Source organism: Nodosilinea sp. AN01ver1 (assembly GCF_050565655.1).
GTDB lineage: Bacteria > Cyanobacteriota > Cyanobacteriia > Phormidesmidales > Phormidesmidaceae > Nodosilinea.
The window spans coordinates 1-225,389 of sequence record NZ_JBNXVS010000001.1 but is presented as its reverse complement, the minus strand read 5'-3'; the positions used below and the strand labels follow the sequence as shown (position 1 = coordinate 225,389).

Sequence of the window (225,389 nt, the reverse complement as noted above, 5' to 3'; positions counted from 1 at the left end):
ATCGTGAAGAGGCAGGCTGGTCTGAAACGAGTCAGCCTGGGCAGATTGAGCAGCGGGTACGGCACTGGCCTGAACTGTCTGCTGACTGTCGGCGGATGCACCTTGGGCATCAGCGACCACCCAAGCTTGACCTGGCTCAGATGCCACAGACTCAGGGGCAAGGGTCTCAGAGGCTACCAGCTCAGGAGCGCTAGAGGCAGTACCGACGGTCGCAGTCGTTTCGACAGGCTCGGCTGCATCATCGGCAACAGCATCCCCCAACGCGAGATCTTCAGAAAGCTCACCCTCCTCGTCTAGGGACAGAGCCTGATCCAGTTCCCAAACCTGATTGAGTTCATCTACCGAAGGAATGTTGTCATCGGGCAGCAAGCCGTTAACAGCCGCTAAATCACCGCCAACACCCCCAGCTACTCCAGTTCGAAGGGCCAAGCGAGAGGTGGCAGTGGCAGAAGTCAGATTATCCATGCCAACGGACGGCACCCGAATAACCTGTCCAACTCGCAATTTGTCATCGGCAGCAATACCGTTGGCCGCCTTAATGGCCTGAACATCGGCCTCGTGCTGTGCCGCAATTTTCCAGAGGCTCTCGCCAGGTTCAACTTTGTGATAAGCCGACGAATTAACCGCTTGGGCCGGCACCAGCTTGGGTGCTTTGCCTTGCTCGCCATGGGCGGCAGGTAGAACGGTTAAGTGAGAGCCGTCAGCAGCTAGGGCTAGCTCGGGTTCGGTGAGCAGAGGAGCAGAAGCTCCGAAAGACAGGGCTAGGCCCAGCATGGCTGCCGAGGTTTGCACTCGACGATAACCTCCTGAAGTCTCCGATTGAGTGTCACTCAAACTAGAGGGTAGACAGTCAACTTTAGACTCTTTGGGAACTACGCGTTTCAAGGAACGACCTCCTGTAAACCAGCGCTTAACAGCCCGTAGAACGCCTCACCAACCAGTAGACAGGGAATCATCCAAGGGGCGAAAACCCTGTCTTTCAAAGGCTGTAAGGCAAGCTGTTAGCAGAAGAACAACAACGGATCGACAGATTTACGCCTTGGCTTGGTAACAATAACCCGCTTTGGCAACCTAGGCAAGTTTACATGACTTAACACGAAAATCAATACCCAGACATTCTCTGCCATCTCCCTGAACACTGAGCCCGTGACCGGGAACTTCACGTGCACAACATAAACGTTTAACCCTAAAAAAAAGTATTTGGCAAGCGTATTGCTATGCCCCTGACCGAGAAAATACATCAGCACGAAATGGCATGATATTGAGCGCAAAGCGGCGTTGGCCAAAGATGAATTGCCGCTAAAAAGCACGAAAAGCCCTGGCTTATAGGCTCGATCGAGCTTTTAGCCAAAGGCTTTGTTCGGGTCTTATGGGCAAGGGCAAACCCCGAAACAGGGGTATGCAAGCTAGGCCATATAAATTTCTTATCTCGGCTGCCCCAAATTTGTATCCTCGGCAACCACTTATTTTTTGAGCCGTTTTTCTGCGCCTTATATCGTTAAATAGAGCCCAATTTTGAGAGATAAGCCCTAAAAGTCACTGCTATAACTGGGTTTTAGAGCGCGCCTTTGGCGATACTAAATCGCAGCCAATTCATTACTTTATGGCTATCGACCACTTTAATCTAGGAGCAAAACGTTCCTCAAAAAAACGCCTCGGGTATTGGCACGCTAGCGCTAGGGTAGGCAAGATGGCGATCGCGTTGACCGCGTTGGAGCCCGGCAGTAGGGTAGCTTCAGGTCAGATCAGAATCGGGGTGGGAAGTTCGCAGCTGACGCAGGGCCTCAAACAGCGCCACAGCAGCACTAACGGATAGGTTGAGGCTGCGAACAATGCTGCGATCCATAGGAATCACGGCGGTTTCATCGCAGCTGGCCAGGATTTGCTTGGGCAACCCCTCAGTTTCACTGCCAAAGAGCAGCCAATCGTCAGGACGATAGACCATATCTGTATAGCTACATCGCCCAGAGGTACTAAAGCCAATGGTTCGTCCCCCCTTTAGACGCTGCTGGGCATGAAAAGTTTCCCAGTCGGGGTGCAGCGTGAGGTCAACCTGGGGCCAGTAGTCTAGGCCAGCCCGCTTGAGGGCGCGATCGCTCAGGTCGAACCCGAGCGGACCAACCAGGTGTAGAGGCGTTGCCGTAGCGGCACAGGTGCGGGCTATGTTGCCCGTATTGGGAGGGATTTGAGGATTGACCAGAACAATGACAGGCATAGGAACCAGAGCTAAAACAGGGAGCCTAACCCGGTGGGCTGAGGCTCATCCATGGCAAGGGAGAAAATGTCTAGGGGATATAGATTTTATTAATACTTCCTTCGGTAATTTCACCCTAGGCGAAAATTGTTTCATAAACGGGAGATCGGGTTCTACCGAAAAAGCTTTCCTTATTGCCCCTATAAGTAATTATTTACCTTTAGCTAGCCCTTTTGGCTAGCTGAAAGGACCCTTAGGCAGCACAAGGCTCGCAGATTTCTTGAGCTAGGAGCGCTTCGGTGGTGGCAACCTCTGCGATCGCCCCCTGCACCACCTGAGCGACCGACTGCCCTGCCCCGTGCTGCCGCAGCCAGCGCTGGGCTTCGTTGCCCTCTCGCAAAATCTTCTTCACCGGGCTGAGGAAGCAGCTAATGCCGTTGGCTTTTGCGATCGGCCAGACCTCCTCATAGAGCTGCTGCACCCACTGCCGAGCCAGGATGGGACGGCCGTCTTGCCAATGGCGCAGCTCAGCATCCAGGCTGTGCCTGGCGACGGCGGCTTCGTTGGCGTCGGTTAGAGCCACCAGGTCGTCATTGCGGCTGTCTACAGGGAACTCACTCATGAGCAACGGATCCAACTCAGGGTTCTGAATCAGCTGAATCAGCCGCGCTTCGAGCAGGGCGGTAACGGCCAGCAGCGCTACTGGGTCGCTAATCAGATCGCAGATGCGCAACTCTAGCCGATTGAGGTTGTAGGGGCGGCGATCGCCGTTGGGCCGCACCGCCGACCACAGGTGGCGCACATTCTGCATGGTGCCTGCGGCTAGCTGCCTCTCCATCCACTGAATGTGGTGGGCGTGGCTGGTAAACAGCGGCACCAGGGCCGGAGTTTTGGGAAACACCTGCCAGCGGCTAGAGTGGGAGCCGGTAACCTGGCCGCCTAAAAACGGCGATGAGGCGGTCAGCGCCAGGTACAGAGGGGCTTCAACTCGCACCAGCCGACAGGCCCGCATCAGCACCTCTGGATCTGAGATGCCGATATTGATGTGGACGCTGGCGGTAACTACGGTAGTGCCGTAGGTCTGCTCGATATAGCTGTGATAGGGGTTGTTGGGGTCAGATCGGTAGAAGCGATCGGTTGACCCCAGGGCCAGGGTGCTGCCGGGCACTAGCGTGAAGTTACCCAAACCTTTCAGGTAGCGACGCAGCTCGTGGCGCGGGCGCACGAGTTCGCACAGCAGTTTTTCGTACTGGCAGAGGGGCGGGGTGGTGTACTCCACATTGCGGCTGTCGGGCTCGCGCACAAAGCCGTTGAGGTCAGCCACAATTCGATCGGAGAGACCGACAATTTCCCCAGCCGGGGTGCCGGTGTACATCTCAATTTCAAACCCTTTAGACAGCAGCACGGCATTCCTCGCTGGAGACAGCACTCTATATATAGTCAGACTCAATCGGCTCTCGATCATCCTATCGACAACCCGGTACCCCTTTACGGCTTTGGAGTACCCACTGGCGGCTAGGGTAGCGCTGCCGTCGCAAGGGCGATCGCCCGGTTGGCCGCAAAGGCGCGGGCAATCGTATCGCAGCGCTCGTTGCCCACATCGCCCGAGTGGCCGCGCACGTACACCCACTGAAGGGGGCGATCGAGGGTTTGGTTGACCTCGGTGGTCACCGCATCCAGCACTTCCCACAGATCGCGGTTGAGCACGGGCTTTTTGGCTGAGTTCACCCAGCCTCGCCGCTTCCAGCCCGCAATCCACTGGGTGATGCCCTTCAGCACGTACTCGCTATCGGTATGAATGGTGACGGGCGTCGTCTGGCCGCTATCGCGCAGCAGAGTGAGGCCTGCGATCGCGGCCTGCATTTCCATACGGTTGTTGGTGGTTTGGGCGGCCCCACCGCCCAGCTCGTGCACGCCGCCGTCGGTCAGGTACAGCACGGTGCCCCAGCCGCCGGGACCAGGGTTGCCGGAGCAGGCTCCGTCGGTATAAATTCGCTCAATAATGGCCATTTTGATCTGTACAATCCTTAAAAATTGCAGGTTAATCCCTGTAAGGTCCAGGGGCTGGGGGGGCATTCTAACGCTAAGAGTATTCCATCTAGATAATCGTCTCCTTTGAGATCGCAAGCTCGGCCCGCTGGGCCTGTTGCCGTAAACCTCTAGATCACTCTTGATCTGGAACCGTCTCAGACCAAACTGTCTGTCATAGACGCCATACCCAAGGTCATGGGCAGGGTGCACCTACCTTCGTCACGCTACCCTCACAATGAGTTAACCCCATGATGCTACGAGAACTGGAAGCCTTTGAGGCCTGCTGGTTAGATCTTAAGGATATTTACCCCACCAGTGGCCAAGACAATACCCTAATTGCCCACGCCATGGGTCAATTGGTAGATCTATTAGAAAAACCGGCCCAGGTAGAGCACGATCTCCCCGACCACCTAAAAACGTTGTTTCGGCGGCTGGCACTGGCTTATTTTCAAGGCTACTCGCGCGAAGCAGGGGAAGCTGAGGTGACCGTAGCCGACTGCTTACCTACTGCGCCGCCCTGCCCCGTTAGCGATCGCCAGCGTCGGCAGGAAATTTCGGCAGCGGTAGAGCGGGTAAAGGCGCTGGCCCAAAAGACCCAAAGTCGCATGTGCACAGCGCGAGGTCAGGCCACCCAATGTGCCCTCTCTGAACTAGAAACGCTGGTCATCGAGTTTCCAGAACACTGGCAGCCGACGGCGTAACCACAGCCTGTAGCGTCACCCTGCTTTTAGCCCCCTGAAATAAGCACCAGAGACAGGGTTCGGCAAGGTATCTTAGTGCTATGGCCTACGAACCTTTGCACCACAAGTATCGCCCCCAGACCTTTGGCGCTCTGGTGGGGCAAGATGCGATCGCAACCACCCTGGCCAATGCCCTGCGCCAGCGGCGCATCGCTCCGGCCTACCTCTTCTGTGGCCCTCGGGGCACGGGCAAAACCTCCAGCGCCCGCATTCTCGCCAAATCGCTCAACTGCATTGCTCAAGACCACCCCACTCCAGATCCCTGCGGCACCTGCGAAACCTGCCGCTCAATTACCAATGGCTCGGCCCTAGACTTTATTGAGATTGACGCCGCCAGCAACACAGGCGTTGACAACATTCGGGAGCTGATCGAGCGGGCTCAGTTTGCCCCGGTGCAGTGTCGCTACAAGGTCTATGTGATCGACGAGTGCCACATGTTGAGCACGGCGGCGTTTAATGCGCTGCTCAAAACCCTGGAGGAACCACCCAGCAACGTGGTGTTTATCCTGGCGACGACCGACCCGCAGCGGGTACTGCCGACGATTATTTCGCGCTGCCAGCGGTTTGACTATCGGCGCATTCCCCTAGAGCCGATGATTGGCCACCTGCGCAAAATTGCCGATTTAGAAGATATTGCCATCAATGACGAGGCCCTGCGCCTGGTGGCCCAGGTGTCTCAGGGCGGACTGCGCGATGCTCAGAGTTTGCTCGATCAGCTCAGCCTGCTAGAGCCACCGGTTGGGGCCGATGCCGTCTGGGATCTGGTGGGGGCAGTGCCTGAGCGCGATCTGCTGGCCCTGGTGCAGGCCATTTTCAGCGACGACGGCACTACCGTACTCGACAGCGCCCGCAAACTGATGGATCGCGGCCGCGAACCGCTGATTGTGCTACAAAACCTGGCCGGATTCTACCGAGATTTGCTGATTGCCAAAACGGCGGGCGATCGCCAGGATCTAGTGGCGATTACGCCCCCCACCTGGGCCGATATGCAAACGCTAGTGCAGGACTTGGATCCGACAGTTCTTTTATTGAGTCAACAACACTTGCGCAGCGCTGAGGTACAGGTCAAAAACACAACTCAGCCGCGACTGTGGCTAGAGGTGACGCTGCTGGGACTGCTGCCCTCTACCCTGGCGGGGCAGACAACGGTTACAACGGCGATCGCCGCTCCGCCCACAGCAGGCGCGATCGCCAAACCAGCTCCACCCGCTAATCCAGCATCCCTAACCGCACCGCCCGCATCCGCCCCCTCAAACCTGTCCTCACCGACAGTAGAATCTGCCAATGGCATCGCACCGGAGACCCCGAAGGCACCCAGTTCTCAAACAGCCAACGGGGCAACGCCTGAGCAGCACACCCCTGAGCCAGTCGCCGCCAGCTCCCCGCCGCACAACGGTCAGGGAACCCCACCCCCCGACTCTGGCACTACCTCAGCGCCCAACCTGGCCCAGCTCTGGGTTCAGGTTATTGCGGTGCTAGAGCCCCTGGGTACCCGCGCCCTCATGCAGCAGCAGGGCAGCCTGCTCTTTTATGATGGCGTGGTCGCTCGGGTAGGCATTAGCTCAAGACCGCTGTTCAAGATGGCCCAGGGCCGCGTGGAAAACGTTGAAGCAGCTTTCCAAAAAGTGCTGGGCCAAAAGGTGCAGGTCTCCCTGGAGGTGCTGCCCGACCCAAAGCCTGAGGCTCCAGCCCCCGCGATCGCCCTGGCCCCCAGCCAGGGTATAGACCAGCGACCAGCCCCCGCTGAGCCACCGCCTACCCCACCTGTTTTTGAACCACCCGCTCCCGTCGCCCAACCCGAGGTAAACCGGCCCGAGCTGAAGCAGCCCGAGGCGAAGGAGCCAGATGCCCAATCGCTGCCAGAGATTGCCAGCGACTTCGATCGAGCCGTCAAAAACTTTGCCCACTTCTTCAATGGCCAGGTGGTCGATTTAGACGACGGCCCTGGCCTCAGTCAAACACCCCTCAAACCCTCTGAGGCAGCCGCTAAGCAGCCCTCCCACCCCGATAAGGACGTACCGTTTTAGGCTTAACCAAAGGTGCCGCCGTTCCAGCCCCACATTGCGCCGGGGGCATCGGCGAACTCAATATAAGTACGGTTTTTAGGCACGCCTAAAGCCGTTTCGAGCTGAGCGCAAAACTCTTGGCTCATGGCCTTGGTTTTAGCGCTGCCCATGGTGCCCACGCTTTTGATCTCAACGTAGCAGACGGGGTCAGTGGTGCCACCAAAGGTCATCGGCACATTGGCCTCAAAAGCCGTCATTACGTAGGACTCGGGCTTGCCCAGGTGGCTGGCCAAACTAGCGGAAAGATCTTTCAAGAGACCTTCAACCTCGGCCTGAGCGGGCGAGGCGATCGATGTCTGAATTTTAATTAGAGGCATGGTGCTGGAAATAGATAGAGGAATATAGATATGGCGAAAAGCCTCGCAAAGCAGCCTGGGTGCATTGGTGGCAGAGGGCAGCACAGGATGGATGGGCAGGCCCACAGATTCATCCACCCATGCATCCCCTTTCTCCCTATGGGAGACGCTAGTGCGAACGACTTCGCTCAGGGATCGCTACCCCTTTAGCCGCCGTAGTTCCAGCCGGTGCTCTCCAGCAGCAGGGGTTCGCCCTCGCGATGTACGGCAGCCCCAACGACCTCGCCCACAAAGACGGTGTGGTCGCCGTGCTCTACAGTTCCAACCACCCGACACTCGACGTAGCCCAGGGTGTCTTTGATGACGGGGCAGCCGGTTTCGGGAGCGGGGTAAAATTCGATGTCTTCAAACTTGTTGCCAACCCGGCGCAGCGGCTTGAAGAAGTTTTGGGCCAGCTCTTTTTGCCCTGCCTCTAAAAAGCTGATGGCAAACACGCCGCTCGCTTTGACCATTTCGTGGGAGGTAGAGTCGTTTTTGACGCAGTTCACCACCAGCGGCGGCTGAAAAGACGCCTGCATGACCCAGCTAGCGGTAAAGCCATTTAGCTCTTCCCCATTCTTAACGCCACAGATGTAGAGGCCGTGGGGAATTTTGCGCAAAAGCGTCTTCTTAGCCTGTTCATCTAGCACAACATGACCTGTGGAATGCATCTCTAGAGCGAGTTTAATACAGCGATCGCGTTCCTCTCTACCCAATTGGGCATAAAAAAGGCGCACCGCAGTGCGCCTGAGTTGTGAGTAATACTCAAATCCCCTACTTGTTGGGCTGAGGGGTCATGCGTAGATAGGGCTTGATTTCGGTAACACCCTTGGGAAAGCGCTGCTTCGCTTCTTCGGTAGGAATGGTGGGGGAGACCACAACGTCATCGCCATCCTTCCAGTCAACGGGGGTCGCTACGCTGTAGTTGTCGGTGAGCTGCAGTGAGTCAATTACCCGCAAAATTTCGGCAAAGTTGCGTCCGGTGCTGGGCGGATAGGTAATGGTCAACCGCAGCTTCTTGCTGGGGTCAATCACAAATACGCTGCGCACCGTCACCTTGGCGTTCGCGTTGGGGTGAATCATGCCGTAGAGGTCAGAGACCTTTTTGTCGTCGTCGGCAATGATGGGGTAGTTGACTGAAACGCCCTGGGTTTCGTTGATATCGCCAATCCAGCCCTGGTGCGAGTCAGCGCTGTCTACGCTGAGGGCGATAACTTTAACGCCGCGCTTTTCAAACTCGGGCTTGAGCTTGGCTACGCTGCCCAGCTCGGTGGTGCAAACAGGGGTGTAGTCGGCGGGGTGAGAAAACAGCACCACCCAGCTATCGCCAGCCCAGCTGTAAAAATCGATTTCACCCTCGCTGGTTTGCTGGGTGAAGTTAGGTACCTGATCGCCAAGTTGAAGCGCCATCTCAAATCTCCGTTAGTCTGTGCAAAATACGTTGCCTAGCGTTTACTTACGTATTCTCCCATAAACCCCGGTATTCCGGTCGGAGTTTAGAGGATTATTTTAAGGATTGTAGCGCAAGCCTGTCGGTTAGGGCGATTGGGCGCTAGTACCAGAGTGGTCTGAGCCTGCGATGGCCCTTTGGGGTCGGTGCTTTGGCCATCGCGCCCTAGCCACCAGTCCATTCACCAATAAGGCACCCAGAAATCCAGGTGCCTTGCGGGGATTGTGATGTATCGGTAGCGATTGGCAGCCGTTCAACGCCAGTTGATCGGCTCTACACCTGGCGATCGAATACTTTAGGCGCGTAGGCACTGCACCCGTCGCAAGGGCCCATGGGGTTCATGGCACAGCGCAGATAGGGCGATCGCGCATTCAGATCGCAGGTAATATCGCCAATCATGTAGCCCATGCCATCGACGTAGTGCAAATCACTGTTGTTGTCGAGCAGTTTGGCCATGCTCTGCCCCAGGGCCGTTGGCACCGCAGCACTGCCGCACTTTTCGTGCCGATCGGCGCGAACGCTCATCCACGCTGACACAATCGCTGGAGTGAGGCCGACCACAAAAATTAAGACAATGACGAGCATGAAACTGACGTAGAAACTAGCAAGATCATCCTAACCCGACGATTTGGCTGGTCATCCGTCGGCAGCAGGGGATTGGTACATGCCGTTGCGTTACTTAGTCTTTCGCAATATTGACAGCCAGCCAGTATTGCCTCGATTACGCTGATTGGTATAACCCATATCGCCACAAGGCGGGGTTCACTCGGGTGAAGTACATCGTAGCGATCTCCACCACGGTTGCATAAGGGGATAACAGAGCAGAACTTAATCGACTAGGAACTGGGTAATCTAACACTCAGCAACGACGCACCTCACTCAATCGAGAATCGCTTTAAAGCCTATTTTTTGGGTCAGGCAAAGACGAAAATAGCATTTGGAAAGTTCCCAATCGCAGATATTGTTTTGACAATCTATGGTTAGGCGTTGAAAGAGAACGGTTTTTGCCTCAGTTCTTGACCAAAACAGGGCTGTTTACCCATCACCTGAACAAGGTCCTGAACTTTTCAGAACTTTCATGTATTGGCGGATTCTGTTCTATGACCGATTATCTAAACATCCTGTAGACTCGCGTGTGCTCCAAAGCTAAGACCGGGTAGGGCCACAGGACATTGTGGAGGTTCGCTCCTCAGTGATAGCGCCTTACCCGGCTTTTTATTTTTAAACAACCCATACCGTCAGCGGTACCCAGCCCTGAGCGGTTTCTCAAGACAGGCTGCTCAAGCAGCGGCTTCAGCGCCGTCTTTGAAGGAGTAGACATCGAGCCACTCCTCAACGATGTACGGCGCTACCACCAGTCGTGCGACAGTCCCATTGGCTAAAGGCACAACCAGCGTGAGGGGGCCGGGGCGCTGAATGTGGCTCAAGATTGGGTCGATATCGTACTGCGCTACGTTTTCTGGCAAGGTTTGAGTTTGAGAATCCAGTGAGGGCGCTGCTGCCCACTGAGTTGCCGTACCAGTCTGCACCGACAGATCGCCCTGGCGATCGACTAATCCCTGGCCCGGAAACCCCACCAGCCTCAGGTATACGCCCTCTAAACGTCCTTCTCCATAGCGTTTAAAGACCGTTGCCTGCCAGGCCACCTCGTTTTGGTCGCGCAAACTTTGGCGCGATCGATAGGTCGTTTGCCCTGGCTGTTCGTGGTAGGTGTGCACCGATGCCATCGCTGGTTCGGCCAGGGCCAGCAGCAACAGGCAGCCCAGCAGCAGGGCCAGAATTGTGAGCCGCAGGGCGCGCCAGGGATGGAACATGGGGCAGATGGAGATGGGGAGGATGAGGATGGTGAGGAAGAGGGCGAGATTCCGGTGTTCCAGATCTCTTCATCTCACCACTTTATTATCCCTGCCTCCCTATCCTGCGGGAAGCCATTCTGCATCCCTATCCCCTCATCTTCCCCATTCCCTCATCCCCTCATCTTCGCCAGCGCTACAGCTGGCTCATCTGGTTTAGCGTCTGCCGATACCCGGCGGCTTCGCCCTGTTGCAGGTAAAGCTGGGCGGCTTGCTCAAAATCGCGACGGGCACCAGCATCGTCACCGAGGCGAGCGCGCACTACCCCTCGGTTATAAAACAGCTTTGGGTCGGCACTGTTGGGAGCACTGACAATGGCCTGGGTGAGGTCTTGGTAAGCATCTTGGGCCTGGTTTACCTGCAGGTAAGCCGATCCCCGAGCAGAGTAGGCTTCCAGGTAATCGGGCTGTACCTCCAGGGCCTGACTGTAGTCATCGATCGCGCCAAATACATCTCCCGTAGACAGGCGGGCGTCGCCCCGGGCTTTAAAGGCAGCCGCATAGGTGGGATCTAGGAACAGAGCCTCGGTGTAATCTGCGATCGCAGCGGTCGCATCCCCCGCCTGCAGCAGCGCGTCGCCTTTCTGCTTATAGGCCATGGCCGAGTCAGGGTTGAGCTGCAGCACCCGAGCAAAATCTTGCTGGGCACCGCTGAGGTTATTTTGAGCGGCGCGAATGGTACCCCGGCTCATGTAGGCTTCGGTCAGGTCAGGGTTGAGCTCAATGGCGCGATCGAGGTCTTGCAGAGCGCGGTTGGGGCGTCCCTGACGATAGAACACATAGCTGCGGTTGAGATAGGCCCGAGCCATGCTGGAGTCGCGCTGTACTGCCTGGTTGAGGTCATCGAGGGCCGCATCGTAGAGCCCTAATTGGTAGTAGGCCACTCCCCGTCCCATGTAAGCCCTGGGCAGGTCGCCCTGTAGCTCAATCGCTCGGCTGAAGTCAGCCACGGCGTCGCTGTAGTTATTCACTCGCTCTAGGGCAAAGCCGCGCAGCACGTAGGCCGAAGGGTTATCAGGGTCGAGTTCAATAGCGGTAGAAAAATCTTCTAGCGCCAGGTCATAGCGCCCCTGCTGCGAATCGATCAGGCCTCGGTAGAGATAGGCATCTACCGCATCGGGGTTGGCTTCTAGAGCTGCATTAAAGTCGGCCTGGGCCTCGGCGGAGCTGCCCTGACGATAGTAAACACTACCCCGCGCAAACAGAACGTTGGCGTTGTTTGGATCCAAATCTAGGGCCTGGTTCAGGTCGATTAGCGCCCGGTCGTAGTTATTTTGGTCGGCATAGATCAGGCCCCGATATAGATAGGCACCAGCCAGGGTTGGATCTTTTTCGATGGCCATATCAAAGGCTGCGAGAGCGGCTTCGTAGTCGCCGCTGTTGTAGCGCTCAACCCCCTGGTTATAGGCTTCGATCGCCGTTAAGCCAGGCTCGGCCTCCTCAGGCTCGGCTTCGGCCTCGGCTTCAGTCTCGGGCTCAATCTCTACATCAGGTGCGACCATATCGGGCTCGGTGGTCGGAGTTTGGGCATAGCCCCCCAGGGGCATTACCCCTGCTGCCATCCCCAGGCTTAACAGCACAACTAAATATCGCAATTTCATGGCTTCCCCTCCACCGACGGTGTTTGCAGATTGAGTAGATTGGTGCCGCCCCTCCGCAGGGACCTCTGTCAGAGTACCCACGGACAGAGGTCCCACGGAGTACTCGCCTACGTCTCTGGCGATCATGCCCTGGCGCTAATGATAGGCCAGCTTATTTAGGATGAGAGACGGGTTTAAAGAGTTTTTTCTAGAATCGGTAGGGGTAGGGTACCCGTTATCACCCCGATCCATTCATGAGGCCTAATCTGTTCACCCGTGAGGGGAGCAGCGACAAGGAGATAGTATGGCGATCGCACGTTGGTCTATTGGCATTTTGCTGGGTATCTTGCTGTGGCTGGGGCTAGGGAGTTACGTTGAGGCCCAGGGCGAGGCCCGTATTGACTCGCGATTAAATCGCCTGGAGTCTGAACTCGGTCGGCTGAGGTCGCAGGTTAGACAAATAGAATCGCAGCTCTCCATCCCCAACCGTCCGGCCCCTAGCCTGCCCACTATTACCCCACCTGTGGCGGAGCCTTCCCTCGATGAGCAGTTCGACAACCTGGCCACCCTCGCGATCGAACTTAAGCAGCAGGTCAGGCAGCTCGAAACTCGCGTCACTCAGCTCGAAAGAGCAACATCCTAGTGTGGCAAGATAGCATCGGTGTTTGAGGGGTAACCCGCTGTGATTTGGATTGACTGGGCCATTGTGGCCGTCTACATGGTCTTTAGCCTGGCGCTGGGCCTGTACCTTTCCCGCCGGGCAGCGGGTGGGCTGGTGGATTTTTTTGTGTCGGGGCGATCGCTGCCCTGGTGGCTGGCGGGCACCAGTATGGCGGCTACCACCTTCTCGATTGATACGCCGCTGTATATCGCTGGCGTGGTTGGGACCCGGGGCATTGCCGGCAACTGGGAATGGTGGAGCTTTGGCATTGCCCACGTGGTGATGATCTACGTTTTCGCCCGGCTGTGGCGGCGCTCTGAAATCATTACCGATGCCGAGCTAACGGAGCTGCGCTACGGTGGAGCGACAGCAGCCTGGCTGCGAGGCATCAAGGCCTTTTTGTTTGCGGTGCCAATCAACTGCATCGGCATCGGCTACGCCATGCTGGCCATGGTCAAAGTGATCGACGCTTTGCAAATTTGGCAGTCGGTCGGCATTGAGCCCGGCGAAAGTTTGAAGCTGCTGAGCGTGATCGGAGTCAGCGTGCTGGTGCTGGTCTACGCCGGGTTCTCAGGGCTGTGGGGGGTGGTAGCAACCGATTTTTTCCAGTTCTTTTTGGCGCTGCTGGGCGCTGTAATTGTGGCTGTAGCAGCCGTAGTTAACCTGGGCGGCATGGGCAGCCTGATCGACCAGGTGCAGGCGACAGGCGGCACCGATTTGCTCGCTTTTGTGCCCCTGGAGCGGGGGGCGGGGGGCTGGTACCAGTGGAGCGAGACCGCTGGTATTTCGATCAGCACCTTTTTGGCCTACGTGACGCTGCAGTGGTGGGCCTTTCGCCGTAGCGACGGGGGCGGCGAGTTTATTCAGCGACTGGCCGCCTCTAAGGATGAGGCCGAGGCCGAAAAAGCGGCCTGGTTTTTCAACATTCTGCACTACGTGATTCGCACCTGGCCCTGGGTAATAGTCGCCCTGGCAGCGGTGGTGATCTACCCCAACCTCGAAGACCGCGAGCTGGGCTACCCCATGCTGATGCTCGACTTTTTGCCGCCCGTGCTGCTGGGGCTGGTGGTGGCTTCGCTGATTGCCGCCTTTATGAGCACGGTTTCGACCCTGATTAACTGGGGCGCGTCGTACCTCACCAACGACCTGTACGGGCGCTTTGTGCGGCCCGCCGCCACCGAAACCGAACTGGTGCTGGCGGGTCGCATCGCCTCGGTGGTGGTGACGGGTCTGGGGGCGATCGCCGCCTTTTACTCCCAGGATGTCGCCACAGTATTTCGACTGGTGATCGCGATCGGCACCGGGCCAGGGCTGGTGCTTATTTTGCGCTGGTTCTGGTGGCGCATCAATGCCGCCGCCGAGCTAGCCTCCATGCTGGCCGGATTTTTGGTGGGTCTGGTCACCAGCGTTGTCCCCATTCTCACCATCGACGACTTTGGCCTGCGGCTGCTGGTCACCACCGCCATTACCACGGTGATTTGGGTCGCCACCATGCTGCTCACCGCCCCCGAGAGCGACGCCACGCTGGATACTTTCTACAGCAAAGTGCGCCCCGGTGGCCCCGGCTGGGCTCGCCAGCGCCAGCGCACCGGCCTCTGGCCCGCCCAGGCCCTGGGCCGCGACCTGTTGCGAGCAGGATTTGCCCTGCTGCTGCTGCTGGGGGCGATGCTCGGCGTGGGTGGCTTTTTGCTCTACCAACCCCTGACCGGCTGGTTTTGGCTGGTGGTAGCGGTAGCGGGCTGGGTTGGTCTGCGGCGCATGCGCAAGCCCGCGCTGCCCGTGCCGAGGCCAGGGATGGATGAGCCGCCGGGGTGAGGGGATGCGGGAAGATAAGCGGTAAGATGAGAACATAAGTTACATCCCTTCACACGCGATCGCCCTATGTCGTTTTTCCGGTCTTACATTGCACCTTTGCTGATTGTGCTGATTTTTGCGGTAGCGATGCTGGCGGTGAGCGCTCGCATCTTTTTGCCTAGCGATATGATGGCCCCCGCGCCGATTGAAGAGCCCATCTCAACGGTAAGTCCTGCACCGATCGCTCAGACCGATGGGATCATGCCAGAGCTATCAGAGCTGATTCACGGTCCCGAGAGCGATCGCGTTGCGGGCTAGCCTGAGTCCAGCAGACGAGGACATCGACCAACAACGCTGACGCTTGCCGTATAGACCACTTCATTTAGCTAAAAGGGAACCCCCTGGCAGACATGTTTGCCAGGGGGTTCTAAGCGTAGACTTTATGTACCTTTTGCCTGTAACTCAACAACTTGCCAATAGTGAAATAGTCGAGGCGAGTTGTTTTTAGAAACGATTCGGAGACAGCAGCACTTTGACTGATTAACTTGAGAGTTTTCCTCAAGAAAGTTCCGATAAAATAGAGATGTTTAAATGCCGTCGTAAAGAAACCATCGCGTGGGGTTTATAGCGTCTCTGGGCATTTCTTACAGAGCTCTCAATCAGTTACAGAGAGAAAATATCAACAACCGAGTAAAGTGCTGCTGGTATTTGACGAAATAGATTCAGACGTTAAATCGATAACGTACCTCCTATTTAACAGGACTGAACTATTTGAACTGTCAGGGGAAGAAATCAGATTTTGGTGTCAGATGATTCACTTCCTTAATTACTAAGATACTCCTCGAATTCAGGCATGGCTAGCGATGATACCAAAGTTTATGATTTGGTTAACAACTGCTCTCACAGCGTTGGAAAATCCAGGATTTTGGTCCTATCTAGAACCGCCAAACTGCCCTTGACCAGAGCGGTGCAAGCCATGTTGCGGGTTACGCTCAGACGCTACTATTGATAGGTGATAGGCGGCCATCTCGGTGGAGGTGGCCTCGTGGTAAGGCTACAGCCCAAGGTAAGGAGCGATCGCAGTGACGCAGATAGAACAGATCACGGGAACCGGCATTCCTCTCAGAGGAAACGACATCGATACCGATCGCATCATCCCGGCTCGATTTCTGAAGTGCGTGACCTTTGACGGGCTGGGCGAGCAGGTGTTTGCCGACGATCGCGCCGCCCTGGAGGGCAGCCACCCCTTTGACCAGCCCCAGTATCAGAGCGCAACCCTTTTGGTGGTGAACCGCAACTTTGGCTGCGGCTCCTCGCGCGAGCATGCCCCCCAGGCGATCGCCCGCTGGGGAATCAAGGCCGTGCTGGGCGAGAGCTTTGCCGAAATCTTCTTTGGCAACTGCGTCGCGATCGGCATTCCCTGCCTGACAGGCACCTCCGAGGTGGTGGGGCAGGTGCAGGCCGCCCTGGAGGCCGACCCCACCGCCCCTGTCACCCTTGATTTAGCCTCGCAAACCGTGCAGTTTGGCGCTAGAACCGAGCCCATAGCGATGCCTGAGGGGGTGCGTCAGGCCTTTTTGGCGGGCACCTGGGATGCCTGCGGCCAGCTGGTGGCCAACGCCGAGGCCATTCGCGCCACAGCGGCCCGGCTGCCCTACGTGGCCTGGTAGGGGGGCAGGGCATGCTCTGCCCCCCTACCCATAAATTTGCAACGGCCTGTGGATTTTGCCGGAGAAATAGGCACTCTCTAGGGAGATCCCTCACCCCCGGCGCGGGCTGCTGCTATGGTTTCATCCGCTGTGCGATCGCTTACTCCCTGGTTGCCGTCAGAATCGGCAGCGCTGCCGGGCGCGACAGCCTCTATCCTGAGCAATACGGTGTGTCGCATGGCACCTCTGGCTCTAGAGCGACCCGACCTGGAGCAAGCACCGGCGGTAGCAGCGGCGCTAAAGCAGCTGGTAGGGCAGAGCATGGCGCTGCGATCGCCCACCGGCGGCTGGCCCGCCGACCTGCCTCAAACGCCAGAAAACCTCGGCGCTTACCTCAGCGAAGAGACCTGGGAACTTCTAGACGCCCTGCGGGCAGCCCAGTTATCGTCCCCGCCATCGACAGCGCCCGGTATTGTTCCTATCACGGTTTTGGTGCCCCACCTGCTGTGGATGCTGGCCAGCGGAGGCTACGAAATTATGCGCCTGATCGAAGGAATTCAGGCCAGCGTTTTTGAACCGGATGGACCAGGAACGGCACACATTGTGCGCCTGGTGCCAGTGCTAATGCTCACGATTGAGGACTCTCGCTACGCCCTCGATTTAGTCACCCAGACCGACCCAGTGCCCTCTCTTCATCTGGCCGAGACGACCAGTCTTCGCCTGCTGGACAACGACTTGGATAACCGCTCCTGGCGCTGTAAAGATCTGCTGGAGCAGGTAGCTCAGAGTCTAAGCTACGCCCAGCCGGGGCTCAGCCCTCTACTGAGCGATCGCTGCTCTGTCGAAGCCCTGCGGCCTTTTCAGCCCTGGCAGACCGCTACCCTCAGCCTGCATCTCCACCTGGCTCGAATGGAGGCTCCATCGCCGCCTCGTCCCTCAGGTGGCTCCGAGGCTAGCCCCAACGCGCTCTACCTGCCGCCGCATGAAAAGCAACCTTCTAAAGTCGACGCAGGCTTTACCCTCGACGACTTCGCCAGCACCCTGATCGAAGACCCCGGCGATGCTACCGCCGGGGTGCTGGGCAACTGGCTGACCTTCACCAATGAGAGCTGGATCCAGACCTTTCTCGATACCTACGCTCAGCGGATAGTTGCCCAAAACCTTCCCCAGATAGCGCTCGGTGAGGGGGGAGAGCACGCCACCGCAGAGCAGCTGCGCCAGCGCGAAGCCTTCTGCAACCTCGTTACCTACAGCGCTACCGACCTGGTGCAGGGAGCCAGCGGCCTGCTTAAACACACCTTTGTACATGAGCCAGTGCTGGTAGCCGATCTGTGGCCCCGGCTGCGCTGGTACCTGGCCCAAAGCGCAGAACGCGTGATGCAGCTCATGGGCGGGGTCGCGGCTCAGGTGCTGCCCCCCGGCCTGAACTGGCAGCAGGGCAGCCTCTACCTGCGCCCGCTGATGCAGCTAACAGTCGCTCAGCGCAGCTGGATTCTTGATCTGAGCCGTGGGCGATTGCTGCCCACCAGCCCCCTGGCTCTACCCGCCGATGCTGCCGTAGACATCGCTGACGCCCCCTGGCGCAACCTGCTCACCATAGGCGATTTAACTGCCCTCATCGATCGCGACCTGGGCACCTACACCCCAGCCATTGCCGCTCTGCGCCAGGGCACCCCCATTCACCTGCACCGGCTCGATGCCGAAGCAGGCTGTCAGCCGGGCCAGCTTACCCTAGACTGGTGCTTTACTCTACAAACCACGCTGTAATACTGAATCCACCTGGGCTATACCCGGTTGGGCTAGGCAAACACCGTAGAGCCTCTGGCTCGGCTACGCCTATGCCCTACGCAAGCCGTTTGTTTAAGATCGAGGCTATGCGATTCGGATTTGCCCTGAAACTAGCTGTTCCCTGAGCGGAGTCGAAGGGAACGGCTATGGCTATTTTCGTTATTGGGGGTGCCGCGCCAGCGGCATAGACGATTGGTATAGGAGCCAGGCACTACAGTCTCTCAACAGGGGCAATCAAACCAATTTCTCCCCAGTATTACGGCGGCTGGAGCGGTTTCAAGGCCGTAAGTTTTATGGCATTTTTACGGGGTACCGCCCCGAGGTAAAGTTCAGATCGCCTAGAGTGAGATCGAACTTAGCGCATTCGAAAGGCGTTTGATATCGTGTCCCCAGAGTTGACTTCAGGGCCTATCTACCTCTACAGTATTTGCCCTCGACCGCAGCAGCCCCTAACGCTACCCCTGGGGCTGGCCGAGCCTACCCAGCTGATTGCTGTAGACAATGTTGCTGCCGTAGTCGAAACTGGCGTTGATCTAGCAACCCTGCAAACCGATGAGCCGCGCCTGTTAAATGCCGTGCTCAGCCACGATCGCGTCATCTGTGAGCTGTTTCAAACCACGCCGCTGCTGCCTCTGCGGTTTGGCACTCAGATTGCCTCCCTCGACCATCTCAAGGCTCACCTGGCCACCCAGGGCGCAGACTACGCCGCTAAGCTTGAGGCCCTGGCCCAAAAAGCTGAGTACCAGCTCAAGCTGATCGCCCAAACGGTTGAGCTACCGCCCGTGGCCGCAGGCCTAACCGGGCGCGACTACTTTTTGGCCAAAAAGCAGCGCCTCGAAGACCAAGCCAACAGCCAAGAACAGCAGCAGGCCGAACTCGTCCAGGTGCTCGACCACATCTACAGCGCCTACAGCGACTGCCTTGAGGCCGAAAGCCCAGCTGGGGAAGCCCGCGTCTACATCCTGGTCGATCGCGAGGACGATACGCTGTTACAGCAGGTCGAAGAGTGGCGATCGCAGGCCCCCCACTGGAACCTTGTGCTCAGTGAACCTCTTCCCCCTTACCACTTTGTCTAGCGATTTTGGATTTTAGATTCTCTCAGCTCCCAAATCCAAAATCGCCAATCCCCCAGCCAAAATTGCTACGGCCCCACCTGAAACTCCGGATACGCCTCCATAGCGTGCTCACCCAGGTCAAGGCCCTGAATTTCTTCGGCTTCAGAAACCCGAATGCCTATCGTGGCTCGTAGCACCAGCCAGCACACCAGGCTAAAGGTCACCGTAAACGCCCCGACCACGACCATGCCCAACAACTGCACCAGCACCTGCTGAATGCCGCCGCCCATCAGCAATCCCGCCAGGGGGCCAGACTCCTGGTCATACCAGGGAAAAACGCCGGGGGTAACGCTAAACAAGCCCAGAGCCAGAGTGCCCCACAGGCCGCACACCAGGTGTACCGAAACCGCCCCTACCGGATCGTCAATTTTGAGCCCGTCTAGCAGCGTGACCGAAAACACCACAATGACGCCCGCCACTAGGCCGATTAACGCGGCGCTACCCAAAGTGACGTAGGCGCAGGATGCGGTCACCGATACCAGCCCCGCCAGCACACCGTTGATAATCATCGACAGATCCGGCTTGCTGAGATAGATCCAGGAGGTAACGGTGGCCGCCAGACCCCCCAATGCAGCCGCAATATTAGTGGTCACCACAATGTGGCTAATGGCGAAAGGGTCAGCGGCCATCGTGGAGCCGGGGTTAAAGCCAAACCAGCCCAGCCATAAAATAAGACAGCCCAGAGCCGAAATACTCAGGTTGTGCCCCGGCATCGCCACCGGACGAGCCTGAAATCGACCCCGCCGCGGCCCCAGCAAAATGGCCCCAATCAGCGCCGCCCAACCGCCGACGGAGTGCACTACCGTCGACCCGGCAAAATCGTAGAACCCGAGGTTAGACAGCATGCCGCCGCCCCATACCCAGTGGCCGGTGATGGGGTAAGAGAGGCCTACTAGCAGCAGGCTAAAGATAAAGAAGGCCAAAAACTTAATCCGTTCGGCTACGGCCCCAGAGACAATCGTAGCTGCCGTACCCGCAAAGGCCAGCTGAAAGAAAAACTTGGCGTTTAGGGGCACTCCGGCCCAGCTGAGAGCGTTAAAGGTGCCTCGATAGGCTTCACCGACGGCAGGGCTGTTGTCGGCCCCCTGCAGCAAAAACCCCGAGAAGCCAAACAGGGGGTTGCCGTCGCCAAACATAAGACCGAAGCCTATTACCCAAAACGCCAAAGTTGATAGGCCAAACACAATCAGGTTTTTGGCCAGCAGGTTGACGGCGTTTTTGCTGCGGCAAAACCCGGTTTCGAGCATGCAGAAGCCAGCGTTCATAAAGAACACCAGAAACCCAGCGACCAGTACCCACACCGTGTCCAGGGCAACTTGCAGATCAGTTGTGCTCATGCCCTGGGCGAAAGCAGTCGGGCAAAGCAGCAGTAAACTACCCAACGTTAGCCAGGGCACGTAGCGCCATCGCCCTCCCGGCTTTCCCAGCGGATGCAGTTGTTGTTTTGAAGCCCTTTCCTGCAGCTGCAACATAACTCGACGTGTCTCCCAATCGGCTTTCTCTAATAAGCCCATAGGTTGCCACGAATTACTGTTACTGGCGCAAGTTTTTATACCACCACAAGATTAGTGACGGTGAGCGTGCGAGATACGTCAATGCCTCAAGAACGCAAGCATTGTCCATCTACCCACGAACTCGCCTACCCACCTACTCTTCCTCGGGGTCGTAGGTGGAGGCGATCGCCAGTTCCTTGAGCTGAGCCTCATCCACGCTAGAAGGAGCCTGGGTGAGCAGACAGCGGGCCTGCTGGGTTTTGGGAAAGGCGATCGCATCTCGAATCGACTCCTCGCCTGCCAGCAGCATGACGATGCGGTCGAGCCCGTAGGCGATGCCGCCGTGGGGCGGGGTGCCGTACTCAAAGGCTTCGAGCAAAAAGCCAAACTTATCGCGGGCCTGGTCTTCGCTGAGGCCAATGGTTTCAAACACCTGGCTCTGCACCTCGGGCTGATAGATGCGGAGGCTGCCGCCGCCGATTTCGTAACCGTTGAGCACGATGTCGTAGGCGATCGCGCGGGCGGTTTTCAGGTCATCGATATCGTCGGGGTTGGGCGCGGTGAAGGGGTGGTGCAGAGCCTCTAGCCGCTGCTCGTCGGCGTTCCACTCAAACATGGGGAAGTCGGTCACCCAGAGCAGGTTGTAGGTCCCCTCGGGGATCAGGTTCATCTCGCGGGCGATCGCCTGGCGCACCCGATCTAGCGTGGCATTCACAATCGGGGTTGGCCCGGCTCCAAACAGCAGCAGGGTGCCCTCGGTGGCGTTGGTGCGGCGCAGCAGCTCCGCCATTTGGTCGGCATCGAGGTTGTCCTTAATGGCACCGATGGTATCCACCGCGCCGTTGGCCCGCACCCGCACGTAGGCGAGGCCCTTGGCTCCCGCCTCCGCCGCGATCTTGAACACATCGCCACCCGGTTTAATGCGCACGTTAGAGACCTGGTCGTTGCCGTTGGGGATGGGCAGTACTTTGACAATGCCGCCGTCGGCGATCGCTCCAGAGAAGACCTTGAAGCCGCAGTCTTTGACCAGGTCAGACACATCGACCAGTTCCAGGCCGTAGCGGGTGTCGGGCTTGTCGCTGCCGTAGCGATTCATCGCCTCGGCGTAGGTGAGCCGGGGAAAGGGGCGAGGAATGTCAACGCCTTTGACTTCCTTAAAAATGTGGGCCACCAGCGCCTCGTTGAGATCCAGGATCTCGTCCTGGGTCATGAAGCTCATTTCCATGTCGAGCTGGGTGAACTCGGGCTGGCGATCGGCGCGCAGGTCTTCGTCGCGGAAACAGCGGGCGATCTGGTAGTAGCGATCGATCCCCGAGACCATTAGCAATTGCTTGAACAACTGCGGCGACTGGGGCAGGGCGTAAAACTCGCCGGGGTTGACCCGCGAGGGCACCAGATAATCGCGCGCGCCCTCCGGGGTCGAGCGAGTGAGAATGGGGGTTTCGACTTCGTAAAAGCCTTCTTGATCTTCTAAAAAGCGGCGGATAGCTTTGGTCACCTCGTGGCGAATGCGCATGTTCTGAGCCATCCGTTCCCGCCGCAGATCCAGATAGCGATACTTTAGCCGCAGGTCTTCGCGCACCATTTCAGAATCGGCGGTGGACACCTGAAACGGCAGGGGCTTGCGCACTGCATTGAGCAGCTCAATGGTGTCGGCGTAGATCTCGATTTCCCCAGTGGACAGCTTGGGGTTAACGGAGCCCTCCTGACGCTGGCTGACTCGGCCCTGGATTTTGACCACGTACTCGTTGCGCAGCTGTTCGGCCTGGGGATAGGAGGCCGGGGTGCGCTCAGGATCGCTGACGATTTGGACAACGCCGGTGCGATCGCGTAGATCAATAAAAATAACGCCCCCGTGGTCGCGGCGGCGATCGACCCAGCCGAACAGGGTAACAGTGCTGCCAATGTCGCTGGCCCGCAGGGTGCCGCAGTAGTGGGTGCGCATAGTGAGCTGCTTATATTTCAAACTTCAAAACCTTCCCATTATCTAGGATAGTGGGTGTGCTGGAAACGAAATTTTTTGTATGGTGCAAATTCGCTGCGGGCAGCATCTGATTGCCGGTATAGAGGCGATTGTCTTCGACAAAGACGGCACCCTGGCCGACTCGCGGGGGCTGTTACAGCGCACGGCGATCGCCCGCGCCGAGGCCATTTCCACCGCTGTAGGAGGAGGGGATGACCTCATGCCAGCCCTGCTAGCCTGCTTTGGTGTTTCGGCCCAGGGCATCGACCCCGATGGACTGATGGCAGCGGGCACGCGCGAGGCCAATCGGCAGGGAGCCATAGCGGTGCTAGTGCAGGCCGGTTATTCCCAAGCAAAAGTGACGACGCTGGTAGCCGACTGCTTTGCAGCGGTAAATGCCGCCCGCAACGGCAAAGCCGCCTACACGCCACCTTTTGAGGGCACAGCAGCCATGCTCAAGCGGCTTCACCACAGCCCGCTGAAAATTGGAGTGCTGTCGTCCGATAGCCCAGCCTATGTGGAAGAATTTTTGCGCTACTACGACCTGCTGCCCTGGGTGGATGAGTGGCAGGGTACAAGGCCAGAGGATCCGCCCAAGCCTGATCCGACATTGCTGGAGCAGGTGTGCGATCGCCTCCAGGTTGCAGTAGCGCGTACCTTAGTTGTCGGCGACAGCTGGGCCGATCTGGCCTTGGCAGAACAGGCCCAGGCGGCGGGCTTTGTCTCAGTGTCAGAACCCTGGGGGCGATCGCCCGTCCCCGGCGCTACCCTGGTACTAGGCAACTGGGATGACCTTAAGGTCAAGCCTGAGCCTTAAATTCCCGCTCAGGCGCGGCAGGGTGGGCAAACCCTTGACTAACGGAGACTTGCAGTATGGCGTCGTGGGTTCTCAAAGAGTGGCAGGTGGCGATCGCGGCGCTGCTGCAGGGCGACACTATTCTGCTGCTAAGAAAAGGCGGCATTCGCGAGGCCAAGGGTCAGTTTTCGCTGGCGGCTCGCGAGGTGCTGCTGCTGGCCACCCTAGAGCACCAAAAGCTGGCGCTGCTGAAGGATGAATTTCGGTCTCTGGCGAATTCAGAACAGCCTGATCAGCCAGACCAGGTGAGGTTTGAGGGCTGGGCGACCATTACCCACGCCTTTCTGCTCCAGGCCGAGACAGAGGTGGCTCCGCTGCTACCTTACCTGGTATGGAACGAGCAGTTTGTGGCCGAACGGCTGAGCTGGCAGCCCGATCGCCCCCTCTACGCCCTGCTGCTGCGGGCCTATCGGTTCGAGTCGCCGCTGCTGCTGCCCCGCCACAAAGGCTACAGCGGCTGCCGCTCGTGGGTAGATATTGGCCGAGAGATCGAGGTGGATGACCAGGCCCCAGCGCTGTCAGAGGCAGACTACCAAAACCAGGTAGAGGCTATTTTGGCGAATCTGCCTGCGGCAACCCCGATTCTGCCAGAGTAGGCGGAATCATGGCTTCTAGTGCGGCTTGCAGGTCGGCGGTGAGCTGGGCGACGGCCTGCTTGCGGTTTGCTTTGTAATCGGGGAAGCGATCGCTGACCGAAATTGGCTCTCCCACCGTTAGCACCGCTCGCTGCGGCCCCAGCTTGGGTCTGGGAAAGGGGTTCTGGCCTTGAATCAGGCACACTGTGTCGCGCAAAATCATCACCGTTTCGGCAAAGCGCTCGGCAGAGGGGCGCTGCTTGACGTACTGCCCGGTGACGGCGACAAAGCTTTCGACCAGGCGCATGTGCCACATGCGGAGGCTGGCTTCCTCGGCCTCGCGATCGGCCAGGCCCCGCTCGACATCAGAGGGGGGCGGGTTGCCGACCACATCTTGACGAAAAATGCGCTCCCACCCGGCCTGCTCAATGCGGCGGCAGCGATCGATGGGGCCACCCTTGGGCGGCAGCTTGAAGTAGGTTTCGGCCACCTGGAGAGCGGCATTCATCAGGGCGGCAAGGCGATCGGCAAAATGATTCGCTGCGGTCTCGTTGAGGGGTTTAGTCAGCGGCGCAGCTTTCGGGCTGGGGCTGGTCAGAGCAGCGCCGTAGACCCGGTTGTAGTAGTCCTCCATCAGGGTCAAGAGGTGTTCGCCCAGGGTGTAGAGCCGTTGGTAGCGGAACTCGATCGCTGCCGCTGAGGTGTCTCCTAAAGAATATGTCGGCGACGATGCCAGCCCGTTATCGTGCTCCAGCCGGTCGAGCCAGCGATCGAGTTCTTTCCACGGCGGGGTGATGTAGCGGTAGGCAATGCCCAAAGGCGCGATCGCCACCCGCTCGCTCCGGCCCTGGCTCTGCATATCTTCTACACACCAAAACCCCATCTGGGCCACCCCCGGTTCCAAGGGGCTAACGATCTCGGTGTGCCCATTGTTACCGCCCTCAGGAGCAGCAGCGAGGGGAAACTGACCGTTTGCCAACAGGTTGCGGGCCGACCTCAGCCCCTGGCGATCGACCTTGCCCCGCTGAATAGGCGTGCCCCCCAGACGACTGTAGATCCACCCGACCCAGCTACCAGCCCACAGTGGAATGCCGCGATCGTAGATGAAGTGGCTGTGAACCGGACGCTTTAGTTCAATCCCGAGTTCTTTGGCCCGCTGAGGTACCGCATACCACAGCAGATGGCCCAAACAATACGAATCGAGCGGGCTGGGATGACGGAAGGCCAGCAGAAATCGGGTTTCTTGAGCATTGAACGCCTGCAGCAGGTGCACCAGACCGTCAGCATTGACCACGTCTACCTGCTGAACCTGCTCACGCCAGCGCATCCAGTAAGGCAGCCCCAGACGCACCAGAGCCAGCACTCGCCGATCTAGCGCGGGGGGAATGAAGCCTAGGGGCGGCTGGGCGCGGGTGGAAGGGTTGACCACAGGTTCATGCCAGGGCGAGAACACCCCGATGATATAGCAGAGCAGGAGCAAACTTCTCAGCTTCTAGGAGGTGATTAAAGCCCCTCAGTAAATTTGCGGATGAATCATAAAGCTTTTATAAGCAACCCCAGCTCGAGGATTGTGCAACCCGTACAAACCCAGTTTAATGGCAGGAGCCAAACCCAACCGGGCCAGGCGCTTGAGAAAATCGTCGCGTCTAACTTACACAGTCCCTCAGGAGTTTCTACAACGCCCTGGGCTAAACGCCTAGAGCGCAGGTGCATTAGACCAGGTAACCCACCGTTACGACCATCACAGCGAAGGGGCTACGGCCCGGGCTGCTGTAGTAGTGGTTGCCTTGTCTAGAGACGTAGTTAGTGGTAGATGACGGTTCGCTATGGTTTCCTCACAGTTTTTTTCTGCCAACGCAGGGCGGCAATTCGCCCAGCAATCCGCACCGGCGTCGCCGGGTACAGCCCCCCAAAGTCTCGATAGCAGCCCAGCGGCTTCTCCCCCCTGGATTTTAGACACCCTCTTTCGCAACTTGAGCTACGACCTAGAGCAAGTAGCCGATGTCATCGACCCCATTCTGACGGCCCAAAACCACTGCTACCGCACCGACTGGTACGTGCAGGGCATTGTGGCCGAAGATCGAGCCTTCCTCAGCACCAACATCAACCCCAATCGCGCCATTCAGGTAACGCTGTGCAGCACCCGCTGGCTGCTGGGTCAGGGCAGTCGCTGCACGGTAGTCATGCCCCGGCCGGGCATTGCCGACTGCCATGCGGCCCTCAATTTTGACCCGCTGCGGGGCTTCTTTCTCACCGACCTGGGTAGCGGCGGCGGCACCTGGGTGAATGGCCGTCGGCTGTCTCCGGCCCAGCGCCACTACCTGCAAGATGGCGACCTGGTAAAGCTGGGCAGCCTGCGGTTTGAGTTTTTGCAGCAGTGCTGCGATCAATCCGTGTGGAATGACGACTAACTCCGCTGGTAGCGCATCCCCGGCAGCTGGGTCACCAAGCCCAGCAGCTCTAGCTGTACCAGGGTAGCCAGCACCTCGCCGGTCGGCTGGGCGATCGCCTGCACCAGCTGATCAAGGGTAGCGGGCTCGCTGGGGATGGCCGCCAGCACCTGAGCCATGGCTGGCGACAGCGGCGGAGCGGGGCTAGGGGACGGATCGCGCGACCCAGAGCCCCCCTTTGCCTCGGGCTCAGCGGGCCTAAGCTGTGGCAGTTGCCCCAGGGCCGCAATCAGCGTCGTATCGTTCAAAATCATTTGGGCACCCTGGTTGATCAGCTCCAGGCAGCCCTCGCTGTTGAGGTTATCCAGCGATCCCGGCACCGCAAACACGTCGCGGCCATAGTCATTCGCCAGCTGTGCCGTGATCAGCGCTCCGGATCGAGCTGGCGCTTCGGTGACAACTACCGCTCGGCTCAGCCCAGCAATAATGCGGTTGCGGCGCGGAAAGTGGGCTCGATCGGGGGGCGTACCGTTGGGGTGCTCGCTGAGCAGCAGCCCCTGGTGGGCAATGCGATCGTGCAGGTCACGGTTGGTTGAGGGATAAACCTGGTCAACCCCAGTGCCCAGTACCGCAATGGTTAGCCCGCCGCTGTCTAGGGTCTGCTGATGGGCGTAGCGATCGACCCCTTTGGCTAAACCCGAAACCACAATCACATCGTGGTGGGCCAGCTGCTGAGTCAGGCGACGAGTCCACCGCTGCCCATAGTCCGACGGGTTGCGGGTGCCTACCACCCCCACCGAGGGCATCAGCTGTAGAGCACTGGCCAGCTCCAGCCGACCTCGATAAAAGAGAATCGGTGGTGGATCGGCAATTTCGTAGAGCAGGGTTGGGTACTCAGCATCGGCAGGGGTCCAAAAGTTGGGGTGCTGCTGCTCATAGCTGGCCAACAGCTGCAGGGGCGACACGCGCTGCCGGTACTCCACCAGGCCAGACCCCAATCCCAGGCCAATGCCTTCGACCTCCAGCAGCTCGGCCCCACTAGCGTGCCAGGCGGTAGTCAGGGTGCCGAAATGGCTGCATAACCGCTTCAACAAAATTGGGCCCAGGCCCTTAGCCTGAGCCCAGGCCAGCCAATACGCTCGTTCTACCATGCCGGGCGGTGAAGAATTGCTACCGCTCATTGTGCCCGTCTGCGACCCGAGGGCCGCTATCGACGCGCTCGGGGTAGGCGCTGCGTGCGGCCACGCCTAAAGAAATTGCCCAGGGGCAGTCGCCTGGGGTTGAGCTGACGCAGCGGAGCCGGTAGCTCCAGAGTGGTGGTGGGTTCACCGCCGGGGGTAATCCACCAGGCGTGAATAGTACCCCCCGCGAACCCGGCGATCGCCCCCAGCAAAATACTGGGCACGACCTCGTAGCCCAACAGCAAAAACAAAAACAAAAAGACCAGCCAAATTCTTAACGCTGGTGGAATGATCTTATCGGCCACCGATTCGTCCTCTCTGGAACGCCAGTAAAGCGAGGTAGAGTGCCTATGCCCCCTACTATAGCGACTAAACTATAGCGACTAATTGCGGAGGCACAGCTTGGGTGGTATCGATCGCCCGCACCAGCGGCTGTTCGCTCTCGGTAAAAGGCTCCATGTGCTGGCGCTGAAGCACGGCTACGGTGGCGTCGGCAATGTCGCCCGCGCGATCGCGCACCCGCTGCTCCAGCACCGCCGCCGGAGCCGTGCAGTGCAGAATAGTTAAGGGCAGCCCAGCGGTTTGAATCTGTGCGATCGCGCTCTGGCGCAGGCTGGTGCGATCGTACTTAGCATCGAGAATCACCGAATACCCCGCTTGAGCCAGGGCTATACCCAGGGTGAGCAGGCGATCGTAGGTTTGCTCCGTCATTTCTGGCGTATATAAGCTGTCGTCCCCGCGCTGATCAAGGGGCACCCCCGCCAGGTGCTTACGCACAGCATCGCTGCGCAGGTGAATGGCGTTGATTTGCTGAGCCAGAACCTGGGCCGTGGTCGATTTGCCCGCACCAGATAGGCCAGCCATCATATAGACGGCACCGCTGCGGGGCTGACATACCGACCAGGCCAGGCGATAGTAGCCCGCCGCCGTCTTAGCCGCCTGACGCTTGGCCTCCTCATCTACCCCAGAGTCGCTTAGCAAAAATGACGTTACCTTGGCTCGCACGTAGGCCTGACGGCTGACGTAGAGGGGCAACAGCTGCACCCCCTCCCAGTCGCCTGTGCGCTCTACATAGTGATTTAGAAACACGGTAGCCAGACGGGCGCAGTCCTTAGAGAGCAAATCCATCACTACAAAGCCCACGTCGTACATAACATCGACGTAGCGAAAGGGCTCGTTGAACTCAATGCAGTCAAATAGGTAAAGCTGATCGCGCCAGCGGCAAATGTTGTTCAAGTGCAGGTCGCCGTGGCAGGCCCGGATCCAGTTCTGGGCCACCCGCCGCTCAAATAAGTCTCTCTTAGCGGCAAAGAAGGCATCGGTATAGGCTTTGGTTTCGTCAAACTGGGCCTGGGTTTGGGGGCCACCGATGTAGCCTTCGGTTTGGGTATAGTTCTCGTCGAAGGCCTGACGAATTTGCTCGACCGCCCCAAAGGTGCGAATGTAGTCGCTGGTCTCGGCCCCCAGGTGAAAGTTGGCTACCGCCACCGCCAGGTCTTTCATCAGGGCCTCGGTCAGCTCGCCGCGATCGTACAGAGCGCTGAGCAGCGTGTCTTGGGGAAACTGCCCCATCTTGACGGCGTACTCCACGGGCGTACTGCTGCCTAGCTGATAGACATTCCCGGCTTGGCCAATGGCCACTACCTCCAGATACAGCGGTCCGGCCCCGCGCTGGTTCAGTCGCAGTTCTTCCTGGCAAAAGTGGTACCGCTTCTCCAAAGTGGAATAGTCTAAGAACCCAAAGTTGACCGATTTTTTCACTTTGTAGGCGTAGTCACCGGTCAGCAGCACGTAGGATACGTGGGTTTGCAGCAGCCGAATCGGTTCAGCCACCGGGTGAGGATAAAACCCTGGCTGACACATTTGCTGAATGAGATCAGGAAGCGCGGAAACAGCCATAACCTACCTAAAAAGAGTCTCATCAATACTAAGCGGGGGCGGAGACATCTTCCCCACCCCCGCCAATTAACCGCCAGCACCGCTCAGCGGCACGAGCCCCAGGGTCAAAGCCGCCTACTCAGCGGCCAACTTTTCCGCCGCCGCTGCAGTGGGGCTATCGCCGTCACCAGTGGGTTCAGCCATACGGCCCTGAAGTACGGTAGCAACGGTTTGAGTTTGGTCGCCTGCCACCACTGCGCCCTCGGGCAGCACCAGGTCAGCCACGGTCAGCGAATCGCCCACGCCCAGACCCGACACATCGACATCAATAGTTTCGGGAATGTCGATTGCCTTACACTTGACAGTGACTTCGTTGACTTCGGTGTTGAGCACGCCGCCTTCGTTTTGAACGCCGGTAGGCTCACCGATAAAGTTGAGGGCAACGCCCACTTCGACCGCATCCTGTGCCTTAACTGCAAAGAAGCTGAGGTGGTATACCAGGTTTTTCCAGGGGTGCGACTGCACTTCCCGCAGCAGCGCCTTGCCATTCCACGACAGGTCGGGAATCTTTAGGTCAATCATGGTGTTGTTGACCGCAGCCTTGCGCAGCAGCATATCGGCCTCATGCTGATCGACGGTTAGCGACACCGATTCAGTACCATCGTGGCCGTACAGCACGACGGGCAGCAGACCCTGGCGGCGCAGCGCGTTGGGCTTGGCTTTAGGATCGCGCGATTTACATTCAATAGTCAGTTCCATGGAAAATCCCCCCGTTGATAACTCATTCAAAAAGACAAACTTGACGACACCTCAGCTTTAGGCCACCTGAGGCTCACCGTTCTCGTAGAGCAGCGCCCGCTTTGGCCCGTGGATGGGGTCTTCTACGATGATGGTCTGGTCGCGGCTGGCCCCCAGCGACACGATCGCGATCGGCACCTCCATCAGCTCGGCCAAAAACTTGAGGTAGTCTAGGGCCGCTTTGGGCAGGTCGCTGAGCGATCTACAGTGGTCGGTGGGCTGTTTCCAGCCGGGCATGGTTTTGTAGATCGGTTTACAGCGGCTAAAGGCATCGGCGCTAGCCGGCAGCTCTTCGCAGCGCTCCCCGTCGAGCTCGTAGGCCACGCACACCTCGATCTCATCAACATCGTCGAGCACGTCGAGCTTGGTGATGGCCAGGCAGTCGAGACCATTGATGCGGACGGCATAGCGACCAATCACGGCATCGAACCAGCCGCAGCGGCGGCGGCGGCCCGTGGTGGTGCCAAATTCAGCCCCGCGATCGCAGAGCAGCTCGCCCACCCCACAGGTCAGCTCGGTGGGGAAGGGGCCTTCGCCCACCCGAGTAGTGTAGGCCTTGGCCACCCCGATGACGCGATCGATCACCGTGGGGCCAATGCCCGTGCCGATGCAGGCCCCACCCGCCACCGGATTAGAGGAGGTGACGTAGGGATAGGTGCCGTGATCGAGGTCGAGCAGCGTACCCTGGGCACCCTCGAACAGCACGTTTTTGCGCTGGCGAATGGCCTGGTAGACATGCAGCGAGCTGTCGATGATGTGGGGCCGCAGCCGCTCAGCGTATTCAATGTATTCGTCGATAACGGCAGCTGGATCGAGCGGCTCTAGATCGTAGAGCTTTTCGAGAATGCCGTTCTTGTACTGGACTGTCCACTCTAGCTGCTTGCGCAGACGGGTGTAGTCCATTAAGTCGATGACGCGAATGCCAATTCGCTCAGACTTGTCAGCGTAGGTAGGGCCAATGCCGCGCTTGGTGGTGCCAATTTTGTGGTTGCCCCGACGCTCCTCTGCCGCCTGATCGATCAGGCGGTGGTAGGGCATGGTGACGTGGGCCGCGTTGGAAATGAAGAGGTTTTTAGACGAAATCCCCAGCTCGTCGAGCTTGTCGAGTTCACCGATCAGCGCCTTGGGGTCGATCACGGTGCCGCTGCCAATCACGCACTCGGTATCGGGGTAGAGAATGCCGGAGGGAATCAGGTGCAGCTTGAAGGTTTGATCTTTAACGACGACGGTGTGCCCTGCATTAACCCCGCCCTGGTAGCGCACAACCACGTCTGCCGAACGACTCAGCAAATCGGTAATTTTGCCCTTACCTTCGTCGCCCCACTGGGCACCAATTACTACAACGTTTGCCAAGGGAATTCAGCTTCTAAAGTTCACACAAATTCCCATTATCACTAAGCAAATGTAATTGTGTCAACCAATCTTTTGCAGGCCCGGGCAGAGCCAATTCTCTCCGCAGCCCAAACCACTAGCAAATTAAATGTATTTAACCTTATACCCAATTAGTAAAATGTGCGATAGAACAGATGGATACCGAATTTACATTTCTTTAGATTTCCTTCCGATTTTGCGATAGTCACCAGACCAGACCCCCATAGCAGCCCCTGAGAGCAAGCGGCCAGGCGGGCGATCGCAGGCCTAGACAACCCCAAAATTTACTAAGGCGGAGGTTACCGTGAGTCTATATGCTGAGCTACACCGCCACCTGGGCGGTTCGGTGGTACCGAGAGTGCTGTGGCGCTATTTCGAGCGCAATCGCCCCGACCTCTCGGGTCAGTTTGCCGACTACCCTGCGTTTGAGCAGTTTTATACCCGTCCCCGCAACACGCTGGCCGAGTATCTGGAGCTGCACACCCTGGTTGAGAGTGTGCAAACCCACGAAGCGCTGCCCTACTTCATCTACCGCCTGATTCGCGGGGCATATATTTTTGAAAACCTGGCCTACCTGGAGCTGCGCTATACCCCCTACCTGCGCACCCCAGAGCATTTGCCCCAAAATCAGCGCATTGAGGCCATGGCCGAAATTGTCGAGATTGTGGGCCGAGCCAGCCAGCAGCCCGAGTATCCGATTGTGACCAAGCAAATTCTCTGCATGCACTCGCGGCTGCCCTATGAGGTGAACCAGGCGATTGTAGAGCTAGCCGGTCAGTACCCCGAGTACGTCTGCGCGGTGGATGTGGCTGGGGGCGATGCCCACTACGGCGATCGCATCGACGAGTTTACCCAGCTCTACCAGCGCGCCCAGGATCTGGGCCTCAAAACTACCGGCCACCTCTATGAAACCGTCGATGGTGACCACCCTAAACTGCTGCCCTACCTGATGCGCATTGGTCACGGCATTCAAATTCCGCTGCGGCACCCCGAGCTACTGCCCGAGGTGGCGGCGCGAGGCCAGTGCCTGGAGGTATGCCCCACCACTTACCTGAAAACCGGCACCCTGGACGACATTCATCAGCTCAAGGTAGTCTTCGATCGCTGCTTTGAGGCCGGAGTCGATATCGCCATCTGCACCGACAACGCCGGGCTACACAACGTGCGACTGCCCTTTGAGTACGAAAACCTGCTCACCCACGACGTAATTGGCTTTGAGGAACTGCAAGCCTGTCAGGAAGCCGCCTTTCGACACGCCTTTGCCTGGCCCCACAGTTTACCCCCCACGGCTCTCCTGACGGATATGCTGCAGCTGCCCAGCAAGGCACATCCGGTCGATAGTGAAGGGATGCTGGCCCTGTCCTAAGGCATGTCATCAACCCAGATGCAGGATTTAGCCGATCTTGAGCGGCAGGGCTGGCAGGCTCTCTCGACTGAAGGAGACGCGGGCCAGCGGTTTTACAGCCAGGTGCTGCACGACAGTGCGATCGTGCTGCTGCCGGGCGGCATGGCGCTGCGGGGCAAAGCGAACATTTTGGCCGCTCTAGCGGCTCAGCCGTGGCAGTCGTTTCACCTGGAAGACCTGGAGGCGATCGCGCTGTCGCCAGCGGCTGGAATCGTGGTCTACCGGGTGAGCGCCCAGCGGGCAGGCAGCGCCCCCTACAGAGCCCTGATTAGCAGCACCTACGCCCTGAGCGACGGCGAGTTTAAGCTGATGCTCCATCAGCAGACACCGATTTAAGGGTGTTGGGCGATCGCGCCGCCAGGCCTGGCTATGGCTGAGGAACAGGCATAAAGCTAAATTCAGCCTCTCCCACAGGGGCGAGCCGCTGTGGGAGAGGCTGAATTCTCTGCCGAAATTAATGCCTCAGTCCGGTGATATTCTCCCAGCAATGCCAAAATGGTTGCAGACAGCTCTGTCTGCAACCATTTTGGGCTATTTAATCAGCGCTAAGGCTTAGTAGCCACCGCGAGAGAAGCTGTCGCCGCCGCCGCGACGACCGCCACCGCCAAAGTTACCACCGCCGCCACTGCGATTTTCGCGGGGCTTGGCTTTGTTCACCTTGAGGTCGCGCCCCATCCACTCGGCCCCATCTAGGGCCTCAATGGCGGCGTCTTCTTCAGCATCGGCACCCATTTCGACAAAAGCAAAGCCGCGCATACGCCCGGTTTCGCGATCGGTGGGTAGCTGAACTCGCTTAACGGACCCATACTCTGCAAATACAGAGGTCAGATCCTCAGCGGTAGCGTCATAGGACAGGTTGCCTACGTAGATTGACATGGTTGGTCTCCAAAAGTTAAAGGACGTGTAGAGCAAAATTTTGGAGAGAAGTCTGTCAATGGAAAAACGGAAAAACTCGTTAGTACTAAAAACAAATACTGCTAACCAATCTCTATATCTCTTGAGACACCGTAGCATGTTTGAAAAGAGGATGGTGGCCTGGGGTGTGAAGTAGCTAAAAAATTTAGCCCAAGATTCTCAAACCCAGCCCAGATCATCGCCTGCAAGCCATTTGTAGCTAGCGGCGATATGTAAAGATTTGTATTCATCATAGCCATGGTGCTGGGGCATCGCCGTGGGACAATGAACGTTTAATTGAGACTTAACGCTATGCCCGCCGCCTATATCGAAAATGAAACTGAGTTTGATGCACTGCTGAGTGCAGAAACATTGTTTGTGGTGGACTGCACGGCAGCCTGGTGCGGCCCCTGCAAGCTGGTGGCCCCCCTGATGGATAAGCTAGCCGATGAGTACGGCGATCGCGTCAAGGTCTTTAAACTCGACCTCGATGCCAATCAGGCTGTGGCCAAGCGCTACGGTATTCGCAGCATTCCCGCCGTCATGTTTTTTCAGCAGGGCGATGTGGCAGAAACGCTAGTGGGCGTTAAAAAATACGACGAGTACAGCGAAACCCTGGGCAAGTATCTGGGCTAAAGCGTCAGCACAGATAAAGCACTGCTTTAGGGACTGTCATCGATTAGCTGCTAAACGTTCAAAAATCAAGGGTTACAGCCCCTAGCCTGTTTTTGGGGTCGGGCGTGGCAGCGCTGGCGGGATGAGAAGTAGGGCCAGAATTGATGATGCATCCTAGGTTTTGCCAATAATGACTCGACTCTAGAAATTGCCTGCACTCTCGCTAAAGCCCTGCGGCCGCAGCTGTTAGGTCTGGCCGCAGGGCTTCCCCTGACTGGGGAAGGGGAAGTTTAAGGTAGCTGGATCCATACCAGAGCGATAAGTTTCTACGATCTAGGCAGAACGTCCACACCCCCGTAGACTGAGGACAACCGATTGATCCAACAGCAGAGCGGGCGATATGGAAATTCTTTTTGTGGCAGCGGAGGCAGCGCCCCTAGCCAAGGTCGGCGGCATGGGCGACGTGGTAGGTTCGCTCCCCAAGGTGCTGCGCAAAATGGGGCACGACGTGCGCATTTTCATGCCCTACTACGGCTTTTTGCCCGACAAAGTGGATGAGCCCATTCCGGAGGAGCCGGTGTGGCGGGGCACCGCTATGTTCAACGACTTTGCGGTATACGAAGCCACTCTGCCCGGCTCTGATGTGCCCGTGTACTTGTTTGGCCACCCCGCCTTTGACCCCCGCAAGGTCTACGGTGGCGACGACGAGGCCTGGCGGTTTACTTTTTTTGCCAACGGTGCCGCCGAATTTGCCTGGAACTACTGGAAGCCCCAGATCATTCACTGCCACGACTGGCACACGGGCATGATTCCGGTGTGGATGCACCAGTCGCCTGACATTGCCACGGTATTCACCATTCATAACCTGGCTTATCAGGGGCCGTGGCGCTGGGAGCTTGAGCGCATTACCTGGTGCCCGTGGTACATGCAGGGGCACAACACGATGGCGGCGGCGGTGCAGTTTGCCGATCGCGTCAACACGGTGTCGCCCACCTACGCCCAGCAGATTCAGACCCCTGACTACGGCGAAGAGCTAGAGGGACTGCTGTCGTTTATCAGCGGCAAGCTCAGCGGCATTCTCAACGGCATTGATGTCGAGTCTTACAACCCCGCCACCGATCGCTACATCGGCAAAACGTTTACCCCCGACAGCCTGGACAATCGCCGCGCTAACAAGGTGGCAATTCAGGAAGAACTGGGCCTGGAGGTGAACTCAAAAGCCTTTTTGGTAGGCCTGGTGGGTCGCCTGGTCGAGCAGAAGGGGTTGGATCTCATTCTGCAAATTTTGGATCGCTTTTTGTCGTACACCGACGCGCAGTTTATTTTGCTGGGTACCGGCGATCGCTACTACGAAACCCAGCTCTGGCAAATGGCCAGCCGCTACCGGGGGCGGATGGCCACCTACCTGCTCTACAGCGAGGGGCTGGGCCGTCGCATCTATGCTGGGGCCGACGCTTTCTTGATGCCGTCGCGGTTTGAGCCCTGCGGCATCAGCCAGATGATCGCCATGCGCTACGGCTGCATTCCGGTGGTGCGGCGCACGGGCGGCCTGGTGGATACGGTGCAGCACCACGATCCCGAGCACCACACTGGCACTGGCTACTGCTTTGACCGCTACGAGCCGCTCGATCTGTTTACTTGCCTCATTCGCGCCTGGGAGGGCTACCGCTTTAAAGATGCCTGGCGATCGCTGCAGCAGCGGGCCATGGGCCAAGACTTTAGCTGGGACAAATCGGCGGTAGACTACGTCAAACTCTATAGCGAAATGCTGGGACTCGATTTTAAGGATCAGCTGCCTAAGCCTGAGCTAGCGCCAGCGATGGAAGCTCCATCCCCGGCAGCGACGGCAGCGCCGATGGATGCCTCCCTTTCCCCATCCTCATTGCCCAAATAACTGGGGCTAGATAGCCTGAGGCAACTCCAGCTGAGGCCAAACAGCTTGAGGAGACAGCGGTATAGAAGGCAATGCTGTCTGTCACTTATGAGCGGTTTGTCGGGCGGAAAGTGTGGCAGATTAGTAGTTCCTGTTACACGAGGCACCGATGAGCGAGGGTAACGGTTCGGCGGCGGGCAATACGACTCCTTTTGGGAAGCCTTTGGACAAATCCTTGGACAAGACGGACGCTCCTAAGCGTCGCCACATTGTGCTGACCTCCCACCCCAGTCGGTCGGGGTTGAAGGGTGCGCCGATTCGGTGGGGCGATGGCGATCCCCTCCAGCGGGGGGCGATCGTAGCGACGGTAAGCGACCCCAGCCACCGCAACGCCATTGGCACCCACTCGGGTTCTTACGCGGTGTATCGCGCCCTGGCGGTGGCCAGCGGCGTGCTGCAGGCTGACCACCGGCCCGACTTTACCAATACCTCGCCTGCGATCGCGATCGGCCCCCACCCGAGCTGGGCTGACCCCGAGAAAATTGTTTCTCTGGATCCCTTTGGGGCACTGGTAGGCGATGTGTACAAGTCTTTGCTGGCCGAGGGCATCGACATTCGCCCATCGATCGCCGTCACCCGCGCCCACATTCAAATGCCGGAGCTGCTGGAGGCGGTGCGCCAGGGGCGGATCAAAGAAGACGGTGAAATCGTCAAACCCGGCGGCGACCTGGTGGTGACCAAAGCGGCGGTAGAACCGGTGTGGTATTTGCCGGGGGTGGCCCAGCGCCTGGGCGTCAGTGAAGAAGACCTGCGCTACGCCCTGTTTGAGCAGACCGGCGGCATGTTTCCAGAGCTGGTGACGCGGTTTGATCTGAAGGTGTTTTTGCCCCCGATTGGCGGCATCACGGTGTACATCGTGGGCGACCCAGACGCTATTACCGACCCGGCCCGGCCCCTGGCGGTGCGCGTCCACGATGAGTGCAACGGCTCCGATGTGTTTGGCTCCGACATTTGTACCTGCCGCCCCTATCTGGTACACGGCCTGGAGGAGTGCATCGCTACCGCTCAGCAGGGCGGAGCGGGGATCATCGTCTACTTCCGCAAGGAGGGGCGAGCGCTGGGGGAAGTGACTAAGTTTTTGGTGTACAACGCCCGCAAGCGCCAGGAAGGGGGCGATCGCGCCGATGCCTACTTTGCTCGGACTGAGTGCGTTGCCGGCGTGCAGGACGTGCGCTTTCAGGAGCTGATGCCTGACGTGCTGCACTGGCTGGGCATTACCCGCATCGATCGCTTTGTGTCGATGAGCGACATGAAGTACAACGCCATCGTGCGATCGGGAATTGAGATTGTGGAGCGGGTGGCGATTCCTGACGACCTGGTGCCGCCCGATGCGCGGGTGGAGATCGAGGCCAAGAAGGCGGCGGGCTACTACACCGATAAGGTCGCGCCGACGGAAGAAGACCTGGCCCAGATCAAGGGGCGGGGGTTGGAGTAGGAATGGTGGCTTTAGGCGAGGATGGGGTGGTGGGCGGTGCCCACCCTACGGCAGAGGTAGCGGTGGCGTACTTGCAGAGCCCACAGGCCATTCGCGATCGCTGCCGTGCGCTCTTTGCCCTGGCCAAGCAGGATCGGCTCCAGCATTTTCGCTATCATGCCGACGCGCTGCCCGCCGCTGCTGATTATGTGCTGGCGGTGATGCGGCAGCAGTACCCCGATGGCGACGTGCCCTTTCACTCGCGCTGGCGGCACTTTGAGGTGGAGGGGCGATCGCGCCTCGAACGCCTAGATCCAGCGCTATCAGCCCTGGATTCTCTAGAGCAGGCCCGACTCAAGGTGGACTTGGCCATTACCAGCGTGCTGCTAGACGCTGGGGCAGGCAGCCAGTGGCGGTATGTGGAACCGGGAACGGGGCTGGGGTTTGCTCGATCGGAGGGGCTTGCGATCGCCAGCTTTCACGCCTTCACCGCCGGTCTTTGCTCCAGCCAGCCTGAGCACCCCTGGCAAGCCGATGCCTCCGGTCTGACGGCCCTGACCGCCAATTCTCTAGCTCAGGCGTTTCAAGTCAACGACAACAACCTACTGCTGGGCGTTGAAGGACGAGTTGCCCTGCTGCAAAAACTCGGCCACGCCCTGCACCAGCAGCCAAAGTTCTTTGGGGCCGACCTGCCCCGCCCAGGTCATCTGGTCGATTACTGGCTCACGCAAGCCACAGATAACGCTCTGTCGGCCCCTACCATTTTGCAAACGATCCTCCAGGGCCTTGGCCCCATCTGGCCGGGGCGAGTAGAGCTGGCCAGGGTAAATTTGGGCGACGTGTGGCCCCATCCCCAACTGCCTGAGACTGGCCCCGGCAGCAATCTGGTGCCCTTCCACAAGCTTTCCCAGTGGCTCACCTACTCCCTGCTGGAACCCCTACAAGACCTAGGGCTGAAAATTACCGACCTCGATCAGCTCACCGGCCTGGCCGAATATCGCAACGGCGGCCTGTTTATCGACTGTGGGGTACTGAGCCTGAAAGACCCCGCTGCACAGGCGATCGCCCATCCCCCCAGTTCACCCCTGATCGTCGAGTGGCGCGCCCTCACCCTGTGCTTGCTGGACGACCTCGCGGCTCACCTTCGCCAAACCCTAGACATGAATGCCGAAACCCTGCCTTTAGTAAAAATTCTCCAGGGCGGCACCTGGACGGCGGGTCGCCAGATCGCCGCCGAGAAACGAACTGACGGGGGGCCACCGATTCAGCTGGCCAGCGATGGCACCGTGTTTTAGAAAGTGAGGAGATAAGGAAGGTGACGAAGATGAGGAGGTGAGGAAGGTGAGGAAGAACTATTGCAATATCTCCATTTCTCCCTCATCATCCCCATCCTCTCATCCTCGCTATTTCCCCATCCCCTCATCATCCCCATCCCCTTATCCTCTCCAATTCCCCATGCCCGACCTCCACCTGATCGACCACCCGCTGATTCAGCACAAGCTCACCCTGATGCGGCGAGCCGAGACCAGCACGGCCAAGTTTCGCACCCTGCTGAAGGAAATTAGCCTGCTGATGGCCTACGAGGTGACACGAGACCTACCGCTGAAGCTGGAGACCATTCAAACCCCCATGACCACGATGGAAGCACCGGTGCTGGCTCCAGAGAAAAAGCTGGTGGTGGTGTCGATCATGCGGGCCGGGCAGGGCATTCTAGACGGCATTTTAGAGCTGATGCCCTCGGCGCGGGTGGGGCACATTGGCCTGTACCGCGACCCGCAAACGCTGCGGGTGATTGAGTACTTCTTCAAGGTGCCGGAGGACCTGAGCGATCGCGACGTTTTAGTCGTAGACCCCATGATCGCTACGGGCAATACCGCTGTAGCGGCGCTGTACCCGCTGAAGCAGGCCCAGCCGCGATCGCTGCGCTTCCTCTGCCTGCTCGCCGCCCCCGAAGGCGTAGCCCACTTTCACCGCGAGCACCCCGATGTGCCCCTGTACGCCGCTGCGGTGGATGAAAAGCTGGACGAGCACGGCTACATTTTGCCGGGCCTAGGGGATGCGGGCGATCGCCTATTTGGCACCAAATAACGCAGTCAATAGCCACCAAGCCAAAGGTTGTGTAGCCCAGGGCAACGCGCAACCCGCATCACCCTAAGCCCAGATAGGAACCGGGCTGAAGCTTGGGTCACTCAACGCATACTTTAGGGCTATAAAAAGAATGTTTTGTAGTAGCTTTAAAGCACTCTTGGTCTTAACTTAATCCATAGGTATTATCTGGAGCCGCCGACACCGGCCATTATTTTTTTAATATTCAAACTCGGTTTGATAACAGATTGATTAAGATAGTCAGCAGTAAGCAACCCAGCGCCAGGGAGACTGGCCCGAGCAACAACAGCGCAGCAATATAAAGCTCTTCTTAACCACATTGAGAATTTTTTACAAAGCTTTTGTTACACGCGAAAGCCTCTCCCTTCAAGGGGTTCAAGCTTTTTGCACAGATAAACCTGTTCTTTGACGCACTAATTAACGCAACTTAACAGTTCTAAACCACCTATTCATAATATTTCCCTTAACAATTTTTTAAGTACCGTCAATGCTCTACGCAGCAACGCTTTAAGCATTGATAGACTTTTTTCTATCCGGAGCGCGATGCTGTTTTAAGGGTTATGTAGGGGTAACACAAAGCCATTCCTGACAGTGCGGGGCTGCTGAGTGTTGGTTTGGTAACAGTGTTTTATTCGCGGCCAGTTAAAATGGGTTCATCGCACCAAACGGCTGAACTAGTGTTTTAACGCAGCCACTTGGTGGGTAAACAATAGGTGTTGGGGTTTGTTGGTGTAAAAGTCTTGAGTCATTAAGACTGCAATGTCAAAGTAAATGGCCGAAGTTTGCCCTTGGCGGGGCGCTTGCGGCATCTGCTTCGAGCCTGCGAGCTGCCAGCGAATTCTTGTGTGACCATTACAGTATTAAGGGTTCTTATGGCTAAGCAATCTGTTCATCTGCCCGCAACCAGCACAGAGGCCGAAGTGCCCCTGTCGCTGGGAGTTGCAGCGGATGCCATTCTCGATGCCGAGGCACAGGTGAGCCAAATACAGCAGGCGTTGGTCAACAATCTGCACTGGGTGCAGGGTAAAGACGAACAGTTTGCCAACGCCCACGACTACTACACGGCCCTGGCCCACAGCGTGCGCAACCAGCTGCTGCAAAAACGCATTCGCACCGCTAAAACCTACGCCGACAAGCGCGCCAAGACGGTCTATTACCTGTCGGCCGAGTTTCTGATGGGGCGACAGTTGGGCAACGGGCTGATCAACCTGGGCCTCTACGACACCATGCGCCATGCCCTGGCCGACTGCGGCCTCGACCTGGACGAACTGCTTGAGCGTGAGGCCGAGCCGGGTCTGGGCAACGGCGGGCTGGGTCGCCTGGCCGCCTGCTTCATGGATTCGCTCACGACCCTCAATTTGCCAGCGGTAGGCTACGGCATTCGCTACGAGTTTGGCATCTTTACCCAGCTCATTCGCCAGGGCCACCAGGTAGAAGCCCCCGACAAGTGGCTCAGCTACGGCAACCCCTGGGAAGTGGCTCGCCCCGACTATCGGGTGGAGATCAAATTTGGTGGTCACACCGAGGTTTACAAAGACGGCGACGACGACTACCAGGTGCGCTGGATTCCAAGCCAGACGGTGATTGGCATTCCCCACGATGTGCCGGTACCAGGCTACGGGACCGAGAACGTCAACATTCTGCGGCTGTGGAAGGCCGAGGCCGGGGAAGCCTTTGACCTGGTCGCCTTTAACTCAGGCGATTATTTTGGGGCTGTGGCCAACAAGATGATCTCCGAGAACATCACCAAGGTGCTCTACCCCAACGACGAAACTCGCCAGGGCAAAGAGCTGCGCCTGCAGCAGCAGTACTTCTTTGTAGCCTGCTCGCTGCAAGACATCATTCGCCTGCACCTGCGCGACCACGGCGATTTGACCAAGCTTGCCGACTCAGCGGCAATTCAGCTCAACGATACTCACCCGGCGATTGGGGTGGCCGAACTGATGCGCCTGCTGCTCGATGAGCACCACATGGAGTGGGAAACCGCCTGGCAAATTACCCAGCGCGCCTTTGGCTACACCAACCACACACTGATGCCTGAGGCCCTGGAGCGCTGGTCGGTAGACCTATTTGGCAAGCTGCTGCCGCGCCACCTGGAGCTGATCTACGAAATTAACCAGCGCTTTTTAGACCAGGTGAAGCTGCGCTACCCCAAAGACCCCGCTCGTCTGGAGCGGCTGTCACTGATTGAAGAAGGCCCCGAGCGGCGGGTGCGGATGGCCAACCTAGCCTGCGTGGGCAGCCACGCCATCAACGGGGTAGCAGCGCTGCATACCGAGCTGCTGAAGCAGGAGGTGCTGCAAGACTTTTACGAGCTGTGGCCCGACAAGTTCAGTAACAAGACCAACGGCATTACCCCCCGCCGCTGGCTGTTGCAGTGCAACCCCCGCCTGGCTCAGCTGATTTCTGAAACGATTGGCGACAGCTGGATTACCCACCTAGAAGACCTCAAACAGCTCGAAGCCCACGTGGACAACGCTGAGTTTCGCCACGCCTGGCAGGCCATCAAGCAGGAAAACAAGTGGAGTCTGGCCCGCTACATCCACGACACTGTGGGCATAGAGGTCAACCCCGACTCGATGTTCGATGTGCAGATCAAGCGCATTCACGAGTACAAACGTCAGCTGATGAACGTGCTGCACGTGATCACGCTGTACAACCGTATGGTGCAAAATCCCGGCGATCACGTTGTGCCCCGCACGGTGATCTTTGGTGGTAAGGCGGCCCCAGGCTACGCTATGGCCAAACTGGTGGTGAAGCTGATCAACGCCGTGGCGGATGTGGTCAACAACGACCCCGTCGTGGCCGGGCGGCTGAAGGTGGTGTTTTTACCCAACTACAATGTGTCGCAGGCCCAGCGACTGTTTCCGGCCTCGGACTTGTCTGAGCAGATTTCCACCGCTGGCATGGAGGCCTCGGGTACCGGCAACATGAAGTTTGCCCTCAACGGGGCACTCACCGTGGGCACCCTCGACGGCGCGAATGTCGAAATCCGTGAGGAGGTTGGAGCCGACAACTTCTTTCTGTTTGGCCTCACCACGGAACAGGTGGCCGCCTGCAAGGCCGTGGGCCACAACCCCTGGTACTACTACGACACCAACCCCGAGCTCAAGCGGGTGCTGGATGTAATCGCCTCGGGGCTGTTTTCGCCCGGTGAGCCCGACCTGTTTCTGCCCATTCTCGACTCGCTGCTGGTCGACGACCCCTACATGGTGATGGCCGACTATGCCGCCTACGTGCAGTGTCAGGAGCACGTCAGCCGCACCTATGAGGATCGCGATCGCTGGGTACGGATGGCCATTCTCAACACCGCCCGAATTGGCAAGTTCTCTGCCGATCGCACCATCGCCGAATATGCCCGCGATATTTGGAAGGTGAAGGCGGTGCCGGTCGCCGGGGAGTAGATGGATAGGTGAGTGGATGGTGTAGGTGGGTAGAGAGCATCTACCCACCTACACCACCCACATCATCCCCCTACTTGGGTGGCGGTGTCTTCAAGGCGGCGATCAGCAGGCAGGCGATGCCGATATTGATGCAGACGTCGGCCAGGTTGAAGATGGGAAAGCGAATGAGCCGAAAGTCTAGGAAGTCGATGACTTCTCCAGCCAGCAGGCGATCGATGCCGTTGCCCAGAGCACCACTCAAGATGAGCCCGTAGCCCACCTGCTCCCAGCGGTTGGGCAATCGTGCTTTTAGGCCCAGGGCAATCAGCCCCAGGCTGACCGCCAGCGACAGCCACTTGAGCCATTCCCCGTTGTTGCTAAACAGGCTAAAGGCGGCACCGCTGTTGGTGACATAGGTAAAATAAAACACCCCCGGCCAAATTGGCAGGGAGTCGGGTGGGGTGGTGAGTTCAAAGGTTTGAGCCACCCACATTTTTGTCAGCTGATCGAGGGCCAGCCCAACCCCGGCGGCGATCCAAAACCAACGATTGCGCACTCTCATGGGCCTAGTAAAATAACAGCTGACGCAGCACCAGCGATAGTACTGCCACAGCACACACTACCACCAGGTGGCCCGGCAGCGGCAAAATTGAGTAGCCCAGCAGCAGCTCCCAGTAGGAGGCCGATACGGTCTGCAACCAGCCTAGCAGGGAGGCCAGGGTTAGGTAAATAATGCCCAGCCCGTGAATAATGCCCAGCCCGCTGAGACTGCTTAGGGCCAGGGTTTCGAGCTTGGGCGGGTTTTGAAAGGCCAGGTAGCCACACACCCAGCCCGCGGGCACAAAGCCAATCAGGTAGCCAAAACCGGGTTCACGCACGTAGCTGAGGCCGCCACCCTGGGTGAACACCGGAAATTCAAACACCTGAAACAGGGCCAGCCCCAGCACCAGGTAGGCAATTTGAGAGAGCGCCGCCGCATTTTTGCCGCCGACACAGCCGGTCAGCAGCACGGCCCCGACCTGAAAGCTGACCCCCAGCGATAAAATTCCTATTCCAGACTGGCCCCAGCTCCAGGGGGCGCTGAGGGTAAAGGCTTCCATCCAGGTGGCCACAATAGTGAGAACCAACCCGATCAGGGCCCACAGTAGTTCAAATGGTGCTAGCACCGACGATGTCTTCACCCGTTAGCGGCAGAGAATTTAGACACTCACATTAGCAGGGATTACCAGACTGGGCACGGGTTGGCCGAAAGATTTTTGCCCTGCTGAATATAGAAGTTTGGCGTGGTCAACGATCCCCAAATAGCCGCTGTAGATGGAGGATCTGCCGGAAATAGAGTCAGGCACGGTTGCGGCAGAAATAGTGAGCTCAGTAATGCTTGGTGGTATGGCAAAAAGCCCGTTTTGACTTCGTCCAGAGCACTTTCGCTAGCCCCTCCAAAGTTTTGCAGCAGAAGGGCTAGCGGGTCAGGCTTGCGGTCTAAAGAGGGCTATTTACTGATATGGAATGCTCTTGACCTCAGTGAAGGCGATCAGCAATCAATAGAGTCGAGCTTGGGAGAATGGCTGAATCAGCGGCGTTGTCGCTAACGGCTGGCTTTTGCCTACAAGCGAGGTTACTCACCCAAACTAGCGCGATCGCGCTTCATCCACAGCCAGAGGTAGATCAAGCCAACCATCAGGCCCAACAGCAGCAGCGTAATTGACCAAGAAATTTCGCCTGGCCACAGCCGCTCCAGCAGCCGCCCCAGCAGGTAGCCCCCGCACGGGACGGCGATAACTGACAGCACAACCTTGCCCAGAAACGTGCTCAACCTGCTGTTTTGCGCCTTAGCCGACAGATCAGACAGTTCAGGCTCGTCGGTCGTTGAATATTTCATGGCGGTATGAGGCTGCGTATGGGGCTAGTTCCAGGTGCGCTCGCCCGATTCGTCTACACGGGCCTGACGAATGACGTCAGAAATTTCTTCAGCGTCTTTGACGTGGTGCAGAGCTTTTTGACCTTCTTCAGGGTCGTCTACGACAAAGTAGGTGGGCACCACAATGTGGTCGCCGGTAATGTCAGGCGCATCGACGGCCACCTGCTGGGATTTCTCCTCCAGCGTTTTTTCGCCGTCAACCATATCCCCCGGATTGAGCACCAGGTTTTCGTTTTCTTCCAGAATTTTTTTCTGGGCCGCCTTTTGTTCAGGCGACACCTGCTCGGGGGTCAGCGGCTGATGGATTTCTTTGCGCTGATCGGAGTTTTGGTCAGATTTTTGAGTAGCCATACTTTTTTCCAGGTCTACAACTGGCTTTACCCTAGCGATTGATACCGGGTAGCAACATCGCTCTAAGGTGACAAAACTTTGTTGTCTAAGGCACGACCTTGCCCTTCTGGCAGACCATCAGCATTCTGCTTGAGGACGGGTTCGGGCACGCGCAGCATCAGCAGGGCAGATAGGCCCAGCAAAATACCCCCTAAGGCCAGCGCCGACAGGCGATTGCCGTGCAGCAGATGGCGCATGACCCAGCCAAAGCCCAGCGACATGACAATTTGGGGCAGGGTAACAAAGCCGTTGAACAAGCCCATGTACACACCGCTCTGGCGCTCGGGCAGTTCGTCCATCAGCAGGGAATAGGGAATCGACAGAATGCTGGCCCAGGCGATGCCTACGCCAACCATAGACAGCAAGATGGAGTAGCGATCGTGCACCAGCAGCAGCGATAGCAGCCCCACAGCCCCGGCCATCAGGCAGGTGGCGTGGGTGGTCACCCGGCCCCAGCGCCGACTTAGCATGGGGATCAAAAACGAGACGCCCAGGCACACCAGGTTGTAGAAAGCGGTGCAGAGACCGGCCCACTCTACGCCGTGGGCGTAGCTGAGCGAGTCGCGATTGGCGGCTCCCAAAATATTGCGGGCGATCGCATTGGGCAGGTACAAAAAAATGCAGTAGATACCCGCCCAGGTCAGGGCCTGCACTCCGGCCAGCTGACGCATCATCGGCGGTAGCGACATCATTGCCTGGGCGATCGCCTGTATCGGGTTCAGTGTTTCGACCTCAGGCTCTAGCGCCAGCTCTGCGGTTGACTGAGGCGGCGGCGGCTCATTGACCGTCCAAAAGGTGCCCAAGGTGCTGCCCAGGCAGAGCACCGCCCCCACCATATAGGCCCCGCCGATCACGGCGGGAACCCCAGTACTGGTCGCTTCAGCCGCAGGCTTGAGGTGCAGCAGCTGCCCCAGCAGCCAGGGCAGCCCCGCTGCACAGATAGCCCCCAAGCCAATGCAAAACCCCTGGATAGAATAGCCCCAGGTGAGGTAGCGGGGGGGCAGCAGGTCGCCCACAAAGGGACGGCTGGGGGCGATGCTAATGTTGAGCGCCAGCTGTAGCAGCCAGTACAGGGCCACCGCCTGAGTCAGGCTGGCGGCCCAGGGTAGCGCTACCAGGCCAACGGCACCGAGCAGCGCGCCCACCAAAAAGTAGGGCTGGCGTTTGCCCCAGGGGCTGACGGTGCGATCGCTCAGCTCGCCCACAATCGGCTGCACAATCAGACCCATCAGCGGAGCCCCCAGCCACAGCAGCGGTAGCTGACTGACATCGGCCCCGAGAGACTCAAAGATGGCGCTGGCATTGGCCAGCTGCAGGCCGTTGCCGATCTGCACGCCCCAAAAGCCCAGGTTCATCGTAATCAGCAGGCGCAGGCCCGGACGCTCAACGGTCATAACAGCAGTGAATAGCGACAGTAGCTGGCTAGATCCGTATTATCTTGGGCGGACAGCCCCTGATTCACATCCTTCCTGAGGTGCAGTTTGACCCGGTCTGGGTTTTCCGCTAATCGGTAGCTACAGCCCAATGCTGGCGACCGAACCGCCGTCAACGCGGTAGTTGGCCCCCACCACAAAGCTAGATTGCTGAGAGCACAAAAAGGCGATTACAGCCGCTACTTCCTGGGCTTTGCCTCGACGCTTTAGCGCCAGGTGAGGCCGCTTTTGATCTAGGAAAGATGCGATCGCGCCATCGACATCGGTGCCGGTCTTTTCGGCCCGCTGCTCCATCATGGCGTCGGTCATCGGGGTGGCGATAAAAGCAGGTGCGACCGAGTTAACTAGTACGCCATCTTCGGCGTAGGCCTTAGAGAGATTTTTGGCGAAGTTAAGCACACCGGCTTTGGCCGCACAGTAGGGCATTTCATCGGTGTAGGGCTGCACAGCATCCTCAGAGGTAATCAGCACAACTCGGCCCCAGCCAGTTTCGCGCATGAGCGGAATAAAGGTGCGACACAACCTGACCGCGGCCATTAAATCAACTTCGAGGGTTTCGAGCCAGTCGTCGTCACTAGTCTCTAAAAAGTCGCCAGTAGCCCCGGTAATACCGGCACAGTTGACCAAAATATCAACCTGACCATACTGGTCAACTACTTTGTTTTTAGCAGCTTCAATATCATCCAAACTGCGCAGATCGGCCTGCACACCGATAGCTTCACCCACTTTCTTTAGCTCGTTGACGGCGGCATCGAGCTTTTCGTCGGTTTTGTCGATTAGAGCAACTTTTACGCCCTCATCGGCCAGAAGCTTAGCGGTGGCGCGGCCAATGCCCGAATCAGCACCTGTGATTACGGCTACCTTGCCTTTAATGCCAAAATCCATTAAATATTCTCCTTCGGATAATTAAATTTCTAAATAAATCTTAATACCGCAATTATATAGAACCATCTGCCTAATTGAAGACTTTTGACAGAGGATCAAGCAGGCAAGTGCAATGGGTTTTACCCCAGTAAAATCCATTGCACAATCATCCCTCTCCCATCGCCAAAGAAGAGCAGAGTGAAACCTACACAACTAGAAACTGGAAAATCCAAAACTCAGCAGTTGTATACTGTATTGGGTCGAGATCTACTACAAATACAGCTTTTATGAGCGGAGAGAGCAGCACAATGCTAGCTTCGAAAAACGCAAAAAAATAGGGAGCAGTCTACTGCTCCCCTTGATCAGATTCTAAGTAAAGAGACCAAATTGATTTTGACGCCAATTAGTCAATAGCGTTCTTAGCTTTGTCTTTTACGTCTTCTTTAGCGTGCTCGGCTTTGGCCTCGCCTTGCTTAGCTTTACCTTTCATTTCTTGAGAGGTATCACCAGTGGCCTTACCAGCGGCTTCTTGAGCTTTACCTGCAATGTTTTTGCCGGTAGCTTCGGCTCTATCTTGAATACCCATAGGTAATTCTCCAATTTATCTAACGTATCCACATTCTAAGAAGATAGTTTGCCTCGCCCATCGGTCAATAGGAACACTTTTCCTGCAGCGTGTCTTCAGACTCTAGATTGTCAACTCGACTCGCAGGGGAACAAATCACAGGGGCAGCCTAGCGTAGGGTTGAAGCGGTTGCGATCGCAAGCATAGCCCTACCTCTAACCGCATAAACAGTTGTCCTGAAACGACAAGGCCACCAAAGCTAGACCTGCAGGCAAATCTGGCCTTGATGGCTATAGAAAAGGGCGGCTTAATCCGCCCAACTAGGCAACCGCTAGCTAGAGAACTTCGCCAGCGCCCTCGCCATCCTTAACCTCTCGCTTAAACAGAGTGAGCAACGAAGGAGTAACGAAGAAACCAAAATAGATGCCCAGCAGACCGGTTAGTCCGTGCAGAAATACATCTGGCCCAAAGATAGGAAACAGGCCAAAGAACGTATTTAGAACGGGAACGAAGCCCATAATAGCAAGCACGGTGTAATAAATGCCCAGCTGCCCGGCATACAAGCGCGAGCTATCTAGGGAAATGGCGGCGACGATACCCAGCAGCCCGGTAACAATGTGCACAATATTGTGAGCAGTGTTGACGGGAAATAGCCCCATCAAAGCACCATAGCCAGAAACCACTTCCAGGTTGCTAGCCGCAGAGTCAAAGGAGTCAGGATGGGAGATCAACGCTGGAATAAAGCCCATGATGCCAATGGCAACATAGACGATACCAACTATTAGTGCAAATTTCTGTGTAGTCTTCATGACAAATTTGGCCTAAGCGCGACAACTGCAATCAAGTTAATAACTCTCAACAGGAACAGCCTCTTTAATAAGGGGTAGCTATCTCTACACCTCTGGGCAGAACATAAGGCGGGTTTCAATTTTGAGACAGCCAGTTGCAGCACTGCTGAGCCTTAGATTCACCTCATTACAAGCCGTTTCAGCTTCACACCGCTACTCTCCTCTACCGGAAAGACAGGGAGCCTCTATGCCCTACTTTACTTGAGTAAAATTTGTGCTGTCTCTACAGATCGCTGCGGCCTAGAGCAAAACTCGCGCCCAAGCAGATTCCCTGATATTGTCCAGGGAATCGTGCTCAAGCGCCAGCCCTAGGAATGGCTTAAATTACGGTATCATCGGGGATAGTAGCCCCTCGCAAAACAGTGACAATACCGCTGCGAATATAGAACCCCTGCTCTTCGCGATCGGCTTCTTCAACGTGGTCTTTGTTGAGAATCTGCACGTTACAGCCGATACGAGCATTCTTGTCGATAATGGCGTGGTGAATGGTGCTGTTTGCACCAATGCCGAGGGGGGTCTTGGTGGTATCGCAGTTGCCTCGACGCTCAAAGTTGTCCTGGTAATAGTCGGCCCCCATAATCAAGCTGTCTTCGATAGTACAGCCCGATTCAATCCTAGAGCGAATGCCAATTACCGAGTTAGTAATATTGCATTCCTTAAGCACACAGCCCTCACTGATCATCGACTGAGAGATAGTGCATTGCAGGTACTTTGTGGGCGGTAGATAGCGAGCCCGAGTGTAGATGGGGGCCGACTCGTCATAAAAGCTAAATAACGGGTTGGGCTGCTTTACCAGAGCCAAATTGGCGTTAAAAAACGACTCGATCGTACCGATGTCTTCCCAGTAATCATTAAATAGGTAGGCCTGAACCCGATAGTCTTTGGCAGAGTTGGGGAGAATTTCTTTACCGAAGTCGGTTTGATCAGGATGCTGCTTGAGCAGGTCGATGAGCACCTCTCGTTTAAATAGATAGATGCCCATAGAAGCAATGTAGGGTTTTTCCTTCGCCTCCTCAGCCGAGAGACCCAGGGTGGTGGTGTCGACCTGCATTTTCTTCAGGGCATCGCCTTTAGGCTTTTCGCTGAAGTCAATGATGCGACCTGAGTCATCAATTTTCATTAGGCCAAAGCTGGAGGCCCGCTTATCGTCTACCGGCAGTACCGATAGGGTGATATCGGCATTGGTTTCGCGATGGCGCTGCACAAAATCGCGGTAGTCCATGCGGTACAGGTGGTCGCCCGAGAGGATTAAGTACTCGTCTACATTCATATCCTCAAAGCGCGGCAGATACTGGCGAACGGCGTCGGCAGTACCCTGAAACCAATCTAGGTTTTCGGGGGTCTGTTGGGCAGCCAGCACCTCTACAAAGCCCTGCTGAAAGCCTGAGAAACTGTAGGAACGAGAGATATGCGCGTTTAAAGAGGCGGAATTAAACTGCGTCAGCACGTAAATTTTTGAGATATCTGAGTTGATGCAGTTGCTGATGGGAATATCAATCAGCCGGTGTTTACCGCCTAGGGGTACTGCGGGCTTGGCGCGAGTTTTGGTCAGCGGGTAGAGGCGAGTGCCAGCGCCGCCGCCCAGTACAATTCCTAACACTCTATTCACGATATCTCCTTGTTTGTAGCTTATGACTAGCGCAGTTAAAATGCGCCTTTTTAAAGAGCAACCTTTTCCCCTAGGCTGCTCCTGTAATCAGCAGAGAGTCGTAACTAAACGACGCTATAGGGTAAGTTGTGGCGTAGTAGAGCCGTAGCCCAACGCACCGCTGGGGTTTGCTTTGTTGCGTTACTCGTTAGCTTGAACTGCGTTTCTCATAACGACGCGCCCTATGGCAATTAGAGTTTGTCTACTGATTTGTCTACTGAAATTCTGAAGGCTGTTGCCTTTACTCTCTAGGATTAAACCTTTCTTCCTTCTATTGACCTGTACCCAAGGGCGGAATCTCGCTTAGTGAATGTCTAATTTTTGTAAAGAAAGGGCATAATCTCAACGAACTCAATATAAGTGGTTCTTAATAAAGCCTATTTATCAAATAAAGCTTAGATACGCGCAGAAACTTTCGGATTTCGAAGTCTATCTACGTCTTCTGACCACTTCTTTTGCGTCTGTGGGTAGATGGGACAGGTTTAGCTACGGCATACATTAGGTGTCAAGAATTGTTCACTATTGCACTTCATTGCCGTAGCAATCGAGAAGGAAACACCCATGTCTTACACCAACGAGCCTGGCGCTTACAGGAATGAGCCCGGAACTTACAGAGATGACCCCGCGACCAATCCTAACTACCGGGTTACAGAGACCACGACGACTCTGCCCGTGGCCGAGTACCATGACCTAGTACGCTGGGGGCCAATCTTTGCAGGTTTAGTGATTGCGATCGCAACTCAGCTTGTGCTGACTGGCCTGGGAGCCGCTATCGGACTGACCAGCCTCGCTGACGCTGCTTCCCCTCAGGGCGAGGCTAGCCAGGTCGGTACCGCCGTCGGTATCTGGTCCATCATTAGCTTGCTGATTGCTCTATTTATTGGCGGCTGGGTTACAGCCCGCGCCTGCGGCCCCATGAACCGCAAAACCGCCATGCTCAACGGCGCTATTTTGTGGGCCACCACTCTGGCCGTCAGCGCCTGGCTGCTTTCTACGGGTGTAGCAGGAGCCTTTGGCCTGGCTGCGCAGGGGGCCGATGCGGTTCTCAGCCAGGTACCTAATGGTGCACTGCCCGTTCCCCAAGATCCTAATGTGCCTAATGTAGATCCCCAACAGGTTCAGAACGCTGCGGGCAATGCGGCCAAAGTAGGCTGGTCGTTTGCGTTGGGTTCTTTGCTGGGCTTGATAGCGGCTCTGGCTGGTTCTGCCACTGGCGCTCGCAGCCCTCGCACCGCTACCCGCTAGGCGGTGGCTTAGTTTGTCAACAAAATCAACACAGCAGACAGTAAAGGTAGGTCTTGGCCTACCTTTTTTTATTGGTCTTTTTTACCAGATAATTTATTATGCCTTTCTAGCTATTAAAGCAAATGGAATCTGTACCGGAAGTTTGAGGTAAGTATAATAGCTCATTGATTAAGCTAGCTATATTCAACAGATTTTATTAAACAATTACAGTGTGTACCCCATCAGATTTTCGTATTCTTGTCGTCGATGATATCGACGACAACCTATTTTTACTGCAAACCGTATTGGAAACAGAGGGTTATGCGGTGGATACAGCCGGCAACGGCGGCACAGCTTTAGCGAAAGTCGAAAACTCTCCCCCCGACCTGATTTTGATGGACGTCATGATGCCCGACATGAATGGCTATGAGGTAACCCGACAGATTCGGCAAAACCCAAACCTACCGTTTATGCCTATTTTGATGGTCACCGCCTACGACACCATCAATACAAACCAGGGGCTGGCGCTGGATTCTCAAAACTTTATTCGCAAGCCGATTGAGTTTGACCAGCTCTTAACTAAAGTGGCAACGCTGCTAGAAACCTGCCACCACCATCACCATGATTCGGATTCTCAGTAGTGGCTTAGATTGTCGGGTTCAACCCATTGCCCTACGGTACCAGGGCGGCGATCGCAGCTACTAGTTCGGCTGGCTCAAAGGGTTTGCTCAGGTGGCGCTGAAATCCGGCGGCGATCGCCTGCTGCTGGTTGAGTTCTCCAGCGTAAGCAGTCAGGGCTACGGCCTTGAAAGCGGGCTGCTGACCCTGCTCGGCGAGCTGCGATCGCACCTGCTGTAGCAGCATATAGCCATCTACGTCAGGCATGGCGATATCGCTGATTAAGACATCTAGCTCTAGCTGAGGCAACCGCTCCAATGCCTCAGCCGCTGAGGTAACGGCGGTAACTACCGCCCCCGCCTGCTCTAGCACCATCACCAGCAGGTCGCGGGCGTCGGCTTCGTCCTCGACCACCAGAATACGCACTCCGGTCAGCTGGGCAGGCAGAGCCGAACGGCGCAACGCATCGGCGGCACCCTGCGCGGCCGCTTTGAGGTCATAGGGCAGGGGTAGCCGCACTGTAAAGGTCGTTCCCAACCCTTCGCCAGGGCTGATGGCTGCTATTGTACCGCCGTGCAGCTCGACCAGCTGCCGCACGATCGCCAGCCCCAGACCCAGCCCGCCAAACTGGCGAGTCGTTTTGCTGTCGGCCTGGCGAAAGCGCTCAAATATATAGGGAATAAACTCTGGGGTAATGCCCTGCCCCGTATCGCTGATTGTGAGCTGCGCGTAGGGGCCTAGGTGCGTAGGGGGGTTGACGGGTTGGTGGGTCGGCCAGTTGGCGGGCAAATCATCGGGGCCCGTTCTCTCGCCGACGCTCCCCCGCTCCCAATCGCCTACCCTGCCATGCTCTACTGACTCCAGTCGCACCTCAACCTGCCCCCCCTCGGGCGTAAACTTCACCGCGTTGGACAGCAGGTTCCAGACCACCTGCTGTAGGCGACCGGCATCGCCCAGCACGGGCGGTACGTCAGCATCGAGCCGGGTGTGTAGCTGAATGGCCTTGGCCTCTGCCGCCAGCCGCACCGTTTCCATAGCGGCTTCGATGGTGGTCCTCAGCGGCACGGGGGCGATATCGAGGTTGAGCTTGCCCTGCAAAATACGCGAGACATCGAGCAAATCGGCAATCAGCTGGGTTTGCAGCTTGGCGTTGCGCTCAATGGTCTGAAGGCCCCGCAGCAGGGTGTCGGGGTCGGGCTGACGCTTTTGCAGCAGCTGCGACCAGCCCAAAATGGGGTTAAGGGGTGACCTGAGCTCGTGGGAGAGCACGGCTAAAAACTCGTCTTTGATGCGGTTGGCGGCCTCGGCCTCGCTGCGAGCGGTTTGCTCATCCTGGTAGAGGCGGGCGTTGTCAACGGCGATCGCCACCTGATGAGCGATATTCTCGGCTAAAGCCAGGTCGGTGGGGCTGTAGCGGCGGTTGGACTGGGCCGTTACAAACGAAATGACCCCTAAAACTTGCCCACGGGCAATCAGCGGTGCGGCAATGCAGGACCGCAGCCCCAGCCCCTCTAGCAGGCGCAGGTGCTCTGGGTCTTGGGCCACCGACTCCAGAGCCACCGCCGGAATCTCAGCCATCAGCTCAGTTTGGTCGAGGCGCAGCGTTTGGGCCAGCCCCACGGGGGTATCGACCGTTTGGGGATAGCGGCGATGCAGCTGCCAGGCCAGCTCTACTTTGTCTGGGTCGCAGTGGGCCACAGCTACCCGCTCCATACCGCGCTCGGGGTCGAGCAGATCGATCGTGCACCAGTCGGCAAAGAACGGCACGACGCGATCGGCCACCTGCTGAAGGGTGTCGGTGTGGTTGAGCAGCGAAGCCAGGGTGGTGCTGATATCGACCAGCAGCGCCGAGCGAAACTGTCCGGCTTCGGCATCGATTCGGGCTGTCTGTTCGCGAATGCGCTCAGCCCGCTCGGCCTCGATTAGCTTGCGATCGGTAATGTCAAAAAACGAGGCCACCACGGCAAAGGGAGTGGGGTCATTGGGGTGAAACAGCGGTCGGGTATTGATCGAAATCCAGGTCAGGGTGCCGTCAGGTTTATTGACCCCCATAACCACGTTGGACTGCGGCTGGCCGGTGCGCAGCGTGATCATGCTGGGGTGCTGATCGCTGGGAAACGGGGAGCCGTCTTCGTGCATGGTAGACCAGGCCAGGTCGAGGGAGGTGAGCCCTTCTAGCTGTTGGACGGTAAGGCCCAAGATGTCGGCAGCGCTGGCGTTACAGGTGTAGATCATGCCGTCGGCATTCTGCAAAATAATGCCTTCGGCGGTGGTTTCAATCACCGAGCGATAGCGCTCTTCGGAGGCCTGGAGGGTCAGTTCGGCCTGCTTGCGCTCGGTGATGTCGCTAATCGAGGCGATCGCGTGGGTGATATGCCCCCTGGGGTCGAGCAGCGGCGAGGCGTTGACACACAAAATCGCGCCGCTACCGTCGGCATGGGCAATGGCCATTTCCACCCCGTGGACGGGCTGCCCGGTGCGAATGACCTGCATAAAGGGCAGCTCATCGGTCGCCAGAGGTGCTCCCGTTAGGCTGGTCGCCTTCCAGTCTGGGGCACTGTAGCCGTGCTCAACCAGATCCTGGCGGGTGCGACCCAGTATCTTTTCGGCGGCGGAGTTAACCGTCACCATCTGGCCCTCGGCGTTAAAGAGCACAACCCCGTCGGGAATCGTCTCAAAAATGCTGGACAGCTGAGCCTCGCTGGCTCTCAGGGCGTCTTCCATCCGCTTGCGATCGCTGATGTCGTGCATCACCACCACCGCGCCCTGAGAGCTGCCGTCAAGGGCGGCGATCGGCTGACCGCTGGTCAACACAGTCCGAGCGACTCCCCCTTTGGGGGCAATCACCATTTCAACGTTGTCTACGGCTTCTCCCTGCAGGGCGCGAAACAGCGGAATCGCTTCTGTTGGCAAGGGCGTATGGCCATCGGGCTGATAGAGATCGTAGTAGTCAGCCCACTGCTCCGGTGGCAGTGGCCGCTCGGGCAGGCCGTGAAAATCGCGGGCCGCCTGGTTAAAGAGAGTCAAAATACCCGCCTGATTGCAGGCCACAATACCCGCCTGCACGTTTTCGAGCAGCACGCGTAGCATCTCCTGCTCTTTTTGCAGGGCAATTTCGGTCTGCTGCCGCTCGGCAATTTCGAGCTGTAGCTGCTGATTGGTGCGCGAAAGCTCGGCGGTGCGCATGGCCACCAGCTGCTCTAAATCTTGCTGCACCCGCTGCCTGGCGGCATCGGTGCGCTGGCGATCGAGCTCAGTGGCAATGCGCAGCGCAAAAATGGGCAACAGCGCCTCAATGAGCTGAACGTTGGTAAAAGGGTCGCCATCCATCACCCCAAGCAGCCCCATGGCCACGCCTTCGGCATCAAAAAAGGGAATGGCCGCATAGCTGTCGATACCCAGCGGCTGCAGCAGCGGCGCGTCAGGAAACTGCACCTTGACACCGCCGGGATAGCAGCACAGCTCGCGCTTGAGCAGCACCTGGTGACAGGGAGTATGCCGCAGCAGATACTCAAAATTGTCGGCAATTTTGCCCTGCACGCAGGCAGCAATGGTTTTCACGGCATCCTGGCGATCGCCATCGAGCAGCCCAATGTAGACGTAATCTATCCCCAGGGTGTGGGCCAGGTGCTGCACCAGAGCGGCGAAAAAGGCGGTGCCCGTTTGGGCGGCAACCCCTTCGGTCACGGCTACCAGGGCCGTATCAATTTCGGCCACCCGGTGGGCCGCCAGGCGCAGGTCTAGCTCATCGACGACCAGGGCCGCCAGGTCGGCCAGCACCGTCTGCTGGTCGGGACTCAGCCCATCGCGGGGTTGAGAGTCGAGGATGCAGAGGGTGCCAACGACAAAGCCATCGTGGGTACGCAGCGGGGCCCCAGCGTAAAAGCGCACTCCCGGATTGCCATGTACCAGCTGATTATCTGCAAAGCGCGGATCTTGATGCACATCAGACAGCACCATGACCTGCTCAGAGAGCAGCGCGTAGCTGCAAATAGAGGCCTGCCGCTGCACCACCTGCCGATCAAACCCGTGGGCTGACTTAAACCAGGCCCTGGAGTCGTCAATCAGTGAAATTAGCGCCACCGGCACGTTAAACAACCGGGCCGCCAGCGCCGTAATGCGATCGAACCCGGCCTCGGGAGGAGTATCTAGAATGTTGTATCGCCGCAGGGCTTCCAACCGTCCCGCTTCATTGTGAGGTAGGGGAGATGAGGGCATTAGCGGTTCAGAAGAAGCATTGGGCAGAACTGCGGTGGCGTTCGCTAAGAGAGTGCACAGCACTCGGCTTAACCCATGGGCGATCGCAACATTCGCAACATTATTTAACTTACGGGCTTCACTGGCTTACTCTCCCTTAGGTATAGCTTAGCGTGGCCAAAACAGGGGCGCGGGCTGATTAGAATAGCTGGGCAGGCCGATTAGCCATATCTAACAGACCTTAGCCCACCGGTTACGGCTAGCTCAAAATAAAATCGGCAGCCCGAGGCAGGCCACCGATTCAGCTAGTGAGTAGTGTTTTGAGGTAGCTTAAGCTGCGCTTTAGCTTAGCCCCGGAGGCCCAGGTCGTAGGCTACTTCGTGAACGCCAGGAATAGCCTTGACATCGTCAATGATTGCTTGGGCGGCGCGGCGATCGGCCACCTTGCCAGAGAGTCGCACCGAGCCATTGGAGACGCTGACCTTCAGCTCGTCAGGGGTCTTGCTCTCAACGCGATCGGTAATCTCCTGATCGCCCAGGGGCGTACCTTTAGCATCGGCATACTCAATGCCTTGATACTGATTGCCTTGGGGAGTTGTCTGAAGCGTCTCGTTTAGATCCTTTTGACCGCTGGTTAAAGCATCACCATTGACGGCACCAGCAACAGCCGGCTGAGTAAATCCAACTAGCATAACCGCCAGGCAAACTGCGGTTACTAAACTAGCTTGTCCAGCCTTGGGAAGGCGCACCAGCCGCAGGGCTACCCCTAGACCAACCATCACCATTCCAATTTCTAAAGCAATCAACATGGGCTTTACTCCAATAACAAAAGACTGGTGAGGGCGCAATGCGCAACCGTCGCTCAGCGAACTTCAACGAAGTTTTCTAATCAAGCTAAAGATCTCGACAATCTTCAAGGTCTAGATAAGACTAGATTGAAGGGCGATCGCACGTGTCTCACCACAGGTCAATCACAAGTTTAGGCAGCTCGGTCTTGATACACATCCCCCGACAGCCATAGCCCCAATATGCCAAAAGGCAGAGCTTGACCAGCCAATGCCTAACAAAAAATAGCGTCAACTGCCCGCCCCAAATATTATTGCGAGAATAGCGATCGCGGAAAATGCTTGGCCGCCACACATACATTTCTTAACTCAAAGTTCAATGCCTGCTGACCAGCACGTATGTTGGCAATAGCTACCGCGCGCAAACCAGGAAACCATGCCAGGTTGGTGCTCCTAGGCACTGCGATCGCCAGGTCGAACCCTAGCTACCACATGATTTTGATAAAACCCTCCTTAGGACGATGGAGAAGTTTGAAATAAGCGTCAACCTGATAACTATTGATGGTGATATGAGCACTTTAAGGCGTTTCAGTGGCGCTTCAGCAGCGCTTCAGCTATTCATCCCCAGGGATTCTAAATTGTTCAGCTTCACTGTCAATGCTTCACTGTCAATTAAGACTCACCTAAACCATAAACCGTGGAGGAAATTTTCTATGACTACCGGAACTAGAATTCAACAAGTTATTAGCAATCTTGAGTATGACTGGCTAACCGTCATGCAAAGCAAAGCAGAGGCACTGCAAGCCTACGATAAGTACATGCAGGATGCCCGCGACGCTGACTCACAGGAATGCGTTGACCTATTTACCCAGCTCAAGCAAACTGAGATGGATCAAATTCAAGAAATTCGCAAACATTTGATGAAGACCATGTCCCAAAGCTAAGGACATTTTCTACGTCACAACAAGTCTGCGAACACGCTGAGCTTTGGGCCTCTGGTAACCCTAGAGGCCCAAAGCTATTCCAGAACTTTACGCTTCGTCTCCCTACTCTTTCCCTCCTACCCCAAAGCGGAGTCAATCCCACCTCAAATCTTACTGGGGTAGGATTAACTCCGCTTTTCAGGTTAACGGATGGCCTCAAGAGAACTTTCTTTCGTCAATCTATTTCCAACGGTAGGTCGCCTCAAGCAACAGATTACTTACTATCAGGACATATTTTGAGTAATTCTCCTATGCAGACATTCGACGTTGTTATTATTGGGGCTGGCCACAATGGCTTAGTTTGTGCAGGATACTTACTAAAAGCAGGCTACAGCGTTTTGCTGTTAGAAAAGCGCGAAATTCCGGGTGGGGCAGCCACTACAGAAGAAGCCTTGCCTGAAGACGCTCCTGGTTTTTATTTCAACCTCTGCGCCATTGATCATGAGTTTATTCACCTAGGGCCTGTAGTTGATGAGCTAGAGCTAGAGCGTTACGGCCTGGAGTATCTCTATTGTGACCCCATCACCTACTGCCCACAGGCCGATGGCAAAGCATTTTTAGCCCACCGCTCAGTCGACAAAACCTGTGCTGAAATTGCCCGCTACAGTCAGCGAGATGCAGACCAGTACAAAGAATTCATGGCCTTTTGGGACACCCTGATTCAGGCTATTACCCCGGTATTTAATGCGCCACCAAAATCAGTTATCGACATTTTAGGCAATTACGGCCTGCACAACATGCAGGATTTATTGTCTTTGGTTGGGGGCGTTGACAAGGCGCTAGACCTCATCCGCACCATGTTGAACAGCCCCCAAGACACCCTCAACGAATGGTTTGAAACCGAGGTCGTCAAAGCGCCCCTGGCCCGACTGGCATCAGAACTGGGGGGGCCGCCCTCTCAAAAGACGTTAGCTGTGGGGTCGATGATGATGGCGCTGCGCCATAACCCCGGCGTAGCGCGTCCCCGAGGCGGCACAGGTGCCCTCGTCGAAGCCCTGGTGCGCATGGTTAAAGACAATGGCGGCGTCATTCTATGTGACCAGTCCGTCGAGCAGATTTTAGTCAATGCCAACGGACGCGTAGAGGGGGTGCGCGTAGCCGGTGGGCAAGAATATCGGGCCACCAAAGGGGTGATTTCCAATATTGATGCCCAGCGAGTCTTTCAAGACCTAATGTCGGCATCCGATGCTCAAACCCTGGCCCCAGGCCTGAGTGAACGGCTAGACCGCCGCATTGTCAACAATAACGAGGGCATTCTCAAAGTTGACTGTGCGCTCTCAGAGATGCCCCGCTTTGAGGCCTACAACCACCAGGATGACTACCTGATTGGCTCGGTGCTCATTGCTGACTCGGTCGATCAGGTAGAGACAGCCCACACCATGCCCAGTCAGGGCCTGATTCCTGACCACGATCCATCGCTTTACGTGGTTGTGCCTACGGTAATGGACCCATCCATGGCACCAGCGGGCCAGCACACCCTCTGGATTGAGTTTTTTGCGCCCTATGAGGTCAAGGGGGCCGAAGGCACAGGGCTGATGGGCACTGGCTGGACCGACGAGCTGAAGAACAAAGTGGCCGATCGCGTGATCGACAAGCTGGCCGACTACACGCCCAACCTGAAGCAGTCGATTATGGCGCGGCGGGTCGAAAGCCCGGCAGAGCTGACCCAGCGCATCGGCGTGCGCAAGGGCAATCACTATCATATCGATATGACTCTCGACCAGATGGTGTTCTTTCGCCCCCTGCCCGAGATAGCTAACTATCAAACCCCCATTGACGGGCTGTTTTTGACCGGAGCGGGCACCCATCCAGGCGGGTCGATCTCGGGCATACCGGGACGCAACTGTGCTCGGGTATTTTTGAGTGTGCAAGAACCCCTGAAATACAACCTCAAAGAAGCCGGTAACTGGCTCAAAGATCGCTTTAAGTCGGTGGCTAACTTAAGCCGCTAAAGCCATGCGCCATCGGCCAGAGTCTATGCTGGCCGATGGCGCATGTTGGACGAGGGCATTGATCGATCATTCACATTTTTAGAGGACGTTGCTATGACCGGCCAAGATTACCAAAATCAGTCCAACCAGGTACCGTATCCCAATTTGCCGCCGCTGATCGACAGCCGGGCCACGGAGTATCGGGGCACCGGCATTACCAGTTCGGTGGCCATTTTTGGGCATCCCATTCATCCGATTATTGTTATTTTCCCGATCGCATTTTTGAGCAGTGCGGCAGGGGCCGACCTGGGCTACTGGCTCACCCAAGATTTCTTTTGGGCCAGGGCCAGCGTTTGGCTTTTGGGCCTGGGGGTGCTGTCGGCTGTCGCCGCCGCCGTCACCGGCATGGCCGACTTTATCAATATTCCTCGGGCGCGTAAGCGTACCGCTGGCTGGGCTCATATGGCCCTCAATGTAGGAGCGCTGGTGCTCAGTATTGTCAACTTTATCTTGCGGTGGGGCGACCCGGCTCGGGCTATTTTGCCCGTGGGCCTGGTGATATCGGTAGTGGTATCTGTGCTGCTGCTGGCCAGCGGCTGGTTTGGGGGCGAGCTGATGTTTCGCCACAAGGTCGGCATTGTCGGGCCGGGTGAAACCATGGAGCGGTAGGGTCCTGCCCTGCAACGCTCGGTTCGGCCATTCCCTTCGGGCATTTCCTGTAGTCGTTCGGTAGGTGTAATCATGACCTGGGAAAATCACATTGACTTTGACCACTGCACCGTCGCTAGCGGGTCGGCAGCGACCCCGATGACACCGGGCCTGACCAACACCTACGACGACGAGCTGCGCGAAAAAGCCAGCGAGCATATGCCGCCGCCGCCGCCAGAGTACATGGGTCTGGAGGGCGAATACGACGACTTTGGCCTGGTGCGCCGTCTGGCTGAGGCCCTCGATCGCGAGTCCGATTTGACCGCCATCGATACCCTCACCCTAATTCAGCACGGCAGCACCATTCAGCTCACCGGGCAGGTGAGCGATCGCATCACCTTAGAGCGCATCGTCGATGTGGCCAGCCGGGTAGACGGCACCCGTGAGGTTGACAGCAACCACGTGGCGATCGCAGACCCCAGCGGCGAGCCAAGCAGCACGAGCTGACCAGGTGCCCCTGACCAGATTTATATCTCAGTTCAGCCTCACCCAATGCATTCAGCCACAGATGGTCGCTCAGTCCACCAGCTGTGGCTGTTTTAGATCAAAACAGGAACCCGCAGGGCAAACGGTCGCTTGCCTTTAACTAATCAGGGACTGGGCAAATGAGATAGTTTATATCGACTATAGGAACAACTCAAGAAACTTTCGACAAGGAAAATTCAAGTTTTTTATTCTTGGTTAAATCAGCATTAGATCGACTTTAAGGCTAGCTCTAAAGAAATAGACGGCCACTCAAATGGCGTTAGCTATTCAGCTCCAATGATAGATATGGCTTTGACATGAAGTGATTACGCTGTGATTGGATATTTCACCGGAGTCCTTCTCTATGCCTGCCACCTTAAACGATCAAAAGCGAACTGCGATCGCTGAGAAACTGGCCGATATCAAAGCCATTCAGAGCCTAATTATCGACAATGAGGAGCAATTTCTAAACCAGTGCAACGACAGCCACCTGCGCAAGCGGTTGGAAGACATGCTGGAAGACGATCAAAAGAACTTAGACATCGTCGAAACCGCCATTACTCAGTACGGCGTGCAGGCCGAGCCCAAGGCGACAGTGCAAGAGTTTGTCAGCCAGGCCAAAGATACCCTCTCTCGCTCTGAGCTGAGCCTGTACGAGAAAATGGCCCAGCACGAACTGCTTAAGCACGGCCAGGTGGTGTCGGGTCTGGTGGTTCACAAAGCCGCCCAGGTGGTGGGCCAAGACGTAGAGGCCGCTCTGGCCCCCCTTAACACCGTCAACTTTGAAAACCGCGCCCACCAGGAGCAGCTCAAGGGCATGCTTGAGTACCTCGGCACCCTGGAGCTGACAGGCCAGGAACCCCAGCAGGGGCTATGGGCTCGCGTGCAGGATGCGATCGCCGCCGCGACCGGGGTTGTGGGCAGCGCTACTACCCAGGCATCGGACAGCGATTCCGCCGATGTGCTGGATCTGATCTTCATGGATCACCAGAAGGCCAGAACCCTGATTAGAGAAATTCGCAACGCCGACGACTCTGAGCAAATCAAAGCCCTGTTCGGTCAGCTCTACAAAGATCTGCTGGTGCACTCCAAAGCAGAAGAGGAAGTCGTCTACCCCGCCGTTAAGCCCTTCTACGGCAGCGACGACACCCAGGAGCTCTACGCTGAGCAGGCCGAAATGGAAAACCTGCTCAACGAGATCAAGTCTATGTCCTCAACGGGCGATGCATTCATGGACAAGATCAAGCAGCTCAAGGGCATGGTCGGCGATCACACTCGCCAGGAAGAAAGCACCATGTTTGCCTCGATGCGCAAAAATCTCTCCCACGAAGATCGCGAGCGCATGGGTGCCCGCTTTAAGGAGAGCAAGCAGACGCTGCAAAGCCAAATGTAATCGCGCTTTGGCAGCGACGCTGTGGGCGATTGGGTAAGCGCCAAACTGAAGTGAGATTACTACAGTCGCCCCGATACCGAGCCACGCCGCTGACCCTGGATTAGTTCATCACACGTAAGTGTCCCTAGAACTGTGCTGGCTGAGCGAAGTCGTTCGCCCTGCGTCTCCCAAAGGGAGAAAGCCAAAACCCACCCTAGGTATCCCCTAGCCCCTCCGGGGCGGCAAAGCCTACGACTCCGCTCAGGGGACGGTTACCATCACACAGCCCCTAATCGCAGGTGACTGACGCGAGATCAGCTACTTCAGCGTTGCAACAGCTTGGCTTATATCAGCCTGAAACCTATCCGTTTTGGTTTCACCCAGTCAGTTTCAAACGTTTCAATTTAGTTCTTTAAGGAGCAATTCATGCAAATCCTCAAACGAGTTTTTAATCCTGCTGCTCTGCGGCAGTTGGCCATTGTTTTTCTGGCCGGTTTAGTAGTGCTGGTGACGACCGCCTGTGGCGCAGCCCAGTCGTCTACCCCCGCTAGAAACAGCGTCGGTAGTGCTGGCCCAGCCCAAAACGAGGCGATGTACCCGCACAAAGATACCGTCCGTGATACCAGCGCCGCCGATGCCAAGGCCGATCGCATGATTCGCCAGGCCGAGCAGCGCATTGAAAACAGTGACGAAAACGCTGTGAAAGAAGCCGCCAAAAACATTGGTAAGGCCACCCAGCGGGCCGCCGACAACGCCGCCGACAATACGAAGGGAGCCCTCAATCGCGCGGCCAATACGGTAGAGCGCAACACACCCAGCAGCTAAGCCACTTAGCCGTTAAACGAGAAGGGTAGCGCTCCAGGCAGAAGTAACCGCAGGTTGCTTTTGCCTGGAGTTTCATCTGGCTCCTTTCAACAGCGATCGCACCTGATCTCATCCATCCATTTTTATTAATAAGCCAAGCAGCAAGAACGTATGATCGTCAATCTTCAAACTGACGGTTGGGAAATTATTTACCACCGCGCCCACGCTCTTTTAGCCGCCCAAATTGCAGGCCACTGGAACTTCGACAAGCAGACCTACCGCCTTTACGAAACCATTGCCGCGATCGCCCACCACGACCACCTCGAAAAAGAGTGGGAAGAAGATCAGCTCACCGAAGCGGGTGCCCCCCTAGACTTCACCCTAGAAAAAGAATCGCCGGTCGAGAAGCTGCGCAATCACGCCGACGAAGCGCTGTACCAGGGCCGCTGGGTAGCCATGCTCATTTCGATGCACCTGTGCTTTTTAAACCAGGGCAAAGGAGAAGAAGATCCAGAAATGGCCGACTTTTTGAACGTTCAGCGGCAGCGACAAGCCGAATGGCAAGCCGAGCTAGAGATTAGTCAAGCAGAGGCCGAAAAAGCCTATACGTTTATGCGCTGGTGCGATCGCCTCTCGCTCATTCTCTCCCAGCGCCAAATTCCCGCCGCCGGACGCAAGCTAGAAATTACCAACGGCCCCAGCGGGGAACCGTATAGCATTTACCAGCTAGATTCTGGCGATTTAAGCGTCACACCCTGGCCATTTTCCTGCGAGAAGTTCACGGTTAAAGTCGATGCCTGCTACTTGTCACAGCTACAGTTCTCCTCCAACGACGAACTAACTGAGGCGCTAAAAGAGGCTCCCCGCAAGTCCTTAGCCTGGACACTGAAAAAGTCAGACTAAGCGCGAATGGTGGGCAAAGAAAAACGCGAAACTTACAGGCTGAATACTTTCGTCCAGATCCTTAGCTTTAAAACAGATTAGCGACCATCCAGCCCTTCGCCAAACTCACTATTCTGCCTCCAGGCGGATAGAATAGCTCTGCTTGGTAGCTACAGTTACATTATGTCCACCGAACGATTAGCAGGTCTAGTTCGTCGATTGATTTATGCGCCGATTTGCTAAAGATAAATCGATTGATGACCAAATGGGAAGAGTTTTCTAAGGTACCTTTATGTTTGCCGCCGTCAACAACCGAGACTTGGGAAAAGACTCCCCAAGCCGCAGTTTTTCAACGCCTGAAGCAATCGATTTCAGGGCAGTAGAGAGCGATTTTATTGATCTGCTCAAGCTCGAAAATCTTGACCAGCAGGTTAGCCAATCTCCCCAACGTGTTGAGGCACTAGAAGCTGCGATCGCCGCCGCGCTGTCAATGGCCTATGGCGATACCTCAGAACCCGGCGAGGCATCAGCCCATCGGTTTTTACAGCGCATTCTGTACCGGATCAATCGGCTCAACCTCTTTTGGTACGACGACCTACAGCACTACAAAAACGAGCGATCGCTCTACCTGCAGTGGCTGCGCGATCGCATTGAGTCTGCCTGGCAAGCCTGGGAACTAGGGCAGCTAGACGTTGAAAACCTGAAGCAGCAGGATGTGCAGCAGACGCTAAGCGACTGGTACGAAGCCGACCTCAACCCACCCATCACCGAAAACAGACGGTTCTTGCGCGAAGACCTCGATCGCGAGGGCTACCGACGGCTGCTGGCGATTACTTCCTTGGATGGCCTAGTAGAAGCCAGCCGCATGTCGCGCATTTTGGGCGGAGCCAGTAACGAAGTTCAGGCCATGCTGATTCGTGTGCTAATGGAGGAATACGGCAATGGTCGTCTCGCCCGTAAGCACTCCACCTTCTTCGCCAAAATGATGGCCGAAATGGACCTCGACACTACCCCTGAAGGGTATTTTGATCTGGCTCCCTGGCAGCTATTGGCCAGCATTAACCACAACTTTTTGCTGACCGAATGCAAGCAGCATTTTCTGCGCTACAACGGTGGTCTAACCTACTTTGAAATCGTCGGTCCGTCTATCTATACCGACTATCTGATGGCGGCCCAGCGCTTGAACCTGAGTGAAGAGTCTTCAGGCTACTGGGAACTGCACATTCGAGAAGATGAGCGCCACGGTCTGTGGATGCTACAGGACGTAGCCCTGCCGCTGGCAGCACAATACCCCAAGCAGGCCTGGGAAATTGTGCTGGGATACGCCCAGGAAAAATTGATTGGAGAACGGGCTGGCCAAGCCATTATTCAGCAGATTCAGCAAGCGCCTACTCCCCTACCCCGTGTTTACTCGGCCTAACTTACGAGCATTCTTTAACCTTTTTACTAAACCCCTGCTATGAACAAAAGCTTGTTGACCTCCGACCCTGCGGTTGAGGTTCAGTCCCCCCATCAGGTTTTCTTTTGCCCTGAAGAATCACAGTTTTATGCCCAGTGTTTAGAGAAAATGGTGCTGTCTCAAAGCACCTCAGCAGGCCCAATCGTTGAGTTTGGGTCTGGGGATGGTAGCCCGGTCATTCAGGCCCTGTTGAGAAGCTCCTTCAAAGGAGCAATTCAGGGCTACGAATTACACTCAGCCGCTTATCAACTGGCCAAGTTCAGAATTGAGCAGTACGGGCTGACGCCTTATTACCAGGTTCACAACCACTGCTTTTTTGAGGGCTCCGTAACAGAGGCGCGCTGCCTGATTGCCAACCCTCCCTATCTGCCCGCGCCTGACAATCAGCTCTACATGCCGTCTTTGCACGGCGGCGACGATGGCGCAACCATTACCAAGCAGCTGATTGCCCAGGGCTGCGAACAAGTCATGCTGATGATTTCAGCCTATTCAAACCCCGTCGATACGGTAAATCACGCGCTCAAACTGGGGTATGACGTGGTTGATTTTATGGTTACGCCGCTCAAGTTTGGCTACTACAGCTGCGAGCCTAAAGTAAGAGACTCGATCGCAAAGCTCAAGCGCAGGCGGCAGGCCTTCTTTTCAGAGAGAATATATTTTCTGGCCGGGGTTTTGTTTCGTCAAAAGAGCGCTTCGACGGCCTGTTTGTCAGAAGAGTTTTTAAAGGTAATGACGGCACTTTAGCCGCGATCTCGCTACACAATCTCCCTACCCTACAGGCCCCGGTTGGCGACAGCCGGGGCTCAGTCGCGCAGCACGTAGCCAACCCCGCGCATGGTTTGAATCAGGCGGCTTTCGCCCTCGGCTTCGAGCTTGAGGCGCAGGTAGCGCACGTAAACTTCAATGATGTTGGAGTCGCCCATAAAGTCGTAGCCCCACACCTGCTCCAGGATGCGATCGCGGGTCAGCACCTGGCGCGGGTTGGTCATTAGATAGTCGAGCAGGTCAAACTCCTTAGCGGTGAGCTCGATCGCTCGCTGGCCCCGCCGCACCTCGCGACTGCGGCGATCGAGGGTGAGATCGCCAAACACTAACAGCTCGGCATCCTGGGGCTCGATGCGGCGCAGGTGGGCGCGCACGCGAGCCAGCAGTTCTTCGATGCTGAAGGGTTTGACCACGTAGTCGTCGGCCCCGGCGTCGAGCCCCTCCACGCGATCGCTGACTTCGTCTTTGGCGGTGAGCAAAATGACCGGCGTGACGGTGCCGGTCTGGCGCAGGCGGCGGCAGACCTCGACCCCGGTTAGCCCCGGCATCATCCAGTCGAGAATAATCAGATCGGGGGCCTGGTCCCGGGCGGCCATCAGCCCTGAGAGGCCGTCGTGGGCCACGCTGACCTCGTAGCCTTCGTAGGACAGCTCTAGCTGCACAAACTTGGCCAGCTTTTCTTCGTCTTCTACTACTAAAATACGGGCGCTCATGGGTGTCTCCAGTTCAAATCGGTATGCGAAGGGTAAATGCGCTGCCGCAGTTGGGCTGCGACTGAACGCTAACCTGGCCCGCCATCGCTTCTACCAGCGATCGCACCAGGGTTAGCCCCAGCCCGGTGCCGCCGCTGGTGCGAGAACGGGCCTCATCCACGCGGTAAAACGGCTCAAAAATATCGCCCTGGCAGATGGCCGGAATGCCCGCCCCCTGGTCTTGCACCTGAATCGTAGCCCAGCCCTCCTGAGTTGTGAGCGAAACCTGCACCGGCTGCTGCGAGTCGCCGTAGCGCAGGGCATTGTCGATCAGCTCGACCAGGGCCGAGCAGAGCTTTTGGCGGTCAACAGTGGCGATCGCCGGGGCGCAGGCGTTGACCTTAACCCGAGGTTGAGAGCTGGGCTGGGCTGTGGTTGCGATCGCCACCGCCGTATGAATCACCTCCTGCAAGTCGGTAGGCTCTAGCTGGAGCGCTCCCTGACCATTTTCCAGGCGAGCCAGGTCGAGAATCTCGCACAGCAGGCGAATGGTGCGGTCGGCCTCGGCAGCGGCAATCTCTAGCCCCTCCCGCTGGGCGGCGGTCAGGTTTTGCCCCCGCCGCAGGGTGCTCTCTAAGTAGCCCTGCACCAGCGACAGCGGCGTGCGCAGCTCGTGGGAGATGTCGTTGACCAGTCGCTTTTGCTGCCCCCAGGCCTTGGCCAGACGAGCCAGCATCAGGTTGTAGCTGCGCACCAGTTCCTGCAGTTCGGTGGGGGCGGCCTCCAGGTTGAGAGGTCGATCGAGGGTGTCAGCGGTCACCTGGCTCGCCAGTCGGTTCAGCCGTCGAATCGGGCTGAGGGTGCGGCGAATGTAGAGGGCAAAGGCGATCGACAGCAGGCTGATCAGCGCCAGACTGGTCAGCAGCAGCATCCGCACCAGCTGCTGTAGCCCCTGGTATTCGGCGGTGATGTCGTCGGCAATGTATAGGGTGGCTGGCGGTAGCCCAGGCAAATTGAGGGGGCTAGCGCAGACGACAAGCTGCCAGCCCTGCACGGGCACGATCTTGACCCCCATGGGCACAGCCATACTGAGCAGGGCATCGCTCACGCCCGAGGTTTGCCACGAGCCCATGGTGAGCGCCTCTGACTGGGCCAGGCGCTGCCGGACATCGTCGCGCGAATCGCCCGCAGCCGTCTCCACCCAAATGGCTAGGTCGCCCGTAGCCCTGTACTCAACCACCCGGTTCAACGCCTCCTGGGGGGGCATCATGTCGCTGTAGTAGCGCACGTCCTCCTGCAGGCGATCGGCGATCAGGGTAGCACCCTGCCGATAGCTGTTGAGCATAATCTGCTGCATCCGCCAGCCCATCCAGGTAGCCAGGGAGCCAATACCAACCAGCGACGCCAGCACGACCCCAGCGGTAAGGCGGGTTTGCAGCGACCCCGGATCGATTTTGCGCCCCCGCAGCAGGTGACGAACGGAGGTAACTGGTGGAAGCCCAAAATGCGCCATAAACACGTGACTACAGGAAAAGCCAAAAGCGGCGGCTCAACGACTTGATCTGACTCTAACAGCCCATTCTGAGAACAGGCTGATATGGCTCCCCAGCGATACTTACGCAATTCTCAGGCCGATCTCAGGGGAGCGAGATTGAATGGAATCGTCAGCTCAGGGCAAGGGGGTGGGCTAGAGCGGCGAAACCCGTTCGCCAGTCGTCCTTGTCATTTCACCTAAAGGCCACCTGAAGCTATGTCCATTAGACTTAAATCGCGGCCGGTATCGGCCACCACGCTGCGTTTTTTGCTGCGGCTAGGCTTAGGAACGGTGCTTCCTCTAGCTTTGGTGGTCATCCAAATGATCGCAGCGCCCCTGACCATCGCCCTCATGCTCATGCTTCCCACGCCCGTCACCCAAACGACAATGATGGCCACCGACCTATCCCTGATTGGCTCTCTCCAGCAGCAGCTGGTGCAGGCGCTGGCCTGGATCGACGGGTTAGGGGCGATCGCGCCCCTGGCCTTCATCCTGCTCTACATCGTCATCACCGTCGCCTTTGTACCGGCCTCGGTGGTGACTCTGGGGGCGGGGGTAGTGTTTGGGGTAGTTAAGGGATCCATCTTGGTCTTTGTTGGGGCCATGCTGGGGGCGACGGCGGCGTTTCTGGTGGGTCGCTACGTGGCCCGCAGCTGGGTGGCCCGCAGAATTGCCAACAGCCCAAAGTTTCAGGCGATTGACGATGCGATCGCAAAAGATGGTCGCAAAATTATCTTTTTGCTGCGGCTGTCGCCGGTTTTTCCGTTTAACCTGCTCAACTACTCGCTGGGGCTGAGCCAAATTTCGCTCAAAGACTACTTGGTTGGCTCAGTCGGCATCCTGCCTGGCACCGTCATGTACGTCTACCTGGGCTCGCTGGTGGGCAACCTGGCCACATTAGGAACCGGCGACGGCGGCCCCCAGACCGCGACAGTGCAGTGGATCATTCGCATTGTGGGCTTGGTCGCCACAGTGGCCGTCACCCTCTACGTCACCCGCATCGCCCGTCGTGCCCTTAGCGAGGCCCTGCCCGAGGAAGTGGCCACCTCCGAGTAGGGGCGCAGCACGCTGCGCCCACGGTCCCTGAACGAATCAATTTACCTATCTCTAGGGCCGCTAATCGGCTCGTTCTCTTCAAGGCCCTGCTCTAACTTGTACGCAGTAATCAGGCGGCTCATCTTGTGGCGCATTTTAAGATGGGTTTCGACCCCTTCGTAGGCGTAGCGGTCAAAGCCACCCTGGTCGATCAGCTGCTTCAGGTAGCTGACGCGATCGCCCGGATTCGGGTGCGACGCAAACCAGCTAATCCCCCGGTTGCCGTACTCCTCTTCAAGGGTAATCATCAGGTTGTGCAGGCCGTCGGCGGCGTAGCGGTTGTTGGCCAGCAGCTTAGTGCCCAAAATGTCAGACTGGCGCTCCATATCGCGGGAGTAGCTCGACACAATTAGGCCAGCCGCAATATTGGCCACCTCAGGAATTGGAATAAACGAGGCCAGGCTGGAGGTGAGGTTGCCCCGCGTCACCATCTGAAAGCCGTGGGAGAGCACCGCATGGGAGATTTCGTGGGCCAGCAGCCCGGCCAGTTCAGCTTCGGAATGGCTCTTGGTAATCGCCCCGGCGTTGATAAAGATTTTGCCGCCGGGCAGGGCAAAGGCGTTGAGGCTGTCATCCATGATCACCTCAAAGCTGTAGTCAAACTCGTCGCGCCCCGCCAGCTCCGCCAGCTCCTGGCCCATATCGTTGACGTAGGCCCGAATTTCAGGATCCTCCACCATCGGCAGCTGGCGCTTCACCTGCTCGGCCACCTGATGGCCCAGGCCGCTTTCGCCCTGCATCATCAAAATGCCGGAGTTGATTGCGCTAAACGGCCCCAGCAGCCCGCCTGTGAGAATGTACCCCGCCGCCCCGGTGATGATGTTTGACACCAGGTTGCGAGTCAGGGTTTGGTTCATCTCGCCGCGAAAGCGATCGAGGTTTTGCCGGGCCAGGGCGCTCATGGCTTCGGCCTCGGGGTGCTCGGGGTTGAGAATAGCGAACTGGTTAGCGGAAATGGCGGCCTCAATCCACTGCTGGCGAGCCATTTGCACCTCGGCCTGGGCCTTGAGCAGATCGGGGTTAAAGGGATAGCGAGCGATCGCCCCCTCCAGCACCCCCAGCGCCTCGTCAGCGCGATCGTTCTGCACCAGGTAGCGGGCGTAGAGGGCCTGCCCCGGCAAAAACTCGGGGTAGTTCTTCACCAGCAGCTCCAGCGGCACCAGCACCCGGTTGGGGAACTCCGACTCAGCCCCGGCCTGGGCCTCGCGCCAGTAGACCTGCCCGGCGGGGGGCAGCTCGGCGGGGTCGGTGAGGGGAGCGATCGCCTCCTCGGTTCCCGCCTCGGCCAACCACTCAGGATCTTTGGCGACCCGGTAGAGCAGCTCGGCATCGGCGCGATCGCCCTCCAGGTACAGGCGATCGGCCTGGATCAACACTTCGCTGCGCTTAGCCTGCTCGGGCGACAGTCCCGACAGCAGCAGGGCACGACCCACGGGCGAATCAAAATCGGGCGCGGCGATATCGGCCCCGTCCCCAGCCGCTGCCTCCGGCTCAATCGTTGGAATCTCAGGTTCCTTAGGCGGCAGCTTGAGGGTGCCGTCGGGCGGCTGGGCCTCGCCCGTGGGCAGCGTATTTTCGGGCCGCGAGGCCGGGTCAACCCGCAGCGTGTCTTCGGCATTAGCTAACAACGCTGGCGCTGATATCGTTGCTGAGCGATCTGCCAGCGCCCCAGGCTCGGCGGCAAATCCTGGATTGCCCAACCCCTGACTCAGCAGCACCGCCCCCAAAAAGCTGGCCAGTAGCGTTGTCACAAACCGCTGCGTTCGCCCCATGGTGTCTCCCTAAGTTTTTTCTCTAGTGGCGTTAGTTACTTAACAAATGGGGGCCGTACAGCCTGTGTATGGTGGCCTGTGTACTGATGGCTGGGGGCTATACACAGGTCTATTCCTGCACGACGCTGTTTTGACAGCCAGGTTCCTGCCTTGCCCCTTCCATTTTGACCAAAGCTTTGCCAAGCCAGAATCTGTGCTCCTATAATTTTGTTAAATAAATGTAACGCCAGAAAACGCAACCACGGAGCCCCATGACTTTAGACACCATTCAACCCTGGCTCAACTTTGTTCACCCCATCACCATGTGGCTGCTGCTAGCCGCCACCCTCTACGCTCTATATCTGGGCATTCAGTCTCGCCGCACGCGCCTGGCCGATGCCGAAACCCGCAAAGAACTGATCAAAGGCAAGTTTGCCCTCAAGCACCACAAGGTGGGCTCTGCCCTGCTGGCGTTTATGGTGATTGGTACCGTAGGCGGCATGGGGGCCACCTACCTGGAGGCGGGCAAGCTGTTTGTGGGGCCTCACCTGCTGGTGGGTCTGGGCATGGCCACCCTGATTGCGATCTCTGCCGCCCTGGTGCCCTTCATGCAGAAGGGCAACGAAACGGCTCGGCTCACCCACATCAGCCTCAACATGGTGCTGGTGGGGCTGTTTAGCTGGCAGGCCTTTACCGGTATGAAAATTGTGCAGCGGCTGCTGTCTGACCTCCAGGCCTCAGCCGGATCCTAATCTCTAATCTGTAGGGTAAAAGCTTGGGGCTAGCCTCAAGTTATCAAGTCTTTAGCGATCGCGGCCTAGGGTTTCCCTCGGAGCCGCGATCGTCATTTATAAATACGATAAATACAGTCCCAGTGCTCTAGGTCTGGCCATCCTGGGCACCGCCGCCCGATCGCCGTCCCCAGCTCGACCAAAAGTGGTGGCCCCGGTAGCTCTCGGGCAGCGGCAGGTTGTGGCTGTGGTGAAAGTCTTCCTGCACCTTGCGGGTGAGTCGTTTGGAGACCTGGCGTACCACCTGGTTGAGCAAGCGATCGCCCGAGGACTTGAGCAGCGATCGCGGCACCGAGTTGAGCAGGCGCGGCATGTGAATTTTGACCGCCAGGCTTAAATCCCAGTCTACCTGAGTCAGCGCTGTCGCGGGCGGCACCGCCTCAGGGGTCTCCTGTAGCCGCATCACGGCATGAAAATCGACATCGTAGCCCGGCGGTACGTAGCCCGGCACCGGCATAGTGTCAATTCGGTAGACCTGGTGGTCGAGGGGCGACAAATACAGGCCAACCTTAGGCTCTACTTCATAGCCCAGCACCGAAAAGCGGCCTACTACCAGCGCATAGCCGTGGTCAGAGATAGGTTCCACCTGCATGGGTTGAGCACAGCGGGTAAACCAGCCCCGATGGCTGTTCAGATAGCGCCCCACTGTATCGATGTCGGCAGCCATATCCATTTTGCCGGCAAAGTACCCCTCTAAGACCAGCGCTCCACTAGCAGCGGGATTGGTTACTGGCTGACTGGCGATCGCCTCTAGCGGCAAGTTTTTACCCGTCTCATGCCCTACCGCAGCATCCTCGGTCGCTGTAATCAGCGGCAGAGCGGGGGTATTTTGAGCAGACGGTGTGGATTCCAGAGTCACTGTGCAACCACTTGCTTAAACAACATCAGATAGTTTGATTGCGCCAAAGCTTTCACCTATCGTAAGGCTTTGTATCTCAAGTGTGCCCCTTAGAACTGTTATACCCATCACGATTTCATCTCAGGAATCCGAGAACTGGCCCTAGGGCTGGTTCCTTTCTCAGCGGTCATTCCGTAGAATCAGGCCAGTTATCAACAGGGAGAGGGCGCAGTGAAAGCATTTGTAGCAGGGGCGACCGGGGCCACCGGCTCTAGAATTGTGAAGCAGCTGGTCAGTCGCGGTGTGCCGGTGGTTGCTTTCGTCCGCGATGCCGCTGCGGCCCGCTCTCAGCTCCCCATCGAAGTCACGCTGGCCGAGGGCGACGTCACCGACAAAGACAGCATTCGCAGAGCGATAACGCTAGAGGGGCGATCGTCCACTAGCGGCGGCTGCACCGTCTTGATCTCCGCTACTGGCGCTCGACCCGGCTTTGACCCCACCGCCCCCTACCAGGTCGACTTTGAGGGCAACAAAAACCTGATCGATGTCGCCAAAGAAACCGGCATCGAGCACTTCGTCATGGTGTCGTCGCTGTGCGTTTCGCGCTTTTTTCACCCCCTCAATCTATTCTTTTTAATTCTTTACTGGAAGCAGCAGGCCGAGGCCTACCTACAGGCCAGCGGCCTCACCTACACCATCGTTCGCCCCGGCGGCCTCAAAGACGATGACACCGACAGCCGAGCGCTAATTATGGCCCCCGCCGATACGCTGTTTGAGGGCAGCGTGTCGCGCCAGAAGGTCGCTCAGGTGTGTGTTGAGGCGCTGTACCTGCCCCAGTCGCGCGACAAAATTGTTGAAATTGTGGCCCAGGAAAATGCCAACCCCCAGCCCTACGAGGCGCTGTTTGCTGGTGTAGCGTAGCGGTACAAGGCAACAGGTCGTTTTTGAAGGGCCAGCGCAGACAGATTGTGCTCGACCAAATTTGCACGATCGATAAAACCCAACTGGTGAAGTATTTAGGGCAAATTGCCCCGGAGGAGCAGCAGCTAGTATTGGCAACGCTGGCAGAAATGTTGGCCGAGTGAAGGGGGCGATCGCCTAACAGCCGCAAATCATCGACTCACTGAGAAATTGCAAAAAAATCAGCAAATTTACCTTTCGCCCGATGCTTTGAGTAATTAGGACTAGGCATACTAAAAGCAGCAAAACTTAACCCCTAAAAGCCGACTATGCAAGGAGCCAACCATATCGACTCAACAAAGAATTTTGTAGTTAGGAGTTCCACTCATTGCTTATGCCCGAAAAGAACAGTAGAATCTAACTGAAACATGTAATTGTTTCTTTCATTAATATAAGCAATTAACAAGAATAGGAATTTCAAATATGCCTTTAGATCAACTCGAAGCGTTTTTAAAGAAAATGCAGTCTGAACCTGCACTCAAGAGCGAGGTGCTTCAAGCATCAACTGCAGATGATGTTGCGCGAATAGCACTAAAGCTTGGTTTTGAATTTTCGGGTGACGAATTACTGAGAATGTCAGGAAAGAAATTTGGTGGAGTTACCGTTATAAAAACCGATCTGCCTGGAGAGTATAATTAAATACTTTTTGAATACCTGGTTGTACAAGCACAGGAAGAATTAACACCATACTTTCTTCGAATAAAGAGTATCTTTCCCCGAATTAAATGCCCTCTTGAGCAGCTTTCATACGGAATCTGCCTTGGCTAACCCCCGGTTGGGCTGAGCAAACGCTGTTTGCCCCTACGCAATTTCCTGTTTGGAATCGGGGCTACACGATCCGAGTTGGGTATCATAACTCTTCATAGGCCTAACAACCAAGTTCAGCGGCAATCCATAGCCTTGTGCTTCAATCGATCGCTTTCAAGTCGCCGCTGCAACGACTTGTTATGTCGCTGTGCCTGTCTCCAACTCTGATTCTCATAGCGGTAGTTAGGATACCCTTCTATTTTGCTGCTCAATTCTCAGCACTCTTGTAATCACTAAGCCACCCTTTTACTAAGGTGAATAGTACCTGGAAAATATCCATCTTGTGCTCGAATTAATCGCCACACTAAGCTCCCATCTTCAACACTCAATTCGGCCTTGCCAACTTGCCTGGCATCTGTATCGAAAATTTCAAGTGTTGTAACCTCTCCCTCAATTTCACCAACGACGCTATAGTCAATAATGTTGTAACCGCTGCTAAGATTGCTAACATTCAGCACTCCACTCAACTCACTATTCTGTACGCTTGAAATGTCTAAATTCATAAGATAAGTTGCGCCAATTTCACCTTCACTAGTCCAACTTCCAACAAAGCTCTCATCTATTGATGGAGTTTGAGAAGATTGAGCAGAAGGTATGTCTGATTGTGGAGATACCGAAGTTAAACTTTCAGGGCTAGATAAGCCAACTGCCAAAATAAGCAGAAAAACCCCAAGAACGAATGCCACAAAGCGTAGAAACTTATTAGAAACTGTTGATGCCACCTCAGCGCCAAATAGCTTAAAGTTGCCTCCAACGATTGCAATCAGAATTAGAATTCCGCCTATGACAAGAAATCCAATTTGTGTAGAGTCCGGCATAGTTACCTCAAGATGAGAATGCACCTTACTTAGCAAATGTTAGTCATTTTGTAGAAAACACAATTTAAAGATTTCTCAAAAAAATGTTTTGTCCTGACCAACTGGAAAGATTTAGTCAAAGTCCAGACGCGAGGTATAACTATTTATTAAATGTAAGATCTGCTGGATAAGACCCTTACTCTCCAGGATTATCTAACGGATCCACGGGATGACACCTGGATCTTAAGGAATTAAACATCATTTTTTCTGGATAAGCCCGTAATCGGGCGTTATCCATCCAAAAGATTTGAGGGTTAAGTATAGAACTGGGGGGTATTATTTAGCACTTTTGCTGAATAACACCCCGGAGAGAGGTTATCCAGCCTCTACCTATGTCACCGCCGCGCCTGCTTGACCAAGCGAGAGAGGGGAGCGGGGTGTCAGGAGTCCGTTAGATATTGGTTAGGCAATACGGTTGAACTTATAGCCCACTTCTGGCAGATTAAGACTGCGGGGAATGATTCTGGGCGGGGAAGAGAGGAGTTGGCCCTCCTCAAATCCCCTGATCATCCCACCTTAGTCGGAGTAAGCTGAGATGACTGGAATCATTGTAGTTCCGTCTCTTGCTTCACCACATCTCTGGCCTCACGGCCCAGAGAAAAAGAGGGATCTGGATAGTTCCCCGTTTTCTTTAGCGAAAACGGAGACCCGTATGTTTTTAGAACCCACCTCGGGGGATGATTCCCCCGTACCGTTTACTTTACCCACCTACCGCCAGGAGACCCTGCGGCACATTCTGCTGGGCGACTACGGCGCTGTGACCGACGCCATTGGCCAACTGGTGGCGCTGGGCTACAGCGACAGAGTAGCCTGGTCAGACCCCATTCCTTCTGGGCGCAGCGGCGAATACATTGCCGTAATGACCCGCAGGCGAGGAATGCGATCGTAGATTTGGTCGCATCCAATTTGTAGGGGCGTAGCAGGCTGCGCCCCTACGGAGTTCCTGATGATGAATCGGGGTTTACTAAATTGGATTTCGTGACAGACGAATTCCAGAGTTCTGCCACAACCCTGCAAGTCTGTGACTTCTCAGCCCATCCGCTGCTCCACATCGGCAATCTCTAAACGAGTTTTGACCACCGTGTCGGGGTTGAGGCTAATCGAGTCGATGCCCTGCTCCACCAAAAAGCGGGCAAACTCGGGGTAGTCGCTTGGCCCCTGGCCGCAAATGCCGATTTTGCGGTTGTTCTCCTTAGCGGTTTGAATTGCCATCTGCACCATGCGCTTGACGCCGGGGCTGCGCTCATCAAACAGATGTGCCACCAGAGCCGAGTCGCGATCGAGCCCCAGGGTGAGCTGAGTCAGGTCGTTCGAGCCAATCGAGAACCCGTCAAACACCTGGCTAAACTCGTCAGCCAAAATCACGTTGTTGGGCAGTTCGCACATCACGTAGACTTGCAGGCCGTTTTCGCCGCGCACCAGGCCGTGTTTGGCCATTTCGTCGAGCACCCAGCGGCCTTCATCGGGGGTGCGGCAGAAGGGCACCATCAGAATCACATTTGTCAGGCCCATGTCATCGCGCACGCGCTTGAGGGCATGACACTCCAGCGCAAAGCCGTCGCGGTAGCGCTCGTCGTAGTAGCGAGAGGCCCCGCGCCAGCCCAGCATGGGGTTTTCTTCCTCAGGTTCGAAGGTGCTGCCGCCCAGCAGGTGAGCGTACTCATTGCTCTTGAAGTCAGACAGTCGCACCACCACGGGTTTGGGGTAAAAGGCCGCAGCCAGGGTGCCGACTCCCTGGGCCAGCTTGTCGATGAAGTAGTCGGGCTTGTGCTCGTAGAGGGCGGTGAGTTTTTGAATCTGGCGCTTTTCGTTGCCGTCTGGCAGCTGGTTAAAGTTGAGCAGGGCCAGGGGGTGCACCTGAATGTGGTTGGCAATGATGAACTCCAGCCGGGCTAGGCCAACGCCGTCGTTGGGCAGGGCGGCCAGGGTAAAGGCCTGCTCGGGGTTGCCCACGTTCATCATAATTTTGGTGCGGGTTTCGGGCAGGCTGTCGATCTGCGTGGTTTCGACCCGGTAGGGCAGCTCGCTTCGGTAAATCAGCCCCTCTTCGCCGCCAGCACAGGTGACGGTGACGGGTTCTCCGGTGGTGAGTACCTGGGTGGCGTTGTCGCAACCGACGATCGCCGGAATGCCCAGCTCTCGCGCAATAATGGCGGCGTGGCAGGTGCGCCCGCCCTGGTCGGTGACGATCGCGCCAGCCTGCTTCATAATCGGCTCCCAGTCGGGGTCGGTGCGGGCGGTAACCAGCACCTCACCGGGGCGAAACTGCCCGATCTCAGAAATATCTAAAATCACGCAGGCTTCGCCCTGACCAATCAGATCGCCCACGGCCCGGCCTTTGGCCACGGGTTCAGCCCCGTCGGGCACCTCTAAAATATAGGATCGCAGCTCGGTCTGCGATTTCTGCGACTGCACCGTTTCGGGCCGGGCCTGGACGATAAACAGCTCACCCGTGAGGCCATCCTTGGCCCACTCAATATCCATCGGGCTGTAGGTGCCGCGCAGCTGGGTGTAGTGGTCTTCGATGGTGCAGGCCCAGTGGGCCAGCTGCAAAATGTCATCGTCTGCGATCGCAAAGCGGGCCTGGTCACTCAGGGGCACGGGCTCGTTTTTGGTCAGTTCGGTGCCGGTGGTGTCGTAGACCATCCGCAGCGACTTAGTGCCCAGGCGCTTGCTGAGAATTGGGGCGTGGCCGCTCTTGAGGGTGGGCTTAAACACCACGTACTCGTCGGGGTTGACGCTGCCCTGCACCACGTTTTCGCCCAGGCCGTAGGCGGCGGTAATCAGCACGGCATTCTGAAAGCCGGTCTCAGTATCGATCGAGAACATCACCCCGGAGGTGGCCAGGTCAGAGCGCACCATGCGCTGAATGCAAACCGACAGCGCCACCTCAAAGTGGTCGAAATCTTTGGTGGTGCGGTAGGAAATGGCGCGATCGGTAAACAGCGAGGCGTAGCACTTTTTGCAGGCAATCAGCACGGCCTGGTCGCCGTAGACATTGAGGTAGGTTTCTTGCTGCCCGGCAAAGCTGGCGTCGGGCAGGTCTTCGGCGGTGGCGCTGGAGCGCACGGCGACATCGACCTCGGTATAGGCGTGGTCGGCCAGGCAAGACTCGTCGTCAAAACAGAGGTTTTGGCCCGCCGTTTCGCACATGTGGTGGTAGGCATCGAGAATCGCCGCCTTGAGGTCGTCAGGGAAGGTGGCGTTGAGAATCAGCGATCGCGCCTTTCTGCCCCGCCGCCTAAGTTCAGTTACATCGCTGATGTCAAAGCCGCTCAGCACCTGGCGCAGCTGCGCGTCGAGGCCGGTTTTTTCAATGAAGTAGCGATAGGCGTAGGAGGTGGTGGCAAATCCCGAGGGCACCCGCACCCCCTGGGGCGTGAGCTGCTGAATCATCTCGCCCAGGGAAGCATTTTTACCGCCTACCAGCGGCACATCCTCTAGCCGCAGCTGGTCGAGCCAGAGCACTAGCTGCTGATCCCGCTGTACGGAAGACTGCTGAACCACCGACGTAGCTACCATATCGCCACCTCATACAAATATCGTGCCGCATACCTCCATGCTAGAAATCTGGGGATTAGCTCACAAGCTTGTCTAACGTTTCGTGTCTTGAGCGCAATGGATATATACAGTTGCCGCTTCTATACCCTGCGATCGCTTTCGTTGGGGATAGTCAGGGCGTAAGCTAATAACAGGCTATTAAGAAACATTGCAGGAGCCGCCTTGACTAACATTCTCTCCCGTCCCCGGCAGCAGCAGGTCGCTTCGCTGCCTCTGCGCACCCTCTGGCCCGACATGCTGACGGTGTTTTGGGGCGACTGGCTCGACCTGCGGGTGCGCATTCCCCAGGTGGCGGCCTCGGGGCTAGTGTCGCCGTTGATCTACATTCTGGCCTTTGGTCTGGGCCTGGGCAGCGCCATTGACCAGGTGACGACTCCCCCCGCTGGCGAAAACTACCTGGAGTTTATTTTGCCGGGCATGGTGGCGCTGTCGTCGATGGTGATTAGCTTTGGCGGCACCACGTTTTCGATTTGCGGCGATCGCCTCTTCACCAAAACCTTCGAGGAAATGCTGCTCTACCCGGTACACCCCCTGGCCCTGCACCTGGGCAAAATGCTGGCGGGCATTGTGCGCGGCCTGATGACGGCGGGCTCGGTGATTCTAGTGGCGATTCTCTTTACTGGGCGGTTCTGGAGCTTTATCAACCCGCTGTTTTTGCTGCTGGTGGTGCTCAACTGCGCCGTCTTTGCGGGCCTGGGGGTCATTGTCGGCCTCAATGTGAAATCTCTGGAGAGCGTGGGCCTGTTCAACAACTTTTTGATTGTGCCAATGTCGTTTCTGGGCGGCACCTTCTTTGACCCGGCGACGCTGCCCGTGGCGCTGAAGGCGATCGTCTACCTGCTACCGCTCACCTATACCACCGTGGGTCTGCGGGCAGCGGCCTACCAGCCCCTGACCGAGTTCCCGTGGTACACGATTCCCATTTTGATTGTGGTAGCGGGGGTGCTGGCCGCGATCGGCGCGCGCCAGTTTTCCACTCAGCAAGATTAGCTGTCATGTATCGCCTCTACGACTACCCGCCTTCGGGTAACGGTTATAAGGTCAGACTGTTGCTCTCTCAGCTAGCGATTCCTTTTGCCTACGTCGAACTCGATATTCTCAAAGGCGAAACCCGCACCCCAGACTTTTTGGCCAAAAATCCCAACGGACGCATTCCCCTACTCGAGCTCGAACCCGGTCATTACCTGGCTGAATCGAATGCAATTCTGTTCTACCTGGCCCAGGGAACCGCTTTTTGGCCAGACAACAAACTCGCTCAAACCCAGGTGCTGAGCTGGTTGTTTTTCGAGCAGTACAGCCACGAACCCAATATCGCTACGCCCCGGTTTTGGCTCTGTCATGTGCCCCAGCTCAACACCTACCAAGAAACCGCCTTGCCCTACAAGCAGGAGCAGGGCTACCAGGCGCTAGCGGTAATGGAGCAGCACCTAGCCAACCATCGGTATTTTGTTGCAGACCACTATACGATCGCAGACATTGCCCTCTACGCCTACACCCACGTCGCTCATGAGGGTGGCTTTGATTTAACGCGCTTTCCTAGTATCCAGCGATGGCTGCAAGACGTGGCAAGTCAACCCAACCACGTTCCTATCACCCAAACGGCCTTTGAGTTTTGAGTAGCGATACTTTAAAGGTCTTCATCAAAACTTTTTCTCTGTGGCTTAGTCCTCACCCCCGGACAGGGGCACCCTCAAAAAGAAGAGATTAGTGCAACTGCGTGTTGGGGGTGTCTGCAAATGCCGGGAATGCGACGAAACGACAGACGTACCTCATCCGATGACAATGCCACCCAGCACCCGCACGCACGACAGGCTGAGCCGCCGTCATCCAAGGAGATGAAGCAGCTGCTGGCCAATGTGCGATCGCAGCGGGATGAGGCCAAGGATCAAGTAATTGAGAAAGCGCGACAGCTAGAGGAAAGCCAGACGCGGTACCAACAGCAATCGGAAAAGCTGCAATCAACAATTGTTCTCTACGAGGAGCAAGAGCAAAAGCTGCAGTCAACAATCGTTCTCTTTCGAGAAAGCCAGGAGCAGGCCAGCTCGTATCTGGCGCTGTACACCGAGGAAAAGGCCCGGAGCAGCGAGCTGGAGGTCAAGTACAATGAAGCCCAGCAGGAATCGCAGAACTACCTGGCGCTGTACAAGCAAATTGAGCAAGAGCTGAAAGTTGAGCGGCGCTCCAAGGCCGGTATTAAAGGCTGGGAAACCCGGCGCAAGCGGGAAAATGAGCGACTAAAGCAGGAAATTGGCGAGATGGCGATTGTCCTGCGCGAGTCGCTGACCAAGAAAGATCAGGCTATTAAGAGCCTGGAGGAGGTCGCAACTCGTATGGATCGGATTCAAAGGCTGGTAGATTCAGTCGAGGATGAAGCCACGAATAATCCTGTGGGGATGCTGCAAAAGTTTCAGCGCATATGGGTTGCTGTGAGAGAAATTTTGGCGGAGTAAGGAACGGTTACCCATGGGCAACGATTCAGTTTCAATAGCTTCGGCTTCGCAACCTGCTACGCTGGGCGATCGCCTGCGCGGCATTGCCGAGGAGCTGCGGCAAGAAACGGACACGCAGATTAAAGCGACCTCCCGGATTTTGGGTGCAGCAGCCCAGATGGCCCAAAACCACGATCGGCTGATTGATGACGTGGTCGAGATGGTCGAGGAAGATTTGGATCGGATGGAATCGGATAAGGGGGCAGCACCCTATGACGTAGCCAGTTTGCAGCAAGAATTTAAGACCATCAAAGCGGCCAAGGCCCATTTCGGCATCAAGGCCAATGGCTGGGATGCCTTGGTAACCAAACTGAATCGGGCTAGCGACATCCCCACCAGCGCTAGGAATAGGACGCCAAATGCTACTCAGGAGCCGATACTAGAGCGGCTCAGCGCGATCGAGCGGGAAATGATATCTCTGCGAGGAAGCATGGAGCAAGTGGTGAACCTGCTGCAAGAACTAGCCCAGCAGCGCTGAGGGGCGCAATATACCTTCTAATGGGAATGGGCCAAGGTGGAGGCTCTACTCCTCTTTAGCCTTCAGCAGCGCGATCGATCGCGTCAGCCGCGCTTGGGTTTGGGTCATCACCGGGCCGCTCAGCCGCGCCTTGGCCGAACCCAAAAATCCTAGCCCCAGTATCAGATTACCCCCGGCCACAGCACCAATGGCCTGCAGCCACGACAGCCCCAGCGACTGCACCCAAACCACTCCGGCCACCTCGGCCAGCACCCCCGCCGTGGCCAGCATGCCCACCCCGATCGCCAGCATGACGAAACCGCCCAGCAGCCGCTGTTTTTCGTAGTTGGCCTCCTGCATCGCGACATCCAGGTGAATGTCAACCAGCACAGAGCCCAGGCGCAGCACCCGCCGAACGTAGTCTTCGATCTGATCCCAGGTGGAGGAGGTTGAGCTAGTCACGCTTACCTCCCAAGCGCAGACCCAAAATGAACCCCAGCCCCAGGGCGATTAGCAGGCTGGTGCCCAGATTGCTGCGGGCTTTTTTCTCTAGCTCCGGCAGCATTTCGGCCTTTAGTTCTGCAATTAGACGCTCAGTGCGAGACTCCAGATCGTTCAGCAGTTGGTCAACTGTGGCGGGTACGGTTTCCTCTAGAGCGGTGCTAATTCTGGCCGATATCCCGTTCTCTGAGGATGAACTGGCAGTGGATAGACGGTCCTCTAGGAATTCGCCGACTTGATCGGGCACTGCGTCTTGAATCTTGCTGACCAGCGACACTGCTTTGCTGTCGGCACCACGAGAGGCTGTGTTTGAGATAGCCTCTGGAATGGCACGGACAGGCTCAATTAGGCTGGCTAGCTCATCGAGGTGGCGGCGCACAAGGGTTTTGGTATGGTCTATTTCGTCGCTAATGTAGTCTACAGCCCGCTCCAGATCCCCCTCCGTAGCCAGCAGTTTTTCTTCGATTAGCTGGGGCCACTCAGACAAAATCAGCGGCACCATAGCGTCGAACTGATGTTTGAAGGCTTTTTTGGCGTGGGTAATGGTTTTTTTCTTTGCCATAGCTCAAGGCAATTTCCGTGTGGGCTAACGCTGGGCGAGCTGTCTGGAGCCGTGGGTCAGCAGTTAAGAAATCCGCCGTCGTTTGCGGCCTCGCTGCCGAAAGGCCAGGTACAGCAACACGCCCACTACAATCAGTACCAAAATTGGCACCGCGATCGCCAGTACCGAAAGGATGGTTGAACTGGCCAATTCACCGGTAGAAACGGCGATATTGCCCACTGGCCCTGCCGCTGCCGTCGAGGCCAACCGGGTCAGCCCGGTAAACGCCTGGGTGCTGGAGGCTATTCCGCCGCCGGCAATCAGCGCCAGGCTCCACTGCAAAAAGGGGTTCATCTCGCCACCTGTGACGGCAGCGGTGAGTACGGTACCGGCGATCGCCGCTGCGGGCAGCTCCACCGCATCCATCAGGTTGTCAACGATGGGCACAAAGTAGATCAGTATCTCCAGAGCTGTAGCGGCGGCCAGCGCCAAAATGGCGGGCGTGGTTGCCATCCAGGCCATGCTGGGAGACAGCGTCAAATAGCCCTGCTGAGCCGCAATGCCAGCGATCAAAAAAGGCACCAAAATTCTGAACCCGGCAGCGGCGCTGAGGCCAATGCCAATGGCTAGGTGCAGCAGTATATCCATAGCTTACTCGTCTACGCCAGAGGTCAAGGGTTCTACCGGGTCGTCGAGCGAAAAAACCTGCCCATCAATCAGCAGGCGGGTAATGCCTTTGGCCTGTAGGTAGGGGCTGGTAGTTTGCAGCAGACTGCCATCGGGCACCTTGACCACTCGCTGGTTGCGGCGCGAAAAGCGGCGGGCCACGTTGTGGTTTTCAAACACCGGCAGGGTACGCGAGTCGCCTTCGGTTTCAGGAATTTGACCTAGATCGGCGAAGGTGCGCAGGGGCAGCACCACCAGCTCTGACGAGGTGCGCTCAACCACCACATAGCACAGAGGCGGCAGCGCATCGGCGGTGAGCGGCGAAATTTCCAGGGTGCCGAGGTTGGGAGTGGCGCGATCGCTGTCTTCCCAAGCATAGGCCTCGTCATCGTCGCCATCGTCGTCGTCATCGTCGTAGTCGTCACCCAGAATGGTGCCATCCCAGTCGTCATCGTCGTCGGTTGCGACAGCCGCCTCTTCTTCGATCACAGCCGCGACTGGGGTCACCGCCTGAGCCGACTTCAGCACCGGGCGGGCCGGTTTTTCTGGCACCGCCACCGGGGCCGGATCAGGAATCGATAGCTGGGTCGGCTCGGCCAGCGCTTCAGCAACGGCCTCGGGCACGGGCTCCGCTTCGCTAGCGGGCGCTTCTGCCGCACTCGATCGCCGCTTGCGGGTGGGCTTAGCGGGCGGAGCCGGGGCCTCGTCGACAGCAGGTACTGCTGGGGCAGGCGGCTCTAGGTCAACTGGCTTTAAGTCAGCTGGTTCTGGGTCAGCCGCCTGCACCGACACCTCCGGTTCGGGGTCGGCGTCTTTTTTGCGGCGGGGCTTAGTCGAGGCAGAGGTATCGTCTTGAGCCAAAGCGGGCGGCACCACCACAGATTTGTCGCCGGTGCCGCGCTTCTGCTGAATGAGAATGCTGTACTCGTCTTCGGGCAGGCTGGCCTTCAGCAGACGGCTAATGGTGCTATTGCTGACCCCGTAGCGCTCCGCCAGTGTGGATGTCGTTTCCTGGGGCTGGCGGTACAGGCTCAAGATAGATGTCTTGTCAGCCTCAGTCAGCTTTTTGGGTGCCATGCCTTGGGTTCCGTAACAATGCCATCTAATATCTTAAGGCTAATATCTCTGGAGAACCTGTAGATGGCTTTAGCCGCGTCGCCGACGGGGGCTGCGCCGAGAATTTACAGAAACCGCATGCTCAACTACGGCACCGAGGCCAAAAAACACCGCCGAAAACGTCCAAAAGACCTCCCACAGACTACCTTCGATGTAGGTGTCGGTGTTGACGGCGTAGGCGAAAAACATGTCGGCAATGTAAAGGCAAAAGGCCGCGATCGCAATCAGTTTCCAAGACTGCGAGTAGCGCCCGCCCCAAAAGGCCACCAGCAGCGTGCCCGCAATAATCAGCAGCACAACGTCGCCAATCAGGTACAGCAGGCCCACCCCATCGGCCAGCGGTTCGAGAAAACCATCGAGCTGCAGTACCCAGTTGGGTGCCGACGAAGTCTCGGCGACTGGCTCTGGCAGGGCTGGGGGCGCAGCCTCAGGGGCAACTTCGGGGGCGACTTCGGGGGCAGCGGTTTGAGCCAGATACAGCGTCGGCGCTGGCGCACCGGGTACCACCGCCGCCTCGGCTGCCGCCAGGTTGACAAAAATAGTCAGCAAAATGCCGCCCAGGCCAATGCCAACCACCATTAGCCACTGGGGCAGCTCCAGATTGAGCCGTCGGGGCAGCACCGCCTTGAACATGCCCGCAGCCAGAAAGATATAGCTAAAAATGTAAAAGAAATCCCCTAGAGATACCGCCGGGTCGAGTCTCCAGATGTTGCCCCAGAGAAAGAACATGACGTTGCCCAGCACGTAGAACAGCAGCCCCAGGCCAATCCAAAACCAAACATTGCGCCCGCTGACGATTTGGGTACTGCGCCAGTTGCGAAAGCACAGCAGCCCGGCCAGAAGAAATGCCCCCGTTTCGAGCAGGTTAATGCCCAGCAAAAACCAGGCAGGCTGGACACCATCTTCCCCAGGAGCCGTAAACAGCAAAAAGAACAATAGCGTAACGACGCCCCAGGCAATGCAGGCTCCCACCAACAGCGGAGTAGACACAGAACTGGCAGACGAGGGGGTTGATGACTTGCTCAAGGGTTCACTCCTAAGGAACTCAACGGCATCAGGGCAGACCAAAAACCAGCGATCGCCCCTTGAGGGGCAAACTCTGACCATCGCTTTGCGGGGCCTCGCTAGAGTGCCCAGCGCAACGCCTGAATTGTATCGGCTCCCTCCGTCGATGGGCGGTCAGTCTGCAAGAATAAGTCTGATTTAGTCGCCCAGAGCAATAATTCTTAAACTCTAGCGTCGGCAATGCGCCCGCTACGCCCATAGCTTGCCGCTGGGAGACTGCTGCAGCCACCGCCGAAACAAGGCTTGCTCATTGGCGGTAAGGTCTTCGACCGCCTCCAGAGCGCGATCGGTAAAGTTGGCATTGCCAAAGTAGTCTTTGCCTATCCGATGGGTTTCTTCCAGAAGCCGGTGCAGATGGTGGTCTTGCCAGGGGGGCAGCTGGGGCATAGCCAACGGATCGACGGTCAGCAGAGTTTTCACCGCATCGGGAGTCACCGCCTGGGGAAACTTCCAGGCCGCAAACATCTTGCCAATATCGCCCTCAAACTGCCGAGCCTGCTTGGCCCCCAGCAAATCCTCCACATCCATGTACAGGACCTGCAACATTAGCAGGCAGGCCTTGATATAGGTGGCCTCGGCTGGCGGAGTGCCCGTATCTGGCCCAGCCTCATCAAACTGGTCGAGACGAATTTTGCCCCAAATACTATAGCGATCGGGTTCTTCAAGCAGCACGCAGGCCTTGCCCCGGTTGTCGGTTAGGTCGCGCCACAGCGCTCTGGCATCGTCTTCCTGGGCAGCGGTAAACACGCTCAGCAGCCGAAAGGTTTGCCCCTGATACGACAAAATTGGAATTTGCTGATCTTTTTGAGGATGATGCATCGTTTTGATGTCAACATCCTGCCGCTTGAGGATAAACATGTTATGGCCTGCTGACTCCTAGCTGAGGTGAGTACCTGCAGTAGGCGGCGGCTGCAACGGTAAACCGCACCCTTATTACTGCGTCATCGTGATGGGATAAAGCCTGGCAACCCCTCGCAACGGTGAGATTTAGAAAGTAGGTGACTTATTGTAGCGGCACTCACCGCCCTGGCAGCATCTGCCGCTGTTTTTCAATATTCTATTCGCCCTAGTCTGCCCTGAGAGCAACCGACACCCTCTAAAATGTAGAGTGATTAGGTTAGGGCCATTAGCTCAGCGGATAGAGCAACCGCCTTCTAAGCGGTCGGTCGCTGGTTCGATCCCAGCATGGCCCGTTTTTGGGTGAATAAGGGTTTCAGCGTTTAGTGCAGAGCCCTATTAGCAGCTTACCCCCATTGCTGTGTCCAACCTGTCACCAACATTATCCTTAGCCTTGGTACTTAACCCAGCTAACGGTGGCAAGCGGTATGGGGTTAAGAGTTTAAGGTCTCAGGTTCACAGCCAGTCTTGAACCACACACCTTGAACCCTCAACCAAACTCACCTACCAATTTTGGCTTGGCACGCTCCTAGCCCTGGGCAGTGAGGGAGCGAAAACGCTACTCTGGCTATAGCTCTAAACTCCAGACAGGCAACCCCTTTGGACGACACAGACCTACAGGCCAAACTCAAAAAACTAGAGGCAGAACTCAATACCGCCGCGCCGCCGGCGGCCTCGCGCTCGACCGACAAACCAGCCCCGGCACCTCAAAGTTGGGGACAGCGCTTGAAGGGCAACGCGCTTTTGCCCGTCTACCTCGTAGCAATTCCCTGGGCGCAGGAAATCGTTGACCAGGTAGTGTTTGGCGGCCGCTGGAACCTGCCCCTGCACCCCCGCAGCATTGAGGGTATACCGGGCATTTTTCTGTCGGCCATTTCTCACTCTGGCTTTGCCCACTTGATCGGCAATACCATCGGTTTTCTCATCTTTAGCTGGCTAATTTTGGCCAAAAGCCGCCGCGACTACTGGATCACCCTCTTAATCGGCTGGTTGGGGGGTGGGGTCGTGGCCTGGCTGCTTGGCCCCAGCAGCGTTCACGGGCTGAGCGGCGTGGTCTACACTCTATTTGGCTATCTGCTGTGCATTGGTTGGCTAGAGCGCCGGGTGGTGCCGCTGCTGATCTCAATGTTTGTGCTGATCAACTACAGCTATTTTATTTTTGGCATGTTTCCCAACCAGCCGATGGTGGCCTGGTGGGGGCATTTGTTTGGCTTTTTGCTGGGTATTTTGGCCGCCTACGGTGTGTATCAGGAGCCGGAGCAGCGGAAGTAGAGAGATGAGGGAATGGGGAGTGGGGTAGGTGCTGTGCGTTGGCAACGCTTGTCTGAAAACAGCGACTTCGCTCAGTCCTTAACCGCCAGAGGTCGAGCCACCGAAGGTTGAGCGAAGTCGAAACCTGGCCGCCAATACACCACCACCCCGCCAAGTCCTGACTGTTTTTGACCTCTGCCTTACCTAGATCTCCCGCCAGGTCTGGAGGGAGATGCTTTGGGGCACGTAGAGGGGGTGACGGGGCTGGCCAGTGCGGTTGCGGCCCAGGCAGCGGCAATGAGGGTGAAAGGGAGTTAGCAGGTTGAGGACGGCGCGATCGCGCCCCTGCCAACTGCCCCAGTTACCCCAGGCCAGCAGAATCGTATCGGCCTTACGAGCAGCCTCGACTAGAGCGGCGTCATTCTCGGGACCAATGGGATCGGCAGCCTGGCGCAGCACCTTAGGGTGAGGGCTGCGGTAGGCAAACAGGTTGACTACTGCGATCGCCCCAAAGCCCCAGCCCCGTGCCAGCCCCATGCAGCGTCGAATAGTGGGGTCGTCTACACTACTGCTGGCCTGACTGGGATTTAGCATGATGATGGCCAGCGTGGGGGCATCGCTCCACCGGCGGCCCAGACGGTAGCGGTAGTGGCCTGTGGGGTCGAAAGTGGCCGTGCGCTCTATAGCCGAAGCCTGCAACATTTGTTTACATTGAAAAGTGGGGCGCGGTGGTCCAGCCGTGGCGGCGCTAAGTACCCAGCACTCTACTTGGAGAACGACCGTTTTGACTATTTTCTCAACCTTTAGCCCATCGGTGCGCACCAATTTGACGGTGCTGTTTGCCGCTGGGCTGTGTTTTTGGGCCGGGCTGGCCGGGCTGCTGCCGACGCTGCCGCTGTTTATTGCCACCCTGGGCGGCAGCGGTCAGCAAATTGGTCTGGTAATGGCGTCATTTGCGATTGGGCTGCTGCTGGCGCGGCCCTACCTGTCGCGACTGGCCGACGAGCGGGGCCGCAAGGTGGTGCTAATGGTGGGGCTGAGCGCGATCGCGATCGCCCCCTTTGGCTACCTGCTGGTGCTGTTTTTGCCCCGCGCGATCGTGCCCCTGTCGCTGGCGGGCTACACCCTCAACCTCGACACCTCGATTTTGGCAATGATTGCCATTCGCGCCTTCCACGGGCTGAGCATTGCCGCCTTTGTGGTGGCCTACAGCGCCCTGGTGCTCGATCTGGCCCCGCCCGCCAACCGGGGTGAGCTAATTGGCTATATGACTCTGGTCAACCCAATTGGCCTGGCCCTGGGGCCTGCCCTGGGCGGCTTTCTCTACGAGGCGACGGGGTTTACCACAGCGTTTTTGGTGATGGGGATATTGGGTATTGTCGGGCTGCTTCTGGTAGCGCGGCTGCACGAGCCGTACCAGCCCAGGGTTGCGGCTGAAGATGCGGGTTCAAAGGAGTTTTGGGGTCAGCTGTGGAGTGGGCGGGTGCGCACTCCGGCGGTTATTTTGCTGCTGGTGGGGCTGGCCTTTGGCACCATCAGCACTTTCGTGCCGCTGTACGTGCGCGAGGCGGGCCTGGCGTTGAACGTGGGGCTGATCTACAGCGCGTCGGCGATGGCCAGCTTTATGTCGCGGCTGGTGGTGGGGCGGGCCTCCGATCGCTATGGGCGAGGGCGGTTCATTACCATTAGCCTGCTCGCTTACAGCTTGGGGATGGGCGTATTTTGGCTGGCCCGCAGTGCACCGATGTTCTTGCTGGCAGGATTTATTCAGGGGTTTGCAGGTGGCACCTTGATCCCGATGATTGCAGCTCTGATGGGCGATCGCTCGACGGCTAGCGATCGCGGCCGCACCTTTGGCCTGGCCATGGTCGGGTTTGATGTGGGCATTGCCCTGGCTGGCCCCATCTTTGGCACCATTGCCGATCGCCTAAGCTACCGAGGCATTTTTGGCCTCTCAGGCGTCATGACTCTGGTAGGGCTGGTGATTTTTGTCACCGCCAACAGCAAAGATCTCAGCCACTCCCTGAGGTTTGCTCTGGGGAGAGGCCGAGATGTCTATGCCACTGAGCTATCCAATCCACGCTCTAGCGAGGCAGGATAGTTGAGCTGAAACGGGCGAGGAGGGATTCGAACCCCCGACACCGTGGTCCGTAGCCACGTGCTCTAGTCCACTGAGCTACACGCCCCTGTGCAGGCTTCTTATACTAGCATGATCTTTCGCCAAGGTTGTACCCATGACAAATAATTCTTCTGTAACGGATTCATCATCGCCAGCGCTGACCCATCTCGATGCCCAGGGCCAGTCCCACATGGTGGATGTTGCCGCCAAGCCCCAGACCGTGCGGCAGGCCGTCGCTGAGGCCATTGTGGTCATGCAGCCCCAAACCCTGGCCGCGATCGAGGCGGGCGACGCCCCCAAGGGCGATGTGCTGGGCACGGCCCGCATCGCTGGCATCATGGCCGCCAAGCAAACCGCCCACCTGATTCCCCTCTGTCACCCACTGCCGATTCAAAAGGTGGAGGTGCAGATCACGGCCGATCAAACCCTGCCCGGCTACCACATTCAGGCAACGGTCAAAATCAAGGCTGAAACTGGGGTCGAAATGGAAGCCCTCACCGCCGCCACCGTCGCCGCCCTCACCCTCTACGACATGGCTAAAGGGCTCGAAAAATCGATTGAGATTCGCTCTGTGCGTCTGCTGAGCAAAACCGGCGGCAAATCGGGCGACTACCGGGCAGAGGGGAGTTAGGCTTTGGGCGTAAGCCGCTCAGCCTACCGCCGTTCCTTCGACTCCGCTCAGGCAACGGCGACAAGTCGAAGGAACGGCGACAACATGAGCATGGCAGACCGTCCCCTTGACTATGGCGATCGCATGATTATTGCTCTCATCACCGACTTTGGCAGCCAAGACAGCTACGTAGGCGTCATGAAAGGGGTAATGGCAGGACTATGCCCCACAGCCCAAACGATTGACATTACCCACCACCTGCCGCCGCAGGATCTCTACGCCGCCCGCTTCACCCTGCTGAGCGCCTATCCCTACCTGCCACGGGGCACTGTTTACTTGGTAGTAGTCGATCCGGGGGTGGGTACCCAGCGGCGAGCCGTAGCAGTGCAGACACGTCGGGGATTTTTAGTCGGACCCGACAACGGCTTGCTCAGCGGTGTTTTAGAAAGTGAACCCATTCTGAACGCCGTAGAACTGGTTAATACTGAGTACTGGCGGGTTCCTCAGCCCAGCGCCACCTTCCACGGACGCGATATTTTTGCCCCAGCGGCAGCCCACCTGGCCAACGGCGTGCCCATCGATCGCCTGGGGCCAGCGATCGATCCTCAATCTCTAAAAACACTGCCGCTAACGGCTCCAGCCGTCACCGAAACAGGCTGGCAAGGCGTAGTGCAATACATCGATCGCTTTGGCAATGCCGCCACCACTATCCCCGCCAGCGCAGTAGAATCTGACAACTGGACGCTGACCCTGGGAGAAACCACCCTGCCAAGCGGCAAAACCTACGGCGAAGTATCTCCTGGGGAAGGGCTAGCTTTGGTGGGCAGTCACGGATTTGTAGAAATTGCGGTCAACCAGGGCAACGCCCAAGAGCAGTTTGGGCTAGCGGTAGGCGATCGCATTTCCATAACCCATTCACCCACCCGAGACCAAGACAACTCCCATTGACGCACCCACGCTCTCACGCACCCCCGCACTCCCTTCGACTCCGCTCAGAGACCATCACTCGCGCTCTCACGCACCCCCACACTCCCTTCGACTCCGCTCAGGGAGCATTACCCATCCACTCACCCCTCCACAGCCCGACCACGCAGCGACCCCTGACCACTCACCTCCGGCTGAGCATGGGTTGTTGCCACCCAGGCCCGATAGTCTTCGACCAGCTGCCGCTCGATGCGATGCTTGATAGTGCTGAGAATGCCGCTGAGGAGGGTCTTACCGGCGCTATCGAGCACGGGGGCGGGCATGAAGCGAATTGGGGGCGGCAGCTCGATGTGAATTTGCAGGTCAGCGCGACCCTGAAGTTCGGTGTAGCGATCGCCGCGCTGGGGAGTCAGAACACCCTGCAGCGCCATCCCAAAGGAATCGTTGACAAAGCTGAGGTAGTCAGGCCCTTTGACCTGGCAGCCCACCGACTCAAGCGTTAGCGTGCCATCGGCCTGCGATCGCACCTGCAAATCGGCGGTGGGTTCAATGCTAATGCCCAAAAACTGTAGAGGGCGCAGGCTCAATCGATAGACGCCATCGCCAATCACCTCAATGCGGCGCGGGTCGGTAATCGCCTGAACCAGGCGCTGGGGCTGCCGCAGGTAGTGCTCAATGGGAATGGCCTCGTTGGGCACCCGCAGGCGCAAATTTTGACTGGCGTGAAATTCTTGCATAGAAAAAACGCTACCTGAAAACGGGGTACGACCCAGGGCAGATGAAGATTTGTAACCTATGTTTAACAATTTAGTACGTCTTTCAGGTTTCGTGAGGTTCGCCAGGCACCGTTGGGCACCCTAAGCGACTTTGCCTTTCTAGGGATAGGGAGATCCTCCCTGCGGAGATTCGGCTCCTACGATTTCAGCTTTTTCTGAGAGGGCGTTACATAGAGTTACTGCTTATTAAGGGGCTTGCACCCCAGGAGACTGCCATGACATTCACCCCAACTCACGTACTCATTTCTCGCACCAAAGAGACTCCGGTACAGCTGGTAGCTGGGCCAAAGGGCTACTGGCTCTACACCGAGGCCGAAGCGCAAAAAGGCGCTACACCCGCCTTTGAAGTTCGACCCAAGCTGGGCATTTACTGCCGGGGGCAGCAGGTGGTGGGCTTTAGCCTGCAGCCGCTGACGGCGCGAACCGAGGCTCATGCCGAGGCCATCCAGGTAGCCAAGTAGTTTAAGGCAAAGTTCGCCTCAGCCAACGCGTCGGCATGGACTTGGCCCATCGAAAAAGAGCACTAACCTTTTGCCCCAGGGCTCGACAACAAGGCTCATTAAGTCTGAATCGCGATCCAATAGTTAGAGGCAATTCAGCCAGCCACCGGACTTTTTTGCTTCTTCCGAGGTAAGACAACGGCCAGCCATGACTGGCAGCATTAACCTATGAATACCGTTAATACCGCTGCTCAACTCAGAAACCTCAACCGCATCCGTCGCATTAGCCGACTGATGGATACGGCTTTCAAAATCCCCGTTTTGGGGTTAAAAGTCGGCTGGGACCCGGTGCTGGGGCTGATACCTGGACTAGGCGATTTGATCGCTACCGCCATATCGGCCTACGTGATCGTCTTGGCCGCTCGATTTCGTTTGCCCAGGGGCATCTTGGCGCAGATGGTCTTCAACATTGGCCTGGAGGCCGTCGTGGGAACTGTGCCGCTGGTGGGAGATTTGTTTGACGCTTTCTACAAGTCGAACGTGCGGAACCTGAAGCTGCTAGAAGCTCACCTACAGAGCGAGTCAGCTACGTTAGAAGACGCAGACAGGCTCGACTTGAACAGCGTTCGAAATGGTGAAATCTACACGTAGACCAGGGGCGCGATCGCACATTTCCAGGCGATCGCCCTTTGTTTTTTACAGGCATCAATCAATCTGCCCTGAGAGGGTAACAGCGCTAGTCGCGGTTTCATAGACTGCCGTTAGATGCTGTTCAGACTGCTCAATTATGTCAATGCCTGTTCCGTCTCGTCCCAGTGGGTTTCGGCTGGGATCTGGCGATGCCCCCGTGCAGATCGAGGTCTTTATCGATCTGGAATGTCCTTTTTCTAACAAGGCCTGGCCCACGGTTTTGGCGATAGCTAACCACTACGAAAATGAAAGCGTTGCCATGACGGCTCACCCCATTGTGCTATGCGACCATCGCCAGAGTTGGGATTTGACTAAAGCCGTGGTGGCGATCGCCGCAGACGACCCGCAGCGAGCCTGGCAGTTCATTAGCCACCTCTATAAGCACCAGGCCGACTACTCTCAAGATGCCTTCGACCATAAAACCCGTCACGACCTGCGCCAGCTGATCGAAGACCTAGCTACTAAATTTGACCCAAGTTTAAAGGACAGCGATCTGGCTCAGCAAATTAGCGATGAGCAGGGTTCGGTGGCGAGTCGGGCCAAGGCCTCTGTGCGCTACGCGATCGGTCGCGGGGTGTGGTCGACGCCGACTATCTTCATCAACGGCAGCCCTGTGCCTGAGCTAGAGTCAAGCTCTACTCGCAGCGATTGGCAGGCGATTATCGACCCAATGCTGTAGCCATACCGGCGCTGCGGAGATAGCCTAACGGTTCAGCACTACCTTTTGAATCAAATCGGCTAGTTTTGTGGCGCTATCGGCAGTCGCCAGGTTTCCCGCTGCTGTGGCCATCGCCTCTAGCCGCTGCGGCTCTGCCAGTAAATCGAGCACCAGAGCCTGAAATTCTGAGGCGACGATTTGGCCTTGATTCAGCATCAGCGCGGCATGGGCATCGACAAAAGCTTGGGCATTGACCGTCTGGTGGTCTTCTGCCGCAAACGGGTAGGGAATTAGAATCGAGGGCGTGTGAGAGATGGCTAACTCCGTGAGGGTGCCTGCCCCGGAGCGACCGATGGCCAGAGTCGCCCGGTGCATGAGCGCCGCCATCGAGCCAAAGAAGGGGCGATGAATATAGTGGGGGTGGCTGTAGCTGTCGGCATCGGGGTCGTTGCTGCCGGTCTGGTGTACAACCCACGCGCCCGCGTCGATCCAGGCGGGGGCAGCCGCACGCACCAGCTGGTTGACCGCTACCGCACCCTGGCTACCGCCCACGACCACAATCAGCGGCACGCCCTCAGGGATGGCGGGGTCGGTTAAAACGGGTGGTTCCGGGGTGAGAAACTCGTCGCGTACGGGGGTGCCCACCACCACGGTCTTGGCCTTGGGGAGGCGATCGCGGGTGGCCTCAAAGCCCAGGGCAACGGTGGTACACCAGGGGCTGAGCCAGCGGGTCACCTTGCCAGGCAAAGCGTTGGACTCATGCAGCACGGCGGGCAGACCCAGCGATCGCGCTGCAATGATCGCCGGAGCAGCAATATAACCGCCAGTGGTGAATACGCCGTCAAAGTCGCCCTGCTCTAGCAGCGCGCGCACTCGTACCGTCGCCTGAGCAAACCGCCCGAGCGTTTTTAGACTGCCGAGGCCAGCTTTGCTCTGGAACCCCCCCATGCGCACCGTATGCAGCGGAAAGTGCTTGGGCACCAGGGTGGTTTCGAGGCGATCGGGCACGCCCAGCCACTCAATGCTGTAGCCTTCCCGCAGCAGAGCCTCGGCGGTGGCGATCGCCGGAAACAGGTGCCCTCCAGTACCGCTGGCGGCGACCAGCAGCCGGGGCAATGGGGTTTGGGCAGACGCTACGGGGGTAGATGCTGGGGACAAGGGAACACCCTCGACGCTGAAAACGCCTCTAACTATACCAACTCCCTGTCAGTTGATATAAGGTAGACGGAGTATTTGTGGTATCGAGGGCGGTAAGCGTGGCTAACGGTTTAATCGGACAGTGGAGTCTGGGCCAGTGGAGCCTAGGATTAGCGGCCACAGCGGCACTGGGCCTTGGCACCGGGGCGATCGCACCCGTGGCCCAAGCCAATGAAACTGTCGTCGCCCAGGCAGCTCCCGCCGAGGTGCAGCGCGTGCTCAGCGAGCTAGAGGCAGCGGCCAGCGATCGCAATCTCGACGCTGTGATGGCGTTCTACAGCGAGTCGTTTTCGAGCGACACCGGCTTCGACTACGGCCAGCTGCGCCAGACCCTAGAAACCCTCTGGCAGCGGTATCCCGACATTACCTACGACATTGAGCTGCTCAGCTGGCAGGCCGATGGCCCCGATCGCTACAGCATTGAAACCCGCACCACCGTAACCGGCACCCAAACCCGTCCCGACCGCACCCTCACCCTCACCGCTGACACCACCTCGCGACAGCAGCTCGCGGCTGGGCAAATTACCTCTCAGGAGATCTTGAGCGAAACCAGCCGACTGGTCACGGGCACCAACCCGCCAACGCTGCAGGTACAGCTGCCAGAAACTCTCACCCCAGGGCAAACCTACAGCTTCGACACGATTGTGGTCGAGCCCCTGGAGGAGCGATCGCTGATGGGGGTCGCCGTCGAAGAAGGCGTCACCGCCACCGACTTTTTTGAGCCGCGCCCGGTGGTGTTTGACCTGCTCAGTTCGGGCGGTCTGTACAAGGTGGGCACGGCCCCTACCGAACCCGACAACCGCTGGATCTCTACCGTAGTCATTCGCGAAGACGGCATGGTGGTTGAGACGCGCCGCGTGCGGGTTGAGTAGCCATGGCCCACAACTGGCTCGTCAGCGACGATGGCACCTACCGCGCCTTTGGCGATCCTGAGACGCTGGAGCCAGGGAAATACTACCGCCTGTATCGGTTTTTGACCGAGCTGGAAGACATTCTCGAAACGTTTCACGACGACATCAGCCGCCTGGAGGCGATCACTCCCCTGGTGCGCAAGCTGCTGGTCAGCTCCTACTGGCTACAGCTGGAGTACAGCGCCCCCGACCCCAAAACCGGCTGGAGCGTCAACTTTCTCTACCGCGAGCACGAGTTTCCGCTCACCGTGCAGATGGTGTCGTGGCTGCCGGGGCAGACCTCGCCCATTCACAACCACGGCACCTGGGGCATTGTGGCGCTGGTGGGCGGTCAAGAGCGCAACCGTCTCTGGCGGCGCAGCCCTCAGCCCGACCAGCCCGACCATCTAGAACTGGTAGACGAGATTACGCTGCAGCCGGGGGATGTAGTGGCGCTCACCGCCAACGCCATTCACAGCGTCGAGGCGCTGGGTAACGAACCTACGGTGTCGTTTAACCTCTATGGCGTAACCGACTTTACCCAGCGCTACGAGTTTGACCCCGCCACCCAAACCGCCAGACTGTTTTAGAGCAGAAATCTCCAAGATCCCGTAGGGTGGGCATTGCCCACCATCTATCTGAAATCCTGCAGATCCACCCCGGCCCTCGTCTTCCCCGCCAGCGATAAGAATAGAGCACCAATTCTCTCTCCCCATTCATAAGTCGGTGGTGGGCGGTGCCCACCCTACCCGGGATCAAGTCAAAATCAGAAAATTGTTGGGTTTTATGCGCAGTAGATGAAAGATTTGGCAACTTGGGTTAAACTTCATCAGACTATCGGGGGGAGTGTCCGTTGGAGGGCTGTATCTAGGCTGCTCTAGCGTTTTGCCAGGTTCGTTTTAGCTTCCCGCGTGACCGCATGGTTACCTTAAAATCTCCCTTTGCCAACGCCAGGATAAATCACCCATGAGCCAGGAAGAAGCCTACAGCACCGCCACCTTGCCGCCCGAGGAGCCCACCTCGGTCGATCCAGAAGCTCTGGTTACTACCTACGCCGACAGCCTAATTACTGACCTGTTTGACGATGTCGACAAAATCTTGGAGGGCGATGAGGCGGCCCTGGCAGCGGTAGAAGCGACTCCTGAACCTGCCTCTACGGCACTGGCACCGATTGTAGATATTCCGGCTGAGTCGGCACCTCCTGCCGCCGATACCACGCTGGCCCCGGTGAGCAGCGCCATCGACTTCTTCCACGCTGACGATGTTGGTCAGGCTCCGCCCTCAGCCCCAGCCAAAACTCGCTTTGGCAAACTGTTCGATCGCATGCTGCTGGCAATTACGGCCCTGTCGCTGATGGGCGTAGGCGGGCTGCTGTGGTTTGGCCAGCAGGGCAGTCGGTTTTCTTTGGGCCGACCGGCGGCAGAAACCGCCGCCCAGCAGTCTGACGAAGAATTTTTGGCCTATCTGCAGCGATCGCTAGAGGTGATTTCTGGCAAGGTCGATCGCGGCGAATTGGGCAATACTACCGTGGTTGGTCAGGCTCCGACTGGGGTCGCTGTGCCTACCCCGCCCATGCTGCCACCCCTAGGGGCTGGAGGCACCGTAGGCAGCCTGGGCACCGGCCCCGTCAACGTAATTGAGCGGGTCTACGTTCCCTACCAAACGGCGACTCAGCAGCAGGCCCCCGGTGCCACAGCCCTGGTGCCACAGCCTGGGGCACCGGCCCCTGCTCCGGCAGCTCCGGCGGCCCCGACGGCCCCACCCCAGAGCACGGCAGCGGCTCCCCTGGTTCACGCCCTGGTAGGAATTTTAGAACTAGGCGATCGCTCGGCGGCTCTGTTTGAGATCAACGGCGTTTCGCAGCGGGTTTACATCGGCGAGCGCGTGGGCAGCAGCGGCTGGAGCCTGGTATCGGTCTCTAACGAAGAGGCGGTGATTCGCCGCAACGGCGAGGTGCGATCGGTCTTCATTGGCCAGCGATTTTAGGGGAAGCTATGGGGATGCGACTGCTGCCGCTGGCTGGTCTATTGGTTGCAGGTCTGATTGCCTGCACCCCTACCGCCGAGCAAGTTGATGACGGTACGGCCAATCCGCCAGCTTCAGAATCCGCATCGCCAACTGAACCGATTGAGACAGACAACTCAGCCACCCCTGCACCCCAAACGGGCACCCTTGAGGTCAATTCAATAACATTAGATGAACTGTTTGCCGAGGGCGGCGGCGGTTGCGGCATGTCTCTGTGGCAGCAGTCAGACGGCTCGCTCCCCCAGGGAATTCTCTTTTTTAACGGCCTGGCCCAGCCCCCCGACGATGGCTTTACCCTGATGAAAATCAACGGTGAGTTCGTGCGCTTTCGGCGGACGGCAGCAGCGGGGGAAGAGTTCTACGGACAGCAAACCTCCCAAACCTTTGTCAGTCAGGACGATAGCATTCGGCTCCAGGTCGATACCACCCTCGGCCAGCCTGGAGAAATCGAATCGATCGCGGTCGAAGGCACTCTACAGCTTCAGCAGAACGGCGATACCCTGACCATTCCTGTACAGGGCGATGCGGGCTGCTAATCTCGCTAATTACTCAGCGGCGCGCCAGTAAACATAGGGGCGATTGGCCGAAATATCGGCGTAGCGAATATCGCGGAAGCCGTCGTCGCCCCGCAAATCTAGCTCGAACTGCACATTGCCGTCGCCAAACCGAAAGGTATACATGCTCAGGTATTGCGAGGTGGCGGTGCCGGTGCAGTCGCCAAACTCTGCTGCCAGGGGGGCTGTATAGACGACCTGCCGCTCTTCTGAACTCGTAATTTCCGGGGGGGCGATCGCAATGGGGGCAACATCGGCCACGACAGTGTGGTCGGCACCGCCCTCAAAGCCCAGGCCAAACTCCCACAGGCTGACGGTTTCTGGGCAGGTACCCGCCTCTGCCGCCACCTCAAACTGCACATTGGGTGGCGAGAAGGTGTCAACGGGCTGCGCCAGGGTATCGTCGGGGCTGGCGAGGGGTGGTTCAGAGCTGGTGCTGCAACTGGCCAACAAAACCGTGCTAGCCAGCGCCAAGACAATTTTCAAAGAAGCTTTCATGCGGTCAGGGAGAGGAGTGAGGACGATTAGGAGAATGGCCACTGCCACTCAGGGTCTATCTAGAGTGGCAGTGGCCAGCGGTCTATTGAGCTTCGGCAACCAGATCGTTCCAGGCTTGTACCACGGCCTGTAGGGCGGTGGGGGCATCGTCGATCGCCAGGTCGATGTATTCCGTTTGGCCCTGCTGGGTTGAGAGCTGCACAGTAGGGTAATCGGCGAAGGCGGCATCGGTGATGTAGCGCATCCGGTTCAGGTTGGGGAAGCGCTGGTCTTCTAGCACCTGCTGAAAGGCGGCTAGCTGCTCGGGGGTCAGCTGACTTTGGGCTACAAGAGTAGACCCTTCGGTTTGCAGCAGTTGCCCATCCATCAGCAGGGTGATGACCTGTTGCCTACCGGCCAGGCTGCCGCTAACGACTGAGCGAAAGACATAGGCCTCGGGGGTCTCAGTGGGTTGCCCCTCAACTCGGGGAATAAAGTCGGGAATCAGGCCATTTTGACTGCCGCTGGCAGTAGGGTTTTGCACGGCCTGCTGGCCATCCTGGCGGGTGTGGTAGACCCAGCTTTGCTCACCATCGGTCACGACAACCCGCAGGCCCGAAATGGCGATCATGGTACACATCTGGTCGGGTACGTAGATGCCCATGCAGCCATCCCAGGTGGCGGTTTCGGCGGCGGCAATGCGCAGGTCAGCAGCGGGGCGATCGACATCGGTGGCGACGGTTTGCAGAATGGTTTCTCGCACCTCTGGAGTCAGCACATCATCCACCTGACCTACGTCTTCGCTATAGGGAGGAACCTCAGCGTTTGAAGGAGATTCGACGGTGTCGCCTGGGGTAGCCCCAGAGTCGGGCACAGGGGAACAGGCCACGGCACCGACAGCCGTGGTGCCGAGGGCCAGCAGGCCCACCAGCGCCATCAGGGTTTTAGTTTTGAAGGTGAAAGAAGCCATAGTTTTAATCCCCACAGTTTCGATAGATTGAGTGCGTTGTTTCATCACCATAGCCAGTCCCAGAGAAGCTGTAGCCCTGGTTACAGATTTAGTTACGGAGCTGAGCAGACGAGGCAAAAGACGGGCTGCAAAAGACGGGTAGGAACCTTAAAAAGCACTGTCCGTTGCGGGGGCAAACAACCGTTTGCCCCTACGTAGATTCGGGCTGTTATTCAGTAGAGGTTTACTGCACCAGGCTGCTGTAGGGCTGCCAGATTTGCATACGCTGCCCATTGGCCAGCAAAAACCGACCGTCCGGGCTGAACTGAAACTGGCCCACGTCGTGGATTTGATTTAAGGATTCTCCCGTCGCTGCGTCCCACAGGGTGAGGCCCTGGTGCGGAATTGGCTCGCTTTCGACCAGGGGCAGCAGCAGGGTGCTGGTAGCCAGGGTGCGCCCGTCGGGGCTAAAGGCAACTTCGCCCAGGTTGGTGGGTTGTACCGGGTGCCCCACGCTCTGGTCGAGCGGCAGGGTGTGAACGGTGGCGTAGGTTTGCAGGTTCCACAGGCGGGCGGTGGTGCCGTCGCTGGTGGCGAGGCGCTCAGAGTCTGGGCTAAAGGCCAGGTCTAGCACCGGGGCGCTGTGGCCTTTGAGGGTAATCTGGCGCGCCCCAGTGCGGGCGTTCCAGAGTTTGACGCTGTTGTCGCTATCGGCGGTGGCCAGGGTCTGACCGTCAGCGCTAAAGGCCAGGGGCATTGGCGGGTAGAGGTTGGTGGCCCGGTTCACCAGAGTGCGCACCAGCTGGCCGGTGGTAGCATCCCACAGCTGTAGGGTGTTGTGCTGGGTGGCGGTAGCCAGGCGCTGCCCATCGGGGCTAAAGCGCAGGGTGTGCACGATGCCATCGGCGGCACTGGTAGAAATCGTCCGCAGCAGCTGCCCCGTTTGCAGGTTCCAGAGCTTGATGGTGTTATCAGAGCTGGCGCTGGCCAGGGTTTGACCGTCGGAGCTGATAGCGATCGCCCGCACGGCGTACCTGTGCCCCTCAAAAATTCGCGCCTGCTCGCCCGTCGTTGCCGACCACAGCCGCACCACGCCGTAGGACATGCCTGCGGCCACGTACTGACTGTCAGGGGTAAAAGCCACAGCGTTGGCGACATCGCCAACGATGCGATCGCCCTCCGTCGCTGGCTCCTGGGCCGGGCTACCCTGGGAAAATGCCTCTAGAGCTGGCCCCCGGTGCAGGGTGACAATGCGGTTGCCGCGCTGGGCATTCCACAGGGCCAGGGCGCTTTCGCCCGGTGTGGCGCAGGAGCGCTCGTAGCTGTAGCTGCCGATCGCAATCACCGCCCCGTTGGGGCTAATCGCCGACGACACCGCCCGCACCGGGCACTGCGATTCGGGGTAAAGCGACCTGAGATCGATCGACCGGGCCAGCTGCGCCCGCTGCCACGAGCCCACCTGCGGGATAGGCCTATCGATCACGGTCGCCACCCAGTTAAACAGCACTGGAATGTGGCGGGTAAATCGCTCACCCTGTAGGTACATGGCGTCAATGGTGCAGCTGCCGCAGCTCTGCACCGACAGAATTTCTGAAATCTTTGCCCAGCTCACCCCGGCCCAGGGCAGATGGCCGACTGGCGCATCGAGGGAGTAGTTGATTTCTTGCTCCGTCAGCCATTCGCCCGCGATAAAGGTGGGGTCTTCTACACCGGGAGGGCGAGTCCAGCCGACGCGATCGCCAAACACCTTAGCCGCCACCGCCGAATCGACTGGGTTTTGATCTCTCGCCTCCTGCCAGATTTTCTGCTGCACGCTAAGGCCAAACCGGCCATCGCTGGCCTCTACCCAGAGCCGATCGAGGGTTTGCAGCACCTCGGGCGGAATGTTGGTGGCCAGCGGCGTGCCCAAAATATCGCCATTGGGATGAATCCAGGGGTCTAAAATGCGCCGCGTTTCGGCGTCGGCGGCCTGCCAGTTCTGGGCGGCCAGGTGCGATCGCAGCGCGCTAAAATCTACCGGCTGGGCCTGGGCCCAGTTAACCTGCTGCGCGGTGGGGTCAACCTGCGCCTGCACCACCGGGCCCATCGGCCCGGCGACAGTAACCGCCAGCGCCAAACCCAAACCAAAATACATCAAACGTTTCATACCGCCTCCTGGGCGATGCTGCGCCCTACTAACCAAAGACCTGTGACTAAGCCATAGACAGCCCAGCCAAACCCGGCTACGATGCCGCCCGCCCACAGCGGAGGCAAAATCGGGCAATACCCGGCACACAGTGCCGCGCTGGCTGCACCCTGGAGGGCACCGCCCACCAGACTGATCACCACCCAATGCCCGAAACTGAGACCCCGGCGACGCAGGATCAACCCCTGGGCGATCGCCATGCCCCAGATCATCAGCGGCCCGGTGATCAGGTTCAACCAAAACACCTCCCATAGACCAAAGGTCTGCCAGAGACCGTCAACTACGGGGGTGTAAAAGCCCTGCATCAGGGTTTTCAGCAGGGTGCTGACGATCCAGCCCAGGGCGCTGGCGACGGGCCACCAGCGAAAGCTGCTGCCCAACCCGAGCCTGAGAACCCACCACTGTAGAGATCCCACGATCGCCCCAGTCAGAATCAGGGTGGCCATAAATTGCAGGCCGTTATTCTCTAAAAAGCCGACTACAAAGCCGCCCGCTAGGTTAGCCCCAACCCAGGCGGCTAAAAACCTGGCCGAGGGAAAGCCCGGTGCGATCGTCCGATCGGGTGCACTCATAGCTGTAATCCCTGAATAATGGTGTTTAGATGAGGCGCAAACGCCTCCACCGCTGCCTCGTCGGAGAACGACCCCGTGGGGTCGCCGCTAATGACCCCGGTCGTGAATACGTACACCTGGTCGCCATCGGTAGCCACATAGCCGATGCCCCGATCAAACAGCGTCCCGTTGGGGTGAGTGACGCTGTAGCCGTAGCGCAGCCCCGGCAGCGAGCCGACAGCGATCGCCTGCGGCGGATCGCCCGCAAAGCTGAGGTTGGGGTCGGCGGTTTTGCGATCGCCCTCAATGGCCGCATAGTGGTCAGTCACCCAGGCCCGCAGAAACTGCCGCTGAGCCTCCTCGGTGACCGGGGCACCGCCCTGGAGATTGACCTCGGCCAGGGGATAGCTAAACCGTTCTACAGTGCCAATCAGCTCGCCATCGGCCTCGACACACAGCAGTACTTCATTGACGCAGGGCTCAACCTGCCAGTTCTCAGGGGCAGAAACCGGCCCCAAAATATCGGCCCACCCCGTGGCTGGGGCAGCCGGTTCGGTAACGACGGTCCCGGTTTCCGGCGTTGGCTCTGGCTGCGGTGCCATCGGCACGCTAGTGCAGGCAATTAAGACATTCGAAACTAAAATTATCCCAGCCAGGGCTGGGTATCGACGCGAGAGACTCATAGTGTTTAGGGTTGAGAGCAGCTCTAGACCTTGCTGCCGCTGCCTGATACGGGCGGGGCAAGGCCCAGAAGCCAGGGGAATAGACGGTAATTGCCTGCTAGCCTGAGACGACAGTCTGAAATGGATGTAGGCAATACCATCACGGTACTTCAGCCAGACGCAGCGCCATTCCGCACGGTGTGACAGAATTTTGCTGTGCCTGTTTCCATGATCTCTAGAGCCTGAGCGGGGTTGAGAATGGTTACCAGAACTGAAACGCGAAGGCAAAACGGGTCTATCTAGAGGGCGCAAAGGGGGCGGTGATAACGTCGAGCTTGGAGAGGTGATGGTCCAAGCTCGCCCTTCTGGCCCGTATTTGACCATCGCTCCACACCGACCGATCGGTAAAAACTTTAAGATAAGTAAAGACTCTACCTGTCGCTGGGAGCTGAATTCTTTCGTGCAACTTGCTCATCGTCCAACCGATGGTTGGGCTGAACATTCCTCATCCGGCTCTATCGTGCTAGACACCCGCGATCTCTCCAAAGTCTACGGGCGGGGCAAACAGCGGTTTGAAGCGGTGCAACAGGTCTCACTCACCCTGCGCCAGGGCGAGGTGCTGGCTTTTTTAGGGCCTAACGGTGCTGGCAAAACCACCACCATTAAAATGATTGCGGGCCTGGTGCGCCCCACCCAGGGGCAGGTTACCGTGGCCGGAGAAGACCCCCACCGCCAGCCCCGCGCCCTGCGCCATATTGGGGCCGTGCTGGAGGGCAACCGCAATTTGTACTGGCGACTAACGCCAGAAGAAAACCTGGAGTATTTTGGCGTGCTGCGGCAGGTGCCCCGCAAGGTGGCCCACCGCCGAGGTCTGGAGCTGCTGGCCCGCTTTGGGCTGGAGGAAAAGCGCCATACCCCCGTGCAAAAGCTCTCGCGCGGCATGCAGCAAAAGGTGGCGATCGCCGTCGCCCTGATCCACAACCCCAAGCTGCTGCTGCTGGATGAACCCACTCTAGGGCTCGACGTGGAGGCCAGCGCCATGGTCAAAGCTCTGGTGCGCCAGATTGCCCAGGAAGGCCGCGCCGTGCTGTTGACCACCCACCAGCTCGATGTGGCCGAAGAACTCTCTGACCGGGTAGCGATCATTCGTCGGGGCCGGATCATTGCCGAGCAGTCGACCGAAGCCCTGCTGCGGGAGTTCTCTAGCTCCACCTATCACCTGGAGGTGGAAGGCGATCTGTCGCCCCAGCAGATCCACACCGTGACCCAGCTAGGGGCGACGGTGCAGGGCAGGCAAATTATCTACGCTGGCCCGCCGGAAAGTCTCTACGGGCTGCTGGGGGCGCTGAGCCCGGTGCCGCTGGTGGCCGTGCAGCGCGATCGCGCCGACCTCACCCAGGTCTTTCTCAAACTGGTCAACGACCACTCAGATTCTTCCCCATGCCCATGATTGATCTACTGCACGCCGAACTCAAGCGCACCTGGATTCAGTTCATCCGCTACCCCACGGAGGTGATCTCTGGGATCGTCATCATCATGGCGGTTTTCTACGGGCTGTTTGCCAGTGCCCAGTACATGGCCGGGCCGGGGTTTGCCTTCGGCGATCGCCTCGATGCCGTGGTGCTTGGCTACGCCATGTGGACCCTGATTATCTCGGTCAACAACGACATTGCTATCAATCTACAGATCGAAGCCGAAACCGGCACCCTGGAGCAGGTCTTTCTCTCCCCCTATGGGGCACCGCGAGTTTTTTTGGCCCGCGCCTTTGCCAGCCTGGCCCTGCGGCTGGTCATTTTGATCGTCGTGTTACTGCTGCTGATGGGGCTTTCCGGCAGTCGCCTGGCGTTTCCGCCAATTCTGCTGCTGCCCTTGGCTTCGCTGCTGCTGGCCGGTTACGGTCTGGCCTTTTTGATGGGGGCGGCGGCGCTGGTGTTTAAGCGGGTGCAGCAAGTTTTGGGAATCTTTCAGTTTCTGCTGCTGTTTTTGCTGGCCGCCCCCCTGGAAGAAGCCACCGGCCTGATGCAGGTTCTGCGGTTTTTGCTGCCCATGCTGCCCAGCACCGGCCTGCTGCGCGACCTGATGGCCCGTGGCCTGGGACTCGACTGGACCACCTACACTCTGGCTCTGCTCAACGGCATGGCCTATTTTGCCCTGGGGCTGCTGATGTTCCGCTGGGCGGAAGCCACCGCCAAGCAGCGAGGCTCCCTGAGCGGGTATTAAGGGACACACAAGACAATCAGATACCAGCTGCCGACTTTTCTGTTGGTGCATTGCTGCGCGAATGCACCCTACAGCGATCGACTGATTCATTCTCCATACCCCGTAGGGACATTGCATGCAATGCCCCTACAAAGCGATTAGGGAGTGGCCGGGCGAATGGGACCGTTATAGAGGATTTGGAACGTCCGGTCGGAGTTCACTAGCACCTCCGTTTCAAAGGAGTAGATGGGGTCGCCGTTGATATCGCGATCTTCGGGGCGAAAGCCCTTGAAGGTAAACAGCAGGGAACCATCTTCGTTGATCACCACAGGGGCGTTTGCCGTGGGGCCGTGCATAGCGGGCTCGGCCATGTAGTTGCCCAGCCCGCCATTGGCGGTTTCGGCAGCCGCGCGGGCTATGTTTCTGCCTCGCAGCAGGAAGAGTGGGTCTACGTCGCCCTGGGGCGAGGAAGTAGCAGGGTCAGCGGGGGCCTGGGCAGGGGCGCTGGTCGGGGAGAGGCCGACTACACCCAGGGCGAGGGCTAAGACTAACCAATATCGCATTGCAGAATTGATTAAAGGACAGGACGATATCTCACACGGTTTCTCTAAATGGCCACTACATCCCTGGAGCTGGGGCTGGCGTAGTCGACATCTGGAAAATAGTATGACGGCAGAGAGACTGCCGGGCACCCGACCTAACTATAGCGATTGTAGGTGGAGAGCAGAAACTTTCTAATAAAACGAACGACGTCTGCCCGATAGCAGCTTGTAGCCAAACCCCATAGCTGTGAGGGAAAGGAAGAATTGCCACAGGCTGGTTGGATTTAAGATGGCGCGACTGCTGGCGAACACGCAGACAATACCAAACGCGACGGCTACCCACCCAAAAGACTTGAGCGCTGACGGCAAAAATACCAGGGCAAACACGCCAATACAGAGAGAAATAACGGATAGGTCGGCGGCAATGCCCCGCCACCAGGGATAAGCATGGGTTGTAAACACGATGTTTTTGCCCAGGAAGTAAATGCCCAGCAAAATCAACGCCAGACCCAGTACGTAAGAGAGAAATCGCATTGTAGTTGCCCTATAGACCCGAATAAAACGGGGTAAACCTGATTAACGATCGGTGCGGTTGCTCTGATGGGGGGCCTGCATGCTCCAGGCGATTAGCAGTGGCAGGCCGATACCAACCGCAAGATTGACGAACAGCCACAGGTAAGAGGTTGAGCCACTAAAGCCTCGAATGTAGAAGCCTCGGCGGGTTGAGGATAACAACGCATCCCAAATGAGGTGAGCGCTGATGCCAACGGAAAGGCCGATCGCGCCGTCGCGCACCCAATTGGCTAAAGATTTTTGCCACTGGGCCAGACGAGAACGCTGCATTAGCCAAACCCATGCGCCCAGGGCTGCCGTGGGTATCAACACCGAATGGAACAGCCAGCTGCGATGGATGAGGAACCTAAAGCCTGTCCACTGGTAAAGAGGTATATCCCAGTCGGGGAAGGCCATATAGAAGAAGGTGCCGCTGAGGATGGGGATGCCCAGCTTGCGAAAAAAGAATAACCCGCTTGCCCCCCAGACCAGCATGATCAGGAAACAAATCGGGTTGATGGTTTGAGCACTGTTGCGGGCGTAGCGCTCCAGTACCCACCAGAAGGCTATACCAGTGGCAAGGCCAACGCCAAAATGAAGCAGCTTGTCCCAAAGAGCAGGCATGGGTAGATGAGTGTGGAGGGAATCCCTAAAACGTTATACAAACCGAGATTCAGGATTCCCGAATCTTCTACTCCCTTGGCAAATACTTCACGAGGGCTTTCATGACTTCATCGGGGCCAAACTGTAATGGACGATCGGCGTTGGGGGCTGAGAGAAAGTCTGTCCACTCGAAGATTTCGGCAAAGCCGAGCTGGTGCAGGGCAACGACGATGGAGCTGACGGAGCGCTTGCTGCCGATGACGAGGATTTTGACGGGTTCGCGATCGGGGTGGGGGTAGTTGTGAAGTTTGAGGGTGAGTTCGAGGTGGACTGGGCCGGAGGCATCGGGGTTGAGGATGCGAGCACTGTAGCGGGCGGTGGGGTTAGAGGACATGAAAAGCTCCTGCTTAAGTGTCAACAGATTGGACAACTCGATTCTAGTAGCCGGATTGGACGCCGTCAACAGTTAGGATTTCGTCTACCGAATGGATATTTACGTGGTTATGGTCCTCTGACACCATGAAGGCATGGGAAAAGCAGGATTTGTGCTCCGGCAGGTGCTTGAGGAATATGAGGTGAGCCAATATAGCCTCGCGGCGGCTCTCGATATTGAGCGCAACAGCGTTTACCGATGGGCGAATGAGAAGCGCGATCCATCGGCTGAGACAGTGTTAGAAATCGTTAGGGCCTTGAAAATCCTGAATCCGTTGGCAGCTAAAGCCTTCGTAGAGCGTTATCTAGGGGAAGAAGTTAAAGATTTGTAGGTCGGGCACTACCCCTCTTTCACTGTAATAGATGACCAAGGAGTACCTCCCTATGGCGATTTAGAAACTTCACGTAGAAAATTCATAGCAGAATAGCAATTGTTTCTATCCAAGTAAGAACACACATGAATGAATATGTTTTTTCGTTGCCAATTAATCTCGGGCTTTCAAGTTCTCCGGGCCAATCACCTACACATCTTCAAATTGCTAAATTAAGTACTGATCCACATTTAGCAGAGAGAGATAAAGTACACCTTTATTGGGAGATTGGACTTTATGACGTAGATGCCCCCGTCAATTGTATTGCATCAGTTGTTCGCATAATCAACCAGGTCATTCCTGCGAAGGTTCAAGGGGAAGAGGATCTATTTAAAAAAATATTTTGCTTAGACATTCCTGACAAGGAAGATTTTCCCAGGATTCGTGAAATACTTATTCGATTTAATGGTGAAAAACTTGTTTTACCTCCTTTGAGTGAGATAGAAGCTGATACCTAGCAATCCGATGTGATTACTGAAGAGAAAGAGGCCTGCAACCCTTGTCCGATAACAATATCTATTTCACGAATCAAATAGGATTGTTACATAGCTAATTTCTCTTCAGATCCCTGTAGCCTTGCTAAGATTTTTATATTTCAGGGCATTTCTATGAGGAAAGCACTAAGGAATTCAAATCATTCCTTAGTGCTTTCCTTGCCAAAAATTAAAAAGCATTACTTGACCAGAGTTTTGTTTCGCCGTGGAGATCTGTGGTAGCAATTAAACTTCCAGATGAATTGGATATAATTGATTTTATGGAGCAATCATGGCCTGCAAGAATATGCAAGAGATTTCCGGTATCAATATCCCATATTCTAATAATTCCATCTTCACCTCCAGTTACTAAATAAGAATCATTTCCTCTAGTAATAACTTCATAATAAATCTTGGAACAAGATGCAATTTCACATATTAGATTGCCAGATTCCAGATCTCTGATCCTAATAATATTATTCTCAGTAAGATAGAGTATTCTCCCACTTGAACTGATCGTTAAAAAATTTGCTTTTTCAGATATAGAAAAAATTAATTCAGAATTCTTCAAATCCCATACTTTGATGCATGCTTGAGGAATTCCTATGTAATCTCTTATGCCAATCAGTTTTTTCCCATCAGCACTAATAATCACAGAGGTATCATATATCCCTCCCTCATCATTTTCATGCTCTTCATTGCAAATACACAAATTAACTTCAACATCTAAATCGTAGAGGAGTTTTTTGCGATTTAAATCCCATACTTCTATGCTATATCTGGAAAAGAAATAATCATCTTCCTCATAGCGATCTAACTCTATATCAAGTAACCTATACCCACTAACAGCAATTTTATTTGCATCGCAATTCACTGATATGCATTGAATATCATCAATATTTGAATCTATAACACATAATATCTCGTTGCTGTCGAGAGAAAGAACTTTCAAGTCATCCCGCCGATATGCTCTGTTTCCATTTTCACAAACATCAAACCTTGCCGAGCCATAATATGCTATTACTTCCTGAACTAAATTTATATCCAGGCGACATGATCCAGCATGTGAAATTGGGAGGTAATTATATTTTACTTCATTGCTTAAAAGCCATGTCTCTATTTCTTTATCACTGACGCAGACAACTGTGCCATTAGATGAGATATATAAATGATGACGTGGTGAACTTGCCTTAAGTGGGCACTCTCGCTTTAATGAACAGAGTTCTTGTGTTATCAAATTAAAAACTTTGACATCTCCTTTTCTGTCAACGCTTGCTACAAAATGACCATTAGGACTTATCGCAATAGAGTGATGGTGTTTTTTTACATTAATTTTATGGATTGCAAGCAAATCTGAAAAATTGCGAAGAGTATATACGCATTTCCAATCATCATTTTTAAGTCGTTGATATCCATCATCCTCGGCTAAATTTGAGTCTAGATTTAAGTCTTTTAGAAGATCTAATCCTTTTTTAATAAAAGCCGAAGAATATTTTGATAATTCATTATTACTTGATAATTCAACTTTTGCCTCGTTGTCCATCAGGCTAAAATTCCATTTTTAATTTTATAGCTTCTAGCTTCTGCTGAGCCTTGAGAATTTGCTGCTCAATACTGTCTGACATCATTTTGAGTAGATTATTGCCTTTTTCATTTGCTTGATCTACTCGATCCTTTAATTGATATAATTCTGTTTTTTTAAGTAACTCTATTTCTTGTTCGATAGCCTTAACTCGTTCACTGATTTGAGCCATCTTCCGCAATGTTCGTATCAATTCAGGTGCTATTCCCTCACCGTCCACGACATCAGGACTATTCAACCATTTTTGCAATATACTTCGCAACCTTCCCTCGTCTTCTTGCTCATATGCATTGTTTACCTCAGCCATAAGTTCTTGCCTTCGCAATCTTTCATGTTCATTCGCCGCTAAATCTGGGTGTATTTGCTTAGCCACTTCTCGGTAAAGACTTTTTAGATTGTCAGAAGGCTTGAATCTCTTAGAGACCCTCAAATATTCCGTATATTCATTGATTTGAGCTTCGATCCGATCAAGCTCAGCGAATCGAGAGCCAACCAACTTGTGATAATCTTCTTCAAAATTCCGTAATTCTATGCGCAAACTCGTCAAATCAAGCTCACGCTGAGTGAGTTCGATTTCCATTTTTTCTAATTCAGCACGTTTTCTCTCTAATTCTTTCTCTTCAGGGGTTCCTTTCTGGCTGAAATGATCATCCATGCTATCGCCTCAAAAATTTCCTATACAAGAAGTCTACAGATTCACCCCATTCTGCTGTATGAGACTCAATTCTCCTTATAGCCTCGTCAATATACCTCAGGTAAAGAGCATCTTCCTCTGTCATAGCGTGATCGCATCTCTCAAAATCCGATCACGAATTAAGTCGTGCAGCGTAACTGACTCTGCAACATCGACTGAGCGCCCCAGCAAATCTTCTAGCTCTTGCTTTAGACCAATGTGATCTAGCAAGCTCCGACCTGGCTCTAGATCGATCAAAAAATCGACATCACTATCTGCCTGGGCTTCTCCACGAGCTACCGAGCCAAAGATCCGTACATTAGAAGCACCGTACTTTTCGGCCAGTGCCAGAATTTTGGCCCGATTAGCTTTGAGACTTTCTAGTGATAAAACCATGCCGAGTTCCGAAGTTAGAGCAGGAATTGCAGCCGTCATAGTCTCTCAGGAGACTTTTTGGGGCCAAGGTAGGGCAACACTATCTACCTTTATCCTATCGTCCACCTTTCCCGATGCCACCTCAACCCCTCCAAGCTTGGCCTAAACTCTCTCTCCCTCGGCAGCCCAATCGCCTCTCCCTGAAACGCCACCATCTCTCGACTCTCCACCGCAGCCTCCTCCATAAACCGCTCCGGCGGAATCACAATTCTGTAATCGTCATCCACCCCAAACCAGCCGTGGTCAAACGCCCAGTGGTGGTTCTTGCAGAGCGCCAGCCCATTCACAAAGCGATTATCCCTAAACTCAGAAAACGGCTTAATGTGGGCACCATCCACAATATCTTGCCCATCCGCGCTAACAATCCTCAACCCACAAAACGCGCAGCGCTGGTCATAGAGCGACACCACAATCTTGCGAAACGCCCCATTTCTGACAACAATATTTTCCTCATCCTTCAGGTCTTCGACCCTGTAGGTCGCCCCACCCTCTCGCAAAAGCTGAGTTTTCACCGCCTCAAACTCATCGATTAATGATAGCTGCTCAATCTCATGCGATCTCCCCGCAAACCAGCTATCAATCAGCACCCGCAGCAAAATTACCCGCTGCCCTGGGTCTTGCAAAATCGCAAACAGCTCCGGGTCTAGCCACGCGTACTGCACCATGCGCCGCACCGCCGTCACCCCCTTGCGGCCCAGCCCCGTCGGCGTCGCCGTTTCACTATCCGGGTAAAACGCCAGGTGCCAAAACCCATCCCCCGTCAAATGCACAAACGGCAGCGAAATATCCGAGCGATGATCCGTTCTAACCAAACTGCGCCAGTATTTCAAAAACGTCGAAATCAGTTCCGGCGACAGCGGCACCTGATTCAGCCGCAGCTTGCCCTGCTCGATCAGTTCCATCACCGAAATCAATAGCACAGGCTTGTGTGGCGCAGCCCCGCGCTCTCGATGCTTATTGACGTTCAGCTTCGCGAACTTCTTGGCGTAGTATGGCAGGTCTTTAGGCATCATTTAGCCAGAGGGGGCATCTGGCGCTAAGCTTCTCTCAGCCTGTCCATCCAAACGGCGCAGGCTTCTCCAAAGTAGCCCGGCGGGTTTTGAAATTCATCGGTTAGTGAAATTTCCTTAATCTTCGCAATCGGCCCAGAAACCAGCGGCCCACCAATACGGCTAATCGACAATGGCCTTGCGTTCAAACAACGCCATCACCGCCACCAGCAAGACCGGCTGGTGAGGTGCTGTGGGCGCGATCGCTCCGCAACCGCTTACCCCAGTTTTACCCCAATCATTGCCTCAGCTATGCCTAAATTGGCCTAAACGACAAAGGCAAAGAGCACATTCGAGCACAGCCTTCACCTTTAGATTAAGGAGTCTAGCCCCCTTAATCTGCCGATTCACCTCAAGGCGACACCCGGATTCGAACCGGGGGTGGAGGTTTTGCAGACCTCTGCCTTACCACTTGGCTATGTCGCCGCCTTATCAGCTTTTGAGTATAGCAAACTCAGGGGTGCAATCAAATTGCAATGTTGGCAGATTGGGGCAGCGGGTAGGGGTTTGCCGTAGCAACAAGCCCCAACGCCTAAAGCCTGCTGGTGCTCAGCCCCAAGGTTATTGCACAACATTCCGCACAGCGGCTGATATGCCACAGGTGTCACAGGATTTCTGGGGCATCACTTACTTATAGATTGGGCTGGAGCATTTACCGCTTGGGAAGAACTGGACATGTGCAACGATACGCCACTTTAGAACGGGTTGGAGAATTTTTGTGCCCCTAGATCAGAGCTGACGCCGCTGGCGCGGGGCAAGGGGTTGTCCACGCCTTTAGCCTTGCTCTACTGCGATGGGTTAAACGGCATCAAGCAACGGGTAGAGAGGCTGTATCCAAGCTAGCCACTGTTGCCCCCATGAGAACCAGCGCCCAACCAACAGGCATATTTCCCCTGGCGGCGTCACAGGTGTAGCGCCCAGACATCTTAATAGCAAGTCATAGCAAATCGTGGTTTGGTTCCCCCCTAAACTGGAGTGTCGATTATGGTCTGGAACGTTTTTAAGGCACTTTTTCCCTCTCCCAAGACGATTCCTGCGGCGATCGCCTGGGAGAACGATCTCAGCATTCGCCCCGTGCTGCACAGCAAGCGCACCCCTGCGCTGCTGCAAAAAGCCACCTTCGATTTGCAGTCGAAGCTGATGGCTAAAGGTTTTTTGACCCGCGACCAGATCAGCGGCCTGTTTGACCAGCCCACCCGGCTAGCCGTGGAGGCATTTCAGTTCAGCAACGGCCTTAAAGTAGACGGAGTAGTGGGCCCGCTCACCTGGGCCGCCCTCTGCTACCCCACCCTGGCGCTCAACACAGCTGGGGCTCAAGACCACAGCAGCGACATCCTGCGGCTGCAAAAAATTCTGGTCAAAGAGGGCTTTCAGGCTGAGATCACCGGAGAATTTGATCGAGCGACAGACAAAGCCCTGCGCCGGTTTCAGCGCTACTACGGCCTGCGCGCCGACGGTGTGTGCGGCCCCGTCACCTGGACGATGATGCTGGGTCAGCGTCTGGTGCCCCAGCGCAGCCTGTGGCCCTGGAGTCGCCTCAGCTACCAGGGCGAGCGCATCGCCGAGCAGCTGCTGATCATTGCGGCGGTCTGGGCTGGCATCAGGTGGAACCCGCTGGGCATTGAGCAGGAAGAACTGTCGCTGCTGGCGGCCCTGGTGCTGGCCTACGGGCTGACCATGGTCGGCCCCTTCACCATTGAAAAGGTTTTGCCTAACAGCCTCAGCCGCGACCATCACCCGCTCCTGCGCTACGCCCCCTATGTCATGGTGGGGCTGCTGTGGAGCCCAATTCTCAAGGCGGTGACGGCGGCGCTCTCCTAAGAGCTGCACAGCCCTAAGATCCGCACATTGGCAGACTGCGGTCGGTATGAATGGCCCTAACCGCAGCGGCTCACTCGCTCGCCGCGCTGGGCTGGCGAAAGCGGTAGATGTCTTCTAGGGCGATCGCCCAGCTGTTGGCTAGAGACGCCAGCAGGCGATCGCCCTTCTCCACCGTGGCCACAGTGGGGTCGCCCAACACGCCGCTGGCGCTGAGGTCGCGGGTCACCCAGGCAAAGGGCAGCGCCCCCTCCATCGTCAGCCAGCTATCGGTCGGCAAGTTTTGGGGAAACTCGGCCTGCGCCCGCTCCATCCGCACCCGGTCGGGCAGTATCGACAGCATCAGGCTGGTTTCGGCATCCCCCGCGTGAATGCCCAGCTCCAGTTCTTTGGCGGTGAGCAAATCAACCGCGCAGTTGGGCACCGCCCACACAAACAGCGGAAACACCATCAAATTGGGATGGGCCAGGTGCAGGTCGCGGGCCGCAATTTCGAGCACCTGGGGCTGACCGCCGTGGGCGTTGAGCAGCACCAGCTTGCGAAAGCCCGCCCGGTAAACGCTTTCGGCAATGTCGCTAAGCACCCGCAGTAGAGTGTCTGCCGAGAGAGTAATGGTGCCCGGAAAGTGCCAGTGTTCGTTTGATTTGCCGTAGTACAGCGGCGGCAGACTGTAGGCCGGTATCGAAGGATCGAGCTGAGCCAAGGCCTTGCCCAGCACCGTAGTACAAATGGCGCTATCGACCACCAGCGGCAGGTGGGGGCCGTGCTGCTCGATCGCCCCCAGGGGCTGCACAATCACGACATTCTCGCGATCGGGCATAGCGTCAATATCAGTCCAGGTCAGGTAGGGAAAGTAGCGGTGGGGCGGAATAGTGTGATGCATAACAAAGGAATAGGATAAACAAAGCAATGTCATGATTCTGTGACCGACAGCCTTGACAGTCACGGCCTAAACGGTAACAATGAATACAGAAACAAATCGTTCATCTCTAGATTTAGAGACGGAAGTAGAGCTAAAGCTCGAAGGAACGCGCCTCTGTTTATACACCTTCACTCATTTAAGGAGAGGCGAAAGATGTCCTTGAAATATCGCGGCGTTGATTATGATCCCGCTACCTCCCAGGTAGCTGTCTCTGAAGAAGTTATTGGCCGCTACCGTGGTGCGGTTGCCACCCGCCACGTAGCCAAGCAGGCTAAAGCCGACCATCCCCAAGGTCTCAAATATCGCGGGGCTGTGGTTCGCTAAGCTGAGTTTGCCCGGTTAGGCTAAGCACTGGCTCCAGCTGTGGGTTTTGCCCTCGCTGGAGCCAGTGTTTTTAGAGGGGCAGTGGAGTTCCTGAATCGTCACAGCAGACGCTGGTTTTACTGGGGGTGCCTGCGCGCTGAGCGGCGCACAGTATTGAGCGTTTGCCGTTGGCTTAAATTCTAAGTTGTTGGTCAGCACAATTTTTAGCGGAAGCACCTCTAAGGGGGGTGCTTTTTTGTGCGGTAGGCTTGGACAATATGACTATTGCGTCTACGTCATCCAGGAGAATCGTTGGCTATTTTTGCGTATCTGCTGGGGCTAGCTACTGGGGTACTGCTGCTAATTTGGCAACAGCATCGGCAACATCGCCGCGAACAGCGGCTGATGAAAACCCTAAAGACGACCGATTGGCCTACAGCCGTGGGTCGGGTTGAGCAACTGGTTCAAACCCAACCCCAGCAGCAGCGGCAGCTGCGATCGCTCGGCACCAGCCGCGATACTCTAGAGCACATTTTGCAGACGGCTCCGATCGGCTATCTCCAGGTCGATGAAGAAAATCAGCTGATTTGGTGCAACGAGCAGGCCAATCGACTGCTAAAAATGAATCAGCCGTTGACCGGGCCTGTCCAGCGGCGGCGACTGCTGCTGGAGGTGGCTCGCTCTTACGAACTCGATGCCCTGATTGAAGAAGCCCGCGAAAAGCAAACCTGCTGCCAGCGGGAGTGGATGCTCTACCAAATTTCCCCTGACCCGCTACATCCTAAAGAAGAGCCGACCTACCCGCTGCGGGGCTACGCCCTTCCCCTTGACAACGGCGAAGTGGGCGTATTTTTAGAAAATCGCCAGGAGGCGGCCCTGCTGGTGCAGCAGCGCGATCGCTGGACCTCAGACGTGGCCCACGAGCTCAAAACCCCCCTCACCTCCATTCGACTGGTGGCCGAAACCCTGCAGCCCCGCGTTGATGACGGTCAGCGCCGCTGGCTCGATCGTCTGATCAACGAAACCATTCGGCTCAGCAACCTGGTCGAAGACCTGCTCAACCTCAGTCGGCTCCAGGGGGATCAGTTCCAGGGGCTCACCCTAGAGCCGGTCGATCTGCCCCAGCTAATTCAGCGAGCCTGGATCAGTCTAGAGCCCCTGGCCCAGGTCAAGGGGTTATCCCTCACCTACGACGGCCCCTCCCACTGTTTAGTCAATCTGGATGAGACCCTGTTTCATCGCGTCCTGCTCAACCTGATTGACAACGCCATCAAGCACAGCCCCAGTCGCGCCACTATCTTTGTACACCTGACTGAGCCCGATCGCAGCGCTAAGGCTAGCGATCGCCTCTCTGACTCCCTTACCCTAGAGGTAATGGATATGGGTTCAGGCTTTAGCGCCAAAGATTTGCCCCACATTTTCGATCGCTTTTACCGGGCCGACCCGTCGCGCAGCCGCAGCGATCCGCTGGTTGACTTGCCCCCCGTCGATCCTGGGGTAGCCACTGAGGTGGGTCGTGGGACTGGCCTGGGACTGGCGATCGTCAGCCAAATTGTAGAAGCCCACAACGGCACGATTACCGCCGCTAACCACCCCGATTTAGGTGGTGGTTGGCTACAGCTGCGGCTGCCAGCTACCGCTCAAGTTATCTAACGCCAGCCCAACTGACTGCCGAACAAAAACCATCAAGATTTAACAGTATCACCATCAAAATTTAGGCCTAGAGACTGAGAGTTTATACTCAGGCAACCATAATGCTGGCATACTTGTTAAGTTAGTTACGTAATTCTGCTGGGCACACCTTGCCCTTTTCGTCACGCTATGGCAGAGCGGCTGCAGAAAATTTTGTCTCAGTATGGCCTGGCCTCCCGACGGCAGGCCGAACAGATGATCGAATCTGGCCAGGTGCGGGTCAACGGGGAAGTCGCTCACCTCGGTCAGCGGGCCGACCCCAGCTGCGATCGTATTGAGATCAACCAGCAACCCATCGCGGCCCGCAGTCGTCCCACCCAGCATTACCTGCTGCTGCACAAGCCCTTGGGCATGGTGTCTACCTGTGCCGATCCCCAGGGGCGGCCCACCGTGATGATGGTACTCCCGCCCGAGCTGCACACCGTGGGCATTCATCCCGTGGGGCGGCTCGATGCCTACAGCACCGGGGCGCTGCTGCTCACCAACGATGGCGACTTCACCTTTCGGCTCACCCATCCTCGCCACGACATTCCTAAAACCTACCGGGTATGTCTGGAGGGGAAGGTGCGACCCGAGGCCCTAAATGCCTGGCGCAAAGGCATCGACCTCGACAACCGGCCCACTCGCCCCGCCAAAGTAACTGTGATAGCCCAAGGCCAAAACCAAACCCAGCTCGAAGTTGTACTGCAGGAGGGGCGCAACCGACAAATTCGTCGGGTGGCCCAGGCCCTGGGCTACCGGGTGCTAGACTTACACCGAACTGCAGTGGGCTCAATCAGGTTAGGTAACCTCGCTGAGGGGTCTTACAGGGCTTTATCATCTGCCGAAATTGAGGCATTATTAGCAGAGTCATTGGTTCAATCAGCCCCCCTTGCTAAGCTGTCTCCTCCATCAGTAAGCCATTCTCCGTCCTGAGCTAGTTTTTTCCCTGTATGAAGACAAAAGAGTTGGTTGACCCTAATGCCGTCTATCGCGAGCAGCTTTTAGAACTGGGTACCCTACTGCGGGCGGCTCGCCAGCAGCAGGGGCTAACCCTAGAAGCTCTGGCTGAAACAACCCTGATTCGACCCAGCCTGATGGCTGCCATTGAGCAGGGCGACTTAGACGGGCTGCCTGAACCCGTCTACATTCGGGGGCTAATTCGCCGCTACGGCGACGCCCTTCAGCTCGATGGTGAAACCCTAGCCAGCCAATTTTTTACTCCGCCCCGAATACAGCGCCGCTCTTGGAAAGAGACTCCGGCCGCCCAGCTGCGCCCCCTTCACCTCTACGGGGCCTATTTCATGCTGCTGGTAGCGGCGATCAGCGGGCTCTCCTACCTGCTGCGGCAAACCGCCCCAGAGGTAACGGTGCTGCCACCCCTAAATCCCCTCGAGGGTAGTACACAGACCGAGTCTGAAGCCAGGCCCAGTGCTGGCGATGTTCCTGCCGATCCAACTCCTCAGGCTACAGACTCTCAGTCTCCGATTCAGGTCAAAATGACCCTAACGGCTCAGTCCTGGTTGCGCATCACCTCCGATGGCCAAACTGAGTTCGAGGGCATTTTGCAGCCTGGCGATAGCCGCCTGTGGACCGCAGACCAGGCCCTCACGATTCGGGCGGGCAATGCCGGTGCTGTCATGGTCAGCTACAACGATCGCCAGGCCGAATCGCTCGGCCAGCCGGGCATGGTACGCGAAATTACCTATTCGCCTGCCGAGGCGGTCAGTTTAGCCTGGTAGTTATCCAAAGCGGTCGGTGAGTTTATTTCTACCGCTTTGGACCTTTGGACATGGATGTTGACTACTCTGTAGGGCGTTGCCTGCTATCTGGGCTGGGCGATCGCCACCTCGTCCTCTGCGGCCTGCTGCATATCCAAAATGAAGGGTATGTTGCTGCCCTGGCCGACGACCAATACTCGGGGAACCTGAGCACCGCCGTCTTTCCAGGCTTCGATCGCCTCTTTTTGCAGCACCAGCGATCCACCCTTAGCTTTTAGGGTTTCAGCAATCAACCGCTGGGCCTCGGCCCGCCCCTTGGCTCGGTTAATTTCGGCCTGGGCCTCTTGCTCGGCTTCCTGGGCAATGTAGACAGCCCGGCGAGCGCGCTGCTCGGCAATCTGCTTATCTTCTACGGCCTTGGCAAACTCAGTAGAGAAGGTCAGATCGACCACGCTGGTGTCGAGGACCAAAATGCCGTACTTGTCGAGCCTGGAGGTCAGGGCGTCGTCAAAGTCTTGCTTTAGCTCAGCCCGCTGGGTAATGGCCTCTTCTACGGTACGGCGAGCGGCGGCAATTTTGAATGACTCCTGGGTTTGGGGAGCCACGATTTTAGACACCAGGTTTTCTAAGGTGCCCTGGGTACGGCGAATGTTGACGACCTCAGTGGGGTCAAGGCGAAAGTTGATGGCAAAACGACCTGACAGATCCTGCAGGTCTTTGGTTGAGCTTTGGGCAGGCACCTCAAACTTTTGCACGGTAACGTCGTACACATCGACCGTCGAGACCAGGGGCGGCTTTAGGTGAATGCCCTCTAGCAGGGCACCATCTTGAGATTTACCCAAAATGCTGAGCACTCCGGCCTGACCGGGGTTGATGATCACAAAGCTACTGGTTACCAGGGCCAAACCGACGATGGCAAGAAAACTCAGCACCACGGGTGGCCAGTTTAAAGTCGAAGATTTCAACGGCAGTTCCTAATCCTAATCACGCTTCCTTTCTACGGTATCGGCTATTCAGCCGAGCGGCGAGGTTCTTCAGCAAGGCTTCGGATTAAAGACTGCGGCTTGAAGGTTTTGGCACCAGTGACGCAACGCCGTCACAACACCTACTGGGCCAGTCAAAGGACATCCGCACTGGAAAAACCCTGGACTCAAAACAGGGATTTCGTAGGGAGCATTGCACTGCAATACCCCTACAAACCGGGTGCAGGCAAATAGGGTTTGGTATCAGACCAATTCAGTCGGGCAGCCCGGTCACCTGACCCGCACCAGCTGTCACCTCGCCGATGGCGTAAGCGGCTACCTGGTGCTGGGCTAGCCAGGCCAGGGTCTGATCGACCTGGGTGGAGGGCACTACCAGAGCAAACCCAATTCCCATGTTAAAGGTGTTGTAGAGAGCGCCCTCGGGTACCTGACCTGCCTGTGCCAGCCAGTTAAACACGGGTGCTACCGGCCAGCTACCCACTTCAAGCTGAATGCTCTGGCCTGGCCCCAGGCAGCGAGGCAGATTTTCGGGTAGGCCGCCGCCGGTAATATGGGCCATACCGTGGATGGCTAACCCTTCTCTACGGGCCTTCAGCACGGGCTCTACGTAAATGCGAGTGGGGGTAAGCAAAACTTCGGCCAGGCTCAGGTCGCTGAGGGTAGGTATGACCTCCTCCCAGCGGTAGCCGGTGCCACCGTCGGGGCGCTGGCCCTCGGCGACGACTTTGCGCACCAGGCTAAAGCCATTGCTGTGTACGCCGCTGCTGGCCAGACCAATGACGCGATCGCCCAGCTGCACCTGACTGCCATCTAAAATTTGAGATTTTTCGACTACACCTACGCAAAACCCCGCCAGGTCGTACTCGCCAGGACCATAAAAGCCGGGCATTTCAGCAGTTTCGCCCCCCAATAGAGCGCACCCGGCCTGGTGACACCCCGCCACAATGCCCTCGACCACTTCCGCCAGGGCAGCGGGTTCTAGCTTACCCGTGGCCAGATAGTCGAGAAAAAACAGCGGCTCGGCCCCGCTGGTGAGAATGTCGTTGACGCACATCGCCACCAGGTCAATGCCGACGGTGCTGTGACGCTGGGTTATCTGAGCAATTTTGAGCTTGGTGCCAACTCCGTCGGTGCCCGATACCAGCACCGGCTCGCGGTAGCCGGTGGGCAGCTCGCAGAGACCGCTAAACCCTCCCAGGCTGCCCAGCACCTCGGGCCGACGGGTGCTGTCTACCAGGCTGCGAATGCGCTGCACAAAGCCACGCCCTGCCTCTACATCTACACCGGCATCCCGATAGTCCATGGGGTTTTAAAGTCCTTGTGTGTGGGCCAGTCTCTTACCTTAAAAACGGGGGTGAGCTTCGTCAATGGGCCAGGTCGCTAGCAGCGGCGATCGCCTACCTCAGAGCACATGTTTTTTTGAAGAATTGGATCCGTTTAGCAAGATTATTGCGGATCTTTTGGGACAGTCAGAGCATTTAGCGGTTTGCAATCAGGCTGCGATCGCCGAGGAGATTTTGTATCGAAAAATACGATTTACAATTCGCAAACTTCACCCTTTCCTCACAAAACTCCGCCCAAATGATGAACAGACTGATTATTTTTACATAACTCACTTGACTCAATTCATAAATAATTCGAAATTTAACCAAGTTTCCTGTAAGCCTGGCAAGCCCAGTCGTAGCAGCCCATTCAGCTCTTCGGGTAGGGGAGAACACTTTTTTATTTTGCGATGGCGGCATAAGTCGTCCGGATTTCCCCGGATTCGCAAGTCTGGCTGAACGTGCTAAGTTACGTTTCGTCAAAAAAACCGAAGGCCAATTTGCAACGAGCACGGACTTCAAGGTGATTCCTGTGTCGCCTGTTCTAGGTCATGTTTACTACTAGACCCAGAATTTATTCCCTGCTCTTTCTGTTGAATTCTTTTGGTGTACATGAAACATTCCGTACTAGGCGGACTGACGGTTGCCGTCGCGATGTCCGTCTTTGGAGCACCTCTGCCCAGCCACGCCCAAGACAGCAGCAATAGCGGTCTTTCTCTGGATCCTGAAGCAGAACTTCATGCCGAAGCTCTGTCGCTTACCGACTATCCTGATGCAGGTCAACCTGCCGACTCTGACTCTAGCCCTTCAACTTTTGAGCCTACTGAGCCTGCCGCACCTGAATCAGCTTTATTAATTCAGCCCTCTGACACCGCTGTCGAAACGAACAAAGCCCTAGATACAGCTACCGTTCTTCCCCACGCCCTCGATGCTCGCCAGGCTGCCACAGTCTACATTCGCTCAATTCCCGTAATCACCCTGGTAGGGGGTGAGCTTGAAACCCTAAGTGCTAGCCAGGGAACGGTTGCGGCACCTGATGTTCAAGAGCCCCTGCGGCGGGCCAACGACATCGTTGCTCGCCTGCAAACGCTAGCCGCCGATGGCGATGCTGCCGCGATCGAAGCTCGCTGGGAAGACGAATCAAAAGCTTTTGTAGTGGCCTGGGGCGATGAGACCCTGCTCACCATCAGCGACAAAGCTATTCTGCCCGATACCACCGCCAACCCTGGCGAAGACGCGCTGCAAATGGCGAACCGACTGCGGCGCTTGCTGGGCAATGCTCCTCCCCTGGCTCGGGTTGAAGGCTTGCCAGAGCCAGCCGCTGCGGCCAACCAGGTGGGCGTAGTTGCCTCTAGCCTGACCGGCATGGCCTCCTGGTATGGCCCTGGCTTCCACGGTCGCCGCAGCGCCAGCGGCGAGGTATTTGACCAAAATGCTTTGACAGCGGCCCACCGCACCCTGCCCTTTGGCACCCAGGTGCGCGTTACCAATCTGTCTACAGGGCAGTCGGTAGTGGTGCGAATTAACGATCGCGGCCCCTTTGGCCATGGTCGAGTGATCGATCTATCGTCGGCAGCGGCTGCCCAAATTGGCTTGAGAGCCAGCGGCGTTGGCCGCGTGCAGGTCGACGTGCTGGCCGCCCAGTAGCCCCTGCTAAAAGCCTCTGCGATCGCTTGGCCGAGGCCCAACTCAACCCTCTCCATCGCCCAGACTGGAGAGGGTTTTTGGTGGGTTACCCTAGCTGTAGGGCCAGGGTTATCGTGGGTTCGGGATAAGGTCACGGAAAAGCGGAGAACAGGGCGATATGCTCCAGACTTTAAATCTGATACGGTAATACCTTTGAAAAAAGGTGGCCAGAAGTTTAGCTGTCACATACGCTCATGCGGCAAAGGGTAGAACATTGTGCGGGTACTGAAGGCGGTTGAGGGCTTAACGCGCTACTTAGTTCAAGCGCGGGGCCAGGATAGCGTGCGCGCCAGTAGCATGGGGCGAAGGTCAACCGATCGCGTTGAGGTGGGGCTGGTGCCAACAATGGGCAATCTGCACCGCGGGCATCTGAGCCTAATCGAGCGAGCCCGGCGAGAAAATGCCGTGGTGGTGGTCAGTATTTTTGTCAATCCGCTGCAGTTTGGCCCCCAGGAAGACCTGGCCCGCTACCCCCATACCCCTGACCAAGATCTGCACCTGTGTGAGCAGGCCGGAGTGGATGCCGTGTTTATGCCATCCCCAGCAGCGTTCTACGGCACAGTGGACCCACAGTCGAGTGACTTGGCCCAGGTCGTGCCGCCCAAGGCCATGATGTCGGTGCTCTGCGGTCCCTATCGGCCAGGGCACTTTGAGGGGGTAGCCACAGTAGTGACTAAGCTGCTGAGCCTGGTAGCCCCCGATCGCGCCTACTTTGGCTACAAAGACGCTCAGCAGCTGGCTATTCTGAAACGCCTGGCCCAAGATTTAAACCTGCCGGGCCAGATTGTAGGCTGCCCTACCGTGCGCGAGGCCAGTGGATTGGCACTCAGCTCGCGCAATACCTACCTGAGTGCCGCCGAGCAACCGCAGGCCGCAGCCATCTACCGAGGCCTGATGGCTGCCCAGAGCCGCTTTAAGACGGGTGAGCGCCACCGCACGGCCCTGGTGGCTGCCGTACACCAGGAGCTAGCTCAGGAGCCCAGTCTAAAGCCGCAGTATGTGGAGCTGGTGCATCCTGAAACCCTGCAGCCGCTCGAGCAGGTAGAGACCCTGGGCATGATCGCGGTCGCGGCCCACCTGGGCACCACCCGGCTGATTGACAACCTGCTGCTGCGCGATCGCCAACCGATTGTGGCCATTGATGGCCCGGCGGGGGCAGGCAAGTCGACGGTGGCCCGGCGCGTAGCCCAGCGGCTCAACCTGCTCTACCTCGACAGCGGAGCCATGTATCGGGCGGTCACCTGGCTGGCCCTGGAGCGAGGGGTCGATCTGCACGACGAGGTGGCGATCGCAGAGTTGGTCAGCGACTGCGACATTCACCTGGCCGCCTCGGGCGACGACCCTGCCTTTGCCGCTTTCCCCAGCCGCATCTGGCTGAACGGGCAGGAGGTGACTCAGCTGATTCGCAGCACAGCGGTAACCGAGCAGGTCTCGCTGGTGTCGGCCCAGCCCACCGTGCGCCAAACCCTCCTGCACCAGCAGCAGCAGTATGGCGTTACCGGAGGGGTGGTCATGGAAGGTCGCGACATCGGCACCCAGGTGTTCCCTCAGGCAGAGCTGAAAATCTTTTTGACCGCCTCGGTGGCAGAGCGGGCCCGCCGTCGCCAGCGCGACCTGGCCGCCCAGCAGCAGCCCGAGGTATCCCTCAGTGATCTGGAGCTAGCCATTGACGAGCGCGATCGCAAAGACAGCAGCCGGTTAGTATCCCCCCTGCGCAAAGCCGACGATGCGATCGAGCTGATTACAGACGGCCTCTCGATCGATGATGTCGTCGAGAAGACCGTGCAGTTGTTTGAAGAACGAGTGGAGGAGAGGGGATGAATTCAAAATTTTGAACTTTGAACTTTGAATTTTGAACTCCCCCTTCCTCACCCTCCTCATCTCCCTCATCCCCGCTTGCCATGATCATCACCGGCTCCACTCAGCTCCTCGGCGTTATCGGCGACCCAATCGCCCACTCCCTGTCGCCCGTCATGCACAATGCTGCGCTGGCAGAGCTGGGGGTGGATGTCGTGTACGTGGCGTTTCCGGTGGCGGCAGAGGGACTGGAAGCGGCGATCGCGGGATTTGCGGCTACTGGGGTGCAGGGGTTTAGCGTCACCATTCCCCACAAGCAGGCGATCGTGCCGCTGCTGGCCGAGCTAACTCCTGAGGCTCGGGCGGTAGGGGCTGTTAACACCGTATGGCGCACCGAGCGGGGCTGGATGGGCACCAATACCGATGTGGCTGGGTTTGTCGCCCCCCTCAAACAACGGCAGGGCTGGGCAGGCAAGACGGCTCTGGTGTTAGGCAACGGCGGGGCGGCCCGAGCGGTGGTGGCGGGCTGTGGGCAGCTTGGCTTTGCCGTTGTGCAGGTGGTGGGCCGCAGTATTCAAAAGCTGGCTGAGTTTAAGCAAAGCTGGGTTGAGTCCCCCCTGGCACTAACCCTCACTACCCACAGCTGGGTCGATCTGCCCACGCTGCTGCCAACGGCTGATCTAGTTGTCAATACTACCCCCGTCGGTATGCACACCACCGCCGACCAAACCCCGCTAACGGCTGAACAGCTCGATCGGGTTCCAGAGGCTGCTGTAGTCTATGACCTCATCTATACCCCACGCCCCACCCAGCTGCTGACCCTAGCCGCCCAGCGGGGCTTAAGCACCGTTGACGGGCTAGAGATGCTGGTGCAGCAGGGGGCGGTGGCCCTAGAAATTTGGCTGCAGCGGCCAGCGCCCGTGCCAACTATGCGTCAGGCGCTGGAGAAGTGGCTGGATCACAAGATGGCTTAACTAACGGCAGCGGCGATTGCGACTAGGGCAAAAAGGTTTGGGGACGGGTGGCGATCGCCTCGGTGGGGGAAATCGTCAGCTCAAAGCCGTTGTGGGTGAGCAGGTGTTGAATCACCCCAGTCACGATCGATCGCACGACTGCTTCATTGGCGCTGCGATCGAGGGTAACGGTGATGATGTAGCGCTGGCTGCCAACGCTAATCGCTGTGGTTGTACCCAGCACCTTAGAATTTCTGCCGGTTTTTTCGCCCAGCCAGGTGATGGGGGGGCGCACCGCTTGGTAGCCCAGGTTGCGATCGCGCTGCTCAGCCAAGGCAGCCTGAATCAGCTCGGCGTGGGGAATCTCCTGGTTGTAGATAGCCACCATCATGTCGGTGAGTTCGTCGGTGGTCAGCCGGTTGGGGCCTGTGCCCGCGTTGGCCGGATAGGTGGACTCGCCGACCAGCTTGGTGCTGATGCGGGTGGCCCGGTACCCACGCGCCTGCAGGCTCTGGTTCAGGTTCTCCCAGCCCAGGTAGTCGATCAGCTGGTTGGTGGCAATGTTGCTGCTGGCGCTCACCATATCCGTCATGATTTGCGCCAGGGGATACTCGGTTCTCACCCAGGTGGTGCCAATATCCTCGGTCCAGTTGCTGGGGTCTACCCAGACTGGTGCGGCGGGGTCAGTACCTGACTGATGGAGGTGGGTCATCAGCGCGATCGCCACCGGCACCTTGATCAAGCTGGCGGGGTTGGCCGGGGGCTGGTCGCCCCGCCAACGACGGCACTCGCGGGCCAGGTTGCACACCGTCAACCGCACCCGCGCGGCCATTCCGGTTTGCTCCACAATCGGTACCAAAAACTCGGAGCGGGCGGTGTCGTAGTAGTAGGCGGCGATCGCCCGCTGCTGCTCGTACTGCTGCCGCCGAGTGGCGGCCTGGGCTGCCCCCAGCGTTTCAGGCGCAATTTGGTTCAGGGCGACGATGGCGGTACTCCAGTGAGCATAGGCCGCCGCCACAGACTCTTTGGGTAAGGTGGCTGGGTTGCCCAGGGCGATCGCTGCTGCCGCCGCCTTTTCGGCCCGGTGCCACAGTCGGCGAGCGGCGTCTTCCTGCTGCAAGCGGCGATCGATGGCCCACAGCTGATCTACGGTTGCCGCCGGGGCCATGCCTACCCCTGAGCGAGTGGCCACCATCACGGTGGCAGACTGATGCAGCTCGCCATCCAGGCGATCGCGCAGGTGGTAAAGGTCAACCAGGGTTTCTACCGGAGGTACGACGGCCCTAGGGCTATGCCCCTGCTCTGGAGCAGCCACTGGAAACTTAGGCAGCACCACATTGGCCGCCAAAACGCCAACGATGACAACCGGCTTAAGCGCCTGCAACCACCAAGCCTGCATACCCCTCCACCCAACAGAGCACCCGCCGCCCTGGGGCGGTGTTAAGGAATGTAATCGCTTGGCTCAAGGAAAAATGCCAGCCAGGGCACAAAATCGCGGCTTTTACGCCTCAACGGGCCGTTGTCGCCAAGTTTCGCTCAAAGTTTTGCTCTAACAACGTCTGCCAGCTCGCGCTTAAATCATCTTCGCTGCGGTGGGCTTCCCAGGGGCCAGCATCAAAACCTGAAATGCTCCACTGCCCGGTCAGATGGTTGCCATCTTCTGAAACAGTGCCGGTGTAATCAATAGTGGTCTGGGTTGCGGTGATATATCGCTTTACAAACCGCACCTGGCGACCCGAAACCGTGCCGCTGAGCTGGGCCTCGCCCAGATAGCCATCGTCTAGAATGCTGCCGCTCAGCTGGTTGCCCCCCTGCACCAGAGTGGCCTCAAAGCGGGTAGGAGTATCCCGCTGCCAGTAGGTGCCCAGCCACATGCCGCTTAAATCTGCCATAGGCCCACCTTACACGCCCAACCTTACACCTACAATTTGTACAATTTAGAGAGATACTGCGCAGTGTCTCTCTAAATAAACCAGTTCTGAGCAATGCAAGGAGCCTAGCCCCATCTATACTCGTCCCCTGGCGCGATTAATCGAAGAATTTCAGCGACTGCCGGGCGTGGGGCCCAAGTCGGCTCAGCGGCTGGCGCTGCACATTCTCAAGCGCCCCCAGAGCGAAGTCCAAGCCCTGGCCCAGGCGCTGCTCGAAGCCAAAGCTCAGGTCGGGCAGTGCTCGGTGTGCTTTCACCTCTCCGCCGATACGGTGTGCGACATTTGCCGGGCCACCAGCCGCGACCCCAACACCCTCTGTGTGGTGGCCGACTCCCGCGATGTGATTGCGATCGAAAAAACCCGCGAATATCGTGGCCGCTACCACGTGTTGGGCGGTCTGATCTCGCCCATGGATGGTATTGGCCCAGAGCAGCTCAATATTGGCCCCTTAGTGCACCGGGTGAACAAAGAAGGCACCCAGGAAGTGATTATGGCCATTAGCCCCAGCATTGAGGGCGATACCACCACGCTCTACGTCGGCCAGTTGCTCAAGCCCTTTACGCGGGTCACCCGCATTGCTTTTGGCCTGCCCATGGGGGGCGATTTAGAATACGCCGATGAAGTCACCCTAGCCCGAGCGCTGGAGGGGCGGCGGGATTTGGAGTAGGCGGGATGTAGGGCGGGTAGGCGGGTAGGCGGGTGGATGGGTAGATGGGTGGATGAGTAGGAGCGTGGAGTTAGACTTCAGCAACCTTCTATTGAGAGCCGATCGCTGATGTTGGGGCAAATGGGGTTTGCCTAACGATCTTGAAATCGCTTCATAAACTCAGTCCCTAAGGTTGAAGCGATTGCTTCTTGGTTAAACGGTTTGAATACTCGAACCATTCAACTTGCGGGCTTGGAATGCGGATTTGGGCTTTGCGCCGATCTTCAATATTTAGGTGTGCCAGGTTTGCCTGGGCTGTGGGTTTGCCTTGGGTGAGACAAAATTTAGCTGGGATCTTTAGCTAGGTCATATACAATTTTGAACCTGTTTTGGGTTGCCTGGCGCGTAGGTTAGATTAGGGATGAATGGCCCTCGCTAAGGGCTGCTGCTGCGAAGGCAATGGTTGTAGATCAGGGCTGAGCAGGCGTCACACTGTGGTTACCGTCAGGCACCGATGGGAGTTTTTCTCTATTTTTTGCGCCATGGCCAGACGGCCTACAGCCTCACGGGTGGCTACTGCGGCATGCCCGAAAATGATCCAGGCCTTACCCCGGAGGGGGTGCTGATGGCTAAGGAGTTTGCCGCGACCTATGCCCATCTGCCCTGGACGGCCGCCTATATTAGCCCCCTGCGGCGGGCTGTGGAAACAGCTCGACCTCTGTGTGAGTTGGTGGGCCTGGAGATGCAGCTGCGCGACGGGTTACGCGAGGTGATGTACGGCCGCTGGGAGGGCATGCACCCCACAGCGGTCGATCGCGAGCACCATGACGAGTACGTCGCCTGGCTAACCGACCCCGCCTGGTACGCTCCGGTGGGGGGCGAGCGGGCCGTGGATATTGCGCGTCGGTCGGCTCAGGTGCTCGACGAAATTGAGCGCACTCACACCAGCGGTCACATTCTTATGGTGTCGCACAAGGCCACGATTCGCATTATGCTGTGCACGCTGTTGGGCATTGATGTGGGCCGCTACCGCGATCGCCTCGATATGCCTGTAGCCGCCGTCAGCGTTGTCGAACTGGGCCAGCGGGGACCCCTGTTTCACACCATTGCCGATCGCTCGCACCTGAGCGACGAGCTGCGATCGCTCCCCTGCACCTGAGGAAACGTGCCCTATGCCCCTGAGGCTTTACCTGCTCCGCAACGCCGAAACCGAGTACTGCCGCACGGGCCGCTACTGCAGCCAGGATGGGGTGCCGCTGTCGGCGCAGGGCCAGCAGATGGCTGACTATTTCGCCAAGGCCTACCACCACCTCGACTGGAAGGCGATTTTCTGTAGCCCTCTCAGCCATGCCGCTGCCACTGTACAACCCCTGTGCCAAATTACGGGTATGGCCGTGCAGCGCCGAGCTAACCTGCGCGAGCTGTCCTTTGGTAAGTGGGAAGGTATGGCCCCCGCTACGGTCAATACCACCTTCCACGACGACTATATCCGCTGGCTGGCCGACCCGGCCTGGAATACGCCCACCGATGGCGAAAAGGGCATTCAGGTGGCGCGCCGCAGCTCCGACGTGCTGGCCGAAATCGAAGAGACCTACCCCGATGGCAATGTGCTGATAGTTTCTCACAAAGCTACCCTGCGAATCATGCTGTGTACCCTGCTGGGCATTGATGTGGGGCGCTACCGCGATCGCCTGGCCATGCCCGTCACCTCCGTCTCCCTGGTCGAGCTGATGGATTACGGCCCCTTTGTGCGCCAGCTCAACGACCGCTCACACCTGCCCCTGCACCTGCGTCGCCCCTGGGCCGGCAATGGCTCAGACAGCTAATTTCGCCCCAATTTCAGCCTCTACCCAATGAAATATCCCCCCTGCCAGATGTCAGCTCTAGGAAAAACGGGTCTGATTAAAGAGCAGAGCAAAGGGATGACCCAACATGATTGGATGGTTGAACGAGATACAAGGATATAGTACGGGGTGGCTACATCTGGTTCAGGTGCAGCTGGCACCGGTAGTGCCAGAGCCGCAAATAACCACTGCCGAGGAGGCTGCCCTCGTTTTTTCGGGGCCGCAGTTTTTTATCGCCCTATTATCAGGAATAGTGCTGGCCTTTGGTTTTCAGCTGCTGCTGACTAACCTATCGGTGGCCGTTGGTATTTCTGCCCTCGGGCGTGGCAGCTCTAGCAAGCATTCTAACGACAATGGGAGTGGCCCACCGATCGCCACGGCTGTGGGCCTTTGGACCATTATTACGGTAAGTTTGGCTCTGTTTCTTGCCTGCCTGCTGGCGGTTAAGCTAAGCCTCCTTAACAGTGCCCTACTGGGAGCTATTACCGGCCTGGTCATTTGGGGCACCTATTTTTGTCTACTATTTTGGGTCAGTTCTACCACGGTTGGTTCCCTGATCGGTTCGGTGGTGAAGACGGCTACATCTAGCTTTCAGTCCCTGATGGGTACTGCAACCTCTGCTTTAGGCGCTCGTGCCGCTAGCAACCAGGTTGTGGCCACCGCTGAGGCTACCGCCGCCGCCGTACGTCAGGAGCTAATGTCTGGCTGGGACAACACGGATATAAAAGATACGCTGCGCGACTACATATCGACCCTGCGATCGCCCAGCATTGATACCTCTGCTCTAGAATCTGAGTTTGAGCGACTGCTGCAGGAGTCTGGGGTAGCCCGCGCCGATCGCGAGGCTCTAGCTCAGATCGACCGCAGCGCCTTTGAGCAACTGGTCAGCCGCCGCACCGATCTATCGGCTCAGGAAACGCGCCGAATTGCCGATCGCCTGTACCAGAGCTGGTGTCGGGCCGTTGGTCAAACTCCAGACCGCAATTCTCTCGCCGAACTCACCGACTATCTGAAGTCGGCCCAGCGCGACGAGCTGATGTCGGGCCAGCTGCGCGATCGCCTCGACCAGCTGCTCTCGAACAGCAAAAGCGATCAGTCAGGCTCGGGGCAAACGCCGGGATGGCTACAGCAGGGCATGGGCATGCTGATGGGTGTTGCCATGCAGCGCCTTGACCTCAACGACATGGACATGTCCGATATTCTGGGTCAGCTCAAGCAAGCGCAGAGCAAGGTGAGCGGTGCCGCAGCTTCGATCGCATCGGGCGCATCGGGTAGCAACGAAAGCGAAGCCTATAACGTTGTCAAGGCCGACGTTGAAGCCTATCTCTCCAGCGCCTATCCCTGGCAGCTCCAGCCCGAGCGCATGAAGCAAGACTTCTGGCAGGTCATCTACGACCCCGCCGCCGACCCTGGGCAACTGCGTCAGGCGCTGCTGCCCCTCAATCGCGCGTTTTTTGCCGATATTTTGTCCCAGCGGGGTCTGCTCACCCAGCAAGAAATTTCTCGAGTGTCAGCCCAGCTTGAGGATGTCCGTCGGCATGTGCTGGCAGAGGTCTCTGAGCGCTACCGAATAGAGGCCGCCAAGACCCTGCAAACTCGGGTTTACACCTTCTTGCAGCGCTCTAGCCGCGACGAGCTACTGGCCAGCGACAGCGGCGACCGCTTTGCCAGCGTCATCGAAGATCCCTACGCCAAGGCTGAGGATCTGCGCGATCGCTACACAATCTTTAGCTACGTCACCTTCCGCGATGCCCTGCAGGCACGAGGTGATCTCAGCGAAGCCGAGGTCGATCAGGTGGCCCACAGCCTAGAGCGATCGATGAACAATGCGGCTGCCGATGCCGCCGGCCTGCAGGCTGCGGCCACAGCCCGCATCGACAACCAGTGGCAGTCGCTGCAAGACTATCTGCGCTCTACTGGTAAGTCAGAACTCAACCCGGAAGGCATTAAGGCCGACATTCAAACTTTGCTAGCTGAGCCCGATGCAGGCCTGCACCAGGTGCGCCAGCGGCTCGCCCAGTTCGATCGCGATACCCTGGTGCAGCTGCTGAGCCAGCGCAACGATCTGAGCGAAGAGCAGGTTCAGCAGACCGTCGATCAGGTTGAGGCCAACTGGTACCGGACTATTCACGCTCCGGCTGCCCTGAGTGCCCAAGCTAAAGCCAAGTACAACGAAGCGACTACGGCGATCGAAAACTACCTGTTGAAGACCGGCAAGCCTGAGCTCAACCCCGCTGGCATCAAGCGCGACCTTGAGCTGCTGGTACACGACCCCAGGCTGGGTCTACAGGCCGTACAGTCGCGCCTGTCGGACATGGATCGCGACACTCTGGTGAAGCTGCTCAGTCAGCGGGGCGATTTGACCGAGGCCGAGGTCAACCAAACCATCGACGACCTGCAAGGGGCTGTCAACGACCTGCTCAAGCTGCCCCAGCGTTTGGCCCGTCGAGCTAAGACCCAGGTGATCTCCTTTGAGACGGCGCTAGAAGACTACCTGCGCAATACAGACAAGGACGCCCTCAACCCTGAAGGCATCAAGCGCGATCTGAAACTGCTGCTGCAAGACCCCCGGCTGGGAGCCGACCGACTGCAGACCCGGCTGTCTAGAATCGATCGCGACACCGTGGTTGCCCTGCTAGCGCAACGTCCCGATATGACCCAGGCCGAGGCCGAGGCCGCCGTCGACCGCGTGCTGGACATTCGGCACCAGTTTGTAGCTCAGATTCGCCAGGTGCAAGACCGGGTGCAGGGCGTTATCGACGGTATTCTCGCCCGCATTCGTCAGTACCTCGACTCCCTCGATCGCCCCGAGCTAGACTACTACGGCATCAAGCGCGACCTACAGCAGCTGATGGCCGACCCCAAGGCGGGTGTTGAGGCCTTGCGCACTCGCCTCAGCCAAGTCGATCGCGATACCCTGGTGGCCCTGCTGAGCTCCCACGATGCCATCTCCGAGGCCGATGCCCAGCGCGTCATTGCCCAGGTAGAAGATGTGCGAACTACGGCTCTCAGCAAAGCCGAGCAGCTGGAGCACGAAGTTGAGAAACGTCTCAGCGAAATGCGCTACCAGGTCGAGAAGCAGGTGGAGGACACCCGCAAAACCGCTGCCGCGGCCTCCTGGTGGATCTTTGGTACCGCTACGGTGTCTGCCGTTTGCGCCGCGATCGCAGGCAGCCTGGCCACCCTCTAGCCCTCCCCGCTAGGCCCTCGCTAGGGTACAAGCAGCCACCCTACCGAGGGTGGCTGCTTGCTTTTTCAGGATTTACCATTTTCTAGAGCAAATCTGCGCTCTAGCCTGATTTAGCCCAGTTCGATAACCATTACGACCTCTATATACCTACCGTTGACTATGGGTTCTCACTGGTTTAAGCCTCTTCTTGCTCCCCTGTTTTTCAGCCTTGCGCTCATGAGCTGCGCCGCCTCTGCCCCAGAGCATGGTGCAGCTCGCGAGACCGCTCCCCAACCTGCCCCAGCAACCGCCCAAACCCCGGCTGCTCGAATAGTCGAGTCGGTCGAGCCTGTCACCCTGATTGAGGGCTTAGAGCATCCCTGGGGCATGGTCTGGCTGCCCAATGGCGACATGCTGATTACCGAGCGCCCTGGGCGTCTGCGCCGAGTCAGCAATGGCGAATTAGACCCTACCCCCATCGCTGGCGTTCCCGACGTGCTGGCTCTCAGCCAGGGAGGGTTGTTAGACCTCGCCCTACACCCCGAATTCGAAACTAACGGCTGGATCTATTTCGCCTACGCTGACGGCACTCAGCAAGCCAACCGCACCCAGGTCGCCCGCGCCCGCCTAGATGGCGACACCCTCACCGACTGGACAGTTATTTTTACCAACAACCGCGATAAGGCTGAAGGACAGCACTTCGGCTCTCGTCTGCTGTGGCTTCCTGACAGCACACTGCTGGTGGCTCTGGGCGACGGCGGCAACCCGCCTCTAGAGCTTGAAGGTGAGCTGATTCGCAATCAGGCCCAAAATCGTCAGTCTCTCCTGGGTTCAGTCGTGCGAATTACTGACAATGGCGAAGCCCCTGCCGACAACCCCTTTGTCGACGAAACCGACGCCAACCCGCTGATTTGGAGCTACGGTCACCGCAATATTCAGGGGCTCGCCCTTGATCCTGAGACCGATCAGGTCTGGTCTACCGAGCACGGCTCTCGGGGTGGCGACGAACTCAACCGGCTAGAACCAGGCGAAAACTACGGCTGGCCAGTGGTCACCTACAGTGAAGAATATTCTGGCGGCCCCGTTTCTACCGAACAGTCGCGCCCTGGTATGGTCGACCCCATTACCTACTGGACACCCTCCATCGCGCCGTCGGGGCTGGCCGTGTACCGGGGCGATCGCTATCCCCAGTGGCAGGGCCAACTGTTTGCCGGTGGCTTGGTTTCCCAGGATGTGAAACGCATCGAGGTTGATGCCAGCGGCAATCTGGTCAACGAAACCTCAATTCCCATTGGTCAGCGAGTGCGCTCGGTCAGCCAGGGGCCAGACGGGTTTCTCTACGTGCTCACCGATGAGCCTAACGGGCAGCTGATTCGCCTTGAGCCAGCGTCCTAGCCATTTATCTGCGATCCGTACACAAACCATTCGCAGAAACAAAAAAGGGCACTCCCGCTAAGCGGGAGTGCCCTTTGCCTACTGGGTCTCAACCTTTAAAGCGACCCTCAGTGGAACAACGAAATACTTTAGTAATGGCCTTGGAAGGGACAGCGCGCCAGAATTCACTCCAAGATGCCCGGCCCTGAAACGTGCTTACTGTAGCAATGGCTCAACGCCAAGCTGTTTCAGGCTGCGACCAGGTTAGGCCGCGTAGTCAAACACTGCGTCCAGGTAAAGGCGGTTAATGCGGCGATCGCTGATGCCATTTTGCATCAAAAACAGCGACAGTGCCGCGCAAAACACCCGATGCTGACTCCAGGACGGATGGGTCTCCACGTAGTCACGCATGGCTTCAAACAGCTCCTCTGGCACCTCTACACTCAAACTAATTCTCGATGCCATTGCCGTCATTGATTGTTCACTCATCTCCACTTCCCCAATCTGAAATAGACGCCAAAATACGGCCCCTGCCAACTTCCTTCACCGACCGGATCCCTTGCTGGTAGGGAATTTGAAGGCTACTCACGAGGTTGGAACAGAAGCGCTGTGTAAGCTGGTCGCACCATTGTCACCAGACTGCTGGGGGATGTCAATCTTGCCAACCGCTCCCTGATCCGCTAGCTCAAATCTGCCTTAAACGAAGCGTTAGGGGTTTCAGCGATCCCCGCTTAATCCATCGGTAGCCCGTGCTACACAACAGATCGGGTGTACCTGTGGACAACACCAATTCCCACTCCTAGCTCAAACGATTGTGATGTCGTTCGCACCTGGGGAAAACCTGGGTATAACTGGGGAAAACTCTGGGGAAAACCTGAATAGAAAGCAAAGAAAATATAAAATCCAGCTGAGTTTCAGTTTTTTAATAGTTCGCCTGATTTCACTTCCGCCTAGATTGCGCAGTTGCCATTGGCTATCTTATTTCCCTGGTATTGGACAAGTTAATTCAACTTGCTATCTCCAAACCGAGGATCCAAATCATCCACCTGTTCATCGCTGTCGTGGTACAACGCCTCAAGCGTTTGCTTCTCTTGGCGGCGCGACGGACGGCGGTACTTCTTGGTCTGAAGCTTAGGTTCCTGGTGCTGCTGCCCCTTTTCGCCCACTTTGAGCTTAAGTGCCGCATCGGGGTCTCGCTGCCGCTGCAGATTTTCTTCGTAAGCTAGAGCTTCCTCCAGCAGCATTAGGTAGAAGTCGTAGCGCGGCCAGTCAGCATTCACCGCACAGCCAGGAGCGCCCCGGTGCAGGCAATCGCTAAACTGGCACTGCTCCAGGGCTAGTCGCTGCCGCAGTTCTGGAAAACACTGGCCCAAGGCCGCTGGCGTCAGGGTTAAATCAGGTTGGTTAAAGCCAGGCGTATCGGCCAGCAAGCCGCCCCCCGGCAGCTCAAACAGCTCTACATGGCGGGTAGTATGCCGCCCTCGACTCAGCTTTCCCGACACGGCTCCTGTTCTCAAGCTAGCCTGGGGAATGAGTCGATTGATCAGGCTTGATTTGCCTACCCCAGACGGCCCAGAGATAACGGTTGTATGCCCCTGCAGCAGCGGCTGGAGCATTTCGAGGGGAGCATCCTCATCCTGAACGCTCATAATAGTAATCGCATAGCCCCACTGGTTAAGCTGGTCCTGCCAGTACTGTCGAGTATCAGCACTGACCAGGTCTTGCTTGTTGAGCAAGACCCTCACCAACACTCCTGTAGACTCAGCCTGAACTAAAAACCGCCCCAGCTGCTGGGGATCCAGGTCAGGTTCCGCCAGGGCAAAGACCAGCAAAATTTGATCGACGTTAGCTACTGGCGGACGGTCAAGCACACTCTGGCGAGGGGCTACGGCTGCGATCGCGGCTCGCCCCCCGGCCCAGTCCACCCCCTCTAGACAGACCCGATCTCCCACCATCACCTGTTGACCGGTTTTCTTGAGCCGAGCTCGCCGGGTGCACAGCAAAGTATCTCTTGACGCCCCATAAGGCAAAGCCGGGTCAGGCTCAACAGAGTCCAGCCTGACCCGATAGTAGTTAGCCTGAATAGCAATCACTAGCCCCCAAAGGCCATCATTGTCAATATTGCTGGGGCCGCAAGATACCATTACCTAAGCCGGACGTCGCACGTGCAGAACAAAATAGTCAATGCAGTCCTCCAGGTGCTCTACGGTATAACCCTCCATGGTTAAGCTATCGGGAACCTGTTCTACAGGTTCCCCAGCATCAAGCCACACTTCTAGTAGGGCTCCTGGAGGCATCTTTTCAAGCTGAAGCTTGGTACGCACAAAATTAATTGGGCAGGGGGTACCCCGCAGGTCCAACTGACTATCTATGGGGGTAGATGCTGAATGACTCATCCTCGAAATAACCCCCCTAAAAAGCCTTCAATACCGCCTCGATTAACTTTATCGCCGCGAATCTCCGCCAGTTTTTCGACGAGCTCGCGCTCTTCGGGCTTGAGTCGAGTCGGTATATCAACCTGAACGGTGATTAGATGATCGCCCCGGCTCACTGGATTACCCAGCTTAGGCACCCCACGATTGTCAAGGGTGAGAACGGTCCCAGGTTGAGTACCCGCTGGCACGTCAAGCTCTTCGGGTCCATCAACGGTATCAATGGTGAGCTTACAGCCCAAAATAGCCTGTAAATAGCTAATTTTCAGGTCAGAGAGAATATTGATGCCGTCGCGCTTAAAGGCCGCATCTTCAGCTACAAACAAGTAAACATACAGATCGCCTGCCGGGCCGCCCCGCAGTCCAGCATCGCCTTCGCCAGACACCCGCAGCCGGGTGCCATTATCAACCCCTGCCGGCACAGTAATTTTAAGCTTCTTAGTTTCCTGAGTCTGACCACTGCCGCCGCACACCTCACAGCGATCTTCAATGACTTCCCCAGTGCCGCTACAGGTGGGGCAGGCCGATACCTGAGTAAAACTGCCAAAGGGTGTGCGAGTGGCCCGACGCACCTGCCCACTGCCACCACAGGTACCACAGGTCGTAGGACGTGTACCGGGCTTGGCACCACTGCCTGTGCAGGTGCCGCAGGTCTCTAAGTGACTAATTTTGATCTCTTTTTCGCCACCGAATACAGCTTCCTTAAAATCGAGGCGCAAGTCGAGGCGGAGATCATCACCTCGCGTCGGTCCTCGCCGCCGACTACCCTGGCCTACGCCACCCGAGAATCCGCTAAAAAAGCTCTCAAAGATATCGGCAAAGCCGCCCATGTCACCAAAGTCTTGGTAGCCACCAGCGCCAGCCCCTATTCCGGCCTCCCCAAAGCGGTCATAGCGAGCCCGAGTCTCAGGTTCTGAAAGCACCTCGTAGGCCCGGTTGATCTCTTTAAAGGTATCTTCAGCCCCAGGATCCTTGTTGACATCCGGGTGGTACTTGCGGGCCAATCGGCGATAGGCCCGCTTAATCTCATCCTGGTCGGCGTTGCGCGAAATACTTAGAATGTCATAGAAATCACGGGCCATAGAGGGCTACCTAGACAACTCCAGCAACAATCAAACATTAAACCATTTTAAAAGGAGTGCCCACTTTGACCAGGGGTGATACCCGCCCCAGCCCCAACTTTAGTCAATGGCTTCATAGTCAGCCGTAACGGTAGCATCTAGCTCTGAGCCGCCGTCGTAGGTAGCCTCATCATAGCCATCGGCTCCGGCCTCAACGTTGGCAAAATCAGCTGTCTCAATATCCATATCGACATCGACGCTACCGTCGGCATCGCGATAAACATTGGTACCAATGGCAAAGATAGCCGACTGCAGCGCATCAATACACGCTTGGAAGGTGCCAACATCAATGCTGGGGGACTGGGTAGCTGCCCGCAACTCATTGGCCTTCTCTTCTAGATCGGCCCGAGCTAGATCATTGAGCAGGCCACCATGGTCGCGCAGAGTAGCTTCATAGCTGTAGAACAGGTTGTCGGCCCGGTTTGTGAGCTCCGCCAGCTGCCGCCGCCGCCCGTCTTCGTCGGCGTAGGTTTCGGCCTCTAGACGCATGCGGTCAACCTCACCATCGCTGAGGCCACCCGTGTTAGTAATGCAAATGCTCTGGGCGCGACCAGTCCCCTTATCGAGGGCTGCCACCTTGAGAATACCGTCGGCATCAATTTCAAAAGAGACCTCAATCTGCGGCACCCCGCGCGGAGCCGGAGGAATGCCCGTCAATTCAAACTTACCCAGGCTCTTGTTATCTTTGGCCATCGCCCGCTCGCCCTGCAGGACATGAATTTCAACAGAGGTTTGGCCGTCGGTAGCGGTAGAAAATACCTGGGACTTGCTGGTAGGAATGGTGGTATTGCGCTCGATGATTTTGGTAAACACCTCCCCTAGGGTTTCGATCCCCAGAGAGAGCGGCGTAACATCGAGCAGCAGCAGATCTTTGACCTCGCCCCCCAGTACCCCCGCCTGAATTGACGCTCCTAAGGCAACAGCCTCATCAGGGTTCACGGAGCGATCGGGCGCTTTGCCGTTGAAGTAGGCGCTAATAGCCTGCTGCACCGCCGGAATGCGGGTAGACCCACCGACCAAAAGAATGCGAGCGATCGCATCGGGGCTGAGGTCAGCATCTTTAAGCGCCTGCTTGACGGGCTCTAGAGTAGCCTGGATTAGCTCCGAGGCAAACTGCTCAAACTGCGCGCGCGTAAGGGCCATTTCTAAATGCTTTGGCCCCGACTCATCGGCTGTAATGAAGGGTAGATTAATCGAGGTCGAAGGCATACTCGACAGCTCGATCTTGGCCTTTTCAGCCGCTTCACGAATGCGCTGGAGCGCCATGCGATCGGCGGAAAGATCAATGCCCTCGGCCTCGCGAAAAGCGGCCGTCATCCATTCAACGATACAGTTATCGAAGTCGTCGCCCCCAAGGTGGTTGTTGCCAGCGGTGGCTTTAACCTCAAAAACACCGTCGCCGAGCTGCAATATAGAGACATCAAAAGTGCCGCCCCCGAGGTCAAACACCAGCACAATCTGGTCTTGATCCTGCTTGTCAAGCCCGTATGATAGGGCGGCTGCCGTAGGCTCGTTAATGATACGTAGTACTTCTAGACCCGCAATGGTACCAGCGTCTTTGGTAGCCTGCCGCTGGGCGTCGGTAAAATAGGCAGGTACAGTAATGACCGCCTGGGTCACTTCTGTACCTAAATAGGTTTCTGCATCCTGCTTGAGTTTTTGCAGAATCATGGCAGAGATTTCTTGGGGGGTGAACGCCCTACCGCGAATCTGCACGTCAACTGTATTGTCACGTCCGCTAACGCAAACGTAGGGAACACGGCTGCGTTCTGCTTCCGTATCATCCCAGCGACGACCAATAAATCGCTTGATGCTGTAAACCGTATTTTCGGCATTAGTAACTGCCTGGCGTTTGGCTAATTGGCCCACCAGTCGTTCACCATTCTTACCAAAGCCAACAATGCTGGGTACTGTACGCCCCCCCTCAGTGCTGGCAATGACAGCCGGTTTGCCGCCTTCTAGCACGGCAACACAACTGTTGGTTGTTCCTAAGTCGATACCAATTACTTTACCCATAGCCCACGGTGCTCACTTAATCGTTCGCTATACCCTTTCAAAATCGGTCCAGATTGCTTGATATCCGGACTAATGTGACTAGGTTGCCCGCTTACACTCGTGAAGTTATCGTTTGGGGCAGCAATTTTCAGGGTACATACTCAGACTAGGGAAGTATAGAGTGCTCTTGCCCTCTATCTAGAGAATTTGGATCAGCGCTATAGCGCATTGAATACTGACTGATCTGGATTTGTTAGGATGCGCTCCCCTCTGCTAAATCGACGTTATTGGGGCCATCTTCTGGCGGAGCAGCTACTTTCACCATGGCGTGACGTAGCACCCGATCGCCCAACTGATAGCCTCGCACAAACTCTTCGATCACGGCCCCCTCAGGATGATCGGCGGTAGGTTCGCGCATAACGGCCTCGTGCAGCAGCGGGTCAAACTCTTGCCCCTCGGCGCGCATAGCTGAAACCCCTAGGCGCTTGAGGGTTTCGACAAGCTGCTTGTAAACGCTCTGATAACTTTTGTGAATGGTCATCTCGGCTTCGGTTTGCGGCTTGATCTGCGATCGCGCCCGCTCGAAGTTATCGACAACCGGCAACAACTCAATGATGGTGTCGCCTTTGATTTGGGTAGCTAGCTCGTCTTTCTCTTTGCTGGTGCGCTTGCGATAGTTCTCAAAGTCGGCAGCAATGCGCATTGACTGATTGGCCCGATCTTCGAGCTGAGCCTTTAACCCTGCTACCTGACGTTCCAGGTCGGCCACAACGGCCGCATCAACACTGCTCCCCGCTGCGGTAGGTTGTTCGGCAGGGTCAACGGTCGCTGCCGCCGCCTCGACCATTTCGTCAAAGTCGATATCAACGGCGTCTGCCTCAAGGAGTTCTTCGATCGCTTCAGGATCAGAAGCTGGATCGTGTTCGGGGTGGTGAATGTCGTCAACCATGCTGATACGTAACCCGACGGTGAATGCAACATCTTTAGTCTGGGCTTAAAGCCTACCTCAACAGAAACTCAATCTGCTGTGATGGTTTGACTTTAGCACTGTCTCTAATTCTATCGTGGATTGCGGGTTTCACCGCTGCAAGTTCTTTAGCCTCAGCATCAGGCCCTGACGTCAGGCGACCGGCAGCGCCCGGCATGGTGCAGATAAATTGGATAAGGGTATTATCGAAACTACGGGGTCAACGCGGGTGGGCTGGCGATCGCGCTAACCAGTAGGTGCAGCCTCCCGTTTAGGGCATACTGCCTGCATAGGATTGGGTTCAAGCCTTCTTCACATCAGTATTTTGGCATCAGCGCTATGACTAATTCCTCCTCCTCCCGAAGAGCTCTGGTACTCCAGCGGAGCTTTTCGCCCTTTGGCAACAAGCTCATTCAGGCGGGCTATGTTGACTCTGAGCAGATGCAAAAAGCCCTGGCAGAGAGCCGCAAAAGTGGGCAGTCGCTAACTGATGTCCTTGAATCTCTTACCGGGCAGCAACTCTCTCCCGAACTGCTGCGCCAGTACAAGAAGCAGCAGCTCTTCGAGCTTAAAATTCTGTATGGCGTTGAGTCGCTCGATCCAGAACTCGACAACATCTCCGCAGCCCAGATCGGCCACCTGATTGACACCCTAGTGCCAGTCGACATCTGCCGTCGTCATCGCTTAGTGCCGCTATCGAAAAACGAGAGCGAGACTTCCTCCGTGCTGGTAGCCATGGTGGATCCTGAGAATCTGGAGGCCCAGGACGATCTCAACCGGATTCTGCGGCCCCAGAATATGGCTCTCAAGCGCATGGTGATCACCGTTGAAGACTATCAGCGGTTGATGTCAACCTATTTAGACGATGCGGTCGCCAAGCAGAAAAAAGAAGAGCTAGACGCCGCCGTCGATGTCAATACCAACTTAGAAGAACTCGACTTCGGCGATGGCAGCCTAGAAGACGTTATTGACGAAGAGGCTGACCTGGGAGCGGCCCTAAAAGATGCCGGTGCAGCTCCGGTAATTGCCCTAGTCAACAAAATTTTGGCCAAGGCGCTGCAGGAAGGCGTTTCTGATATTCACGTTGAGCCTCAGGAAGAGTTTCTGCGGGTGCGCTTCCGTAAAGACGGCGTGCTCAAGGAAGCTCTGCCCAAAATGCCCAAAAAGATTATCCCCGCCGTTACCGCTCGCTTTAAGATCATTGCTGAGTTAGATATTGCTGAGCGCCGAGCTCCCCAAGATGGCCGAATTCGGCGGGTGTTTCAGGGCCGTAAGGTTGACTTTCGGGTCAATACTCTACCCAGCCGCTGCGGTGAAAAGGTTGTGCTGCGAATTCTCGACAACTCCGCCACTCAACTCGGCCTCGACAAGCTGATTACGGATCCTGACTCGCTGCGCATTGTGCAGGATATGGCCTCGCGCCCCTTTGGCCTCCTCCTGGTGACAGGCCCAACTGGCTCAGGTAAAACCACTACCCTGTACTCAGTTCTCTCAGAGCGGAACGACCCCGGCATCAATATCAGCACCGCCGAGGATCCGATTGAATATACCCTGCCAGGTCTGACCCAGGTGCAGGTAATCCGTGAAAAAGGGATGGATTTTGCCTCGATCTTGCGCGCTTTTTTGCGGCAAGACCCTGACGTCATTCTGGTGGGTGAAACCCGCGATCGCGAAACGGCTAAAACGGCGATCGAAGCGGCCCTGACCGGGCACCTGGTGCTGACGACGCTGCACACTAACGATGCCGCTGGTGCGATCGCCCGCCTCGATGAAATGGGGGTTGAATCTTTCATGGTTTCCAGCGCTCTAATTGGGGTACTGGCCCAGCGCCTGGTGCGAAAAGTCTGCTCTGATTGTCGTATTGCCTATCACCCTAGCCACGAAGAGCTAGCTCACTTTGGCCTCGCTGCCGCCTCTGAGGCAGATATCACTTTCTACAAAGCCAACACGCTGACGGCCGAAGAGATTGCTACCGCCAAAGAAAACAACACTCTCTGCTCGCTCTGCCAGGGCGGTGGCTACAAAGGCCGAGTTGGGGTTTACGAAGTGTTGCGCGTGACTGAGCGGCTGCAGAAGCTAATTTCTGAAGGAGCACCTACCGAAGTCATTAAAGAGGCTGCCGTCGAAGACGGTATGCAGACGCTGCTGGCCTACAGTCTAAACCTGGTGCGCCAGGGGTATACCACCCTTGATGAAGTGGAACGGGTAACCTTTACCGATACAGGTCTAGAGGCCGAACTCAAGGCCAAGCGCAAGGCTTCTCTAACCTGTGCCTGCTGTGCAGCCGAGCTTCAGCAAGACTGGCTCGACTGTCCCTACTGTCTCACCCCCCGTTTTCAAGATTAGCGGTTTGTTGACTCACGCTCTTGACAGCATTTCACTTCAAACTGGGAATCTTGTTACCAGCACTGGGCCTTGGGGCACTAACCATTCTTTTGACTTCGCCTAAACTGCTCTAACGCTGCATTCTCTTACATTCCTTCCCCCCATGAGGTAATTCTATGGAATTGATGATTGAAGACTTGATGGAAGAGGTTATTGAGCGAGGCGGCTCTGACCTACACCTATCGGCGGGGTTGCCCCCCTATATCCGCATTAGCGGCAAACTGACGCCCACCGAGCACGAACCAATGACTCCCGAGTCGTGTCAGCGGTTGATTTTCAGCATGCTTAACAACACTCAGCGTAAGCAGCTTGAGCAAACCTGGGAACTCGATTGCTCCTACGGCGTTAAGGGTCTGGCTCGCTTTCGGGTCAATGTCTACAAAGACCGGGGCACTTACGCGGCCTGTTTGCGGGCGCTCAGCTCCAAGATTCCCAGCATGGAAACGCTGGGTTTGCCCAACATTGTCCGAGAGCTATCGGAGAAGCCGCGTGGGCTTATTCTGGTGACGGGGCCAACCGGGTCTGGTAAGTCGACTACCCTGGCTTCGATGATCAACAACATCAATATGACTCGACCCGAGCATATTCTGACCGTGGAAGACCCGATCGAGTTTGTCTATGAGCCGATTAAGAGCCTGATTCACCAACGCCAAATTGGGGAAGATACTAAGAGTTTTGCCAATGCCCTGCGCGCCGCCCTACGGGAAGACCCTGATGTCATTCTGGTAGGTGAGATGCGGGACCTAGAAACTATCTCGCTGGCCATTTCAGCCGCAGAAACAGGCCACCTTGTGTTCGGTACGTTGCACACCAGTTCGGCGGCGCAAACCGTTGACCGGATGATTGATGTGTTTCCCCCCGAACAGCAGCAGCAGATTCGAGTGCAGCTGTCAGGCTCGCTGGTAGCGGTGCTGAGTCAGACCCTGGTACCTAAGGCGAACGTCAAACCTGGCGAGTATGGCCGCGTTATGGCGCAAGAGATTATGGTCATTACCCCCGCTATTGCCAACATGATTCGAGAGGGCAAAACCCCTCAAATTTATGGCGCGATTCAGACTGGAGGTAAACTGGCTATGCAAACCCTGGAGAAAGTGCTGGCCGACCTGTACAAGGCAGGCACAATTTCCTTTGAGGCGGCCATGTCTAAGACCTCTCGCCCTGACGAACTGCAAAGACTGATTGGGGGAGCACCGACACCCAATGCTGCTGCACGTCAAGGGGCGGCGGCGGGTCGCCACTAGCGCCTTGAAGCACAAAGCACGCGAGTTCGGGTAGATCTAGCGGGTTCGGCAAACCGAACCCATCGCTATAATTGCAGTACTTTAAGCCACTGAGCCATTGAGCTATGCCTACCTACGTTGCCATTGGTCGCGATACCAGCGGAGCCCAGCGCAAAGAGCGCATTTCCGCTGAGACTCCTAGCGATGCCCGTAATCTTCTCAAAGATCAGGGCCTCTACGTAATGGACCTGAAGGAGGAGTCTGGGTTCAACCTTGACCTGGAGAGTATCAAAACCTCCATGACTAAGGTGACCGTAAAAGATAAGGCCATCTTTTCTCGGCAGTTTGCGGCTCTGGTCAATGCGGGGGTAGCCCTGGTACGGGGCTTGGGGGTACTGGCAGATGACTGCACTAACCCCAAACTGAAGAAGGCGCTGCTGGCAATCAATGCTGATGTACAGCAGGGTACCAACCTGTCAGACGCTATGCGCAAGCATCCGGCCTGCTTTGATAACCTCTATGTGGCGTTAATTCAGGCTGGGGAAGTTGGTGGTGTACTGGATGAGGTGCTAAACCGCCTGGCCAAACTGCTGGAAGATCTAGCCCGATTACAGAACCAAATTAAGTCGGCCATGGCTTACCCGGTGACGGTAGGGTTTTTGGCTGTGATTATCTTTGTCGGTATGACGGTATTTTTGCTGCCGATCTTTGCCGACATGTTTGAGGATCTTGGTGCTGACCTGCCGGTCTTTACGCAGGTCATGATGATGATTAGCCGCTTTTTACGCCAGCCCCTGAATTGGGTGTTTATGGTAGCGGGAATTTCGGCGGCGGGCTTTGCCTACAGGCGATACTACGCTACCTTGAATGGCCGTCGAGTGATTGACCGACTGTCTCTCAAGATGCCCCTGTTTGGCGACCTGATTCAAAAAACAGCTACAGCTCGCTTCTGCCGCACGTTTGGCTCACTGTCGAAGTCGGGGGTGCCTATTTTGACGGCCCTAGAAATTGTGCGCGATACGGCTGGTAACCAGGTGATTGCTGAGGCTGTAGATGAAGCCCGTAAAGATGTGCAGGGCGGCGGCATGATCAGTCTGGCGCTTCAAAAGCATGCGGTCTTTCCAACCATGGCCATTCAAATGATCAGCATTGGAGAAGAGACCGGGGAACTGGACGCCATGCTGATGAAGGTAGCTGACTTCTATGAGGATGAGGTTGAGCAGGCGGTGAAAGCGCTGACCAGCGTTATGGAGCCGCTAATGATTGTTGTGCTAGGTGGCATGGTGGGCTCGATTTTGATCTCGATGTATCTACCGATGTTCAAGATCATGGATGCGATTGGCTAGGGTGCGATCGCGTCTTTGGGCATTCGCTAGCTTTCACGTTGAACAACTAGTAGCCAAGGCAAAATTGCCTTGGCTTTTGCTTTTGTTTCGGTTTATGGAATAAGACCACAGAACTAAGACAACAGCCCGGCACTCAGGCGGTGAATCGCGCGGTTAGCTACTTCGCTGTAGCTCACTTCCCCACAAAATACCTTGACCATAGTGAGGGTACTGGACGGACGCTTCACCCCTGCCCGGTAGGCTAGGTTAGGGGCCTGGTAAACTAAACGGGCTAGGCGCTTGGCCCAGCGCATTTCCTCCCCCCATTCTTTGTTCATGGTCTGGGTGTAGTCTGCTAGGGCGGTATCGCGGCCCTGAATTGCCTGGGCGATCGCCTCGGCTGCCTTCATACCGCTAAAGATAGAGGGCCGAATTCCCTCAGCCGTGAAGGGGTCTACCACGCAGGCGGCTTCCCCCGCCAGCACGGCTCGGTGGGTATGGAGGGTTTGGGGGCCGTCCCAAAGGAAAATGGGGTGGCCAAAGTGCTGCACAGCCCTGGCATCGACATCAAACGCGGCGGCATAGTCGGCCACCGGAGTGCGCAGATCCTGCTTGCGCTGTGCCCCAGAGCGAAACACCCCGCCCCCAATGGAGTAGCCATCGGCTTTGGGAAAGTTCCACAGGTATCCCTGTTGAAGCAGTCCCAGGTCAAAATGAACCACCGGATCTTGGGGAACTTCCAGGCGGGGTTCGGCCTCGAGGGCGGCAGCTAGCTGATAGTTGCGGTTGGGGAAGCCTAACCACTTAGCCATCGCCCCCCTCGCCCCATCGGCCGCGATGAGAAAGCGCCCCTGCACCGGCCCCTGGCTGGTGCTGACCTGCCAGTGGTCAACTAAATTTTCAATCCCCTGGGCTTTGGTGCCATCCCACAGGGTAGCCCCCTGTTTTTGAGCCTGCTGGACGATGAAGTGGTCAAACTCATCGCGTCGCACCATCCAAAGCGCCTTTTCGGCAGGCAACTCGGCCTCAACCGGGTCGCTGAAGTTAAAGGTATAGCGAACCTTGCGGACCTTGACAGAAATAGCTGGGGAGAAGTCAAAGTCAAACCATTCAGCTACCTGAGGCGATACGCCGCCGCCGCAGGGCTTATAGCGGGGCAGTTTGGCGGCATCGAGCAGCAGTACCTGGTGGCCTGCTTTGCTGAGATGGTAGGCAGCGGTGGCTCCGGCTGGGCCAGCCCCTACGATAATGCAGTCGTACATGGCGCTAGGGTCCTTTACGCTAGGCTACTGAGCTTAGACTAGCCAGCAGGCCAGGGGAAATATGAGGTATTGCAGAAAAAACAATTTCCAGATGAACTGGTAGAACTGGGGATAGGTCAATTTGCCCTGCCCGATAGCCGCTTGGCCGGTGTAGGGTGACCGCCTGCTTATCCACCACAGCAGCGCCAGCACCAGCAGGTGTGAGCCAGCCAAAAATTGTTGATTGATACCAGTCAGCCAGGGAGCCGCCAGGGCCATACCCAGATAGCAGAGGGTAAGTATACCCAGGGCCAGCTTGAACACAGTGCGCTGTCCCAGCTTTAGCGATAGCGTACTAATGCCGTAGCGGCGATCGCCCTCAATGTCGGGAATATCTTTGAATAGAGCGATGGCGATGCTAAATAGCAGAATGAAGACCGTCAACGCCCAAACTTTGCCCGGCACCGTGAGAGAAAGATTCAGGCGATCGCTGATGTGCAGAAACAAGCCCAGGTTTACAATCGCCCCCCGTACCGACAGAATGCACACCGAAGCCCAAAAGGGAAACCGCTTCAGCCGCAGGGGCGGCAGCGAGTAGGCCGTGCCAATAGCCAGACTGAGGCCCACAGTGGCCAGCAGCCAGGGGCCACCAAGCAGGGCTAGTACTATAGCTCCCAGGCCCGCCGCAGCTACGATCAAGCTGCCATCAGCAACCGAAAATTCGCCGGCGGCCAGGGGCAGGTGGGGCTTGTTGACGCGATCGATAGCAATGTCTTCGAGTTGGTTAAGCCCGACGATGTAGAGGTTGCCCAGTAGGCAGGCCGCTACGGTCAACCCTACTATCTTCAGAAGTAGCCCAGGGGCCGGAATATCATCACTCCCTAGGTCGGCTAGCGCAATGGCGGCAATGCCTAGCACGCTGAGGCTGGTGCCGATGACGGTATGGGGTCGCCAGAACTTCCAGAGGGCATACAGCCAGGATAGGGGAGCCTGGGTAAAGCGCAGCCGCTTCCCCTGAGGAATAGAGGAATCTGGCGGAGCAGCGTTGGGCATAAGTCTCAGGAGATCACCAAGGGGGTTCAGTGTTCTAGCTTATCGGCTGATGGCGTGTTTAAACCCTATCCAAGTCCAGAAGTAGAGTACTACCGGTGAGAAAACTACAGATCCTGAGCTGGACTTGGTAAATTGGTTTACCTGTGCCAGATTCGGCTGTTTTTAGTCTTGGCTGGGTTTGCCCCGCATAGCTTCAATATCGAGCCAGGTAATGATTACCCCAGCGACGGGTACCGCCAAAAAAAGCCCCAGTACCCCTGCTACAGTCGCACCAACAATTAGCGCAAAAAACATGACTACTGGGTTAATGTCTAAAGAATCTTTCATGACGTAGGGCAGCAGCAGGTTTTCTTCGACCTGTTCTACCGCAACGCAAATGACGACCGCCTGAATGGCTAACCACACGCCTTGTGATAGCAATAGTAACGTCACTATTCCTATTCCCAATGTGGCACCAATCCCTGGTATTAGATTAAACAAACCAGCAATAAAGGCCAGCACAAGCGGGAAGGGCATGCCTAAAATCGCGAATACCACAAAGGTAGTGGTAATAGAAAACACGGCCAGCAGCAGACGCCCCCAAAAGAATCCCAGCAGATTGTGCTGAATTACGGTGTTGAACCGGATTTTATTGCGGATGGGTAAATGATTGAGTAACCACCACCAAATCTTGGCTCCATCGAGCATCATGAACAGGGTAACTACTGCAATTAGGATGGCGAGCACTAGGTTAGCCAGGGTTGATTGCAGTAGCCCCAGCCCTGTGGTGAGAATCGCTACGGCCTGATTTTGCAGCTGAGGTTCTAGACCCTGTAAATTGATAGGAAGATTTAGCCGCTCTAAAAGATCTTCGAAACTGCCAAGCCAGGGGGTGACTGAGGCAGAAAAATTTTGCACGCTAGCGGCCAGCTGCTGACCCTGTGAGACTACAGCCATGCCCAGCGTCAGCGAAAGGCCAGTGACAACAGCTAAACAGGTCAGAAATACCGCGATCGCCGCCACTCCACGCGGCATCCACTGGCTGAGCCAGCTGGCCGGGTAGTTCAGCAAAAATGCCAGAATAGTGGCGGTTACAAACACTACCACCAGCACCTCAAAGTAGGCCAGCAGCTGAATCGCGGCCCAGCCACTGGCAAACAGCAGCAGAAAACGGATCAGGGTGCTGGTGCTCAAAATAGCCCAGAGGCGGTCTCGATCCTGAGGTTCTCTTCCTGGGGAACTCTCACTCTGATGCTCCTCAGTTTTCATCAGCAGCAGGATCCTGCACTAGCACAAAGGGTTGCACGATCAGGGATTGAAACTGTTTTTTAGCCGTTTGATCCCAAATTTCGAGCTGAAAGGGTGAGGGTTTGGTGAGCAGGGCCTCAGCAATCCAGCGATTGACCACAGTGACATTGTCGGTAGCGATCGCGACTCCCACCTCAGCTAGATCCAAACTTTGATCGACTACCACGACGGCCCCTCGGTTGGCGTGGGGGCTAATCCAGGCCCAGTCGGCGGGGGCAACCATTTCTGCGAGTTCGTGCTTAAGGTCTTGGGTCATGGTGGCAGGAGGTGCGATCGCGGGTCTGTTTTAGGCTATCAGATGGGAGAGGGGGTGGGTGAAGGGATGATGAGTAAGTGAGTAGGAAGAGCGCTAACGGCCTAGGTCATGGAGGCGGTGAATTTCGGCGGCGCACGCAGCCGTGATTGATTCCAACCCGGCTCGGTCGTTGGAGAGGGGCGGGGCGATCGGAGTACCAATGCGAATGGTGAGGGGCACAGGGCGCGGGATCGCAGACCCTTTTTTGAAAATACGCTGGGTACCCCAGAGGCTGACGGGCAGCAGCGGGGCTTGAGCTTTGGCGGCAATCAGCGCTGCCCCAATTTTTGGCTCTGGAATGCGACCATCGGGCGTGCGGGTGCCCTGCAGAAAGATGCCCACGGCCCAGCCCTGCTCAAGCTGCTTGAGGGCCTCACGAATGGCGCTGCGATCGGCACTGCCTCGCTTGACCGGATACGCTCCATAGAGGCGAATGGCCTGCTTTAGTACGGGCACCTCAAACAGCTCTTCTTTGGCCATGTAGGACACCGGGCGGCGCACGGCGGCGGAGAGCAGCGGCGGGTCGAAGTCGCTGGCGTGGTTGGCCACCACAATCAGGGGGCCAGTTTTGGGTACCTGATCGGCACCATAGACCCGACCCCGAAAATACAGGCCCAGCATAGGACTCACCACCGACCATTTAAATAGGTGGTACCACAGCAGATTGACGGGCGGTTCGCGATCGCGGCTCATCAGGGTGATTATGGAGTTTGGATTTGTGATTTTGAAGTCATGGCAGGGCTGCGTGGCAGAGTTTTTCTTAGTGCATGAAACCGTTTACCTGCTCCAAATTGCCCACATTCACCAGCGCTAGCTCTTTGCAGGTGCGCTTGGTGAGCCCGGTCAGCACGTTGCCTGGCCCTACTTCTACCACCGCATCAATTCCTAAGTTTGGCAGTGCCAGCGTAATTTCGCGCCAGCGCACTGAGCCGGTCATCTGCTGCACCAGGCGCTGTTTCAGCACCGTCCCATCGGTAGCAGGGGTAGGGTCGACGTTAGAGAGCACCGGCACCTGGGCGGAAGCGAAGGGTACTGGCTCTAGCACCTGCTGAAAGGTAGCGGCAGCATCCGCCATTAGCGGCGAGTGGAAGGCTCCGCTGACATTCAGCTTCACGGCGCGCTTGGCCTTTACACCTTCCATAACGGCGGTGACGGCCTCAGGCGTTCCTGAAATGACTACCTGACCAGGATTGTTGTCGTTGGCTAATACGACTCCAGGCGTCGCCTCAATTTTAGTGGCCAGTTCATCGGCATCAAAGCCCAGCAGAGCCGCCATCATGCCGTCAGATGTCTGGGCCATCAGCTCGGCCCGGCGCTGCACCAGGGTCAGCCCGGTAGCGAAATCAAAGACTCCGGCAGCGTAGAGTGCTACGTATTCTCCCAAGCTGTGGCCTGCTACTACGGCAGGTTGGTGACCCTTGGCTTTAAGCAGGTCAACCAGAATGCTTTCGATGACATAGAGACAGGGTTGGGTGTAGAGCGTGCTGGAGACCTTGTCATCGGCATCTTGCACGATGTCGAGCACCGACCAACCCAGCACCGACTGAGCCTGGGCGAAGCGCTCCTGGGCCAGGGAAACTGTTGCTAAGTCTGCTCCCATGCCAACCGCCTGGGACCCCTGCCCAGGAAACACCCACGCTGCGTTTGCCATGCCAGTACCTTACTTACTCTGCAAAGCAATACTGTCTCACAAAACGTTCGCCTGAAACAGGTGCGGTTAGAGCCACTGAAGAATGGCAGAACCCCAGGTAAGGCCGGCCCCAAACCCAGCGGTAGCGATGACATCGCCGGGCTGAATTTTACCCGCCCGCACGGCTTCGTCGAGGGCGAGAGGGATGGAGGCGGCAGAGGTGTTGCCGTGGCGGGCCATATTGCTGACTACGCGATCGGAGGGAACACCGAGGCGATCGGCTACGGCATCGAGAATGCGCTGATTGGCCTGGTGCAGCACCATCCAGTCAATATCGGCAGTGGTTAGACTGGCCCGGAAAAGGGCTTTTTCGATCACTTCGGGAACGCGGCTGACGGCAAATTTATAAACCTCGCGCCCGTTCATCGTGATCGGCGAGAAGGTGCCCATCTGAACATTAATATTCCCCACCAGTGGGGCTGGTTCGGGTTGATAGGCCAAGTTAAGGCAGTGGTTGAGGGTGCCGTCGCTGCACAGCTCAAAGCCCAGCAGGCGATCGCGCTCAGCCGCCCGCAGCACCACCGCCCCGGCTCCATCGCCAAACAGCACACAGGTGGTGCGATCGTCCCAGTCAGTCCAGCGAGAGAGTACATCGGCTCCAATCACCACTACGGTCTTAAACACGCCGGTGCGAATGTACTGCGCCGCCGTGACTAGGGCAAACACAAACCCAGAGCAGGCAGCCGTGAGATCAAAAGCTACGGCTCGGGTAGCGCCCAAGGCTGCCTGCACCTGGCAGGCGGTGCCAAATAGGTCGTCAGGCGTTGAGGTAGCGAGCAGAATTAAATCCACCTCCTCGGCGCTCTGATCGGCCATAGCCAGAGCATTTCGAGCAGCTTCAGTCGCGAGGGACGAGAGGGAATCTGTAGCCGCAGCTAAGTGACGCTGACGAATGCCGGTACGGGCCGCAATCCACTCGTCGGAGGTATCAACGCGCTGGCTGAGCTCGTCATTGGTGAGTTGTACGGTTAGACAGGCCGAACCACTGCCCACCAGTGACACACCGGGCATAAACTGTTCCACGGGTTATTCTCCGTCTGCTGCGGGCATGGCTACCCGCTGATACTGAGCCTGAATGCGGTCTTGAACGCGGTTGTCGACGGCTTCTTTGGCCAGGCGAATGGCGTTGAATACCGACGGCGCTTGGGAGCTACCGTGGCTAATCACCGTGACCCCAGCGACCCCCAGCAGCAAACCACCGCCGTGTTCGGCATGGTCTACCCGCTGCTTGATGCGGCGCAGGTTAGGCTTCAAAATTGAGGCTCCAACTTTGCCACGCACGCCCTGGGGTAGCTCTTCGCGCAAAATTTGCAGCACCGACTCGCCTACGGCCTCAGCAAACTTGAGCAGCACGTTGCCGACAAAGCCGTCGCAGACCACCACATCAAACTGCCCGGAGAGAATATCGCGCCCCTCGGCATTGCCCGCAAAGGGAATGTTGGGGTTTTCTTCTAAAAGCTGGTGGGCTCTGAGGGCGGCATCGTTGCCTTTGCTGGGCTCTTCGCCAATGTTGATCAGCCCGACGCGGGGGTGCTCAACCCCAAGCACGTAGCGCGAGTAGATGGTGCCCATCATGGCGAACTGTTCTAGATACTTGGGTCGGCAGTCTACGTTAGCCCCCACGTCTAAAATCAGCACCGATTTATTGGCCACAACGGTCGGGAATACGGCCCCGATCGCCGGGCGGTCGATGCCCTTGAGCCGTCCCAGACGCAGCAAAGCGGCCGCCATCGCCGCCCCCGAGTGCCCTGCCGATACGACGGCATCGGCCTCGTTGCGCTTGACCAAATCCATCGCCACGTTAATTGAGGCCTGGGGCTTGCGACGCAGAGCGCTGAGGGGCTCTTCGTGCATTTCAATACTGCCTTCGGCGGGCACAAGCTCGATACCCTGGAGCTGATCGACATTGGCCGTAGAAGCCTTGATTTGATCGATATCGCCGACCAGGGCGACATCGACATCTAGCTCAGCCTTGGCGCGAATGGCCCCTGCGACAATTTCGCCAGGGGCAAAGTCGCCCCCCATCGCGTCAATGGCAATGCGTGCCCGGTTAAAACCCATCTGCTAAATCTGTTAAAAACCTGAGCAAATTCTAGCAGACTACCCTGCCGACTATTCTTCGCCCGGTTCCACTATCCGCTGAAACAGGTAACCGGTACCTCGGGCCGTGAGAATGAGTTCGGGGTTGCTAGGGTCGTCTTCGAGCTTGGCCCGCAGCCGCGAGATATGCACATCGACCACGCGGGTGTCGACGTGGCGCTCGGGGGTGTAGCCCCAGACTTCTTGCAAAATTTCGGAGCGGGAGAAGGGCTCACCAGATCGACTGACCAGCAGCTCAAGCAGGCTAAACTCCATGCCAGTCAGACGAATGCGCTCGTCGCCCTTGTAGACCTGGCGCTTGTTGGTATCGATGCGAATGGTATTGACGGAGATGACGCCGGAGCTGGGAATGCCGGTCATGCCGGTTTTATCGACCCGTCGCAGCACCGAGCGAATGCGGGCCTCTAGCTCTTTGGGCGAGAAGGGCTTGACTACATAGTCGTCGGCTCCCAGCTCTAGGCCGGTGATGCGATCGGCCACATCGCCCAGGGCCGTGAGCATAATAATAGGAATATCAGATTCTTTGCGCAGCTCCTGGCAAACGCCGTAGCCATCGAGCTTGGGCATCATTACATCGAGCACCACCAGGTCGGGGGCGGCATTGCGAAAGGTTTCCAGGGCTTCTTCGCCATCGGCAGCGGTGACAACGTCGTAGCCAATCATCGACAGGCGAGTTTCGAGGATGCGCCGAATGCTAGCTTCATCGTCGACCACAAGAATTTTTTCTTTGTTGTTTTCCAAGGCTTTCAAAGCTCCCTACGTAACGTCATATTCTATAAATAATCGCAACGTTTAATGATTAACTTTTGAAAGCTAATTAGTCGATTGCGCTGTGTGGCAAGAGGCCCCGCTGGCAAGGTGGCCCCAGCTGCTGCTGAGGCAGGGCCTGAAACATTTGTTTATTCTATTGTGTATTGATTCATGCTGAATGCCAGAAATACCTGTGCTTCAAGCTTTTTTAAGGTTTGTTGCGGTCTAACGGTACTGCTGGCGACATTACAGAGTGGTCTAACTCAGTCATAGAAAGGTGGCAATGGCGAAGTCGCGCTCAATTTTCATCTGCAATGAATGTGGGGCAGAGTCGCCTCAGTATTTTGGTCGCTGCCCGGTTTGCAACAGCTGGAACTCTTTAGTAGAGCAGGTGCAACCGGCCAAGGAAACCACGGCGAGGGCTTCGGCACTGGGGCGTAGTCGGGGTACGTCTACCGCCACTAAGGCCAGCCAGCCGCGCCTGGCGATGACCCTCAACCAAATCCAGGATCATCCTCAGGCGCGGCTGCCCTCGGGCTACGGTGAGCTAGATCGGGTGCTGGGGGGCGGCATTGTGCCAGGATCACTGGTGCTGCTGGGGGGTGATCCTGGCATTGGCAAGTCAACGCTGCTTTTGCAGGTGGCCAACCAGCTGGCGGCCCGACAGCGGGTGCTGTACGTGTGTGCCGAAGAGTCGGGCCAGCAGGTAAAGCTGCGATGGCAGCGGTTGGGGCCGGTGGGGGCCGGAGAGAATGAGAGGAGTGGGGGAGAGAAGGCAAAAGGCAAAGGGCAAAGGGCAAAAAAAGAATTAGTTGAGGATCCAGAAGACTACGAGCCCTCTGGGCTGGAGGCGGTGGATTCGCAGCTGTTTTTGCTGCCGGAGATTGACCTGGAAACGATTTTGATGGAGCTGGAGTCGCTGAAGCCAACGGTGGCAATCATCGACAGTATTCAGGCGCTGTACTACGCGGCACTGACTTCGGCACCGGGGTCGGTTTCGCAGGTGCGGGAATGCACGTCCGCGCTGATGCAGCTGGCGAAGCGGGCGAATATTTCGCTGTTTATTGTGGGACACGTAACCAAGGAGGGGGCGATCGCAGGCCCGAAAGTGCTGGAGCACCTGGTCGATACGGTGCTGTACTTTGAGGGCGATCGCTTTGCCAGCCACCGCTTACTGCGATCGGTGAAAAACCGCTTTGGGGCCACCCACGAGCTGGGGGTGTTTGAAATGGTCGATCGCGGTCTGGCCGAGATCAGCAACCCCTCAGCGCTGTTTTTGGGCAACCGCGATGAGCAGGTGCCGGGCATTGCCACCATCGTCGCCTGTGAGGGCACCCGCCCCCTGGTGGTAGAACTACAGTCGCTGGTTAGCCCCACCAGCTACAGCTCACCCCGGCGTTCCACTACGGGCATTGAGTACAACCGGCTGCTGCAAATTTTGGCGGTGCTAGAAAAGCGGGTGGGCATTCCGCTCTCTAAGCTGGATGCCTATGTGGCCTCGTCGGGGGGGCTGGCGGTGGGGGAACCGGCGGCGGATCTGGGCGTGGCGATTTCGGTGGTGGCCAGCTTTCGCGATCGCCTGGTCGACCCTGAACTGGTGCTGATCGGCGAAGTGGGGCTGGGCGGCCAGGTGCGGCCCATCTCGCAGCTGGAGCTGCGGCTAAAGGAGGCGGCCAAGCTGGGCTTCAAGCGGGCGATCGTGCCCAAGGGGCAGTCGGTGAAGGTGGACGGATTGGAGATTGTGGCGGTATCGCGGGTGGTGGATGCGATCGCCCACGCGCTAAAAGGAAGCGGCTAGCGGCGTTTGGGTTTGAGGGTTCTCAGGGTAGGACGAGGGGAATTGACCTAAAACCTCAAACCTGCGGCCCTTACACCTAGCTAACGTAAAAGACTAAGATAATGTAAAGAACTTGAAACATTGCCCGGAGGCGTGCCATGAACCCCACCGTCGAAATTTATACCTGGAGCAGCTGTCCCTTCTGCATTCGCGCCAAGCGGCTGCTCGATCAAAAGGGTATTGACTACACCGAATACTGCATTGACGGGGATGAGGCAGCCCGCAGCGAAATGTCTAAGCGGGCGAACGGACGGCGATCGCTGCCGCAAATCTTTATCAACGATCACCACGTAGGCGGCTGCGACGATCTGTTTGCCCTCGATGCTCAGGGCGGTGTAGAACCCCTGCTGTCGGCCACTTCCGCCAGCTAAGAAACTGTCATTCAAAAACAAAAGCCCCAGGTTTCTTAGCGAAATCTGGGGCTTGGTATTGGCGATAAACGCCAGGGACTAGCTATGGGCAGTAGCTTCAGCCGGGTGCTTAGCCTTGCTGCCGTTGCCGTTGAAGTGACCGTTTTGGTTGGCCTTGCGGGGTTGAATTAGGCCATAGCCGCCGTGGTTGCGCTCATAGATCACGTTCATTTCCTGGGTTTCTGCGTTGAGAAACATGTAGAAATCGTGATCGATTAAGGCCAGTTGCTCCAGAGCTTCTGTCACGGTCATAGGGGCCATGGCAAAGTACTTGGTGCGAATGACCTCGTCGGGCAGCTGAGGCTCACTGGTGCTGAGCACGTGGGTAACATCGGTGGTCGGGGCTTCGTTGAGATAGGCTTCGGTCGTTTTGCCCAAATTGCCCTGCATGCGGTTGTTGCGCTTTTCCTTGAACTTGCGCAGCTGACGACTGATTTTGTCGGCGACCAGGTCGATGCTGGCGTAGAGGTTTTCGCTACTTTCCTGGGCTCTGACAACGGCACCGTCTACAAACAGCGTGACTTCGGCGGACTGACTGGCCCCAATTCTGGGGTTTTTGGCAACAGACAAATGAACGTCTACTTCGTTGGTGAGGTGTTTGAAGTGGCTCACCGCCTTGAGGATTTTTTGCTCTACATGCTCCCGAATCGCGTCTGTGATCTCAATATTTCTGCCATGGATTACCAGCTTCATAAAGCGGACTCCTTGATACGTCGGCTCATGGTTTCACCCTAACACCTTGTATTCTGCACAACAGCGTCCGTTAGAATCCTTTGCATGGGTTGATAATTCTTGATTGCTAAACCCTGAGAAATAGAGCATTTGCGCTAATTTACGGTTGACAAGCATGGAGCAAAACGGTTGGGGATCAAGCCCATTCTGCGATGTCTACAGCCTGGGGTTAATGCCCTTTGCCGATGTTTGGACATTGCAAAAAAACTTAGTGCAGAGTCACCGCGACTCGCCTCAGCCCGATCGCCTGCTGCTGGTTGAGCACCCTGGGGTGTACACCCTGGGCCAGGGCTCAACGCTAGATCATCTCAAGATGCCTGCCGAGGCGCTGCCCTACCCGCTGTTTCGCACCGAGCGGGGCGGCGAAGTGACCCACCACTGCCCCGGTCAGCTGGTGGGCTACCCCATTCTCAACCTCAAGCAGCACCAGAGCGACCTGCACTGGTACCTGCGTCAGCTAGAAGAAGTGCTGATTCAAACCCTGGCCGCCTTTGGCATAGCGGCGGGGCGGCAGGCGGGGCTGACCGGGGTTTGGGTGGGCAACCATAAGCTGGCTGCAATCGGCATTAAGGTCAGTCGCTGGGTGACGATGCATGGCTTTGCGCTGAACGTATGCCCTGATTTGAGCGGGTTTGCTGCGATCGCCCCCTGTGGCATTGCCGACAAACCGGTGGGCAGCCTGGCCCAGTTTTGTCCAGGCATTACGGTGGAGGCGGTGCAGCCCGTCGTTATCGCTAGCTTTGCTCAGGTATTTGGCGTTAAGCCCGTTATACAGAATGCCTTCCCACCGGGCCTTTAAGATTTTTGACGGCGCAAATGCTGCACCGTCCCCAGCGCTTGAGTTCACCTATGGGGCAGTGGCACTGGCACTGGGGGCAAAGGGGCTGCTGGGCGGACAGCTGCTGGGTCATGCCTGCCCAGCGCTCAAAGCTTTCTGCGGGCGTTTGGGGCCGCTGGAGCGATCGCGGAATAGCTCGGGGTTCGTAGCTGGGGTGCTGCCGCAGCCACTCGGGCAACTCTGCGGGAGCTGAAGCTGGGGCAGCGGTGATTTTACCGGCCTTACTTTGCCGGTACCAGTCGCCGCTAGAGAAGCGAATGTCGCTGAGGTTGAGGTTGAGGCGATCGTTGAGCTTGGCCAGAATGCGCAGGCGCTCCAGGGTCAGCGTCTGCGCCCACATGGGGTTGACCACCGCCACATGCAGCACGTCCTGGTCGAGGCGCACCGGGGCCGCCTGTCGGGCTACCCCTTCGCCGACTACAGCCGTCCAGTGGTTGAGCACCTGCCGAAACTGCCCCCGACTGCGCCAGCGGGGCTGCTGCTCTAGCTGGCGAATAACGGCGTGGATAGAATCGAGAGGCATGGGTGAAGAGCAATTTTAAGGAAGTCAGTTTACCCTGAGTTTACGGCGCTTTTTCGTTAGGCCAGCTATTTACCGCCACGCAACCATCATTGGCAGGACCCATGGCTTCCATTCTTGACCCGCCCATTTTGCTCAAAGTCGCCAAAATGAAGGAGCGCGTGTGTTGGCAGCACCCGGCCCTGAGGGAACGCCAAATCGACCAAACCCGCCTGATTTTAGACGATGGCCGCAGCGAGGATAGAGAATTCTCATTTCTGGTGATTGGCGACAGCGGCTCTGGGCCGCACCCCGACCACCACCCCCAGCGCCGGGTGGCCCAGCAGATGCTGCCCCATCTGCAAGACTGCCGCTTTTTACTGCACACGGGCGATGTGGTGTACCAGGTCGGCTCTAGCGAACAGTATCCAGAAAATTTTATCAAGCCCTACCGGGAGTGGCTGGTGGGGGGCGATCGCCCCAATCAGGTGGCCTTTGACGAAATGCTGTTTCGGTTTCCGTTTTTGGCCGTGCCGGGCAACCACGACTACTACAACTTGCCCAGGCTCTACAGCATTTTGGTGCAGCTAACCCGGCCCATCCGCAAGCTGCTGCGGCTCAACCTCAACCCCAATGTGGGCTGGCGCGGCTCTGGGGTGGGCGATGCCTACGCCCGCGCTTTTTTGGATTATTTGAGAGGGCTGTCAGACGATGAGCTGGCGGCCCACCTCGATCGCCACTACGGCCCCTGGGATGACAAAACCTGGGGACTGCGCTATCAGCCGGGGCAGTTTACCCGCCTGCCCAACCGCTACTACACCTTTCGCTACGGCGGCATCGACTTCTTTGCCCTCGACTCCAGCACCTTTAACGACCCGGCACTGTCGCCCCAGCGAACGAGCAGCAGCCGCTACCACCAGCAGCTTGTGGCCCAGCGGCAGGCCATTCTGCGCGAGCAGCAGCAGGTGCGCGACGAGGCTATTCATCTACAGCCCGGCGACCCGCACACCCAGGAGCGCCTCGACGACCTCCAGGCCAAAGTCGAGCAGCTAGAAGAAATGCTGCTGGATATTGAGAAACAGGCCAACCCGGGGCCAACCACGCTGGTCGATACCGAGCAGCTGCTGTGGCTGCGGGACGGGCTAATCGCCTCCTGGCAGGACAAGTCGGCGCGGGGGCGCGTGCTTTTTTTTCACCACCCGCCCTACGTGACGGAGGCTACCAAGTGGGGCCAGGCCCAGACCATGGCCATTCGCCAAAACCTGCGCTGGGTGCTCGATCAGGTGGCGGCGGCGGTGCCCGAAATTAGCACCGATCGCCCCCCGGTCAACCTGGTGCTCAACGGCCATGCCCACTGCTTTGAATACCTCAAAACCGAGGCCACAGGCTACGCCGACAGCCACATGAACTATGTGGTCTGCGGCGGCAGCGGCCTCAGTCTCAGGCGGCAGCGGCCCGAAGGCACCATGCTCTACGAACCCCTCGGCACCGATCCCGACGGGCAGGTAGCGTTTCGGCTGGTGGCCAAGTCGCAGCTGTATATGGGGCTGACGGGCCACAAAACCGAGCGGCGGCGGCCCTATTCGTTTGTGCGCATCGATGTTAGGGGGGATGACTCGCCGCAGTTTGTGCTGACCCCTTATATATCGGAGCGCTTTCATCAGGGGTGGGAGGATTATGCGATGGATCCGTTGGTTTTGAGTTAGATGGGGAATGGATGGGTGGATGGGTGGATGGGTGGATGGGCAGGTGCGTGGGTGTGTGAGAGGGCAGGGGAGAGGGGGGAGAATCAGATTATGTGGCGGGGTGAGTGAGATGGAGCGGGTAGAGGAGATTCTGCGGTTTTGGTTTGGGGATTCGGCGGATCCGGAGGGGGAGTATGGTCAGCAGCGCAAGGTGTGGTTTAAGAAAGACTCAGCCTTTGATGATGCGATTCGGCAGCGATTTTTAGGGGATGTGGAACGGGCGATCGCGGGTGAACTGGACACTTGGCGATCGCAGCCCCGCTCCTGCCTGGCCCTGGTGCTGCTGCTCGATCAGTTTCCGCGCAATCTGTTTCGAGGGAAGGCGAAAAGTTTTGCGGGCGATCGCGCCGCCCTGGCCACCGCCTACTACGCCCTCGATCGCGGCTACGACCAGCAGGTGCTGCCGGTGGAGCGCATGTTTTTTTACCTGCCTTTGGAGCACAGCGAGAATTTGGCCGATCAGGAGCGCAGCGTGGAAGTGGTGCGATCGCTCCACGCTGCCGATCCCGAAAAACTTGAATCCACCCTCGACTACGCCCTGCGCCACCGAGACGTGATTCAGCGCTTTGGCCGCTTTCCCCACCGCAATGAAGTGCTGGGGCGAGAAACAACACCAGAAGAAGCAAAGTTTTTGCAGCAGCCGGGGTCGAGGTTTTGAATTTTGAACCTCAATGGAGTACCGAATTCAGAGTTCAAAATTCAAAATTGGCTATCCGCCCAGCCGATAGCCCTTGCCGTAAACCGTATGAATAATGGGCAGCGTGCCTTTGGGCTCAATCTTGCGGCGCAGCAGGCGCATTTGGGCGGCGACTACATTGCTGCTGGGGGCTTCTTGATCGCCCCAAACGCCCTGGTAAATTTGCTCGTGGGTGAGCACCTGATTGGCGTGGCGCAGCAGGTAGGCCAGTAGGCGGGTCTCTTTTTCGGAGAGTTCGGCGGGCTGGCCCTGGCGGTGGGCGCGCTGGTTGGCTTCATCCAGAATTAGATCGCCGTAGGTGAGGCGAGAGGGGGGGGCTGACTCTAGATTGGGCGATCGCCGCAGCAGCGCCCGCACCCGCGCCAGCAGTTCGCGCAGCTCGAAGGGCTTGACCAGGTAGTCGTCGGCTCCGGCGTCGAGGCCATCGACGCGATCGTTAAGGGTGTCTTTGGCGGTGAGAAAGAGAACGGGGGTGCTGTCGTGGCGCGATCGCACCTCTCTACAAATCTCCAGCCCGCTCAACCCCGGCAGCATCCAGTCGAGAATCAGCAGGTCGTAGCCACCCTGCCCGGCCAGATCACGACCCGTTTCTCCATCTGTAGCAACATCGACTTCATATCCCTCACGGCTGAGCAGGCGGCTCAGCGGGTCAGCCAGTTCTACTTCGTCATCAACCAGCAGAATCTTCATGGGGAGGTGGCGGGCGAGGGGGTGGATGGGTGGATGAGTGAGGGGTACTTTAACGCCAGGGTTCCTCGGTTAGTAACGCTTGTAGATCTCTGTTGTAGGGATATGCATTGGGGAATTCGCTAGTAGGGTAAGCGGTTGAGGCTTCTGCTGAAGCATCCTGATAGACCTCATCCAGCACGTTCTGAAAGTAGCCTTTAAGGCTGGGGGATTGTTTGAGCAACCGCTTGAGGGCGTTGCGTTGCTCCACAATCGTCAGCTGCCAACCGCGATAGTCATTGGGTGAGTTGACGTAGCAGCGCTTGAGTAAATGGACGAGCAAAACGCTGAGGCGACTCTCTAGTTCTCGCCTGGCTGACTTACCCAAGTCCTCAATCTCCTCAATCAGCCCTTCCCAGTCGAGTTGATCAACATCTCGCGTTTTTAGACAGGCAACAGTAGCCTCGACCCAGCGGACAAAGTCCTCATCGTAAAGCTGATGCAGCGGCGTTTGCAGCGGAGTCTTGGGCATAGCACCAAGGCCTTAGAAAACTATTCATCAGTTTACGCTACGCCGACGGGAGCTTCTCAGTTACAGACAGTCTCCGATCGCCTGCTCCAAAATGGCTAATCCTTCATCCAGTTCTGTCTGGGTCACGGTGAGCGGCGGGGCGATGCGCCACACTGCGCCCATGCCGGGGAGGGCGGTAATGTTCATGCTCAGCCCCAGTTCCAGGCAGCGGCGGGTAATGGCGGCCCCGGTTTCGGGGTCGGGTGTGCGGGTGGTGCGATCTTTCACCAGCTCTACCCCCAGCAGCAGGCCATGACCGCGCACATCGCCGATTGCCTCGTAGCGATCCTTGAGCTTGAGCAGGCCATCTTTCAAGTAAGTTCCCATCGTCACGGCTCGCTCCGCCAAGTTTTGCTGGGTCAATACCCGCAGCACCGCCAGTCCGACTTGCGCTGGCATGGGGTCAGACACGTGGGAGGTGTAGAAAACAAAGCCTTTCTCGTAGCAGTCGGCCTCGATCGCCTCGCTGGTGACGGTTGCGGCCAGCGGCAGACCACCCCCCAGGGTCTTTGACAGGGCCAGAATGTCGGGCACCATGCCCAATTGTTCAAAGGCAAAGAAGCTGCCCAGGCGACCAAAGGCGGTTTGGGCTTCATCTAAAATCAGCAGCATACCCCGCTCCTGGCAGTAGGCCTGCAACCGCTGAAAGTAGCCCTCGGGTGGCTCCACGACGCCCCCGGCGCTGAGCACCGGCTCGGCAATCACGGCGGCATAGGCCCCCACCGACTGGCTGTCTACCAGGTCAAACCCCACCTCCAGGCAGGTCATATCGCACTGGTCTTGGCAGTGGCGAATGGGGCAGCGGTAGCAGTTGGGCGTGGGCAGGGCCAGGTTGCCGGGAATGGTAGGCCCGTAGCCCTGGCGGGCCGAGACAAAGGTGCTGGCCCCAGCCCCGGCGGTCATGCCGTGCCAGGAGGCACTCAACCCGACCACCTCAAAGCCGCCGGTATGCAGCTTGGCCATACGCAGGGCGGCTTCGTTGGCCTCGCTGCCGGTGTTGAGAAACAGAGCCTTTTGCAGGTTTGGCGGCAAGATCTGACAGAGCGACTGGGCCAGCTCGACCACCGCTGGCGACAGCATGCCGCTGAACAGGTGCAGCACGTCCTCACAGGCTTTATGGATGGCTTGCACGACATCGGGGTGGTTGTGGCCCAGGGTGGCGCACATTTGCCCGGAGGTGAAGTCGAGAATTTTGCGGCCCTGGCGATCGTACAGATAGCTGCCTCGCGCCCGCTCGATCAACCGGGGCGCAAAACTACCGCCGTAGCGCACCAGGTGATGCTCAACAATGTCCCACATTTCCGCTTCGGAGGGGGCGGTTGGCGGTTGTGAGACGGAACTGGCTGTCGGGGCAGGCGTAAGGCTGACGTCGTGGATAGAGTCGGGCATGGTAGCAGCGGCAAAGAGGAATATTCCCCTTAGATTAGCGGGAATTCCACTGGCTGCAGCTCTGACGGCTAGCAAGCCCAGTTTTTGGCGCGTTCAACGGCTTTCATCCACATTCCGAAGTTCTCTTGAGCAGTGCTCTGCCCCGCACCGGGCTCGAACACGCGATCGATGGGACGGCTCTCCACTAGGGTGCGGTAGTCATTCCAGAAACCGACGGCTAAACCGGCGGCAAAGGCTGCACCCTGGGCGGTGACATCGAGCACCTGGGGCCGCTCGACCGGAATGCCCAGCACATCGGCCTGAAACTGCATCAGAAAGTCGTTGTTGCAGGCCCCGCCGTCGACCTTGAGCTGGCGAATCGGGGTGCCGCTATCCTGATTGACGGCATCGACGACTTCTTTGACTTCGTAGGCGATCGCCTCTAGCACCGCCCGCACCATATGCTCACGCTGGACCCCGCGCGTCAGTCCCAAAAACGCACCACGAGCGCTCATGTCCCAATGGGGGGCACCGAGACCGCTGAGGGCGGGCACAAAATAAACCCCGCCATTGTCGGCGGCTTGTCGGGCGACAATTTCGGTTTCGGCGGCGCTGGAGATCACCTGTAGGCCGTCGCGCAGCCACTGAATGCAGGCCCCAGCGGTGAACATGCTGCCCTCGATCGCATAGCCAATGTGGGGCTGCTTCGCATCGCCCGTCGCCTCTGACCAGGCCACAGTGGAGAGCAGCTGATTCTGCGATCGCACTACGTCATCGCCCGTGTGGGACACCAGAAACGCGCCAGTGCCGTAGGTGCACTTGAGCAGGCCGGGGCGATCGCAGCCGTGGCCGTAGAGAGCGGCCTGCTGATCGCCAAAAATAGCCGTAATCGGAATTTCGGCTCCAAAAAGCCCAGCATCGGTGTGGCCAAACACGCCAATACTGGGCTTGATCGCAGGCATCATGTGGGGCGGAATGTCGAACAGTGACAGCAGGGTGTCATCCCACTGGCCGCTGGCGATATTGAGCAACATGGTGCGGCTGGCGTTGCTGTGGTCGGTGGCGTGCACCTGCCGCCCGGTCAGGTTCCACAGCACCCAGCTATCCACGGTGCCCGCCAGCACCTGGTCAAAGTCCGCAGGGGGGTCCATTTCTTTCTTAGCCTGCTCCAGCAGCCAGGCCAGTTTGGTAGCCGAAAAGTAGGCGTCGAGCACCAGACCGGTGCGATCGTAGATTTCCTCGGCCTTACCGGCTTCGCGCAGCTGGTTGCACAGGGGTGCCGTACGGCGGTCTTGCCAGACAATAGCGTTGGCCAGGGGTTTCCCGGTGCGGCTGTCCCACAGCAGGCAGGTTTCGCGCTGTACGGTCAGGCCAATGGCGGCAATATCAGTGGGCTTGAGCCCGGCTTTAGAAATGGCAGACCCAATGGCCCACTCAATTTCTTCCCAAATTTCGCGAGCGTTGTGCTCAACCCAGCCCGGCTGCGGATAGTACTGGGTTAGCTCACGGTAGGCCTGACCTGCGATCGCGCCCTCCCGGTCAAAAATAATCGCTCGGTTGCCGGTGGTGCCCAGGTCAAGGGCCATGATGTAGTTGGCAGTCATTATGTCGGTAAGCTTGCAGCGCCAAAAGCGTAGCAAATTATGCCAAATCTCGCCTCAGCCTTGAGAGGGGTCATAGAGATCAGGCTAGCAGCTAGTTCTAATTATTCTGATGTAAGTTGCATGACTAAATCAGCTGCAGACAGTACCGTAAAACCTGCTTCCTGAAAATCATTCTGATCGCGCGTGACTATCGCATCTAGAGCCTCGCTAGCTGCACAGGCCAGTTGTACGCCATCCTCAAAATCATCCAAACTTAGGGTCAGTGCTAGCTGAATAACTTGATGAGTTACGCTGCACAAAACCATTCCCCGCAGGAGCTTAGCAATAGCCTCTAGGGCTACTTCCCGTCCTTTGAGCTTGCGCACAATGTAAAAGATGTTGGTAATGGTCGTGGCTGTAATATAGCCCTGAAGTCTACCTGCTTCAATCAAAGCAAAGAGAGTATTGGCTGTCTCTACAAAAGGTTCTCGTTCTAGAACGACGTCTAATACAACATTTGTATCAATTAAAACCTTCGTTGATACTTCTCAATCAAATAGTCCATGTAATTGTCAGTAATTTCCTTGTCACTGGGCAAATCGCCAGAAGGCTTTGCGATTCCACGCAGTCCAGTTAGAGTGCCTTTAGGAATGGGGTATGTGACCAATTTTTGCTGCTGCTGAACAAACTGGGTGAACACCAGCACTAGATGAGCTTTTTCCTCTGGCAGGGCTTTTACTATTTCATAAATGGTCTCGGCTGTGCTCATAGCGTCAAACGGTACATTAATTTCTCCATCATGCTACTAAATGCGGGCCTTCGGCCTAGCCCACCTGAAAGTTCGGTATCCCCCTCTGACAGCGGGTAGGCTCTTGTGAAACAATTTTGGTAATCAACGGAATACTACCCCCTTGCTGTTGCGCCCCCTTGCTGTTGTGAAGTTGCGTTTATGAGGCTTGCTCCCTTGAAAGGACTCTGGATTCCCCTGAAACGTTTGCTGGTGGCGATCGCTGCCACTGTGATGATGTGGACGGGGGCCGTCGCGCCTCCCGCCTATGCCCAATCGCCAGCGCCCTCTGCAGCGACAGAGGCGATTGGTGGCGAAAGTTTTGTGGCCGCTGCGGTGCGCCAGGTGGGTCCGGCGGTGGTCCGCATCGACACCGAAAAGACCATCACCCGTCAGGCTCGGGATCCGATCTATGAGGATCCTTTTTTACGGGATTTCTTTGGCGGCGGCTTTCCTCGGCAGCCCCAGGAAGAACTACTGCGGGGTCAGGGGTCAGGGTTCATCATCGACAACACCGGCAATATTCTCACCAATGCCCACGTGGTCAACGGAGCCGACCGGGTGGTCGTTACCCTCAAAGACGGTCGCAGCTTTGACGCTGTGGTCGAAGGCTTTGACGAAGTGACTGACCTGGCCGTGGTCAAAATTGACGATGGTGAGGACGATGTTTTGCCCGTAGCCACCCTGGGCGACTCAGATGCGGTGGAGGTGGGCGACTGGGCGATCGCCGTTGGCAACCCCCTGGGCCTCGACAACACCGTTACCCTGGGCATCGTCAGCACCCTCAAGCGCACCAGCAGTTCCGTTGGCATCCCCGGCAAGCGGCTGGAGTTTATCCAGACCGATGCCGCGATTAACCCCGGCAACTCCGGCGGCCCGCTGGTCAACCAGCGGGGCGAGGTGATCGGCATCAACACCGCCATTCGCGCCGACGCCATGGGCATTGGCTTTGCGATCCCCATCAACAAGGCCAAGGAAATTAAAGACATGCTGGCGCGGGGCGAAACCGTCGCCCACCCCTACATCGGCGTGCAGATTGCCAACCTTACCCCCGAACAGGCCCGGCTCAACAACGCAGATATTAACTCCGGCATGTATCTGCCCGAGGTGAACGGAGTGCTGGTGATTCGGGTGCTGGAGGGCACCCCCGCAGCGGCGGCGGGCCTGCGGCGCGGCGACGTGATTTTGCAGGTGAATGGCACCCCTATTCGCAGCGCCGACGGGCTGCAAATTAAGGTCGAAAATACCAAAATTGGCGATGCGCTAGAGCTAGAAATTCAGCGCGGCGATCGCCCCATGACCGTGCGCGTCAAAACCGCCGAACTGCGCGAGCAGACCGACTAGCCCTTCTCGGAGGATTATCCACCAAAATCCAAAATCGCAAAGCCAAAATTCTTTAACTTAGGAGACTCCCCATGCATTCCACCGAAGACACCGGCACCCGCAAAATTTTGTCTGCCGTCAGCCACGGCTCTATCTTCTTCAATACCCTGGTGCTTGCTGTTGGCGTTCCCATCGCCATTCTGCTGATTTCTAACGATTCAGTCATTAAAGAAAGCGCCAAAGAAGCGATCAACTTTCACATCAATATGTGGGTCTGGTGGGCGATCGCGGGTGTTTTGGCCTGGATCTTGATCGGTATTCCGCTGCTGGTTGTGCTGGGCATTGTGAACTTCATCATGCCCATTATCGCCATCTTTTACAGCCTCACTCAGCCCAATACCGTGTTTCGCTACCCGCTCATTCTGCGTCTGTTTTAAACCATCGCTGACTCAGTTTGCCATCGCCTAGGGTACGTCAGACTAAGTGCCGACGCACCCTAAAGACTAAAATCTAATTGCCTTGCCTGCTCGCCGCGCTAACTTCGCGACAGAAGTTATGTCTCTTCTATGGCGGAGCAGGTTTAGGCTTTTTCAGCCCTGACGTTTACTCCGATTCAGAGTAGGTTGATATTGAAATCCAGAACCTGGGCTGCGGTATTGTTAATGACTTCAGGGGTTACCCATGTCATTCAGCTCCAGGTTTACGGGGCCAGATTTCATGTCGTTGGCGCTGTGCTGTTTGGCCTTGCCTACTTTGCGATCGGGGCACGGTTGCTGCGACCAGGGCGATCGCCCCTGTGGTGGGGCGCTATTTTACCCAGCATCGGCGGGGTTCTAGGAGTCATTCGTTTTTTAGAACTCCACGCCAACCCGTTTACGGTTTTTCATGTGCTGATCGATTTGATTGTGGTACCCCTATGTGTTCAACAGCTGCGGCGATCGCGACCTTGAAGCTAATCTGACTCGCTCATCCCTTACTACTGGTTCAAGATAAGGCGAACTAATCCCTCAGGCCGTCTGTCGATCGACCCAATCCAGCGCTCGGTTCCACGCCCACCAGGGGTCGCTATCCCCCGCCTGCCGCTGTCCATCGCTGCTGCTGTAGTAGCCCACGTGCCCACCGTAGTCAGTCAGCACCAGGTCGATCTTGGGGTTGGCCGCACAAACCCGCTTCAGGTCGGGGATGATCTCAGGGCTAAACAGCGGGTCATCGGCGGCGTAGAGAATCAGGGTGGGAATGCTCAGGTCGGCCATAAACGGCAGGGGACTGCTGGCCTCGTAGTAGTCTTCTACACTGGCAAACCCCAGCCGCTCAATCACCAGCTCGTGGTCGAAACCCCAAATGCTGTTGGCGCGATCGATCGCGGCCAGATCAAAATGGTCGGGGTGCAGCTGATGCAGCCGCTGGGCCAGCCGCTTGAGTTCTTGCGCGATCGATCGCTCCAGGTATTTGCCTAACGGGTCGGCGGTCAGGTAGCGCAGCGATCGATTGGAGTCGAGGCTAGGGCACACCACCGCCACACCACCAACGTCACCCGGTGACAAATTGCGATCGCTTGACAAATCCATCGCCGCTCTGGCTCCCCAAAGCGCCAGCTGCCCGCTCAGCGAGTAGCCCACAAACCAAAACGGTGGCGCACAGCCCAAAGCCTTAGCCTGTGCGGCCAGAGCCACATAGTCATGGCCCTCATAGATGCCGTCGGAAGTTAGTGTGGGGGAGAGTTCAGCGGTTTTACCGTGGGCACGCCAGTCAAACATCACCAGGCCGTAGCCCCGGTGGTAGGCCTTGCGGCTCAAAATCTCCAGCTGCCACTGATTCTCTAAGCTGCCAGTAATACCATAGGTGGCAATAACCGTCCCCCTGGGACGACTTGGCGCTGTCCAGCGGCCAAAAATAGGCACATCCCCGTGCCCCTTAAAGACATGGTCTTGATAGGGCACTGCGGGTAAATCAAGGCTTCGCAGCCAGGGTTGCTCAGCTAGCAAAGCAGTATAGAGGGTCATGGCCAGACCGTTTTGCAAAAACCAGGGCGGCACAAAAGATGGCATAGGGGTGCGCAAAGACTGCTCCTAGCATTCCAGAGAAACTCGTCAGGCACCATCCCTCTACCGAAGAAAAACGTACGATGATGGCTACCCTGGCGAGGAGAGATGTCATGACCACCTCCAAAATTCAGAGCGATGTGGTGCGGGTGGGCCTGGTTGGTACCGGGTTTGTGGCTCGGCTCCGGGCCGATGCGCTCCAGGGTATGGCCTCGGCTCGACTGGTCGCCGTAGCCGGGCGCACCACCGCTGAAACGGCGGCCTTTGCCGAACAGTACAACGCCCTTGCCCTTGATCGCTGGCAAGACCTAGTTACCTACGACGACCTAGACGTGATTATGGTCTGCCACATCAACAGCGAGCACAGCACGGTAGTGGCGGCGGCCTTGGAGGCCAATCGTCACGTCGTGGTCGAGTATCCGCTGGCGCTGGACGCCGATACAGCCCAGCCGCTGCACACCCTGGCCCAGAGCAAACAGCGCCTGCTGCACGTCGAGCACATTGAGCTGTTAGGGGGCACCCACCGCGCCCTCAAAGTCCACCTGGCGGCGGTGGGTCTGCCCTTCTACGCCCGCTACTGCACGCTGGCCCCACGCCACCCCGCCCCCCTCACCTGGACCTACTGCCCTCAGCTGTTTGGCTTTCCTTTAGTGGGGGCGCTGTCTCGTCTGCACCGGCTGATTGACTGCTTTGGCCCGGTGGCGCGGGTCTACTGCCAAAACCACTACGGCGGCCTCACCCAAGGCCCAGACGAAATGACCTGCTACACCACCTGCCTCTGCACCGCCCAGCTCACCTTTGTTTCAGGGCTAATCGCTGAAGTGGTCTACGGCAAGGGCGAAGCATTATGGGAGGCAAGGCGGCGGCTGGAGGTGATGGGTAACGAGGGGTATTTGTGTTTTGAGGGCGATCGCGGCACCCTTACCGACGCTCAAGGCACGCGATCGCTAGAGGTCGGGTCGCGGCGGGGGCTGTTTGCCGCCGACACCGCTCAGGTTGTCGATCACCTGCTGACGGGGCAGGCGCTGTACTGCACTCCCGAGGCCAGTCTCTACACGCTACAGGTGGCAACTGCCGCCCAGCGATCGGCAGCCACAGGTCAAGCGGTGGACGTGGCAACCCCTTGATCTGTACCGTATAGCCCGCCTTCTGAATAGCTCAGGCAGTTGACAGCGAGGCCAGAGTTGATCAGATGATTTGGTAGCGTTGATGACGGCGGGCGTTCATGCCCCTTGGAATCATAGGTCAGCGAACGGGAGTAACAACTATATGGCCGCATGTGACTACAGGCCCGGTTTAGAGGGTGTACCGGCCACCCAGTCGAGCATTAGCTTTGTGGATGGTCAGGCGGGAATTTTAGAGTATCGCGGTATTCCCATCGAAGAACTGGCTCAGCGCAGCACGTTTTTAGAAACGGCCTACCTGCTGATTTGGGGCGGTCTGCCCTCAAAAAGCGAGCTAGAAGCTTTTGAGTACGAAATTCGCTACCATCGTCGCCTCAAGTACCGCATTCGCGACATGATGAAGTGCTTCCCCGAGAGCGGCCACCCCATGGATGCGCTACAGGCCTGTGCAGCGGCCCTGGGCCTGTTCTACTCGCGCCGCGCCCTCGATAACCCGGTCTATATTCAACAGGCGGTAGTGCGGCTGCTGGCCAAAATTCCCACCATGGTGGCGGCGTTTCAGCTCATGCGCAAGGGCAACGACCCCGTACAGCCCCGCGACGACCTCAACTACTCTGCCAACTTTCTCTACATGCTCAACGAGCGCGAGCCCGACCCTCTGGCGGCCCGCATTTTTGATATTTGCCTGACCCTACACGCTGAGCACACCATCAATGCCTCGACCTTCTCGGCCATGGTGACGGCTTCGACCCTCACCGACCCCTACGCAGTCGTGGCTTCAGCAGTGGGTACCCTGGCGGGGCCGCTCCACGGCGGGGCGAACGAGGAGGTGATCGACATGCTGGAGCAGATCGGCTCGGTCGAAAACGTGCGCCCCTACGTGGAGCGCTGCATTGCCGAAAAGTCTAAAATCATGGGCTTTGGCCACCGGGTCTACAAGGTCAAAGACCCCCGCGCCACCATTTTGCAGGGGCTAGCCGAGCAGCTGTTTGCCAAATTTGGCCAGGACGAGTATTACGCGATCGCCCTGGAGATGGAGCAGGCCGTCTCTGAAAAGCTCGGCACCAAGGGTATTTATCCCAACGTTGACTTTTACTCGGGGCTGGTCTATCGCAAGCTGGGCATTCCCACCGATTTGTTTACGCCGATTTTTGCGATCGCGCGGGTGGCCGGCTGGCTAGCCCACTGGAAAGAGCAGCTGGGCGAAAATCGCATCTTTAGGCCGACTCAGATCTACACCGGCCCCCGCAGCCAGACTTATGTTGACCTCGTCAATCGGCCCCAGATCTGGGACAAACAAGGATTTTCGGTGTCTTTGCCCTCCTATGAGGCACCGTAGCCAAATACCCTCAACCAGATGTACAGACCTCCTGATGGGTCAGACCCCTCTGGGCACCCTCTCCATAAGCGCCGATCATTAATTCAGTGACGATTTTCAGGAACTCCTGCCCCTCTGGCGCTTGCGTCGGGGGGCTTTTGTTTGAGCAGAATTTGGGAATTTTCAGCTGAGATTGAACCTGAATCCGCCTTGGCTACCTCCGAGCACTCACCCATCCACCTTTCCAATACCTTCACCCAAGAATTCCTATAGTTCGCGTGCTACAGCTCCGGTAGATCGGGAGAGATGACGGTAGAATCTAAAGAACTGTTTTTTCCTCGCTAGAGTCAACTGTACCGTTGTTAAGGACTGGCCCATGAACCAAGGAATTGACCTACAGGGTAGCTTCGTCAACGCTTTAGTTGACCTGGGGTTGCCTGCTGGGGCGGCAAAAGCCCTGTGGCTGCCTCTGCCAATGGTGGTCATTTTGGTCGGGGCCACCGTCAGCATCTTCGTGACGGTGTGGCTGGAGCGCAAAATTTCTGCCGCCGCCCAGCAGCGGATTGGTCCCGAGTTTGCTGGGCCTTTGGGCACGCTTCAGGCGGCTGCCGACGGCATTAAGCTCATTTTCAAAGAAGACATTACCCCCGCTAAGGCCGACCCGCTGCTGTTTACGCTGGGGCCTGCGATCGTGGTGATTCCGGTCTTTTTGTCGTACCTGATTGTGCCCTTTGGCCAAAACTTGGTAATCACCGACATCGGCGTCGGCATCTTTCTCTGGATTGCCCTCTCTAGCATTGCCCCCATCGGCCTGCTGATGTCGGGGTACTCCTCCAACAACAAATACTCCCTGCTGGGGGGCTTGCGGGCAGCGGCTCAGTCAATTAGCTACGAAATTCCGATGGCGCTGGCCGTGCTGGCGGTGGTGCTGATGTCCAACAGCCTGAGCACGATCGACATCGTCAACCAGCAGTCGGGCTACGGCATTCTGGGCTGGAATATTTGGCGACAGCCCGCCGGGTTTTTAATCTTTTGGATTGCGGCCCTGGCCGAGTGCGAGCGCCTGCCCTTTGACCTACCCGAGGCGGAGGAAGAGCTGGTGGCCGGTTACCAAACCGAATACACAGGCATGAAATTTGGCCTGTTCTACGTGGGCTCCTACGTCAACCTGGTGCTGTCGGCGCTAATTGTCTCCATTCTCTACCTGGGCGGCTGGGAGTTTCCTATTTCAGTTAGCTGGCTGGCCGGTCTTCTAGGGGTGAGCGAAACCACGCCCTGGCTGCAGGTGATCACCGCCTCGGTCGGCATTATGATGACGCTGTTCAAGGCCTACGCCCTGGTGTTTATTGCGGTGCTGCTGCGGTGGACCATGCCCCGCGTTCGCATCGACCAGCTGCTCGACTTTGGCTGGAAGTTTTTGCTGCCGGTTTCGCTGGTTAACCTGCTGCTCACTGCGGCCCTCAAGCTCACCTTTCCCGTCGCCTTTGGTGGCTAGCCGAGGAATGCTGCTCTACTCTTTAGATAGGCAATTCCTCTGTTAGAACGCTAGCGTTATCCTGACGGCGTCTCACTAACTACCCTGTAAAACTCTGGAGGCTCCCCCCATGCTGGGTTTTCTGAAACAAGTCGGCGACTATGCCAAAGAAAGCTTACAGGCGGCCAAATACATCGGCCAGGGGCTGTCTGTAACCTTCGACCACATGAGCCGTCGTCCGGTAACGGTGCAGTATCCCTACGAAAAGCTGATTCCGTCTGAACGCTTTCGGGGACGCATTCACTTTGAGTTTGACAAGTGCATCGCCTGTGAGGTGTGTGTGCGCGTATGCCCAATTAACCTGCCTGTGGTCGATTGGGAGTTTGACAAGACTACCAAGAAGAAAGACCTGAAGCACTACAGCATTGACTTTGGGGTCTGTATTTTCTGCGGCAACTGCGTGGAGTATTGCCCCACCAACTGCCTCTCCATGACCGAGGAGTACGAGCTAGCCAGCTACGATCGCCACGAGCTGAACTACGACAACGTGGCCCTGGGTCGCTTGCCCTACAAGGTCACCCAAGATCCAATGGTTACGCCCCTGCGCGAGCTAGCCTACCTGCCTCAGGGCGTCATGGATCCCCATAATCTGCCCACCAACGCGCGTCGGGCGGGCCAGATGCCGCAGGAAATTTTGGAGGCGGCCCAGGCTGAAGCCGAGGCCAAAAGCTCCTCCGACGCTAAAACCAAGGGCTAATGCGCCCGCTGGGTTCCGTGATACATTCGCCTAAGTTACTGCTGTTACAACCGCTCAAAATATCGCCAGGAGATTAGAACTGTGACGCTAGCGGAAGGGGTACAACTCGTTGCCTTTGGCCTACTGGTCGCGATGACGCTCGGGGGTGCCCTGGGAGTTGTGCTGTTAGATAACATCGTCTACTCAGCGTTTTTGCTGGGGGGCGTATTTACCAGCATGTCAGGCCTGTATATCTTGCTCAACGCTGGGTTTGTAGCCGCCGCTCAGGTGCTAGTTTACGTCGGTGCCGTCAGCGTGCTGATCCTGTTTGGGATCATGCTGGTGAATAAGGAGCAGGCCTTTATGCCGATGAAGCGAGCCTGGCTGGGCAAGGCCGCTACGGGTGGAGTCTGTGTGGGCCTGTTTGCTCTGCTGGCCGCCTCCACGCTCAATACACCCTGGGCTATCTCTAGCGAGGTTCCCACCGGAGATCTAGCCACCGCAGCCATTGGCATTCACTTCTTTACCGACTACTTGCTACCCTTTGAGCTGGCTTCGGTACTGCTGCTGATTGCGCTGATTGGGGCGATCGTGCTGGCTCGGCGAGAGTTCATTCCCGACGCGGCTCCTGGAGAACTCGCCTCCGAGGCACTGCAGCTGCCGGAGCGCCCGCGTGAGCTGGTGTCATCGGTGTCAGCTTCAGAGCCAGAAAGCTAGTCTGCTAGTTAGGCTTATAAGCTGCAACAAATTTTGGCCTGGTTAAATCTTGGCATTTTGACTGTCGCTGGTTAATTTAGAACAGGTTTTGGATAAGCTATGCAACTTGAGTATTTTCTGCTCACCGCCGCCGCTCTCTTCTGCATTGGTATCTACGGCCTGGTGACCAGCCGCAACGTCATTCGAGTGCTAATGTCCATTGAGCTGATGCTGAATGCGGTCAACCTGAATCTGATGGCGTTTTCTAACTACCTAGACCCGGTGGGCATCAATGGTCAGGTGTTTGCGGTATTTGTGATCAGCATTGCGGCGGCAGAAGCGGCGGTTGGACTGGCGATCGTGCTGTCTATCTACCGCAACCGCGATACGGTTGATATGGAGCAGTTTAACCTGCTGAAGTGGTAGGCTGGGTCTGCTGAAACGCATTCAACCCACGGCCTCTTGTTGTGCAACTTGAGCAAGTCATCATTGTCCATAAAGCCGGTAATCGGCTGAGCCAGACATGGGCCGAAAAGTGTGCCCGTGAGCTTGAAGCCTTAGGTAGCAGGGTGCTGCGTGGCCCCAGCGGCCCTAAAGACAATCCCTATCCAGTCTTTTTGGCCTCGGTGAGTCGGCCCATCAACCTGGCGATTGTCTTTGGCGGCGACGGCACTGCTCTATCTGCTGCTCGCAACCTGGCCGCAGAAAACATTCCCATATTAGCGGTCAATATTGGCGGTCACCTGGGGTTTTTGACCGAAAGCTCTGAGGAAATGGACGACACCGAGGCGGTGTGGAAGCGGCTGATGAGCGATCGCTTTGCCGTACAGCGCCGCATGATGCTGCAGGCCCGCATCTATGAAGGGCACCGCACTAACTTAGACCCGCTCAGCGAGGTCTATCTAGCCCTCAACGAAATGTCGATCAAGCCCGCGTCCCCCGATCGCATGATCACCTCCATGCTCGAAATGGAGATCGATGGCGAAGTCGTTGACCAGTACCAGGGGGATGGCCTGCTGATTAGCACCCCTACGGGCTCCACAGGCTATACCGTGGCGGCAGGTGGCCCCATTATTCATCCTGGCATGGATGCCATTGTGGTAACGCCGATTTGCCCCCTGAGCCTGTCGAGTCGCCCCATTGTGCTGCCGCCCGGCTCGGTGGTGAGCGTGTGGCCCCTGGCCGACCCCGACCTCACCACCAAACTGTGGACCGATGGCATCCTGGGCACGGCCATCTGGCCGGGGCAGCGGGTCGATGTGCGCAGCGCCGAGGCGATGGCCCACTTCATTATTCTGCGGCAAAACCATTCTTACTACGGCACCCTGCGCAGCAAGCTCAACTGGGCCGGCACCCGCATTAGCTACGCCAACAACCACAGAAATTGATCAGGAACTGTGGCGATCGCGCTGAATGTCGTAGATTGCTTTTTCCCAGCACCACTGCTCGCTGTGGTTGGGGTTACGCAGCTGCACCTGCTCGACCAGTCGCTCGGCTACGGCTCGGTTGCCCCCCACCAGGCGCAGCAGCTCTCGCTGGGTACGGCCGTGCACAGAGCGTGCCGAGGCCGTAGCAGCAGGTTCGGGAGTATTGAGGCGGTAGCCGCCTCGACGGCCCCGCTGGCGGCGGTTAAGCCAAAAAATAAGCGCAGCTAGCAGCGCGATCGCCAGTAGTAGAGATAAATCCATTCCAACGGAGTAAAGTCGCCATCAAACGCAAAGCCCCCGATCAGGCATAACTACACTTGCAGGCAGACGGATTCCTGAAGCTAAGGGCTAACTCAGTTCTACACAAAAACGCCTCCTCCTGGCTGGCGCCTCCACCACTGCCGCCATTAAACCGCCAGGGTTTGCTAGTGTTATCTATATATTTGTCTGGCCTAACGCCTGGAATTTTGCGGCGGCGATACGCCGTCACCGGGCTTAGGTAAGCGTTAAGTCCCTCATTTGCGCGCCCTTACCCATGCCCAGAACCCAACGCAACGACAACTTTATCGACAAGTCTTTCACCGTCATGGCCGACATGATCCTGAAGATGATGCCCGCCAAGAAGAGCGAGAAAGAGGCCTTTGCCTACTACCGCGACGGCATGTCAGCCCAGGCCGACGGTGAGTACGCCGAGGCGATGGAAAACTACCGTGAAGCCCTGCTGCTAGAAGAAGAACCCTACGACAAGAGCTTCATTCTTTACAACATGGGTCTAATTCATGCCAGCAACGGCGAGCACGAGATTGCCCTAGAAAAATACAAAGAGGCGCTCGATCTCAACCCCCGCCTGTGCCAGGCGCTCAACAATATTGCGGTGATCTACCACTACAAGGGCGAACAGGCCGAGGCCGCTGGCGACACCGACACCGCCGAAAACCTGTTCGACGAAGCGGCCCGCTACTGGCTAGAGGCGATCACCATTGCCCCCAATAACTACATCGAAGCCCAAAACTGGATGAAGAACACGGGCCGCATGAAGAACGACATCTTCTTCTAACCCGTAGCCTGTAGGGTGGGCACCGCCCACCATTCACCTTTGGCTTGGTAGGTTGCACGAAGCCACTGCGGGACTTAGCGTGACAAAGGTGCGTTGGGTTCCACTGCGCTCCACCCAACCTACGGCAGACGAAACTCAATCCTCTTCTCTAAAAGCACACTCCCATGATCGATCTCGAACAGGTTCGCAAAGTTGCTCTGCTGGCTCGCCTGGAGCTGTCTGCCGCAGAAGAAGAGCAGTTTACCGGGCAGCTCAGCGGCATTCTCGACTACGTCGAGCAGCTCAAAGAACTCAATACCGACGACGTAGAACCCACTACCCGCGCGATCGAACTCAGCAACATTACCCGTGCCGACAACCTTCAGCCCTTTGAAGAACGAGCCGCTATTCTCGATTGCGCCCCCGATCGCGAGGATGGCTTTTTCAAAGTGCCTAAAATCTTGAGCGAGTAGGCAATAAGTAGAGGCACAGCTAAGAGGCCGTTAATAAGCATTCATCGGCGCTTAGCGGTTTTTGTTGCAGAAATCGTCTACTTTCTTACGATTTCCTACCGATAGCGTCAGCAGATCTCGACTTATAGGACAATCGACCTCAGTTTCTGGAGTACGCAGCCGCCGCCTCCGCGCTGTAGCTGCTTTGATTTGTCCTGGGAATTCACAAAGTTGAGGTGCTATGAAGCGTCGGCAGTTAGTTAAAACAACGACCTGGGGCGTGGCGGCGGCCACTACCGCGAGTATGGCCGCCTGTGCCGGGGGTAATGCCCCCGTAGCCGGAGGTGCCGCCGATGAGGATCTGCCTCGCATTGACTGGCAAATGGCCACCAGCTGGCCCGCCGCCCTCGATACTATTTTAGGCGGGGCTCAAACCTTTGCCGATCGCGTTGGTGTTCTGAGCGGCGGCCGATTCACCATCTCGCCCCGCTCGGCTGGGGAAATTGCCCCGCCTCTGGAGGTGCTCAACGTCGTGTCTCAGGGGGCGGTGCCCTGCGGTCACACGGCCTCGTACTACTACGTGGGCCGCAGCCCGGTGATGGGCTTTGGGGCCAGCCTGCCCTTTGGCCTCACCCCCCAGCAGCAAAACGCCTGGCTCTATGAAGGCGGTGGTTTGGACCAGCTGCAAGAGTTTTATGCCCGCCAGTTCAACGTCATCCAGTTTCCAGCCGGAAATACGGGGGCGCAGATGGGCGGCTGGTTTCGCCGTGAGATCTCCAGCATCAGCGACCTGGCCGGGCTCAAAATGCGCATTCCCGGCCTGGGGGGTCAGGTGATGAGCCGCCTGGGGGTAACGGTACAGACCCTGCCGGGGGGCGAGATCTTTCAGGCGCTGCAAACGGGGGCGATCGATGCCGCCGAGTGGGTCGGCCCCTACGACGACGAAAAGCTGGGGCTGAATAAAGTGGCCCAGTACTACTACTACCCCGGCTGGTGGGAACCGGGCAGCACCCTGGAGGTGCAGATCAACCTCAACGAGTGGAACAACCTGCCTGAGACCTACCAGCAGATGGTGCGCACCGCTGCCTTTGAGGCCAACCTAGAAATGCTGTCGCGCTACGAAACCCGCAACAATGAAGCCCTCCAGCGCCTGGTCGACAGCGGCGTGCAGCTGCGCGAGTACAGCGCCGAGATTATGACCGCCGCCCAGGAGGCCACCTTTGACCTCTACGACGAGTTTGCCGCCAGCGATGCCGATTTCAAAGCCATCTACGATGACTGGCGCGGCTTTCGCGATCGCATCTATGCCTGGAGCCAGCTCAACCAGGGAGCCTTTGAGCGCTTTGTCTACAGCAATTTGAAGTCTGGAGACGAGCCGCCAGCCTAGGGGCTACTGAAGCGATCGCTCTACCAGCCAGCTCACCGTCTGGGGAAACACGATCACCAGCAGTAGCACTACCAGCTGAATGCCCATGAATGGCAGAGCGCTGCGATGAATTTCGCGGGTGCTGATAGTTTCAGGCGCGACGCTTTGTAAATAAAACAGCGAAAACCCCACAGGCGGCGAGATAAAGGCCGTCTGCAAATTTAGGGCCATGACGACCCCAAACCACACCATGTCGATGCCCAGCGCCTGGGCAGCGGGCACCAGCAGCGGCATGGCGATAAAGGCAATTTCGATAAACTCTAAAAATACCCCCATGGCAAAAATGACCAGATTGGCCACCACCAAGAAGGTCAAATAGCCCCCCGGCAGGTTGACCAGCAGGTTTGTGATCAGCGTTTTGCCCCCTAGGGCGTCGAACACCAGGCCAAAAAACGATGAGCAAAACAAAATAATCAGCACCACCCCTGTCACCACCGCCGTGGCGTGGGCGGATTCTTGCAGCAGCTTACCCGTTAGCCTACGGTTCAAAGCCGCCAGCCCGCAGGCTCCCACTGCCCCCACCGCCCCGGCTTCAGTGGGGGTCGCAATGCCAAAAAAGATGCTGCCCAGCACCACAAAAATTAGCGCTACCGGCGGCACGATCGCCTTCACCGTCCGCCCCAGCAGTTCCCATTTGCTGATCTGGCGCATCGCTAGCGGCAGTGGCGGTGCCGCCGCAGGGTTGGCATAGGCCACCACCAGCACGTAGACGGCGTAGGCCCCAGCCAGCAGCAGCCCCGGTATCAGCGCCCCCAAAAACAGATCGCCCACCGACACCCCCAGCTGGTCGCTCAGCACCACCAGCACCAGACTGGGCGGAATCAGCTGGGCCAGAGTACCTGAGGCAATGATTGCCCCAGCAGCCAGCTCTTTATCGTAGCCGTGGCGCAGCATAATCGGCAGCGAAATCATGCCCATCAGAATGACCGTAGCTGCTACTACCCCGGTCGCCGCCGCCAGCAGCGTGCCCACCAGCACTACCGCCAGCGCCAGCCCGCCCCGCAGGGGGCCGAGCACCAGGCCAATGGTCTCCAGCAGTTCCTCCGCCAGCCCCGATTTTTCGAGCACCGCGCCCAAAAACACGAAAAACGGAATCGCCAGCAGGGTAAAGTTCGACATGGTGCCGAACCAGATGTTTGGCAGCAGCAAGAGGCGGGCGGGTTCAAAGGCTCCCAGTAGCCAGCCCACCAGGCCAAATACCAGCCCCGTGCCCGCAAACGAAAACGCCACCGGGTAGCCGCTGATCAAAACCAAAAAGAAGCCAACGAACATCGCGATCGCCAACCACTCGTAGCCCATGACGCTCCTTACAACGGGGACTAAAGAAACAAAAACTGGGATCCTGAACTGGCTAAACTTTTCTCACGCTGCCGCCCTACTCCAGGGGCGGCAGCTCAGCCTCCGCCTCGGGCAAGGCACTGCCCTCAACATAGCCGCACCACACCGCCCAGTACTTGATGGCCTGGGCCACAGCCTGCAGCAGCAGCAGCCCAAAGCCAACCAGCACCACAGATTTAATTGGTGCCCTGGGCAGGCCGCTGGCGTCGGCAGAAATTTCCCAGCGGCCCCAGGTGCCATCGGGCAGCAGCCCCCACGACTGCAGCACCGGGTTAACGGTGACCCACAGCCCCAGCACGCAAAAGGGAATCAGAAACAGCACCGTACCCCAAAAGCTGATCAGGGCTTTGCGGCGATCGCTCCAGTTCGCCTCTAAAAAATCGACCCGCACATTGGCTCCCTGCTTGAGAATGTACGGAAAACTGAGCAAAAAGGTCAGCGAAAACAGGTACCACTGCAGTTCGATCAGCCCGTTAGAGGCCAGCTGCAGGCCCAAAAAACGACCAATATAGCGGGCCATCACGTTGTAAAAGCCGACCGCAATGGTGAGCAGCACCAGCCAGCTCAGGCTCCTGCCGACCCATTCGCTCAGGGCATCAATCGCTCGCGACACCCGCAACAGCCGTTCTATCATCCCCCCACTCAGCACGCCTTACCCCCACAGGCTACCGTTGGAGTCGATAATACCGTCTAAAGGGCGTGGTGCTCGTGCCAATGGCGGGCAATATCGACACGGCGGCAAATCCAGACGCGATCGCGCCCCTGCACGTAGTCTAAAAACCTGGCTAGCGCCGCCGTCCGCCCCGGCCTACCCGCCAACCGGCAGTGCAGGCCAATACTCATCATTTTGGGAACCTCATCGCCCTCGGCGTAGAGGGTATCAAAGGCGTCGCGCAGGTAGGCAAAAAACTGATCCCCCGAGTTAAACCCGGCATAGGTGGCAAACCGCATGTCGTTGTTGTCGAGGGTGTAGGGAATCACTAGGTGCGGCCTGCCGTACTCGGTGTTCCAGTAGGGCAGGTCGTCGGCGTAGCTGTCGGCATCGTAGAGAAAGCCGCCCTCTTCAACCACCAGAGCGCGAGTGTTGGGGCTGTTGCGGCCCTGGTAAAAGCCCAGCGGTCGGCGGCCCGCCACTTGAGTATGAATTTCGACCGCCTTGCGAATGTGCTCGCGCTCGGCCTCCAGGCCAAAGTACTGATAGTCAATCCAGCGGTAGCCGTGGCTGGCAATTTCCCAATCGGCCTCGGTCATGGCCGCGATCGCCTCAGGGTTGCGGGCCATCGCCATCGCCACGGCATACACGGTCAGGGGCAGTCCCCGACCCGTAAACAGTCGGTGCAGTCGCCAAAATCCGGCTCGGCTGCCGTACTCATACATCGACTCCATGTTCATGTTGCGCACCCCCGTCAGCGGCGCGGCCCCCACGCTTTCTGATAAAAACGCCTCCGAGGCCGCATCGCCGTGGAGAATACAGTTTTCGCCCCCTTCCTCGTAGTTAATTACAAACTGCACCGCAATTTTGGCGTTGCCGGGCCAGTGGGGATGGGGCGGCGTGCGGCCATAGCCAACCAGGTCGCGGGGGTAAGAGGGGGTGACTGCCATAGGAGGTCGCAAGGTTGGGGGTAATAACCCGATACGGCTGGATTTTACGAGCAAATAGCTCTCCGGTCTAGCACACCCCAGCGCAGCAGGGGAACTGGCGCTCGGTCAGGCCTGAATGGGTAGGCTGAGGCTGGGTAGAGCGCTAGCGAAACTCAGTCCCGCCTTTTGAAGGATCAACCGCAATTGGGCTAACGTCTAAAAGCTCAAGTAAAAAGTGGATCCTTAAAAGCTGGTTTTCCGCAAAAAAATGGCGTGAAGTCACAAAATTGTCTATTCCACCTTCGTTTATGATCTATAGGTGAACTAAGGTCGAGACGTAACAGAGGGCGAACCAGGGCTGAGCCAAACAGCGTCGCAACGGTTTAGCCTCAAACCTTGTATTCTGAAGACTCGGCTAACGCTGCTCGCGGCGACATTGTAACCACCACAGAGTAACACCACAGCATTGTGGCACTGGAGCTACGACTTTGTTGAACGGAAGGAGTAAACCCATGTCAGATACCGCGCTCTTGCCGAGCAAGCTGCGGGCCGCCCCCGTTCTAGACCTGGAGGTTATCAACCGGGAGTGGGGGGAAGCTGACGCAACCAGCCTGGTGCAGTGGGGCCACGAAACCTTTGGCGATGGCCTGGTCTTAAGCACGAGCTTTGGCATTCAGTCGGCGGTCATGCTGCACCTGGTCACTCAGGTGGTGCCCAACATTCCGGTCATTTGGGTCGATACGGGCTACCTGCCGGTTGAGACCTACCGTTTTGCGGACGAGTTGTCGGTTCGGCTCAACCTCAATCTCCAAGTCTACCAGTCGCACCTCAGCCCGGCCCGTATGGAGGCGCTCTACGGCCGTCTGTGGGAACAGCACGACGTAGAGGCCTTCAACCGCTACGACAAAATTCGCAAGGTAGAGCCGATGCAGCGGGCCTTGAGCGAGCTAAACGCCACGGCCTGGCTGACTGGGCTGCGCTCTGACCAGACCGACCACCGCAAGTCGCTGGGGCGAGTAGGTCAGCAGGGAGGGCGCTACAAGCTGCTGCCCATCCTCAAATGGACCTCTAAGGACGTATACGAATATCTCGTCGCTCACGATTTACCTTATCATCCGCTGTTTGACAAGGGCTACGTGACCGTGGGCGATTGGCACTCTAGCCGCCCCATTACCGCTACCGACGCCAACGAGCGCGACACCCGGTTCAAAGGGCTGAAGCAGGAGTGCGGCCTGCACCTGCCCCAGTCGCCCGAGGAGGCGGCCAGCCTAGACTCTAGCTCGCTGTAGCTATTTGACCTAAGGCCAGTACCGGCCTGGTCAGTGTGACTGAGATAATACTTGTCAACGGGCCTATGGAAGGCTACGACAGACTCTTAGAAGTCGGTCACTTGACCCGTTATCAGCCCGCAGGGCTGGGGCATCAGCTTGGGCGTGCTATCGATTGGGATCACTCAGCGGGCGATCGCTGCCGATTAGAGCAGGCGATCGCTAGCGATCGACCGACCCCATCACCACGTCGATGCTGCCGAGAATGACAAAGATATCTGCCACCTTCTGGCCTTTAATCAAGTGGGGCAGCAGCTGCAGATTGTTGAAGTCGGCGGGGCGAATCTTCCAGCGCCAGGGCATAGGACTATCGCTGCCAATGATAAAAATGCCCAGCTCACCCCGGCCCGATTCGACCCGCACGTAGTGCTCCCCCGCCGGAATTTTGAAGGTCGGGGCAATTTTTTTGGCGATGAACTGGTAGTCAAAGCCATCCCACTCCGACTTTGGCCCTTCGGCCAGCCGCTTGGCCTCCAGGTTTTCCCAGGGGCCGCCCGGTAGCCGATCGAGCGCCTGCTGAATAATGCTGAGCGACTGGCGCATTTCGTCGAGTCGCACCCGGTAGCGGGCCAGGCAGTCGCCCTCGGGCTGCCACGCCACCTGCCAGTCAAAGTCGTCGTAGCATTCGTAGTGGTCCACCTTACGCAGGTCCCACTGTACGCTTGAGGCTCGCAGCATGGGGCCAGAGCAGCCCCAGCCGATGGCATCTTTGCGGCTAAGCACCCCCAGCCCCTCGCAGCGGCGGCGAAACACTGGGTTATCGGTCACCAACCGCTCATACTCGTCGAGCTTTGGCAGCATATAGTCTACAAAATCCTGACACTTCTCGACCCAGCCGTAGGGCAGATCGGCAGCCAGACCGCCGACGCGAAAGTAGTTGTGGTTGACCATGCGGTAGCCGCTCACCGCCTCAAACAGGTCAAGAATCGGTTCGCGATCGCGCAGGCTATAGAAAAACAGCGTCTGCGCCCCCATATCCATCACGAACGGTCCTATCCACAGCAGATGGTTGACCAGGCGGGTCAGCTCCAGCAAAATCGCTCGAATATAGCTGGCCCGCTTGGGCACCTCAATGTCCGCCAGCTTTTCAACCGCGTTGACGGTCACCGCTTCATTAAATAACCCGCCGTAGTAGTCCCACCGACTGGTGTAGGGAATGAACATCGTCGAGGTACGGCCCTCGGCAATTTTCTCCATGCCCCGGTGCAGATAGCCAATTACCGGTTCGCAATCGACGACATCTTCGCCATCGAGGGTAACCATAATGCGAAAACAGCCGTGCATAGAGGGATGGTGAGGCCCAAAGTTAATCACCATCGGGTCGATTCGGGTTTCGAGCTGTACCATGGCTCAGACTCCAGTTTCAGAGGGCATGGTTTCAGTGTTATGCGAGCCGCCCGGCCTGTCTTGCAGATTTTGAGGATGAGTTGCACAAACTTCCGATTGTTCTGTAGTTCAACTACGTCAAATCTGACCGGCTAATGCCCAAGCCCAGTGGGCTACTCCCGATATGCTTGAACAAACGCCGTTTGCCTTTGCGGCAGCGGCCTGTTCTCAACTGGGGTTGTTGCGGTCGATTGGAGCGTTGCGCCAGGCTGGTGGGTTCGTTAGGTTAAACGGTATAGACCCCCGTTGTTTTCTAAGGCCCATGGCGCTACCCAAGCTCGACCCCCAAACTATCGATCGCGTCATTGAGATGGCGTGGGAAGACCGCACCCCCTTTGAGGCCATTGAGACCCAGTTTGGGCTGACTGAGAAGCAGGTAATTGCCGTCATGCGTCGCTTTATGCAGCCCTCTAGCTTTCGCATGTGGCGCAAGCGGGTAACGGGGCGCAAAACCAAGCACCAGCACAAACGCAACTTTTCCCTGGGCCGGTTCAAATCGGCCAACCAAAAATAAACAGCGACTGATAGTGGACAGTTGGCCCAAGGTGCAGCGGCGGACTAGCGATCGCCAGAATGCCCACCGAAGGAACCATCTGCCGCCAGGTCACTACTGCATAGCTAAATCGCCTAGCTGAGGGGTTGAGCCAAAACCGTATTGCCCCAGCGGTGGCGAACTTTACTGAGCAGGAGAGAGGAGTTGCGGTAGTCTGCAAACCTCTGGGACATAGCAGCAAGATGCCTCTAAAAGACAGGCCCGTTAGGGATATGGCTTACCGAGCTGAGCAGCTGCTTCACAATTGGATGGCTAGGACAGACTATTTCTTAAAGGTATGACCGGGATATTACTGAATTTCAGATTAATCCGGATGCCATCCCCTTTTTGAGGGAACTATAAATGCAACTCCACCCTTCTTTTCACCGGCTATGAAAACCTCTACAGTTCTGGTGCCCTCAACCCTTGCCCAAGCGCCTACCGCCAGTCGGCTGCCGGTTGACAACCCCTGGATGCTGACCTCTGGCGGGCTGCTGCTGGTGCTGCTAGGGCTGGGAGTATACTCCCACTTTCAAACTCGCCGATTAGTTAAGCAGCTCAAGTTTGAAACCTACAAAAATCAAGAGCTGCAAAAAAAGGTCAAACTGGCGCTTAAAACCATCAGCAAGATGGAGCAAAACCCCGACCTAATTCACTCGCGTGAGTTTAACCTTGACTACCTGCGCATGCGCATGGACGAAGAACATTTTCACACGGCGATTGTGAATCAGCTCAAGGTGAAAGTGAAGCAAAAAATTAGCGTTGCTCTGCGCCCCCGCCAGGCCGAGGAAGGCATGATTGGCATTGCCAGTAAGCCCCGCGTTGTAGATGAAATTTTTGATGTCGAGTACGCTCCCCACGACAACCCCCTGGCCAAAAAGCGGGTGCTGTTTCGCATTCAAATTCGGCTGGCTAAGCTGCCGACCCAGGCAACCTCTTCAACCATCGGTCAGCTGGTCGACTGCATCGAAAACTTCATGAGCCCTGATGCCGAAGAAACCCACTGGCAGCCCACGATTCAAGGCCGCATTGCCAACATGCACTGGGACCAAAAAGCCAAGCCCACCCCCCTGCTGGTGATTGAGCAGTCGGGCGAGGGGGTGAACGTTACCCTCCGCAGCCGCAATACGCTACCCACCAGCACCAGCTCCAGTGCCGCGCCCAAGTCTTCTTCTAAGTCTGCGCCTCAGAAGAAGCCAGCATAGAGCTAGGGCCAGTGGAAAGCCAAGTTGGTACAACAGAGGGTTAAACGGACGCCGTGGCCATAGCGGCAACATCTGCTGATGCAGCCGAAGCCGAGCGCGCCTCGGCCATATCGGCAAGAATGGCGTCGAGCAGCTGCTCGCGCAGGTCGGGGATCACCGCCAGAGCGCGGGTCCAGTCGGGAATTTGGGTGCCGGTGGGGTCGTCTAGATACTCGTTACCCGCTTCTAAAATGACCTGCTCGAAGGTTTCGATGGTCATTTCTTCCTGGTGGCGATCGTAGTCTAGACCGTTGAAGCGGGCATCGACAAAGTACTGCCGGGCCAGATTTTGGGCTTCGCGGCGGTACTTAATTCGCAGGGCGCGAATGTGGTCGTGGCCAATCACCACCTGCTCGGTTTCGGTCAGGGTTCTAAACACCGATTGCAGAATGTCGCGGCACATTTTTTGCAGACCCGAGTTGGTTGAACTGCCCAAGGTCTGGTGCTTATGCTCAAAGATACCCAGGTCGATTTGGGCAATACGCTTGAGGGCCACATTGCGGTAAACCTCGGCCAGTAGCCCCACTTCTAGGCCCCAGTTGCCGGGGATGCGGGTGTTGAGAGCCAGGTCGCTGGAGAGGGCAAACTCGCCGGAGAGGGGGTAGCGGTAGGCGTCGAGGTAGCGCAGGTAGTCGCTGTAGCCAAATAGCTCCATTAGCGACGTAATCAGCGGCGTGACAAACAGCCGGGTGACCCGCCCGTGCAGACTGCGAGGGCGATCGCCGATGCGGGCGTAGTAGGCTTTGCTAAAGGCAATGCCAAACTCCTGCTCCAGCAGGGGGTAGAGCAGCTTGAGCGGGTACGAGCGATCGTAGGTGACAATGTCGGCGTCGTGGAGGGCGATCGCGGCGGCATGCAGCGAGGCCACCCCCAGCCCCAGCCACACGGCCCGCCCCTTGCCCTTAAACCGCAGCAGGTCTAGCCCCTTGTCTTTGAGCGTTTGCAGAATGCCGGTAATGCCGGGGCCGTTTTCCCAGAGTACAAAGGTGGGCTGGGGCAGCGGCTCAAAGAACTGCACCGCGTGCTGGTACTGCTCGAAGGTATCGGCGTAGAGGCAGACGACAACGTTGTTGACAAAGGAGCAGTGGCTGAGATGGTCGCGAATGGTAGCCAGGGCCGGGCGGCCTAGCTCTTCATAGAGCGACGGAATTAGGACGGCGGTGGGATGGGTCTGGCTGAGCTCGGTTAGGCGCTGCTCTAGGCGATCGGTCTGGTAACTCAAGTCGTGGATGGTGGTGATGAGCTCTTGTTTGTAGTCCATACCCTGGTGTCCCTAACGGATAAATTTCATCATAGGGACAAGTGGCGATCGCAAGATGTCTGAATTAATACTCGATGCCCTGAGGGGTGAAAAAGCAAGGCAGCCAGGAGTGAGCGGCTGAGCAGCGCGTGCGCCTGCGGCAGCACAGATAAAAATCCCCTGGCTCTCTAGTTGCGAGAGTCAGGGGAAGCGCTGGCTTTACTGTTGTTAGCCGCTAAAAAATAATCAGCGCCGCCAGTCCGCCAGCCAAGACACCGTAGCAGCAGGCCAGCAGCGCTTTGAAATAGCCTCGGTACTTATAGCGCCACAGCATCGCCGCCAGGGTAGAGGAGTAGAGCAGCTCCTCTACCGGGAAATAAGCCGTCTCTTTGGCAATGTCGATGCCGATGACGAGCATTGTCCAGAAGAGAAAAACAATGAAGCTATTGATAATCGGCGCATGGCTCTCTCGACTGGGGATCTGTAGTCGAGCGATAAACCCCAGGTAGATAAGAACAATGAATGGAAACAGTGCAGCGGCAACGCCCCGCGCCCCAACGTTAAAGGAGTAGTCAAAGGAAAGGACGATGCTAGAAAAGAGCTGATACAGCAGAAAGCCGATCGCCAGAAAAAAAACGAAAAAGCTGAGTATGCCCTTCGACCCTTTAGTCCAGTCGTCAGAATTTTGTCGTTGCCGCGATTGCATGTTAAGCCTCAAAAAATAGCTTTTATACCCAGCCCAGCGCAGAAGCTGGAGTTTTTCTACCGACAAAGTTTCGCTTCTGGACTCGGACTTAGTTTACTAGGCTGCATGTGCGTGGCCATTTTGCCGAAAAGAGTCAGTCAGTCTCAAGATCTAACGAGGTACTTTTGAAAAACTCTTTAGATCAGCGTCTAGAACAACATTTTACAGCACTTCCCACACCCGCGCGCCAGACGAGTGTGGGAAGTGCTGAACTTACTTGACCCCAGGAGCCTTATTCTCCTCCTTCAGCTTCCCCGGGCTCTTCCATCGCCTCACCTTCAACAGGGGCCCCTGGCACGGGTTCGGTTTCTAGCTGCTCGCCCTCAAGGGGTTCGTTTACCCCAGGCTCTTCAGCGGTGTCGCAGGCCACGCTCAGAGCGGAAAGGCCAAACAGAAGGGGCAACACCATCAAGCGCGATACTTTCATGAAAGTTCCTCTGAAGTCGATAGACGTGAGCTTATAATTGTGTTTGGTGAAGAGTCTCTATCAGAAGATATATTTATTGGTGGGCACATCAAAAGATATAAGCCTGAACGGAGACTGCCAAGGGAATACATCAAAATTAAATGATTTCAGCTCAGATATTTTCTGAAGTAAACAGATATATTGTGCTGACAGAAAAAGGCTATATGCGGCACTTCAACCTAGTTTAGCTGATAGTTTGGATCAACCCAGCACTTGGGCAGTGCCTCACCAGAGGGGAACTGTAGCTGCGATTTAGGAAAAGCCTGGGGAGGTTGCTCTTCTTGGCCAGCCTGCTCTTGCCCATGCACCTGATCGCGCATCGGGTCGAAAAGCTCGTCAATGTTAACGATTTTGATTAACGTTTCGTCTTGAGTATTTTTAACGAACATAGATTTAAAGCCTAATGAAGGGTTAGTGCCGACTTACGGTGCGAAAGCACCTGTGTATAAGCTATCGTGTTGAAAAGACTACGGCTTCTGTCCAAATAGATAAATGCGTTAGATAAATGCACGTCGGGGCTTTTGAAAACCTGGTTGTGCCTATTGGTGAGCAGCGGCAGAGCCTTCCGCCTCACCTTAATAAAATTAAATACTGTTTTCTACCTTGAGATAGATCTCGCTTTCTATAAAACGGCAGATTATCGGTCATAGCTGTCAAGCGTTGCTGCGACTGGAAACTGCAATTAAAAACTGCGACCGAGAATTGAAGGATGGTATGACTCCATCAGGAGTAACCCAGGATGTACGTGTGGGCCAGAATCCGGTGACGGCGCTGATGCGATCGCGCGACTGGTCACAGACTTCCTTGGGCGAGGCGGCTGGCTGGCCGGGGGCGATTAAGGCTGCGCTGGGTATTTTGCTCAGTGCAGAAACGCCGATGGGCTGCGTGTGGGGCCGCGATCGCAGGGTGTTTTATAACGAGGCCTGTGGGGCGCTGCTGCCCGCTGCGGCGGTAATCGGGCAGCCCCTGGCCCAGGCTGAGGGCTGGGCGGCGTTCGGGGCAGCCGTTGAACAGGTATTGGCGACGGGGCGATCGCAATCTCTGGCGGCCCAAGACACCCTTCAAAGGGCTAACCCTTTGATCGCCAACCACAGCTGGGCCTGTAGCGCTGTTTGGACAGAAGCTGGCGAGATTGGCGGCGTACTGGCGATCGCCACGCCCAGGGCCCAGACGTCTATGACCAATGATGTCCGGTCGAGGGAGCCGAGAGCCAGTTTTAGCCTTCAGGGTTTTGAGGCTAGGAACTGTGGGGCAAACGGTGGGTCTTCTGGCCAGGGCGATGTGGCGCTGCGCGAGAGCGAGGAGCGCTTTCGCCACCTGGCCGACAATATTTCGCAGCTGGCCTGGATGGCGGACGCCAGCGGCTCAATTTTTTGGTACAACCAGCGCTGGTTTGACTTTACCGGCACCACCCTAGAGCAAATGCAGGGCTGGGGCTGGCGGCAGGTGCACCATCCTAACCACGTCGATCGCGTGGTCGAAAAAGTTAGCCGCTGCTTTGCCACGGGCGACGTGTGGGAAGACACCTTTCCGCTGCGGGGTAAAGACGGCCAGTATCGCTGGTTTCTCTCCCGCGCTACCCCGCTGCGCGACGAGCAGGGGCGGGTGCTGCGCTGGGTCGGCACCAACACCGACATTACCGAACTGCGTCGCACCGAAAAGGCCCTTGAACAGACCACAAAGCGCCTGAATGTCGCCCTGAAGAGCGTTCCCATTACGCTGTTTAGCCAGGACCGCCAGCTGCGCTACACCTGGGTGTACAACCCCACCCACAGCTATACGCCCGAGCAGATGCTGGGGCGGCGCGATGACGACCTGGTGCCGGCCCATGCGGCGGCGCAGCTCAGGCAGCTCAAGCAGCAGGTGCTCGATACCGGGGTAGGGCTGCGGGCTGAGGTGGATGTAGGCCAGGCCATTTTTGATCTCACCATCGACCCCATTCACGATCGCAGCGATCGCATTGTTGGCCTGACTGGCGCAGCGGTAGACATTAGCGCAAGGGCCCGGCTCGAAGCCGAGCACAGACAGGCCGAGGCCACCCTACGCAAGAGCGAAGAACAGCTCCGCTTGGCCCAGCGGGCCGCTGGGGTCGGCCTGTGGGATTGGGATATGGTGGCTGACGAGGTGACCTGGTCAGAGGAGTACTATCACCTCTACGGCATCGATTTTGGCGTTTTGCCGTCCTACGACAACTGGCTGGCTCAGATTTTGCCAATTGACCGATCGCGGGTTGAGCAGGAGACTCGGCAGGCGATTGAGCAGGGCAAAAACCTGAAGGTGAATTTTCGCATTGACCACTCCGAGGATGGCCAGCGCTGGATCATGGTGCGGGGGCAAACCTTTTACGATGCCGACGGTGCGCCCATGCGGATGGCCGGGATTGCCATCAACATTACCGAGCAAAAGCGCTTTGAGCGGGCGCTGATTGAAAGTGAGGCGATCGCCCGCACCCAGGCCGAAGAGCTGGCTGCGCTGATGGAAACGGCCCCCGCTGCGATCTGGATTGCCCACGACGCCAGCTGTCATCAGATAACGGCCAATCGCATGGCCCACGAGCTGATGCAAACTGAACCGAGCTCGCTGGCGACCGCGACTCCGCCGCCGGGAACCAAAGCGCTGCCCTTTAAGCAGTACAAGCAGGGTCGGGAGGTGCCGCCCCAGGACCTGCCGATGCAAAAAGCGATTCGCACCGGGCAGGAGGTGACCGATCAACTTGAGTTTGTGTACGCCGACGGTACGGTGCGATCGATCTACGGCAAGGCGGTGCCGCTGTTTGGCCCCAGTGGGGTAGCGCGCGGCGCGATCGGCGGGTTTACCGAGATCACAGCGCTGAAGCAGAGCGAGCAGGAGCGCGAACAGCTGCTGCAGCGCGAGCGAGTAGCCCGCGAAGAGGCCGAGCAGGCCAACCGGCTCAAGGATCAGTTTTTGGCGGTGCTCTCCCACGAGCTGAGGTCGCCGCTGAACCCCATCTTGGGCTGGTCGAAGCTGCTGCAATCCCGCAGCTTTGACAGCGATAAGACCAAGCGCGCCCTGGCCACCATTGAGCGCAATGCCCAGCTGCAGGCTCAGCTGGTAGATGACCTGCTCGATCTGGCCAGAATTTTGCGCGGCAAGCTGCATCTCACTCCTATGGCGATCAATCTGGCTGGCGTGGTTGAGTCAGCCTTAGAAACGGTGAAGACAGCGGCAGCGGCTAAATCAATTGCCCTACAGCTCGACCTGGACCGCACGGTGCGCGTGGCGGGAGATGCCGCCCGCCTGCAGCAAATTGTAGGAAATCTGCTCTCTAACGCCGTCAAATTTACGCCTGAGAACGGTCAGATCACGGTCATTCTGCGATCGCACTCCGACCAGGCCGAAATTAGCGTTAACGATACCGGCATTGGCATCAGCCCAGACTTTTTGCCCCACCTGTTTGAATCGTTTCGGCAGGAAGATATTTCGATTACTCGCAAGCACGGCGGTCTGGGCCTGGGCCTGGCGATCGTGCGGCAGCTGGTCGAGATCCACAGCGGCACCATTACCGCCCACAGCCCCGGTGAAGGACAGGGGGCAACCTTTACGGTGCGGCTGCCCCAGCTGGCCCCGGAGGCCGCAGACGACTCCGCCGCTGCCCTACCCCAGCCCGCCCTCGACCTCAGCGGTATTCGCGTGTTCTCGGTGGATGACTCAGCCGATACGCGCGAGTTTTTGACGGTGCTGCTGGGGCAGTACGGGGCTGAGGTGGTGACGGTGGGCTCGGCTACCGAGGCGCTGGCAACGCTCAAAACCTGGCGGCCCGACGTGCTAATCAGCGACATCGGTATGCCCGAAATCGACGGCTACAGCCTAATTCAGCAAATTCGGGCGCTGCCCCCCGATCAAGGGGGAGCTATCCCGGCGATCGCGCTCACCGCCTACGCGCGCTACGAAGACCAGCAGCAGTCGCTGGCCAGCGGCTACCAGCGCCACCTGAGCAAACCCCTCGATCCAGAAAAGCTGGTGAAGGCGGTGCTTGAGCTGACGCAGGGGCGATCGTAACGCTTACACCCGCTGGCCGGTCGGGCTGAGCTGCTCGAGCAGGGCGCGGGCCGCCGCCTCTGAAGACGCGGGGTTTTGGCCGGTGATCAGGTTGCGATCGCGGACCACATAGGACTGCCAGTCGTCGGCTTTAGAGTACTGGCCGCCGTTTTGCGTCAGCACGTCTTCGACTAAAAAGGGCACGATATCGGTGAGGCCCACGGCGGCTTCTTCACTGTTGGCAAAACCCGTCACGGGTTTGTTTTGCACCAGGGGCGACCCATCGGGCGATTTAGTATGGCGCAGTACTCCAGGGGCGTGGCAAACGGCGGCTACAGGCTTGCCCGCGCCGTAGAAGGCTTCAATCAGCGCGATCGAGTGGGCATCTTCGGCCAGATCCCACAGGGGGCCATGGCCACCGGGGTAGAACACGGCATCGTAATCGTCAGCGGTGACGTTGGCCAGCACGGCGGTGTGAGCCAGCGCCGCCTGGGCGTCGTGGTCTTGTCTAAAGCGCTTAGTAGCCTCGGTTTGGGCATCGGGGGCGTCGCTTTTGGGATCGAGGGGCGGCTGTCCGCCCTGGGGCGACGCCAGAGTAATGGTGGCCCCGGCGTCTTTAAAGACATAGTAGGGGGCGGCAAATTCTTCTAGCCAAAAGCCGGTTTTTTGGCCGCTATTGCCTAGCTGGTCGTGGGAGGTGAGAACCATCAAAATTTTCATCGGTTTTCCTTGAACTAAATTGGGGAATATGTCGGTTAGGGCCAGCGGCGGTGATCTGAGTCTAGCCCTAGGGGCTGTCATCAACTAGCTGCTGAATGCTTAAAAACCAAGGACTACAGCCCCTCGCCTGTTGTTGGGTCGGGCGTGGCAAGACTTGGCATCCAGGACTGCTAGCCAGAATTGAGGACATGCCCTAGGCCTTGCCGCTGTGGATCAGCTCGACCAGGGTACGGCTCAGCTCCTCTAGATCGATCGGTTTGGTCAAGTGACGCTGAAACCCTGCGGCCAGGGCGCGATCGCGGTTTTGATCCCCGGCATAGGCCGTGAGAGCGATCGCCGGAATCTTGCCGCCCTCGGCCTCGGGCCGCTGCCGCAGGGCACGAATCAGCATAAAACCGTCCTGGTCGGGCATGCCGATATCGCTGATCAGCACATCGGGATGGTGCTGGGTGACCAACTGCAAACCGGCCTCGGCGGAGCAGGCCGTCAGCACCTCCACGTCATAGTCTTCGAGCAGCGCCGTCAGCAGATCCAGCGAATCGAAGTCGTCATCAATGACCAACACCCGTCGCCCAGCCAGGCTAGTGTGGCTATTGTGAACGGGCGGCGGCAACGACAGCGACGCGCCCTCGTGCTGGGGCAGCCGCACCGTAAAGGTTGACCCTTGCCCCTCGCCGGGGCTCGTCACCGACACCTGGCCGCCGTGCTGCTCACTCAGGTAGCGCACGATCGCCAGACCCAGGCCCAGACCCCCATAGGCGCGGGTGCTGCTGCTGTCAGCTTGGCGAAACTGCTCAAACACGTGGGGTAAAAAATCGGCGCTAATGCCCTGGCCCGTATCCTGCACCTCAATAGTGGCGTAGGTGCCATCTTGGCAAAGCCTGACGGAGACCTCACCCCCCTCGGGGGTGAACTTAATCGCATTCGAGAGCAGGTTCCACACAATCTGCTGTAGTCGGTTGCGGTCTCCCGAGATAGGCCTCACCGCCGGGTCAAAGTCGGTGCGCAGGGCAATGGCTTTGGCCTGCGCCGACAGCTGCACTGTCTCCAGGGCCGCGTTGATCACGCTGGCCAACTCTACAGTGGCAATATCCAACGTCAGCTTGCCTCGTAAAATCCGCGATACATCTAGCAGGTCTTCAATCAGCTCGGCCTGAACTTTAGCGTTGCGCTCAATGGTTTCAAGGGCGCGGGCCTGGGTGGCTGAGTCTAGGGAGCGCGATCGCAGCAGCGACACCCAACCCAAAATTGGGTTGAGGGGCGTGCGTAGCTCGTGGGAGAGCATGGCCAAAAACTCGTCTTTGATGCGGTTGGCGGCCTCGGCCTCGGTGCGGGCTACTCGCTCCTGGGCCAGGGCGCGATCGCGCTCCACCAGCGCCAGCTTCTGGTCGTGAATATCCGTCGATGAGCCAAACCAGCGCAGCACCTCACCCCCCTCCCCCTGGAGCGGAAACACCCGCACCAGGTGCCAGCGGTACTGACGATCCGCCGCCCGCAGCGGTCTGGCTTCGAGCGCCAGCGGCTGCCCCATCTGCAGAGCCTCTGCCCAGGCGGCCTGGCAGCGCTTTTGGTCGTCGGGGTGCAGTACTGCAAGCCAGCCCTGGTCAAAACTTTGGGCGGCGGTTAGCCCCGTGTAGTTGTACCAGCGCTGGTTGCAGTACTCTAGCTGACCATTGGGCCGAGCCGTCCAAAACATTTGCGGCATCGAGTTAGCCAGCGTGCGAAAGTGGAGTTCGCTCTTGCGCAGGGCGGCCTCGGTCTGCTTTTGCTCGGTGATGTCGTAGTTAATTTCGAGAATGGCATTGGGCTGCCCCACCGGAGTCTGCTGCAGGGTCCAGCGGCTGCTCATAATCACCGTGCGGCCGCTGCGGGTCGTCTGCACCAGCTCTCCCACCCAGTGCCCCTCCTGCAAAATGGCCGCCCGAATCGCGTCCATCGGCTCTGGCAAAACGGTTTTCAGCAGTACCGTTGCCGACTGCCCAATCGCTTCTGCCGCCGGCCAGCCGTAGCAGCGCGCCGCCCCCTGGTTCCAGTAGGTAATGGTGGCGCTGTCTAGCTCTCGAATCATAATGCTGTCGTTGGCCAGGTCCAGCATTTGCATTTGCTGCCGGAGCTGCTGCTCATGCTGGCGGCGATCGGTCAGGTCGCGAAAATAAACCGCCAGTCCGTTGGCCAGCGGGTTCATGTGCATCTCAAACAGGCGCTCGGGGTGAACGATGCCCGCAGATTCAACCACCAGCGATCGCCGCGTGGCCATCACCTGCCGAAAGGCGTCACCCATGGTGGTGCCCTCTAAGTCGGGCAGCACCTCCCAAATAGAGTGGCCCAGCAAATCTTTGAGGGGGCGCTCAAATAAACGCAGCGCCTGGGGATTGACGTAGACAAACCGCCACTGCACATCGAGCGCATAAAACCCTTCGGTAATGCTCTCTAAAATAGCCGTTACCCACTGGTTGGTGTGACCCAGAGACGCTTCACTTGCCTGCAGCTTGAGCAAACTGCGCTCCAGACGCTGCTGAGCGACCCGCAGCGAACCGCAAAGCACGCTGATAGCAACACCCTGAGCACCAAACACCGTCAGGCGAACAGCTGCTGCGGTGTCTAGGCTGAAGGAATACTCAGGCAGAATGAAAAAATAGGTGCTGACCACTGTAGATAGTACTGTGGTCAAGAGGCCGCACCCCACCCCGCCCCACCAAGCGGCGGCCACTACCGCCCCCAAAAACAGCAAAAACGGGGTCATGACCATGTCGGCGATAGGGTCGAGCGCCCACATCAGCAGCAGCGCCAGCCCGACGCTGAAAAACGCTATGCCATACGTCTTAGGCTGTAGATAAGGCTCTAAATAAGACAGGTGTAACTTCATCACAGCCTATGTTCAGCAGCGCTTGAAACCAATGTTGCTCTTAATGTTGCGTTTAAGTTGGTGGCTTACTCTCAAGAATGCTCAGCACCTGAACGTAATGTAACTGTGCTTTATCAATTTATATCTTAAGACAGATTAACTCTCTCAGCCCTCTGCCCACAGGCATATATTTTGCAGGCTTTGGGGCGATCGCTCAGTCTATTTTTTGACGATTTGTTGCAACATCCCTACTGTTCTTAACAGACGCTTAACTGCTTTCAAAAATGTCCAAAGCGAATTGCGAACTTGACTTGTGAGTTCAAGAATGGGTTCAACCTAAGGGAAGATAACCCGACGTATTTTCAGTCGTTACAGTGGGGCCAGATTCTACTGTGGAATTCGAGTGTGTTTTGATCAGAATTCCTCAGTTCTTGACCGAGATTTCTCCTAAGCTAGCCGCTCAATTCTGCTACCCAAGTAGCTATGGCTAGCATGATCAAGTTTTTGCACTTACTCGGACTTAAAAACAGACCCCAAACGGAGATAACCTATGACGATTACCCCTGATCAAATTCCGGCTCAAACCCAAGATCGCACTCCTGCCCTAGAGTCAGAAATGGTGCCCAGACCGCAGTACGACGATCCTAACTACAAAGGCAGCGGCAAACTTCAAGATAAAGCGGCGTTGATTACCGGCGGCGACAGCGGTATTGGTCGCTCGGTGGCGGTTTACTACGCCAAAGAAGGAGCCGACGTAGCCATTGTTTACCTTGACGAGCACGAAGATGCCCAGGAAACTCAGCAGGCGGTTGAGCAGTACGGACGACGATGCCTGCTGATTTCAGGCGATATTCGCAATGAGCAGTTTTGCCACGAGGCTGTTCAAAAAGTGGTCAAAGAGTTCGGCAAACTCGATATTTTGGTGAACAACGCAGCCGTTCAGTATCAAGAGCCTAGCCTAGACGAAATCGACGCGGCTCGATTGGGCGATGTGTTTGCCACCAATATCTTCGCCATGTTCTACTTTGCCAAGGCTGCGACACCCCACATGCAGCCCGGCAGCGCCATCATCAACACCACGTCGATCAACGCCTATAAAGGCAATGCAAGCCTGTTGAGCTACTCCACCACCAAGGGAGCCATTCTGGCTTTTACCCGCTCCCTCGCAGGCCCCATGTTAGAGAAAGGCATTCGCGTCAACGGCGTTGCCCCCGGCCCGATTTGGACGCCCTTTATTCCCGATGCCTTTGAGGGAGACGATGTGTCAAACTTTGGCAAACAGGTGCCCATGCAGCGCCCCGGTCAGCCCAAAGAAGTTGCACCCAGCTTTGTCTTTCTAGCTTCCGAGGATGCGTCCTATATGGCCGGGCAGGTGCTGCACCCCAACGGCGGTGTTGTGGTTGGAGCCTAGGCGCAAAAAGCAGTCCACCAGGGCGACCTGAGGGCAAACTCTGAAAAATCAATGCGGCTGGACTCCCCCAGTTGCGGTTCGTACCTGCGATTGGATTACCCAAATAGCGGCTAACCCAATCGCAGCTCCTCACCGAGATTTAAAACTATGACAAATATTCCTGCTGAACCAGTTATCGATAGTACACTAGGTCTGCTGTTTGACGGCTACGAGTTTATTTCTAAACGCTGCGATCGCCTGCATACCGATATTTTTCAGACCCGTCTGAGACTCGAAAAAACAATCTGCATGCGGGGCAAAGCAGCTGCTGAGGTGTTCTATGACACCGAAAAGTTTTCCCGTAAAAATGCCGCTCCCCAGCGCATGAAAAAGACCCTGCTGGGTGAAGGCGGTGTGCAAGGGCTCGATGGCGCAGCCCACCGCCAGCGCAAGCAGATTTTTATGGGGCTAATGACCCCCGACCGGCTACAGCAGATCGGGGATCTGGTGCTACACCACTGCCGCGAGTACGCCCAACAGTGGGAGCAGCAGGATCAAATTGTGCTGTTTGACCAAATCAATGAGATTCTCTGTCGGGCCGTCTGCAATTGGTCAGGGGTGCCGCTGGCAGAAGCTGACGTGGCCCAGCGCACCCTAGAAATGGCGGCTCTAATCGATAGCGCCGCTGCCCTGGGGTTTAGGCACGTGCAGGGGGTGCAGGCCCGCAAGCGACTTGAGGCCTGGCTGGCTGGCCTAATCGAAGATATTCGCGCCGGGCGGCTGCAAGCACCCGAGCATACGGCCGCCGCCGCCTTCGCCCACAGCCAAGATGCCAACGACAGGTTGCTTAGCCCTGCTGTAGCTGCTGTAGACCTGCTCAACGTGCTGCGCCCTACTGTCGCCATTGGCCGCTACATTGTGTTTGCGGCTTTGGCCCTGCACCAGCACCCCGACTGCCGCCAAAAGCTACAGGCTAATCAAGCCGACTACACCACCCTTTTTACTCAGGAAGTGCGGCGATTCTACCCTTTCTTTCCCTTTGCGGCGGCGCGCACCCAGCAGGCCTTTGATTGGCAAGACTACCGTTTTCCTGACGAAACGCTGGTGCTGCTCGACCTCTATGGCACCAACCATGACGCTGATCTATGGGAAAAGCCGGAGGAATTTCGGCCTGAGCGGTTTACTCACTGGGACGGCAGCGCTTTTGACTTTATCCCTCAAGGCGGCGGCGACCACTACAAAAACCATCGCTGTGCTGGGGAATGGCTAACGATTCAAGTGATGAATCAGGTGCTGGGCTTTTTGGTCAATGAGATCGAGTACGATGTGCCACCCCAAAACCTGCGGGTCAAGCTCACTCGAATGCCAACTCTGCCAGAGAGCAGGTTCGTGATTAGCAACGTCAGGCTCAAACCCCAGGCGTAGAACGGAACCGCAGGCAGAGGTGGACAGACATATCGTCCCTCAGTTTGGCACAACGTTCGTTGACGGTGGCGAGTTAATAGGAGGCAAGCACAAAAAAGCCCGGCTGAGCCGGGCTGGTGGATGTGAGTCAGGTGCGAACCGCATTTCTGTAGAAATGCTGGATTGGTTCAAGTTTCATCATGTCGGCCAGAGACATGGTCTGGGTTAATGCCAGATTAAGTTAGCGGTTTAAAACCGACTGCCAGACAAAATTTGATTCAGCAAACTCCGGTCAAAACTCAATACCCCCGAGGGCGTAGCGTGCTACGCCCTCGGGGGTATTGATGTGAGGTTTGGTATCAGATCTACCGCTGAGTCTCGGGGGGTAGCACCTCTTCCGTCGAGCGCCCTAGCATAGTGGCGCGGCGGTTCTGCTGCTGCTGACGATTGCGGACCAAAAGGCGACGGGCCTGATCTTGAGTAGACATCATAATGATTCCCAAAAATTCTGTATCTAAAGTTACCGAATACTATTCAAGAATACCCTTTCTTTGGTCGCCAGAGGTTAAGGCACCTTTGCAATTACATTAATCTTTGAATATTTATGCCCTAGGGCAGACCGCCGCTTCCTCAAACCTCAGAGGTAATCCGTGGCGTCCTGGTAGGATCAAGCCAGTAGGAAATTTCCCATGCTGAAACGAGCGCTAAAGATATCCCGCGTCATGCTGTCGGTGTACTACGCCTATATGGTGGAATACCGGGCTGAGCTGGTGTTTTGGGTGCTCTCGGGCACGTTTCCGCTGATTTTGATGGGGCTGTGGGTGGAGGCAGCCCAGGGCGACCAGTTTAACCTCAGCCCGACGGATCTGGTGCGGTACTTCCTGGCGGTGTTTTTGGTGCGCCAGTTTACCGTGGTCTGGGTGATCTGGGAGTTTGAGCGCGAGGTAGTGGAGGGCAGGCTGTCGCCCTACCTGCTGCAGCCCGTAGACCCGGCCTGGCGGCACTTCTTTAGTCACGTATCGGAGCGGTTTGCCCGCCTGCCCTTCGCCTTTTTGCTGGTGGGGCTGTTTTTGCTGCTCTACCCCTACGCTGCCTGGTGGCCCCGGCTCGACAACCTGCTGCTGGGGCTGCTGGCCATTATGCTGGCCTTTTGCCTGCGGTTTTTGATGCAGTACACCTTTGCCCTGGCCGCCTTTTGGACGGAGCGGGCCAGCGCCCTGGAGCAGTTCTGGTTTTTGCTCTACACCTTTCTGTCGGGCATGGTGGCCCCGCTGTCGCTGTTTCCCGATACGGTGCGCGAGGTGGTGCTGTGGACGCCCTTCCCCTACCTGATTTACTTTCCGGCCAGCCTGCTGATCAATCGGCCTGAGAACGTGGTGCGGGGGTTTGCGGCCATGATTCTGTGGTCGGCGCTGTTTTGGGCGCTCAACCGCTGGCTGTGGCGACAGGGGCTGAAGCAATACTCGGGGATGGGGGCCTGATGGAACGCTATCTGAAGGTGCTGAGGCTGTTCTGGAGTACGGCGATCGCTGCCGAGCTGGAGTATCGGCTCAATTTTTTGGTCACCGCGCTGATTAGCCTAGGCGGGCTGGCGGGCAGTTTGTTTGGCCTGTTCTTGTTCTACCGCACCGGCTACGAGTTTGAGGGCTGGAGCTGGGAGGCGGCGCTGCTGGTGCTGGGCCTCTTCACCGTGCTGCAGGGGTTCTCAGCGATGGTGCTGATTCCAAACCTGAACAAAATTGTCAACCAGGTGCAGCAGGGCACCCTCGATTTTGTACTGCTGAAGCCAATCAGCTCGCAGTTTTGGCTTTCGACCCGGATTATTTCGCCCTGGGGGCTGCCCGACGTGGCCTTTGGGCTGGTGATGATTGGCTACGGCGGCAGTCGTCTGGGGCTGGGCTGGGCCGACTACGGGCTGGCGATTGTGCCCCTGGCCCTGGGGGCGATTACCCTCTATAGCCTGTGGTTTATGCTGGGGGCGACTAGCATCTGGTTTGTCAAAATCTACAACGTCACTGAGGTACTGCGGGGGCTGCTGGAGGCCGGACGGTTCCCGATCGCGGCCTACCCAGTGGCGTATCGAGTGTTTTTTACCTTTGTGGTGCCGGTGGCGTTTTTGACCACGGTACCGGCCCAGACCATGCTGGGCCAGGGCGGGCGCGGATGGCTGCTGGCCTCGACGCTGCTGGCGCTGGTGCTGCTGGTGGTAGCGAACCGCTTCTGGCGCTTTGCCCTGCGGTTTTACACCAGCGCCTCTAGCTAGGTCGGCTACTCTAGCCAGCGCTTGAGCCAGCCACCGCCCTGGGTGACAACATTACCGCGATCGCCCCAGTGACGGTTACTTTCGGTCACGTACAGGGTTTGGAGCTGAATCGGCTGGGGCTGCGATCGCCGGTTGGCCTCGGCTAGCCAGCGCTGGTATGCGGCCAGTTCTTTTCCCTGCAACAGCAGGGCCGGGTCGCGCCGCTGCCGCTCCCAGTGTAGGGCTTTGACCAGCAGCTGGGTGTGCGTCTGGTAGTGGTTAGCCTGGTGGTGCAGCGTTTGCAGCAGCTGACGGCCCTCGTCAGTTTGAGCCAGCGGCGGCTGGCTGGCACGCAGGTCAATAGCCTCTAGGGTCTGCAGCGGCTCGGGCAGGCGGTTGGCCGGTACGGTTTCAGCCAGTACCGGCACAATCCGCTTGTGCATGCTGATGGCAAACAGCAGCCCCTGCAAGCAAAGCGCATCGGCCAAAGAACGCGGCGTGATCACCAGCAGGTAGTTGTCGCACGATTCGGCAGCGCGAGATATGGCCGACTCTGGGTCAACGGCCTTAGGCCAGGGCTGGGGGCATTCCCAGTAGGCGACCTGGGCCTCGCTCAGCAGTTGACTGAGGGCATTGATAGTGGCGGCGGCGGGCGTAGCGGCAGGGGAAACCGACCCGTACCGCGCGGCTTTAGGGCCGTCTTCGGCAGCATAGGCCAAAAATACCTGCGCCGTCAGGCCGCCGGAGGGCTGGTGTTCACCAGCAGCGTTTAGATGGTTCAAAACTTGCACCCATGCTTGCAGTGCGGCCAACCGATGGCCAGGCCCATAGCCTCGCTGCCTAAGCTTATGCTTCTAAGCCTTGGGCATGAGAATACCCATTTTTGCAGGTGGGGGCAACTATCCCAGCGGCTGCTTTTGCTCAGGTAGCGATCGCTACGTTCTCGCCCTCACGTCGAGCGAGGGCGGCGGTTCTGCCCCCGGCCCTAGGCGGTGAATGCCGCTAGCTCAGCCAAAATTTCTGCAAAACTGGGGCGCGCCTGCACGTCGGGCTGCATGCAGGCCTGCTGGAGCGCACGGAGAGGGTGGGCAGACGGGCAGCGATCGCACAGATCTTCGAGCAGACAGCCAAAGGCTCTCACCTCTAGCCGTTCCAGGGCTGGGGCTATAGCGCGATCGGCGGGGTCATAAAAACTGGCGGCCCCAAAATCGCTGAGGCGAGCGTCTCCCGCCGGATTAACCAGCGTGTTGTGGGCGTACAAATCGCCGTGGAGAATGCCCCGACTGTGCAGATGGGCGGCGGCGGCAGCCACCCCACGGGCGATCGCCAGGACGACCGCCAGCGCAAATTCGGTATGGGCAGGGTAGATATCGCGGGTGCAGCTCTCCAGACTGGGGGGGCCGCCCAGCACCTGGTAGGTGTCAGGCACCAGGGGGAGCACCAGGCCATGCCTTTGTTCGGGATGCTGAACCACCTGCCCCAGGGGGCCAATCAGGTGCGGGTGCGATCCGGCTGCTATGCAGGCCCGCAGCTCGTCCTCCGGCAGGCCGTCGCTGGTGATGGCTCCCTTGAAGAGCTTGACCGCTACCGGCAGCTGGCCCCGGGGCTGCCGCCACAGCCCGCCCGAAATCACGCCAGAGGCACCCTGGCCCAGTACCTCCCCCAGGCTCAGATCGGCCCAGGGAATTTGCGGTAGGACGGTTGAGCCAACCGCCGCTCCCTGACTGAAGGGGTTGCCCGCGTAGGCCAGCCAGCTCAGTCGAGGCAGGCTGAGCAGCCACGGGGGCAGATGGTCAAGCTGGTTGGCGGCAATGCGAATGAGTTCTAAGTTTTGACAGGCGGCCATCGTCTCGGGCAGGGCCTGCAGCCGATTGCCTGCCAGCATCAGCTTTTGCAGGTGGGGCAGGTGGCCGATCGCATCAGGCAGCGATCGCAGGCGGTTGTCGGTCAAAATTAGCCAGCGGGTTTGGGGCGGCACCGCCTCGGCGGGCACTGTAGCAATCTGGTTGGACTTAAGGCCGATCATCGAGAGGCTGGGGCACTGGGCCAGCACCTCGGGCACCGCCTCAAAGCAGTTGTTGTTTAAAAACACGACCCGCAGGTTGTGCAGCTTCGCAAAGCTGTCGGGCAGGGTGGTGAGGGCGTTGTTAGACAGATCGAGAATTTCGAGGCTATCGGCCAGCTCAAGAATTTCTTCGGGGAAGGTGGTCAGGTCTGCGGCCAGAGCCAGCCGCCGAGCATCATTCAGCTGGCCCGATCGCAGCAGCTCCAGATTGTGCATTAGCGAGCCCCAGGGTGAGTTAAGGTATTACGCCCTAATGTGGCATTTCTGCGGTGCTGCACCGATAAAAATTTGGTGTAGTTTAGCGGCGATCGCCGGTCCCGTCTCCTCCGTGCTTTAGGAATCGGCAAAGAGGTTGATGTGCCCGCGCCAGATCAGGTAGGCCGTCACCCCGGCCCCCAGGGTGAGCAGGCTGCCCAAAACCAGAAACAGCAGCCCCAGCCAGCGCGCAGTGAACTGTTCACGGTTTAGCGTGACTAGATAGTCGGCCTTGGTTTCAAAGCCGATTTGGGCCTCCCCTACCACGGGGCTGTCGCCAGCGATAGTCAGCGTGCCCAACACCAAGACCGGATCCTCAGCCTGAAACCCTTCGTAAACGCGATTGCGACCGTCTTCTACCTTGGAAGCCGTCGAGCGCAGGCTGTACGCCGCCATAATCTCCACCTCGCCCCCCGGAATTTGCACCCACAGGGTAGGGGTGTAGCTGCGCACGTTGTCCCACTCCCACTCGCCGTCGCGGCGCACCCGCTGGTACTCTTTGTAGGCCACCAGGGGCGGGCGATCGCTGGGGGCGGTGCGATCGCTCACCCAGCCCTCCAGCAGCACCCGCGCCCCTCGCTCATTGAGCGTATCGGCAGTGGCTACCGGCAGTCGGGCCACCTCCTGAGCATGAGTAGCGATCGTCCGGGGCAAGACAATCCGAATAACTCCCCCAGCAATTAAAAAAGGCACCCCAACAGCCGCTAATATCCCTGGCAACAGCCAGTGCTCCCATTTGCTCATTGATCTTATCTTCCTCATGGGCCCTCATTGGGTTAGCATCCAAGCATTGCCGGCTTGGCCCAGGGACGATTAACACATTCAGGAATTTTGCAGGGCCTCTGGGGCAGCACTCAGAGCCTCTTTTTCTTTGTCTAGCCGCCGCTTGCGGGCGTAGAGCTGAATCGTTGCGGCCATAAACACCACCAGCCCCACCATCAGCCAGGTCGTCACCCCAGTAGGGAAGTTGTTCTTAAAGATGACCAGCATAACGATCGCCACCAGCAGCAGGGTCGGGGCCTCGTTGAGCGCCCGCAGCTGTTGACTCGACCACTGACATTCACCCCGATGCAGCCGCCGCATCAGCCGACCGCAGTAAAAGTGGTACGCCAGCAGCAGGGCCACCAGGCCGAGCTTGGCGTGCATCCAGCCGTCTTTGAGGTACTCCGGCATTTGCACCAGCAGCCCCACCGCCATCGCCACCGTCACCACCATACCGGGGGTCGTAATAATGCCGTAAAGGCGCTTCTCCATTACGGTGTACTGCTTCTTGAGAATGCTCTGGGCCGGTTCTGGCTCCGCCTCGGCCTCAACGTGGTAAATAAACAGGCGCACCAGGTAAAACAACCCGGCAAACCACACCACCACGCCAATAATGTGAAACGCTTTGAACCAGTAGTAGGCCATAGTCTTTCCTTCACCCCGACGAAAGCAGCGCTCTGGCGGGATGTTGCAAACCGTTAAGTACGCCTCCCATTGTTATGCAAGGCTTTGCCCTTGAGAAGCCAGACGCGACGGAACTTAATGATTTTGGATTTTGGATTGGCGATTTTAGCTTGGTAGCCCGTTCCCTGAATGGTGGGTTACGGCCCTAGCCGAGGGAATCGGCTCACCCAAAGTCAATTTGAGGTCTAACCCACCCTACCCGCTCACGCACCCACGCACTCACGCACCCACCCCTTCGACTTCGCTCAGGGAGCACCACCCATCCACCCTCCCACCCATCCACCCATCTACGCCCCTAAAGCCGCCGCAACACCTGAGGCAGCAGCTCACCCGGCAGCTTCGAGAGCACCGCCTGCTGACCGGGAATACCGAAAATTTCAAAGGTGAGGTGAGCGTTGTAAACCAGAGCGGTAATCAGCACCTCCATCTGGTGGGGGCTGTCGTGCCAGCCTTCGTAGGCCAGCAGGTAGTGGCGCAGGGCCGCGTCTAGATGATGCTCGCGGGCTTCGTTCTGGGTTTCAGGCAGGGTCTGGGCGAGCTGGTCGTGGACGACTCCGGCGCTGTGGCAGGTGGCCCAAAGGTCAAACCCCAGGTTGGGGGAAGGCGACTCTCGCAGAGCGGTTTCAGCCGCCATCAGAGCCAGTTCGTAGGCGGCAACAGCCTGTTGCAGGGCGGTCAGGCGGTCATTCCCTGAATTTTGGTCATGGTCCTGTGCCTGAGGCTGGCTCTTGCCCTTCGGATCGACCTGCTGAGCCAGATCCCAGTAGGCGGTGCCCAGGTTGTTGGCGGTGGCGGCACAGCCAGCCGGGGCGGCCTCGACAGTGCGGTGCCGGAGGGCGCTCTGGTAGGCGGCGATCGCCCGTTCGAGCAAAAATATCGGCTGCTGGTGCTGGGCCAGGCTCCAGTAGGCAATGCCCAGGTTGTTTTGAATCATGGCGTATTCGAGCGGGGCCTCGGGGGCGGTGCGGTGGGCCAGGGCCTCGCTGTAGGCGGCGATCGCCAGGGGTAGGTGGTGCTGGGGGTCATCGTGCTGGGCCAGCCGCCAGTGAATCGCCCCCAGGCTGTTTTGCAGGTTGGCGTAGTCGATGGGCGATTGTGCCGCCGGGCTGTGCTCCAGAGCGGTTTGATAGGCCGTTACCGATTTTTGCAGGCAGGGTAATGGGTCCTCCAGATTGGCCAGCAGCCCGTAGACCGTGCCCAGGTTGCCAGCAATTCGCCCCAGCGTGTCGGCCGGGATGGTTCCCTGACTGCCCTGGAGCGCTTTTTCGTAGGTTTGAGCGCTGCGCCGCAGCCAGGGGGCGGGGTCGATCATGCCCGCCTGCTGACCCTGGAGCCAGTAGAGGCTGGCCAGGTCGTTGAGGGCGTCGCACCAGTCGGTGCTGCCCTCGGGCAGACCTGCGATCGCGCGATCGTACACCGCCATGGCAAAATCCAGTACGCTGGCGGCGGGAGCATCTACCGCAAGGCGATCGCGCCCCATCTGACCCAGGGCCAGGTAGGCCCGCGCCAGGGTCAACGGCCCCGCCTGCTGGTCAACTAAACCCTGAACATAGCGCCACAGGTTAACCAATTCGGCATCCTGAGCCAGGTCTGGGGGCAGCTGCAGGGCATCGGGCGATCGCCGCTCGTCGGGGCTGGCTGGGGCGGCCTCGGCGGCGGTTGAGGCGGTTGCAGGCAAAATGGGCTCGGCCCGCTGCAGTGCCGCCAGGGTTTCAGCGGCGGTAGCGCCCACAGGCGGCATAATCACACTTGAAAATATGCCCGGCCCTGCGCCCTGCTCTTGGCCCCCGTGCTGATCAGCGGGCTGAGTCGGCTCTAGCGCTCTGGCTGCCGCCGCATCTAAAAACGTAGGCAGATCGATGGGTGCAGCTGGCTTGGAGTCAGGCTTTTGAGCGGGCGGCTGTGCAGGCTTTGGCTGGGGAGAAGGAGGGGGCGATTTGACCGCTGCGGTAGGCGGAATCGGCTGCTCGAAAGTGGCGAGGTCATCGCGCAGCACCCGCCAGAGGCCGGGAGGCTCGGTCGCTGGGCTGGCAGTCGCTGGGGCTGCATCGCGCTTGGCCACCGGGGCTGCGGTCGGGGCTGTCAGGGGGCTGGGTTCACCCACAAACTCAAACAGGCCGCTGCGCGATCGCCAGAACCCCGGCACCGACTGGCGAATTTTACCCAGCCAGGGACGCGGCACCCACACCAGCAGCCGACAGTCGAGCTGGGTCAGCAGGGCATCGACGCGAATCAGCGAAGCCAAAAACCGATTTTGCACCGTGGGCGACTGGCGCGTTAGCTGGTCAACCCCGACAATTTGAAACACTGGCGTGGTCGGCAAGCTGCTCTGGAGCCGCCGCTGCTGCTTGAGCCACAGCAGCACCTCGCGCACCAGGTCGGGGCGATCGCCGCTCAGTCGCAGCGTTACCAGGGTAAACTGCCGCGCCCTCACCTCGGGGGCCAGAGGCACCGTCTCGGGCAGAGGGCTAAAGTTGGCCTCCAGACGCTGGGCCAGCTGTTCTTGCAGGGCCACATCGTCGCAGACGGCAATTAGCAGCTGCCGTCGCAGGTTGAGTTGCAGAGCCAGTCGCAGCTCCTGGTAGGCTTCCTGGTTGTGCCCCAGGTAGGTTTGAGAATTCAAAGACACAGCAGCGGTCACAGTGGGTAAGATGCAGACGGCATGGTAAAACTAGTTACTATGAACTAGCGCACAATGGCCGAGTTCAGCTCCGCGCCATTGTTCCGCCCCCTTCCATTACACTTCACCCCACGCCAATCGTTTCAGGATAACCCCACCATTTTCGGCCCTGATGAGTGCGACCCAGACAACCTCTCTAGCCCCATCCTCTCTTGAGCTGGCGATTTTGCAGCAGCTCCAGGCCGCTGGCGGCACCTGCATCGCTCTCACCGCCCTGCCGATCGAGCAAAAAAGCTCGCTGCGCCAGCGAGAGCGGGCCTGCCAAACCCTGCGCGATCGCGGCTGGCTTGACTACAACCACGACATCGCCCAGTTTGGCCTCACGCTGACGGGCAAAACCCTGCTCAGGCTCAGTCTGTCGGTGTGGCCCGTCACCCCCGACGAGCTGCTGGTGCTCAGATCGTGCCTGGGCGGCAGAATTCACCCCGACCAGATTCACCGCCGGGTGCCCGCCTACGATCGCCAGCGATTGCTGGAGGGCTTGGCAGAGCAGGGGCTAGTTGTGATTTATAGACGAGCGATCGCCAACCTGCACCTCACCGCTTTAGGCAAGCAAAACCTGGTGAAAGGTTAACCTTTCACGTTTGACCAGCATTAACGTTTGGGTGTGTCTAATTTGCCGCTATGCCTACAGTGCTTCAGGTTGGCCCCTATAGTTTCATCTTCTTCAGCTCTGATCGAGGCGAACCAGCCCACGTTCACGCTAAGCGCGATCGTCAGATCGCCAAGTTCTGGCTCAGCCCGGTTAGATTAGAGAAAAATCGAGGCTTCAAAGATCACGAACTCACAACGATTGCCAAGATCATTGAAGCTAACCAAAACGCGATTTTAGAGGCGTGGCATGACTACTTTGACCCTTGAGACTGAACCTCTTGCGGCAGCGGTTTCTGTAGACTCCGAAAAGCTGATGGTTGAACTGGCCGACGGTCGGAGCCTGACCGTGCCCCTCACCTGGTATCCGCGTCTGCTGCACGGCACCGTTAAGGAAAGGAGCCATTGGCAACTGCTGGGTGATGGCTACGCGATTGAATGGCCCGACCTGGACGAGCATATTGGTATAGAAGGCCTGCTAGCTGGCCGACGCAGCAGTGAAAGCCAACGCTCCTTTGACCGCTGGTTACTGACCCGCCAGGGAAAAACTAAGGTTAATTAGGGTAAGCTGTTAGGCATTCAAACTGCACTAGCACAATACCCCTGAAAGCCTTATGTTATGGGTTTCACAGAAGCCATTATGCGATTTAGCTGCTCGACAGCTTATGCGTAACATAGCTGTCCGCGTCTTCAAGAGATCTACTATGTAAAAGAAATAGTGGTTGCCCAATGCTGACGCGCTAAAATCGGCTCAAGCGGCAGGGGTAATGCCATGGCTCAAAACGTGCAATACATCACCAATGAAGCGGGCGATCGCGTTGGCGTGGTGTTAGATATAGGCACCTATCAACAGCTCACGGCAGGCGATCATGACCCTGAACTGCTGATCAACTTGAGCGTTGAAGAACTAGCAGCTCTTGCCGAGAGCAGTCTCTCACCAGCAAGTCAGGCCGAGTTAGACGATCTGTTGGCTCGCAATGCCGCAAGCCAGCTTTTAGAGGAAGAACTGGCTCAACTTGATCAACTCTTGCAGCACATTGACCATCTCAATATTCTCAAAGCCAGGTCGCGCTACACTCTCCACCAGCTAGGCCGCACGGAACTGTTGGCTTCGTGAGTGCATACATTTCAAGCAGTCTTCAAAAACAGGTTCGACAGCGCTTTGCTCACTGCTGCGCCTACTGCCGCACAGCAGAAAGACTGACAGCGACGATCTTTGAATTTGAGCTTTGAATTTGAGCACATCGTGCCAGTTTCAGCCGGTGGAGCAACGAGTTTCGACAACCTTTGTCTCTCCTGACCATCCTGCAATCGGTATAAGGCCACTCGCCAAACCGCCCTCGATCCACAGACTAACGCCCAGGTTGCCCTCTTTCATCCTCAAAAGCAAAACTGGCACGATCATTTCGGCTGGAGCGAAGATGCAACCGAAGTCATAGGACACACGCCCATTGGCCGCGCAACTATTGCTGTTCTAAAAATAAATCGCCCCCAACTCATCTGGGTCAGACGGCTTTGGGTCAAACTAGACGAACATCCCCCGCAGATCGATTGATCTGCTCAGTTCGTCCCTTACCCGCCCACCCATCCACCCTCCCACTCCCCCCACTCCACCCCGCCTTCCACGGTTCGGTATCCCCTCCTTCAGAGAAAGAGGCTTTGCAAGCACTATAGATATAGCTGTCAAGCCGGAGTAAAGAAAGAAAACATGGGTAAAGTAGTCGGAATTGACTTAGGAACTACCAACTCTGTGGTTGCCGTCATGGAAGGGGGCAAACCTACCGTTATCGCCAACGCTGAAGGCTTTCGCACCACTCCCTCGGTAGTGGCCTACGCCAAAAACGGCGATCGCCTGGTGGGTCAGATTGCCAAGCGCCAGGCGGTCATGAACACCGAAAACACCTTTTATTCAGTCAAGCGCTTTATTGGCCGTCGCTTCGACGAGGTCAAAACCGAGTCTACCGAAGTCGCCTACAAAGTGACGAACGTGGGCAACAACGTCAAAATTGAGTGTCCCCAAGCGGGTCAGCAGTTCTCGCCTGAAGAAATTTCGGCCCAGATTCTGCGCAAGCTGGCCGACGATGCCGGCAAGTACCTGGGCGAAAAAGTGACCCAGGCCGTAATTACGGTACCTGCTTACTTCAACGACTCCCAGCGCCAGGCCACCAAAGACGCCGGTAAAATCGCTGGCCTCGAAGTGCTGCGCATCATCAACGAGCCTACCGCCGCGTCGCTGGCCTACGGTCTCGATCGCAAGAGCAATGAAACCATCCTGGTGTTTGACCTTGGTGGTGGAACCTTCGACGTCTCCATTCTCGAAGTAGGCGACGGCGTGTTTGAGGTGCTGGCTACCTCTGGCGACACCCACCTGGGCGGCGACGACTTCGACAAGAAAATCGTTGACTACCTGGCCGCTGAGTTCCAAAAGATGGAAGGCATCGACCTGCGCAAAGACAAGCAGGCCCTACAGCGCCTGACCGAAGCCGCTGAGAAAGCCAAAATTGAGCTCTCCAGCGTCACCCAGGCCGAAATCAACCTGCCCTTTATCACCGCCACCCAGGACGGCCCCAAGCACCTGGAGATGACCCTGACCCGGGCCAAGTTTGAAGAGCTGTGCGCCGATCTGATCGATCGCTGCCGCATTCCGGTTGAGCAGGCGCTCAAAGACGCCAAGATCGCCAAGAGCGCCATCGACGAAGTGGTGCTGGTGGGTGGTTCGACCCGCATTCCGGCCATTAAGGATGTAGTCAAGCGCACCCTCGACAAAGAGCCCAACGAAACCGTGAACCCCGACGAGGTGGTTGCTGTGGGCGCGGCCATTCAGGGCGGCGTACTGGCAGGTGAAGTCAAAGACATTCTGCTGCTCGATGTCACTCCCCTGTCGCTGGGTGTCGAAACCCTGGGCGGCGTGATGACCAAGCTGATCCCCCGCAACACCACCATTCCCACCAAGAAGTCGGAGGTGTTCTCGACCGCCCAAGACGGTCAGACCAACGTGGAGATCAAAGTGCTCCAGGGCGAGCGCGAAATGGCCAGCGACAACAAGAGCCTGGGTACCTTCCAGCTCTCTGGCATTCCGGCTGCTCCCCGTGGTGTGCCCCAAATCGAAGTGATTTTCGACATCGATGCCAACGGCATTCTGAATGTCACCGCTAAAGACAAGGGCACCGGCAAAGAGCAGACCATCACCATCTCTGGGGCCTCTACCCTCGATGAGAACGAGGTCGAGCGCATGGTGAAAGATGCCGAAGCCAACGCCGCCGCTGACAAAGAGCGTCGTGAGCACATCGACCTCAAGAACCAGGCTGACTCGCTGGCCTACCAGGCCGAGAAGCAGCTGAGCGACATGGGCGACAAGGTGCCCGCCGCCGACAAAGAGAAAGCCGAGGGCCAGATCAAGTCTCTGCGCGATGCGATCGCCGCTGAGGACTTTGACACCATCAAAACCCTCACGGGCGAGCTGCAGCAAACCCTGTACAGCATCAGCACCAACCTGTACCAGCAGGCCGGTGGCGATGCCGAGGGTGCCGCTCCCGGTGCCGATGCTACCCCCGGCGATAGCTCCGGTGGCGGCGACGATGTGATCGATGCTGAGTTCTCTGAGCCCGGCTCGAACAGCTAATCGGGCCACCTAGCCCACGGCTTTGCTCTGGCTAGCTAGAAAGGCGGATAGCGTAAGTGCTATCCGCCTTTTTTTGCGTCTGCCCTGCTCCGCCAGCGACTATTGCCTTTGCCATCAAAGCTACACCCGCCCAACACACCGTCGAGGTTGGCTTTTTAACGAATCCTCCTGGGCTAACCGCAATTTTTCAGGTAGTGCATTGCGACTGATGAGGGCAATCGTTTTTGCTGGGCAAGGTTGTGGTCGCGTCGGTAAAGCCACGCCCTTGGCACTATGCATGGTTTGACCGTTTGCAAATCGGGGTTGTATGAGTTGAGCCTGGTGTTAAGGCTAAATTCTTGGCTGGTGGGCAGTGCCCACTCTACTGTTGATGGCCTGGGCTGAACCCTAATCCCGCACGTTGCCGCGCTGGGCTTTGATCTGGCTGCGCTTGGTTTTGCTATCGAGCCGCTTTTTCTGAGCGCTTTTAGACGGCTTTGTCGGTTTGCGCTTTTTTGGGGTAACAGTGACGCTTTTGATTAGCGCTTTGAGGCGGTTGAGGGCGTCTTCTTTGTTTTGCTCCTGGGTGCGGTGCTGCTGGGCTTTGATGACGATCACGCCATCCTGGGTGATGCAGCTGTCGTTGAGGGCCAGCAGGCGCTCTTTGTAAAGCGGCGACAGAGAGGAGGCGTTGATATCGAACCGCAGGTGAATGGCGGTGGCTACCTTATTCACGTTTTGGCCCCCCGCCCCCTGGGAGCGAACGGCACTCAGCTCAATGTCGCTGAGGGGTATGGCGGTACGGGGCGTGATTTGCAGCATTGGGGCAACAGGTGTCTAGCTTTACCATAGCCCCATCTTCAGCGGAAGGGAACCGGAGCGGGAGGTAGACTGCGATCGCCCAGCTAACTCCCACGGTAGAGGGCCAACACAGCAAAGGCCAATAACGATACGTTTCGCGTTGACAGCCGCCGCGCCAGCCGGGGAATGCTGGAACCAGTCGTTCACTGAGCACCCTGGTATGTGTATCAAGTCTGTCGCTGGCCGCTCGCTTTGGAGCTCAGGGCTGGGCCGATCGCGCTATTGGTTGTTGGGGGTGGTCAGCGCGATCGCCCTCTTACTTCCGACGTTCGCGGGGCCTGCCCAGGCCGCCTACCCAGCCTTTTTAGATGCCTACGTTAACGATTACGGCCAGGTGCTGAGCGCCAGCGAAAAGAGCCAGGTCAGAGCCCAGCTAGAACAGTTTCGCAATCGCACTGGGGTTCACGCGGTGCTGCTGACGGTGAACTCGATCTACGACTACGGCACGGGCGACGCCGCGATCGAGCCCTTTGCCACCAACCTGTTTAACACCTGGGGCATTGGCGATGCCGCTCGCGACGACGGCATTTTGCTGCTGGTGGCCCCCGGCGATCGCAAGGTGCGCATTGAGCTGGGCAGCGGCTATGACCGCAGCTACGACCGGGTGGCCCAGGCCATTATCGACGACGCCATTTTGCCCCAGTTCAGGCAGGGCAATATTGGCCTGGGCACCGCGATCGGCGTCAACGAAATTGTCGAAAACTTTGACCCCAGCCAGCCGCCAGCGGTCAACCCGCTGCTGTCCGTTGTGCCACCTGCCGTAGCCGATTGGGTTTCGCCCGAGGTGGCGATTGGGGGCGGTTTGGCGGCGGGCGGCGTTGGGGCCGTTTCGAGCCTCTTTGCTCTGGGGCACTGGAAACGCTACCGCAAGCGCACCTGCCCCCAGTGCCAGGTTGAGATGGAGCGGCTCGACGAACAGGCCGACGATCGCTACCTCAGCGCCGGTCAGCGCACCGAAGAGTCGATCAAGTCAGTAGACTACGACGTTTGGCTCTGCGGCAGCTGCGGCCACCACGAGGTTTTTGACTACGGCAGTTTTGGTTCGGGCTACCAAAAATGCCCCGGCTGCCGCCACAAAACCATGAAGGTCAGCACTCGCACCCTGGTTTCCCCTACCTACCACAGCACGGGCACGGCGGAGGTCAGCGAAGCCTGCCAGTTCTGCGATCGCACTCACCACTACACCCGCATAATTCCCCGAAAAACTCCCCCCAGTTCCAGCAGTAGCTCGGGCGGGGGCGGCGGCGGGAGTTCTTCGGGCGGCGGCGCTTCGGGCAGCTGGTAACACCAATCGTCCATGCCGCTGGTGCAGCACCCTCGCCAATAAAAACAGCCATAGCCGTTCCCTTCGACTTCGCTCAGGGAGCGGCTATTTTTTGGGATAAATCTGCGCATTTTGCTACAGACTGTGAATCCCCGCTGGAACAGGTGCCACGGCTGGCTGGCTGGGGGTGGCCTGGTTGCGTTTCATCAGCAGGTAGGCGGCGGGCACAAAGTAGAGCGCCATCAGCGTTGCGCCCGCAATGCCGCCCGCAATGGCGATCGCCAGCGGTCGCCAGAAGGGGTCGCCCTCGGCCAGCAGCGGCACAAAGCCAATGATGGTGGTGGCCGTGGTGGTGAGGACGTGCCGGGTGGCTTTGACCACGACCTGCTGCACCGCCCTGGGGTCGCCCTGGCTGGCCGAGGGGTCTTCGTTGAGGGCCGAGAGCACCACAATCGAGTCGTTGAGGGCAACGCCGATCAGCCCCATGGTGCCGACGATCGCCATAAAGCCCAGCACTGAGCCAAACACCTTCAGCGACAGCAGCGCCATACCGATGGAGCCCACCGCCACCACCGCCATAATGCCCGCCTGCCGAAACGACCCCAGCGACAGCACCAGAGCCGCCACCATACCCAGCAGCAGAATGGGCAAAAACAGCAGCAGATTGCCCATGGCGGTGTCTTGCTGCTCGGCCTCGCCGCCAAACTCGTAGCGGTAGCCGGGGGGCAGCTCAAAGTCAGCCGCCTCAAGCTGCTGCTGGAGGGCATTCAGCACCGTGCTGGGCAGGGTGCCAGCGGTGATAAAGGCCTGCACAGTATTGACCCGCTGCTCGTGGCGGCGGGCAATGCTGGCCCGCTGGGGCACCAGCTGAAAGTCTCCCAGGGCCGAGGTGGGCGGCGAGCCGGGGGTCTGGGCCGAACTCAGATCGAGACTGGCTAGGGCATCGAGGCTAGCGCGATCGCCTTCGGCCAGCCGCACCCGCACGGGCAGGTTTTCGGTTGACTCTAGAATGGCTCCGCCGGTCACGCCCTCCGAGTAGGCGTCGAGCTGCTGGGCGATCGCGGTGTTGGTCAGCCCAGCCTGGCGCACCTGCTCGGGGTCGAGGCTGAGCCCCAGCTTGGGACGGCCTTCGCTCAGGCTATCGCGCACCTGCACCACGTCGGGGATCGTAGTCAGCAGGGCGCGCACCTCCATGCCCAGGCGGCGCAGCTCATCCAGGTTAGGGCCGTAGATGCGCATTTCTACCGGGGCGTCGAAGGGCGGCCCCTGCTGAAATTTCTGCACAATCACACGGGCGGTGGGGAACAGGTCACTCAGCTCGGTTTGCAGCGTGCGCACCAGTGGTTCTACACCCTCTTTCGACTTGAGCTGCACCATGGCCTGGGCGTAGTAGGGCTGGTTCTGGCGTGCCCCTTGGAGGTTGTAGTAAAACCGTGGGGCGCTCTCGCCCACAAACCAGTAGACCTCCTGCACGTTGTCGTGGGCCAGTATGGCTTCGCGGGCCTCCAGCACGCGATCGCGGGTTTGCTCGATGGAGGTCTGGGGGGCAAACTCAAGCTCGACCTGAAACTGGTCGCGGTCGATCAGCGGAAAGAACTGATTTTCTAAGGTGCCAGCGGCGATAAAGCCCACCAGGGGAATGGCCAGCACCAGGGCGATCGCCAGCAGCGGGCGGGCGGTCATGCGGGCGATCGACCAGCGGTAGGGGCTGGCCAGGGCGGGCAGCGACAACCCCTCGTGCCACCAGGCCCCTGGTTTATTCAGCCATCTAAGCATTCGTCCCCCCCACCCCTGCGGTTCTCGCGGCTGTGACTTCTGGCTCAGCCCTCGCGCCGCCAGGGCGGCAATCAGCGTCAGCGAAATCGCCAGGGATGAAATCAGCGCCAAAATCACCCCCAGGGCAATGGTGCCGACAAACTCTCCGGCGGCACCGGGCAGTAGGTAGATGGGCAAGAACGTGAGCACCGTGGTCACCGTTGAGGCCAGCAGCGGCACCTTCAGGTAGTTCACCGTTTTGGTGGCCGCGTGCAGCGGGTCGGCCCCGGCCTGAATGTCGGCCTGAATCTCGTCTACTACGACGATCGCGTTGTCGATCAGCAGCCCCAGGGCGATAATCAGCCCCGTCACCGACATCTGGTGAATGGGCACCCCCAGCACCGTCATCCAAATAAAGACGGCAAACACGCTCAGGGGCAGCGCCGAACCTACCACCAGCGCCGATCGCCAGCCCATCGCCACCAGGGTAACGCCCACCACCAGCAGCGCCCCCAGCACCAGGTTGACCATCAGCGTGCCGATCCGCGCTTCCACATAGCCGCTCTGGTCAAAGATGACGTCGAGGGTAATGCCGTCGGAGAGGCGATCGCGAAAGTCTGCGATCGCCGCCTGGGCCCTGGCCCCCCACTGGTCAATGCGCTGCCCCGACTGCATCATGACCCCCACCACCACCGCCGGTTTGCCGCCGACAATGGCCTGGTCGCTGAGCGGAAAGCGCACCCCCCGGCTGACGCTGGCGATGTCGCTCAGCCGCGTGAACTGCCCGCCGCTGGTGCGAATGGGAATCTGGCGAATCTGCTCGGTCGTCTCCAGGCTGTTCTCCACCTCGATCGCCAGCGTTTGCTCTGCGGTGCGCAGCTGCCCGGCGCTGCCCTTGGCATCGTTGAGCGCAACCTGGTTGGCCAGCTCCTGGGCCGACAGCCCCACGCCCACCAGCTCCGGCGCGCTGATTTCCACCAAAATTTCTTCGTCGGGGCTACCAAAGAAATCGACCTCCTCGGTGCCGTCCAGGCCGCGCAGGGTCATTCCCAGCTCCTCGGCATAGCGGCGCAGCAAGGCGTAGTTGGGCTCGACCGGCAGGTTCCAAGTCACCGAGGCGACCAGGGTGTAGGCCTTAATCAACACCTCCGACAGCTCCGGGGCCGCTGCCCCCACCGGAAACCGTGTCGCCGCCGCATCCATCTCATCCCGCACCCGCGACCACACCGGAGCGGTATTTTTGACAGCATCTACCAGCTCCACCGAAACCGACGAAAACCCCACCCGCGAGTCAGATTCGAGAATTTTGATCGCATCAATTTCTGCCAGTTCCTCCTCCAGCACCGTGGTGACCAGTGCCTCGACGCGCTCAGCACTGGCCCCAGGGAAGGCGGTGGTAATCACCGCCACCCGCGACACCAGCTGCGGATCTTCCTGCCGGGGCAGCGACTGGTAGGCCGACAGCCCCCCGGCCAGAATCAGGATGATGGTGAGGATGAGGAGGCGAAGGTTGGTGAAGAAAGGGCGAACCATAGGGGTAGGTGGGTGGATGGGTAGGCGAGTGACGATCCCTGAGCGAAGTCGTTCGCGCTAGCGTCTCCCATAGGGAGAAAGGGGAGGGAGAATTTTGGATTTTAGATTTTGGATTTGCGACGGCAATCCCCAATCCAAAATCCCCAAGTCTAAAATCCAAAATTATTCAATGGGTCGTACTTGTTGGCCTGGCACCAGGCGATGAACGCCGCTGGCGACGATGCGATCGCCCGCTTGCAGCGCTCCCTGAACCAAAACGCGATCGCTTTCCTGGTGCAAAATTTCGACGGCTTTGGGCTGTACCTGGTAGGCTTCGCCGTCTGGTTCAGGGGCGGGCTCGGCGGGAACGACTGCGTAGGCGCTCCACAGGCCGCGCAGGTCCTGGGTTAGCGCCTCGGTGGGCAGCCACAGGCCACTGGTGGGCAGCGTTTCGCTCAGCTCTACCCGAGCGGTTTGGCCGGGGTTGAGGCGACCGATCGCCTCCGGCTCTAGCTGAAAGACGACGATCTGGGTGCGGGTGTCGGGGTCAATTTCTGGCAGCAGGGCTTTGACGGTGGCGCTGTAGCGCTCTGTCTCCAGGTTTATCGTTACTGTGTCACCCTTTTGCAGGCGGCTGGCGGCACTGGTGGGCATACCAATTCGGGCTTCGGGGGCAACGCTTTCCACCAGCCGCACCACCATCTGCCCGGCCCCGACTACAGCGCCCTCATCGACCGGCTGGGCCGAGACAATGCCAGCGAAAGGTGCTTTGAGGGTGCTTTTGTTCAGGTCGACAGCCAAGCTAGCAATGCTAGCTTCGAGCTGCTGCACCACGGCCTGCTGGGCCGCCACCTGCTCTGGGCGGGTGCCGTTGAGCAGCTCGTTGAGGCTACTTTGAGCACTGTCGCGGCGCGCCGCCAGAGCCTCGGCCCCAAAGGAAAACTCGTCAAGCTGCTCTTTAGAAATGGCCCCCCGCTCGTAGAGAAATTCGCGCCGTTCTTGCTGCTGACGCTGCAGGGCGAGCTGATTTTCCACGTCGCGCACCTGAGCCTGGGCCACGGCAATGACTTCCTGGCGGGCACCGCGCTCTAGCTCTAGCAGCTGCGCCTGGGCCTGGGCCAGCTGGGCTTCGAGCTGGCGGCGCTGGGTGAGCAAGCTCTGGGTGTCGAGCCGGGCCAGGGCCTGGCCAGCAGAAACGCGATCGCCCTCCGCCACTAGCACCTCCACTAATTCACCGCTGCGATTAAAGCCCAAATCGCTGCTGCGCAGGGCGGCAATTTCTCCGGTGTAGGCGCGGGCCACGTCGTAACTGTTCACGGCTTCTACCGTCAGGGTTTCGACCGCCAAAACGTTAACTGCGCTGGCCTCCACAGTCTCGGCATCCTGCGCGCCCAGACGCGACTGGAGCATTGGCGTGGCGATCGCTAAGAGCAGCCCGGTGGCCCCCAGCCCAATCAACCACCCACGTTTGAGGTATCGGTTGTGGTGGTTTGACGCGCTGGTCAGAACGGCTGAATCGATTGTTTCTTCTGGCAAAGAGTAGTCAGACATTGAGGTTGCTTGGGGTTAGGTTTTGGGGTGGCGAAGGAATAGCGTGAACGAGGCAAGAGGGGGGTAGTAAGCAGGGAAAAATACTTTGGCTATGGGAAATGGTGGGCGGTGCCCACCCTACGGGGAATGGATTTAGGTGGTGGGGTGGGCACTGCCCACCATTAGAGAAACATTGCCAAACACCCGCTAGGTCTGAGGAACTTTCTGATTTTTGGCCGCCAAAACCGCCGTCTTCTCAATCCGTTTGGCGCGGGTCATAGGGGTCTTTGCCAGCTTGATCCAGCGCAGCACGTTGCGCCGATTGGACTTGGCAAAGTTTTCAAAATTCTCGCGGGCGGGTGGATGCTTGTCTAACGCTTCGATCAGATCCTCAGGCATAATCAGCGCGTCAACATCGTCCATAAAATTCCACAGACCGCTGCGTTTTGAGGCCGCGATCGCCTCTAAACCCGCCGGGTGCATTCGCCCTGCTGCGGTCAATTTGGCTACGCGGTCTTTGTAGCTTTTGGCCCAGTGCTGCGCCTGCCTGGGTGAGATCATTTGCATGGTTCTATCCTCATCAAGCTGACGGCGAATGCCGTCCACCCAGCCAAAGCAGAGCACCTCATCGAGAATGTCTTGCACGGAAACATATTTTTCGCCCACGTGTTTTTTGTAGGTGACGAGCCAAATGCTCTCGTTTTGGCTGTGGTTAGCCTCCAGCCAGTCCCGCAATTGCTGGGCCGATGTCACCTCAACCTGCTCAAAGTTTTCAGTCTTAATCATGTGTTAAAATGTTCTTCGCCGCAGTTCTCGTAGGTTGGGTGGAACGAAGTGGAACCCAACAGCCGTCAACCTTGTTGGGTTCTGCTAGCGCGTCGCCTACAACTTAGTTTTGATAGACCACTAGCCATTACGCTTCGAAATCAACCCATTGCTTTGCCGTCACTTTAATCGTCTTCTGAGGCGCACCCAAATTCCAGTAGAGAAGCACAGTTTTTGGCGTACTCAACCATGCAATCGACAATGTCGCCATCGAGCCAGGCACCCCTGCCGAGACGAATTTGGGTGATAAAGCTTTTGAGTTTCAAATATTCGGCGTAGTCATGGTCGCTGTGGGCTTCATAACCCCGGGGCATACTCTTCAGCTTGTCCTCATCGCTGAGCGACAATCCTGCCGCCTCTAGATCCTTTAGCACATGGGCAAATGTCTCAGGCTCATCGATAATGCGATCGCGAATAGTCCCCAGTTCTGCCGCTTTTAACTGATAGAAACCACAGGCAATTAGCCCTCCCAAGCTGTCTAGCTGCAGGTAGAGTAGCCCCTGTTTTTCTGCTTTGGTGCCCGAGGGAGTGAGCACACCGCTCACGTGGGTGCTGTAGGGCGACTTGTCTTTAGAAAAGCGCACGTCGCGGTTCTGGCGAAACATCGTCTTGGGGCCGCCCGCCAGCGGTACATGGGTCTCGGCCAAACGTTCTGTAGCCAGTTCTAGCGCCAGGGCGAAAGGCTTTCTGACGTGGGTCTCAAAGTCATCGCGGTGGGCATCGTACCAGGCTTTTTCGTTATTAGCGGCCAGCCCCTCTAACAGCTCAAAAGATGTCGGGGTGAAGTTAGGCTCCGGCATAGTTCTGTCTCAGCGAGTCTAAGTTATCTATCCAGGCGGCGAGCCCAGCACCCTTATCAAAATCTGTATCGCAGCCCGGTTTATTAATAATTAGCATGATATTAATAAGAAAACAAATATAGAATATTCATCGAGGCATACCAGTTTTGATATCAATGAATTTAAAAACGCTGAGCGCATTTATCGTGCTGGCTGAGGAGCTGCACTTCGGGCGAGCGGCCCACCAGTGCGGCATCTCGCAGCCAGCCATGAGTCGTCTGCTGAGCGAGCTAGAGGCCGATCTGGGGGTAAAGCTGCTCAACCGCACCTCCCGCGAGGTTTCGCTAACCAGCGCCGGGCGGGGGTTTCTCGACTCGGCCAGAAAGGCGGTGGCCTATGCCGATATGGCGGTGCGGGCCGCGCGGGCCGGGGCGGTTGACGGCATCGACTCGCTAACGGTGGGGATGGTGATTGGCACAGAACAGCCCCCGGTGGGCGCGCTGATTGCTAAATTTAAGCGGGCTCACCCCGAAACGCGGGTGGCGCTGCGGCGCATTGACGAGCGAGACATTGGGGCCGCGCTATCAGACGGGGAGATCGACGCGGCGATCGCCTGGACCGTTGCTATCCCCACTGGGCTGCACCGTCGCCCTCTGGGGACTGTGCCGATGGCGGTAATGGTGCAGGCCGGTCACCCCCTAGAGCAAAAAGAGCCGGTCAGCTGGGCCGATCTGAAGGGCTACCCAATTATTCTGCCCGATCGCGATCGCCAGCCCATTATCTACGACCACTACCAGCGCTACACCGCTGAGGCAGGCTTTGAGCCCGCGATCGCCGTCGATGTCTCGACCATGGCCGAAGCTCTGGCGATGGTCGCAGGCGGCGTCGGCGTTGGCAACGCTCCGGTGGTGCCGGGGCTGAGCTATCCAGGCGTGACTATTTTGCGGCAGGAGCCGCTGTTTGAATTTAGCTACGAGCTAACCTGGGCCCATGCGGTGCCCGCGGTCGAAAGCCTGCTCAACCTGTGTTAGTTTGCGAGGGATGGACGTAACTGGACTCGAACCAGTGACCCCCACGATGTCAAGGTGGGGGTCTAAGCAGCCAAAAGCCTTACTGTAGAGGCTTTTCAGAAAACTCGTATTGAATTGAATACCCAAATCGTACCCAATTGAATTTTCATGATTCTTAAAGCTTTTGGGTTAGCCACTTATAGGCAGAATCATACATCAAACTAGAAGTCCTACACTACGGGGCATTCAGCGCTACACAATGCCATACACGTCATTTTTTGAACCCTACACCAGGGCAATATCCTACACGTTTGAGACTTTGGCAAGCGCACCTTATTGTCTGGGCAATGGTTCCAATGGCTGATGAAGCGGCTAATGTACTGCTCCCTTTAGCAAGTGTTGTATGGAACCGCCCTTACGGGCTAATCTGGCAGATTGACTGCACTGCTACACGGGTGGGGAAGTGGTGTAGCTGCAGGCTCAGGATATTGCGGCTGGGCATTACCTACCGAGCCAGGAATACCAAGCGAAGCAGACGCTTGGGGCTCCTCCGCTGGCTGAGCTGCTAGAGAGGGCAGCTTTACTAGTCAGCGCCTTGCCACAACATGACTACTGCAATTAGGGAAAATAAGTAGCTACAGGTATTGTTTACCGAACCCAAGAACCTATGTTATGCACGTATACTGGTGTAACGATTTTTACCAGCCTTTACGGCATACGGAGAACTTCTATGGGCTATGTCTCTTGTATGGAAGATGAAGATGAGCGGAAAGATGATTTTTGGAACTCTACTGTAAATATGTAAATACAGACGTAAGCAGTAAACCGTCTAAGGGGGCAGTAAGGAAAAATCAGCAGGAAAGGCTGAAGCTCGTCGAGAAGGGTATGGCAAGGGCTGAAGCTCAGCTAAATAAAGAAATTACGAAACGACGTGAGGCTGAGGAAAAGGCCAAACTTGCCTTGCAGCAGAGGAAAAATTTACAAGAAAATTTAAGCCAGGCCAAGCAAAGAATTGTAGACCTAGAAAACGAGATAGAGGCTCTGGCGAAGGAAAACAAAGCCCTCAACACGAGGCTGCAAAGGGCGAGGGAGCGTTTGACTTCAGCAGAAAAAGAGAAGAACTGTGCTAAGAGTTCTGGCGAGAGCTTTGCTGATCAACTTGCAGCAGTTAAGCCGAGGCTAGCCAATCAGGTGCAGGAACCAAAAAGCCGAAAAGTTGAAACCAGTGCAGAGCCAACAAAATTTCAAGGTGAAGAGTCTAATTATGAAGCTCTGGAGAGGATGATGACTGCACGCTTTGGTCCTCGACAACAAGGCAAGAAGAAGCGTACTGCTTGACGATTATTAGCTGTAGTAAGTCTATTAAGCGGTTAGATAATCAGACATATCGTCAGCGATAGATTCATTGGTAACGGTCACTGGCGAGCAATCCGTTTAATTGCCATTAATTATACTCTTTTGGATCTTAATTTCGTCACTCAGTAAAGTATGTACTCTCTTTAGAACCATTGCTAGAGTCAATGAGAATAAAACGACCAAATAAAAAACAACGACCGAGAAAGTTTTCTGAAAAATAATATTCGAAGACAACGTAGATATGGCGAGCAGAAGAACTGCAAGTATAGATACTAGAATTTCAAATGAAATATTCATGGATACATATTCCAAAAGCGTAATCCTTCTTTGAAGACTTTGCCTGCTGGTCATTTCATTTGGTAGATTCTCTTTGTTTGAGACTTTGCCAATAATATCAAACATCAGGACTTGAAGATTGAACAGTAAGCCAGCAAAGATAGAAAAAGCTGTGATCAACAAGTTTACGAGTTCTTTGTTCAACTGGATATTAAAGTAAACTAGAACGAAACTACCGACTAGAGGTAGCAAAAAGAATAATGTCAAGTCAAACTTAGATATTCTGCTTCGACCATAATCTTTGAGTGTGGCTACGTGGTCAGCCACAATCCTGAGAATGTCTATTTTTGAGGGGTGCATCCCAGTCTTGCAAGACTCAGGATGAGAACTGACCATTGAGATAAGCGCAGCGATGTCGGAGCACTTGAGGAACGTTGTCTTCCTTCCACTGAGCGCCTGAAATCTTCACCCGTCTGCCA

215 protein-coding genes, 3 tRNA genes, 1 pseudogene and 1 riboswitch (1 of these 220 running past the window's edge) are annotated in these 225,389 nt (G+C 57.3%); of the genes and pseudogenes, 108 read left to right on the top strand and 111 right to left on the bottom strand.

Annotation, left to right across the window (positions count from 1 at the left end):
- The 4 genes from ACQ4N7_RS01095 to rnhA form a co-directional block, all read right to left on the bottom strand.
- Nucleotides 1-792, bottom strand: the 5' end (the start) of a protein-coding gene (locus tag ACQ4N7_RS01095) for a peptidoglycan DD-metalloendopeptidase family protein (RefSeq protein WP_430709771.1). It extends 1,296 nt beyond the left edge of the window; 792 of the gene's 2,088 nt are visible here — the first part of the coding sequence; its start codon is at nt 790-792; its stop codon lies beyond the left edge, outside the window.
- Nucleotides 793-1,735: 943 nt separating this feature from the next.
- On the bottom strand, nt 1,736-2,215 hold the full coding sequence (locus ACQ4N7_RS01090) for a tRNA (cytidine(34)-2'-O)-methyltransferase (RefSeq protein ID WP_430709770.1): 480 nt from the start codon (nt 2,213-2,215) through the stop codon (nt 1,736-1,738).
- A 232-nt stretch (nt 2,216-2,447) separates the two neighbouring features.
- The gene (gene gshA / locus ACQ4N7_RS01085) at nt 2,448-3,599 is read right to left on the bottom strand and encodes a glutamate--cysteine ligase (RefSeq protein ID WP_430709769.1); all 1,152 of its coding nucleotides are present in this window, start codon (nt 3,597-3,599) and stop codon (nt 2,448-2,450) included.
- A 110-nt stretch (nt 3,600-3,709) separates the two neighbouring features.
- Nucleotides 3,710-4,204 (bottom strand): ribonuclease HI, encoded by a 495-nt coding sequence (gene rnhA, locus ACQ4N7_RS01080; RefSeq protein WP_194058058.1) that lies wholly within the window; start codon nt 4,202-4,204, stop codon nt 3,710-3,712.
- A gap of 269 nt (nt 4,205-4,473) precedes the next feature.
- Between rnhA and ACQ4N7_RS01075 the strand changes: the two genes are divergently transcribed.
- Both ACQ4N7_RS01075 and ACQ4N7_RS01070 read left to right on the top strand, forming a co-directional pair.
- A complete protein-coding gene (locus ACQ4N7_RS01075; RefSeq protein ID WP_430709768.1) occupies nt 4,474-4,926 on the top strand; it encodes a hypothetical protein in 453 nt (150 codons plus the stop codon).
- 80 nt (nt 4,927-5,006) lie between these two features.
- Complete coding sequence (locus ACQ4N7_RS01070; protein ID WP_430709767.1) at nt 5,007-6,992, top strand: DNA polymerase III subunit gamma/tau; 1,986 nt, start codon at nt 5,007-5,009, stop codon at nt 6,990-6,992.
- 2 nt (nt 6,993-6,994) lie between these two features.
- Here the strand turns inward: ACQ4N7_RS01070 and ACQ4N7_RS01065 are convergent, their stop codons facing one another.
- The 6 genes from ACQ4N7_RS01065 to ACQ4N7_RS01040 form a co-directional block, all read right to left on the bottom strand.
- Nucleotides 6,995-7,348: a phenylpyruvate tautomerase MIF-related protein gene (locus tag ACQ4N7_RS01065; protein WP_430710057.1), complete on the bottom strand. Its 354-nt coding sequence runs from the start codon at nt 7,346-7,348 to the stop codon at nt 6,995-6,997.
- A 185-nt stretch (nt 7,349-7,533) separates the two neighbouring features.
- A complete protein-coding gene (locus ACQ4N7_RS01060) occupies nt 7,534-8,016 on the bottom strand; it encodes a flavin reductase family protein (protein ID WP_430709766.1) in 483 nt (160 codons plus the stop codon).
- Nucleotides 8,017-8,140: 124 nt separating this feature from the next.
- Nucleotides 8,141-8,776 carry a peroxiredoxin gene (locus ACQ4N7_RS01055; protein WP_430709765.1) on the bottom strand — a complete coding sequence of 212 codons (636 nt, stop codon included), beginning with the start codon at nt 8,774-8,776 and terminating at the stop codon, nt 8,141-8,143.
- Nucleotides 8,777-9,089: 313 nt separating this feature from the next.
- Entirely contained in the window at nt 9,090-9,401 is a 312-nt protein-coding gene (locus ACQ4N7_RS01050; RefSeq protein ID WP_430709764.1) for a DUF6464 family protein, read from the bottom strand.
- Nucleotides 9,402-10,096: 695 nt separating this feature from the next.
- A complete protein-coding gene (locus ACQ4N7_RS01045) occupies nt 10,097-10,630 on the bottom strand; it encodes a DUF3122 domain-containing protein (RefSeq protein ID WP_430709763.1) in 534 nt (177 codons plus the stop codon).
- 175 nt (nt 10,631-10,805) lie between these two features.
- Nucleotides 10,806-12,269, bottom strand: coding sequence for a tetratricopeptide repeat protein (locus tag ACQ4N7_RS01040; RefSeq protein WP_430709762.1), 1,464 nt, complete (start codon nt 12,267-12,269; stop codon nt 10,806-10,808).
- A 283-nt stretch (nt 12,270-12,552) separates the two neighbouring features.
- On the opposite strand from ACQ4N7_RS01040, the gene ACQ4N7_RS01035 reads away from it, so the two are divergent.
- The 6 genes from ACQ4N7_RS01035 to ACQ4N7_RS01010 all read left to right on the top strand — a co-directional run bounded on the left by ACQ4N7_RS01035 (nt 12,553) and on the right by ACQ4N7_RS01010 (nt 19,216).
- Nucleotides 12,553-12,891: a hypothetical protein gene (locus tag ACQ4N7_RS01035; protein WP_430709761.1), complete on the top strand. Its 339-nt coding sequence runs from the start codon at nt 12,553-12,555 to the stop codon at nt 12,889-12,891.
- Nucleotides 12,892-12,966: 75 nt separating this feature from the next.
- Nucleotides 12,967-14,724: a sodium:solute symporter family protein gene (locus ACQ4N7_RS01030; RefSeq protein WP_430710056.1), complete on the top strand. Its 1,758-nt coding sequence runs from the start codon at nt 12,967-12,969 to the stop codon at nt 14,722-14,724.
- Between the two features lie 66 nt (nt 14,725-14,790).
- Nucleotides 14,791-15,021, top strand: coding sequence for a hypothetical protein (locus ACQ4N7_RS01025; RefSeq protein WP_430709760.1), 231 nt, complete (start codon nt 14,791-14,793; stop codon nt 15,019-15,021).
- Nucleotides 15,022-15,785: 764 nt separating this feature from the next.
- Nucleotides 15,786-16,373 carry a 3-isopropylmalate dehydratase small subunit gene (leuD, locus tag ACQ4N7_RS01020; protein WP_430709759.1) on the top strand — a complete coding sequence of 196 codons (588 nt, stop codon included), beginning with the start codon at nt 15,786-15,788 and terminating at the stop codon, nt 16,371-16,373.
- Nucleotides 16,374-16,487: 114 nt separating this feature from the next.
- Entirely contained in the window at nt 16,488-18,119 is a 1,632-nt protein-coding gene (locus ACQ4N7_RS01015; protein ID WP_430709758.1) for a hypothetical protein, read from the top strand.
- 404 nt (nt 18,120-18,523) lie between these two features.
- Nucleotides 18,524-19,216 (top strand): GvpL/GvpF family gas vesicle protein, encoded by a 693-nt coding sequence (locus tag ACQ4N7_RS01010; protein WP_430709757.1) that lies wholly within the window; start codon nt 18,524-18,526, stop codon nt 19,214-19,216.
- 65 nt (nt 19,217-19,281) lie between these two features.
- Here the strand turns inward: ACQ4N7_RS01010 and ACQ4N7_RS01005 are convergent, their stop codons facing one another.
- A complete protein-coding gene (locus tag ACQ4N7_RS01005; RefSeq protein ID WP_430709756.1) occupies nt 19,282-20,727 on the bottom strand; it encodes an ammonium transporter in 1,446 nt (481 codons plus the stop codon).
- A gap of 175 nt (nt 20,728-20,902) precedes the next feature.
- On the bottom strand, nt 20,903-22,693 hold the full coding sequence (aspS, locus tag ACQ4N7_RS01000) for an aspartate--tRNA ligase (protein WP_430709755.1): 1,791 nt from the start codon (nt 22,691-22,693) through the stop codon (nt 20,903-20,905).
- A gap of 79 nt (nt 22,694-22,772) precedes the next feature.
- Between aspS and ACQ4N7_RS00995 the strand changes: the two genes are divergently transcribed.
- Nucleotides 22,773-23,528 (top strand): HAD family hydrolase, encoded by a 756-nt coding sequence (locus ACQ4N7_RS00995; protein WP_430709754.1) that lies wholly within the window; start codon nt 22,773-22,775, stop codon nt 23,526-23,528.
- 56 nt (nt 23,529-23,584) lie between these two features.
- Nucleotides 23,585-24,163 carry a DUF1802 family protein gene (locus ACQ4N7_RS00990; RefSeq protein WP_430709753.1) on the top strand — a complete coding sequence of 193 codons (579 nt, stop codon included), beginning with the start codon at nt 23,585-23,587 and terminating at the stop codon, nt 24,161-24,163.
- Here ACQ4N7_RS00990 and ACQ4N7_RS00985 read toward each other — a convergent pair.
- Nucleotides 24,117-25,571: a 1-acyl-sn-glycerol-3-phosphate acyltransferase gene (locus ACQ4N7_RS00985; protein ID WP_430709752.1), complete on the bottom strand. Its 1,455-nt coding sequence runs from the start codon at nt 25,569-25,571 to the stop codon at nt 24,117-24,119. The genes ACQ4N7_RS00990 and ACQ4N7_RS00985 overlap by 47 nt on opposite strands.
- 397 nt (nt 25,572-25,968) lie before the next feature.
- Between ACQ4N7_RS00985 and ACQ4N7_RS00980 the strand changes: the two genes are divergently transcribed.
- Nucleotides 25,969-26,553, top strand: a complete 585-nt coding sequence (locus tag ACQ4N7_RS00980; protein WP_430709751.1) for an FHA domain-containing protein — start codon at nt 25,969-25,971, stop codon at nt 26,551-26,553.
- On the opposite strand, the gene dprA is transcribed toward ACQ4N7_RS00980, so the two are convergent.
- The 5 genes from dprA to ACQ4N7_RS00955 form a co-directional block, all read right to left on the bottom strand.
- Entirely contained in the window at nt 26,550-27,683 is a 1,134-nt protein-coding gene (gene dprA, locus ACQ4N7_RS00975) for a DNA-processing protein DprA (protein WP_430709750.1), read from the bottom strand. The genes ACQ4N7_RS00980 and dprA overlap by 4 nt on opposite strands.
- Nucleotides 27,684-27,739: 56 nt before the next feature.
- The gene (locus tag ACQ4N7_RS00970) at nt 27,740-28,018 is read right to left on the bottom strand and encodes a hypothetical protein (RefSeq protein WP_430709749.1); all 279 of its coding nucleotides are present in this window, start codon (nt 28,016-28,018) and stop codon (nt 27,740-27,742) included.
- Between the two features lie 64 nt (nt 28,019-28,082).
- Nucleotides 28,083-29,612, bottom strand: coding sequence for an AAA family ATPase (locus ACQ4N7_RS00965; protein ID WP_430709748.1), 1,530 nt, complete (start codon nt 29,610-29,612; stop codon nt 28,083-28,085).
- Between the two features lie 114 nt (nt 29,613-29,726).
- Nucleotides 29,727-30,350: a 50S ribosomal protein L25/general stress protein Ctc gene (locus ACQ4N7_RS00960; RefSeq protein ID WP_430709747.1), complete on the bottom strand. Its 624-nt coding sequence runs from the start codon at nt 30,348-30,350 to the stop codon at nt 29,727-29,729.
- Nucleotides 30,351-30,407: 57 nt separating this feature from the next.
- Nucleotides 30,408-31,742 carry an adenylosuccinate synthase gene (locus ACQ4N7_RS00955; protein WP_430709746.1) on the bottom strand — a complete coding sequence of 445 codons (1,335 nt, stop codon included), beginning with the start codon at nt 31,740-31,742 and terminating at the stop codon, nt 30,408-30,410.
- 322 nt (nt 31,743-32,064) lie between these two features.
- On the opposite strand from ACQ4N7_RS00955, the gene ACQ4N7_RS00950 reads away from it, so the two are divergent.
- Both ACQ4N7_RS00950 and ACQ4N7_RS00945 read left to right on the top strand, forming a co-directional pair.
- Entirely contained in the window at nt 32,065-33,126 is a 1,062-nt protein-coding gene (locus ACQ4N7_RS00950; protein WP_430709745.1) for an adenosine deaminase, read from the top strand.
- Nucleotides 33,127-33,129: 3 nt separating this feature from the next.
- Entirely contained in the window at nt 33,130-33,501 is a 372-nt protein-coding gene (locus ACQ4N7_RS00945; RefSeq protein ID WP_430709744.1) for a DUF4440 domain-containing protein, read from the top strand.
- A 216-nt stretch (nt 33,502-33,717) separates the two neighbouring features.
- Here ACQ4N7_RS00945 and ACQ4N7_RS00940 read toward each other — a convergent pair whose 3' ends face one another.
- A complete protein-coding gene (locus tag ACQ4N7_RS00940) occupies nt 33,718-34,041 on the bottom strand; it encodes an RNA recognition motif domain-containing protein (protein ID WP_106867047.1) in 324 nt (107 codons plus the stop codon).
- A 330-nt stretch (nt 34,042-34,371) separates the two neighbouring features.
- On the opposite strand from ACQ4N7_RS00940, the gene trxA reads away from it, so the two are divergent.
- The 6 genes from trxA (at nt 34,372) to ACQ4N7_RS00910 (ending at nt 43,531) form a co-directional block, all read left to right on the top strand.
- Nucleotides 34,372-34,695: a thioredoxin gene (gene trxA / locus ACQ4N7_RS00935; RefSeq protein ID WP_430709743.1), complete on the top strand. Its 324-nt coding sequence runs from the start codon at nt 34,372-34,374 to the stop codon at nt 34,693-34,695.
- Between the two features lie 379 nt (nt 34,696-35,074).
- Complete coding sequence (gene glgA / locus ACQ4N7_RS00930; protein WP_430709742.1) at nt 35,075-36,568, top strand: glycogen synthase GlgA; 1,494 nt, start codon at nt 35,075-35,077, stop codon at nt 36,566-36,568.
- 148 nt (nt 36,569-36,716) lie between these two features.
- Nucleotides 36,717-38,042, top strand: a complete 1,326-nt coding sequence (locus ACQ4N7_RS00925; RefSeq protein ID WP_430709741.1) for a GTP cyclohydrolase II — start codon at nt 36,717-36,719, stop codon at nt 38,040-38,042.
- Nucleotides 38,043-38,044: 2 nt separating this feature from the next.
- On the top strand, nt 38,045-39,316 hold the full coding sequence (locus tag ACQ4N7_RS00920; protein WP_430709740.1) for a URC4/urg3 family protein: 1,272 nt from the start codon (nt 38,045-38,047) through the stop codon (nt 39,314-39,316).
- A gap of 160 nt (nt 39,317-39,476) precedes the next feature.
- The gene (gene upp / locus ACQ4N7_RS00915; RefSeq protein WP_430709739.1) at nt 39,477-40,109 is read left to right on the top strand and encodes a uracil phosphoribosyltransferase; all 633 of its coding nucleotides are present in this window, start codon (nt 39,477-39,479) and stop codon (nt 40,107-40,109) included.
- An 890-nt stretch (nt 40,110-40,999) separates the two neighbouring features.
- Nucleotides 41,000-43,531: a glycogen/starch/alpha-glucan phosphorylase gene (locus ACQ4N7_RS00910; protein WP_430709738.1), complete on the top strand. Its 2,532-nt coding sequence runs from the start codon at nt 41,000-41,002 to the stop codon at nt 43,529-43,531.
- A 70-nt stretch (nt 43,532-43,601) separates the two neighbouring features.
- On the opposite strand, the gene lspA is transcribed toward ACQ4N7_RS00910, so the two are convergent.
- From lspA to ACQ4N7_RS00865, 9 genes are all read right to left on the bottom strand, one after another.
- The gene (gene lspA / locus ACQ4N7_RS00905; RefSeq protein ID WP_430709737.1) at nt 43,602-44,072 is read right to left on the bottom strand and encodes a signal peptidase II; all 471 of its coding nucleotides are present in this window, start codon (nt 44,070-44,072) and stop codon (nt 43,602-43,604) included.
- Nucleotides 44,073-44,076: 4 nt separating this feature from the next.
- Nucleotides 44,077-44,637 (bottom strand): biotin transporter BioY, encoded by a 561-nt coding sequence (locus ACQ4N7_RS00900; RefSeq protein ID WP_430709736.1) that lies wholly within the window; start codon nt 44,635-44,637, stop codon nt 44,077-44,079.
- A gap of 488 nt (nt 44,638-45,125) precedes the next feature.
- Nucleotides 45,126-45,389, bottom strand: coding sequence for a hypothetical protein (locus tag ACQ4N7_RS00895; RefSeq protein ID WP_430709735.1), 264 nt, complete (start codon nt 45,387-45,389; stop codon nt 45,126-45,128).
- A gap of 24 nt (nt 45,390-45,413) precedes the next feature.
- Nucleotides 45,414-45,779, bottom strand: a complete 366-nt coding sequence (locus tag ACQ4N7_RS00890; RefSeq protein ID WP_430709734.1) for a hypothetical protein — start codon at nt 45,777-45,779, stop codon at nt 45,414-45,416.
- 62 nt (nt 45,780-45,841) lie between these two features.
- Nucleotides 45,842-47,212: an MFS transporter gene (locus ACQ4N7_RS00885; protein ID WP_430709733.1), complete on the bottom strand. Its 1,371-nt coding sequence runs from the start codon at nt 47,210-47,212 to the stop codon at nt 45,842-45,844.
- Nucleotides 47,213-47,332: 120 nt separating this feature from the next.
- Nucleotides 47,333-48,136: an SDR family NAD(P)-dependent oxidoreductase gene (locus ACQ4N7_RS00880; RefSeq protein WP_430709732.1), complete on the bottom strand. Its 804-nt coding sequence runs from the start codon at nt 48,134-48,136 to the stop codon at nt 47,333-47,335.
- A 382-nt stretch (nt 48,137-48,518) separates the two neighbouring features.
- A complete protein-coding gene (locus ACQ4N7_RS00875) occupies nt 48,519-48,701 on the bottom strand; it encodes a CsbD family protein (RefSeq protein ID WP_430709731.1) in 183 nt (60 codons plus the stop codon).
- A gap of 314 nt (nt 48,702-49,015) precedes the next feature.
- Nucleotides 49,016-49,489 (bottom strand): DUF4383 domain-containing protein, encoded by a 474-nt coding sequence (locus ACQ4N7_RS00870; protein ID WP_430709730.1) that lies wholly within the window; start codon nt 49,487-49,489, stop codon nt 49,016-49,018.
- A 358-nt stretch (nt 49,490-49,847) separates the two neighbouring features.
- Entirely contained in the window at nt 49,848-51,137 is a 1,290-nt protein-coding gene (locus ACQ4N7_RS00865; protein ID WP_430709729.1) for a glucose-1-phosphate adenylyltransferase, read from the bottom strand.
- Nucleotides 51,138-51,737: 600 nt separating this feature from the next.
- Here ACQ4N7_RS00865 and ACQ4N7_RS00860 point away from each other — a divergent pair.
- Together ACQ4N7_RS00860 and ACQ4N7_RS00855 are read left to right on the top strand one after the other, a co-directional pair.
- On the top strand, nt 51,738-52,421 hold the full coding sequence (locus tag ACQ4N7_RS00860) for a hypothetical protein (RefSeq protein ID WP_430709728.1): 684 nt from the start codon (nt 51,738-51,740) through the stop codon (nt 52,419-52,421).
- Between the two features lie 209 nt (nt 52,422-52,630).
- Complete coding sequence (locus tag ACQ4N7_RS00855; RefSeq protein WP_430709727.1) at nt 52,631-53,041, top strand: response regulator; 411 nt, start codon at nt 52,631-52,633, stop codon at nt 53,039-53,041.
- A 31-nt stretch (nt 53,042-53,072) separates the two neighbouring features.
- Here ACQ4N7_RS00855 and ACQ4N7_RS00850 read toward each other — a convergent pair whose 3' ends face one another.
- Both ACQ4N7_RS00850 and ACQ4N7_RS00845 read right to left on the bottom strand, forming a co-directional pair.
- Nucleotides 53,073-57,236, bottom strand: coding sequence for a PAS domain S-box protein (locus tag ACQ4N7_RS00850; RefSeq protein ID WP_430709726.1), 4,164 nt, complete (start codon nt 57,234-57,236; stop codon nt 53,073-53,075).
- Between the two features lie 326 nt (nt 57,237-57,562).
- Nucleotides 57,563-58,024, bottom strand: coding sequence for a BON domain-containing protein (locus ACQ4N7_RS00845; RefSeq protein WP_430709725.1), 462 nt, complete (start codon nt 58,022-58,024; stop codon nt 57,563-57,565).
- Nucleotides 58,025-58,713: 689 nt separating this feature from the next.
- Here ACQ4N7_RS00845 and ACQ4N7_RS00840 point away from each other — a divergent pair.
- The 9 genes from ACQ4N7_RS00840 to ACQ4N7_RS00800 all read left to right on the top strand — a co-directional run bounded on the left by ACQ4N7_RS00840 (nt 58,714) and on the right by ACQ4N7_RS00800 (nt 67,348).
- On the top strand, nt 58,714-58,944 hold the full coding sequence (locus ACQ4N7_RS00840; RefSeq protein ID WP_430709724.1) for a hypothetical protein: 231 nt from the start codon (nt 58,714-58,716) through the stop codon (nt 58,942-58,944).
- 290 nt (nt 58,945-59,234) lie between these two features.
- Nucleotides 59,235-60,935, top strand: coding sequence for a beta-carotene ketolase CrtO (crtO, locus tag ACQ4N7_RS00835; protein WP_430709723.1), 1,701 nt, complete (start codon nt 59,235-59,237; stop codon nt 60,933-60,935).
- A gap of 93 nt (nt 60,936-61,028) precedes the next feature.
- A complete protein-coding gene (locus ACQ4N7_RS00830) occupies nt 61,029-61,583 on the top strand; it encodes a DUF2231 domain-containing protein (RefSeq protein WP_430709722.1) in 555 nt (184 codons plus the stop codon).
- Nucleotides 61,584-61,655: 72 nt separating this feature from the next.
- Nucleotides 61,656-62,069 (top strand): BON domain-containing protein, encoded by a 414-nt coding sequence (locus ACQ4N7_RS00825; RefSeq protein ID WP_430709721.1) that lies wholly within the window; start codon nt 61,656-61,658, stop codon nt 62,067-62,069.
- 382 nt (nt 62,070-62,451) lie between these two features.
- Nucleotides 62,452-63,480 carry a hemerythrin domain-containing protein gene (locus ACQ4N7_RS00820; RefSeq protein WP_430709720.1) on the top strand — a complete coding sequence of 343 codons (1,029 nt, stop codon included), beginning with the start codon at nt 62,452-62,454 and terminating at the stop codon, nt 63,478-63,480.
- Between the two features lie 405 nt (nt 63,481-63,885).
- On the top strand, nt 63,886-64,284 hold the full coding sequence (locus tag ACQ4N7_RS00815) for a hypothetical protein (RefSeq protein ID WP_430709719.1): 399 nt from the start codon (nt 63,886-63,888) through the stop codon (nt 64,282-64,284).
- Nucleotides 64,285-64,434: 150 nt separating this feature from the next.
- Nucleotides 64,435-65,166, top strand: a complete 732-nt coding sequence (locus ACQ4N7_RS00810) for a DUF3891 family protein (protein WP_430709718.1) — start codon at nt 64,435-64,437, stop codon at nt 65,164-65,166.
- A gap of 271 nt (nt 65,167-65,437) precedes the next feature.
- Entirely contained in the window at nt 65,438-66,565 is a 1,128-nt protein-coding gene (locus ACQ4N7_RS00805) for an iron-containing redox enzyme family protein (RefSeq protein ID WP_430709717.1), read from the top strand.
- Between the two features lie 39 nt (nt 66,566-66,604).
- On the top strand, nt 66,605-67,348 hold the full coding sequence (locus ACQ4N7_RS00800) for an SAM-dependent methyltransferase (protein ID WP_430709716.1): 744 nt from the start codon (nt 66,605-66,607) through the stop codon (nt 67,346-67,348).
- A 59-nt stretch (nt 67,349-67,407) separates the two neighbouring features.
- On the opposite strand, the gene ACQ4N7_RS00795 is transcribed toward ACQ4N7_RS00800, so the two are convergent.
- Nucleotides 67,408-68,082 (bottom strand): response regulator transcription factor, encoded by a 675-nt coding sequence (locus ACQ4N7_RS00795; protein ID WP_430709715.1) that lies wholly within the window; start codon nt 68,080-68,082, stop codon nt 67,408-67,410.
- 13 nt (nt 68,083-68,095) lie between these two features.
- Complete coding sequence (locus tag ACQ4N7_RS00790; RefSeq protein ID WP_430709714.1) at nt 68,096-69,574, bottom strand: sensor histidine kinase; 1,479 nt, start codon at nt 69,572-69,574, stop codon at nt 68,096-68,098.
- Between the two features lie 342 nt (nt 69,575-69,916).
- Between ACQ4N7_RS00790 and ACQ4N7_RS00785 the strand changes: the two genes are divergently transcribed.
- Nucleotides 69,917-70,651, top strand: coding sequence for a TVP38/TMEM64 family protein (locus ACQ4N7_RS00785; RefSeq protein WP_430710055.1), 735 nt, complete (start codon nt 69,917-69,919; stop codon nt 70,649-70,651).
- A 41-nt stretch (nt 70,652-70,692) separates the two neighbouring features.
- On the opposite strand, the gene ACQ4N7_RS00780 is transcribed toward ACQ4N7_RS00785, so the two are convergent.
- Nucleotides 70,693-72,462, bottom strand: a complete 1,770-nt coding sequence (locus tag ACQ4N7_RS00780; protein WP_430709713.1) for a M48 family metalloprotease — start codon at nt 72,460-72,462, stop codon at nt 70,693-70,695.
- A 251-nt stretch (nt 72,463-72,713) separates the two neighbouring features.
- Here ACQ4N7_RS00780 and ACQ4N7_RS00775 point away from each other — a divergent pair, with 251 nt between their 5' ends.
- Entirely contained in the window at nt 72,714-73,193 is a 480-nt protein-coding gene (locus ACQ4N7_RS00775; RefSeq protein WP_430709712.1) for a DUF4079 domain-containing protein, read from the top strand.
- 127 nt (nt 73,194-73,320) lie between these two features.
- On the opposite strand, the gene ACQ4N7_RS00770 is transcribed toward ACQ4N7_RS00775, so the two are convergent.
- The gene (locus tag ACQ4N7_RS00770; RefSeq protein WP_430709711.1) at nt 73,321-74,091 is read right to left on the bottom strand and encodes a DUF1997 domain-containing protein; all 771 of its coding nucleotides are present in this window, start codon (nt 74,089-74,091) and stop codon (nt 73,321-73,323) included.
- A gap of 210 nt (nt 74,092-74,301) precedes the next feature.
- Between ACQ4N7_RS00770 and ACQ4N7_RS00765 the strand changes: the two genes are divergently transcribed.
- The 3 genes and pseudogenes from ACQ4N7_RS00765 to ACQ4N7_RS00755 all read left to right on the top strand — a co-directional run bounded on the left by ACQ4N7_RS00765 (nt 74,302) and on the right by ACQ4N7_RS00755 (nt 75,669).
- Nucleotides 74,302-74,991, top strand: a complete 690-nt coding sequence (locus tag ACQ4N7_RS00765; protein WP_430709710.1) for an SDR family oxidoreductase — start codon at nt 74,302-74,304, stop codon at nt 74,989-74,991.
- Between the two features lie 11 nt (nt 74,992-75,002).
- A pseudogene (locus ACQ4N7_RS00760) lies at nt 75,003-75,155 on the top strand (type II toxin-antitoxin system PemK/MazF family toxin); the annotation flags it as partial.
- A 298-nt stretch (nt 75,156-75,453) separates the two neighbouring features.
- Nucleotides 75,454-75,669, top strand: a complete 216-nt coding sequence (locus tag ACQ4N7_RS00755) for a Nif11-like leader peptide family natural product precursor (RefSeq protein WP_430709709.1) — start codon at nt 75,454-75,456, stop codon at nt 75,667-75,669.
- A 401-nt stretch (nt 75,670-76,070) separates the two neighbouring features.
- Here the strand turns inward: ACQ4N7_RS00755 and ACQ4N7_RS00750 are convergent, their stop codons facing one another.
- Entirely contained in the window at nt 76,071-76,655 is a 585-nt protein-coding gene (locus ACQ4N7_RS00750) for a hypothetical protein (protein WP_430709708.1), read from the bottom strand.
- 691 nt (nt 76,656-77,346) lie between these two features.
- On the opposite strand from ACQ4N7_RS00750, the gene ACQ4N7_RS00745 reads away from it, so the two are divergent.
- A complete protein-coding gene (locus ACQ4N7_RS00745; RefSeq protein WP_430709707.1) occupies nt 77,347-77,583 on the top strand; it encodes a hypothetical protein in 237 nt (78 codons plus the stop codon).
- A 140-nt stretch (nt 77,584-77,723) separates the two neighbouring features.
- Here ACQ4N7_RS00745 and ppsA read toward each other — a convergent pair whose 3' ends face one another.
- Nucleotides 77,724-80,216, bottom strand: coding sequence for a phosphoenolpyruvate synthase (gene ppsA / locus ACQ4N7_RS00740; RefSeq protein ID WP_430709706.1), 2,493 nt, complete (start codon nt 80,214-80,216; stop codon nt 77,724-77,726).
- A gap of 273 nt (nt 80,217-80,489) precedes the next feature.
- On the opposite strand from ppsA, the gene ACQ4N7_RS00735 reads away from it, so the two are divergent.
- The 4 genes from ACQ4N7_RS00735 (at nt 80,490) to ACQ4N7_RS00720 (ending at nt 83,222) form a co-directional block, all read left to right on the top strand.
- Nucleotides 80,490-81,245: an ABC transporter permease gene (locus tag ACQ4N7_RS00735; RefSeq protein WP_430710054.1), complete on the top strand. Its 756-nt coding sequence runs from the start codon at nt 80,490-80,492 to the stop codon at nt 81,243-81,245.
- Between the two features lie 5 nt (nt 81,246-81,250).
- Nucleotides 81,251-81,871 carry a glutathione S-transferase family protein gene (locus ACQ4N7_RS00730; protein WP_430709705.1) on the top strand — a complete coding sequence of 207 codons (621 nt, stop codon included), beginning with the start codon at nt 81,251-81,253 and terminating at the stop codon, nt 81,869-81,871.
- Nucleotides 81,872-82,000: 129 nt separating this feature from the next.
- Nucleotides 82,001-82,705: a hypothetical protein gene (locus ACQ4N7_RS00725; protein WP_430709704.1), complete on the top strand. Its 705-nt coding sequence runs from the start codon at nt 82,001-82,003 to the stop codon at nt 82,703-82,705.
- Between the two features lie 13 nt (nt 82,706-82,718).
- Nucleotides 82,719-83,222: a hypothetical protein gene (locus ACQ4N7_RS00720; protein WP_430709703.1), complete on the top strand. Its 504-nt coding sequence runs from the start codon at nt 82,719-82,721 to the stop codon at nt 83,220-83,222.
- 45 nt (nt 83,223-83,267) lie between these two features.
- On the opposite strand, the gene ACQ4N7_RS00715 is transcribed toward ACQ4N7_RS00720, so the two are convergent.
- The 6 genes from ACQ4N7_RS00715 to ACQ4N7_RS00690 form a co-directional block, all read right to left on the bottom strand.
- On the bottom strand, nt 83,268-83,663 hold the full coding sequence (locus ACQ4N7_RS00715) for a phage holin family protein (RefSeq protein WP_430709702.1): 396 nt from the start codon (nt 83,661-83,663) through the stop codon (nt 83,268-83,270).
- A complete protein-coding gene (locus tag ACQ4N7_RS00710; RefSeq protein ID WP_430709701.1) occupies nt 83,656-84,264 on the bottom strand; it encodes a hypothetical protein in 609 nt (202 codons plus the stop codon). Before ACQ4N7_RS00710 ends, ACQ4N7_RS00715 begins: the two co-directional genes overlap by 8 nt.
- Nucleotides 84,265-84,327: 63 nt before the next feature.
- Complete coding sequence (locus ACQ4N7_RS00705; RefSeq protein WP_430709700.1) at nt 84,328-84,891, bottom strand: DUF4126 domain-containing protein; 564 nt, start codon at nt 84,889-84,891, stop codon at nt 84,328-84,330.
- Between the two features lie 3 nt (nt 84,892-84,894).
- Nucleotides 84,895-85,986: a transposase gene (locus ACQ4N7_RS00700; RefSeq protein WP_430709699.1), complete on the bottom strand. Its 1,092-nt coding sequence runs from the start codon at nt 85,984-85,986 to the stop codon at nt 84,895-84,897.
- A gap of 69 nt (nt 85,987-86,055) precedes the next feature.
- Entirely contained in the window at nt 86,056-87,051 is a 996-nt protein-coding gene (locus ACQ4N7_RS00695) for a hypothetical protein (protein ID WP_430709698.1), read from the bottom strand.
- A 228-nt stretch (nt 87,052-87,279) separates the two neighbouring features.
- Nucleotides 87,280-87,948 (bottom strand): Npun_F0813 family protein, encoded by a 669-nt coding sequence (locus ACQ4N7_RS00690; protein ID WP_430709697.1) that lies wholly within the window; start codon nt 87,946-87,948, stop codon nt 87,280-87,282.
- Nucleotides 87,949-88,210: 262 nt separating this feature from the next.
- Here ACQ4N7_RS00690 and ACQ4N7_RS00685 point away from each other — a divergent pair.
- Nucleotides 88,211-88,283: transfer RNA gene (locus ACQ4N7_RS00685), tRNA-Arg, on the top strand.
- Nucleotides 88,284-88,587: 304 nt separating this feature from the next.
- Nucleotides 88,588-89,259, top strand: coding sequence for a rhomboid family intramembrane serine protease (locus ACQ4N7_RS00680; protein ID WP_430709696.1), 672 nt, complete (start codon nt 88,588-88,590; stop codon nt 89,257-89,259).
- 183 nt (nt 89,260-89,442) lie between these two features.
- On the opposite strand, the gene ACQ4N7_RS00675 is transcribed toward ACQ4N7_RS00680, so the two are convergent.
- Nucleotides 89,443-89,940 carry a DUF1643 domain-containing protein gene (locus ACQ4N7_RS00675; protein WP_430709695.1) on the bottom strand — a complete coding sequence of 166 codons (498 nt, stop codon included), beginning with the start codon at nt 89,938-89,940 and terminating at the stop codon, nt 89,443-89,445.
- Nucleotides 89,941-90,022: 82 nt separating this feature from the next.
- On the opposite strand from ACQ4N7_RS00675, the gene ACQ4N7_RS00670 reads away from it, so the two are divergent.
- The gene (locus ACQ4N7_RS00670; protein ID WP_430709694.1) at nt 90,023-91,339 is read left to right on the top strand and encodes an MFS transporter; all 1,317 of its coding nucleotides are present in this window, start codon (nt 90,023-90,025) and stop codon (nt 91,337-91,339) included.
- A gap of 11 nt (nt 91,340-91,350) precedes the next feature.
- Here ACQ4N7_RS00670 and ACQ4N7_RS00665 read toward each other — a convergent pair.
- Nucleotides 91,351-91,424, bottom strand: a tRNA-Arg gene (locus tag ACQ4N7_RS00665).
- A 48-nt stretch (nt 91,425-91,472) separates the two neighbouring features.
- Here ACQ4N7_RS00665 and moaC point away from each other — a divergent pair.
- Complete coding sequence (gene moaC, locus ACQ4N7_RS00660; RefSeq protein ID WP_430709693.1) at nt 91,473-91,988, top strand: cyclic pyranopterin monophosphate synthase MoaC; 516 nt, start codon at nt 91,473-91,475, stop codon at nt 91,986-91,988.
- Between the two features lie 90 nt (nt 91,989-92,078).
- Nucleotides 92,079-92,915 carry an SAM hydrolase/SAM-dependent halogenase family protein gene (locus tag ACQ4N7_RS00655; RefSeq protein ID WP_430709692.1) on the top strand — a complete coding sequence of 279 codons (837 nt, stop codon included), beginning with the start codon at nt 92,079-92,081 and terminating at the stop codon, nt 92,913-92,915.
- Between the two features lie 119 nt (nt 92,916-93,034).
- Here the strand turns inward: ACQ4N7_RS00655 and ACQ4N7_RS00650 are convergent, their stop codons facing one another.
- The gene (locus ACQ4N7_RS00650) at nt 93,035-93,628 is read right to left on the bottom strand and encodes a DUF1997 domain-containing protein (protein ID WP_106866789.1); all 594 of its coding nucleotides are present in this window, start codon (nt 93,626-93,628) and stop codon (nt 93,035-93,037) included.
- A 254-nt stretch (nt 93,629-93,882) separates the two neighbouring features.
- On the opposite strand from ACQ4N7_RS00650, the gene ACQ4N7_RS00645 reads away from it, so the two are divergent.
- From ACQ4N7_RS00645 to ACQ4N7_RS00635, 3 genes are all read left to right on the top strand, one after another.
- Nucleotides 93,883-94,128, top strand: a complete 246-nt coding sequence (locus tag ACQ4N7_RS00645; RefSeq protein WP_430709691.1) for a hypothetical protein — start codon at nt 93,883-93,885, stop codon at nt 94,126-94,128.
- Nucleotides 94,129-94,335: 207 nt separating this feature from the next.
- Nucleotides 94,336-94,758 carry a DUF4112 domain-containing protein gene (locus ACQ4N7_RS00640; protein ID WP_430709690.1) on the top strand — a complete coding sequence of 141 codons (423 nt, stop codon included), beginning with the start codon at nt 94,336-94,338 and terminating at the stop codon, nt 94,756-94,758.
- 142 nt (nt 94,759-94,900) lie between these two features.
- The gene (locus ACQ4N7_RS00635; RefSeq protein WP_430709689.1) at nt 94,901-95,476 is read left to right on the top strand and encodes a DsbA family protein; all 576 of its coding nucleotides are present in this window, start codon (nt 94,901-94,903) and stop codon (nt 95,474-95,476) included.
- A gap of 24 nt (nt 95,477-95,500) precedes the next feature.
- Here the strand turns inward: ACQ4N7_RS00635 and murG are convergent, their stop codons facing one another.
- A complete protein-coding gene (gene murG, locus ACQ4N7_RS00630) occupies nt 95,501-96,613 on the bottom strand; it encodes an undecaprenyldiphospho-muramoylpentapeptide beta-N-acetylglucosaminyltransferase (RefSeq protein WP_430709688.1) in 1,113 nt (370 codons plus the stop codon).
- A 98-nt stretch (nt 96,614-96,711) separates the two neighbouring features.
- Here murG and ACQ4N7_RS00625 point away from each other — a divergent pair, with 98 nt between their 5' ends.
- The 4 genes from ACQ4N7_RS00625 to ACQ4N7_RS00610 all read left to right on the top strand — a co-directional run bounded on the left by ACQ4N7_RS00625 (nt 96,712) and on the right by ACQ4N7_RS00610 (nt 100,103).
- Nucleotides 96,712-97,524 (top strand): nuclear transport factor 2 family protein, encoded by an 813-nt coding sequence (locus ACQ4N7_RS00625; protein WP_430709687.1) that lies wholly within the window; start codon nt 96,712-96,714, stop codon nt 97,522-97,524.
- A 2-nt stretch (nt 97,525-97,526) separates the two neighbouring features.
- Complete coding sequence (locus ACQ4N7_RS00620) at nt 97,527-98,132, top strand: cupin (protein ID WP_430709686.1); 606 nt, start codon at nt 97,527-97,529, stop codon at nt 98,130-98,132.
- A gap of 376 nt (nt 98,133-98,508) precedes the next feature.
- A complete protein-coding gene (locus ACQ4N7_RS00615) occupies nt 98,509-99,528 on the top strand; it encodes a hypothetical protein (RefSeq protein WP_430709685.1) in 1,020 nt (339 codons plus the stop codon).
- An 8-nt stretch (nt 99,529-99,536) separates the two neighbouring features.
- Nucleotides 99,537-100,103 (top strand): hypothetical protein, encoded by a 567-nt coding sequence (locus ACQ4N7_RS00610; protein ID WP_430709684.1) that lies wholly within the window; start codon nt 99,537-99,539, stop codon nt 100,101-100,103.
- Nucleotides 100,104-100,112: 9 nt separating this feature from the next.
- On the opposite strand, the gene ACQ4N7_RS00605 is transcribed toward ACQ4N7_RS00610, so the two are convergent.
- From ACQ4N7_RS00605 to ACQ4N7_RS00585, 5 genes are all read right to left on the bottom strand, one after another.
- Nucleotides 100,113-100,619, bottom strand: a complete 507-nt coding sequence (locus tag ACQ4N7_RS00605) for a hypothetical protein (RefSeq protein ID WP_430709683.1) — start codon at nt 100,617-100,619, stop codon at nt 100,113-100,115.
- Between the two features lie 82 nt (nt 100,620-100,701).
- Nucleotides 100,702-101,568 (bottom strand): hypothetical protein, encoded by an 867-nt coding sequence (locus ACQ4N7_RS00600; RefSeq protein ID WP_430709682.1) that lies wholly within the window; start codon nt 101,566-101,568, stop codon nt 100,702-100,704.
- 223 nt (nt 101,569-101,791) lie between these two features.
- A complete protein-coding gene (locus ACQ4N7_RS00595; RefSeq protein ID WP_430709681.1) occupies nt 101,792-103,693 on the bottom strand; it encodes a GUN4 domain-containing protein in 1,902 nt (633 codons plus the stop codon).
- Entirely contained in the window at nt 103,690-104,304 is a 615-nt protein-coding gene (locus ACQ4N7_RS00590; protein WP_430709680.1) for a hypothetical protein, read from the bottom strand. Before ACQ4N7_RS00590 ends, ACQ4N7_RS00595 begins: the two co-directional genes overlap by 4 nt.
- The gene (locus tag ACQ4N7_RS00585; protein WP_430709679.1) at nt 104,301-104,966 is read right to left on the bottom strand and encodes a hypothetical protein; all 666 of its coding nucleotides are present in this window, start codon (nt 104,964-104,966) and stop codon (nt 104,301-104,303) included. Before ACQ4N7_RS00585 ends, ACQ4N7_RS00590 begins: the two co-directional genes overlap by 4 nt.
- A gap of 439 nt (nt 104,967-105,405) precedes the next feature.
- Between ACQ4N7_RS00585 and ACQ4N7_RS00580 the strand changes: the two genes are divergently transcribed.
- Together ACQ4N7_RS00580 and ACQ4N7_RS00575 are read left to right on the top strand one after the other, a co-directional pair.
- Nucleotides 105,406-106,395: an ABC transporter ATP-binding protein gene (locus ACQ4N7_RS00580; RefSeq protein WP_430709678.1), complete on the top strand. Its 990-nt coding sequence runs from the start codon at nt 105,406-105,408 to the stop codon at nt 106,393-106,395.
- Nucleotides 106,386-107,165 (top strand): ABC transporter permease, encoded by a 780-nt coding sequence (locus ACQ4N7_RS00575; RefSeq protein ID WP_430709677.1) that lies wholly within the window; start codon nt 106,386-106,388, stop codon nt 107,163-107,165. Before ACQ4N7_RS00580 ends, ACQ4N7_RS00575 begins: the two co-directional genes overlap by 10 nt.
- Before the next feature lie 137 nt (nt 107,166-107,302).
- Here the strand turns inward: ACQ4N7_RS00575 and ACQ4N7_RS00570 are convergent, their stop codons facing one another.
- From ACQ4N7_RS00570 to ACQ4N7_RS00555, 4 genes are all read right to left on the bottom strand, one after another.
- Nucleotides 107,303-107,707, bottom strand: coding sequence for a hypothetical protein (locus ACQ4N7_RS00570; RefSeq protein ID WP_430709676.1), 405 nt, complete (start codon nt 107,705-107,707; stop codon nt 107,303-107,305).
- A gap of 171 nt (nt 107,708-107,878) precedes the next feature.
- Entirely contained in the window at nt 107,879-108,220 is a 342-nt protein-coding gene (locus tag ACQ4N7_RS00565; RefSeq protein WP_430709675.1) for a hypothetical protein, read from the bottom strand.
- A gap of 42 nt (nt 108,221-108,262) precedes the next feature.
- Entirely contained in the window at nt 108,263-108,862 is a 600-nt protein-coding gene (locus tag ACQ4N7_RS00560) for a hypothetical protein (RefSeq protein WP_430709674.1), read from the bottom strand.
- 67 nt (nt 108,863-108,929) lie between these two features.
- Nucleotides 108,930-109,235, bottom strand: coding sequence for a hypothetical protein (locus ACQ4N7_RS00555; RefSeq protein WP_430709673.1), 306 nt, complete (start codon nt 109,233-109,235; stop codon nt 108,930-108,932).
- Nucleotides 109,236-109,368: 133 nt separating this feature from the next.
- On the opposite strand from ACQ4N7_RS00555, the gene ACQ4N7_RS00550 reads away from it, so the two are divergent.
- Together ACQ4N7_RS00550 and ACQ4N7_RS00545 are read left to right on the top strand one after the other, a co-directional pair.
- Nucleotides 109,369-109,605: a helix-turn-helix transcriptional regulator gene (locus ACQ4N7_RS00550; RefSeq protein WP_430709672.1), complete on the top strand. Its 237-nt coding sequence runs from the start codon at nt 109,369-109,371 to the stop codon at nt 109,603-109,605.
- 125 nt (nt 109,606-109,730) lie between these two features.
- Entirely contained in the window at nt 109,731-110,102 is a 372-nt protein-coding gene (locus ACQ4N7_RS00545; protein ID WP_430709671.1) for a hypothetical protein, read from the top strand.
- A 205-nt stretch (nt 110,103-110,307) separates the two neighbouring features.
- On the opposite strand, the gene ACQ4N7_RS00540 is transcribed toward ACQ4N7_RS00545, so the two are convergent.
- The 5 genes from ACQ4N7_RS00540 to ACQ4N7_RS00520 all read right to left on the bottom strand — a co-directional run bounded on the left by ACQ4N7_RS00540 (nt 110,308) and on the right by ACQ4N7_RS00520 (nt 114,282).
- Entirely contained in the window at nt 110,308-111,660 is a 1,353-nt protein-coding gene (locus ACQ4N7_RS00540; RefSeq protein ID WP_430709670.1) for a WD40 repeat domain-containing protein, read from the bottom strand.
- Between the two features lie 4 nt (nt 111,661-111,664).
- Entirely contained in the window at nt 111,665-112,354 is a 690-nt protein-coding gene (locus ACQ4N7_RS00535) for a molecular chaperone DnaJ (protein WP_430709669.1), read from the bottom strand.
- Between the two features lie 120 nt (nt 112,355-112,474).
- Entirely contained in the window at nt 112,475-112,807 is a 333-nt protein-coding gene (locus ACQ4N7_RS00530; RefSeq protein WP_430709668.1) for a nucleotidyltransferase family protein, read from the bottom strand.
- A 50-nt stretch (nt 112,808-112,857) separates the two neighbouring features.
- Nucleotides 112,858-113,727 carry an HNH endonuclease gene (locus ACQ4N7_RS00525; RefSeq protein ID WP_430709667.1) on the bottom strand — a complete coding sequence of 290 codons (870 nt, stop codon included), beginning with the start codon at nt 113,725-113,727 and terminating at the stop codon, nt 112,858-112,860.
- 484 nt (nt 113,728-114,211) lie between these two features.
- Nucleotides 114,212-114,282, bottom strand: a tRNA-Cys gene (locus ACQ4N7_RS00520).
- Between the two features lie 558 nt (nt 114,283-114,840).
- On the opposite strand from ACQ4N7_RS00520, the gene ACQ4N7_RS00515 reads away from it, so the two are divergent.
- Nucleotides 114,841-115,677, top strand: a complete 837-nt coding sequence (locus ACQ4N7_RS00515) for a peptidoglycan-binding domain-containing protein (RefSeq protein WP_430709666.1) — start codon at nt 114,841-114,843, stop codon at nt 115,675-115,677.
- Between the two features lie 70 nt (nt 115,678-115,747).
- Here ACQ4N7_RS00515 and ACQ4N7_RS00510 read toward each other — a convergent pair whose 3' ends face one another.
- The gene (locus tag ACQ4N7_RS00510) at nt 115,748-116,557 is read right to left on the bottom strand and encodes a creatininase family protein (RefSeq protein ID WP_430709665.1); all 810 of its coding nucleotides are present in this window, start codon (nt 116,555-116,557) and stop codon (nt 115,748-115,750) included.
- Nucleotides 116,558-116,652: 95 nt separating this feature from the next.
- A riboswitch (Glutamine riboswitch) is annotated at nt 116,653-116,709 on the top strand.
- 40 nt (nt 116,710-116,749) lie between these two features.
- Here ACQ4N7_RS00510 and ACQ4N7_RS00505 point away from each other — a divergent pair.
- The 4 genes from ACQ4N7_RS00505 (at nt 116,750) to ACQ4N7_RS00490 (ending at nt 120,312) form a co-directional block, all read left to right on the top strand.
- On the top strand, nt 116,750-116,920 hold the full coding sequence (locus ACQ4N7_RS00505; RefSeq protein WP_106866557.1) for a DUF4278 domain-containing protein: 171 nt from the start codon (nt 116,750-116,752) through the stop codon (nt 116,918-116,920).
- A 291-nt stretch (nt 116,921-117,211) separates the two neighbouring features.
- A complete protein-coding gene (locus ACQ4N7_RS00500; RefSeq protein WP_430709664.1) occupies nt 117,212-118,552 on the top strand; it encodes an ATP-binding protein in 1,341 nt (446 codons plus the stop codon).
- Nucleotides 118,553-118,720: 168 nt separating this feature from the next.
- Entirely contained in the window at nt 118,721-119,506 is a 786-nt protein-coding gene (locus ACQ4N7_RS00495; protein WP_430709663.1) for a pseudouridine synthase, read from the top strand.
- A 17-nt stretch (nt 119,507-119,523) separates the two neighbouring features.
- On the top strand, nt 119,524-120,312 hold the full coding sequence (locus ACQ4N7_RS00490) for a helix-turn-helix domain-containing protein (RefSeq protein ID WP_430709662.1): 789 nt from the start codon (nt 119,524-119,526) through the stop codon (nt 120,310-120,312).
- An 83-nt stretch (nt 120,313-120,395) separates the two neighbouring features.
- On the opposite strand, the gene ACQ4N7_RS00485 is transcribed toward ACQ4N7_RS00490, so the two are convergent.
- Nucleotides 120,396-121,223 (bottom strand): prohibitin family protein, encoded by an 828-nt coding sequence (locus ACQ4N7_RS00485; RefSeq protein ID WP_430710053.1) that lies wholly within the window; start codon nt 121,221-121,223, stop codon nt 120,396-120,398.
- 304 nt (nt 121,224-121,527) lie between these two features.
- Nucleotides 121,528-122,577, bottom strand: coding sequence for a phosphoribosylformylglycinamidine cyclo-ligase (purM, locus tag ACQ4N7_RS00480; RefSeq protein WP_430709661.1), 1,050 nt, complete (start codon nt 122,575-122,577; stop codon nt 121,528-121,530).
- Between the two features lie 631 nt (nt 122,578-123,208).
- On the opposite strand from purM, the gene ACQ4N7_RS00475 reads away from it, so the two are divergent.
- The 3 genes from ACQ4N7_RS00475 (at nt 123,209) to ACQ4N7_RS00465 (ending at nt 127,053) form a co-directional block, all read left to right on the top strand.
- Complete coding sequence (locus ACQ4N7_RS00475; protein WP_430709660.1) at nt 123,209-124,243, top strand: septal ring lytic transglycosylase RlpA family protein; 1,035 nt, start codon at nt 123,209-123,211, stop codon at nt 124,241-124,243.
- Nucleotides 124,244-124,498: 255 nt separating this feature from the next.
- On the top strand, nt 124,499-126,103 hold the full coding sequence (locus tag ACQ4N7_RS00470; protein ID WP_430709659.1) for a bifunctional pantoate--beta-alanine ligase/(d)CMP kinase: 1,605 nt from the start codon (nt 124,499-124,501) through the stop codon (nt 126,101-126,103).
- Nucleotides 126,104-126,183: 80 nt separating this feature from the next.
- Nucleotides 126,184-127,053, top strand: a complete 870-nt coding sequence (locus tag ACQ4N7_RS00465; protein WP_430709658.1) for a shikimate dehydrogenase — start codon at nt 126,184-126,186, stop codon at nt 127,051-127,053.
- Between the two features lie 22 nt (nt 127,054-127,075).
- On the opposite strand, the gene ACQ4N7_RS00460 is transcribed toward ACQ4N7_RS00465, so the two are convergent.
- Both ACQ4N7_RS00460 and ACQ4N7_RS00455 read right to left on the bottom strand, forming a co-directional pair.
- Nucleotides 127,076-128,431: a serine hydrolase gene (locus ACQ4N7_RS00460; RefSeq protein ID WP_430709657.1), complete on the bottom strand. Its 1,356-nt coding sequence runs from the start codon at nt 128,429-128,431 to the stop codon at nt 127,076-127,078.
- A 109-nt stretch (nt 128,432-128,540) separates the two neighbouring features.
- Nucleotides 128,541-128,924: a hypothetical protein gene (locus tag ACQ4N7_RS00455; protein WP_430709656.1), complete on the bottom strand. Its 384-nt coding sequence runs from the start codon at nt 128,922-128,924 to the stop codon at nt 128,541-128,543.
- 112 nt (nt 128,925-129,036) lie between these two features.
- On the opposite strand from ACQ4N7_RS00455, the gene recR reads away from it, so the two are divergent.
- The 5 genes from recR (at nt 129,037) to ACQ4N7_RS00430 (ending at nt 136,017) form a co-directional block, all read left to right on the top strand.
- A complete protein-coding gene (gene recR / locus ACQ4N7_RS00450) occupies nt 129,037-129,630 on the top strand; it encodes a recombination mediator RecR (RefSeq protein ID WP_430710052.1) in 594 nt (197 codons plus the stop codon).
- A gap of 493 nt (nt 129,631-130,123) precedes the next feature.
- Nucleotides 130,124-130,768 carry a histidine phosphatase family protein gene (locus tag ACQ4N7_RS00445; RefSeq protein ID WP_430709655.1) on the top strand — a complete coding sequence of 215 codons (645 nt, stop codon included), beginning with the start codon at nt 130,124-130,126 and terminating at the stop codon, nt 130,766-130,768.
- Between the two features lie 13 nt (nt 130,769-130,781).
- Nucleotides 130,782-131,435 (top strand): histidine phosphatase family protein, encoded by a 654-nt coding sequence (locus ACQ4N7_RS00440; RefSeq protein WP_430709654.1) that lies wholly within the window; start codon nt 130,782-130,784, stop codon nt 131,433-131,435.
- Between the two features lie 271 nt (nt 131,436-131,706).
- Nucleotides 131,707-134,643, top strand: a complete 2,937-nt coding sequence (locus tag ACQ4N7_RS00435; protein ID WP_430709653.1) for an MFS transporter — start codon at nt 131,707-131,709, stop codon at nt 134,641-134,643.
- Nucleotides 134,644-134,802: 159 nt separating this feature from the next.
- On the top strand, nt 134,803-136,017 hold the full coding sequence (locus tag ACQ4N7_RS00430) for a PQQ-dependent sugar dehydrogenase (protein WP_430709652.1): 1,215 nt from the start codon (nt 134,803-134,805) through the stop codon (nt 136,015-136,017).
- 243 nt (nt 136,018-136,260) lie between these two features.
- Here ACQ4N7_RS00430 and ACQ4N7_RS00425 read toward each other — a convergent pair whose 3' ends face one another.
- From ACQ4N7_RS00425 to grpE, 6 genes are all read right to left on the bottom strand, one after another.
- Complete coding sequence (locus ACQ4N7_RS00425) at nt 136,261-136,461, bottom strand: DUF2811 domain-containing protein (RefSeq protein ID WP_190518990.1); 201 nt, start codon at nt 136,459-136,461, stop codon at nt 136,261-136,263.
- 536 nt (nt 136,462-136,997) lie between these two features.
- The gene (gene rsgA, locus ACQ4N7_RS00420; protein WP_430709651.1) at nt 136,998-138,140 is read right to left on the bottom strand and encodes a small ribosomal subunit biogenesis GTPase RsgA; all 1,143 of its coding nucleotides are present in this window, start codon (nt 138,138-138,140) and stop codon (nt 136,998-137,000) included.
- Between the two features lie 3 nt (nt 138,141-138,143).
- On the bottom strand, nt 138,144-138,392 hold the full coding sequence (locus ACQ4N7_RS00415; protein WP_430709650.1) for a sulfurtransferase TusA family protein: 249 nt from the start codon (nt 138,390-138,392) through the stop codon (nt 138,144-138,146).
- On the bottom strand, nt 138,389-139,510 hold the full coding sequence (gene dnaJ, locus ACQ4N7_RS00410; protein ID WP_430709649.1) for a molecular chaperone DnaJ: 1,122 nt from the start codon (nt 139,508-139,510) through the stop codon (nt 138,389-138,391). The genes ACQ4N7_RS00415 and dnaJ overlap by 4 nt, the downstream gene beginning before the upstream one ends.
- A gap of 99 nt (nt 139,511-139,609) precedes the next feature.
- Nucleotides 139,610-141,565, bottom strand: coding sequence for a molecular chaperone DnaK (dnaK, locus tag ACQ4N7_RS00405; RefSeq protein WP_430709648.1), 1,956 nt, complete (start codon nt 141,563-141,565; stop codon nt 139,610-139,612).
- 232 nt (nt 141,566-141,797) lie between these two features.
- Complete coding sequence (grpE, locus tag ACQ4N7_RS00400) at nt 141,798-142,493, bottom strand: nucleotide exchange factor GrpE (protein ID WP_430709647.1); 696 nt, start codon at nt 142,491-142,493, stop codon at nt 141,798-141,800.
- Nucleotides 142,494-142,850: 357 nt separating this feature from the next.
- Here grpE and ACQ4N7_RS00395 point away from each other — a divergent pair, with 357 nt between their 5' ends.
- From ACQ4N7_RS00395 to ACQ4N7_RS00385, 3 genes are all read left to right on the top strand, one after another.
- The gene (locus tag ACQ4N7_RS00395; protein WP_430709646.1) at nt 142,851-144,857 is read left to right on the top strand and encodes a GspE/PulE family protein; all 2,007 of its coding nucleotides are present in this window, start codon (nt 142,851-142,853) and stop codon (nt 144,855-144,857) included.
- A gap of 155 nt (nt 144,858-145,012) precedes the next feature.
- Nucleotides 145,013-146,137, top strand: coding sequence for a type IV pilus twitching motility protein PilT (locus tag ACQ4N7_RS00390; RefSeq protein ID WP_106866578.1), 1,125 nt, complete (start codon nt 145,013-145,015; stop codon nt 146,135-146,137).
- A 104-nt stretch (nt 146,138-146,241) separates the two neighbouring features.
- Entirely contained in the window at nt 146,242-147,462 is a 1,221-nt protein-coding gene (locus ACQ4N7_RS00385; protein WP_430709645.1) for a type II secretion system F family protein, read from the top strand.
- Nucleotides 147,463-147,575: 113 nt separating this feature from the next.
- Here ACQ4N7_RS00385 and ACQ4N7_RS00380 read toward each other — a convergent pair whose 3' ends face one another.
- From ACQ4N7_RS00380 to rpaB, 9 genes are all read right to left on the bottom strand, one after another.
- Nucleotides 147,576-148,703 carry a geranylgeranyl reductase family protein gene (locus tag ACQ4N7_RS00380; protein WP_430709644.1) on the bottom strand — a complete coding sequence of 376 codons (1,128 nt, stop codon included), beginning with the start codon at nt 148,701-148,703 and terminating at the stop codon, nt 147,576-147,578.
- 33 nt (nt 148,704-148,736) lie between these two features.
- Complete coding sequence (locus ACQ4N7_RS00375; protein WP_430709643.1) at nt 148,737-149,735, bottom strand: homogentisate phytyltransferase; 999 nt, start codon at nt 149,733-149,735, stop codon at nt 148,737-148,739.
- A gap of 162 nt (nt 149,736-149,897) precedes the next feature.
- Complete coding sequence (locus ACQ4N7_RS00370; RefSeq protein ID WP_430709642.1) at nt 149,898-150,908, bottom strand: AI-2E family transporter; 1,011 nt, start codon at nt 150,906-150,908, stop codon at nt 149,898-149,900.
- Nucleotides 150,909-150,972: 64 nt separating this feature from the next.
- Nucleotides 150,973-151,278: a DUF2288 domain-containing protein gene (locus tag ACQ4N7_RS00365; RefSeq protein WP_430709641.1), complete on the bottom strand. Its 306-nt coding sequence runs from the start codon at nt 151,276-151,278 to the stop codon at nt 150,973-150,975.
- Between the two features lie 93 nt (nt 151,279-151,371).
- Entirely contained in the window at nt 151,372-152,010 is a 639-nt protein-coding gene (locus ACQ4N7_RS00360; RefSeq protein ID WP_430709640.1) for a lysophospholipid acyltransferase family protein, read from the bottom strand.
- A 67-nt stretch (nt 152,011-152,077) separates the two neighbouring features.
- Nucleotides 152,078-152,968, bottom strand: a complete 891-nt coding sequence (gene fabD, locus ACQ4N7_RS00355; RefSeq protein ID WP_430709639.1) for an ACP S-malonyltransferase — start codon at nt 152,966-152,968, stop codon at nt 152,078-152,080.
- A 66-nt stretch (nt 152,969-153,034) separates the two neighbouring features.
- Entirely contained in the window at nt 153,035-154,018 is a 984-nt protein-coding gene (locus tag ACQ4N7_RS00350) for a beta-ketoacyl-ACP synthase III (protein WP_430710051.1), read from the bottom strand.
- Nucleotides 154,019-154,033: 15 nt separating this feature from the next.
- Complete coding sequence (plsX, locus tag ACQ4N7_RS00345) at nt 154,034-155,068, bottom strand: phosphate acyltransferase PlsX (RefSeq protein ID WP_430709638.1); 1,035 nt, start codon at nt 155,066-155,068, stop codon at nt 154,034-154,036.
- A gap of 51 nt (nt 155,069-155,119) precedes the next feature.
- Entirely contained in the window at nt 155,120-155,848 is a 729-nt protein-coding gene (gene rpaB, locus ACQ4N7_RS00340; RefSeq protein WP_026072530.1) for a response regulator transcription factor RpaB, read from the bottom strand.
- A 292-nt stretch (nt 155,849-156,140) separates the two neighbouring features.
- On the opposite strand from rpaB, the gene radA reads away from it, so the two are divergent.
- Nucleotides 156,141-157,655 carry a DNA repair protein RadA gene (gene radA, locus ACQ4N7_RS00335; RefSeq protein ID WP_430709637.1) on the top strand — a complete coding sequence of 505 codons (1,515 nt, stop codon included), beginning with the start codon at nt 156,141-156,143 and terminating at the stop codon, nt 157,653-157,655.
- A 137-nt stretch (nt 157,656-157,792) separates the two neighbouring features.
- Entirely contained in the window at nt 157,793-158,065 is a 273-nt protein-coding gene (grxC, locus tag ACQ4N7_RS00330; RefSeq protein ID WP_430709635.1) for a glutaredoxin 3, read from the top strand.
- Between the two features lie 78 nt (nt 158,066-158,143).
- Here grxC and hpf read toward each other — a convergent pair whose 3' ends face one another.
- Nucleotides 158,144-158,797, bottom strand: a complete 654-nt coding sequence (gene hpf, locus ACQ4N7_RS00325; protein WP_430709634.1) for a ribosome hibernation-promoting factor, HPF/YfiA family — start codon at nt 158,795-158,797, stop codon at nt 158,144-158,146.
- A gap of 154 nt (nt 158,798-158,951) precedes the next feature.
- Between hpf and lipB the strand changes: the two genes are divergently transcribed.
- Nucleotides 158,952-159,635 (top strand): lipoyl(octanoyl) transferase LipB, encoded by a 684-nt coding sequence (lipB, locus tag ACQ4N7_RS00320; RefSeq protein WP_430709633.1) that lies wholly within the window; start codon nt 158,952-158,954, stop codon nt 159,633-159,635.
- Here lipB and ACQ4N7_RS00315 read toward each other — a convergent pair.
- Nucleotides 159,604-160,197: a DciA family protein gene (locus ACQ4N7_RS00315; RefSeq protein WP_430709632.1), complete on the bottom strand. Its 594-nt coding sequence runs from the start codon at nt 160,195-160,197 to the stop codon at nt 159,604-159,606. The genes lipB and ACQ4N7_RS00315 overlap by 32 nt on opposite strands.
- Before the next feature lie 101 nt (nt 160,198-160,298).
- Between ACQ4N7_RS00315 and ACQ4N7_RS00310 the strand changes: the two genes are divergently transcribed.
- Together ACQ4N7_RS00310 and ACQ4N7_RS00305 are read left to right on the top strand one after the other, a co-directional pair.
- Nucleotides 160,299-161,879 carry a metallophosphoesterase family protein gene (locus ACQ4N7_RS00310; protein ID WP_430709631.1) on the top strand — a complete coding sequence of 527 codons (1,581 nt, stop codon included), beginning with the start codon at nt 160,299-160,301 and terminating at the stop codon, nt 161,877-161,879.
- Between the two features lie 109 nt (nt 161,880-161,988).
- A complete protein-coding gene (locus tag ACQ4N7_RS00305) occupies nt 161,989-162,576 on the top strand; it encodes a DUF924 family protein (protein WP_430709630.1) in 588 nt (195 codons plus the stop codon).
- A 51-nt stretch (nt 162,577-162,627) separates the two neighbouring features.
- On the opposite strand, the gene rppA is transcribed toward ACQ4N7_RS00305, so the two are convergent.
- From rppA to ACQ4N7_RS00275, 6 genes are all read right to left on the bottom strand, one after another.
- Complete coding sequence (gene rppA, locus ACQ4N7_RS00300) at nt 162,628-163,305, bottom strand: two-component system response regulator RppA (protein ID WP_430709629.1); 678 nt, start codon at nt 163,303-163,305, stop codon at nt 162,628-162,630.
- A gap of 49 nt (nt 163,306-163,354) precedes the next feature.
- A complete protein-coding gene (locus ACQ4N7_RS00295; protein WP_430709628.1) occupies nt 163,355-163,813 on the bottom strand; it encodes a DUF29 domain-containing protein in 459 nt (152 codons plus the stop codon).
- 60 nt (nt 163,814-163,873) lie between these two features.
- Complete coding sequence (locus ACQ4N7_RS00290) at nt 163,874-165,241, bottom strand: aspartate aminotransferase family protein (RefSeq protein ID WP_430709627.1); 1,368 nt, start codon at nt 165,239-165,241, stop codon at nt 163,874-163,876.
- 68 nt (nt 165,242-165,309) lie between these two features.
- Nucleotides 165,310-166,824, bottom strand: coding sequence for a glycerol kinase GlpK (glpK, locus tag ACQ4N7_RS00285; RefSeq protein ID WP_430709626.1), 1,515 nt, complete (start codon nt 166,822-166,824; stop codon nt 165,310-165,312).
- Between the two features lie 101 nt (nt 166,825-166,925).
- On the bottom strand, nt 166,926-167,330 hold the full coding sequence (locus ACQ4N7_RS00280) for a PIN domain-containing protein (protein WP_430710050.1): 405 nt from the start codon (nt 167,328-167,330) through the stop codon (nt 166,926-166,928).
- Nucleotides 167,330-167,572, bottom strand: coding sequence for a DUF2281 domain-containing protein (locus tag ACQ4N7_RS00275; RefSeq protein ID WP_430709625.1), 243 nt, complete (start codon nt 167,570-167,572; stop codon nt 167,330-167,332). The genes ACQ4N7_RS00280 and ACQ4N7_RS00275 overlap by 1 nt, the downstream gene beginning before the upstream one ends.
- A 180-nt stretch (nt 167,573-167,752) precedes the next feature.
- Between ACQ4N7_RS00275 and ACQ4N7_RS00270 the strand changes: the two genes are divergently transcribed.
- The 3 genes from ACQ4N7_RS00270 to ACQ4N7_RS00260 all read left to right on the top strand — a co-directional run bounded on the left by ACQ4N7_RS00270 (nt 167,753) and on the right by ACQ4N7_RS00260 (nt 169,863).
- A complete protein-coding gene (locus tag ACQ4N7_RS00270; RefSeq protein ID WP_430709624.1) occupies nt 167,753-168,934 on the top strand; it encodes an HhoA/HhoB/HtrA family serine endopeptidase in 1,182 nt (393 codons plus the stop codon).
- Between the two features lie 71 nt (nt 168,935-169,005).
- Nucleotides 169,006-169,350 (top strand): DUF4870 domain-containing protein, encoded by a 345-nt coding sequence (locus ACQ4N7_RS00265; protein ID WP_430709623.1) that lies wholly within the window; start codon nt 169,006-169,008, stop codon nt 169,348-169,350.
- A gap of 225 nt (nt 169,351-169,575) precedes the next feature.
- Nucleotides 169,576-169,863, top strand: a complete 288-nt coding sequence (locus tag ACQ4N7_RS00260; protein WP_430709622.1) for a hypothetical protein — start codon at nt 169,576-169,578, stop codon at nt 169,861-169,863.
- A gap of 57 nt (nt 169,864-169,920) precedes the next feature.
- Here the strand turns inward: ACQ4N7_RS00260 and ACQ4N7_RS00255 are convergent, their stop codons facing one another.
- The gene (locus ACQ4N7_RS00255) at nt 169,921-170,961 is read right to left on the bottom strand and encodes a YheT family hydrolase (protein ID WP_430709621.1); all 1,041 of its coding nucleotides are present in this window, start codon (nt 170,959-170,961) and stop codon (nt 169,921-169,923) included.
- Nucleotides 170,962-171,068: 107 nt separating this feature from the next.
- On the opposite strand from ACQ4N7_RS00255, the gene ACQ4N7_RS00250 reads away from it, so the two are divergent.
- The 7 genes from ACQ4N7_RS00250 to ACQ4N7_RS00220 all read left to right on the top strand — a co-directional run bounded on the left by ACQ4N7_RS00250 (nt 171,069) and on the right by ACQ4N7_RS00220 (nt 177,691).
- Complete coding sequence (locus ACQ4N7_RS00250; RefSeq protein ID WP_430709620.1) at nt 171,069-172,082, top strand: Gfo/Idh/MocA family protein; 1,014 nt, start codon at nt 171,069-171,071, stop codon at nt 172,080-172,082.
- A 142-nt stretch (nt 172,083-172,224) separates the two neighbouring features.
- On the top strand, nt 172,225-173,418 hold the full coding sequence (locus ACQ4N7_RS00245; protein ID WP_430709619.1) for a citrate synthase: 1,194 nt from the start codon (nt 172,225-172,227) through the stop codon (nt 173,416-173,418).
- A 355-nt stretch (nt 173,419-173,773) separates the two neighbouring features.
- Complete coding sequence (nuoH, locus tag ACQ4N7_RS00240; RefSeq protein WP_430709618.1) at nt 173,774-174,892, top strand: NADH-quinone oxidoreductase subunit NuoH; 1,119 nt, start codon at nt 173,774-173,776, stop codon at nt 174,890-174,892.
- Nucleotides 174,893-175,004: 112 nt separating this feature from the next.
- Nucleotides 175,005-175,628 carry an NAD(P)H-quinone oxidoreductase subunit I gene (gene ndhI / locus ACQ4N7_RS00235; RefSeq protein WP_430710049.1) on the top strand — a complete coding sequence of 208 codons (624 nt, stop codon included), beginning with the start codon at nt 175,005-175,007 and terminating at the stop codon, nt 175,626-175,628.
- Between the two features lie 81 nt (nt 175,629-175,709).
- Nucleotides 175,710-176,324 carry an NADH-quinone oxidoreductase subunit J gene (locus ACQ4N7_RS00230; RefSeq protein ID WP_430709617.1) on the top strand — a complete coding sequence of 205 codons (615 nt, stop codon included), beginning with the start codon at nt 175,710-175,712 and terminating at the stop codon, nt 176,322-176,324.
- A gap of 99 nt (nt 176,325-176,423) precedes the next feature.
- Entirely contained in the window at nt 176,424-176,729 is a 306-nt protein-coding gene (gene nuoK, locus ACQ4N7_RS00225) for an NADH-quinone oxidoreductase subunit NuoK (protein ID WP_106870777.1), read from the top strand.
- 41 nt (nt 176,730-176,770) lie between these two features.
- Complete coding sequence (locus ACQ4N7_RS00220; protein WP_106920787.1) at nt 176,771-177,691, top strand: NAD(+) kinase; 921 nt, start codon at nt 176,771-176,773, stop codon at nt 177,689-177,691.
- Here ACQ4N7_RS00220 and ACQ4N7_RS00215 read toward each other — a convergent pair whose 3' ends face one another.
- Nucleotides 177,692-177,991 (bottom strand): hypothetical protein, encoded by a 300-nt coding sequence (locus tag ACQ4N7_RS00215; protein WP_430709616.1) that lies wholly within the window; start codon nt 177,989-177,991, stop codon nt 177,692-177,694.
- 274 nt (nt 177,992-178,265) lie between these two features.
- Between ACQ4N7_RS00215 and ACQ4N7_RS00210 the strand changes: the two genes are divergently transcribed.
- The 3 genes from ACQ4N7_RS00210 to ACQ4N7_RS00200 all read left to right on the top strand — a co-directional run bounded on the left by ACQ4N7_RS00210 (nt 178,266) and on the right by ACQ4N7_RS00200 (nt 180,605).
- The gene (locus ACQ4N7_RS00210) at nt 178,266-178,787 is read left to right on the top strand and encodes a photosystem I assembly protein Ycf3 (protein ID WP_106870784.1); all 522 of its coding nucleotides are present in this window, start codon (nt 178,266-178,268) and stop codon (nt 178,785-178,787) included.
- A gap of 164 nt (nt 178,788-178,951) precedes the next feature.
- The gene (gene gatC, locus ACQ4N7_RS00205; protein WP_430709615.1) at nt 178,952-179,239 is read left to right on the top strand and encodes an Asp-tRNA(Asn)/Glu-tRNA(Gln) amidotransferase subunit GatC; all 288 of its coding nucleotides are present in this window, start codon (nt 178,952-178,954) and stop codon (nt 179,237-179,239) included.
- A gap of 220 nt (nt 179,240-179,459) precedes the next feature.
- Nucleotides 179,460-180,605: a TRAP transporter substrate-binding protein gene (locus tag ACQ4N7_RS00200; protein ID WP_430709614.1), complete on the top strand. Its 1,146-nt coding sequence runs from the start codon at nt 179,460-179,462 to the stop codon at nt 180,603-180,605.
- Nucleotides 180,606-180,608: 3 nt separating this feature from the next.
- Here ACQ4N7_RS00200 and ACQ4N7_RS00195 read toward each other — a convergent pair whose 3' ends face one another.
- From ACQ4N7_RS00195 to puuE, 3 genes are all read right to left on the bottom strand, one after another.
- On the bottom strand, nt 180,609-181,943 hold the full coding sequence (locus ACQ4N7_RS00195) for a TRAP transporter large permease (protein ID WP_430709613.1): 1,335 nt from the start codon (nt 181,941-181,943) through the stop codon (nt 180,609-180,611).
- A gap of 76 nt (nt 181,944-182,019) precedes the next feature.
- A complete protein-coding gene (locus ACQ4N7_RS00190) occupies nt 182,020-182,616 on the bottom strand; it encodes a TRAP transporter small permease subunit (protein ID WP_430709611.1) in 597 nt (198 codons plus the stop codon).
- A 56-nt stretch (nt 182,617-182,672) separates the two neighbouring features.
- On the bottom strand, nt 182,673-183,584 hold the full coding sequence (gene puuE / locus ACQ4N7_RS00185) for an allantoinase PuuE (protein WP_430709610.1): 912 nt from the start codon (nt 183,582-183,584) through the stop codon (nt 182,673-182,675).
- Between the two features lie 491 nt (nt 183,585-184,075).
- Here puuE and ACQ4N7_RS00180 point away from each other — a divergent pair, with 491 nt between their 5' ends.
- Nucleotides 184,076-184,852 carry a phosphoadenylyl-sulfate reductase gene (locus ACQ4N7_RS00180; RefSeq protein WP_430709609.1) on the top strand — a complete coding sequence of 259 codons (777 nt, stop codon included), beginning with the start codon at nt 184,076-184,078 and terminating at the stop codon, nt 184,850-184,852.
- A gap of 201 nt (nt 184,853-185,053) precedes the next feature.
- Here the strand turns inward: ACQ4N7_RS00180 and ACQ4N7_RS00175 are convergent, their stop codons facing one another.
- Complete coding sequence (locus ACQ4N7_RS00175; RefSeq protein WP_430709608.1) at nt 185,054-186,238, bottom strand: NAD(P)H-quinone oxidoreductase subunit H; 1,185 nt, start codon at nt 186,236-186,238, stop codon at nt 185,054-185,056.
- A 301-nt stretch (nt 186,239-186,539) separates the two neighbouring features.
- On the opposite strand from ACQ4N7_RS00175, the gene ACQ4N7_RS00170 reads away from it, so the two are divergent.
- Entirely contained in the window at nt 186,540-186,791 is a 252-nt protein-coding gene (locus ACQ4N7_RS00170; protein WP_430709607.1) for a TIGR03643 family protein, read from the top strand.
- 410 nt (nt 186,792-187,201) lie between these two features.
- A complete protein-coding gene (locus tag ACQ4N7_RS00165; RefSeq protein ID WP_430709606.1) occupies nt 187,202-188,014 on the top strand; it encodes a hypothetical protein in 813 nt (270 codons plus the stop codon).
- A gap of 40 nt (nt 188,015-188,054) precedes the next feature.
- Here the strand turns inward: ACQ4N7_RS00165 and ACQ4N7_RS00160 are convergent, their stop codons facing one another.
- From ACQ4N7_RS00160 to ACQ4N7_RS00145, 4 genes are all read right to left on the bottom strand, one after another.
- The gene (locus tag ACQ4N7_RS00160; RefSeq protein ID WP_430709605.1) at nt 188,055-189,314 is read right to left on the bottom strand and encodes a glucosyl-3-phosphoglycerate synthase; all 1,260 of its coding nucleotides are present in this window, start codon (nt 189,312-189,314) and stop codon (nt 188,055-188,057) included.
- Nucleotides 189,315-189,528: 214 nt separating this feature from the next.
- On the bottom strand, nt 189,529-189,999 hold the full coding sequence (locus tag ACQ4N7_RS00155; RefSeq protein WP_430709604.1) for a hypothetical protein: 471 nt from the start codon (nt 189,997-189,999) through the stop codon (nt 189,529-189,531).
- 271 nt (nt 190,000-190,270) lie between these two features.
- Nucleotides 190,271-190,465 carry a hypothetical protein gene (locus ACQ4N7_RS00150; RefSeq protein ID WP_430709603.1) on the bottom strand — a complete coding sequence of 65 codons (195 nt, stop codon included), beginning with the start codon at nt 190,463-190,465 and terminating at the stop codon, nt 190,271-190,273.
- 218 nt (nt 190,466-190,683) lie between these two features.
- A complete protein-coding gene (locus tag ACQ4N7_RS00145) occupies nt 190,684-190,893 on the bottom strand; it encodes an acetyltransferase (RefSeq protein ID WP_430709602.1) in 210 nt (69 codons plus the stop codon).
- Nucleotides 190,894-191,218: 325 nt separating this feature from the next.
- Between ACQ4N7_RS00145 and ACQ4N7_RS00140 the strand changes: the two genes are divergently transcribed.
- On the top strand, nt 191,219-194,524 hold the full coding sequence (locus ACQ4N7_RS00140) for a PAS domain-containing protein (protein WP_430709601.1): 3,306 nt from the start codon (nt 191,219-191,221) through the stop codon (nt 194,522-194,524).
- A 3-nt stretch (nt 194,525-194,527) separates the two neighbouring features.
- On the opposite strand, the gene ACQ4N7_RS00135 is transcribed toward ACQ4N7_RS00140, so the two are convergent.
- Nucleotides 194,528-195,223 (bottom strand): type 1 glutamine amidotransferase domain-containing protein, encoded by a 696-nt coding sequence (locus tag ACQ4N7_RS00135; protein ID WP_430709600.1) that lies wholly within the window; start codon nt 195,221-195,223, stop codon nt 194,528-194,530.
- A gap of 193 nt (nt 195,224-195,416) precedes the next feature.
- Nucleotides 195,417-198,089: a PAS domain-containing protein gene (locus ACQ4N7_RS00130; protein WP_430709599.1), complete on the bottom strand. Its 2,673-nt coding sequence runs from the start codon at nt 198,087-198,089 to the stop codon at nt 195,417-195,419.
- A gap of 529 nt (nt 198,090-198,618) precedes the next feature.
- Between ACQ4N7_RS00130 and ACQ4N7_RS00125 the strand changes: the two genes are divergently transcribed.
- Both ACQ4N7_RS00125 and ACQ4N7_RS00120 read left to right on the top strand, forming a co-directional pair.
- Nucleotides 198,619-199,479 carry an SDR family oxidoreductase gene (locus tag ACQ4N7_RS00125; protein WP_430709598.1) on the top strand — a complete coding sequence of 287 codons (861 nt, stop codon included), beginning with the start codon at nt 198,619-198,621 and terminating at the stop codon, nt 199,477-199,479.
- Between the two features lie 147 nt (nt 199,480-199,626).
- Complete coding sequence (locus tag ACQ4N7_RS00120; protein WP_430709596.1) at nt 199,627-200,883, top strand: cytochrome P450; 1,257 nt, start codon at nt 199,627-199,629, stop codon at nt 200,881-200,883.
- 344 nt (nt 200,884-201,227) lie between these two features.
- Here ACQ4N7_RS00120 and ACQ4N7_RS00115 read toward each other — a convergent pair whose 3' ends face one another.
- Nucleotides 201,228-201,350 carry a hypothetical protein gene (locus tag ACQ4N7_RS00115; protein ID WP_430709595.1) on the bottom strand — a complete coding sequence of 41 codons (123 nt, stop codon included), beginning with the start codon at nt 201,348-201,350 and terminating at the stop codon, nt 201,228-201,230.
- 204 nt (nt 201,351-201,554) lie between these two features.
- Here ACQ4N7_RS00115 and ACQ4N7_RS00110 point away from each other — a divergent pair, with 204 nt between their 5' ends.
- Together ACQ4N7_RS00110 and ACQ4N7_RS00105 are read left to right on the top strand one after the other, a co-directional pair.
- Entirely contained in the window at nt 201,555-202,343 is a 789-nt protein-coding gene (locus tag ACQ4N7_RS00110) for an ABC transporter permease (RefSeq protein ID WP_430710048.1), read from the top strand.
- A complete protein-coding gene (locus ACQ4N7_RS00105; RefSeq protein ID WP_430709594.1) occupies nt 202,343-203,125 on the top strand; it encodes an ABC transporter permease in 783 nt (260 codons plus the stop codon). Before ACQ4N7_RS00110 ends, ACQ4N7_RS00105 begins: the two co-directional genes overlap by 1 nt.
- A gap of 5 nt (nt 203,126-203,130) precedes the next feature.
- Here ACQ4N7_RS00105 and ACQ4N7_RS00100 read toward each other — a convergent pair whose 3' ends face one another.
- Nucleotides 203,131-203,886, bottom strand: coding sequence for a toll/interleukin-1 receptor domain-containing protein (locus ACQ4N7_RS00100; RefSeq protein WP_430709593.1), 756 nt, complete (start codon nt 203,884-203,886; stop codon nt 203,131-203,133).
- Nucleotides 203,887-203,971: 85 nt separating this feature from the next.
- Between ACQ4N7_RS00100 and ACQ4N7_RS00095 the strand changes: the two genes are divergently transcribed.
- A complete protein-coding gene (locus tag ACQ4N7_RS00095) occupies nt 203,972-204,100 on the top strand; it encodes a hypothetical protein (RefSeq protein WP_430709592.1) in 129 nt (42 codons plus the stop codon).
- Here ACQ4N7_RS00095 and ACQ4N7_RS00090 read toward each other — a convergent pair.
- The 4 genes from ACQ4N7_RS00090 to ACQ4N7_RS00075 all read right to left on the bottom strand — a co-directional run bounded on the left by ACQ4N7_RS00090 (nt 204,090) and on the right by ACQ4N7_RS00075 (nt 209,499).
- The gene (locus ACQ4N7_RS00090) at nt 204,090-205,385 is read right to left on the bottom strand and encodes a leucine-rich repeat-containing protein kinase family protein (RefSeq protein ID WP_430709591.1); all 1,296 of its coding nucleotides are present in this window, start codon (nt 205,383-205,385) and stop codon (nt 204,090-204,092) included. The two genes, ACQ4N7_RS00095 and ACQ4N7_RS00090, sit on opposite strands and share 11 nt — an antisense overlap.
- Before the next feature lie 117 nt (nt 205,386-205,502).
- A complete protein-coding gene (locus tag ACQ4N7_RS00085) occupies nt 205,503-206,168 on the bottom strand; it encodes a hypothetical protein (protein ID WP_430709590.1) in 666 nt (221 codons plus the stop codon).
- 78 nt (nt 206,169-206,246) lie between these two features.
- Nucleotides 206,247-206,831: a protoporphyrinogen oxidase HemJ gene (gene hemJ, locus ACQ4N7_RS00080; RefSeq protein ID WP_430709589.1), complete on the bottom strand. Its 585-nt coding sequence runs from the start codon at nt 206,829-206,831 to the stop codon at nt 206,247-206,249.
- A gap of 334 nt (nt 206,832-207,165) precedes the next feature.
- Nucleotides 207,166-209,499, bottom strand: a complete 2,334-nt coding sequence (locus ACQ4N7_RS00075; protein WP_430709588.1) for a tetratricopeptide repeat protein — start codon at nt 209,497-209,499, stop codon at nt 207,166-207,168.
- A gap of 163 nt (nt 209,500-209,662) precedes the next feature.
- On the opposite strand from ACQ4N7_RS00075, the gene ACQ4N7_RS00070 reads away from it, so the two are divergent.
- The 6 genes from ACQ4N7_RS00070 (at nt 209,663) to dnaK (ACQ4N7_RS00045) (ending at nt 213,763) form a co-directional block, all read left to right on the top strand.
- Nucleotides 209,663-210,124, top strand: a complete 462-nt coding sequence (locus ACQ4N7_RS00070) for a hypothetical protein (RefSeq protein WP_430709587.1) — start codon at nt 209,663-209,665, stop codon at nt 210,122-210,124.
- A gap of 50 nt (nt 210,125-210,174) precedes the next feature.
- On the top strand, nt 210,175-210,411 hold the full coding sequence (locus ACQ4N7_RS00065) for a DUF4160 domain-containing protein (RefSeq protein WP_430709586.1): 237 nt from the start codon (nt 210,175-210,177) through the stop codon (nt 210,409-210,411).
- Nucleotides 210,392-210,703 (top strand): DUF2442 domain-containing protein, encoded by a 312-nt coding sequence (locus tag ACQ4N7_RS00060; RefSeq protein WP_430709585.1) that lies wholly within the window; start codon nt 210,392-210,394, stop codon nt 210,701-210,703. Before ACQ4N7_RS00065 ends, ACQ4N7_RS00060 begins: the two co-directional genes overlap by 20 nt.
- Nucleotides 210,704-210,913: 210 nt before the next feature.
- Complete coding sequence (locus ACQ4N7_RS00055; protein WP_430709584.1) at nt 210,914-211,258, top strand: hypothetical protein; 345 nt, start codon at nt 210,914-210,916, stop codon at nt 211,256-211,258.
- 129 nt (nt 211,259-211,387) lie between these two features.
- On the top strand, nt 211,388-211,441 hold the full coding sequence (locus ACQ4N7_RS00050; RefSeq protein WP_430710047.1) for a hypothetical protein: 54 nt from the start codon (nt 211,388-211,390) through the stop codon (nt 211,439-211,441).
- 408 nt (nt 211,442-211,849) lie between these two features.
- On the top strand, nt 211,850-213,763 hold the full coding sequence (dnaK, locus tag ACQ4N7_RS00045; RefSeq protein ID WP_430709583.1) for a molecular chaperone DnaK: 1,914 nt from the start codon (nt 211,850-211,852) through the stop codon (nt 213,761-213,763).
- 387 nt (nt 213,764-214,150) lie between these two features.
- Here the strand turns inward: dnaK (ACQ4N7_RS00045) and arfB are convergent, their stop codons facing one another.
- Nucleotides 214,151-214,564, bottom strand: coding sequence for an alternative ribosome rescue aminoacyl-tRNA hydrolase ArfB (arfB, locus tag ACQ4N7_RS00040; protein WP_430709582.1), 414 nt, complete (start codon nt 214,562-214,564; stop codon nt 214,151-214,153).
- 199 nt (nt 214,565-214,763) lie between these two features.
- Here arfB and ACQ4N7_RS00035 point away from each other — a divergent pair, with 199 nt between their 5' ends.
- Entirely contained in the window at nt 214,764-215,888 is a 1,125-nt protein-coding gene (locus ACQ4N7_RS00035) for a TPM domain-containing protein (RefSeq protein WP_430709581.1), read from the top strand.
- Nucleotides 215,889-216,002: 114 nt separating this feature from the next.
- Here ACQ4N7_RS00035 and ACQ4N7_RS00030 read toward each other — a convergent pair whose 3' ends face one another.
- From ACQ4N7_RS00030 to ACQ4N7_RS00015, 4 genes are all read right to left on the bottom strand, one after another.
- Nucleotides 216,003-219,155: an efflux RND transporter permease subunit gene (locus ACQ4N7_RS00030; RefSeq protein WP_430709580.1), complete on the bottom strand. Its 3,153-nt coding sequence runs from the start codon at nt 219,153-219,155 to the stop codon at nt 216,003-216,005.
- A 162-nt stretch (nt 219,156-219,317) separates the two neighbouring features.
- A complete protein-coding gene (locus tag ACQ4N7_RS00025; protein ID WP_430709579.1) occupies nt 219,318-220,685 on the bottom strand; it encodes an efflux RND transporter periplasmic adaptor subunit in 1,368 nt (455 codons plus the stop codon).
- A 186-nt stretch (nt 220,686-220,871) separates the two neighbouring features.
- Nucleotides 220,872-221,450 (bottom strand): YdeI/OmpD-associated family protein, encoded by a 579-nt coding sequence (locus ACQ4N7_RS00020; protein ID WP_430709578.1) that lies wholly within the window; start codon nt 221,448-221,450, stop codon nt 220,872-220,874.
- A 164-nt stretch (nt 221,451-221,614) separates the two neighbouring features.
- Entirely contained in the window at nt 221,615-222,289 is a 675-nt protein-coding gene (locus ACQ4N7_RS00015; protein WP_430709577.1) for a DUF2461 domain-containing protein, read from the bottom strand.
- A gap of 155 nt (nt 222,290-222,444) precedes the next feature.
- Here ACQ4N7_RS00015 and ACQ4N7_RS00010 point away from each other — a divergent pair, with 155 nt between their 5' ends.
- Nucleotides 222,445-223,299: a LysR substrate-binding domain-containing protein gene (locus ACQ4N7_RS00010; protein ID WP_430709576.1), complete on the top strand. Its 855-nt coding sequence runs from the start codon at nt 222,445-222,447 to the stop codon at nt 223,297-223,299.
- Nucleotides 223,300-224,058: 759 nt separating this feature from the next.
- Nucleotides 224,059-224,616 (top strand): hypothetical protein, encoded by a 558-nt coding sequence (locus tag ACQ4N7_RS00005; RefSeq protein WP_430709575.1) that lies wholly within the window; start codon nt 224,059-224,061, stop codon nt 224,614-224,616.
- Nucleotides 224,617-225,389 lie beyond the last annotated feature (773 nt).

Coding starts and splice junctions, on each gene's coding strand:
- ACQ4N7_RS01090 (WP_430709770.1), bottom strand. CDS start 2,215: ATGCCTGTCATTGTTCTGGTCAATCCTCAAATCCCTCCCAATACGGGC.
- rnhA (WP_194058058.1), bottom strand. CDS start 4,204: ATGGCCATTATTGAGCGAATTTATACCGACGGAGCCTGCTCCGGCAAC.
- ACQ4N7_RS01075 (WP_430709768.1), top strand. CDS start 4,474: ATGATGCTACGAGAACTGGAAGCCTTTGAGGCCTGCTGGTTAGATCTT.
- ACQ4N7_RS01070 (WP_430709767.1), top strand. CDS start 5,007: ATGGCCTACGAACCTTTGCACCACAAGTATCGCCCCCAGACCTTTGGC.
- ACQ4N7_RS01065 (WP_430710057.1), bottom strand. CDS start 7,348: ATGCCTCTAATTAAAATTCAGACATCGATCGCCTCGCCCGCTCAGGCC.
- ACQ4N7_RS01055 (WP_430709765.1), bottom strand. CDS start 8,776: ATGGCGCTTCAACTTGGCGATCAGGTACCTAACTTCACCCAGCAAACC.
- ACQ4N7_RS01050 (WP_430709764.1), bottom strand. CDS start 9,401: ATGCTCGTCATTGTCTTAATTTTTGTGGTCGGCCTCACTCCAGCGATT.
- ACQ4N7_RS01045 (WP_430709763.1), bottom strand. CDS start 10,630: ATGTTCCATCCCTGGCGCGCCCTGCGGCTCACAATTCTGGCCCTGCTG.
- ACQ4N7_RS01040 (WP_430709762.1), bottom strand. CDS start 12,269: ATGAAATTGCGATATTTAGTTGTGCTGTTAAGCCTGGGGATGGCAGCA.
- ACQ4N7_RS01035 (WP_430709761.1), top strand. CDS start 12,553: ATGGCGATCGCACGTTGGTCTATTGGCATTTTGCTGGGTATCTTGCTG.
- ACQ4N7_RS01030 (WP_430710056.1), top strand. CDS start 12,967: ATGGTCTTTAGCCTGGCGCTGGGCCTGTACCTTTCCCGCCGGGCAGCG.
- ACQ4N7_RS01025 (WP_430709760.1), top strand. CDS start 14,791: ATGTCGTTTTTCCGGTCTTACATTGCACCTTTGCTGATTGTGCTGATT.
- ACQ4N7_RS01015 (WP_430709758.1), top strand. CDS start 16,488: ATGGTTTCATCCGCTGTGCGATCGCTTACTCCCTGGTTGCCGTCAGAA.
- ACQ4N7_RS01005 (WP_430709756.1), bottom strand. CDS start 20,727: ATGTTGCAGCTGCAGGAAAGGGCTTCAAAACAACAACTGCATCCGCTG.
- aspS (WP_430709755.1), bottom strand. CDS start 22,693: ATGCGCACCCACTACTGCGGCACCCTGCGGGCCAGCGACATTGGCAGC.
- ACQ4N7_RS00995 (WP_430709754.1), top strand. CDS start 22,773: ATGGTGCAAATTCGCTGCGGGCAGCATCTGATTGCCGGTATAGAGGCG.
- ACQ4N7_RS00990 (WP_430709753.1), top strand. CDS start 23,585: ATGGCGTCGTGGGTTCTCAAAGAGTGGCAGGTGGCGATCGCGGCGCTG.
- ACQ4N7_RS00980 (WP_430709751.1), top strand. CDS start 25,969: ATGGTTTCCTCACAGTTTTTTTCTGCCAACGCAGGGCGGCAATTCGCC.
- dprA (WP_430709750.1), bottom strand. CDS start 27,683: ATGGTAGAACGAGCGTATTGGCTGGCCTGGGCTCAGGCTAAGGGCCTG.
- ACQ4N7_RS00965 (WP_430709748.1), bottom strand. CDS start 29,612: ATGGCTGTTTCCGCGCTTCCTGATCTCATTCAGCAAATGTGTCAGCCA.
- ACQ4N7_RS00960 (WP_430709747.1), bottom strand. CDS start 30,350: ATGGAACTGACTATTGAATGTAAATCGCGCGATCCTAAAGCCAAGCCC.
- ACQ4N7_RS00945 (WP_430709744.1), top strand. CDS start 33,130: ATGTCATCAACCCAGATGCAGGATTTAGCCGATCTTGAGCGGCAGGGC.
- ACQ4N7_RS00940 (WP_106867047.1), bottom strand. CDS start 34,041: ATGTCAATCTACGTAGGCAACCTGTCCTATGACGCTACCGCTGAGGAT.
- trxA (WP_430709743.1), top strand. CDS start 34,372: ATGCCCGCCGCCTATATCGAAAATGAAACTGAGTTTGATGCACTGCTG.
- glgA (WP_430709742.1), top strand. CDS start 35,075: ATGGAAATTCTTTTTGTGGCAGCGGAGGCAGCGCCCCTAGCCAAGGTC.
- ACQ4N7_RS00925 (WP_430709741.1), top strand. CDS start 36,717: ATGAGCGAGGGTAACGGTTCGGCGGCGGGCAATACGACTCCTTTTGGG.
- ACQ4N7_RS00920 (WP_430709740.1), top strand. CDS start 38,045: ATGGTGGCTTTAGGCGAGGATGGGGTGGTGGGCGGTGCCCACCCTACG.
- upp (WP_430709739.1), top strand. CDS start 39,477: ATGCCCGACCTCCACCTGATCGACCACCCGCTGATTCAGCACAAGCTC.
- ACQ4N7_RS00910 (WP_430709738.1), top strand. CDS start 41,000: ATGGCTAAGCAATCTGTTCATCTGCCCGCAACCAGCACAGAGGCCGAA.
- lspA (WP_430709737.1), bottom strand. CDS start 44,072: ATGAGAGTGCGCAATCGTTGGTTTTGGATCGCCGCCGGGGTTGGGCTG.
- ACQ4N7_RS00895 (WP_430709735.1), bottom strand. CDS start 45,389: ATGAAATATTCAACGACCGACGAGCCTGAACTGTCTGATCTGTCGGCT.
- ACQ4N7_RS00890 (WP_430709734.1), bottom strand. CDS start 45,779: ATGGCTACTCAAAAATCTGACCAAAACTCCGATCAGCGCAAAGAAATC.
- ACQ4N7_RS00885 (WP_430709733.1), bottom strand. CDS start 47,212: ATGACCGTTGAGCGTCCGGGCCTGCGCCTGCTGATTACGATGAACCTG.
- ACQ4N7_RS00880 (WP_430709732.1), bottom strand. CDS start 48,136: ATGGATTTTGGCATTAAAGGCAAGGTAGCCGTAATCACAGGTGCTGAT.
- ACQ4N7_RS00875 (WP_430709731.1), bottom strand. CDS start 48,701: ATGGGTATTCAAGATAGAGCCGAAGCTACCGGCAAAAACATTGCAGGT.
- ACQ4N7_RS00870 (WP_430709730.1), bottom strand. CDS start 49,489: ATGAAGACTACACAGAAATTTGCACTAATAGTTGGTATCGTCTATGTT.
- ACQ4N7_RS00860 (WP_430709728.1), top strand. CDS start 51,738: ATGTCTTACACCAACGAGCCTGGCGCTTACAGGAATGAGCCCGGAACT.
- ACQ4N7_RS00850 (WP_430709726.1), bottom strand. CDS start 57,236: ATGCCCTCATCTCCCCTACCTCACAATGAAGCGGGACGGTTGGAAGCC.
- ACQ4N7_RS00845 (WP_430709725.1), bottom strand. CDS start 58,024: ATGTTGATTGCTTTAGAAATTGGAATGGTGATGGTTGGTCTAGGGGTA.
- ACQ4N7_RS00840 (WP_430709724.1), top strand. CDS start 58,714: ATGACTACCGGAACTAGAATTCAACAAGTTATTAGCAATCTTGAGTAT.
- crtO (WP_430709723.1), top strand. CDS start 59,235: ATGCAGACATTCGACGTTGTTATTATTGGGGCTGGCCACAATGGCTTA.
- ACQ4N7_RS00830 (WP_430709722.1), top strand. CDS start 61,029: ATGACCGGCCAAGATTACCAAAATCAGTCCAACCAGGTACCGTATCCC.
- ACQ4N7_RS00825 (WP_430709721.1), top strand. CDS start 61,656: ATGACCTGGGAAAATCACATTGACTTTGACCACTGCACCGTCGCTAGC.
- ACQ4N7_RS00820 (WP_430709720.1), top strand. CDS start 62,452: ATGCCTGCCACCTTAAACGATCAAAAGCGAACTGCGATCGCTGAGAAA.
- ACQ4N7_RS00815 (WP_430709719.1), top strand. CDS start 63,886: ATGCAAATCCTCAAACGAGTTTTTAATCCTGCTGCTCTGCGGCAGTTG.
- ACQ4N7_RS00810 (WP_430709718.1), top strand. CDS start 64,435: ATGATCGTCAATCTTCAAACTGACGGTTGGGAAATTATTTACCACCGC.
- ACQ4N7_RS00805 (WP_430709717.1), top strand. CDS start 65,438: ATGTTTGCCGCCGTCAACAACCGAGACTTGGGAAAAGACTCCCCAAGC.
- ACQ4N7_RS00800 (WP_430709716.1), top strand. CDS start 66,605: ATGAACAAAAGCTTGTTGACCTCCGACCCTGCGGTTGAGGTTCAGTCC.
- ACQ4N7_RS00795 (WP_430709715.1), bottom strand. CDS start 68,082: ATGAGCGCCCGTATTTTAGTAGTAGAAGACGAAGAAAAGCTGGCCAAG.
- ACQ4N7_RS00790 (WP_430709714.1), bottom strand. CDS start 69,574: ATGGCGCATTTTGGGCTTCCACCAGTTACCTCCGTTCGTCACCTGCTG.
- ACQ4N7_RS00785 (WP_430710055.1), top strand. CDS start 69,917: ATGATCGCAGCGCCCCTGACCATCGCCCTCATGCTCATGCTTCCCACG.
- ACQ4N7_RS00780 (WP_430709713.1), bottom strand. CDS start 72,462: ATGGGGCGAACGCAGCGGTTTGTGACAACGCTACTGGCCAGCTTTTTG.
- ACQ4N7_RS00775 (WP_430709712.1), top strand. CDS start 72,714: ATGACTTTAGACACCATTCAACCCTGGCTCAACTTTGTTCACCCCATC.
- ACQ4N7_RS00755 (WP_430709709.1), top strand. CDS start 75,454: ATGCCTTTAGATCAACTCGAAGCGTTTTTAAAGAAAATGCAGTCTGAA.
- ACQ4N7_RS00750 (WP_430709708.1), bottom strand. CDS start 76,655: ATGCCGGACTCTACACAAATTGGATTTCTTGTCATAGGCGGAATTCTA.
- ACQ4N7_RS00745 (WP_430709707.1), top strand. CDS start 77,347: ATGTTTTTAGAACCCACCTCGGGGGATGATTCCCCCGTACCGTTTACT.
- ppsA (WP_430709706.1), bottom strand. CDS start 80,216: ATGGTAGCTACGTCGGTGGTTCAGCAGTCTTCCGTACAGCGGGATCAG.
- ACQ4N7_RS00735 (WP_430710054.1), top strand. CDS start 80,490: ATGCTGACGGTGTTTTGGGGCGACTGGCTCGACCTGCGGGTGCGCATT.
- ACQ4N7_RS00730 (WP_430709705.1), top strand. CDS start 81,251: ATGTATCGCCTCTACGACTACCCGCCTTCGGGTAACGGTTATAAGGTC.
- ACQ4N7_RS00725 (WP_430709704.1), top strand. CDS start 82,001: ATGCGACGAAACGACAGACGTACCTCATCCGATGACAATGCCACCCAG.
- ACQ4N7_RS00720 (WP_430709703.1), top strand. CDS start 82,719: ATGGGCAACGATTCAGTTTCAATAGCTTCGGCTTCGCAACCTGCTACG.
- ACQ4N7_RS00710 (WP_430709701.1), bottom strand. CDS start 84,264: ATGGCAAAGAAAAAAACCATTACCCACGCCAAAAAAGCCTTCAAACAT.
- ACQ4N7_RS00705 (WP_430709700.1), bottom strand. CDS start 84,891: ATGGATATACTGCTGCACCTAGCCATTGGCATTGGCCTCAGCGCCGCT.
- ACQ4N7_RS00700 (WP_430709699.1), bottom strand. CDS start 85,986: ATGGCACCCAAAAAGCTGACTGAGGCTGACAAGACATCTATCTTGAGC.
- ACQ4N7_RS00690 (WP_430709697.1), bottom strand. CDS start 87,948: ATGTTTATCCTCAAGCGGCAGGATGTTGACATCAAAACGATGCATCAT.
- ACQ4N7_RS00675 (WP_430709695.1), bottom strand. CDS start 89,940: ATGTTGCAGGCTTCGGCTATAGAGCGCACGGCCACTTTCGACCCCACA.
- moaC (WP_430709693.1), top strand. CDS start 91,473: ATGACAAATAATTCTTCTGTAACGGATTCATCATCGCCAGCGCTGACC.
- ACQ4N7_RS00655 (WP_430709692.1), top strand. CDS start 92,079: ATGGCAGACCGTCCCCTTGACTATGGCGATCGCATGATTATTGCTCTC.
- ACQ4N7_RS00650 (WP_106866789.1), bottom strand. CDS start 93,628: ATGCAAGAATTTCACGCCAGTCAAAATTTGCGCCTGCGGGTGCCCAAC.
- ACQ4N7_RS00645 (WP_430709691.1), top strand. CDS start 93,883: ATGACATTCACCCCAACTCACGTACTCATTTCTCGCACCAAAGAGACT.
- ACQ4N7_RS00640 (WP_430709690.1), top strand. CDS start 94,336: ATGAATACCGTTAATACCGCTGCTCAACTCAGAAACCTCAACCGCATC.
- ACQ4N7_RS00635 (WP_430709689.1), top strand. CDS start 94,901: ATGCCTGTTCCGTCTCGTCCCAGTGGGTTTCGGCTGGGATCTGGCGAT.
- ACQ4N7_RS00620 (WP_430709686.1), top strand. CDS start 97,527: ATGGCCCACAACTGGCTCGTCAGCGACGATGGCACCTACCGCGCCTTT.
- ACQ4N7_RS00615 (WP_430709685.1), top strand. CDS start 98,509: ATGAGCCAGGAAGAAGCCTACAGCACCGCCACCTTGCCGCCCGAGGAG.
- ACQ4N7_RS00610 (WP_430709684.1), top strand. CDS start 99,537: ATGGGGATGCGACTGCTGCCGCTGGCTGGTCTATTGGTTGCAGGTCTG.
- ACQ4N7_RS00605 (WP_430709683.1), bottom strand. CDS start 100,619: ATGAAAGCTTCTTTGAAAATTGTCTTGGCGCTGGCTAGCACGGTTTTG.
- ACQ4N7_RS00600 (WP_430709682.1), bottom strand. CDS start 101,568: ATGGCTTCTTTCACCTTCAAAACTAAAACCCTGATGGCGCTGGTGGGC.
- ACQ4N7_RS00595 (WP_430709681.1), bottom strand. CDS start 103,693: ATGAAACGTTTGATGTATTTTGGTTTGGGTTTGGCGCTGGCGGTTACT.
- ACQ4N7_RS00590 (WP_430709680.1), bottom strand. CDS start 104,304: ATGAGTGCACCCGATCGGACGATCGCACCGGGCTTTCCCTCGGCCAGG.
- ACQ4N7_RS00585 (WP_430709679.1), bottom strand. CDS start 104,966: ATGAGTCTCTCGCGTCGATACCCAGCCCTGGCTGGGATAATTTTAGTT.
- ACQ4N7_RS00575 (WP_430709677.1), top strand. CDS start 106,386: ATGCCCATGATTGATCTACTGCACGCCGAACTCAAGCGCACCTGGATT.
- ACQ4N7_RS00570 (WP_430709676.1), bottom strand. CDS start 107,707: ATGCGATATTGGTTAGTCTTAGCCCTCGCCCTGGGTGTAGTCGGCCTC.
- ACQ4N7_RS00565 (WP_430709675.1), bottom strand. CDS start 108,220: ATGCGATTTCTCTCTTACGTACTGGGTCTGGCGTTGATTTTGCTGGGC.
- ACQ4N7_RS00560 (WP_430709674.1), bottom strand. CDS start 108,862: ATGCCTGCTCTTTGGGACAAGCTGCTTCATTTTGGCGTTGGCCTTGCC.
- ACQ4N7_RS00555 (WP_430709673.1), bottom strand. CDS start 109,235: ATGTCCTCTAACCCCACCGCCCGCTACAGTGCTCGCATCCTCAACCCC.
- ACQ4N7_RS00550 (WP_430709672.1), top strand. CDS start 109,369: ATGGGAAAAGCAGGATTTGTGCTCCGGCAGGTGCTTGAGGAATATGAG.
- ACQ4N7_RS00545 (WP_430709671.1), top strand. CDS start 109,731: ATGAATGAATATGTTTTTTCGTTGCCAATTAATCTCGGGCTTTCAAGT.
- ACQ4N7_RS00540 (WP_430709670.1), bottom strand. CDS start 111,660: ATGGACAACGAGGCAAAAGTTGAATTATCAAGTAATAATGAATTATCA.
- ACQ4N7_RS00535 (WP_430709669.1), bottom strand. CDS start 112,354: ATGGATGATCATTTCAGCCAGAAAGGAACCCCTGAAGAGAAAGAATTA.
- ACQ4N7_RS00530 (WP_430709668.1), bottom strand. CDS start 112,807: ATGACGGCTGCAATTCCTGCTCTAACTTCGGAACTCGGCATGGTTTTA.
- ACQ4N7_RS00515 (WP_430709666.1), top strand. CDS start 114,841: ATGGTCTGGAACGTTTTTAAGGCACTTTTTCCCTCTCCCAAGACGATT.
- ACQ4N7_RS00510 (WP_430709665.1), bottom strand. CDS start 116,557: ATGCATCACACTATTCCGCCCCACCGCTACTTTCCCTACCTGACCTGG.
- ACQ4N7_RS00505 (WP_106866557.1), top strand. CDS start 116,750: ATGTCCTTGAAATATCGCGGCGTTGATTATGATCCCGCTACCTCCCAG.
- ACQ4N7_RS00495 (WP_430709663.1), top strand. CDS start 118,721: ATGGCAGAGCGGCTGCAGAAAATTTTGTCTCAGTATGGCCTGGCCTCC.
- ACQ4N7_RS00490 (WP_430709662.1), top strand. CDS start 119,524: ATGAAGACAAAAGAGTTGGTTGACCCTAATGCCGTCTATCGCGAGCAG.
- purM (WP_430709661.1), bottom strand. CDS start 122,577: ATGGACTATCGGGATGCCGGTGTAGATGTAGAGGCAGGGCGTGGCTTT.
- ACQ4N7_RS00475 (WP_430709660.1), top strand. CDS start 123,209: ATGAAACATTCCGTACTAGGCGGACTGACGGTTGCCGTCGCGATGTCC.
- ACQ4N7_RS00465 (WP_430709658.1), top strand. CDS start 126,184: ATGATCATCACCGGCTCCACTCAGCTCCTCGGCGTTATCGGCGACCCA.
- ACQ4N7_RS00460 (WP_430709657.1), bottom strand. CDS start 128,431: ATGCAGGCTTGGTGGTTGCAGGCGCTTAAGCCGGTTGTCATCGTTGGC.
- ACQ4N7_RS00455 (WP_430709656.1), bottom strand. CDS start 128,924: ATGGCAGATTTAAGCGGCATGTGGCTGGGCACCTACTGGCAGCGGGAT.
- ACQ4N7_RS00445 (WP_430709655.1), top strand. CDS start 130,124: ATGGGAGTTTTTCTCTATTTTTTGCGCCATGGCCAGACGGCCTACAGC.
- ACQ4N7_RS00440 (WP_430709654.1), top strand. CDS start 130,782: ATGCCCCTGAGGCTTTACCTGCTCCGCAACGCCGAAACCGAGTACTGC.
- ACQ4N7_RS00430 (WP_430709652.1), top strand. CDS start 134,803: ATGGGTTCTCACTGGTTTAAGCCTCTTCTTGCTCCCCTGTTTTTCAGC.
- ACQ4N7_RS00425 (WP_190518990.1), bottom strand. CDS start 136,461: ATGGCATCGAGAATTAGTTTGAGTGTAGAGGTGCCAGAGGAGCTGTTT.
- rsgA (WP_430709651.1), bottom strand. CDS start 138,140: ATGGTATCTTGCGGCCCCAGCAATATTGACAATGATGGCCTTTGGGGG.
- ACQ4N7_RS00415 (WP_430709650.1), bottom strand. CDS start 138,392: ATGAGTCATTCAGCATCTACCCCCATAGATAGTCAGTTGGACCTGCGG.
- dnaJ (WP_430709649.1), bottom strand. CDS start 139,510: ATGGCCCGTGATTTCTATGACATTCTAAGTATTTCGCGCAACGCCGAC.
- dnaK (WP_430709648.1), bottom strand. CDS start 141,565: ATGGGTAAAGTAATTGGTATCGACTTAGGAACAACCAACAGTTGTGTT.
- grpE (WP_430709647.1), bottom strand. CDS start 142,493: ATGGTTGACGACATTCACCACCCCGAACACGATCCAGCTTCTGATCCT.
- ACQ4N7_RS00395 (WP_430709646.1), top strand. CDS start 142,851: ATGACTAATTCCTCCTCCTCCCGAAGAGCTCTGGTACTCCAGCGGAGC.
- ACQ4N7_RS00390 (WP_106866578.1), top strand. CDS start 145,013: ATGGAATTGATGATTGAAGACTTGATGGAAGAGGTTATTGAGCGAGGC.
- ACQ4N7_RS00385 (WP_430709645.1), top strand. CDS start 146,242: ATGCCTACCTACGTTGCCATTGGTCGCGATACCAGCGGAGCCCAGCGC.
- ACQ4N7_RS00380 (WP_430709644.1), bottom strand. CDS start 148,703: ATGTACGACTGCATTATCGTAGGGGCTGGCCCAGCCGGAGCCACCGCT.
- ACQ4N7_RS00375 (WP_430709643.1), bottom strand. CDS start 149,735: ATGCCCAACGCTGCTCCGCCAGATTCCTCTATTCCTCAGGGGAAGCGG.
- ACQ4N7_RS00365 (WP_430709641.1), bottom strand. CDS start 151,278: ATGACCCAAGACCTTAAGCACGAACTCGCAGAAATGGTTGCCCCCGCC.
- ACQ4N7_RS00360 (WP_430709640.1), bottom strand. CDS start 152,010: ATGAGCCGCGATCGCGAACCGCCCGTCAATCTGCTGTGGTACCACCTA.
- fabD (WP_430709639.1), bottom strand. CDS start 152,968: ATGGCAAACGCAGCGTGGGTGTTTCCTGGGCAGGGGTCCCAGGCGGTT.
- ACQ4N7_RS00350 (WP_430710051.1), bottom strand. CDS start 154,018: ATGCCCGGTGTGTCACTGGTGGGCAGTGGTTCGGCCTGTCTAACCGTA.
- plsX (WP_430709638.1), bottom strand. CDS start 155,068: ATGGGTTTTAACCGGGCACGCATTGCCATTGACGCGATGGGGGGCGAC.
- radA (WP_430709637.1), top strand. CDS start 156,141: ATGGCGAAGTCGCGCTCAATTTTCATCTGCAATGAATGTGGGGCAGAG.
- grxC (WP_430709635.1), top strand. CDS start 157,793: ATGAACCCCACCGTCGAAATTTATACCTGGAGCAGCTGTCCCTTCTGC.
- hpf (WP_430709634.1), bottom strand. CDS start 158,797: ATGAAGCTGGTAATCCATGGCAGAAATATTGAGATCACAGACGCGATT.
- lipB (WP_430709633.1), top strand. CDS start 158,952: ATGGAGCAAAACGGTTGGGGATCAAGCCCATTCTGCGATGTCTACAGC.
- ACQ4N7_RS00315 (WP_430709632.1), bottom strand. CDS start 160,197: ATGCCTCTCGATTCTATCCACGCCGTTATTCGCCAGCTAGAGCAGCAG.
- ACQ4N7_RS00310 (WP_430709631.1), top strand. CDS start 160,299: ATGGCTTCCATTCTTGACCCGCCCATTTTGCTCAAAGTCGCCAAAATG.
- ACQ4N7_RS00305 (WP_430709630.1), top strand. CDS start 161,989: ATGGAGCGGGTAGAGGAGATTCTGCGGTTTTGGTTTGGGGATTCGGCG.
- rppA (WP_430709629.1), bottom strand. CDS start 163,305: ATGAAGATTCTGCTGGTTGATGACGAAGTAGAACTGGCTGACCCGCTG.
- ACQ4N7_RS00295 (WP_430709628.1), bottom strand. CDS start 163,813: ATGCCCAAGACTCCGCTGCAAACGCCGCTGCATCAGCTTTACGATGAG.
- ACQ4N7_RS00290 (WP_430709627.1), bottom strand. CDS start 165,241: ATGCCCGACTCTATCCACGACGTCAGCCTTACGCCTGCCCCGACAGCC.
- glpK (WP_430709626.1), bottom strand. CDS start 166,824: ATGACTGCCAACTACATCATGGCCCTTGACCTGGGCACCACCGGCAAC.
- ACQ4N7_RS00275 (WP_430709625.1), bottom strand. CDS start 167,572: ATGAGCACAGCCGAGACCATTTATGAAATAGTAAAAGCCCTGCCAGAG.
- ACQ4N7_RS00270 (WP_430709624.1), top strand. CDS start 167,753: ATGAGGCTTGCTCCCTTGAAAGGACTCTGGATTCCCCTGAAACGTTTG.
- ACQ4N7_RS00265 (WP_430709623.1), top strand. CDS start 169,006: ATGCATTCCACCGAAGACACCGGCACCCGCAAAATTTTGTCTGCCGTC.
- ACQ4N7_RS00260 (WP_430709622.1), top strand. CDS start 169,576: ATGACTTCAGGGGTTACCCATGTCATTCAGCTCCAGGTTTACGGGGCC.
- ACQ4N7_RS00255 (WP_430709621.1), bottom strand. CDS start 170,961: ATGCCATCTTTTGTGCCGCCCTGGTTTTTGCAAAACGGTCTGGCCATG.
- ACQ4N7_RS00250 (WP_430709620.1), top strand. CDS start 171,069: ATGACCACCTCCAAAATTCAGAGCGATGTGGTGCGGGTGGGCCTGGTT.
- ACQ4N7_RS00245 (WP_430709619.1), top strand. CDS start 172,225: ATGGCCGCATGTGACTACAGGCCCGGTTTAGAGGGTGTACCGGCCACC.
- nuoH (WP_430709618.1), top strand. CDS start 173,774: ATGAACCAAGGAATTGACCTACAGGGTAGCTTCGTCAACGCTTTAGTT.
- nuoK (WP_106870777.1), top strand. CDS start 176,424: ATGCAACTTGAGTATTTTCTGCTCACCGCCGCCGCTCTCTTCTGCATT.
- ACQ4N7_RS00215 (WP_430709616.1), bottom strand. CDS start 177,991: ATGGATTTATCTCTACTACTGGCGATCGCGCTGCTAGCTGCGCTTATT.
- ACQ4N7_RS00210 (WP_106870784.1), top strand. CDS start 178,266: ATGCCCAGAACCCAACGCAACGACAACTTTATCGACAAGTCTTTCACC.
- gatC (WP_430709615.1), top strand. CDS start 178,952: ATGATCGATCTCGAACAGGTTCGCAAAGTTGCTCTGCTGGCTCGCCTG.
- ACQ4N7_RS00200 (WP_430709614.1), top strand. CDS start 179,460: ATGAAGCGTCGGCAGTTAGTTAAAACAACGACCTGGGGCGTGGCGGCG.
- ACQ4N7_RS00195 (WP_430709613.1), bottom strand. CDS start 181,943: ATGGGCTACGAGTGGTTGGCGATCGCGATGTTCGTTGGCTTCTTTTTG.
- ACQ4N7_RS00190 (WP_430709611.1), bottom strand. CDS start 182,616: ATGATAGAACGGCTGTTGCGGGTGTCGCGAGCGATTGATGCCCTGAGC.
- puuE (WP_430709610.1), bottom strand. CDS start 183,584: ATGGCAGTCACCCCCTCTTACCCCCGCGACCTGGTTGGCTATGGCCGC.
- ACQ4N7_RS00180 (WP_430709609.1), top strand. CDS start 184,076: ATGTCAGATACCGCGCTCTTGCCGAGCAAGCTGCGGGCCGCCCCCGTT.
- ACQ4N7_RS00175 (WP_430709608.1), bottom strand. CDS start 186,238: ATGGTACAGCTCGAAACCCGAATCGACCCGATGGTGATTAACTTTGGG.
- ACQ4N7_RS00170 (WP_430709607.1), top strand. CDS start 186,540: ATGGCGCTACCCAAGCTCGACCCCCAAACTATCGATCGCGTCATTGAG.
- ACQ4N7_RS00165 (WP_430709606.1), top strand. CDS start 187,202: ATGAAAACCTCTACAGTTCTGGTGCCCTCAACCCTTGCCCAAGCGCCT.
- ACQ4N7_RS00160 (WP_430709605.1), bottom strand. CDS start 189,314: ATGGACTACAAACAAGAGCTCATCACCACCATCCACGACTTGAGTTAC.
- ACQ4N7_RS00155 (WP_430709604.1), bottom strand. CDS start 189,999: ATGCAATCGCGGCAACGACAAAATTCTGACGACTGGACTAAAGGGTCG.
- ACQ4N7_RS00150 (WP_430709603.1), bottom strand. CDS start 190,465: ATGAAAGTATCGCGCTTGATGGTGTTGCCCCTTCTGTTTGGCCTTTCC.
- ACQ4N7_RS00145 (WP_430709602.1), bottom strand. CDS start 190,893: ATGTTCGTTAAAAATACTCAAGACGAAACGTTAATCAAAATCGTTAAC.
- ACQ4N7_RS00140 (WP_430709601.1), top strand. CDS start 191,219: ATGACTCCATCAGGAGTAACCCAGGATGTACGTGTGGGCCAGAATCCG.
- ACQ4N7_RS00135 (WP_430709600.1), bottom strand. CDS start 195,223: ATGAAAATTTTGATGGTTCTCACCTCCCACGACCAGCTAGGCAATAGC.
- ACQ4N7_RS00130 (WP_430709599.1), bottom strand. CDS start 198,089: ATGAAGTTACACCTGTCTTATTTAGAGCCTTATCTACAGCCTAAGACG.
- ACQ4N7_RS00125 (WP_430709598.1), top strand. CDS start 198,619: ATGACGATTACCCCTGATCAAATTCCGGCTCAAACCCAAGATCGCACT.
- ACQ4N7_RS00120 (WP_430709596.1), top strand. CDS start 199,627: ATGACAAATATTCCTGCTGAACCAGTTATCGATAGTACACTAGGTCTG.
- ACQ4N7_RS00115 (WP_430709595.1), bottom strand. CDS start 201,350: ATGTCTACTCAAGATCAGGCCCGTCGCCTTTTGGTCCGCAATCGTCAG.
- ACQ4N7_RS00105 (WP_430709594.1), top strand. CDS start 202,343: ATGGAACGCTATCTGAAGGTGCTGAGGCTGTTCTGGAGTACGGCGATC.
- ACQ4N7_RS00095 (WP_430709592.1), top strand. CDS start 203,972: ATGAGAATACCCATTTTTGCAGGTGGGGGCAACTATCCCAGCGGCTGC.
- ACQ4N7_RS00090 (WP_430709591.1), bottom strand. CDS start 205,385: ATGCACAATCTGGAGCTGCTGCGATCGGGCCAGCTGAATGATGCTCGG.
- ACQ4N7_RS00085 (WP_430709590.1), bottom strand. CDS start 206,168: ATGAGCAAATGGGAGCACTGGCTGTTGCCAGGGATATTAGCGGCTGTT.
- hemJ (WP_430709589.1), bottom strand. CDS start 206,831: ATGGCCTACTACTGGTTCAAAGCGTTTCACATTATTGGCGTGGTGGTG.
- ACQ4N7_RS00070 (WP_430709587.1), top strand. CDS start 209,663: ATGAGTGCGACCCAGACAACCTCTCTAGCCCCATCCTCTCTTGAGCTG.
- ACQ4N7_RS00065 (WP_430709586.1), top strand. CDS start 210,175: ATGCCTACAGTGCTTCAGGTTGGCCCCTATAGTTTCATCTTCTTCAGC.
- ACQ4N7_RS00060 (WP_430709585.1), top strand. CDS start 210,392: ATGACTACTTTGACCCTTGAGACTGAACCTCTTGCGGCAGCGGTTTCT.
- ACQ4N7_RS00055 (WP_430709584.1), top strand. CDS start 210,914: ATGGCTCAAAACGTGCAATACATCACCAATGAAGCGGGCGATCGCGTT.
- dnaK (WP_430709583.1), top strand. CDS start 211,850: ATGGGTAAAGTAGTCGGAATTGACTTAGGAACTACCAACTCTGTGGTT.
- arfB (WP_430709582.1), bottom strand. CDS start 214,564: ATGCTGCAAATCACGCCCCGTACCGCCATACCCCTCAGCGACATTGAG.
- ACQ4N7_RS00035 (WP_430709581.1), top strand. CDS start 214,764: ATGTGTATCAAGTCTGTCGCTGGCCGCTCGCTTTGGAGCTCAGGGCTG.
- ACQ4N7_RS00030 (WP_430709580.1), bottom strand. CDS start 219,155: ATGGTTCGCCCTTTCTTCACCAACCTTCGCCTCCTCATCCTCACCATC.
- ACQ4N7_RS00025 (WP_430709579.1), bottom strand. CDS start 220,685: ATGTCTGACTACTCTTTGCCAGAAGAAACAATCGATTCAGCCGTTCTG.
- ACQ4N7_RS00020 (WP_430709578.1), bottom strand. CDS start 221,450: ATGATTAAGACTGAAAACTTTGAGCAGGTTGAGGTGACATCGGCCCAG.
- ACQ4N7_RS00015 (WP_430709577.1), bottom strand. CDS start 222,289: ATGCCGGAGCCTAACTTCACCCCGACATCTTTTGAGCTGTTAGAGGGG.
- ACQ4N7_RS00010 (WP_430709576.1), top strand. CDS start 222,445: ATGAATTTAAAAACGCTGAGCGCATTTATCGTGCTGGCTGAGGAGCTG.